We start from the raw sequence: 227,836 nt of genomic DNA on the forward strand, positions 1-227,836 counted from the left end.
CCTTGATCAGCGCGATGAGCTGGTTCACCCAGGCCGGCAAGACCCGCCGGATGCCCTGCGGAATGATCACCAGCCGCATCAGGGTGGGGGTTTAGCGGCGGCGGTTGCGGGCGCGCGACGAGCGCAATCGGCGGAGTCGGCTGATAAGCACGGGGTCGGCGGCGAGGGCGGCCGGATTGTCCAGCAGGCCGTTGAGCAGTTGGTAGTACCGGGTCGAGGAGATCCCGAAAGTGTCCCGGACGGCCTGCTCCTTGGCACCGGCGTGCCGCCACCACTGCTGCTCGAAGGCGAGGATGGCCCGCTCCCGCTCGGTCAGCCCGGCTGCCGGCCCGCTGGGCTCAACGCCCGCTCCATCGTCCGGTTCGGGATCACCTGTGGTCTCGATTGGCGGCACCCGCCGCGGAGTCGGGACCGCCGGCCCGACGGTGCCCTCGACATCACCTCGATGAGCGTCAGTGGACGGCTCGGGCGTGGCCGGGGCGGCGTCGGCGGACATGGCACTCAGCCTAGCCAGGGACGACCTGGGTCGCACCAGCCGGCGCGGCCGGCAGCGTGAACGTCGCGGAAGGGTAGCCACAGGCCACCTTTGCTCTGCTTCAACCCAGGCAACGCCGCACGGGCCGCAGTGTTGCTCGGGTGGAAGCAGAGCAAAGGACCCCCTTGAGGCGGATGGTCGCGCCCACGAACACACGAAGGCCCCCGGCCTGAGCCAGGGGCCTTCACGTCGAGCATTGGAGTCAGGAGATGTCGCGGCGACGCATCGCCCAGAGCGCCGCCCCGAGGATCACCACCACCCCGACCGAGAGCAGGACGGAGGACTGCTGCCAGGTGATATCCATGGTGGCCGGCTTGCACTCCCCGTAGTAGGTCGCGTTGCAGGAATTCCAGTCCTGCAAGGTGACCGTCTTCGTCATCCAGGCCAGCACGTAGGTCGGCAACAGCCAGGCCTCGGCGAACCGCACGCTCGCCATGGACAACAGGATGCCCAGGCCGAACTGGCCGACCACCATCACCGCCACCACGCCGCCGAGGGCCATCGCGGTGTGCCGACCCAGCGAGGCGAGGGCGAAGCCGATGGTGGTGAGCACCAACACCAGCACCACCCCGCGTACACCGGTCAGCAGGAACGACTGCCAGACCCCCGAGGTCATCTTCTCGGTGCTGCCCCGGAAGTTGGCGACCGCCCAGAACCCGGCGAACCACAGCACCGCGGCCGGAAGCGTCACCGCCAGGATGCCGGTGAGCAGCGCGGCCAGCTTGGTGAGCAGTACGGTGAGCCGCTTCGGCCGCCAGAGCAGCAGGTTCATCATGCCGCCGGTGCTCCACTCGGCGCCGACGAAGGACGCGCCGATGACGAACCCGACCAGGGCGAGGATCGCCGCGAACGGGATCAGGGTCTCGGCGAACGTCTCCTTGAAGTCGAACGTCGACGGCAGGAACCAACTCGCCTCGATCTGGTCCCGGGACGGGGCCGTGATCATCGAGCAGTCGTCCGGGTACCGGCCGTCGGTCGCCGTGCCGGCCGTCTTGGCCTGCTCACACGCGGCGCGCTCCTGCTCGCTCCAGCGCACCTGCTCCTGGTACTGCTGGTCGGCCTGCCGCTCGGCCTGGGCGAGCTGGCCGGCGTCGATCTTCTGGTTTGTGAAGAACACCCCGACCACCACTGCGGCCAGCACCAGCAGGCCGAGCAGTGTCATGTATCGGGTGAAACGCCGCTTGCTGAGCCGGCGCAGCTCGGTACGAAAGAGGCTCACGCGCCCCACCCTCCTCCGGCGGGGCCGGGCTGACCCGTCCCACCGACCTTCATGGACTCGTCGACCTGCCGGTGCTGCCCGGGTACCGGCGCGGTGGCGGTCAGTTCGAGGAAGACGCTCTCCAGGTCGACGGCGATCGGCGCCAACTCACTGACGTAGAGGTTCTTCTCGGCGAGCAGCCGGGTCACCGACGCCGGCTTGTCGACGCCGGCCAGCATCAGGTGGTCCGGGTGACCGGTGACCCGGATCCCGGCCTGGGTGAGCGTCTCGGTGGCCAGCGGCAGGTCGCTGACCGCCTCCAGCCGGATCCGGACCGCGCCGGACGAGTGCTGCGCGAGCACCTCGTCGACCGGGCCGAACGCGACCCGCCGGCCGAGCGAGATGATGGTGACCGAGTCGCAGATCAGCTGGATCTCACCGAGGATGTGGCTGGACAGCACCACTGTCATTCCGGATTCGGCGAGGGTGCGCATCAGCGTGCGCATCTCCCGGATGCCGCCCGGGTCGAGGCCGTTGGCCGGCTCGTCGAGGATGAGCAGCTTCGGGTTCTTCAGCAGGGCCGAGGCCACGGCGAGCCGCTGCTTCATGCCCAACGAGTACGTCTTGACCCGCTCGCCGGACCGGTCGCGTAGCCCGACCAGCTCCAGCACCTCGTCGACCCGGACGGCCGGCACCTCGCCCGCCCCCGCGAGCAGGGACAGCGTGTCCCGGGCCGTGAAGTGCGGAAAGAACTGCGGGCTCTCCACGATCGCGCCGACCTGACCGGCGACAGTGGGCAGCGCGTCGGGAACCTCGTGCCCGAGCAGCGCCATCCGGCCGCCGTCGGGTCGGATCAGGCCGAGCAGGGTACGCAGCGTGGTGGTCTTGCCGGACCCGTTGGGACCCAGGAAGCCGTGCACCTGCCCCGCGTCGACCCGCATGTCGAAGCCGTCGAGCGCGTTGCGGGTGCCGCGTCGACGACTCTTGTACGTCTTACGTAGACCTTCGATCTCCAGGACAGCTGGCAAGCTGCACCTCCCCCGATGGGTGGGCGTGACAGCCGACACCATACGCGGTATGCAGCAGCGCGCAATACCCGGTATGCATGGACGCGCCGATCGGGCTAGTTCATCGACGGAACGTGACCACTCAGGCGCAGATGACCTGTACGCCGGCAGCGCGGAACGCGTCCACCACCTCCGGCGGGGCACCGGAGTCGGTCACCAGCGTCTCCACCCGCTCGACCGGGCAGATCCGGGCGAAGGCGTGACCGCCCAGCTTGGACGAGTCCGCGATGATGACCACACGCTTGGCGCGGGCCACCATCAGGTTGTTCATCGCCGCCTCCCCCTCGTGGTGGGCGGCGGCGCCGAGCTGCGGGTCGATCGCGTCCACGCCGAGCAGGGCGATGTCCAGGGTGACCTCGCGCAGCAGCGCCCCGCCCAGCGGGCCGACCAGCTCGAACGACTTCGGGCGCACCACGCCGCCGGCCACCACCACCTTCATCCGGGATCGGACCAGCAGCTCGTTGGCGATGTTCAGCGCGTTCGTCACCACGGTGAGCTGGGCACCCTCGGCGCTGGTGTTCAGATCCGGTCGCACCGCGAGCGCCCTGGCCACCTCGGTGCTGGTGGTGCCACCGTTCAGGCCGACCACCGTGCCCGGCGTGACGAGCGCGGCGGCGGCCGCCCCGATCCGCTGCTTCTCGGCCGAGTGCTTGGCCGTCTTGTAGCGCAGAGGCAGGTCGTACGACACGCCGTTGGCGACCGCGCCGCCCCGGGTCCTCGTGATCATTTGCTGCTGCGCGAGCTGGTCGAAGTCACGCCGGATGGTGGCCTGGGAGACGTCCAGCCGCTCGGCTGCCGCCTCGACGCTGACCCGGCCGTTGTCGGTCAGCATTTCGAGCAGGGCGTTCCATCTGGCGTACCGGTCCACCGCGGGGGCCCTCCCAGCAACTGCACGGACGGTGATTGATTGCGTGCACACTAGTGCGCGAAACTAGGCTGGCGCAAAAGACTGACCTGCGCGATCGGCCGGCCGGTTGCCATGGTCACCTGCGTTCGCGCAGAATAACGCGCGAAATGCGGGTCTAACGAGCCGTATTGCGCACCGATCGGCCCGGCGAGGAGTTTCCCATGGCGTACGTGGACGCGGAGATCGCGAGCCAACCCGACTGCTGGCGGGAGGCGGCCGGGCTGGTCGAGGTGGTACGCGGTGACCTGCCGCGCCCCGGGGAGCGCGTCGCCGTCGTCGGTTGCGGCACGTCGTGGTTCATGGCGATGGCGTACGCGACCCGCCGCGAACAGGCCGGCCAGGGTGAGACCGACGCGTTCCAGGCGTCCGAGTTTCCCGCCGGCCGCCGCTACGACCGGCTGATCGCGATCACCCGTTCCGGCACCACCACCGAGGTGTTGGAGCTGCTCGCCGCGCTGCGCGGACGGACGCCCACCACCGTCATCGTCGGTGATCCCGCGTCCCCGGCGGTCGCGCTGGCCACGGCCACCGTGGCCCTGCCCTTCGCCGACGAACGGTCGGTGGTGCAGACCCGTTTCGCGACCACAGCGCTGGCCCTGCTCCGGGCCCAGCTCGGCGACCCGGTGACAGCGCTCGCCGCCGACGCCGAGGTGGCGGTGCGATCCCCGCTGCCGATCGACCCGGCCACCATCGGGCAGGTCACCTTCCTCGGTCGGGGATGGACGGTCGGGCTGGCCCAGGAGGCGGCGCTGAAGTGCCGCGAGGCGGCCACCTTCTGGGCCGAGGCGTACCCGGCGATGGACTACCGACACGGGCCCATCTCGGTCGCCGCGCCGGGCCGGCTGGTCTGGGCGTTCGGTGAGCTGCCCGACGGGCTACCCGAGGATGTGGCCGCCACCGGCGCGGCCTTCGTGCACAGCCGCACGCACGGCTGGCGCACGGTGCTGGGCAGCTGGTCCGCCGGCCGCACCCCGGTCGATCCGATGGCCGACCTCATCCTGGCCCAACGCTTCGCTGTCGCGCTGGCCACCAGCCGGGGCCTCGACCCGGACGCGCCCCGCCACCTCACCCGGTCCGTGGTGTTGGCGTGAGCGACGGCCAGGTTGTCGTTGCGCTTGACGTCGGCGGCACCGGCATGAAGTGCGCGCTGGTCCGACCGGACGGCGTCGTGGTGCGCACCGAACGGCACCCCACCGACGCCGCCCGCGGCCCGGCCGCCGTGGTCGGCACCATCCTCGACGTGGCCGGTGGGCTGGCCGACAAGGCCCGCGCCGACGGGCTCACCCCGATCGCGGTCGGCATCGCCGTGCCCGGGGTGGTCGACGAGGCGCGTGGCGTCGCGGTCTGGTCGGCGAACGTGGGCTTCCGGGACGTACCCCTGCGGGACCTGACGGTGCGGCGGCTCGGCCTGCCGACGGCGCTCGGCCACGACGTGCGTGTCGGTGGTCTCGCCGAGGCCCGGCTGGGTGCCGGCCGCGGCACCGGGCACGTGCTGTTCGTGGCCATCGGCACTGGCATCGCCGCCGCGCACGTCGTGGACGGCACGGCCGCGGTGGGGGCCCACGGCGCCGCCGGGGAGATCGGCCACATCCTGGTCCGGCCCGACGGTCCGCGCTGCGGCTGCGGCCGCCCCGGCTGCCTGGAGGCGGTCGCGTCGGCCGCCGCGATCGGCCGCCGCTACGCCGAACTCGCCGGCGACACCACGGACGCCCCGGTGACGGCTGCCGAGGTGGCCGAACGGGCCGCGGCCGGCGAACCGCTCGCCGGCCAGGTCTGGCAGGAGGCGATCGAGGCACTCGCCGATGGCCTCGCCAGCGGGCAGGCGCTGTTCGACGTGGCGACGATGGTGCTCGGCGGCGGCCTGGCCCAGGCCGGGGACCGGCTGCTGACCCCGCTGCGGGCGGCGCTGCACGAACGGATGACCTTCCACAGGGAGCCGCAACTGGTCGCGGCAGCCCTCGGCGACGAGGCCGGTTGTCTCGGTGCCGCTCTGCTCGCCCTGGACGCCGTGGGTGTCCGTGACCATCAGGAGAAGCGATGACCGTACGGGTGAACGGCCGAGTGGTGACCCCGACCGGAGTCGTCCGACAGGGTTGCGTCGAGTGGGACGGTGATCGGATCACAGCGGTGGCCGAGTATCCGTCGGTGCGCGACGGGCACTGGATCGTGCCCGGCTTCGTCGACATGCACACGCACGGCGGTGGCGGGCACACCTTCACCACCGGGGACGCCGACGAGGCCCGCAAGGCGGCCGACTTCCACCTCGCCCACGGCACCACCACGCTGCTGGCCAGCCTGGTCAGCGCGCCTTTTCCGCTGATGCGTACGGCCACCGAGGCGTTCGCCCCGTTGGTCGAGGAGGGCGTGTTGGCGGGAGTCCACTTCGAGGGGCCGTACCTCTCGGCCGCCCGCTGCGGCGCGCAGAACCCGGAGTACCTGCGTGACCCGTCGACCGACGAGCTGACCGAGCTGATCGAGCTGGGCCGGGGCGCGATCCGGATGGTCACCCTCGCCCCGGAGCGCGACGGCGCGCTGGAGGCGATCAAGCTGCTCACCGCGCGGCGGGTGGTGGCCGCCGTGGGCCACACCGACGCCACGTACGAGCAGACCCGCGCCGCGGTCGCCGCCGGCGCCAGCGTCGGCACCCACCTGTTCAACGGGATGCGCCCGGTGCACCACCGCGAGCCGGGCCCGGTGGTGGCCCTGCTCGACGCGCCCACAGTGATCTGCGAGCTGGTCGCCGACGGGGTGCACCTGCACGACGGCATGCTGACCTACGTCACGGCGACAGCAGGGCCGGACCGGGCCGCGCTGATCACCGACGCGATGGCCGCCGCCGGAATGCCCGACGGCGAGTACGAACTGGGCGGCCAGGCCGTCACCGTCGCCGACGGGGTGGCCCGACTCGCCCGCGACGGCGCTATCGCCGGCAGCACACTGACCATGGACGCCGCGCTGCGGCACGCGGTGAACGCCGGAATCCCGATCGCCGACGCCGCACGGATGGTGGCCACCACTCCGGCGCGGGCCATCGGCCTGGGCGACCGGGTCGGGTCCCTCCAGGTGGGCCTCCGCGCCGACCTGGTGGTGCTCGACGACGACCTCAACGTGGTGCGGGTGCTACGCGCAGGCTCCTGGGTGGAGTGACGCCGCGGCCGGCCGCGCAGGCTGCGCCGCAACCGTTGACGCTCGGTGTCGATGCGTGGCACCTCAGCCCGCCCCCATCTGGCGAAGCTCGACAGTGCGCCAGTAAGCCCTTTGGAGCTGAATCGTCTACGACATCAGCTCCAAAGGCAGCGGCACAGACAGTCCCGTCGCCGCGCCCAGGCCGACGGGGGCGGCGGGCGGTGCCGTCGGCGGCGAAGATGTGCGGGCAACCACCCGAGCCGGACAGCCAGGCCGGACCTCAGCTCAGGCTGGGGACCTCGACGCCGAGGACGGCCTGCTCGTCGGGGCGGTGCACCAGCACGTCGGACAGGTACGACTGGACCGCGTGGCGCATCCCGACGTCCCGACCGGCCTGCTCGGAGAGCAGCCACTTGTGCTCGATGATCTGGGCGAACAGCTCCTGCGGCTCCAGCTTGCGGCGCAGGTGCGCGGGGACGGCCCGCACCACCGGCTCGAAGACCTCGGTGAGCCAGCGGTGGGCGGCCTGCTGCTCGTCGATCAGGTCGCTCTCCGCGCGGTAGGCGTCCAGGTCGTTGAGCAGCTTGCGGGCCTGGTTCTCCTCGGCGTCCAGCCCGGTCAGCCGCAGCAGCCGGCGGGTGTGGTAGCCGGCGTCGACGACCTTCGGCCGGACCAGGAAGCGCCCGTCGTCGATTGACGACATGGCCACCTCGGCGACGTCGAAGCCCAACTCGTTGAGGCGGCGGATCCGGCCCTCGATGTCGTGCCGGGCCTCCCGCTCGATCGCCTGCTCATAGGTGATCTCGTGCCAGAGCCGCTCGTAGCGCTGCACGACCTCCTCGCAGACCACCTCCGGGTCGATGGACTCGTGCAGCAGGCCGGCGGCCTGCAGGTCCAGCGCCTCACCGAAGATGTTCACCCGGGCGATCTCCAGGTCCTCGCCACGCTGGCCGTTGGAGAGCGAGTTGTGCAGGGCACCCGTCTCCGCGTCCACCAGGTAGGCGGCGAACGCGCCAGCGTCCCGCCGGAACAGCGTGTTCGACAGCGAGCAGTCGCCCCAGAAGAAGCCGGTCAGGTGCATCCGCACGATCAGGGCGGCGAGCGCGTCGAGCAGCCTGCTCATCGTCTCCGGCCGAAGGGTGTGCGAGAAGAGCGCCCGGTACGGCAGCGAGAACTGAAGGTGCCGCGTGATCAGCACCGATTCGAGCGGCTCCCCGTCCTCGGTCTGCCGGTCGGCGACGACAGCGACCGCCTCGACCGAGGGGAAGTCGATCCGCTCCAGGGCCCGGAGCAGGTCGTACTCCCGCTCGGCGATCCGCTCGCGGGTCTCCTTGAACGCGTACACGTAGTCGCCCAACCGGACGAACCGGACGATGTGCCGGGAGATGCCCTGCGGCAGCGCCACCAGGTGTTGGGCAGGCCACTCCTCCAGCGGTGTCGACCAGGGCAGGTCGAGCAGCGCCGGGTCCACGAGGGCAGACGTGATCCGCACGGGCACAAGCATGACTGGTCGCCCCCCGCATCCGCCCCTGATCGTGGTTGGGCCCACAGCGCCGCACACCCCGGCCTCGCGCCGGGCCGGTAGCGTGGTCGCGTGTTCAAACCCACAGCGGTACGACGTGACCTGCGGCTACGGCCCGTCCGCCCGGCCGGCTGGTGGTTCGACGCGCTCCTGCTGGTCGGTCTGGCCGGATTGACTGTGGCGCTCGCCGCCGAGCAGCTCTTCGGGTTGGACCGGGCGGTCGCCGACTGGGCCGACGGGCACCGGCCGGCCGCCGCGTACTGGGTCGCCCGGGTGCTGAACTTCCTCGGCCAGGGCACCCCGCTGACGTTGATCGCCGCCGGGCTGGGCGTGCTGCTGGCCGTCCGGCTGCGGTCGGTGCGGCCGATCCTGCCGCCGGTGATCGCGTTCGTGCTGACCAACCTGACGATCGGCCCACTCAAGATCTGGACCGCGCGGGCGGCACCGAGCGCCAGCGTCAAGGAGCCGTTCCTGACGCCCGAGCAGACAGTGCCGCTGTTCCACGACGACCTGCCGGTGCGGTTCGCCCAGTCCTACCCGTCGGGGCACGTCGCCAACGCGATCGTCTGGTACGGGGTCATCGCGCTGCTGCTCGCCCCGCTGGCCCGCAGCTTCGGTCGTCAACTGCCGGCCCGGCTCGTCACGGTGATCCGCGTCGTGCCGCCGCTGGTCGTCCTCACCACCACCACGTACCTCGGCTGGCACTGGCTGACCGACTCGGTGGGGGGGCTGCTGCTGGGCCTGCTCCTGGACCGGCTGCTGCACCGGGCACCCTGGGACGGTGTGCCGCTTCCCGGCCGGCTACGCGAGTGGGACCGGCCGTTCACCTCGTACCCCTAGGTTCTAGTTCGTGGATCAACTGGCGCGGCGGCTGGGCGTACCCGATGCGGTTGTCATCGGGTTGGGCTCGATGTTGGGCGCGGGCGTCTTCGTGGTCTTCGGCCCGGCGGTGGCGGCGGCCGGCGGTGCCGGCCTGCTGCCCGCGCTGGCGCTGGCCGGCTTCGTCGCCTTCTGCAACGCGACAAGCTCGGCGCGACTCGCAGCCCTCTACCCGGAGTCCGGTGGCACCTACGTCTACGGCCGGGAGCGCCTCGGGCCGTTCGCCGGGTTTCTGGCCGGTTGGGGCTTCGTGGTCGGCAAGACGGCGAGCTGCGCGGCGATGGCGTTGACCATCGGGGCGTACCTCTGGCCGGGCCAGGCCCGGCTGGTCGCCGTCGGCGCGGTGCTCGCTGTCACCGCGGTGAACCTGCGTGGCATCGGCAAGACCGCCACAGTGACCAGGGCGTTGGTCGCGCTGGTGCTGGTGGTGCTGGCAGTGGTCACCGTCGTCGGCCTGGTCGGTGGTCCGGTTCAGCTGGGCCGGCTCGGCGAGCCCGGCGGTTCGGCGCGGGGCGTGCTCACCGCCGCCGGGCTGCTGTTCTTCGCCTTCGCCGGGTACGCCCGGATCGCCACACTCGGCGAGGAGGTCCGCGACCCGCGGCGGACCATCCCGCGCGCGGTGCCGCTGGCGCTCGCGGTGGTGCTCGTGATCTACCTGGTGCTGGCCGTGGTCGCCCTCGGTGTGCTCGGCGCCGACCGGCTGGCCGCTTCCGTCGCGCCCCTGGCCGACGTGGTGACCGCCGCCGGGCTGCCCGGCCTGGCGTGGGTGGTCCGCGCCGGTGCCACCATCGCCGTTGTCGGGGTGCTGCTGTCCCTGGTCGCCGGGGTCGGACGGACCACCCTCGCGATGGCCCGCCGCCGTGACCTGCCCGGCGCGCTGGCCGCCGTGCACCCGGTGCACCAGGTGCCGCACCGCGCCGAGCTGGCTGTCGCCGGCGTGGTGATCGTGGTGGTGCTGCTCGGCGACGTACGCGACGCGATCGGCTTCTCCAGTTGCACTGTGCTCGTCTACTACGCGATCACCAACGCGGCTGCGCTCACACTGGGCCGGGACCCGGACCGGCGGTTGCCGGTCCGGGTGCTCGCCGGTCTGGGTCTGTTCGGTTGTCTGCTGCTGGCTGTCAACCTGCCACTGGGCAGCGTTCTCGCCGGCTTCGGTGTGCTCGCCGTCGGTGCCGCCTTCTACGCCCTGCGGGCCCGCCGCTGACCGTCAGCGGCTCAACCGCTGGTAGCGGCGCACGGCCAGCGGGGCGAACGTCGCGATCAGCAGCACCGGCCACAGCACCGCCAACAGCATCGCGTGCTCGGCCGGCCAGGAGTCGCCGCCCAGGCCCGGGTTGCCGAACAGTTCGCGGATCGCCGCCACTGTCGCCGACAACGGGTTCCACTCCGAGATCGTCCCGATGACCGACGGCATCAGCTCGGGCGACACGAAGACATTGGAGATCGCGGTGAACGGGAACGCCGCCGGAAAGACGATCACACCGACCGTCTCCGGGTTGCGGACCAGCAACGCCAGGTAGATCCCGACCCAGGTGATCGCGATTCGCAGCAGCAGGAGGAGCCCGACGGCGAGCAACGCCTTGCCGACCCCCTGTCGCCACTGCCACCCGACGAGCAGCCCACAGACCAGCAGGGTGGACATCTCCAGCAGGGCGCGCAGCAGGTCGGCGGCGCTGCGACCGGTCATCAGGGCGGACCGTGCCATCGGCATCGACCGGAACCGGTCGACCACGCCCCGGCTGAGGTCCAGCGCCACGCCCGTCGCGGTGGCCCCCAGCCCGTACAACATCGTCATCACGAAGACCCCGGGCAGCAGGAACTCGCGGTAGCTGCCGCCACCCGCCACCTGCATGCCGCTGCCGAACACGTACCCGAAGACCAGCACGAACATGATCGGCAGTGAGAAGTAGAGGATCAGCTCCTCCGGCGCGCGGACCACGTGGGTCATGTTCCGCCTGGTCATCGTCCAGCCGTCGGCGATCGCCGTGGTCATGCCACCTCCACAGTTCGTCCGGCCCCGACGGGCTCGCGGGCCTCGTCCGGCCGGTGCCCGGTCAGGTGCAGAAACGCCTCGTCCAACGTCGCGCGCCGCAGGCCGATGTCCTCGACCGCGATCCCGGCGTCGTCCAGCGCGCGTACCACGTCGACCAGACCGGCGACGCGATCCACGACCGGCACGCTGAGCCGTCGGACCTCGCTGTCGAGTTCGGGCTCCGCGCCGCAGATCGGCGCGACGAGACGGGCCGCCCGGCTCAGCTCGGCCACGTCGCGGACCACCACCTCGACCCGGTCGCCGCCGGTCATCGCCTTCAGCTGGTCCGGTGAGCCCTCCGCCACCACCCGACCGGCGTCGATCACCGAGATCCGATCGGCGAGCTGATCGGCCTCCTCCAGGTACTGCGTGGTGAGCAGCACAGTCGTCCCGTCCCGCACGAGACCACGGACCAGGTCCCACACCTGGTTGCGGCTGCGCGGGTCCAGGCCGGTCGTCGGCTCGTCCAGGAACAGCACCCGCGGCGTACGGATCAGGCTGGCGGCGAGGTCCAACCGGCGGCGCATCCCACCCGAGTACTCACCGACGGACCGGCTCGCCGCCTCATCGAGCCCGAAACGTTCCAGCAGTTCACCGGCGCGTCGGCGGGCCTCCCGTCGGCCGAGCCGGAACAGCCGGCCGAACAGCTCCAGGTTCTGCCGACCGCTGAGGATCTCGTCGACCGCGGCGTACTGCCCGGTCAGCCCGATCCGGGCGCGCACCTCTTCCGGCCGGCGCAGCACGTCGTACCCGGCCACTGTTGCTCTTCCCGTGTCGAAGCGCAGCAGCGTGGTGAGGATCCGTACGGCAGTCGTCTTGCCCGCGCCGTTCGGTCCCAGCAGTCCGTGGACAGTGCCGGGCGGCACTGTCAGGTCGAACGTGTGGAGCGCGCGGGTCGGGCCGTACCGCTTGCCCAGGCCCTCCGCGACCACCTCGAATGTCGTCATGTCCCCACGGTGCGGCCGGGCGCTGACGGGTCACGCACCGTCCGCTGACGGCGGCGCACCGGCCTTCTCCGCCTCGGTGATCTCCTTCAGGACGAGAATGATCTCCGCACGGGCGGCCTCGCCGACGTACCAGCCGGTGAGGCCGCCGGTCAGCGCCTCCTCGCAGAACCGCCTCGCGGCGGCCAGGTCCCCGCGCACCCGGGCCACCTGGGCGAGACCGAGCCGGGCGCTGGCCACGAACTCGGGCGCGCCGCTGCGCTGCGCGAGGAGCAGCGCACCGGCGAAGTCGTCGTGCGCCGCCGCGAGGTCACCGGCGCGCAGCCTTATCTCGCCCCGGGTACGCAGCATGTCGGCCTGGTCGACGGCCGACCCGAGCGCCTCGACCAGTCCCATGGCCTCATCCATGTGGGCACCCGCGGTCTCCGGATCGCCCTGCCAGGCGGCCAGTTCGCCGAGCGCACCGAGCGTGATCATGGTGCCCCACCGGTCCCCGGTGCTGCGGAAGCCGTCGAGCGCGGTGGCCAGCGCGGCCCAGGCCCGGTCCCACTGGCCGCTCCACATCAGCGCCGAGCCGCTGCCCATCGCGCCGAGCGCGTTGATCCACGGGTCCGGGCCGACCAGCCGTCGCAGCTCCCCCATCAGCTCGTCGACATCCGCGGCACCGCCGGACGGCGGTCCCGTCGAGATTCCCGACAGGTACAGCAGGAAGGGCTGGCGGGGCGGCCGGTCGAGGCTGCGGATCACGGACCGCTGCGTCCCGAGGGACGGCAGAGGACCGGAGCCGGCGAGCGAGGCGTTGTAGACGCAGAGGGCGAACTCCTCACCCATCCCCGGCGGCGCTTCGGTGCCGAGCAGGTCGAGGACGTCCGCGGCGAGCCGCGCCCCTTCCCCGCGCATGCCGCGCAGCCACCAGTAGAACGACAGGGCCGCGACCATTCCAGCCGCGTCGGACGCGTCACCGGCGGCGGTGGCCCGCCGCAACGCCGCGTGCAGGTTGTCCCGCTCCGCGTCGAGCCGTCGCAGCCAGTGCAGTTGCTCCGCGCAGCGGAGGTGGTCGCTGGCGGTCCAGGCGAACTTCAGGAAGTACGCGGTGTGCGCGCGCCGGAGCTGGTCGGCCTCGCCGGCCTCGGCGAGCCGCTCAGCGCAGAAGGCCCGCACCGTTTCGAGCATCCGGTACCGGCCACCGGTCATCTCCACGAACGACTTGTCGACCAGCCCGGTGAGCGCGTCGACGAACTCCGCGGTGGGCAGGCCGCAGACACGCTCGGCCGCCTCCAGCGTGGCCCCACCGGCGAAGACTGTCAGCCGTCGGGCCACTTTCCGTTCAGCGTCGTCGAGCAGATCCCAACTCCACTCCACCACTGCCCGGAGGGTGCGGTGTCGCGGCGACACGGCCCGGTTGCCCGTCGACAACAGCCGAAACCGGTCGTCGAGGCGGGCGGCCACCTCGGCGACGGACAGCGCCCGCAGGCGCGCGGCGGCCAATTCGATGGCCAGCGGCAGGCCGTCCAGGCTGCGACAGATCCGCAACACCATCTCGACGTTGACCGGCGTGACGGTGAAGTCGGGCGCGACGTCGACGGCCCGCTGGACGAAGAGGCCGACCGCCGCGTACTCGTCGGCATCCAGTGCGGACGCGCCGAGCGGTGGCACTGTGAGCCCGGACAGCGGGCACAGCGCCTCACCGGCCAGCCCCAACGGCTCCCGACTCGTGGCCAGGACGTGCAACGCCGGACATGCGCTCAGCAACCGGGCCGCCAGCCGGGCCGCGTCGACGAGGACGTGCTCACAGTTGTCGAGCACCAGCAGCAGTCGCCGCTCGGCCAGCGCCTCGACCAGCCGGTCGGTGGTCTGCCAGCCCGCCTCGGCCGGGGCGCGCAGGCCCGCGTCACGCAGTCCGAGCGCGCTCAGCACCGCCTGCGGCACGTCCGACCCGTCGGCCAGCCCGGCCAGCTCGACGAAACGGACCTCCCCGTCGACCCGGCCCGCCGCCTCGATCGCCAGGCGAGTCTTGCCCGCGCCCCCGGGGCCGGTGAGGGTGACCAGCCGCCGCTCGCCGAGCAGGTCGCCGACGCGCTTGAGCTCCTCCTCCCGCCCGACGAAGGTAGTGAGTTGACTTGGCAGCACCGCCTCGGCAGGCCCGCGTTCCGCACCGCGCAGCACCGCGAGGTGGATCGCGGCCAGCTCCGCCGACGGGTCGACGCCGAGCTGCTCGGCCAGGGTGTGCCGGGCGTCCTCGAACTCGGCCAGCGCCTCCGCCGGCCGACCCAGCGCCGCCAGGGCTCGCATGAGCTGGCCCCGCGAGCGCTCCCGTAGGGGATGGGCGACAACCAACTCGCGCAACTCCGCGATCAGCGCGCCCGGTGCGCCCAACGCCAGGTCCGCCTCGACCCGATCCTCGATGGCGGCCAGCCGTAGCTCTTCCAACCGGGCCGCCTGCGCTGGCGCGCCGGCAGCGCCGATGGCATCGGCCAGAGCGGGACCACGCCACAGCTCCAGCGCCTCGCGCAACACCGTCGCCGCCCGGGGCCAGTCGCCGTCGGCGAGCGCACGGCGTCCCGCCTCGGCGAGCCGTTCGAACCGGTACGCGTCGACATCGTCGCGATCCACGGCCAGGCGGTAACCGGCAGTGTGGAACTCGATCGGGTCGTGCCCGGTGGGCAGGGCGTTGCGCAGCCGCGACACCTGGGACTGGAGCGCGTTGGCCGCACCCCGGGGCGGGTGCTCCCCGTACAGGCCGTCGATCAGGCGGTCCGCGGAGACCACCCGGCCGGCATCGAGCAGGAGGAGCGCCAGCAGGGCGCGCAGCCGCGGACCGCCCACGGGCATTTCTCGCCCGTCGGCCAGCACGACCTGGGTCGGACCCAGGATGCGGAAACGCATGCCATGGATTGTCGCCCACCGCCGCCCGGTTCTGGCCGCACCGGGTGGCGTCAGCTCACCTCGCCGGACCCGTCATGTCGGCGGGTCAGCTCGACTTCTTCGGGTTGACCACCGTTCGTCGTCGCGGGCACTTGCCCGGCGGGCGCAGCGGGATGCGCCGCGCCAACACCGGAACCCGTCTGGCCCGGCACCGAGGCAGACGCCGCCGCTGGGGCGGGCACTCCCCCGTGGACCGACCCGGCCGGCCGAGGGACCGGAACCGGGTGGGCCGGCGGGGCGCACTGCCGGGTCAGCCAGTCCAACCCGCGCCGCCGGGCGACGACTGTCAGCCGGTCACCGGCGAAGATCACCTGCCGGGGGTCGAGGTCCTTCCACCAGATCGTCTTCGCGCCGCCCGCCGGGGTGCGGGCGATCAACCGGACCTGCCCGTCCCGGTTGACCACGTCCAGCGGTCGACCGTCCAGCTCGGAGCCGGCGGCGACAGGCACCTCGGCGACCGGCAACGCGTGCCGGTCGACAGGGATCGTGGTGATCACGGCGCGTTCGGTGAGCGCCCCGATGAAGGCCGGGGCGGCCAGGTAGGAGACCGAGCGGGACACCCCGAGCGCGAAGGTCTCCTCCACCCGTTCGGCGAAGTCACCGTCGAAGAACCGAAGCACCACGCGCAGGTCGGCGCGGAGGTCGCGGGCGGCGAGCGCCGCCTCCAGGTTGGCCACGTCGTCGGTGGACGCCACCACCAGCGCCTGGCAGTCGGCCACCGAGGCGGCGACAAGTGTCTCCGGCAACGCGGCGTCGCCGACGATCAGCGGCACCTCCAGTTGGCGGGCCAGCGCGGCGCCGCGCGGCTCCGGATCCTTGTCGATCGCCACCACCTCGACGTCGTACTCGCGTAGCTGCGCCATCACCCGGGTGCCGACATTGCCCAGGCCGATCACCACCACGTGCCCGACCCGAGCGGGTTGCAGGCGGCCGGTGTGCAGGGCCAGCCGGGCGTTGACGATGCCGTCCACCACGACGGCGGTGATCAGTGGGATCAGCGCCAACCCGGCCAGGTTGAGCACCACCTGCATGATCTGGGCGTCCGCCGCCTTTGTGGTGTCCGGGTCGGCGCCGCTGAGCGTGGTGACAAGCGTCAGGTACAGCGCTTCCAGCGGAGAGACGTCCTCGGCCCGGGAGATCAGCGCCCCCAGCACCGCGATCAGCGCCAGCACCGCCATCACCGCGATGCCGATCTTGCGGGTGGCGAAGCCGCGAACCGCCCCCAGCACCACAGCTACCGGACGACGCCGCCGACGTGCCCGGACCAACCGGCGGGCGGCGACCTCGGTGCCCGGCGGCTGACCTGTCGCCTCGGCGAGCACCAGGTCGGCGCCGGCCTGCTCGGCCGGCAGCAGCTCCACCCCCTGCGCCTCGCTCAGGTGCGCCAACGCGCACACCACGTCCTGCGGTCGGACGTCGGCCCGCCGCGCCACCCGCAGCGTCTTGTCCCGGTGCTGGAAGGAACTCGGGTCGACCTCGTTGAGCGCGGCGGCCACGAAGGCCGGCGCGGCCATCTCGGCGTCGGAGAGCACCTCGACAGGGGCCTTGAGCAGCTTGCGTACGCCGTCGGCGAGGGTGCCGTTGAACATCCGCAGCACCTGACGGACCCGCTGGTCGACGGCCTGGGCGCAGAGCGCGGCGTGCAGGTTGCCCACGTCGTCCTGGTGCAACAGGGCCAGCCCGGTCGCGCCGGCCAGCCCGGCGGCCTCGAAGGTGGCCACGTCCAGTCGGTCCGAGCGGACCACCCGGACGCCGCGCAGCCCGGCCACGTCCGGCCCGTTGCTGCGGTAACGCTCCGGCACCACGACTGTCACCCGAGCCCCACCGGCCGGCAGCTCGGATTCGAGCATCGCCCGGGCCACGTAGTAGGCGAGCGCGTCCTTGCCACAGATCACGTAGTGCGGGCGCGGATCACCGACGGACCGCAGCCGCCAGTTCCACTCGACCGCCCGTCGCGCCCGGTCCCGCCACGGCTCCGCCATGCCCGGATCGTAATCAGCACGGCCACGGTGGGCGACCCCGTCCGGATCATCCCGTGGCCAGGTATGTCCGCCCCGGCGACGGGTAGAGCAGCGACATGCAGACGTTCCTCCCGTACCCGGGCTTTCTGGCCAGCGCCCGCACGCTGGACCAGAAGCGGCTCGGCAAACAACGGGTGGAGGCCATCCAGGTGCTGCGTGGACTCACCCGACCCGGGTACGGCTGGCGCAACCACCCGGCGGTGAAGATGTGGGCCGGGTACGAGGAGGCGCTCGTCCGCTACGGGCTGGACATGTGCGCGGTCTGGACCGAGCCGGGGCGGGCCGACACCTGCGCCACCACGATGACAGTCGACCTCGCCGCCGCCTGCGGGGCCGGCGTGATCCGGACCCAGGACGAGCTGGCCCGAGCCGGTGAGCTGCCACCGTGGTTGGGCCGCGACGACCTGCACCTGAGTCACCGCTCGTCGCTGCTGCGCAAGGACCCGACGCACTACCGCCCGCTGTTCGGCGACGACGTGCCGGAGGATCTGGAGTACGTCTGGCCGGCCTCCGACCGCCCCCGCCGTTGCTTACCGAACGACTGAGCCGAAGCTGGGGCAGACTGGGCCCATGTCGCTGTCGCAAGTGGTAGGTCGACTGATCGGCGTACGGCAGCACCAGGTGGACCCGGGCGGCGGTGGCGCCGACCGCGTGCCGCGACCGACCACGGCGCTGGTGGTGGGCGGCGGCATCGCCGGGATGTCGGCGGCGGTGGTGTTGGCCGAGCGGGGTGTGGCGGTCACGGTGCTGGAGGCGGCACCCACGCTCGGTGGTCGACTGGGTGCCTGGCCGGAGGCGCTCGCCGACGGTCATCAGCAGAACGAGCACGGCTTCCACGCGTTCTTCCGGCAGTACTACAACTGGCGGTCCATCCTCCGCCGGATCGACACTGATCTGGGTTTCCTCAAGCCGATTCCTGGCTATCCGATTCTCAGCGAGCAGTGGCCGACCGAGGAGTTCGGCAGGTTGCCGCCCGCACCGCCGGCGAACCTGCTGGCTCTGCTGCTGCGCAGCCCCAGCCTGCGCCTGGCCGACCTGCGACTGATGGACCGGGACGCGGCGCTGCCGCTGCTCAGCTACGACCCGGTGCGCACCTACGCCGACCTGGACGACACCACAGCCGACGAGTTGCTGGCGTCGCTGCGACTGCCGGACCGGGCGCGGGCGATGCTGTTCGAGGTCTTCTCGCACTCGTTCTTCAACCACGAGGCGGAGATGTCGGCCGCCGAGATGGTCGCCCAGTTCCACTTCTATCTGCTCGGCAACCCGGAAGGGCTGGCCTTCGACTGCCCCGACGAGGACTACGCCACGGCGATCTGGGAGCCGCTGACCCGGCACGTGGAGAAGCACGGCGGCCGGGTCCGCACCAGCTGCGCCGCCACCGGGGTGCACAGCGATGCCGAGGGCTGGCGGGTGACGACCACCGACGGCGGCAGCCATCCGGCGGGTCACGTCGTGCTCGCCGTCGACCCGCCGGCGCTCGCCGCGCTGGTGGCGGCCTCCCCGGACCTGGCCGAGCGGGCACCGGAGCTGGCGGCCCGGATGCCGGCCTTCGGCACCCCCGGCCCGCCGTACGCTGTGGCGCGGTACTGGTGTGACGGGGACGTGGCCGCCGAGCGGGCGGTGTTCAGCGGCGTGTCCCGTCAGCCCACTCTGGATTCGGTGACGCTCTACCACCGGTTGGAGAACGAGCCGCGGCGCTGGGCGCAGCAGACCGGCGGGTCGGTCGTCGAGCTGCACGCGTACGCCTGCGAGCCCGGCGTGCCGGCCGAGGAGTTGGCCGAGCGGATGCGCCGTGAGCTGGTCGCGCTCTGGCCGGAGGCCGGCGACCTGCGGGTCCGCGAGCTGCGGGCCCGGGTGGAGGCGCAGGCGCCGGCGTTCACGCCGGGCAGCCACGCCTGGCGACCGGGGGTACGCACCGACGCGAACGGCATCTACCTGGCCGGCGACGGCATCGCCACGGACTTCCCGAGCGCGTTGATGGAACGCTCGGCCGCCACCGGCATCATCGCCGCGAACCACATCCTGCGCGCCGCGGGTGGCGCGGCCGAGCCGGTGCGCTCGATCCGACCGCGTGGGCTGCTGGCCGGTCGCACCAGGCCAAATCGACAAAACACAACATAAGCCACCGTACGCTGCCGTACGCTCGAATGATCAACCGTCGATCGGCCGGGCGGGAGGGCAGCGGGAGATGTCACCACTGCACCGCGCCGGCGCGGAGAACGGTTCGTCCCTCGACGAGATCGGCCGCGACGACGCGTACCCGCTGATCCACGACGAGCGCGCCTGCATCGTCACCGCGCTGCGGCTGGGCTGGTGGATGGCGGACGCCTACCACCACGGACAGCACGCGGAGCCCCGCGCCTTCGTCGAGGCCCGCCCGGCCGTACCGCCGGCCAAACTCTCCAACCTCACCGAGATGTCCGCCCATCGCCGGATGCGGATGTACCTCGACGGGGTGGACGTCGCCCTGGCCCAGATCGCCGACCTCACCCGGCACACCGGGCCGGTACCCGACACGTCGGCCGCCCGAGCCCTGCTCCCCGACCTGGGCCAGCCCGAACCCGCCGATCCGGTGCCGCTGCTGCTCGCCCTCGACGACCTCAACGTGGAGGTGCTGCGCTGGGCGATGGCCGCCAACCACCGGGTCGGGCTGGCCTACCGACTGGGCCGATCGGTGGCCGACACCGTCCGAGCCGGCGACGTCACGCAGTTGCTGCGGCAGTTCGGCGGCCGGCAGGTCCAGATCAGCAGGTGGTTGGACGAACTGGCCAGCGTGTTGCCGCCATACTCGGCAGCGGTGGTGCGCCGCTCGCTGGCCGCCTGGGCGAGCGCTGTCGACAGCGCCGGCCACGGGGACCCGACCGAGCCGACGCCCGCCACCCTGAGCCGGGCGCTGCGCGGCCAGGGCGACCTCTGGCGCGACGTGCTCACCGGCGGCCTGCACCCGCGCGACCTGCTCGACGAGGAGGACTACGCGGTGATCGCCAGGAATCTGATCATCCGGGACCGGCGACTGGTGGCGCAGGCGGCCCGGGGCATCTTCTGGCCGGTGCTCGTACCCCTGCTGCTGGTGCTCTTCGCTGTCGTCGGGGTGAGTGCCGCCGCTGCCGCCGGCTCACCGACCACCCGGGCAACCGTCGCCCTGGTAGGCCTCGGCGCCGGGCTGGCAGCGATCTGGCGGTCGGTCTCCGGGCCCGCCCTCGCGGTCGCCGGTGAGGTCAACCGGCCGTTGCTGGACAGCGAACTCACCGCGCGGATGGCCCTGCGGCTGAACCGTCCGCTGACCACGGCCCAGGTCTCGGTGACAGCAGCTCCCCGCACCCGCCGCCAGCGGCGTCCCGAGGAGACCGGTCGATCGAAATACGTTGCCGGTGTCTCCCGGGTCGACCTACCGTGAGCGCGCACTGTCAACCACCCCACCACCGCGGGAGCAGTTCATGACGATGTGGCACGTCAGCACCGTGCTGTCGACGCTGCCCGGTGACTGTTACCGAGCGGAAGGTCCCCGGGTGGGCCGGCCCGACTGACGCGTACCCGTACGCGCTGAGCCGCCCCGTCCGACAGCCGGACCGGGCGGCTTCGTGCTGTCCGTCCCGTCGTCGCCCTGTTCGTCGTCGCTCTCGTCGTCGCCCTGTTCGTCATCGTCTTGTTCGTCACCAGCACGGAGGGAGATCCCGGTGGACGCCGTCCTCGTCATCAACGCCGACCTCGGCCCGCTGCACCGGGTCACCGTTCAACACGCCGTCCGCATGCTCTGCCGTCGGGTGGCCGAGATTCACGAGGCCGAGCCGGACCGGGTGATCGGGGTCTTCCCGATGCCCCGGGTGGTGCGGCTGGTCCGCTTCGTGGTCACCCGGTGGAGGTTCAACGCCGGGCCGGCCTGGTCGCGCGCCGGTGTGCTGCGCCGCGACGACAGGTGCTGCGCGTACTGCGGCGGCCCGGCCTCCACCATCGACCACATCCTGCCCCGCTCGCGTGGCGGCCGGAACACCTGGCGGAACACCACCGCCGCCTGCTACGCCTGCAACCAGCGCAAGGGGGACCGGACGCCGACGGAGGCGGGCATGCCGCTGCGCCGTGAACCGGTGAACCCGGGCTGGGCGGCGCTGGCCGGGCGGTGACGGACCGGCCGGCGGGAACGGGGGGCCGCGTCCCGGGTACGTCCCGGGCGCGGCACCCGCCGGCCCCCGGTCAGGGAGCGCGTTCCTTGACCCTCGACTTCAGCTGGCCACTGGGGCACTGCACCCGGATCTCGCTGCGGTGCTCCGCGGAGGTCAGCTCGACCACTATCTGCTTAGCCGGTCCCGGGTCGTACGCCTCGACCCGGAAATCGGGCGCAAGTACCACAGTGAGCACCTCGACCGACTTTCCCACGCAGCGAGCGGTGACAGTCCCGCCGCGCGCGTCGACGGGGGCACCGGCGGCAGCCGTGGGAGTCGGCGCGGCAGTGGTCGGGATCGGGCCGGAAGTCGCTGTCGTCGGGCCAGGGAGCACCGTCCCGCGCGGACCTGTCGAAGGGCTGACCCGGGTAGCGGACGGTGTGTGAGTGGTCGGCGGCACCGCGGACGGTCCGGGATCGGCCGGCTCCTCGACGCCGGGCATCCCCACAGTGGTGGTGCCCGGGCCGCTGCCGGTCGGCGCGGCGCTCTGCCCCTGTCGACGATTGCTGAAGTCACCGAGCGAACCGGCGAGCGCCACAGCGGCGATCACCGCTCCGCCGACAGTCAGAATGGCTCGCCCCCGACGCCACGGCCCGCGCCTCACCCGCGCCGCCGGATCGGTCGGCCCGGCCCCGGCCTGCTCGGCCCCGGCCTGCTCGGTGCCGGCCTGCCCGGTGCCAGCCTGCTCGGTGCCAGCCTGCTCGGTGCCAGCCTGCCCGGCAGTTGTTACGGCACCGCTCTGCTCGGTGACGTTTGCCGCCGGGGCAGCGGCAACGGCAGCCGCCTCGGGGGCGGCCCCGCTCGCGGCGGCGAGCAAAATGCGGGCCGCGTCGGCCGCCGACGGCCGGTCGGCCGGGTCGCCGGCCAGGCACCAGTGGTAGAGCCGGTGCACCTCGGGCGGTACCCCGTCGATCGGGGGCAGCGGGTCCGGCTCGACGTGCGTGTGCGCGCGGAACATGGCGGTCTGCGCCTCGGCAGGCCACGGCAACCGGCCGGTGAGCACCCGGTACAGCAGCAGGCCGAGGGCGTAAACGTCGCTGGCCGGCAGCACCTCGCCGGCCTGCAACCGCTCCGGCGCCAGGTACGCCGGCGTGCCCAGCAGCCGCCCCTCGAAGTCGATCTCCGGCGCGCCGGCGGCTGCCGCGATGCCGAAGTCGAGCACCTTCGCGCCGGTCGGCGTGAGCATCACATTGCTCGGCTTGATGTCGCGGTGCACCAACCCCTGCTCGTGCGCGGCGGCGAGGGCAGCGGCCACCTCGGCGCACACCCGTAGACCCGCACGCGGCGGCAACGGCCCGGCCACCAACCGGTGTTCGAGGGTGTGACCGCCGAGCAACTCCATCACCACGAACGGAACCTGGACACCGTCCAGCGCCGATTCGCCGTAGTCGTAGACGCTCGTGACGTGGGGATGCGACAGCCTTGCCGCGGCCTTTGCCTCGCCTCGGATCCGCTGTGGGGCGTTGGTGTCCGAGGTGACCAGCACCTTCACCGCCACGTCCCGTTCGAGCACCTCGTCGTACGCCCGATGCACCGCCGACATGCCACCACTGCCGAGGCGCTCCAGGAGCCGATAGCGGCCCGCAAGCAACTGATCACGCTGCACGACGGACAGCCTGCCGTACCGGCCTGAAGATCGGGTACCCGGGATCGAAATCTCGCGATGAGTGGGACCGGCGTGCGGCTACCGTCCGCCCAGATCCGGGTGGTCCCGCAGGAACGCCTCGCCCCGGCGGGCGTTTCGCAGGACCGACACGCTCAGCACCGTCCAGATCAGCAGCAGCAACCCGCCGATCACCGCGAAGAACGGCGCGAACCCCAGGAATGCCTGACCGACGCTCGTCATCGCCAACCCGGCGACCAGCACTACAAACCAGCGCTGGTCGCTGAACTGTCGGGCGGTCTCCACGAGGAGGGCCGGGTCTTCGTCGGCCTCGGGCGTGCCGCGTCGAACCTGCCGCGCCAGCCGTCGACGGTGCGACCAGCTCAAGGTCAGCAACCGGGACTGTCGGGCGGCCCGGTAGCGCCCGGTGCGTACGACCCAGACGACAGCGGCACAAACGCTCGCCGGTCGCCGGTCGGGTGGTTGAGGTTGCCGAATGGTGCGGTGTGCCGCGTCAGTCGTGCGAATCCTGCCCATCCGGCGCCGGATGGGCGCAGAGGAAGACCTTGGCCAGACGGGCATCACGAAAGGAGAACGCGACGGCACCGACGCCCAGCGCCGCCAGTACGGCGAAGAGACCGGTGAACAGCGGTGTGAACTTCAGCAGTGACTGGCCAAAGCTGGTGATCACGAAACCGACCAGCATCAGCGAATACCAACGTTGGTTGATCATCATCCGCGCGGTGTCCCGGAGTAGTCCGAAGTCCGCCTCGTCCTGCGGCGCGCACCGCCTGACCTGTTGCTGCAGGCTCCGGCTGTCCGACGGGATCAGCCGCCGCAGCGACGACTCCCGGTCGGCGCGGAACCGGCCGCTGCGCACCAGCCAGACGATCGTGGCGATCGTCAGGGCGAGCCCGGCGAGTTGCAGGACGCCGCCGAGAGTGTTCGCCCAGGCCGGCGGCTCACCGTCGAGGATTCCGGTGTCGCGGCCAACCACGACCGCGCCGACGATGACGGCGGCCGCCAGAACCGACAGCAGTGCCACGAGCACCAGCCGCCGACGACTGCGGCTCTGCGGTGAAGTCACCATCTCCATGAAGGCCCCCGCCCCTGGTTGGTCCCGGGATACCCATCGATGGTCGTACGACAAACGCGATCAGCTGTCTCGCCCCCCGGGTCTCCGCGTTGTCATGGCACCCGCGGAGGCCGAGGCGCTCAGTCGTCGGTCGGTGGCCGCCAGGCGAAGCGGGGCTGTCGGCGTTCGGCGATCGCCGCCACCCCCTCCCGGGCCTCACCGGTCGTCGTCACCTTCCGGTGCCACCAGGCGATCCGCGCGGCCTCGGCGCGCTCGTCGATGATCTCCTTCGCGGCGGCGATGCTCAGCGGGGACCGCTGGGCGATCGTCGCGGTCAGTTCGTCCACCCGTCCGGCGAGCCGGTCGGCCGGCAGCAGCTCGTCGACCAGGCCGATCCGCAGGGCGCGCCCGGCGTCGATCAGCTCGGCGGTGAACAGCAGAAGCTTGGCGGCGGACGGGCCGACCAGCCGGGCCAGCCGGCGCGTCGTCGGTGCCGGATAGACCAGCCCGAGGCGGGCCGGCGGTACGCCGAAACGGGCGTCGTCGGCGGCGATCCGCAGGTCGCAGGCGACCGCGAGTTGAGCCCCGCCGCCGACGCAGGCACCCCGGATGGCCGCGATTGTCGGCTTGGCGAACCGGGCCAGCCGTTCCTCGGCGGCCACCGCGATGCTGGCGTCACCGGCGTCCAGCAACTCAGCCAGGTCACCGAGGTCGGCGCCCGCGCAGAAGGCGTCACCGGCGCCGGTCAGCACCAACGCCCGTACGTCGGGGTCGGGCTCCAGCCGGTCGAGCAGTTCGGGGAGCTGACGCCACATGGCAGCGGTCATCGCGTTGCGCCGGGCCGGGTTGCTGATGACGACTGTGGCGACCGGCCCGGTCACCTCGACCGTCAACTCCGCGTCCGACACGTCCGCTCCTTTCCCGCGCCACCTGGAGCGACGCCGCCGATCTGGCCGTCGACGCCGCGCGCCGGTGCGGCGACCATAGCGAAGACGACCGGTCGGACCCGGCGCGGGCGCGGACGGGGGAACCACCGGTTGGGTTCGCGCGTCCGACGGAGATGAGACCCGCATCGACGACAGTCGTCACGGCCGTGCTCCTGGGCGCGCTCCTGAGCGGTTGCACCAGCGTCGACCGAGCCCCCACCACCCCTACCGAGCCCTCGGCCATCACAGCTACCGGCCCGGCCGCCCCGGCCACCGGCACCGCACAGCCGACCACCGCCCCCACTGTCAGCGCCGGGGCCAGCGGTGTGGCCCCCCGAGTGGCGTTGCGAATCTCCGGCGGCTTCGCCGGGCGCGGGGACTCCATCGTCGTCGAGCCGGACGGTCAGTGGACGGTGACGGACCGGGCCGGCAGCCGCCGCAACGGCCGGCTGACCCCTGCCGATCAGGGCATCCTGGCGGGGCTGGCCGCCGATCCCCGGCTCACCACCGAGGCGCGGCAGCCGACCACAGCGACCAACTGCTCCGACGTGATGCACTACCGCCTCACCGTCGCCAGCAACGACACCGGGTACACCACCTGCCCGGCCGACGGGACCCCGCCGCCGGCCACCCAGGCGGTGGTCAAGCTGCTCCTGCGGGCCACCGGCTCCTACGTCAGATAGTCCGGGGGCAGACCGGTGGCCCGCAGCTCCGGCGGTAGGTGGGCCACGTCGTTGACGGCGAGCAGATTCGGCGGGCCGCCCGCGCTGTACCGGATGACGGTCAGCCCGGCGTTGTGCGAGTTGAAACCCAACCACCGCCACTCCGGCGCGTCGAGGGCGTGCCGCACCAGCCAGGCGATCAGGAAGCTGTGCGTCACGACCAGCTCGCGCACCGGTTCGCCGCCGGCTGGACCCTCGGCGACCGGGCCCGCGAACCGCCGCACCGCGTCCGCCGTCACTCGCGGCCCGTCGACCCGCTCGGCCGCCGAGAACTGGGTCAGAAATTCGGCGTACGCGGACGGCAGGCCAGCCGGATCCGTGTCGTGTGGAAGGTGGTCACCGGCCAGCTCCGTCTCGTACACCGGAACGTCGGGCAGCGACCTGGCGACCAGCTCGGCGGTCTGCGCGGCCCGGCGCAGCGGCCCGTGGTGGACGGCGGCGAACCGCCGGGCCCGTAGGCGTTCGCCGAGCAGGGTGGCCTGCCGTCGGCCGCGCTCCGACAGGCCGGTATCCGGTTCGCCGGCATCGGGCCCACCCGGCTGGGAGAGATCCTGCTCGGCGTGTCGGCTCAGGTACAGCAACCGGGTCACCATGACCCCCACCCCAACACACCGGGAGGTACGAGTTCGACCCGCACCTCCCGGTCCTGCGGCAGTCGGCTCAGTCGACCGGGCCGGACGCCGCCCGTACCACGGGAAACGCCGCGGCCTGGCCCGTCGCCTACGCCCGAGGGAACATCTGGCCGATGCGGATCCGGTTGCCGAACGGGTCCCGAATGCCGAAGTCGATCCCGTACGGGCGTTCGGTCGGCTCGTCGGTGATCTCGACGCCCTTGGCCACAAGATCCTCGTGCGTCTTGCGGGCGTCGTCAGTGGTCATGAAGAGGTACCCGCCGAGGGCACCCTTGGTGAGCAGCTCCCGGACCTGCTCGGCGGTGGCCGGGTCCAGCGCGGGCGGCCCCGGCTTCTCCAACAGGATCTCGCGCTCCGGGTCGCCGGGCAGGTTCACGGTGAGCCACCGCATGAAGCCGAGGTCCTGGTCGGTGTTGACCTCCATGCCGAGCTTGTTGACGTAGAAGTCAAGCGCGGCGTCCTGGTCGAGGACGTAGATCTGGGAGCGGCTGATCGCGTTCATCGTCATGCCCATGACGCTAGAGGTAGACCGTGACCTGCGGCTTATCCAAAACTGCTGGGTCGGGTCCAGGCTTTGGTGAAGCACGACGGCACGTTGGCCGGCGCGACGCGCTGACGCCGGAAATTCGAGGGCGACTCCCCGACGATCTGCCGGAACGTCCGACTGAACGTGCCCAGGCTGCCGAAGCCGACGGCGTAGCAGATGTCCGTCACGTCCCGGTCGGTCTCCACCAGCAACGACATCGCCCGCTCCACCCGGCGGCGTTGCAGGTAGCGGTGCGGGGTCTCACCGAAGGTGGCCCGGAAGGTACGGATGAAGTGCGCCTGGGAGACGTGCGCGATCCGGGCCAACGCGGGAATGTCCAGCGGCTCGGCGTACGCCCGGTCCATCGCGTCCCGGGCGCGCAGCATCGCCCGGTTCGACTCCTCCACCGCCCGACTCATCTGCCCCTGTCCCGCTCCGCGCTGCTCCGGCCCCCAGGCTAGCGCCGGGCGCTCCGTCGTCCGGTCGGGTAGCGGCTCCGCGTCGTTCCGCGCCGGACCACCGGCGGCGTCGACTTACTGGTTGGCCTCGCGCTCCGGACAGTCGGCGTACTGCCAGGTCGCGGTGAGGTCCTGACTCGTCACGATCATCCTGCCGGCGAGACAGGCGATCTCGTGCCGGCACCCCTGCTCGTGCGGCAGCACCTCGTCCAACATCACGTCCTGGAGTTGGGCCACGTCCAGCTCACGGTCAGCGGGCTCAATCGTCAGACTCCGCACGCCCCGATAGCGAATGGTCAGGTCCTCCTCGTGCTTCCAACAGTTGTGCCGCAGGTACAGCTCAAGCCATCGACTGCCGCCTGTCTCACCGGACGTCAGCCGCGCGGGCTTCAGGCTCTTGACACAGCGCGGGCCAGTGAAGTTGTAGTGGTCGGGGTCCGTTGCGAACCTGCGAGCTCCATCGGGCAACGAGTCAGCAAGCGATGACAACTGCTCGAGGTATGCCCAGGGATCCAGAAGGATGCCGTCCTTGGTTCGTTCAAGGCTGACGTATCTCATTGCCGCCCCTCCGCCAATGCTCGACCAACGCCCTCAGCGGTTCCCTACCTGGACGACCAGGGTCTGGGGCACTGGTGGCGATTGTCGTTGATCCCGGCAGTTCCCAGGTGCCCACCGACCGCGCCGCGCTGGCTCACAGCTGTGGGACACAGTGACATCGGCCCGGTACGGCTGCGCTGTTACTTGCCGTAGTAGAAGTCGGCGGCCTCACCAGCGCGTGCCGGAGCGTTGATCTTCAGGGACTTCCCGTGATCCTTCATGGTGGTGGTCAGCGTCAGTTTCGGGCCGTCGCTGGGGCTCAGCTCCACCTTGATCGAGGTGACCCAACCCTGGTCGTCGGTGGTGATCGTGAACGGCGACAGGCGTATGCCGATCGAGACGATGCTCGGAGCGCCCACTGGGAGGAACGACGTGGTGTCCTTGCCGGTGGGGTCGAAACGGCCGGTGTAGGTGTGCGGGTCGACGCGGTCCACCGAGACGATCGACGCTGTGAACGCCTTCAGGCCGGTCGGGTCGACCCAGTCGAAGCGGAGGAAGAGATCGTCGCGCTTCACCCGCTTCAGATCGACGTGCACCCAGTCCTTCTCGTCGGACGGCCGCGAGTAACTGTCGTTGCCGATCACGATCCGGTTCCCCGCCGACGGGTACTTCCCGCCGGTGACCGAGATCGTGGTCTGGAAACGGCGCTTCTTCGGATCGAAGGCACCAGTGCCGTTGACGTTCCGCCCCTCGGGCAGGTTGCCGCGCACCGCGTACCGGTGGGCGGCCCCCTGCGACCGCTGCAGTGCCGCGACCAGCTCAGCGCGGACGTCGGGCGTGGGGGACGGCACGGCGGTGGCAGTCGCGGTGGCCTGAGCCGGTTTGTCGTCGCGGCTGGGCTCAGTCGTCGGAGTGCAGCCGGCAGCGAAGAACAGACTGCCGGTCAAACCCAGCATGAGCAGAGTGGTGTTGTGTTTCATTGTGATTCCCCCGTAGACCGCCGCTTGATGGCGGGACGGAGGCACGATAGCGAACGTCGTCGACGTCCGGTCGCCCCTCGGGGTGGACCGGCAGAGACACGGCAGCGCCGCTCGGAAAGGTCTGATGTAATTGGAGCCCCCGGCCGGGATCGAACCGGCGACATCTCGCTTACAAGGCGAGTGCTCTGGCCAGCTGAGCTACAGGGGCGCGTGCGTCGAGGTCAGCATAGCGACTGACGTTCGGTAATCCCGATCCCGAGGCCTCCCGAGCACGGGAATCGTCAAGAACCCGACGCAGACTCGTTTGACCCGGCGGCGATTGATGTCTGACCGTGCCCGAGTGACCGGAATGCGTAGCCCGACTGGTGGGCTGGGCGACCCCCCGCCTTGGCAGCACGGGTAAACGCGTTTACGGTTCACTGACACGGACGACGACCCGGGCGCCCCCGCGACCGCGCCGCCGTCCGCTGAACCGGCACGGACACGTGCCGGTTGCTCCTTCACTCGGATCGTCCGGCACGTTCCTGCCGGTGAAAGGAAGCGCTTCACCATGGCTACGGTCACCTATTCCAAGGCGTCCCGGGTCTACCCGGGCCAAGAGCGTCCCGCCGTCAACGAGCTGAACCTCGAGATCGGCGACGGGGAGTTCCTCGTCCTGGTCGGCCCCTCCGGTTGCGGTAAGTCCACCAGCCTGCGAATGCTCGCCGGCCTGGAGGACGTGGACGCCGGTTCGATCTACATCGACCAGCGTGACGTCACCCACCTTCCTCCGAAGGCCCGCGACATCGCGATGGTCTTCCAGAACTACGCCCTCTACCCGCACATGACGGTGTACGAGAACATGGCGTTCGCCCTGAAGCTGCGCAAGACCTCCAAGTCGGAGATCGACCGGCGGGTCAAGGAAGCGGCCGGGCTGCTCCAGCTGGAGGAGTACCTCAGCCGTAAGCCGAAGGCGCTCTCCGGTGGTCAGCGTCAGCGTGTCGCGATGGGCCGGGCGATCGTCCGCGAGCCGCAGGTCTTCCTCATGGACGAGCCGCTGTCGAACCTCGACGCCAAGCTGCGCGTGCAGACCCGTACCCAGATCGCGTCGCTCCAGGCCAAGCTGGGCGTCACCACTGTCTACGTCACGCACGACCAGGTCGAGGCCATGACCATGGGTCACCGGGTCGCGGTGCTGCTCGACGGCGTCCTGCAGCAGGTGGACACCCCGCGGGCGCTCTACGACACCCCGGCCAACGTGTTCGTCGCCGGCTTCATGGGCTCGCCCGCCATGAACATCAAGACCGTTCCGCTGAACGAGCGGGGCGCCGAGTTCGCCGAGCTGCAGATCCCGCTGACCCGCGAGCAGGTCGAGGCGGCCCGCGCCGAGGGTGGCGACGGCAAGGTCACCGTGGGCTTCCGCCCGGAGGACTGCGAGCTGGTCAGCCCGACCGAGGGCGGCATGCCGGTCGTGGTCGAGCTGGTCGAGGACCTCGGCTCGGACGCCAACGTCTACGGCCACGCCGCGCTGGGTGGCAACTCGGAGCGCTTCGTCGTCCGCACCGACCGGCGCAACATGCCGAACATGGGTGACACCGTGTTCGTCAAGCCGGTTGCCGGTCGCAGCCACGTCTTCCACGCCGCCACCGGTGGCCGGATCTGACGTAACGCCGTACCGACAGGGGCGGTCCGCTTCGGCGGGCCGCCCCTTCGTCGTACTCGAAGGGGCTCTTCACCCCGCCTGGGCGCCTGACGACGAAGGCCCCCTCCCGCGCTCGGCGGGAGAGGGCCTTCGTTCGACGTGCGTTACAGCTCGACGGAGCGCCGACGGGCGACCTCGGCCAGGGCGACCGCCGCCGCCACGCTGGCGTTGAGCGACTCGACCTCGGAGATCATCGGGATGCTGACGGTCAGGTCGCAGGTCTCCCCGACCAGGCGGGAAAGACCGCGCCCCTCGGAACCGACCACCACCACCAGCGGACCGACAGCGGCCTCCAGGTTGTAGAGGTCGGTGTCGCCGTCGGCATCCAGGCCGACGACCATGAAGCCGGCGTCGCGGCACGCCTTCAACGACCTTGTCAGGTTGGTCACCTGCGCAACCGGCACCCGCGCGGCCGCGCCGGCACTGGTCCGCCAGGCGGTCGCGGTGATCCCGGCGGCACGACGCTCGGGTACGAAGACACCCTGCGCGCCGAACGCGGCAGCCGACCGGATCACGGCACCCAGGTTGCGCGGGTCGGTGACACCGTCCAGCGCCACCAGCAGCGGGGCCTGCTGCTCCAGGGCGGCGGCGACCATGTCCTCGAACGGCTGGTACGCGAAGGGCGGCACCTGCAAGCCGACGCCCTGGTGCAGCACCCCACCGGTCATCCGGTCCAACTCGGCGCGGCTGATCTCCAGGTTGGCGATGCCCCGGTCGGCGGCGGTCCGGATGATCTCGTTGATCCGGTCGTCCATGTCGATGCCCTGGGCCGTGTAGAGCGCCGTCGCCGGCACGTTGGCGCGCAGCGCCTCCAGCACCGGGTTACGCCCGACCAACAGCTCCGGGGTGTCCTTGGACGGGTTGGACTTGCGCCCCGGCGTGACCCGAGGGCCGGACCGGCTGGTGGGCTTGCCGCCCCGCCCGCCGGTGGCGGCACCCCGACCGACCGGTACGCCCCGACCGCCACCCCGACCCCAGGTGGTGTCCTTGCTGCCCGGCTGGCCGATCTTGGGGGCGCGCCCCTCCTCAGCCGCCGCGCGACGCTCCTTGTCCTGCTTCCAGGCGGTGCGCTGGGGCAGCTTCTCGGTGCCCGAGTAGCCCTTGTGCCACGGCCGCTCGTCAGCGGGCAGGGTGCGACCCCGCCCGGCCAACGAGTCCTTGTTCTTGCCGCCGGTGCCCTTGGGGGCGCCTGCCTTCGACGTCAGTCGCCGGCCACGGCGCTGCGAGTTGCCGGCCATCAGTCCTGCTCTCCAATAGTCCAACGGGGGCCCTGGGGGGTGTCCTCGACCACCACGCCGGCCAGCTTGAGCTGGTCACGCACGGCATCCGCGGCGGCCCAGTCCTTGCGGCCCCGCGCCTGCGCACGCTGCTCCAGGGCCAGCGCGATCAGGGAGTCCACCACGGCGCGAAGGTCGTCCGATCGGCCGCCACCGGTCCAGGCCGGGTCGAGGGGGTCGACCCCGAGAATATCCAGCATTGCCCGCACCACGGCCAGCGTGGTGCGGACGGTCACATCGTCGCCGACGCTCAGCGCGGTGTTGCCGTCCCGAATGTGCTGTTGCAGCACGGCCAGCGCGGCGGAGGTGTTGAGGTCGTCGTCCATCGCGGCGACGAAGCCGGCCGGCAGCTCACCGAGCTGCCCGGCACCGACCCGCTCGGCGGCCCGTTGCACGAAACCCTCGATCCGCCGGTACGCGGTGGCCGCGTCGCGCAGCGAATCCTCCGAGTAGTCGATCACCGAGCGGTAGTGCGCTGCGGCGTAGTAGTAACGCAGCTCCACCGGCCGCACCCCGAGCGATTCCACGTACGCCAGGCCCAGCGCGTTGCCGGCGGACTTGCCCATCTTCGCCCCGCCGATGCTCAGCAGGCCGTGATGCACCCAGTAGCGGGCGAACGGCAACCCGGCCGCCTGGGACTGGGCGATCTCGTTTTCGTGGTGCGGGAACGTCAGATCCAGGCCACCGCCGTGGATGTCGAACTCCGGGCCGAGATAGCGCCAGCACATCGCCGAGCACTCGATGTGCCAGCCCGGACGGCCCAGACCCCACGGCGAAGGCCAGTAGGCGTCCGCCGGCTCGTCCGGTTTGGCGCCCTTCCACAGCGCGAAGTCACGCGGATCCCGCTTGCCCCGGTCCGGCGCGTCCCCGGCGGACTGCATGGCGTCCGGCGACTGGTTCGACAACGACCCGTACGCCGGCCAGGACGCCACATCGAAGTAGACGTCGCCGGAGCCGTCACTCGCCGGGTAGGCGTGCCCGTCGGCGATCAACTTCGTGATCAGCTCATGCATCTCGGGGATGTGCCCGGTGGCGCGCGGCTCGTAGGTGGGCGCCAACACGTTCAACGACCGGTACGACTCGGCGAGCAGCAACTCGTTGGCGTACGCGATCGACCAGAACGGACGACCCTGCTCGCCCGCCTTGACCAGGATCTTGTCGTCGATGTCGGTCAGATTGCGAATGAAGGTGACCTCGTAGCCGGCGGCCAACAGCCAACGGCGCAGGACGTCATAGTTGACGCCGGAGCGAAGATGACCGATGTGCGGCGGGGCCTGAAGCGTGAGACCACACAGGTAGACCCCCACCTTGCCGGCTTCCCGCGGGACGAAGTCCCGCACCGATCGGGTGGCGGTGTCATACAGGCGTAGCGTCACCGTACAAGGGTAGCTGTCCGTGCCTGTCCGGGTCCGCCGGTGCCGGGTCGTACGCTGCCAGGCGTGGATGCGACCGCACGCTCCGGTGGCTCCGGTGACCCGCCAGTCAAGCCCACCGCCCCCGCCGACCCGGCCCGCAGGCGGGCTTCCGGGCCGACCGACGCAACCTTCGAGTCGACCGGCCCAGGTGAAGCGCGGGCCGAAACGGCCCCCGGCCAGGGCTCCGGCTCGACCGACGCGGCCCTCGTTCGGAATGAGGCTGGCGTGCGCTCGGCCGACGCGGCCCTCGTTCGGAATGAGGCTGGCGCGCGCTCGGCCGACGCGGTTGCGGGGCGGGGCGGGGAGACGTCGCAGACGCTGGACCGGGGGTTGCGGCTGCTGCACCTGGTCGCCGACGCCTCCGGCGGTCTGACAGTGACCGAGGCCGCGAATCAGCTCGGCATCGGCCGGGCCGCCGTCTACCGGCTGGTCAGTGCGCTGACCGGGCACGGCATGCTGCGTCGCGACGGAGACGGTCGGCTTCGCCTCGGTGCCGGGTTGCTGCACCTGGCCCGACGCGCCCAGCCGCTGCTGGCCGAGGGTGCGCTGCCCGCGCTACGCCGCCTCGCCGAGCAGGCCGGCGCGACCGCGCACCTGACCGTCGTCGAAGGTGGCGAGGGCGTCGCACTGGCAGTGGTCGAGCCGAGCTGGACGTCGTTCCACGTCGCGTACCGGGCCGGGGCACGGCATCCACTGGACCGGGGGGCGGCCGGCCGGGCGATCCTGGCCGGCCGAGCCGGGGTGGCCGAGCCGGTCAGTAGCAGCGGAGAGTTGCAGGCCGGGGCGTACGGGGTGGCCGCACCGGTGCTCGGCGTACCCGGCCTGGAGGCCAGCGTCGGCGTGGTAGCGCTCGCCCCGCTGGACGTCGACACCATCGGCCCCCAGGTGCTGGCTGCCGCCCGAGCCATCACCACCGCCCTCAGCTGACCCCGACCGCCGCACCCCACCCGACCGTCCCGCCGCGCACCACCCCACCGCCCCGCCGCACCCCATCGCCGCGGCTTGATCAACTCGGGTTCACGGAAGTCGCGGTATCCCGAGGCCGGTGGTCGCCCGACTTTCAGAAACGCGAGTGGATCACCGCCCGTCGACGGCTCGATCCCTGGCTGGTCGGCCGTTCTGACCGCTGCCATAGCACGATCGGCAGGCGGATTCGTGGTTGTCCACAGGTCCAGCGGCAACCGCGGGCGCGGTTGTCCACAGGGGTTTCGGTGGCCAGTCGGTGGTCGGCAGGCTGCTCGGCATGCCCCCACGTCCGCATCGCCCCGATGCCCTGGCCTGGCAGGTCTTCCGCGGCTCCGACGCTGTCCGGGACGGCCTGCTCACCGAACCTCAGCTGCGCAACTCCGCCTGGGTGCGGTTGCGCCACGACACCTACGCCGACTCGCGGCTGGAGCGTGATCATGCCCTCGCGTGTCGCGCCGCCCTCCTGCGCCTGCCATCCGGAGTCGTGGTCGGCGGCCCGTCGGCCGCCTACCTGCACGGCGTCAACCACGCCGCGAGCTTCACCGACGACGTGCACGTCCTCGTGCCCCGACCGTTGCGGGTCGGCCCGCAGCGCGGCCTCCGCGTGCACGTCAACGCCATCACCCCGCTCACACCGAGCGGGGCCCCGGAGCGAGCCGCGACCCCACCAACCGCACAACGACCACCAACCGCCGGACGAATGCCGAAGGCGGATGGTCCGGCGACCGCTGGCCGACCACCCGATCCCGGACCACTGCCCAACCCAGCACGATCACCGGAGCCCGGACCACAGCCGGACCCAGGACGACCGCCAAGCGGGGGGCGAGTGCCGGATACGGGGCGCACGTCGGGCGCTGGCCGTCCACGTGACGCGGCGCGACCTACGGGAGCAGTGCGCCCACCTGCCGGCCGAATGTCGCCACGGCCAGCGCCGCTGCTGTCCCGCCGGGCCACGGTCAGCGCAGGGGGGATCGTGACGGCCCGCGCGGGCGATGGGTGGGCGGCGACCGGCCCGCACAGGTCCAGCGAGCGGGATCTCCCGATCCCCCGGTCCGACCCCGGGCGGGCGGCCTGGGAAACGGCTGTCTGGCTCGACCCCGTCCGGGCGGTCGCCATCGTCGACTCGTTGCTCGGGCAGGGCCTGACCGAGCGCGACACCCTGGCCGCCATCGCTGCCCGCAATGCCGACCGGCCCGGTGGACGACGGGCGCGCTGGGTCTTCGACCTGGCCGACGGCAGAGCCGAGTCTCCGCCGGAGTCGCACCTCCGCGTGCGGTTGGTGCTGGGTGGGCTGCCACGCCCAGCCGTTCAACATCCAGTACGTTTGCCCGTCGGCGTTGTCCTGCACCCCGATCTGGCCTGGCCGCAATATCGGGTGGCGGTCGAGTACGACGGGAAGTGGCACGCCGACGCAGAACCGCTGCACCGCGACCGCCGTCGGTTGAATCAGCTGGTCGGCGCGGGTTGGCTGGTCCTGCATGTGACCAGTCGACGGCTGCACGGCGAGTTTCCCGCAGTACTCCGAGAGGTGCGCAACGCGCTGGTCAGCCGAGGGTGGCGGCGAGGTTCGGCAACATGAGCAAGATCATCCCGAGTTCCTGAAAACCGCGCCGTCCCGCATGCACCAACACCGCGCCTTCATGAAACCCGAGTCGATCATGAACGAGGTCAGCCACCGTCCCCCGCAAGAGCGACCGGGACGGCGAGCACCCGGCTCGGACGGCGAAGACCAGGGCGCGAACGGCGACGAGCACCGGGCGCGGCCAGGAACGAGCACCTGGCCCGGCCAGCGACGAGCACCCGGCCCCGACCGGCGAAGGCGAGACCACGAGCGCCAGGCCAAGGCGACGGCCACCAGCCCTGGACGGCCGCAGGGCCCGGTCGACAAGGTTGTCGACCGGGCCCCGGAGGACGGTGGCGGTTGGGCCACCGCAGTGCGGTGTGCGCTACGGGCGGGCGTTCGGCTTGAGCGGGGTCTTCACCGCCGAGTAGGCGTCGACGATCCCGTAGCCGTAGAAGCCGTTGAAGTTGACCCCGCCGGCGCAGTACGCGTCGTAGGTCTCGTCCCGGCCCTCGTTGCGGTACTGCTGCAGGCGCGGCTCCGGGCACGCGTGCTCGGCGGCCGTGCGGTAGAGGTGCTGCTCGACCTGGTCCGGCGACATCCCGAAGCCGGTCCGGCCCTGCGCCTTGCCGTACCGGCTGACGATCAGCGCGGCGACACCGGCGGCGTGCGGGGACGCCATCGAGGTGCCCTGGAGGTACGTGTAGTAGCCGCACTCACCGTTGGCCTTGCACTGCTTGAAGACCTCGTTGGCGATCCGGGGGTCGATGTTGCCATCGGCGTCCACCCGTGGGTCCGGGATCGTCGCCGAGATCGGCTCCTCCTGGAGCACCTTCAGCGGGTACGTGGAAAGGATCATGTTGGCCGGGATGCGGTGGGTGTCGGTGCCGAAACCGTCCCGGAACCAACCGCCCGGCGCGGCGACCGAGATCTGCTCAGTGCCGTAGTTCGAGAAGTCCGACTTCTTGCCGGACGGGCCAACCGACGACACGCCGATCACGTGCGGGCCCTCGGTGGGGAGGTCCCAGCAGCTCTCATTGTCGATCGGACGGTCGTACGGGTCGGCGCCGTAGTCGGGGCTCGTGACGTCGGTGCGCGGTGCACCCAGGTCCTCGTTGTTGTTGCCGAGCGCGCCGACGAGGGTCACGCCCTTGTTGTGCGCGAAGACCAGCGCCCGCTTCATCGCCTTGATGATGGCCCGCTGCTCGGCCTGATCCTCGGGGGAATCGGCCGGGTTGGCGGTGCAGTTGTAGAGCCACGGGTCGACGTAGAACGACATGTTGACCACGTCGATCCCGGACCGGCCGGCGTAGACCAGGGCGTTGACGACCGGGTCGAGGAAGAAGTAGCCGGAGTCCTGGCCACCCTTGAGCTCGACCAGCGAGACGTTCGGGGCGACGCCGGAGAGACCGAAGCCGTTGGCAGCGGCGCCGATGGTGCCGGCCACGTGGGTGCCGTGCCCGCCGTCGTCGGTGCCGACCGGGTCGAGGCAGCTCGGCACCTCGCAGGGGCCGTCCACATCGGTCAGGTCGGGCGCGAAGTTGCGTGACAGCGACCAGTTGAAGTTCGGCGCGATGTCCGGGTTGCTGGCGTCGACGCCGGTGTCCAGCACCCCGACGGTCACCCGACGGTCGCCCGGCTCGATCTTGCGGGCCTTGTCGGCCCGGATCATTTCCAGGCCCCAGAGCTTGTCATCGAGCGGATCGAGCTTGGCGCCCTTCTTGGCGGCACCGGCAGCAGCGGCACGAGCACCGGCAGCGGCCAGCAGGTGCTCCTGCTCGACCCGGTCCAACTTCGGCTTGCGGCCGATGGCCTTCTGCTCGGCGGCGCCGATCAGCGTCGGCGCGGCGGTCGCCCTGGCCGCGAAGTCGGCCCGGTCGCTGCTGACCTGGAACATGCCGACCTCATCGGACCGGGACACCACAGTGCCACCAGCTGCCCGGATCGCGGCGACGGCCGTGTCGATGGCGACGCCATCCTCGGCGACGACGGTGAAGGTCCGGGAGTTGCTCGGCGCGGCGTTGGCCGGCACACCCAACCCCGTAGCCGTAAGTGCCAGCACAGCCGCGGTCGCGACCGTACGGGCGGTGAAGCGCTTGCTCACCACATCGGATCCTCTCGTTGAGGGACGTGGCAGCCATCACACAACAACGATCCGGATTGCGCCAGTTGAGCGCCCGTTATGGCAGTGAATCCCGCCAGTTCGAGCCGCACCCCGACCGCACAGACACACACACGCCGCACAGACACAGGCCGCACAGACACACACCGCACAGACACAGGCCACGCAGAGACGTGGGCCGGCCGCCTCGATCTACTCACCTACCGCGACGGCACCCAGATTCGCCAGCGCGGCCGGGAGCTCGGCCATGCTGGAGACTTCGGCGTCGGGTGGGCAGCCGGGCGGGCGAGGCAGGCCGAGCCGGTTCAGCCACACCGATCGCAGGCCGGCCCGCCGGGGTGCCACCACGTCGTGCTCGCACGAGTCGGTGTGGTACGTCAGGAGACGGTCGGGTGAGAGCGAACAGTGGTCAGCACGACACCCACCCTCCCACCGCCAGTGGAATTCGCCGTCTGACGGCAAGTGCCGGCGATCAGGAGCACACCGACCGCGGACTCTCACCGTCCGTCAAGCGCCAGCTCGGGCTCGGGCGTGGCCGGCGCGGGCGACCCGCGCAGTTCGTCGAGGCGTACCAGGGCGACGCCGGCGACGATCAGCGCACCGCCGAACAACTGCCAGCCGGTGGGCAGCTCGTTCAGGAACAGCCAGGCGACCAGCACCGCGAAGAGCACTTCGGTCAGCCCGACGAACGACGACAGTCGGGGCCCGAGGATCCGGGTGCCGGCGATGCCGGTGAGGTACGCGATGACGGCGGCCACCAGCGACAGCCCGGCGATGGGCACCAACCAGCTGGTGGGCTGCCCGGCGAAGGTGACCTCACCGAAGGTGGCGTGCAGCGGCAGCAGGCCGGTCAGCCCGATGAGGAGCAGCACGGCGGCACCGACGGCCATTCCACCGCTGGCCAGGGCGACCGAGGGCAGCCGGGGGTCGATCCGGCCGGCGAGCACGAAATATCCGGCCAGGCCGAACGCCGCACCCAGCCCCCAGAGCACGCCCACCGGGTGGAAGTCGGCGGTGCCGGCGAGGTCGAGCACGAACGCCAGCCCGGCCAGCGCGGCCACCGCCCCGGCGATGGTGAGCCGGCGGGGCGGCTGCCCGTGCCGCAGCCACATCCAGACCACGACGAGGATGATGCCCAGGTATTCCAGCAGCAGCGCGACACCGACCGGCAGGTAGCGCACGGCGTTGAAGTAGCACACCTGGGCCACCGCCACCCCGAGGAGCCCGAACACCCCGATGGCCGCGGCGTTGCTTCGCAGCACGTCCCATTTGCCCCGCAGCGACAGCAGGGCGGGGATCGCCAGCACCAGGGCGGCAACGCCGACGCGGGCGATCACCGCGGACTCGGCAGACCAGCCGGCCTCGATGAGCGACCGCGCGAAGGTGCCGGAGGTGGCGAAGGTGACTGCGGAGAGCAGCGCCAGTCCGACGCCGGCAGCAGGTCGTGAGTGCATCTCGCGCTCCTCGCAATGGGCACCGTGTCATGAGCAAACTATCCTTGTACTGATGACGCTAGGCGGGGGCAATGACAGGAGTCAAGTTGCTATTCGCTCATGACACCGAGTGTTCTCTGATCGCCGCCGCGGCGCTGGTGAACACCGCAGGTCGGGACGGCGAGTTGCTGCCCGACATCGCTGCGCTGGACACGTTCTTCGTCCGCCACTCCTACAGCGGCCGGCACGAGCACACCGAGGCCGAGCTGCACGCCGTACGGGAGCTACGGCCCCAACTGCGCCGCATCTGGTACGCCGAACCGCCCGAGATCGTCGCGGTGGTCAACGGTCTGCTGCTGGAACACAAGGCGCTGCCCCAGCTCATCGAGCACGACGACGAGCCGTACCACCTGCACGCCGTTCCCCGCGACGCGCCGCTGGCCACCCGGATCGCGGTCGAGGCCGCCATGGCGATGGCCGACCTGGTCCGTACCGGCGAGCTGAGCCGGCTGCGGATCTGCGAGTACCCGGACTGCGACAACGTCGTCGTCGACCTGTCCCGCAACCGGTCCCGCCGGTTCTGCGAGGCCGGTTGCGGCAATCGCGCCGCGGTGACCGCCTACCGCGCCCGCCGGGCCGCCGGTCGCTCCTGACCGGCGGTCGCCCACTCCTCGGCCCGCACCTCGTACTCCACCTCGCCCTGCTCGGTGCCCGGAATCGGGTCGTCCCACTGCGGGTGGAAGGTCCGCACGTAGTGCAGCCCGGCCTTCACCATCACCCGCCGGGAGCGTTCGTTGACAGTCATCGTCTCGGCCCAGACCCGACGCACCCCGACGGTGTCGAAGGCGTACCGGACCAGCGCCCGCGACCCCTCGGTGGCCAGCCCGCGCCCCCACGTCGCGCGGCGCAGCCGATAGCCCAACTCGGCCTCGGTGCCGTCCGCCGACGGGTCCAACGCGAACCAGCCCAGGAACTCGCCGGACTGCCGATCATGCGCCGCCCACCGACCAAGCCCGGGATGCCTGTCGTACTGGGCCAGCAGCCTCGGCAACTGCTCGTCGCGCACTGTGGCCAGCGGGGTCGCTACGCCCCCGGTGAGGAAACGCATCACCTCGGGGTCGGCGTCCAACTCGACCAGCGCGTCCACGTCGGCCATCGTCAGCCGCCGCAACCGCAGCCGCTCGGTCCCCGCCGGCACACCCGCGCCATCGTCACCCATGACCCGGATCATCCGTCCCGCCCAGGACCACGTCGAGCCGTTTATCGGGACCAGGTGCGCGGAAACCCCGACCGCCGTCGCGGGCGAGGTGGTCGGGTCAGCTCGGGGCGCGGCCACGAAGAACCGCCAGGAGTACGCGTCGACAACGAGCACGGGCCGGAGCCAGCCACAGCGGGAGTGCACCCACCAGGGCAGGCGAAGGCGATGCCACAAACGAGTCAGGTCCAAAGCATCCGCCCAAGACATCCTCCGACCCCGCCAACAGCTGCCAGCTCCCCACGCGCACGCCGGCCATCTCGCCCGACCAGGCAAGATCGTGCTCGATGGTGGAAAGAGTGGGGTCCCTGGCGCACGGAAGCCACTACATCCAGGATCGAGCGCGATCTTGGCGCAGTCCGGCCCCGGGCAAGCGAGGGATCAGGGGTGGGTCATCCGAAGCAGGTCCAACGTCTCGTCGAGCTGGGTCTCGGTGAGCTTGCCGGAGTCGACGTGGCCCCGGGAGATGACCACCTCGCGGATCGAGGTCTGCTTTGCCAGCGCCTCCTTGGCGATGGACGCGGCCTCGTCGTACCCCAGGTAGCGGTTGAGTGGGGTGACGATCGACGGTGAGCCCTCGGCGTACGCCAGGCAGACCTCGGCGTCCGCGACCAGGCCGACCACCAGCCGGTCGGCGAAGAGCCGGCTCACCGCGGAGAGCAGCCGAATCGACTCCAGCAGGTTGCGGCCCATCACCGGGAGCATCACGTTCAGCTCGAAGTCGCCCTGTGAGCCGGCGAAGCCGACCGTCGCGTCGTTGCCGACCACCTGGGCGCAGACCTGCCGCATCGCCTCGGCGACCACCGGGTTGACCTTGCCCGGCATGATCGACGAGCCGGGCTGGAGGTCCGGGATGCGCAGCTCGCGCAGACCGGCGCGGGGTCCGGAGCCCATCCAGCGGATGTCGTTGGCGATCTTGTAGAGGCCGATCGCCACGGTCCGCAACTGCCCCGAGGTTTCCACCAGCGCGTCCCGCGCGCCCTGCGCCTCGAAGTGGTTACGCGCCTCGCTCAGCGGCAACCCGGTCGACTCGCGCAGCTTGTCGATCACGGCGGCGGCGAAGCCGAGCGGGGTGTTGATCCCGGTCCCCACGGCGGTGCCGCCCAACGGCAGCTCGGCCAGTCGGGGCAGCGCGCCCTCCAGTCGTTCGATCCCGTAGCGGACCTGGGCGGCGTACCCACCGAACTCCTGCCCGAGGGTGACCGGTGTGGCGTCCATCAGGTGCGTACGCCCCGCCTTGACCACCGTCTCGAACTCGGCCGCCTTGGCCTCCAACGCGGCTGCCAGATGCGCCAGCGACGGCAGCAGGTCCTCCACGATGAACTGGGTGGCCGCCAGGTGGATCGAGGACGGAAAGACGTCGTTGCTCGACTGGGAGGCGTTCACGTGGTCGTTCGGATGCACAGGTGAGCCCAGCTCACGGCTCGCCAGGGTGGCGATCACCTCGTTGGTGTTCATGTTCGACGACGTGCCCGAGCCGGTCTGGAACACGTCCACCGGGAACTGGTCGTCGTAGCCACCGTCGGCGACGTGGGCGGCGGCGGCGGTGATGGCGTCGGCCACGTTGGCGTCGATCACGCCCAGCTCGCCGTTGACCTCGGCCGCCGCGCCCTTGATCTGGGCGAGGGCCTTGATCTGGGCCGGTTCGAGGCCCCGGCCGGAGATGGGGAAGTTCTGCACCGCACGCTGGGTCTGCGCCCGCCACAGCGCCTCGGCGGGCACCTCCACCTCGCCCATCGAGTCGCGTTCGATGCGGTAACCGGTCGCCTCTGGAGTCGTCACGCGTACCATCCTGCCGCGCCCGTGGCCGACTCGCAGATGATCCGTCAGCCCAACTCGGCGAGCAGCCGTTCCACCTCGCGCTGGTCCGGCGACTCGACCTGCCGGAACAGCGCCAACGCCCGCTCCAGGTGTGCCCGGGCCGCCGTCGGATCCGTGTCCCGTACGCAGCGGGCGATGCCCTCCAACGCCCGGGCCTTCTCGTAGCGGGCACCGAGCCCGCTGGCGTCGACGAGCACCCGACGGTGCAGGTCGAGCGCGCTGGCCACGTCTCCCTGTTCGAGGATTGCCCGGGCCAGCAGGTTGCGGGACGCGCACTGGCCGATGCGGTCGCCGGCGTCGACCATCGCCACCAACGCTTCCCGGTGCAGCCCGGCGGCATGGTCCGGCTGTCCGGCGTTGCGCTCCAGCACACCGATCTCGTTCAACAGCTCACCTTCGCCAAACCGATTGCCGGCCTTCCGCTTGAGGCGTAGGGCAAACCCCAGCAGCCGACGCGCCGGCTCGTCGTCACCCGACCGGTGGCGGATCATGCCCAGGTGCCCCAACGCGTTGCCGATCTGGCGCGGATCGCCGAGCTCGCGGGCCAGCGCCAGGTGCCGCCGACACGTACGCAGCGCCTCGTCGTAGCGTCCCCACAGCAGCAGGGTCACCGAAAGATTGTTGAGGGTGTTGGCCAGTGGCACCTGCTCCTGCATCCGCCGGGCCAGCGCCGCGGATGCCTCCAGGCACTCCCAACCCCGGCGGTAGTCGCCACTGGCGACGTAAGAGTTGCCCAGGTTACCCAGGGTGTTGCGCACATCGCTTCGCAGCCCGAGCCGGCGGTAGACGTCGAGCGCCCGCTCCATCAGCCGGTTCGATTCGGCGAACCGACCCAACCGGTAGTGGGCCGAGGCGAGGTAGTTGAGCATCATCGCCACCGCCTCCTCGGTACCAAGTTCCTCGGCCATACGCAGCCCAACCACATGCGTCTCGATCAACTCGTCCAGGTGGCCGCCCTCGAACTGGGCGTACCAACTGGCCCTCGCCAGTTGCCAGCAGTGCCGGCCGAAACCCTCGGCTTCGGCCAGACGGACCAGGGCGGTGATCGCGGCCAGGTTGTCGTCGAACCATCCTCGGCCCTGCTCGGCAACGGGCAGGACCAGATCGGGACGCGCCGGCTCGGGTAGCAGCGTCAGGCTGAAGTTGGAGGAGAGCTCACTCTTGCGGGCGATCACCGTGGCGACGTGCAGGTGATGGTCGAGCAGACGCTCGATGCCGTCCCGCCGTTCACCCGCCCACCCCGGCTCGGCGACGAGCGTCCGCGCGTACTCCCGCACCAGGTCGTGCAACCGGTAGCGGCCGGGCTCCGTCTCCTCGACCAGGTTCGCGTCGACCAGCTCGTCGAGCAGGTCCTGCGCCTTCGGAAGCGACTGCCCGGTGAGGGCGGCGGCCACCGGGGTGTCGAGCCGCACCCCGGGATGCAGGCCCAACAACCGGAACGCGCGCTGCGCGACAGGGGACACCTGGGCGTACGACAGGGCGAAGGCGCGGCCGACCGACCGCTCGCCCACCTCGAACTCGGCCAGGGGATCCGGTCGGCTGGTCAACCGCTCGGCCAGGTCGGCGATTCGCCAACGCGGCCGGTGTGCCAGCCGGGCACCGGCCAGCCGGATGGCCAGCGGCAGGTGTCCGCAGCGTCGGACGACCTCGGCGGCCGACTCCGGCTCCGCCGCCACCCGGGCCACGCCGACGACCCGCCCGAGCAACTCCACCGCCTCGTCGCTGTCGAGCACGGGCAGCGACGAGGGTCGCCCCTCATCCACCCCTACCAGCCGGCGGCGGCTGGTGATCAGGATCAGGCAGTGCGAGCCGTTGGGCAGCAGTGGTGTCACCTGGTCGGCGGTGGCCGCGTTGTCGAGCACCAGCAGGGCCCGTCGACCGGCGAGCTCGCTACGCCAGAGCGCCAGCCGGTCGTCCTGGCTCGTCGGCACCCTTTCGGCTGGCACACCGAGCTGCCGCAGCAGCGTGGCGACCGCCGCGGCCGGCGTCAACGGGGTGCGCTCGCTGTGCCCGTGCAGGTCGATGTAGAGCTGGGCGTCCGGATAGTCGTCTGCGAGAGTGCTGGCGAGATGCACAGCGAGGGTGGTCTTCCCGCTGCCCGCCATGCCGTCGATGAGCTGGATCCGGGCCCCGGCCTCCACCTCCTTAACCAGGCGGGCCATCGTCTGCTGCCGGCCGGTGAAGTCGCCGATCGCGCGGGGCAGCGAGCGGACCGGAGCGGACGGCCGCGCCTCCCGACCGGCCAGGGCCAGGTCACCGGCGAGCACCCGCTGGTGCAGCTCCTGCAACTCGGTGCCCGGCTCGATGCCCAGCTCGTCGGCGTAGGTCCGCCGGCCCTCCCGGTAGACCGCGAGCGCGTCGGCCTGCCGCCCGACCGCGGACAGCGCCAGCATCAGTTGTCCGCGCAGCCGTTCCCGCACCGGGTGCTGGTCGACGCTCTCGGCGAGTTCGCCGATCAGCTCGGCGGCCCGCCCGAGGCGCAGCTCCACATCGACGCACTCCTCCAGCGCGGTGAGACGCTGCTCGTCGAGTGCCTGGGCACGGCGCCGGACGCTCCGGCTCGGGATTCCGCCCAACGCCGGCCCACGCCACAACGCCAGGGCGGCGCGGAATTCGGCACGCGCGTCGACCAGGCGACCGGCAGTGGCGGCGGCTCGGGCCGCCTCCACGCCCCGGGTGAAGACCTCGACGTCCAGGTCGGTCGTTCCGGTACGCACCCCGTACCCCGCCGGGTCGGTGACGATGAGGTCCGGTGCCAGCCCGAGTTCGGTGAAGCGGCGGCGCAACCGCGACACACAGGTCTGCAACTGCGCCCGCGCGGTGGCCGGCGGGCGGTCCTCCCACACCGCGTCGACCAGCTCGTCGACCGGCACGAGCCGGCCGGCCCGCAACAAGAGCGTGGCGAGCACGATCCGGTCGCGCCCGGCGGTGACAGTGGACTCGCCACCGCCCACCCGCAGGGGCCCCAGGATCCCGAACCGCATCTGCTCTCCCGCGTCAATGGTGCAACTTCCAGCAGAGTAGTCCGGTGGTGACGGACCGCCTCGGTCAGGCGATAGTGATCTGAGAGCGGATCGACAGCGGTGCGCCGCACACTCATTCCGAGTTGTCGGTGACGGCATCCGACGGGGGCGGTGCGCCCGTCCCACCCCAGGGGGCGGGCGTACCGATGTCGGCAGAGCACGGGCGACAGAACGGGCGCCGGGCGAGTTCGCCCGGCGCCCGATCGCGTACCTGTCGAGTCAGCGGCGGCCGACGGTGAGCACCGGCTTGGTGACCTCGGCGAAGAAGTCGTTGCCCTTGTCGTCGACCACGATGAAGGCGGGGAAGTCCTCCACCTCGATCTTCCAGACCGCCTCCATGCCCAGCTCCGCGTATTCGAGCACCTCGACGTGCTTGATGCAGTCCTGGGCGAGGCGGGCGGCGGGGCCGCCGATCGAGCCGAGGTAGAAGCCGCCGTGCTGCTGGCAGGAGCGGGTCACCTGACCCGACCGGTTGCCCTTGGCCAGCATCACCTGGGAGCCACCGGCGGCCTGGAACTTCTCCACGTAGGCGTCCATCCGGCCGGCGGTGGTCGGGCCGAACGAGCCGGACGCGTACCCCTCGGGGGTCTTCGCCGGGCCGGCGTAGTAGACGGCGTGGTCACGCAGGTACTGCGGCATCGGCTCACCGGCGTCCAACCGCTCGGCGATCTTGGCGTGGGCGATGTCCCGGGCGACCACGAGCGGCCCGGAGAGCGAGAGGCGCGTCTTCACCGGGTACTTCGACAGCTCCGCGCGGATCTCGTCCATCGGCCGGTTGAGGTCGACCCGGACCACCAGCTCCGCGTCGAGCGAATCGTCTGTGACGTCGGGCAGGAACCGCGCCGGGTCGGTTTCGAGCCGCTCCAGCCACACGCCCGACGGGGTGATCTTCGCGACGGCCTGGCGGTCCGCCGAGCAGGAGACGGCGATCGCCACCGGGCAGGACGCACCATGCCGGGGCAACCGGACCACCCGTACGTCGTGGCAGAAGTACCGCCCACCGAACTGCGCGCCGATGCCGAAGTTGCGGGTCAACTCCAGCACCTCCGCCTCCAGCTCAAGGTCGCGGAAGCCGTGCGCGCTCATCGAACCGGAGGTCGGCAGCGCGTCGAGATACTTGGCGCTGGCGTACTTCGCGGTCTTCAGCGCGTACTCGGCGGAGGTGCCGCCGATGACGATGGCCAGGTGGTACGGCGGGCAGGCCGCGGTGCCGATCAGCCGCAGCTTCTCCTCCAGGAACTGCATCATCCGCGTTGGGTTGAGCAGCGCCTTCGTCTCCTGGTAGAGGTACGACTTGTTGGCCGAGCCACCGCCCTTGGCCATGAACAGGAACTTGTACGCGTCGGGGTGCCCGTCCGGGTCCTCGGCGTACAGGTCCACCTGGGCGGGCAGGTTGCTGCCGGTGTTCCGTTCGTCCCACATGGTCAGTGGCGCGAGCTGGGAGTAACGCAGATTGAGCTTGGTGTACGCCTGGTAGACGCCTCGGGAGATGGCCTCCGCGTCGGCACCGTCGGTCAGCACGTGCCGACCGCGTTTGCCCATCACGATGGCGGTGCCGGTGTCCTGGCACATGGGCAGGACACCGCCGGCGGCGATGTTGGCGTTGCGCAGCAGGTCCAGCGCGACGAACCGGTCGTTCGGCGAGGCGGCCGGATCATCGATGATCGCCCGGAGCTGCGCCAGGTGCGCGGGGCGCAGGAAGTGCGCGATGTCGTGCATCGCCTCGGCGGTCAGCGCGGTGAGCGCGGCCGGCTCCACGGTGAGGAACCGACGACCTCCGGGGCCGTGTACGACGTCCACGCCCTCGTCGGTGACCAGGCGATAGTCCGTCTGGTCCGGGCCGGTCGGCAGCAGAGGGGCGTACGAGAATGCGGCGGCACTGCTCATGAGCGGCAAGCCTAGGGCAGACCGGTCGATCACTCCCACCCGCCGGGCGGGTCCTGGGACGCCGCTCTCATCCACCGGGCGTGCCGGGCCCGTCCGCGATCCGGATCATCGGGCGAACCGCCCCGCTCAACCGTCCTTGCCACCGCCCGGCTCGGGGCAGAGTTCGCCCTTCGGCCCGCAGTCGCCGTCGTTCGGCCCGTCGGGGCCGGGGCTCCCCGGCCCGGGATTCCCACCGTCGTTGGGCGGTCGGGCGGGCGAGCTGCCGGACGCGCCGCCGAAGCGGACGTACCCGATCTCCCGCCCCTCGCCGATGATCATCCCCTGCGACCCGACGGCGAGGGCGTTCGCCGAGGTGCGCAGGGCGGCCAGCTCCCGGCCGGTGCGCGGGTCCAGTGCCGCCAGCCGGGACGGCTTCTCGTCGGCCACCACCGCCGCGTACGGGGTGAGGGCGGCTGCGGCCTTGCCGCTGGCCTGTCGCGTCCAGAGCACCTTCTCGGTGCCCAGTTCACGGGCGATGACCGAGCGCTTGTCGGCGGCCCGGAACACCGCCGAACGATCGTCCACCGCGATCAACCTGGTGCCCGCCTCACCGACCCAGAGCAGCCGGCCGTCGTACCCGTCGATGACCGTTTCGCGGCCGTCCGGTGCGACACCGATCAGCACGTTCCGCGCGCCCTGCGGGTCCTCGCGTTGCACGCAGCCGGCGGAGTCGGCGGTGCGCAGGTTGATGCCGGCCCGCTGCCAGGCCTCCTGCCCGGTCGCCGAGTCCCGGGCGGAGATGGCGAAGTAACAGGTGCCGTCCTGGGAGCGGGCGGCGATCCGCAGCAGCCGGCCGCCCACCACGGAGAGCCGCTCCTCCCGGTCGGGCTCGACGTTCTGCAGCACCCGGCCGGTGGCGGTGTCGACCACGTGGACCCGACCGTCGACCGGGAAACCCAGCAGCGGTGGCGCGGCCTCCGCCCCGGCCACGCCGTCGTCGATCCGGGTGGCGGTGAGCCGGCGGGTGCCGCGCAGGCCGGGGTTGTCGGCCAGCAGGCCGCTGTGCACCCCGGGCAGGAAGGCCGTCCAGAGCGGCGCCGTGCCACGCGGGTCCCAGGCGCTCAGGGTGCAGTCGGTGGCGTCCGTGCACCTGGCGTCGAGGAGCAGGTTGCGGTACGTCCAGACGGCCACCGCGTCATCGTCACGCCGCCGGGTCACCCCGGTCGTCGGGTCGAGCAGCTCATACCCCTTGACCAGGAGCTTGCCCACGGCCACGACCGGGTCCCGGTCGCCGCCGGCGACCGCCGCCCAGTCCGCCTTGCGCTCCCAGAGCTGGGCGCCGGTGGCCAGGCTGCGAGATTCCACCCGGGTGCGTTGCTCGACCACTACGGCGTCGCCGGCGATGGTCACGCTGCGCGGGGTGCCGCCGACCCGTTGCTGCCAGACCACGTCGGGCTCGGAGATGGGTTCGCTGCGGTCCACCCAGTCCCACAGGCCGGGGAACGGGTTCCACACGCCGGTGGCGGCGAGCGCGACGACCACGGCGAGGCCGAGCAGCAGCCCACCGCGCACGCTCCCCTTCGCCACCCGCACACCGTAGCCACGATCACGGATCTTCCGTACGCCCGCGCCGCCGTGTCGCCGCGCTTTCTGCGCTCGGAGGTGTTACAGCGCCCTTCCCTCCACCCGGACAGCGCTACGCACCAGCGGCAGCGTGCGGTAGGGGATCTGCTCGGCCAGCGCGATGATCGTCGAGGCGCGGGTGATGCCGGCGGACGAGACGATCTGGTCGATGACCCGTTGCAGGTCGGTGTTGGAACGGGCCACGATCCGACAGAGCAGGTCGCTGGAGCCGGTGATGGTGTGCGCCTCCAGCACCTCGGGGATGGCGGCGAGGTGAGCGGTGACCGGGTCGTGACCGTGCCGCTGACTGATCTCCAGGGTGACGAAGCTGGTCACCCCGAACCCGATCGCGGCCGGCGCGATCTCGGGGCCGAAGCCCTCGATGACCCGCCGCTCGACGAGCTTGTCCAGCCTCGCCTGCACTGTGCCCCGGGCCACCCCGAGCCGCCGGGAGCACTCCAGCACCCCGATCCGCGGCTCCTCGGCGAGCAGTTCGATCAAGCGCACATCGAGCACGTCGAGCTGTACATTCTGCTCACCATTCATGAGTGACGACCATACCGAATGCGCAACCTGACCAGCATTTCTGCCAACAGTTGCCCACTCGACGCCGGGGCAGCGATCCTCCCCACAAGAACCGACCACGGCGGCCCACAAGGCCGGCCGGTACGCGAGGGAGCCCACCATGACCCAGGCGATCGACCGACCCCAGTCGACCGAGGACGTCGACGTCGACCGGCTCGTCGGCGCTGTCGACCACGACATCAGCCACGACCCGTTCCCGGTGCGGGGCCTCGACCACGTGCACTTCCTGGTCGGCAACGCCAAGCAGGCCGCGCACTACTACTCCACCGCCTTCGGCATGACCTGCGTGGCGTACCGCGGCCCCGAGCAGGGCTACCGGGACCACGCCCAGTACGTGCTGACCAGCGGCTCGGCCCGGTTCGTGCTGACCGGCGCGGTGCGCCCGGACGCCGAGGGCGCCGAGCACGTGGCCCGACACAGCGACGGGATCAGCGACATCGCGCTGGAGGTCCCGAACGTGGACGCCGCGTACGCGCACGCCATCGCGCAGGGCGCCGCCAGCGTCGTCGAGCCGCACGAGGTGACCGACGAGCACGGCACCGTCCGAATGGCGGCCATCGCCGCGTACGGCGACACCCGGCACACGCTTGTCGACCGGTCCCGCTACACCGGCCCGTTCCTGCCCGGCTTCGTGGCCCGGGGCCCGATCGTGGACCGGCAGCCGATGATCGACGCCGGCGTCCAGCCGAAGCGCTTCTTCCAGGCCGTCGACCACGTGGTCGGCAACGTGGAGCTGGGCCGGATGGACGAGTGGGTCGAGTTCTACAAGCGGGTGATGGGCTTCTCCAACATGGCGGAGTTCGTCGGCGACGACATCGCCACCGACTACTCGGCGCTGATGAGCAAGGTCGTGGCGAACGGCACCCGCAAGGTGAAGTTCCCGCTCAACGAGCCGGCGATCGCCCGCAAGAAGTCCCAGATCGACGAGTACCTGGAGTTCTACCAGGGCCCGGGCGCGCAGCACATCGCCGTCGCCACCAACGACATCCTGGCCAGCGTCGACGCGATGCGCGCTGCTGGTCTGGAGTTCCTGGACACCCCGGACTCGTACTACGACGACCCGGAGCTGCGCGAGCGGATCGGCAACGTGCGGGTGCCGATCGAGGAGCTGAAGGCCCGCAAGATCCTGGTCGACCGGGACGAGGACGGCTACCTGCTCCAGATCTTCACCAAGCCGGTCCAGGACCGTCCCACCGTCTTCTTCGAGCTGATCGAGCGGCACGGCTCACTGGGCTTCGGCAAGGGCAACTTCAAGGCGCTCTTCCAGGCGATCGAGCGGGAGCAGGAAGCCCGCGGCAACCTGTAACACTTGCGAGCGTGACGCAACCTCCGTCGTACCCGACGCCGCCGGTCGGTGGGCTTCGACCCACCGCCGGCGGCTTCGCGCCGCAGCCCGGACCAAACCCCCAGGGGTACGCCCCGCAGTACCGCCATGCCGAGTTCACGCGAGCAGTCGTCGTTAAGGTGTCCCCGTGAGCGAGCGAAGCGGACTGGTGGCGGCGTGAGCGAGCGCAGCGAGCGAACCAGCAGGGTCAGTAGCGTGGCGCCTCGCGCCGTCGCGAAGCGAAGCGGAGCGACGGCGTGAGCGTTCAACCTGGTTGGTACGTCGACCCGTCCGACACCGAGACCCGGCGTTACTGGGACGGCGAGGGCTGGCTCGGTGCGCCGATTCCCGTCGACGCCACCCCACCTGATGGTCCGCCGCCGCCCGAGCCGCCGCCCGCGCCGGTCACCCCGGCCGCGCCCGCGGCGGCGACCACCCCCGAGTCGGCGACTGGCGCGCCGGGTTGGTCGCCCCAGCAGGGCACACCCCCTGGGTACGGCCCGCAGGGGCACGGCCCGGGCTGGGGCCCGCAGGCCGGCCCGCCCGGCTGGGGCCCGCAGGGCAGTCCGCCGGGCTGGACCCCGCCGGGTGCCCCTCCCGGCTGGGCGCCTCCGGCCGGTCACCCCGGCTGGCCCGGACGACCGCCGGAGCCGCTCCCGCACGGTTTCAGGTTGGCCGGCTACGGCCGTAGGTTGGTCGCCCGGCTGATCGACTTCGGCCTCGTCTTCGCACTGAACGTGGTTGTCAACGGCTGGTTCGTCTGGCGCTGGGCTCAGGAGTGGGCACCGTACTGGCAGGAGGTCTTCCGGCGCGCGTCGCGCGGCGACACTTCCGCCGACGGCTTGCCGCTCCCCAGTGAGCAGGCGAATTCTCTGCTGGTGGCGATCCTGCTGATCGCCACGGCGCTCTGGCTGGCGTACGAGGTGCCGACGATGGCTTCCGGCGGGCAGACCGTCGGCAAGCGGGTGATGCGGATCCGGGCGGTGCCGATGGCCGCCGACCAGCCGCTGGGCGTCCGCCGCGCGCTGAGCCGGTGGAGCACGCTGGGCCTGCCGACTCTGCTCTGGTACTGCGCCGGGCTGGGCCTGGTGCTGCAACTGGTTGATTCTCTCTCTCCCCTCTTCGACCACCCCCTGCGCCAGGCGCTGCATGACAAGCGCGCGCAGACGGTGGTCGTCGAGGTCCCCCAGCACATCGATTCCGCCCCCTCGAACGACCGTAACCAGCCCCCGGGAGACACCCCATGACCGACTCCGGACGTCACCAGCCGGCGCTGCGGCTGACCCGCGTCGACCTGGACGCGCTGCCCAGCTACGTGCCGGGGCGCAGCCCCGCCGACCTGGCCCGGGAGTTGGGCCTGCCGGAGGCCATCAAGCTGGCCAGCAACGAGGTGCCGTACGGGCCGCTGCCCGGCGTGGTGGAGGCGGTCACCGAGGCGATCACCACCTCGCACCGCTACCCGGACATGGGTGTGGTCGCGCTGCGGGACGCGCTGGCCCAGCGGTACGGGGTGGACGCCGACCGGATCGCCACCGGCTGCGGTTCGGTGGCGCTGGCCGAGCACCTGGTGCGGGCCACCTGCCTGCCCGGCGACGAGGTGCTCTACTCGTGGCGGTCCTTCGAGGCGTACCCGATCATCGTGGCGACCAGCGGCGCGACAAGCGTGCGGGTGCCCAACGACGCCGCGCACGGGCACGACCTGGCGGCGATGGCTGCGGCGGTGACCGACCGGACCCGGGTGATTTTCGTCTGCAACCCGAACAACCCCACCGGTACGGCGGTGCGCCGGGCCGAGTTGGACCGGTTCCTCGACGCGGTGCCGGACGACGTTCTCGTGGTCATCGACGAGGCGTACCGGGAGTTCGTCACCGACGCGGAGGTGCCGGACGGTCTCGACTACCTGGACCGGCCGAACGTGGCGGTGTTGCGCACGCTGTCGAAGGCGTGGGGCCTCGCGGGGCTGCGCATGGGTTGGCTGGTTGCCCAGCCAGTGGTGGCCGCCGCCATCCGTAAGGTGGCGACCCCGTTCTCCAGCAGCACGGCAGCCCAGGCCGGGGCGCTCGCCGCGCTGACCCAGGTGGCGGAGATGGAGCGCCGCTGCGCCCTTGTCGTCGCCGAGCGGGACCGGGTCACCGAGGCGCTGCGCAAGTTCGTGCCCGAGGTGCCGGCGAGCCAGGCCAACTTCGTCTGGCTGCCGCTGGGCGAGCGGGCCGTGGCGTTCGGCAAGGCGTGCGAGGCGCGCGGTGTGATCGTGCGGCCGTTCGCCGGGGACGGGGTCCGGGTCACCATCGGCACCCCGGCCGAGAACGACGCGTTCCTGGCGGCGGCCGAGGCCGCGCTGGCCTGACCGTCCGGCCCGGTCCGCCCACTCGGGCGGACCGGGTGGAACTTCCGGCTCAGCTCAGCCGGGGTGCTCGCAGCGGCGCCTGCCGGCGGCGGCGCACCACGAGCAGCAGGCCGACCAGGAGCACCAGGCCGACGACGAGCGAAGCGCCGACGATCATCGACAGGTCGTCGAGGCCGAAGGTGCTGGCCGGCTCGCCCGGGTCGGGGAAGGTGATGGTGGCGCTCGCGGTTTCCTTGACCAGCCCGCTGGTCAAAGTCAGGTCCGCCCGCCACGGGCCGTTGGGCAGTTTCGGAGGCAGCGCGATGGTGACCGACCCGGACTGCGCCGGGCCCAGGGTGGTCCCGTCGACAACGTCGAACGGGCCGGCCCGTACGCCCGCCGGCCCCTCGGCCAGCGAGAGCGTGCCGGTCAGGTCCAGCGCCCGGCCACCGGTGTTGCGGACGGCGACGGCCAGGGTGGCCTGCCCCTCGGCGGTCCGACCGGCGGTGAATGCGCCGATGGCGAAGCTGGACGGCGGCTCTCCGCCCGCGCCGACGTCGAGGTAGACCCGAATGCCCACCCGGTGCACCTGGGTGACGTTGCCGCCGTCCTTGGGCTCGGAGGTGACGGCCGCCCAGATCACCGCGTACCGCTCGCCGGCCGGTGCCTTCTTCGGCACCCTGATCGTCGCGGTCAACTCGGACTCGTCGCCGGCTCCGAGGGTGATGGTGGAACGGTCCAGCGATGTCCAGGAGGACAGCTCGTTGGCGCTGCGGCCCTCGCCGAACCGGAACTGTCCGCCGTCGACGGTCGCGGAGGCCGGGTACAGCTCCAGGCGGTACCGGCTGTCGGAGCGGTTCACCACCCTGATCTGGCGGCTGATCGTGCTGCCCGGAGCGAGGTGGTCGATGATGTACGTGTGGGCGCGCGGGTCCGCCCGCCGATCGACAGGCGCTTCCAGCAGTTGGATGCCGATCCTGTCCCGCTCCGGATCGGGCGCGGCCGCCCCGGCGGGTGCCGGGGCAGCCGGGGTGGCGGTGAGCAGCGCGGCCAGCGCCGCCACCGCCAGACGAGGCCCGAGCCGGTCAGGCCACCGAATGTGTCACCGTCCCGGTGTAGGTGCCGACGATCGCCGACGCGGGAACGTTGACGTTGAGCGTCGGCGACCAGGCCACGCTGTTGGTGCCGGTGCCGCCGGTGTGGGTGAAGGCGACGAGCGGGTTGACGGTGTCCAACGGCTCGGCGTCGGCCGAGGTGAGCTGGCCGGGGGTGAAGGTGCCGTTGCCCTGCTGCTCCGCACCCGGGCCGGACCAGTAGTCGATCTGGCTGGCGAGGATCCGCTCGCTGGGGCTGCCGCCACCGGTCTCGAAGTGGGTGGAGGTGACGGTGGCGGTCCACGACGCGTCGGGAGCACCACGCTGGTCGGTCACCCGCACGGTGCCGATGGAGCCGCTGAGGACCGCGCCGGGCAGACCACTGCCGAGGCTGGCCGTCTCGGGAGCGGTGATGTCGAGGCCGGCACCGACCACGTTGAACGTGACGACGGTGCTGTCGGTCGGCGCGGCGACCGCGGGGGTGGCCAGCGCGAGGCCCGCCCCAGCGGCTACGGCGGCGCAGGCCGCCATACGAAGAGAGCGCACAGACTTCCTCACTTCCAGTTCGGGTAACGCCGGTTGGCGGCGGCCACATCAGCCACACGTCTACTTTATGGCTCTTTGTCCAGATTGTGTGATTTTGCGCTCTAAGTACCTCTTACGCGACCGAATGCACGATCGTCGCCTGGTACTCGCCCACCACGAGCGACGGATCCAACGTCACGCTGAGGCTCGGATTCCACGTCACCTCGTTCGGGCCGGTGCCTCCGGTCCAGCGTGCCGCGATCTGCGAGGCCCCCAGAGCCGCACCCGGCTGCGGCAGGAACGTCCCGGTGCCGATGCTCTGCACCGCAGGACCTGAGGAGTACGTCACCGAAGCGCCCGGCACCACCCCACCGCCGGCGTTCGTGAAGCTGGTGATCGAGACCGTCGCCGTCCAACTGCCGGACTGCGCGCCGCGATCGTCGGTGACCATGACGGCGCCAAGCTCCCCGTTGGCGCTCGGAGTGCCCACCCGGACCGTGGGCAGTGCCGCCGTCTCCGGCGCACTTATCGAGAGGCCGGAACCCGCCGCCGGACTGACCACCACCGTGACCCGCCCGGTGGCCCGACCGTCACCCGGGTCCCGGACCGAGTACTCGAAGGTGTCCTCGCCGGCGAAGCCCGCTCCCGCCGTGTACGTGCACCGAACGGGGCCGCACACGAAGCTGCCGTGACCCGTGGCGCCGGTCGCCGGCACGACGGAGAGCGCGTCGCCGTCCACATCGGTGTCGTTGGCGAGCACCTCCACCGCCACTGGTGTCGCGCCTGCCGTCGTCGCCAGGTCGGCCACCGCCACCGGCCGATCGTTGACGGCGGTGACGGTGATGGTGCCGGCCGCCGAGGCGGACCGCCCGGACGGGTCGGAGACGGTGTAGCTGAAGCTCACCGGCCCGTTGACGTTCGGTGCCGGGACGTAGCTGCATGCGCCGGAGGCCGCGCAGGTCAACGTTCCCTGCGCGGTCGGCGTCGGCGTGACGGCGAAGGTGACCTCGTCCCCGTCCGGCTCCACCACGTAGTCACGCAGGGCGAAGGTGAGAACGGTGTCCTCGGCCGTGCCGACCTGGACCGCCTGCGCCTGAGGGCTGTCGTTGATGTCGGTCCGGGTGGGATCCCCCACCCCGGCCGCCGCCGGATCGTCGGTGAGATCCGTGTAGGTGGTGCTCGACGTCGGTGATCCGTAGCTGATGCTCGCCTGGTTGGCCACTGTCGCACCGGGTGCCGGCGAATCCACCACCCGGGCGCGGAAACGCACAGTGCTCACCGCGCCGGTGACAAGTGTGCCGCCCGCCGCAGCCGTCGCCCCGGTGCCCAGGTTCACCAGCAGCCGGTTGCTTGCCGCGACGTAGCTGGCCTGGTCGTCACCAGCCGCATCGGTACGGCTGACACCGTTGACGCTCACTGACCCCGGCACGTACGTGCTGACCGGCGGAATCGCGTCGGCGAGCTGCACCGTGGTGGCGTTCTCGTTGCCGCTGGAGGTGACCGCGACGGTGTACTCGAGTTGGTCGCCGGGTTCGACGCGGCTTCCGCCGCCCACCCGGCCGACCGTCTTGGTGGCGATGACGTCCGGCTCCAGGATGTCGATCGCGGTGAAGAGCGCCATCGGCTCGTACGACTCGCCACCGGTGCTGAACGCGACGGTGGCGGAGGTCTGCGCGTTGCCGATCGAGCCGGCCGGCGCCGCCAGGTAGTCGATGTCGAAGCCGAGTTGGTTGACGTAGTTCGGGTTCTTCGCCGTCACCCGGGAGCCGAGCCGGGTGATCGAGCTGTTGAAGAAGTTGGTCGCCGGGTTCAGGGCGTCGTTCAACGCGACACCGTTGAACGAGATCCCGTCCCCGGTCAGCCCGGCGTCCCCCTCCGAGGCGATCGCCCCGATGCGCGCCGTCACCGCACCTGAGCTGGGGGTACGGAAGCCGGAGATGGTGGTTGTCACCCGGGAGTCGGCCGCGGCGGAACTGATCTCGGCGTACCCGTCGAAGACCGCCAGGTTGCGAAGCGGCTGGGCGGGGTCGCGGATCGCGGCGACCAGGGCCCACCCGCCGCGCGCGTTGGCGCCCAACGTGGTGGTGAGGCCGCCGACCGTGTAGCTACCGCTGCCGGTGACGAGCGACGTCACCTCGGCGAACGCCGAGTACGCGACCCCACCGTTGGTGGCCACCTTGCCGGTGCCGACCTGCCCCTGGAGAGTGGCGTACGACTGACCGGGAGGAGCGAGCCGGATGCTCTGGCGACCGGGGTCACCGCTCGCGGCGCTGCCCATCCACCAGAGGCCAGCCCAGAGCACTGTGGCTCCGGTCGGCACGGTCAGGGTGGCGCTGCTGGAGTTGGTCGTCGCGGCGACGGTGTCCACGTCGACGTAGCGGGCGGTGAAGTCGTTGTTGTTGGCGCTGGTGCCGGTCTGCGCGGTGGCACACGGGCCGGACGGCGTCGAACAGGTCACCAGGGTGTTGCCGGCGAAGATGATGTCCCCGCGCTCACTCTCCTGGAAGCGCGGGGTGAACGGGCGGACCAGAGCCGCCGAGGCGGGCTGCGCGGGCAGGACCACCAGACCACCGAGCAGCACGAGCAGGGCGGCGGCAATGGCCGCCGTTCGTCGGAGAAACCGCATTGAGGCTCAGCCCTTCAGTCTGCTGTCCGCCGACTAGCAGTCTGAAGGATGTATCGTGCTTTTTGTCCGTTTTAACCTAACCAGCCGACCGTCGCCGCCGCAGTAGAACCCCGCCGACCACAAGCGCCGATCCCAGCAGGACCAGGATGACAACCGATGACCCCACACCGGTGACCGGCAACTCGCCGCCGTGCTGCGGTGAGCGGGTCGGTGGCTGCGGTCGGGCGGTCTCGGTGGGTCGTGCCGTCGGCGGCTGGGTGGGCGGGGCCGTGGTCGGCGCCGGACGCACCTCGAACGTCACTCCCGTGCCCGCGCTCGGTGCCACCGCCACAGTGCCGGACGGCTGGCCGGCGGCCTTCGGGGCGCCCGGCGCGAGGAGCGCAGCCGCGAGGACAACGAGCGCGACCAGGCCCAGCCGGCCGGCGAGCGGGATCGCGAGCAGTCGTCGGTGCAGCATGTCGGTTTCCCCCGGATCACCCACAGTGATGTTGAGGGGACCCTATCGCCGAACGTGAGCCAGAACCGTGATTGCGGGTTCCCCGCCTCAGCTCACGGCCAGGATCACCGGTTCGGACGACAGGAAGTACCGCTGGTCATCGGCATCCGGGTCGACCGGTCGCCGGAGTCGTTCCACCGCCACGTAGCCATCTTCGGCGGCCACCGCCCCGGGTGCCCAGCCGGTGCCGTCCGAGCCGACGTTCAGCCGGAAGCGGGACAGCTGCGCACCGCTAACCGGGTTCAGCGTGACCAGGTCGTTCTCCTCGGTGAGCAGGTGCAGGCGGCCGGGCTGAACGGCGAGTACCCGCGCCGCCGGTCCGAGGCCACCGACGCGCCACCGCTCGGTGCCGGTCCGGGCCGAACGGCCCACTACAGTCCCGTCGAGCACCGTCACCGCCTGTTCGTCGACCAGAGTCGCGTCGGCCGGGTCCAGAGCGGTGGCGGGGGCGGGCTCACCCACACCCACCAACCAGCCCCGGCCACCCGCGTCACCCGGCCCGGCGGTCCGCAGGCCGGAGCAGTCCGAGCGGCCGGTACGACAACCGAGCGGAGTCACCACCAACGCGTCCGGGGCCTCCACCGGCCGCCAACGCGACCGGAGCGTGCCGGTGGCCGCGTCCCGGAACTCGACAGCGGCCGGCCCGGCGCAGGTGTCCAGGCCGATCAACTGGCCGGTGAGTGTCGTACCGACGTCACTGCGACAGGCACCGGGCAACTCGACCCGCCACAGTTCCCGACCCTCAGCCAGACCGAATCCACGCGCCTCGCGGTCGCCGGTCACCACCAGCAGCATCCGGCCGTCCGGCAGGGCGGCGCGGTAGAGCCCACGCGGATCCCAGACGGTGGCCGCCCCGGTCCGTCGCACCACCACGTCGGCCTTGGCCGGCACCGGGCCGTCAGCGCGCCACAGCACCCGACCGGTGGACGCGTCGAGCGCCACCACCCGACCGTCGGACCAACGGCTGACGACGGTACGACCGCTGGCCACCACCCCGGTCAGCTCCGCCGGCCACCTCCGGTACGACCAGAACGGCGAGGTCCGGTACCGCCCGTCGACCGGCCGGTCGGCATAGACCTGGCGGTGTGCGGCGTACACCCGCAGTCGTCCGTCGACGATCAACGGGGCGACCGGCAACCGACCGATCACTCCCGGGGCCGGTCGGGCCGGAGCCGGATAGTCGGCCCGTGCCACAGTGCTCACCTCAGCCGGTGCGAGGACCCGGTGGACGATGACCGCGACGGCTGCCGTCGCGAGCAGCGCCGCGACCACGATCGCGAGCCGTCGCCGGCCTCTCGGGAACCTCATGCCGCACCTCCGCCCGGCACCCTACCCAGCGGAGGGGGCCGGACCCCGTTCAGGTCACGGCGAGGGCTGACGGCCTGGCGCTCAGGCGGCTTCGACGGACCCGGTGGCACCGGCCGCCACGGCAAGGTCGGCGAGATCACGCCAGAGCGCCGCCTCGACCGCCCGCGCGGCGAGCCCGCCGAGCAACAGTGCCACCACCCGACCGTACGGAGCGGTCGGCACCGCCTCGTGGGTGACGGTGATCGCGGTGCAGCCCCGACGGCGGCGGCGGACCGGCCGCAGGCTCCAGGTGATGCGGTAGTCGGCGCCGGTGCCGGAGGAACAGAGCACCAGTCGCTGCGGTGCGAGCGCCTCGACCACCAGGAACTCCTCGGTCAACGTGCCGCCGCCCGGCTGGACCCGTTCCTCGCGCCAGGAGGTGCCCGGCCCGAACGAACCCGGGGTGAGCACTTCGATCGGGCCGGCTGCGGTCAACCGGGCGGCGCGGCCGGGCAGGTCGGTCAGCAGACGCCAGACGTCGACAGCGTGCGCCTCGATGATTCCGGTAATCGCCACCGTCGACATGCCACCCTCCCGTGTCCCCGACGGTACGCGGAGTGAGGGTCGGACGGGGCCCCCGGAGCGGAATTTCCACCACCCGGGGGCCACGCTGTCCGATTGGGCGGTCGCTTCGGCACCGGTCGTCGTCGACCGGCGCCGAAGTGCCGGTCAGCGCTCGAAGCGACCGGCCCGAATGGCGCCGATGAACGCTGTCCACCCCGGCGGGCTGACCGCGAGTGTGGGACCGGCCTGGTCCTTGGAGTCGCGGACTCCGACCAGACCATGGACGTCGACCAGGTTGTCCGCCACCTCCACGCAGAGCCCCTGGTCGTTTGAGCGGCTGCTGGTACGCCAGACCGCGCCCGCAAGATCGTGCATCGTCGTTACCTCCGTGTGCGTCGGGATTGCCCCACCGCTGTGGCCGGGCGTGGGCCCGGCCCGTGTGGGACGACTTGATCCGCGTGACCAACGGCGCAACGAGGGCTCTTGATCGCACCCGCTGTGCGATCAAGAGTCCCGTGAACGAGACGACTCGAAGACCAGATGGTCAGAGCGCTCCGGAGCGGGCGCGGTAATCCGACTCGGCAGTGGAAGCCGCTGACGTACTGGGCCGTCGCCCCGGCTTCAACGGGCCGGACGAACAGTGCCGGACACCTCACCGAGGGCGATGGTGGTGCCGTCCGGGCCGGGCGCGGTGGCGGTGATGGTCACCGTGTCGCCGTCGTCGAGGAAGGTACGGCTCTCGCCGCCCACAGTGACCGGCTCGGCCCCACCCCAGGTCAGTTCCAGGAAGGACCCGACCTGTCCCCGGTCCGGGCCGGAGACGGTCCCGGAGGCGTACAGGTCGCCGGTGCGCAGCGAAGCCCCGTTGACGGTGAGGTGCGCCAACTGCTGCGCGGGCGTCCAGTACATGGTGGCGAACGGGGGCTCGCTGACCCGCTCGCCGTTCCACTCGACAGCCAGGCGCAGGTCCAGGCCCAGGTGCGGCACGTCCCGCAGGTAGTCCACCACCGGCGGGTCCTGGTCGGGGGCCGGCACGAAGGCGTCGGCGAGGGCGTCCAGCGGCGTCACCCAGGCCGAGACCGAGGTGGCGAACGACTTGCCGAGGAACGGGCCGAGCGGCTGGTACTCCCAGGCCTGGATGTCCCGGGCCGACCAGTCGTTGACCAGCACCACCCCGAAGACGTGCTCGGCGAAGTCGTCTACGGAAACCCGGTCACCCAGCGCGCTGGGTACGCCCACCACGAAGCCGACCTCGGCCTCGATGTCGAGGCGTACCGATGGGCCGGTGACCGGACCCTCGGCGGAGGCCCGCTGCCCGGTCGGCCGGGTCACCGGCGTGCCGGAGACGACCACGGTGCCGGCCCGCCCGTGGTAGCCGATCGGCAGGTGCTTCCAGTTGGGCAGCAGCGGCGGCTGACCGGGGCGGAAGATCTGCCCGACGTTCGACGCGTGGTGCTCGGATGAGTAGAAGTCAACGTAGTCGGCCACCTCGATGGGGAGCAGCAACTCCACGTCGTCGAGGGGCACCAGCAGCGGCTCCACCGCCTCCCGGTGCGCCGGGTCGGTCAGCAGCTCGGCGATCCGCTGCCGTGCCGCCGTCCACTGCGGACGCCCCAGGGCCATGAAGTCGTTGAGCACGGGCCGGCACAGCGTGCCGGCGGCCAGCACCAGCTCGGCGGCCTCGGCCGCCGCGAGGTCGAAGACCCACGACCCGATCCGTACGCCGATCCGCGACGGGCCCCCGTTCTGCCGGAACACCCCGTACGGCAGGTTCGTCACCCCGTACGGCGAACCGTCGGCGCCGGTCACCCAGGTCATGCGTCGTAGCCCCCGTTCACCAGCCCAAGCCGGATCAGATCGGTCAGTGGTTCCAGGATGCTGCACGAGCCGAAGCCCACCCACAGGGGGCGAGGCCCGTCCAGCCGTGCCGTCGTGCGCTCCACCAGTGGGCGCGGGTCGACCACTGTGAGCAGTTCGGCGACTGAGCGCACACCGTCGCCGTCGGCGGCGGCCAGTGTCGCGGCCAGTACGTTGGCGTAGCCGTGGTGGGTGAACCCGGTCTCCGGGTCCAGGTGTCGGATCGCCTGGTGCAGTCCGGCGGTGAGCTTGAACGGCAGGCCCCGGTCCCGGCAGGCACAGATCACAGTGGCCAGCTCGGTCGGGGTGGGGAAGAGTTCGGCGGCCAGGCCGCCGGTGCGGAACTTGGCCGCGATCGGCACCCCGTCGGCCCGTGCGGCGACGAGCGCGTCCAGTGCGCCCATCAGTCCGAAGGTCAGCGGCAGTTCGGCGTAGACGGTTTCCACGCCCGGTAGCGCGTCGGTCAGGCGCAGCAACTCGGCGATGCCGGGCAACGGGTCCTCGCCGCGCTTGGCAACCGCCACCTCGACCTGACGCGCGGTGACGCCGTCGGGGGCGAGAAACGACAGCGCGAGCGGCAGGTTCCCGACCCCGGTGTCGCCGATCACCCCGACCACCAGGCCCTCGCCCGGGTCGACGAGACCGCTCAGCTCACCGGCGCCCACGTCCGAGGCGGGGACCAGCAGTGGGCCGACCAGGTCGGCGTACCAGGCGGCGCGGTGTTGGCGGTGGGCGACCAGTGCGTCGTGCAGCGCGGCGCTGCCCGGCGGGAAGACGGCGGCGTCGTCCACCAGGCCGTGGAGGAGTGCTGGCACCTGCGTTGACACGGAACAAGAATGTACGGGACGCTACGAGGAACGGACAACAGCGTCCGATTATCGGACGCCTTCGGCCGGTGAACGGGAAATATCGGGAGGCGAGATGCCGTACTACCGCAGCGTCGGCGAGGTGCCGCGCAAGCGCCACACCCAGTTCCGGCAGCCCGACGGCAGCCTCTACGCCGAGGAGCTGATGGGCCAGGAGGGCTTCTCCTCCGACTCGTCCCTGCTCTACCACCGGCACGCGCCCACCGCGATCCTGGCCGCCGACGAGTTCACCCCGCCCGCCTTCACCCGGGCACCGAACCTGCCGCTCAAGCCCCGCCACCTGCGCACCCACAAACTGGACACCGGCGGTTCCGACCCCATTCTCGGCCGGCAGTACCTGCTCGCCAACGACGACGTGCGGATCGGTTACGTCGTCGCCGACCGACCCTCACCGCTGTTCCGCGACGCCACCGGGGACCACTGCCTCTACGTCGAGTCGGGCACCCTGCGGGTCGAGTCTCCGTTCGGCGTGCTGGACGCGGTCGCCGGCGACTACGTCGTCATCCCCACCTCGACCATCCACCGGCTGGTGCCCTTCGGCGACCAGCCCGTCCGGCTGCTCGCCGTCGAGGCGTCCGGGCACATCGGCCCGCCCAAGCGCTACCTCTCCGTGCGCGGCCAGTTCCTGGAGCACTCGCCGTACTGCGAGCGGGACGTGCGCGGCCCCGACGCCCCGCTGCTGGTCGACGGCGATGAAATCGAGGTGCTGGTCCGGCACCGGCGCGGCTGGACCCGCTACGTCTACGCCCACCACCCGTTCGACGTGGTCGGCTGGGACGGGCACCTCTACCCGTGGGCGTTCTCCATCCACGACTTCGAGCCGATCACCGGCCGCATCCACCAGCCCCCGCCGGTGCACCAGACCTTCCAGGGGCCCAACTTCGTCATCTGCTCGTTCGTGCCGCGCAAGGTCGACTACCACCCGCAGTCGATCCCGGTGCCGTACAACCACCACAACGTCGACTCCGACGAGATGCTCTTCTACACCGGCGGCAACTACGAGGCGCGGCGCGGCTCCGGCATCGAGCAGGGCTCGATCTCCCTGCACCCGTCCGGTTTCACCCACGGCCCCCAGCCGGGTGCCGCCGAGCGTTCCATCGGCGCGGACTACTTCGACGAGCTGGCCGTCATGGTCGACACCTTCCGCCCGCTGGATCTCTGCGACGCCGCCAGCTCCTGCGAAGACGAGGGGTACGCCTGGACCTGGGCGCGTTCTGCCTAGTCGCCGTTGGGGGTTTCACCGGTCGAGCTGAACGACGCTTATTGATCATGCTGGCGGGCGCGGCCCGACGCCTGGTGGTTAGCGGATCGCCGTTCGGGTGAAGACCGCGAACTCGGCTACCGCGGTGACCGCGATGGCCAGCACCAGGGGCCACGGGGAGCCGACCACGGCGTACACCAGCAGCAGCAGCGGCGCGGCGGCAACGGCGTAGACGGCCAGGGCCATCGCCCGGTCCGAGTGCAGCAGGGCGGGCAGCACGGTCCGGGTCAGCCCGGGCAGCCGAGCCGCGAGCTGCCAGACGACGATCCCGCCGGTGAGGGCGGCGAGCACCGCCAGGACGCGGGAGAACCCGTCGCTCGCCGACGCCGCGAACGCGACCAGCACCGCCGCGACCAGCGACCACCCCGCGCCGTAGAGCACCAGGCGGTGCAGCCCGTACGCGAGGGTCCGTGGCGAGTCGATCCGGCTCGGGCTGACCGTCACCGCCTCCGCGACGTGCTCCAACGCCTCCGACCAGCGGCGCTGCTCCAGCCGCATGACGCCCACGTCGTGGCCGGCCTCGCCGATCCGTGGGTCGAGCCGCAGCGCCTCCCGGTAGGCCCGCTCGGCCAGGTCGAACAGGTTCAGGCGGGCGGCGACCAGGCTGAGCACCAGGTGCGCCTGCGGCTCCTGCGGGGCCAACTCGACACCGCGCCAGGCCGCGTTCAGCGCCGGCTGACCGTTGCGGGCGCCGGCCAGGATCGCCGCCGCGCTCCGCTGGGCGTACGCGTCGGCCGGGCCCAGGGTGAGGATCCGATCGGCGGTGGCGGCCGACTCGCTGTAGCGCTCCAGGTCGGCCAGGGCCATGCCCCTGGCGGTCAGCGGCGGCAGGGCCTCCGGTGCGGCGGCCACTGCCGTGTCGGCGGCGGTGAGCGCCTCGGCCGGGCGGCCGGCGGCCAGGTGCACCCGGGCCAGCATGGTGAGCGCGTCGACGTCATCCGGCTGGAGGGCCAACCCGTAGGCCAGTTCCCCGGCCGCCTCGTCGTAGCGGCCGAGTTCGGCGAGGAGTTGGGCCCGCTGGACGTAGCCGTCGGCGGCGGACTGGTCGGGGGCGGGGTCGCTGGACATCGCGGCGAGCTTAGGCGGCCGACGCGTCGTACACCAGGGCCACCGCGACCCCGGCCAACCCTTCCTCGCGGCCGGCGAAGCCGAGCCCGTCGGTGGTCGCCGCCGAGACGGTGACCGGGGCACCGACAGCGGCGGAGAGGACCTCCTGCGCCTCCGCCCGGCGCCGGCCGATCTTGGGGCGGTTGCCGATGACCTGCACGGACACATTGCCGATCTCCAGACCGGCGGCGCGCACCCGACGGGCCGTCTCGGTCAGCAGAGCCACCCCGGACGCGCCGGCCCACTCCGGCTGGCCCACTCCGAAGGCGGAACCGAGATCACCGAGACCGGCGGCGGAGAGCAACGCGTTGCAGGCGGCGTGCGCGGCCACGTCGGCGTCCGAGTGCCCGGCGAGGCCGTCCTGGTCGGGCCAGAGCAGCCCAGCCACCCAGCACGGCCGGCCCGGCTCGAACGCGTGCACGTCGGTGCCGATGGCCACCCGGGGAACGATCATGAGCAGAGGGTACGCGTCAATCGGCTGCGGCAAGCAGATGCTCGGCCAGAGCGAGGTCGAACGGTCGAGTGATTTTCAGTGCGTACTCCGAGCCGGGCACGCAACTCACCGCGACGCCCTGCTTCTCGACCAGCCCGGCGTCGTCGGTGAGGGAGTCACCGGCGGCGGCGTGGGCGGCGCTGAGCACCGCCCGACGGAAACCCTGCGGGGTCTGCACAGCGCGCAGGGCGGAACGGTCGACGGTGCCGAGCACCACCTCGTCGGCACCGACTTCCTTGATCGTGTCGACGACCGGCAGGACCGGGATCACCGCATCACGCCCGCCACGCACCGCCGCCGCGACGGATTCGACCAGCTCAGGTGGGGTGAGCGCCCGGGCGGCATCGTGCACCAGGACGATCGTCGGGCCGGCAGGCACCGCAGCCAGCGCCGCGGCCACCGACGCCTGCCGTTCGGCACCACCAGGCACCACGATCACCGGGGCCACCGGTGCCAACAGCTCGCGGACGGCCTGCACCTCGGCGGCCGGCGCGGCCACCACGATGGTGTGCACCGACGGCGCGGCGGCCAGTCGACGCACGGCGTGCACCAACAGCGGTTCACCGGCGAGCAGGCGCAGCGCCTTGGGTCGGCCGGGGCCGAGCCGTACGCCGGCACCCGCCGCAGGCACGAGGACCGCGACGTCACCGCGCGGATTGAGCTGCGCGGTCACGTCGCGGTCCTCGGTGGTTTCTTCACTACGAAGTGGGTACGACGATGCTGTGCGGACTAGGCCTCGGTGAGGACCTTGTCGAGCAGCGTCTCCGCCTCATCCTTGGTGCTCTTCTCGGCCAGCGCGACCTCGCCGACGAGAATGTCGCGGGCCTTGGCGAGCATCCGCTTCTCGCCCGCAGAGAGGCCCCGCTCCCGCTCCCGGCGCCACAGGTCACGCACGACCTCGGCGACCTTCAGCGGGTTGCCGGAAGCCAGCTTTTCCAGATTGGCCTTGTAACGCCGTGACCAGTTGGTCGGCTCCTCGGTGTGCGGAGCCCGCAGAACGTCGAAGACCTTACCGAGGCCCTCTTCGCCGACCACCTCGCGGACGCCCACGATCTCGGCGTTCTCGGCCGGCACCCGGACCGTCAGGTCACCCTGCGCGACCCTCAGGACGAGGTATTGCTTAGGCTCGCCCTTGATGACCCGAGTCTCGATTGCCTCGATGAGTGCGGCCCCGTGGTGGGGGTAAACAACGGTCTCGCCGACACTGAAAACCATAGGTTCGAAACCCCTTTCGCTGTGTCTAGGGTAACACGCTCAGGCACCGATGTCTCACCGATGTCCTGACCGTTGGCGCAGCTCAGGGGCCCTGTGAGAGGTCTTGCTTCAGCTTGACAGGCGGTCAAACCGATGGTTCGAACACGCTCCGTAACGCGGAAATGACTGCCCGGTACGGGTGAACAGAACGTCGAGATCAAGGGCTATGCGCTCCTCCCATGGTAGCCCGGCCAGCAGGACCTCGCCCAGATGTAGCGGGAGGAGCCCCTGGTGCGCGACCCTGGAGACCGAGCCGCACTCAGCTCTCGAGACGCTTCCAGGAGGTCCGATGGGCAAGCCGGACGCAGAGGGGCACGGGCCAGCCGACGGCCTGCCCGGCCTCCCGCCCGAATGGGGCCGCGTGGTGGTTCCCGACGACGCCTCCGCGCTGGCCGCCGAGGCCACTCAGATCCGCCGTGAGCTGCGCCGGGCCGGCAGCCTCCCGGGCGGTCACCCGGCCCTGGGACTGCCGCTGGTGGTCCTGCTGGTGGCGGTCCTCACCACGCTGGCCGGCCTGCTGGCGGTCACCTGGCCCCGCGCCAACCGCGGTGCCGACCGGCCGACCCCGGCCCCCTGGTCGCCACCCGCGACCCTCGTCGGTCGGGCGCTGCCCGCACTGGACCTGGTCGACGCGGATGACGCACCCGTGCCACTGCGCGGCCTGCTACCCGCCATGATCATTCTGTTGGACGGCTGCCCCTGCCCGGACCGGGTCGGCGACGCCCTGGCAGCCGCGCCCGGCGGCGTCTCCGTGGTCACCGTCACCGGAGGGCGGACGCCGCCGGCGACGCCCACCGTCGACAGGCAGGCTCGCGCCCTGGCCGACCCCGCCGGAGGCCTGCGCTCGTTCCTCGGCCAGCCGGCCCGCCCCGGCGCCGCGACCGCCCTCCTCGTCGACCGGGCCGGCCTCGTCACGCGGGTGCTGCCCGAGCTGGGCACCAGCGACACCTACCGGAACGATCTGAGCGTCCTGGCCGGCTGACCCACCGCGCCTAGAGCGGCAGCGCGACGAGCTGCGCCTGAATGTCGATGGGCCGGTCGACGGCCGAGAACGACACCCGGAACGGCCCGCTGCCGGGCAGCACCTCGGCATTGGCGATCGTGCCGTCACAGTCGATGCGCGACTGACCGACGATCTCGGCCCCGGTGCTGGTAACCGCCATCGCGCCCGGGCGGGTGCACCGGTACTGGAGCAGGTAACGCCCACCGTCGTTGCCGGCCTGCCGGGTCAGTGCCTGGCCGGGAGCGAGGTCCCGCTGCTCTCGCCAGATCGTCTCGCGGAACGGCGGCAGGTCACCCGCGGGGAACAGCACCTCGGGATCACCCTCGATGTCGCTGATCGAGCCCGTCGCCGGGTCGATCACCGCCCGCGAACCGCTCTCCACCCTGACGACCTCGCCGGTGCTCGGGTTCATCCGTAGCGTCACCCGCTCGTCAGGCTCCGCAGCCGCGAGGAGACGTTCCACCGGGGTGCTGACGCTCGGCCCGACCGATGGCACCGCCACCGCCGAAGGGACAGCCGTCCCCGTCGTCGACGCTGGCGCGGCGGCACGCCACCACCAGCCGCCGACGACCAGAACGGCCGCCGCAGCACCAAACAGCACCGCCGAGCGCAGCCGGCCGTCCGCTGTCGCATCCACCCCCTGAGCGTACCGGCCGGGCCGGCGAGGTTCAGTCCTGTCGATCGAGCAGGGCGGCGTACAGGGTGAGGCCGGGGCCGAAGGCCAGCATGACGATGCGCCGCGCCGCCGGTGTCGCCCGACCCAACCGGTCCAGGATCAGCAGGACTGTCGGCGACGAGCAGTTGCCGTGCTCGTCCAGCGTCGCCCGGGACGCCGCCAGCCCCAGCGGGGGCAGCGCCAACTCCCGCTCGACCACATTGAGGATCCGCGGCCCGCCCGGGTGCACCGCCCAACCGTCCACCTCGGAGCTGGTGACGCCGTGCCGGGTCAACAGATCGTCGACCAGCCCCCGGACGTGCCTCGACAGCACCTGCGGGACCTTCGGCGACAAGCCCATCCGGAACCCGGCGTCGGTGACGTCCCAGGTCATGTGGTCGGCGGTCGAGGTGTCGGTGACGGCGGTGACCTCGCGCACCGCGTACCCCGAGCCACCCGGCACGACCACCGCGGCGACCGCGGCGTCCGAGAAGAGCGCGTGGGAGACGATCTGCTGGGTGTCCACCCGGGCGCTGGACGGTTGAATGTGCAGGCTGGTCAGCTCCGCGCAGAGTAGCAGCGCCGGTCGCCCCCGGGCGGTGACGAAGTCACTCGCCGCGCCGAGCCCCGGCAACGCCGCGTAACAACCCATGTGACCGACGAACATCCGCTGGGTGTCAGCGGCCATGCCCAGGTCCCGGGCGAGCAGGATGTCCAGCCCCGGGGTGGCGTACCCGGTGCAGGAGCAGACGATGAACAGCCCGACGTCGCCGGCGCTCAGCCCGGCCGCCGTCAACGCCCGACCCACCGCCTCCTTGCCCAGCGGCAGCGCCTCCACCTGGTAGCGACGCATCCGGCGCTCGGTCGGCCAGTCCGAGACGTCCTCCAGCAGCGGATTGACAGCGGCCTGCCGCCGGGTCACCCCCGAGTTGGCGAAGATCCGCTGGGCCAACGACCGGGTGGTGCCGGAGAAGTGCCGGGAGAAGAAGCCCTCCCACAACTCGTCCTGCGAAGCGGACGGCGGCTGCGCTGTCCCGAGCCCCGCGATCACTGGTACGAACACGATCCCCACCTCTCGTCAGATGCTGTCCTCCCCCTGGCCGTCCCACCAGCCACCTCGGCTGGTCGTTCCTCCGTGCGAGCCCGGTGCGGCGGGCTCACCAACGCGGTGCCGATCCGTCACGATCCGGGTCGCCGCCGAGCGCGGCGATGCCGAGCCAGTCGGCGCAGACGTCCGACGTGGCCGGGTGCAGCGAGCCGCAGCGGGCGTCGCGGTAGAGCCGCTCCAGCGGATGTCCACGGCGGGTCGCCGAGGTGCCGGCCGCCTCCAGGACCGACGCCGCCACCTCGGCGGCAGTGGTGCCGGCGAGCAGCTTCGCCCGCCACACCCAACGGTTGGTCTCCTCGTCACCGGGCGCCTCGTCCACCCGGCGGGCCGCCTCGGCCACCACCAGCTGAGCGGCGGCCGTCGCCGCGTCCGCCCGACCCAGCCGGGCCCGCACCGCCGGCAGACCGGCCAGGTTGCGGGCGTTGAGGTGCTCGGCCGCCGCGTCGATCGCCGCACGGGCGACCCCCACGTAGACGGCCGCGTAGCTGGCCACCAGCCAGTGCGGCATCAGCTGGGCGACCACCAGCGCAAGCCCCTCCACCCCACCGAGCAGCCGGTCGGCGGGCACTGTGACGTCCAGGTGCAGGTCGTGGGAGGAGGTGGCGCGCATGCCGAGTGAGTCCCAGGTCCGCTCCACGGTCAGCCCGTCGCCGGCCGGCACCAGGAACTGTGAGACCACCGACTGGTCGGCCGTGCTGCGTGCCGCCACCAGGTAGCCGTCCGCGTGCCCGGCGCCGGAGCAGAAGGTCTTGCTGCCCTTGAGATGCCAGCCCCCGTCGATCGGCTCGTACGCGGTGGTCAGCTGGGACAGCCGCGCGCCAGCGCCCCGCTCGCTCATCGCCACCGCGTACCAGGAGCCCTGCGCCGCCGCGCTGAGCAGCCGGTCGCGGGCGACCAGCGCCTCGTCGGGCACGCCCAGCGCCTCGGCCAGCTCCTCGGTGACCGCGCCCAACGCGCCGGTGACCGAGGCGTGCATGTTGAACACCAGGGCGGTCGCACCGTTGCCCCGGGCAAGCTCAGTGGCCACCGCGGCGTACTCGGCGAAGGTGGCGCCCAGACCGCCGAGCGCCCGGGGCACCATCAGCCCGAACAGGCCGGCCTCGCGCAGGTCGGTGAAGTCGTCCAATGGGAAGGAACCGTCCCGGTCGTGCTCGGCCGCCCGCGCGGCGAACCGCGGCGCCAACCGGCGTGCTGCCTCGAGCGCGTGCACCGTCATCTCGTTCCTCCTCGGCGTTCCATACCCCGCCACGGCCGGACTATCCTTTGCGGACCCCCCGGCCCTGGTAGAGCACGGCGGTGGAGCGGGTCGGCACGATGCGCGGCGCGCGGCCGGCGGGCACCGCTGCGGCCGTTCGGCTCGCGCGAGCGCGGCGCAACAGCCAGGCGAGCATGCCGCCGACCTGCGGACGGATGCCCCGCAGACTCAGGTCGACACCGTGTCGCGCGCACTCGGCCACCAGCGCCCGATCGTCCACGAAGAGCAGTGGGTCGTGGATGCCGCGGGGCACCGTCGGCAGCCGCTCGGCGATCCGGACCGCGACGAGCCGGGCCAGCGCCGTGTCGTTGAGGGTGTCCAGCACCAGCACGCCACCGGGGCGCAGCAGCCGACAGGCTTCGGCCACCGCGCGCGGCCAGGCCGGCACGTGCTCCAGCAACTCACCCGCCGACACCACGTCGGCGCAGCCGTCAGGCAGCGGGACCGCTGTGGCATCGCCCTGAACCACCCGCACCCCGTGCTCGGCCGCCTGGACGAGCGCCGAGCGGGTCAGATCCACCCCGACGTGGCGGTAACCCTTGCCGGCCAGGTGTGGCGCGAGCAGGCCGGCGCCGCAACCCAGATCGACAAGCAACGCGTCCGGACGGGTGGCCGGCGGGACCAGCGCGGCACGGGCCTCAGCCAGCCAGTGCAGCATCGCGAACGCGCCATCCGGCCGCCACCACTCACCGGCCAGATCGTCGTACTGACGCGGATCGTTTCGCGGCAGCACCCTCGGACCGGTGGACGCCCCGGCCGCAGCCACGTCTCGCATGGAACCGAGCGTGGCACGACTGCTCGGTAACGACCAGACTTCCCTTATGTCGTCGAGGGTGTTAGGGCTGGTCAGAGCGAGCCATCCGGAACCGGCCGCGGCGGTGACCACGGTGGCCGGTCTGCTGGCCTGGGGAGTGGGCCACCGGCCGGCCGGAATCGTCTCGGTGGTGCTCGCCGTGCTGGCCAGCCAGCTCGCCGTCGGCTGGACCAACGACGCGCTGGACGCCGAACGGGACGCCACTGTGGGGCGTACCGACAAGCCGGTCGCCAGTGGCGCGGTCGGTCGACGCGTCACCGCCTGGGCCGCCGCGGCGGCCGCGGTGGCCTGCCCGCTGCTGGCGCTGACCACCAACCCGGTGGCGGCGTTCTGGCTGACGCTCGCCCTGGTCTCCGCCCTGCTCTACGACTGGCCGCTCAAGGCCACCGCGTTCTCGGTGCTGCCCTACGCCGTGTCGTTCGGCGCGCTGCCCGCCTTCGTGGTGCTGGCGCTGCCCGGTCAGCCGGCCCCGCCGGCCTGGCTGGTGACGGCGGCAGCCTGCCTGGGCGCCGGGGCGCACTTCGCCAACGTGCTGCCCGACCTGGCCGACGACGCCCGCACCGGCGTGCGCGGCCTGCCCCACCGGCTGGGCGCCGCCGGCAGCCGGGTGGCCGCTGCGGGTCTCCTCCTCGCGGCGACCGCGACCCTGGTCCTCGGACCACCCGGGCCGCCGTCGGCGATCGGCTGGGCGGCGGTCGGCACTGCCGCCGTGGTGCCGCCGCTGAGCTGGTACGCCGGGCGTTCGGCGACCCGGGCCGGCCGGCGGCCGGTGGCGGCCTTCCGGGCCGTGATGCTGGTGGCCCTCATCGACGTGGTTCTGCTGGTGGCGAGCGGTCGGGTGGTGTGAACGCCACCCGGGCAGGTGGCATTGCCGGGTCCGCGTGCGGGCCTCGATCAGTCCCAACTACCCTGGAGCGCGGTCTGCGCGGGTATGGCCACCGTGCCCGGCGTACGGCCCGGGTGGGGATTGTGACGAGGAGGACCGACGTGACGCGCTCGATCAGGGGATCCCGGCGGGCGGCCCTGTTGCTGTCCGGGATTGCGGCAGCCGGTCTGCTGGCTTCCGGATGCGGCACCGGTCAGATCGCCGAGACCGCGTTGAAGGAGCCGTCGGTCCAGGGCGTCAACCTCACCACCAGCAACGGTTCGTTCTCGGTGCGGGGCCTGCTCGTGGACTACCCGGGCGCCGAGGGCTACAAGGCCGGGCAGGACGCTGGGCTCGGCGCCGTGATCTACAACGACTCCAAGGAGACGGTCACTGTCACCGTCACCACGGAGAGCGCCCGCGACCTGGTGATCAGCGGCGGCTCGGCGAGCCCGTCGCCGTCCGCCTCGGAGTCCGCCTCCATGAGCCCGTCGCCGTCCGGTTCGGCCAGCCCGTCGAACTCGACGTCCGGATCGCCGAGCCCGTCGGTGACACCGTCCGAGACCGGATCGTCCTCGGCCACCCCGTCCGCCCCGGAGTCGGCGCGGGCGTCCGGTTCGGCCAGCCCCTCCGCCCCGGGCCAGCCGGCCCGGATCGAGCTGGCACCGCTGAGCTACGTGCAGTTCAACTCCGAGTCCACCACCCAGCTCCGGCTGATCGGCCTGACCGAGGCGCTGCGCTCCGGGCAGAACGTCGTCGTGACCTTCGACTTCGGCAACGGCAACACGGTCACCGGGCAGGCGCCGGTCGCGGTGCCGCTCACCCCGGCGGCCCCTCCGTCGCCGATCATCGAGCGCGAGGGCGGCTACGAGGGCAACGAGGGCGGCACGACCCACGAGTGACCCGGCCCGCACATCGACAGACGCCCCGGCGTGGTGACCACCACGCCGGGGTGTTTTCGTCGTACGCGAGGGCTAGCGTCCTGATGTGACCACCTCCCGATCGACCCCGCCGCGGGGCGGCGCTGCCGGTGCCGCCCGTGGTCGGTCCGCCGCCCGTGACCCGCGTCCGGCCTACCAGTGCGACGCCTGCGGGCACCAGCCGCCCAAGTGGGTGGGGCGTTGCCCGGAGTGCGGCGAGTGGGGGGCGGTCGTCGAGAACACAGTGACCGGCCCGACCGTCTCCGGTCGGGTGGTCAGCTCGCGGATGCCGTCGGAGCCGGCCCGACCGATCGCCACCATCAGCGCCGCTCCGGCCCGCGCGCGTCCCACCGGGGTGAGCGAGCTCGACCGGGTGCTCGGCGGCGGCCTGGTCCCCGGTGCCGTGGTGTTGCTGGCCGGCGAGCCCGGCGTGGGCAAGTCGACCCTCCTGCTCGATGTGGCGCAGCAGTGGGCGGTCGGGGCCGGTAGCCCCTCGCTGGTGGTCAGCGGCGAAGAGTCGGTCAGTCAGGTGCGCCTGCGCGCCGAGCGGATGGGCACCCTGCACGAGCAGCTCTATCTCGCAGCAGAGAGTGACCTCGCCTCGGTGCTCGGTCACCTCGACGCGGTCAAGCCGGGCCTGCTGGTGCTCGACTCGGTGCAGACCATCTCGACCACCGGCACCGAGGGGGTGCCCGGTGGGGTGACCCAGGTCCGCGCGGTCACCGCCGCGTTGGTATCGGTCGCCAAGGAGCGGGGCATCGCCACGGTGCTGGTCGGGCACGTCACCAAGGACGGCCAGGTGGCCGGGCCTCGGGTGCTGGAGCACCTGGTCGATGTGGTGCTGCACTTCGAGGGCGACAAGCACTCGTCGCTGCGCCTGGTGCGCGGCGTGAAGAACAGGTTCGGCGCGGCCGACGAGGTCGGCTGCTTCGAGATGCACGAGGGCGGCATCAGCAGCCTCGCTGACCCGTCCGGGCTGTTCCTGACCCGCTACGCGGAACCGGTCCCGGGCACCTGCGTGACGGTGGCCATGGAGGGGCGTCGTGCCCTGGTCACCGAGGTGCAGGCGCTGATCGGCGCGACAGTGGCGGGTTCTCCCCGACGCACCGTCTCCGGCCTCGACTCGGCGCGGCTGGCGATGGTGCTCGCGGTGCTGCAACGGCGCACCGAGCGGCTGACCCTGCACGACCGGGAGGTCTTCGCCGCCACAGTGGGCGGGATCCGGGTGGTGGAGCCGGCCGCCGACCTGGCGGTCGCTCTGGCGGTCGCCTCCGGAGGGCTCAACCTGGCGATCGCGCCGCACCTGGTGGCGATCGGTGAGGTGGGGCTGACCGGCGAGGTGCGCCGGGTCGGGGCGGTGCCCCGCCGGCTGGCCGAGGCCGCCCGGTTGGGGTTCAAGGTGGCCCTGGTGCCGCCCGGCTGCGGCCCGGCCAGCACCGGCGCGGGCCCCGAGCAGATGCGCGTGACCGAGGTCACCGACGTCCGTTCGGCGCTGCACCATGCGGCCCGCGCGTCCGCCGAGTGACCCACCGTGCCGACGAGAGCGGCGAAACCGGACAGCACGTCGCAAGCGGGAAACGCTGGAAAGAGCGGCATCGTGACACATCACAGTAACCACGACAGCACCCACCGCACGGCAGTCCGTAGACTGTGCCCGTGCCGATCGACCGCGATACCACCAAGCCAGCCGGCGCGCCGCCCCAGGCCCGCACCGGCGCCGTGGGCTCGCCCGCCCGCCCGATCAGCGTGAGCGTGACTGCGGGGGCCGCCGGGAGCGCCGGAGATCCGCTACGGGCCAATCTGGCCCTGATGGCCCCGGGCACCGCCCTGCGCGACGGCCTGGAGCGCATCCTGCGGGGTCGCACCGGTGCGCTCATCGTGCTCGGCTACGACAAGGTGGTCGAGGGCCTCTGCACCGGCGGCTTCCCACTGGACGTGGAGTTCTCCGCCACCCGCGTGCGCGAGCTGTGCAAGATGGACGGCGCTGTGGTGCTCTCCAGCGACGGCACCAGGATCGTCCGGGCGGCAGTGCACCTGATGCCCGACCCGTCCATCCCCACCGAAGAGTCCGGCACCCGGCACCGCACCGCCGAGCGGGTGGCCCGCCAGACCGGCTATCCGGTCATCTCGGTCAGCCAGTCCATGCGGATCATCAGCCTCTACGTCAACGGCCAACGGCATGTGCTCGACGACTCGGCTGCCATCCTCTCTCGCGCCAACCAGGCGCTCGCCACCCTGGAGCGCTACAAGCTCCGGCTGGACGAGGTCTCCGGCACGCTCTCCGCCCTGGAGATCGAGGATCTGGTCACCGTGCGGGACGCGGTGGCAGTGGTGCAGCGGCTGGAGATGGTTCGCCGGATCGCCGACGAGATCGCCGGTTACGTGGTGGAGCTGGGCACCGACGGCCGTCTGCTCGCCCTGCAACTCGACGAGCTGATGGCCGGCGTGGACGCCGACCGGACTCTGGTCATCCGGGACTACCTCCCCGTCGGCCGCAAGTCGCGCACGCTGGACGAGGCACTCGTCGAGCTGGACCTGCTCGGCGCCACCGAGCTGATCGACCTGGTGTCGGTGGCCAAGGCGATCGGCTACCCGGCCGCCTCCGACGCGCTCGACGCCGCGGTCAGCCCGCGCGGCTTCCGACTGCTGGCCAAGGTGCCCCGGTTGCCGGTGGCCGTGGTGGATCGTCTGGTGCTGCACTTCGGCAGCCTCCAGCGGCTGCTCGGGGCGACAGTGGAAGACCTGCAGGCCGTCGAGGGGGTCGGTGACGCCCGGGCTCGTGGCGTCCGGGAGGGGTTGTCCCGGCTCGCCGAGGCATCCATCCTGGAACGTTACGTCTGATCCCGCTCAGCCGGTGATGGTGAGCTTCACCGGCTCGCTGTACTTCGTGCCGACCCGGGCGAACACCTGGTACGACCCGACCGGCGGGAACGGTCCGCCGGCCAATGCGCCGTCACACCGGCTGGTGTCCCGCCCGTTCCACGGCACCTGGTAGGAGCGCTCGAAGTTCGGCGTGAACGACTGCACTTCCGAGCCCTTGACCTTGCCGCAGGTGTCCGACGACCAGATCTTCTCGGCACCGGACTTGATGAAGATCTCCTGCAGGTCCGCGCCCACGTTGCGGCTGCAGGTCCGGTCCGACGTGTTCTTGATCTTGAGTTGCAGCTCGGCCACCGCCCCCCGCTGCAGTGCGGTCGGGCTCGCCGCCGACACCACGCTGATCTCCTCGTCGGTGCAGGTGTCGTCGTCGTCCTCCGAACCGGCGGCCGCGCCCAGCGGAGGCGTGTTGCTGGTGATCGCCGGGCTCGGACTCGTCGCACCCGAATCAGCGGACGCGGACGACGACGGACCGCCGGTCTGCGGAGTCAGCACCGGCCCAGCGGGACCAGACGTCGCGGCGGACGTCGCCGTCGGTGTCGCACCCGCCTTCGGCTGCCCGCCGGAACGGCCCGAACCGGTGCAGGAGTAGAGCAGGACAATCAGGAAAAGGAGGCCCGCTCCGAATACGACGGCGCGACGCCGCCAGTACACGGCGGGTGGCAGGGGGCCGACCGTCAGACGCATGATGCCCTCCACCGTAGCCGCGCCGTACCCGGCAGTGCGGCGCGACGCGCCGGAGCCACTCCGAGGCGCCCGCACCACTGTCCATTGAGGACAGTCTGGCACCCGATCACAGGTAGACCTTGCGCTGATAGACCGCGTGCGCACCGGCCACCCGGTCCAGGAAGAGTAGCCCCGCACAGTGGTCGATCTCGTGCTGCAACGCCCGAGCCTCGAAGCCGTCGGTCACCAGCCGGACCGGCACGCCGCTGCCCGGCAGGTCACCCTCCACCACCAGCCGGCTGGCCCGCTTCACGTCCCCGGTCAGGTCCGGCACCGACATGCAGCCCTCCCGGCCCGGCTTCCACCGCGTCGCCTCGACCACGCGCGCATTGCACAACACGAAGGTGCCGTGCACCGTCACCGCCTTCGGGTGCCCGGTCACGTCGACGGCGAAGACCCGAGCGCCCACCCCTACCTGCGGCGCGGCCAGCCCGACGCAGCCCGGCGAAACCCTCATCGTGGCTATCAGATCGGCCGCGAGTTGGACCGTCTCCTCCGCCGTTGGGTCGACCTCGTCCGCGGCCCGGCTCAGCACCGGATGCGGGGCGGACACCACCGCCCGCACCTCCCCCGGCACGTCCAGCGACTCCGGCGTCCAGTCCCCCAGGCCGACGTCCGGCCCGCGCTCCTCGCCGGTCACAACAGATCCGGATCCGCCGGCCGGAGGGTGACCTCAACGCCCAGCTCGGCTGCCGTCCGGTGCAGGCGATCGAGCACGGTGTCCGCCACACCGGCCGGCAACTCGACCTCCGCCAGGACCACGTAGAGCGCACCGGTCAACCGGGTACTCAGGTCGGTGACATTCCCCCCGGCATCCACCAGCACCCGCGTCATCGCCGCGACGATCCCCATCCGGTCCGAACCGTGCACAGCCATCACGTACGGCTCACCCACCGGCGGAACATCGCCGTCCGGGGTGACCGCGCGTACCGTTGCCAGCAGCTGCCCCTCGGCGGCCAGCGACGCCAGTGCGGCCTCGACCTCGGCGGCGGCCGGACCGGTGCAGATGAGGGTCATCGCGAAATGCCCCCGCAGCCGCGTCATCGTGCTGTCGGTGAGGTTCGCGCCCAGTCGGGCCAGCACCTCCGCGACGTCGGCCACGATGCCCGGCCGGTCCCGACCGATGACGGTGATCGCGAGCTCGTTCATCCGCGCATTCTCCCCCGTCCGCCGAACGAGGACGCGGCACCCCGCCCGAGCCGCCCACCCAACGGGAACACCGGGCGTGACATCATCGACGACGCCATGACTCAACCCGACTTCGCCTCCCTGGTCAGCCGGTGGTTCCAGCAGCACGCCCGTGACCTGCCGTGGCGCGAGCCCGATGTCACCCCGTGGGCCATCCTGGTCAGCGAGGTCATGCTCCAGCAGACACCAGTGGTCCGGGTGGTGCCGGCCTGGCAGGCGTGGCTGGCCCGCTGGCCTGAGCCGGCCGCGTTGGCGGCGGACACACCAGCCGAGGCGATCCGGATGTGGGGACGCCTCGGCTACCCCCGTCGGGCGGTCCGGCTGCGCGAATGCGCGGTAGCGATCGTCGACCGGCATGGCGGCCAGGTGCCGGACCGGCTGGAGCAACTGCTCGCCCTGCCCGGCGTCGGCACGTACACGGCGCGGGCGGTGGCCGCCTTCGCGTACGGGCAGCGGCACCCGGTCGTCGACACCAACGTACGCAGGGTCGTGTGCCGGGCGGTGGCCGGCGAACCGGACGCCGGGCCCGTCACCCGACCAGCGGACCTGGTGGCCACCGAAGAGCTGCTCCCGGTGGAACCGGCCGCGGCGGCACTGGCCAGCGCCGCGTTCATGGAACTGGGCGCGGTGATCTGCACGGCCCGGTCACCGCGCTGCACCGCCTGCCCCGTCGAGTCGGTCTGCGCCTGGCGGGCGTCCGGCCAGGAGGCGCCGGCCGGGCCGACCCGCCGACCCCAGCGGTACGCGGGCACCGACCGACAGGTCCGTGGTCTGTTGCTCGGGGTGCTCCGGGACAGCAGCGGCCCGGTCCCACGCCAGCGGTTGGACCAGGTCTGGACCGACGACGTGCAACGCGCCCGCGCCCTCGCCGGGCTGGTGCGGGACGGGCTTGTCGAACCCGCCGGCACTGAATCCTTCCGCCTGGTCGGTGACGGCCCGTCCCGGCCAACCGCGGACCTCACCACCTGACCCGCCCCACCCCGGGCATCCTGCCCAGCGACCCGCTGGCCGCCCACCCGCGCGCTCCAACCCGCCCGCAGCTCTGAGCCGCCGGCCACCGCGCGCTCTGAGCCGCCGCGCACCGCGCGCTCTGAGCCGCCGGCCATCGCAGGCCCGCGGGTCGCACGTCGCGCGGCGGTGGCGCGGGCTCGGCGCGGCTCACCCCAAGATCGTGCTCGATCCCGGATGTAGTGGTGTCAGGCGCTGCGGATGCCACTACATCCTGGATGTAGTGCGATCTTGCGGGCGCGGCGGAGGCCTGTGCGGATGGCGCACAAAGGCGGGGCCCCGGTGGCTTGCGCCACCGGGGCCCCGCCCCTTGCTGGTTGTGTTACTCGTCCACGCCCGCGGCGGCGGTGCCAGCGGCAGTGCCACCGAGATCGGCCGGGACGGCGTCCGGAACTTCGACCGGCTTGTCCGAGCCCCGGAACACGAGCTTGGACTTGTCGATGTCGTCCGGGTCGCCCTCGCAGTCCACCACGACGATCTGACCCGGGGTCAGCTCGTTGAACAGGATCCGCTCGGAGAGGTTGTCCTCGATGTCGCGCTGGATCGTGCGACGAAGCGGACGGGCACCGAGCACCGGGTCGAAGCCCTTCGCGGCCAGGTACTTCTTGGCGTTGTCGGTCAGCTCCAGACCCATGTCCTTGTTCCGCAGCTGGCCCTCGATCCGCTGGATCATGATGTCCACGATCGAGAGGATCTCGGTCTGGCGCAGCTGGTGGAAGACGATGGTGTCGTCGATCCGGTTGAGGAACTCAGGCCGGAAGTGCTGCTTGAGCTCGTCGTTGACCTTCTGCTTCATCCGGTCGTAGTTGGACTCGGAGTCCTCCGACTGCTGGAAGCCCAGCGACACCGCCTTGGCGACGTCACGGGTGCCCAGGTTGGTGGTCAGGATGATGACCGTGTTCTTGAAGTCCACGATCCGACCCTGACCGTCGGTGAGCCGACCGTCTTCGAGGATCTGCAGGAGCGTGTTGAACACGTCCGGGTGGGCCTTCTCGATCTCGTCGAAGAGGACCACCGAGAACGGCCGACGCCGCACCTTCTCGGTCAGCTGCCCGCCCTCGTCGTAGCCGACGTAGCCGGGAGGAGCACCAACGAGCCGGGAGACCGTGTAACGGTCGTGGAACTCGGACATGTCCAGCTGGATGAGGGCATCCTCGCTGCCGAAGAGGAACTCGGCGAGCGCCTTGGACAGCTCGGTCTTACCGACACCGGACGGGCCGGCGAAGATGAACGAGCCCGACGGGCGCTTCGGGTCCTTCAGGCCGGCCCGGGTACGCCGGATCGCCTTCGAGACCGCCTTGACCGCGTCCTCCTGGCCGATGACGCGCTTGTGCAGCTCGTCCTCCATGCGCAGCAGGCGCGAGGTCTCCTCCTCGGTCAGCTTGTAGACCGGGATGCCGGTCCAGTTGCCGAGCACCTCGGCGATCTGCTCGTCGTCAACCTCGCTGACGACGTCCAGGTCACCGGCCTTCCACTCCTTCTCCCGCTGAGCCTTCTGGCCGAGGAGCTGCTTCTCCTTGTCGCGCAGCTGGGCGGCGCGCTCGAAGTCCTGCGCGTCGATCGCGGACTCCTTGTCGCGACGCACCTGGGCGATGCGCTCGTCGAAGTCACGCAGGTCTGGCGGCGCGGTCATCCGACGGATCCGCATCCGGGCCCCGGCCTCGTCGATCAGGTCGATCGCCTTGTCCGGGAGGAAGCGGTCGGAGATGTACCGGTCGGCCAGGGTCGCGGCGGCCACGAGAGCGGCATCCGTGATCGAGACGCGGTGGTGAGCCTCGTAGCGGTCCCGCAGGCCCTTGAGGATCTCGATGGTGTGGGCCAGCGACGGCTCACCCACCTGAATCGGCTGGAAGCGGCGCTCGAGAGCGGCGTCCTTCTCCAGGTGCTTGCGGTACTCGTCGAGTGTGGTGGCACCGATGGTCTGCAGCTCACCACGGGCCAGCATCGGCTTGAGGATGCTCGCGGCGTCGATCGCGCCCTCGGCGGCACCCGCACCCACCAGGGTGTGGATCTCGTCGATGAACAGGATGATGTCGCCGCGGGTGCGGATCTCCTTGAGCACCTTCTTGAGGCGCTCCTCGAAGTCACCGCGGTAGCGGGAACCGGCGACGAGCGCGCCCAGGTCGAGCGTGTAGAGCTGCTTGTCCTTGAGGGTCTCGGGCACCTCGCCCTTGATGATCTTCTGGGACAGGCCCTCCACCACGGCGGTCTTGCCGACGCCGGGCTCACCGATCAGGACCGGGTTGTTCTTGGTACGGCGGGAGAGCACCTGCATGACCCGCTCGATTTCCTTCTCGCGCCCGATGACCGGGTCGAGCTTGCCCTCGCGGGCGGCCTGAGTCAGGTTGCGGCCGAACTGGTCCAGCACCAGGCTGGTCGACGGCGCGGCCTCACCCGGCGCGGCGCCCGCCGCGGCAGGCTCCTTGCCCTGGTAGCCGGAGAGCAGCTGGATCACCTGCTGGCGGACCCGGTTGAGGTCGGCGCCGAGCTTCACCAGCACCTGGGCGGCGACGCCCTCGCCCTCACGGATCAGCCCGAGCAGGATGTGCTCAGTGCCGATGTAGTTGTGGCCGAGCTGCAGCGCCTCGCGCAGTGACAGCTCCAGCACCTTCTTGGCCCGCGGCGTGAACGGGATGTGCCCGCTCGGCGCCTGCTGGCCCTGGCCGATGATCTCCTCGACCTGCTGGCGGACGCCCTCCAGGGAGATGCCGAGGCTCTCCAGGGCCTTTGCCGCGACGCCTTCACCTTCGTGGATCAGGCCCAGCAGGATGTGTTCCGTACCGATGTAGTTGTGGTTGAGCATCCGGGCCTCTTCTTGGGCCAGGACGACAACCCGTCGCGCTCGGTCGGTGAACCGCTCGAACATGCCCTCGTGCTCCTCACGTGCCGTGCGCCTTGATGGTCAAGATCTTGGCGGGGCCGGTGCACGAACGTCCAGGACGGGCGTCCGTGCCTCCTTACTCTATCGTCGCTGACCGACTCCGCTGAGGTCGTGTGTCTCTGCTCTGGGTCGGTTCCACGTCGTTTTGAACAACCGTCCGCGCTCAGGAGGTGTTCCGGTAGCCCTGTCGCTACGCGCAGAGCGAAATCCGACTGGCTCGACGGAAGCCCGATCCGGGGTCCGGAAGGGCTCCGGAAGGCCCCGGAGGGCGGACCGCCGGTCGCGACGAGCGCCGGGCCGAGCGCCTGGGGAAGGTTGTCCACAGGCTGTGGATAGCTGTTCCACTGGTTGTGGACAACGTAGGTGGGTCCGGAATGCTTCCCGGCCCCGGACGGGCGCGACGACGCCGTCCGGATACGGCGACGCCGGCCCGGAGAACTCCTCCGGCCCGGCGTCGGTGTCGCCTGCGGTGGCGGCTGGCCACCGAACTGCTGACGGATCAGCGCTTCGCGTGGAACTCGTCCACGATCTCCTGCGGGATACGACCCCGGTCCGAGATGTCCTTGCCGGCCTTCTTGGCCCACTCCCGGATCGCCTTGTTCTGTTCCCGATCGGCTGTCGCGCCACCCCGACCGCGGGCAGCCCGCCCACCGATCACGACACCACCCCGACCGACCTTGGTGCCGGCGCCCACGTACGACGCAAATGCATCGCGCAATTTCGCAGCGTTGGCGCTCGACAGGTCGATCTCGTACTGAACGCCGTCGAGGGCGAACTTGACGGTCTCGTCCGCGTCCCCGCCGTCCAGGTCATCGACCAGCTTGTGAATGATCTGCTTGGCCACGTCCCACATTCCTTTCGAGCAGGGTGCTCCTGCTAACGAGAGCACAATAACCCGCGCGCCACTCGTCGCGTCAATAGGACCCGGTTACGGCTCGGCGCAGACTCGGACGGACTACTCCTGGCGGACCAACGGGAAGAGGATCGTTTCCCGAATTCCGAGGCCGGTCAGGGCCATCAAGAGCCGGTCGATTCCCATTCCCATACCGCCGGCCGGCGGCATTCCATACTCCATCGCCCGAAGAAAGTCCTCGTCGAGACGCATCGCCTCGTCGTCACCCCGGGCCGCCAGGCGCGCCTGGGCCACCAGCCGCTCCCGCTGCACGATCGGGTCGACCAGCTCGGAGTACCCGGTGCCCAGCTCGAAGCCGAGCACGTAGAGGTCCCACTTCTCGGCCAGCCCCGGCTCGCTGCGGTGGCCCCGGGTGAGCGGGCTCGTCTCCTCCGGGTAGTCCCGTACGAAGGTGGGTGCCTCCAGGCCGGGAACGACCAGTTCCTCGAACAACTCCTCGGCCAGCTTGCCCGGGCCCCACTTCGGGTCCACCGCCAATCCGACCTTGTCCGCGTACTCCACCAGGCGGGAGCGTTCGGTGCGGACGGTGACCTCCTCGCCCAGCGCTTCGGAAAGCACACCGAACAACGTCACGGACCGCCACTCGCCGCCGAGGTCGAACTCGCGCCCGTCGGCGTGGGTCACCACCGTCGAGCCGCTCACCGCGATCGCCGCCTGTTGCACGAGATTGCGGGTCAACTCGCCGATCGTGCCGTAGTCGCCGTACGCCTGGTACGTCTCCAGCATCGCGAACTCCGGCGAGTGCGAAGAGTCGACACCCTCATTACGGAAGTTGCGGTTGATCTCGAAGACGCGGTCGACGCCGCCTACCACAGCGCGCTTGAGAAACAGTTCGGGAGCGATTCGCAGATACAGATCGGTGTTCAACGCATTGCTGTGGGTCACGAACGGTCGGGCCGTCGCGCCGCCATGAAGCAGTTGCAACATCGGCGTTTCCACCTCGATGAAGCCCTGCCCGTGCAGTGAATCGCGCAGACTGCGTACCGCGGCGGCCCGGGTGCGCACCATCTCCCGTGCCTGTGGCCGGACAATCAGGTCGACGTAACGCTGCCGGACGCGGGCCTCCTCGGAGAGGGGCTTGTGGGCAACCGGCAACGGTCGCAGCGCCTTGGCGGTCATTTCCCATTGCTGGGCCAACACCGACAGCTCACCCCGACGGCTGGTGATCACCTCGCCGGTCACCCCGACGTGGTCGCCGAGGTCGACGAGGCGCTTCCACGCCTCCAGCCGCTCCGGCCCGACCCGGTCCAGGGAGAGCATCGCCTGCAACTCGGTGCCGTCGCCGTCCCGGAGGGTGGCGAAGCAGAGCTTGCCCGTGTTGCGTATGAAGATCACCCGACCGGTGACAGCTACCTGGTCGCCGGTCGCGGTGTCGGTGGGAAGGTCGGCGTAGCGCGCCCGGACCTGCGCGAGGGTGGTGGTGCGGGGAAAGCCGACCGGGTAGGGCTCGACGCCCTCGGCGAGCATCCGGTCCCGCTTCTCCCGGCGGACCTTCATCTGCTCGGGAAGGTCATCGGCGGGGTCCACTGGCACGGGGTTCTGCTCGGTCACGGCACGCTTCCTCGTCACGGAGATACAGGGGTCAGGCCCGAGCGTACTCAAGCGCTCCGGAGGCCGTTACGGGATAACCTGCCCGTCATGGTCGATCACACTCACGCCCTGTCGTTCGGTGTCGCCGCGAGTGATTACGACCGGTTTCGGCCACGCTATCCCAAGGCTGCGGTCCGTTGGGCACTCGACGGGCTGAGCGAAGCCCGGGTGGTCGACCTCGCCGCGGGCACCGGCATCCTGACCCGCGCTGTGCTGGCACTGGGTCACGAGGTCGTACCGGTCGAGCCCGATCCGGGGATGCGGGCGCAGCTCGCCGCCAGCACCCCGGGCACGGCGGCGCTGGCGGGCAGCGCCGAGGCCATGCCGCTGCCCGACTCGACGGTGGACGCGGTGCTGGTCGGGACGGCGTACCACTGGTTCGACAGGGAGCGCGCGCACCCCGAGATCGTCCGGGTGCTCCGCCCCGGCGGGATCTTCGCCCCCATCTGGAACATCCGGGACGCCAGCGTCGACTGGGTGGCCGAAGTGGGTCGCATCGCCCACTTCGGGGACAAGTCGACAAGCCAGGTCTTCGGCGAGCGCCCCGACTTCGGCCCCGCGTTCGACGCCGTCGAGAAGCGCGAGTTCACGCACCGCACCACGCTCACGCCGGACGAGCTGCTCGGCATGGTCCGCACCCGCTCGTACTGGCTCACCGCCTCCACCGACGATCAGCGACGAGTCGAGCGGGAACTGACCGAACTCCTGAACACCCACCCTGCCCTGGTTGGCCGGGACACCATCGAACTGCCGTACCGGACGCTGGTGCTGCGCACGCGGCGGCGCTGACGCCCACACGGAGGCCGGCCCCGACGGCGGCCGGGCTCACAGGTTGCGGTCGTAGACCATCCGCAGACCGATCAGGGTGATCATCGGCTCGTGGTGGGTGATGCTGCGACACTCGTTGATCACCAGAGAGGCGAGGCCGCCGGTGGCGATCACCGCCCGCACCTCGCCCAACTCCTCGGTCATCCGCTCGACGATCCGGTCCACCTGCCCGGCGAAGCCGAAGTACAGGCCGGCCTGGAGGCACTCCACGGTGTTCTTGCCGATCACCGAGCGGGGCTTGGTGGCCTCGACCTTGCGCAGCTGCGCGGCCCGGGCCGCCAGCGCGTCGAAGGAGATCTCGATGCCCGGGGCGAACGCGCCGCCGAGGAACTCACCGCGCTCGCTGATCACGTCGAAGTTGGTGGTGGTGCCGAAGTCCACAACGATCGACGGGCCGCCGTAGAGGGTGTACGCGGCCAGGGTGTTCACCACCCGGTCGGCACCGACCTCCTTCGGGTTGTCGATCGCCAACTGCACCCCGGTCCGCACGCCCGGCTCGACCACCACGCTCGGCAGGTCGGCGTAGTAACGACTGAGCATGGTGCGCAGCGACCGCAGCGCGGCCGGCACCGTGGAGCAGGCGGCCACACCGGTGATCTCGACGTTGTCCCCGGCGAGCAGACCCCGGAACATCAGGCCCAGCTCGTCCGCCGTCGAACGGGCATCGGTCTTGATCCGCCAGGAGTGCACCAGCTTGTCGCCGTCGAAGGTCGCCAGCACGGTGTTGGTGTTTCCGATGTCGATGCAGAGCAGCACGCACGCAGCCTAGACAACTAGTCGACGCGCAGGTCCAGCGCGATGTCCAGGATCGGCGACGAGTGCGTCAGCGCGCCCACCGAGAGGAAGTCCACGCCGGTGGCCGCGTACCGGCCGGCCACCTCCAGGGTCAGCCCGCCGGTCGCCTCCAACTCCGCCCGGTCACCCACCGCGGCCACCGCCTCGGCAAGCACCTCCGGCGTCATGTTGTCGCAGAGCAGGAAGTCCGCACCGGCCTCCACCGCCTCCACCGCCTCGTCGACTCCGGTCACCTCGACCTGCACCGGCACCTCCGGGAACGCCTCCCGGACCCGCCGGTAGGCCGCAGTGATGCTGCCGGCCGCCAGCTTGTGGTTGTCCTTGATCATGGCCACGTCGTAGAGGCCCATCCGCTTGTTGGTGCCGCCGCCGGCCCGCACCGCGTACTTCTCCAGCGCCCGCAGGCCCGGCGTCGTCTTGCGGGTGTCCAACACCATCGCCTTCGAGCCGGCCAGCGCGTCCGCCCAGGCCCGGGTGTGGGTGGCCACCCCGGACATCCGGCAGAGCAGGTTGAGCGCCGTCCGCTCGGCAGTCAGCAGCAGCCGGGTCGGGCCGGTCACCGTCGCCAACACGTCGCCGCGGGCCACCCGCTCGCCGTCGCGGGCCAGCACCGACACCTCGACGGTACGACCGAAGCCAGTCACCTCGCCCACCAGCTCGAACACGGCGGCGGCCACCGCCATCCCGGCCAACACCCCGTCCGCGCGGGCCACCAGGTCGGCGGTGTCGGTCTGTTCCGCCGGAATGGTGGCCACGCTTGTGACGTCAAGGAAATCCGGGCCCAGATCCTCGACCAGCGCACCCTCGATCACCTGTCGTACGTGCGCCGGATCCAACCCGGCCGCCCGCAACGCCGTCTCCGTCGACTCGATCACGAGTTCCCCTCCCACTGTTGCGTCACCCGGCCCTGCGCCCCGACCGCCCCCACCAGATGGCCCAGCCACCGTTCGTCGGCCGTCGGGAAGTCCTCCCGCCAGTGGCAGCCCCGGGTCTCACCACGGGCGTACGCGGCGGCAACCAGCGTCGACGCCACGGTGAGCAGGTTGGTCGCCTCCCAGTCGGCGGTCCGCGGCCGGCCCCGGGCAACGCCCAGGTCGGTCAACGTACCGGCCGTCCCGGCCAGCGTCGCCGCGGATCGGAGCACCCCGGCCCCCCGCGTCATCGCCCGTTGCAGGGTCGGCGTCACCTCCGCGGGCAGCACCCAGCCCGCACCACCGCGCCAGGCACCGGTGTCCGCTGGCTGAGCCTGCTCGGGCAGGCCGGCCGCGATGTCCTCGGCGATCCGCCGGGAGAAGACCAGACCCTCCAGCAGCGAGTTGCTGGCCAGCCGGTTCGCGCCGTGCACACCCGTGCAGGCGACCTCGCCGCAGGCGTACAGACCGGGGATGGAGGTGCGGCCGCGCAGATCGGTCCGCACCCCGCCGGAGGCGTAGTGGGCGGCCGGCGCCACCGGGATCAGATCGGTCGCCGGGTCCACGCCGATCGCCAGACAGGACGCCACGATCGTGGGGAACCGACCGGCCAGGAAATCGCCGCCCAGGTGCCGTGCGTCGAGGAAGACGTGGTCCGCGCCGGTGGCCAGCAGCACCCGGTGGATGCCCTTGGCCACCACGTCCCGGGGTGCCAGCTCAGCCAACTCGTGCTGGCCCACCATGAACCTCTTGCCGTCCGCGTCCACCAGGTACGCGCCCTCGCCGCGCAACGCCTCCGAGACCAGCGGCTGCTGCGCGTGCCCCGCCCCGGGCACCCCCGCGCCGGACGGCGTGATCAGGGCGGTCGGGTGGAACTGGACGAACTCCACATCGGTCACCGCCGCGCCGGCCCGCAGCGCCAGCGCCACCCCGTCCCCGGTGGAGACCGCCGGGTTGGTGGTGGCCGAGAAGATCTGCCCCATCCCGCCGGTGGCGAGCACCACGGCACGGGCGAGCAGCGCGCCGACGCCGTCCTCGCTGCCCTCACCCAACACGTGCAGGGTGATCCCGCAGGCCGGGCCGAGCCCGTCCGGGCCGTCGCCGGGCGCGCGCAGCAGATCCAGCACGAGGGCGTGCTCGACCAGCCGGATCCACGGGTCGCGCTGCACCGCGGCGTGCAGGGCCCGCTGCACCTCCGCGCCGGTGGCGTCGCCGCCAGCGTGCACGATCCGGTCCGCCCGGTGCCCGCCCTCGCGGGTCAGCATCAACGAGCCGTCCGGGTGCCTATCGAACTCGGCGCCGATCCGGATCAGCTCACGCAGCCGGGTCGGGCCCTCCTCGACCAGCACCCGGACCGCCGCCGGGTCGCACAGCCCGACCCCGGCGACCTCGGTGTCCCGGGCATGCGCCGCCGGGGTGTCGGCCGGGTCGAGCACCGCGGCGATGCCGCCCTGCGCCCACCGGGTCGAGCCGTCGTCAATGTTGACCTTGGTGACCACCGTGACGTGCAGGCCGGCCTCACGCAGGTGCAGCGCCGCGGTCAACCCGGCCACGCCGGAGCCCACCACGATCACGTCGGTGGTCTCCACCCAGCCGGGCGCGGGCGCGGCCAGCAGCGCGGGCAGGGCAGGCAGGTCGACGGTCGGGAGGTCCATCCCCCCAGTCAACCCGAACCATCCTCGCCCGGGGCGGCGGGGGCGGGACGAGTGTTTTGGGCGACCCCGTCCGGCGCGCTCCGCGCCGCGCCGACAGTCAGGCAGTGGTCACTTCGTCCGGACCGGCAGACCAGCCGGGCCCGCGCCCTTCAACGAGGCGGTCACCGTACGGTCGCTGAGCCACAGGTAGCAGCGGACGCCCCGATCACCGACCCTCCAGCGCCCCGCACCCGGCGGACGGACCACCACACCGCTGCGGAAGCGCAGCGTGGCGTCGTCAGGTACGCCCGCGTACCGGGCCAGGACGCTACGACAACCCGTGTAGAGCGGCAGCCAGTCGGCGTCCCGGGTCGGGTACGCCAGGTCCGGTGCGCGCCACACCCCGACGAACTCGGCGTTGTGCTGTTTGCCGCACTCCACCGGGGTCAGCGTCTGCACACCCCGGCCGGCGCCACCGCGGGTCTGCTGGCAGCCCAGGCGCAGCCCGGTGGGCCCCTTCAACGCGTCCCGCAGACTGCCCGACCGGACCACAACTATGGCCGCCGCCTCGACGGTGGTCAGTTCGGTGAGGTCGCAGCGGAACCACCGGGAACCCGCCGCCCACCCCGGCCCGTTGGGCAGCGCCACTGACAGCCGCAGCCGACCGGACCGCCAGTCGTCACCCACGTAGCCGGTCGCCCGGGTGTCGCACTCGGCGAACGCACCCCGCAGCTCGGCCGAACCACCCGCCGGAGCGGCCGTCCGCTCGGCCGGGAACACCCCGACGTGCACGGTCTCCAAACGGTGCGGCCCGGCGCAGTCCACCGGCTCATAGTTGGCCAGGCTGACCAGATCGGTGAAGTCGGCGGCGTGACACACACCGGCGGCCGGGGTGAACGCCGACGGCGCCGGCAACGCCGCCCAGTCGTCGGTCAGATCACCGTCCAGGCCGCCGGACCCGGCGCAGCCCACCAGCAGCACTGCCGTCACGGCGGCGGCGAAGACTGTCGTCATGGCACGGCTCATCGCGGCCTCCCCCAGCCACCGACCGGCTTCCGCCAGCGTGCCCAGGGTAACCGGAAATGACCTTCTGGTGACAGACCGGAATCGTGGTACGCGGGATCAGACTCCGGACACGGCCAACGGGCTGGGCACCGGGCCACCGGCGGTGCCGGGCGCCGCCGCGGCCGGGTCGGTACCCAACTCGATCACCCGGTTGTCGGCGTCGACGTGCACGACCCGTGGCCGGTACGAGCGCGCCTCGGCGTCGTCCATCTGCCCGTACGAGATCAGGATGACCAGGTCACCCGGATGCACAAGGTGCGCGGCGGCGCCGTTGATGCCGATCACGCCGCTGCCCCGCTCGCCCGGGATCACGTACGTCTCCAGCCGGGCGCCATTGGTGATGTCCACGATCGCCACCTGCTCGCCGGGGAGTAGGTCGGCGGCGTCGAGCAGATCCTCGTCCACGGTCACCGAACCGACGTAGTGCAGGTCGGCCTGGGTCACAGTGGCTCGGTGGATCTTCGACTTGAGCATGGTCCGCAACATCGCAGTGGCCTTTCGCGGGTATCGGTGGAGGGTGGTACGGCCGGGTCAGGGGCGCGGAGCGAGGTGGATCGCCGCGTTGTCGATCAACCGGGTGGCGCCCACCCAGGCGGCGATCACCAGCCGAGCCGGCCCAGCCACCGGCCCCGGTTCCAACTCGGGATCGGTGAGCACCAGGTAGTCGAGGCGGGCACCGGGCGTACCGGCGCCGAACGCGGCGTGCGCCGCGGTCAGCACCGCGCCCGCGTCCAGGCCGTCGTCGGCGGCTTGCGCGCCGGCCCGCAGCGCCGCGGACAGACTCAGCGCGGCGGCCCGCTCCGGCTCACTCAGGTAACGGTTGCGGCTGGAGAGGGCCAGCCCATCCGGCTCCCGGACGGTCGGCACACCGACCACCTCGACCGGCACGTCCAGGTCGCGGGTCATCCGCCGGACCAGGGTGAGCTGCTGGTAGTCCTTCTCCCCGAAGAACGCCAGGTCCGGCCGGGTGAGCTGGAGCAGCTTCAGCACCACGGTGAGCACCCCGTGAAAGAAGCCGGGGCGGCTCGCCCCCTCCAGCTCGGCGCCGAGCTGGCCCGGATCGAGGCGTACGCGGGGCTGCCCCTCCGGGTACATGTCCGCCACCGACGGGGCGAAGACCAGATCGGCGCCAGCCCGCCGGCACACCTCCAGGTCGGCGTCGAGGGTGCGCGGGTACCTGTCGAAGTCCTCGTTCGGCCCGAACTGCAACGGGTTCACGAAGACCGTAACCACCACGTGGTCGGCCTGTTCCCGGGCCGCCCGCAGCAACGTCTCGTGCCCGGAGTGCAGCGCACCCATCGTCATCACCACCCCGACGGTGCCCTTCAGCCCGGCCCGGGCCTCGGCCAACTCGGCGCGCGTGTGCACCACCTGGGTCACCGCGACACCTCGGTTCGTGATCGCGGGGCTCGCAAGATCGGCTCACTCCTCATGCTCACGCGGCCACCTCCCGACCACTGTCGGCCAGTACGCCGAGCAGCGACTGCGCGTCCACCGGCCGCAGCCGGCCGGCGGCGATCGCCCGGTCGGCGGTACGACGGGCCAACGCCAGGTACGCGGGGACGGATTCCGGTGCGGTGGCCGCCAACCGGGCCAGGTGCCGCTGCACGGTGCCCGCGTCGCCGCGGGAGACCGGCCCGGTCAACGCGTCGTCGCCGAGCCGCAGCGCGTTCTCCAGGGCGGCCCGCAGCAGCGGGGCGAGGACCTTCTCCGGCCGGGACACCCCGGCGTCCCGCAACCGGTCGGTCGCCTCGTTGACCAGGGTCACCAGGTGGTTCGCGCCGTGGGCCAGCGCGGCGTGGTAGAGCGGACGATCCGACTCGGCCACCCACTCGGGCACGCCACCGAGGTCGGCTACCAGCCGGGCAGCCAGCGGGCGCAACTCGGCCGCGGCGGTCACCCCGTACGAGATGCCGTCCAGCCGGGCCAGGTCGTCCGGCGTACCGGTGAAGGTCATCGCGGGGTGCAGGGCGAGCGGCCGGGCGCCGGCCGCGACGGCCGGACCCAACACGGAAAGGCCGTGCGCTCCAGAGGTGTGCGCGACGATCTGACCCGGGTGCAGCGCGCCCTGCTCGGCGAGGTCGGTCACCACACCGGCCAGCCTGTCGTCCGGTACCGCGATCAGCAGCAGGTCGGCGGCGGCGTCGGCCACGGCGGTGACCGGGCGGCGAGGCACCTCGGGCAACAGCAGGGCGAGGCGGGCGCGGCTGGCTCCGGAGCTGCCGGAGACGGCAACCACCCGGTGCCCGGCGGCGGCGAGCGCGGCACCCAGCACGGCGCCGACCCGACCGGCGCCAACGACACCGACGGTGAGCAGACGGGAGGTGGCGCGGGCGCCGGGAACGGCGCTATCCCACGAGGCGGCGGGCCCGGGTGGGCCGGCCGGACGCGGGCGCAACGGTGCGCTCATGACGACGATCCAGTCCTCGAGAAGGGGTACCGGTCGATCGCAAGTATGCGCCCGGCCCGCCGAACCGGGACAAGCATGTGTGAAAACCTTCACCACCGACGAGACGGCTCGTCAGGGCGTTTCGGGCGGGGCCGACGTGATGGCGCGTAGCTCGGCGGCCACCTCGGCGATCAGGTCGCTGAGCGGGGCGTCGCTGTCGGGCGCGACCCAGCGGGCGTACGCGACCCGGAAGACCGTGGCACCCGACTCGGTGGCCAGGGTGGCAGTGGTCTCGTCGAGGCCCCTGGCGCGTAGGGCGGCGGTGACGGCGGCCACCAGTGAGCCCGTCTTGCGCAGTTCACGCTCCTGTAGCTCCGGGCTGCTCTCGATGATGGTCTGCCGTGCTCGGACCAGCTCCAGGCGGTTGGCGAAGATCTCCTCCGCCACCAGGCGGAAGGCGGCGACCACCGCCTCGAAAGGGCCGGCGTCGGTCTCGGTCACCGAGCGGACCAGGAGTTCCTCCAGGTGCCCGTTGCCGCTGAAGAGCGCCTCGCGCTTGTCGCCGAAGAGCCGGTAGAAGGTGCGTTTGTCGAGGCCGGCACGGGCGGCGATGTCCGCGACAGTGGTCTGTTCGAAGCCGCGCTCGCGGAACAACTCGAAGGCGGCCGCCTCCAGGCGGCCGCGTGCGTCAGGTTGCCAGCGAGCCATCCGGCGATGGTATCCGACGTCACACCGCGACATTAATTCGTTGCGCATGTCGCGGTGTGACATCACGCGAGCTACGGTTATGTCGCAAGGTGACATCGGCACTCACGAAGGAACCACAATGCGCGTATTCGTCACTGGCGCCTCCGGCCACCTCGGCTCCGCGGTCGTCCCGGAACTGCTCTCCGCCGGGCACCAGGTCGTCGGCCTCGCCCGCTCCGACACCTCCGCCGCCGCCATCGAGAAGCTCGGCGCTCAGGCGCACCGCGGCGACCTGTCCGACCTCGATGTGCTCCGGAACGAGGCAGCCGCCGCCGACGGAGTCATCCACCTGGCGTTCCGCCACGACCTCATGATCAACGGCGATCTGGCCGGCGCCGCCAAAACTGACCTGGACGCCCTCACGGCACTCGCCGACGGACTGGCCGGCTCCGGCAAGCCACTGGTCGGCACCGGCGGAACCGCCATGCTCGTGATGGGCGGCATCGCCGGCCGCCCCGGCACCGAACTCGACACCTTCCCGTCCGGCGGCTACCGGATCGACGCGGAGAACTTCGTGGCCGGCCTCGCCTCCCGCGACGTGCGCTCCTCGATCGTCCGGCTCGCGCCCACTGTGCACAGTTCACTCGACCACTACGGCTTCATCACCGCCATCATCGCCGCGGCCCGCCGCGAGGGGTACGCCGCCTACGTCGGCGACGGCAGCAACCGGTGGCCGGCCGTACACACGCTCGACGCGGCAGTGCTCTACCGACTCGCCCTCGAAAAGGCCCCAGCCGGTACGCGCCTGCACGGAGCCGCCGACGAGGGCGTTCCCTTCCAGCAGATCGCGGCAGCCATCGGCGACAACCTCGGCATCCCGGTCCGAAGCATCAGCGCCGCCGAGGCCAACGAGCACTTCGGCTTCCTCGGATCGTTCGCACAGATGGACAACCCCACATCGTCCGCCATCACCCGCGAACTGCTGGGCTGGGCTCCGACCCACCCCGGCCTGATCGCGGACCTGCACGAAGGGCACTACTTCCGAGCCTGAACCACGACGCCGCCCGGCGGTGACCGTAGGGTCGGCACGGCTACCCATGCTGAACCTGAGGAGAACGATGTCGATCCGGTGGCGGGACGCGATGAGCCACGCCCTCTACGGGCCGGACGGCTTCTTCGTGGCCGGCAGCGGGCCGGCCGATCACTTCCGGACCAGCGTGCACGCCTCCCCGGCGTTCGCCACCGGGCTGCTGCGCCTGATCTCGGACGTGGACTCCGCTCTCGGCCACCCGGCGCGGCTCGACGTGGTCGACGTCGGGGCTGGGCGAGGGGAGTTGCTGAGTTCTCTCGCCGGGGGCGCGGCGGGGGTTTCCGCCCGTCCGCTGGCTTCCGAGCCGTCGTCAGGCACCGCCCGTCCGTCGCTCGCGGAACGCATCCGCTTCACAGCAGTCGAGTACGCCGACCGCCCCGAGAACCTGCCCGAAGAAATCAACTGGGTGTCTGAGATCCCCGACGAGATCACCGGATTGTTGATCGCTACCGAATGGCTGGACAACGTCCCACTCGACGTGGCGGTGCACACCGCCGAGGGCTGGCGATATGTGTTGGTCGACCCCGACAGCGGCGTGGAGACGGTTGGCGAGTTGGTCAAAGCTGCTGATCTTGATTGGCTGACCACCTGGTGGCCTGCTCCCGCGAGCCCGCGCGGCGCGGACCGTGACCTGACCGGTGGTTCAACCTCTACTGATTCGACCAGCGGAAGCGAATCGGGTTTCGGGGCAGCCCGGCCGGCGCAGGGATCAAGCCTGACCGCCCGGAGCCGGCCGGGCTGCCCCGAAACCCCCCACAGCGACCACCGAGCGGAGATCGGCAGACCGAGGGACGAAGCCTGGGCGAACGCGGTCCGGAAGATCAGCCGAGGGCTGGCGTTGGCAGTCGACTACGGGCACCTGAGCGGCGACCGACCCGTGGACGGGACGTTGACCGGGTATCGGGGTGGGCGGCAGGTGCCCCCGGTGCCCGACGGGTCGAGTGACGTCACAGCGCACGTGGCAATGGACTCGGTCGCCTCCGCCGGTGCGGCGGTCGCCCGGTGCGCGTACTCCCTGGTCCCGCAGCGGGAGGCGCTGCGGGCGCTCGGGGCCGACGGCGGACGACCGCCGCTCAGCCTGGCCGGCACCGACCCGGTCGGCTACGTGCGGGCGCTGGCCGCCGCGTCGGCGGTGGCCGAGCTGACCGACCCGGCCGGGCTCGGCGGGCACTGGTGGTTGCGCCAGCCGGTCGGCATCCCGCTCGGGCCGGCCGTGGCACGATGACGGGCATGACCACCGACGCCGGGGCCCTCCGTGAACTGACCGTCGGCACCGGGGCCGGGCTGATCGCCGGCACCGGTGATCAGCAGCTCGGCACCGACATGGTGCTGAACATCGGCCCGCAGCACCCCTCCACCCACGGTGTGCTGCGGTTGAAGCTGGTGCTCGACGGCGAACGGGTGGTCGCCTGCGAACCGATCGTCGGTTACATGCACCGGGGCGCGGAGAAGCTCTTCGAGGTGCGTGACTACCGGCAGATCATCGTGCTGGCCAACCGGCACGACTGGCTCTCGGCGTTCTCCAACGAGCTGGGCGTGGTGCTCGCCGTGGAACGCCTGATGGGCATGGAGGTGCCGGAGCGGGCCACCTGGCTGCGGATGGCCCTCGCGGAGCTGAACCGGGTGCTCAACCACCTGATGTTCCTCGGCTCGTACCCGTTGGAGATCGGGGCGATCACACCGATCTTCTACGCCTTCCGGGAACGCGAGACCATCCAGGCGGTGATGGAGGAGGTCTCCGGCGGCCGGATCCACTACATGTTCAACCGGGTGGGTGGCCTCAAGGAAGAGGTGCCGTACGGGTGGACCGGGCGGGCCCGCGCGGCCATCGGCGAGGTACGCCGCCGGTTGCCCGACCTGGACCACCTGATCCGGCGTAACGAGATCTTCCTGGCCCGCACCGTCGGCGTGGGCGTGCTGTCCGCAGCGGACGCCGCCGCGTTCGGCGCGTCCGGCCCGGTCGCCAGGGCCTCGGGGCTCGACCTGGACCTGCGCCGCGACGACCCCTACCTGGCCTACGACGAGCTGGACGTTCCGGTGGTCACCAAGACCGCCGGCGACTGCCACGCCCGCTTCGAGGTGCTGCTCGACCAGGTGTACGCGTCACTGGACCTCGCCGAGCAGTGCCTCGACCGGGTGGACCGGCTGACCGGGCCGATCAACACCCGGCTGCCGAAGGTGCTCAAGGCGCCGGAGGGGCACACGTACGCCTGGACGGAGAACCCGCTCGGCATCAACGGCTACTACCTGGTGTCGCGGGGTGAGAAGACGCCGTGGCGGTTGAAGCTGCGCACCGCCTCGTACGCGAACGTGCAGGCGTTGGCCACCCTGCTCCCCGGCTGCCTGGTCCCGGATCTGATCGCGATCCTCGGCTCGATGTTCTTCGTGGTCGGCGACATCGACAAGTAAACCCGGGCCGCCTGACCGGTCACCGCCAGCGGTCGGTGGGTGGCGCGCCGCCGGCACGCGGTACGTCGTCCTGCGGCGGGTAGCCGTAGCGCTCGTCGACCCGCCGCCGGCCGGTGCGTTCCGGCGCGGGTTCCGCCTGGTGGCCGCGTTGGCGCGGTGGACGCCACTCGTCCGGCACCGGCACCCCGCCCACCGGCAGCGCGGGCCTTCCCGGCTCGGCCCGCCGACCACCGTCGTGGCGGCGCGGTTCTCCATACCGGCCGGCGTCCTCGTAGCGGCCGGCGTCCTCGTGACGGCGCGGCTCCTCGTAGCGGCCGGCGTCCTCGTGGCGGGCGGCGTCCTCGTGACGGCGCGGCTCCTCGTAGCGGGCGGCGTCCTCGTGACGGCGCGGCTCCTCGTGGCGGACGGCGGCCCAGCGGTCGGCCACCCGGTACTCGGTGCCGGTGGCGTCGGTGTGCACCTCGGCCCGACGTTCGCCGACCCGCAACTCGCGACCGTTCTCGTCGTCGCGGACGGCGGCCCACCGGTCACCGGCCCGCAGCTGCGACCAGTACTCGCCGGTGTCGTCGGCCCGCAGCGGCGGCCCGGGCTGCGGTGCCGGAGCGCGCTGCTCCGACCAGCCCCGATCGTCCGGGCTGTCCCAGGATTCCGTCGCCGGCCGCTCCGGGGTGCGGTGTGACCGGGCCGCCGGAGCGGGCTCGTCGGGCTGGGCGTAGGCGTCGCGCCGATCGGTCCACTCCGGTTCGTCGCGGCGGCCCGTCCAGCCCGGCTCGTCGCCGTACCCGGCCCTGGGGTGCGGCTCCGGCTCGCTCCGCGCCCGGCCGGACGGGCGCGGGGGCTGATCGGCGTCGCCGCCCCGGGTCCACTCCTGCGCGGGAGAGGTCCACTGACCGGCGTACCCACCGCCGTAGCGACCGGGCGGCTCGGCCGGGCCGCCGTCGACCACTGTGTGCCGGGTGGTGACGTGCACGGTCTCGGTGTGTCGGACCACGCCACCCGACCGGTGCGCCGCCTCGGGGCGGTCGTGCTCCCGGGGGCGGGCTGAGCCGTACGCGGTGCCGGCCGACCGTTCCCCGCCGTACATCCCGGCGGCGGCCGGCGGCTCGGGGGTTTCCCGGGCGTACGCCGGCTCGGGGGTCTCCCGGGCGTACGCCGGCTCGTCGTCCTGGTGCTCGGGACGCCCCCACCGGGGCGCGTCGTCGGGGCCGGACACCCGGGCGCGGCCGGCCAGCGCGTCGCCCCGGTTACGGGCCACCGGTGTGTCGTCCACCGGCGGCTCGACGGCAGCCACCCGCGCCCGTCCGGCACCCGCCTGCTCGACCGCGGGTGCGGCACCGGCGAGGGCGGCGCCACTGGCGTCGAGACGGCGGCGCACCGCGGCGATCCCCTCCTGGGCCCGCTGGGCCTGGTCGAGCGCCTGGTTACCGCGCTGGGCGGCGGCCACGATCTCGCCGCGCAACTCCCGGCGCAGCTCCTCGATCTCGTCCAGCAACTCGTCGGTCCGCGCCGAGGCGGATTCGCCGTCGGGACGCAACGCGATGGAGAGGCCGATCAGCACCACAGCGAGGATGGCGAGCACCGCGGCGAACCGCAACGGGCCGTTGCCGTCGGCCACCAGCAGGATCAGCGCCGCCACCGGCGCGAGAGCGACGCCGGCCCAGAAGAGCATGGTCAGCAGCGGTGGTTGACGCCGGGCGTCGGAGGTGGCCGGGGCTGGCATGGATGTGCAGCCTACCCACGATATCCACCGGAGGGAACGGGGTCCCCGGGACGCGCGGACGCCCCCGCCCGGTCGGGGGCGAGGGCGTCCGCAGCAGGTGCGGAAAGCGCTCAGCTGGTGGCGAAGGCGCCGTCCGAGGAGAAGATGAGACCCACGCTGATCGAGCCGTCGCGCAGCCCGCTCTTGGTCAGCGGCCCGCCCTGGTCGAGGGAGGAGAACTTGCCGACCGACAGGCCGTAGGTCTTCTCCAGGCCCGGCTTGCAGAACGGACGCTGCTCGCACTCCGGCGGGCCACCCAGCACAGTCGCGCTGCCGGAGCACTTCGCCGCCAGCTCGGAGAGGGTCCGCACGCCGTACTTGTCGGCGAAGGCCTGGGTCACCGCGAAGGCGTTCTGGTCCTGTGCGGCGGCCGGGGTGCCGAAGGTGAGGCCGGCCTTGTCGCCCTCGGCCTTCAGCGCGGTCACCGTCGTGTTGATGTCCGGCGAGGAGACCGGCTGGGCGTTCTGCCCGTTGGCCTTGGTGTTGAGGAACTCGGCCATTGTCGCCGCGTACTCCGGGACGACCTGGATCTCGCCCTTTTCCAGGGCCGGCGCGTAGAGCTCCCGGTTGCCGATCTGCTGCACCTTGACCTGGTAGCCGGCGGCGGTGAGCGCGATCCGGTACAGCTCGCCCAGGATCTGACTCTCGGCGAAGTTGCCGGCACCCACAGTGATGCTGCCGCCCGGGCCCTTGGCGATGCCCGCGGTGAGGTTGTTGGCGCTGGCGAACTCCTCGGCCGCCACCTTGGGGGTCTTGCGGTCCTCGTTGACGGCCTTGTTGAGCTGGATCAGCTTCGGAGTGTCGAGCGTGGCGGAGACCTTGTCCAGTGCGGCGATCAGCTGCGGGTTGGCCGCCTTGCTGTTGACCGCGGGAATGACGTTGTCGGAGTTCTGGAGCTTCTTGTCGTCCTGCAGAGCGATGAGCTGCTGGCCGGCGACCGGGGCGCACCCGGCGCCGGAGGCGCTCGTCTGTGGTGCGTCGGTGCCGGACGAGCCGGCGTCACCGCAGCCGGTGAGGAGTGCTGCCCCGGCGACGGCGCTGACCGCCCCGATCGCCAGACGTGTACGTGCGCGCATGTGCCCGCCTTCCGTGTCCCGGCGCGGCCCGTCCCGGGCCGGCCGCGTGTCCGACGGGCGATCCTGACTGTCGGCCGCCCGCGAATGTCCACCCAACATGCTCCGGAACCGACCGACAACTTGGGATGGACTTCGTCACCCCATCGTCACCGATTTGACGGGCGTGGGTCGCCAGCTCGACGCGGGCTCACCCGGACGGGTCAGGCGCTGCCGGTGGCGTCGGCGGCCCGGGGCCGCCCGAGGCGCTGCCGCCCGCGCCGCAGCGGCTTGGGGGTGACAAGCCGTTCGACGCCGCCGAGGACCACCTCGGCCAACAACGCGAGCCCGGCCACCAGCACACCACCGGCGACGATCTGTCCGCCGCCGGCCGCGATACCGATGCCGAAGCCGGTCCGGATGATCTGGCCCAGGCCGCCGCCGTTGACGAAGGAGGCCAGCGCCGCCGTCGCGATCACCTGGACCGCCGCGGTACGGAACCCGGCGGCCAGGTAGGGCACCGCGAGCGGCAACTCCACGCGGCGCAGCAGTTGCCCGCCGGACAGGCCCATCCCCCGGGCCGCGTCGCGGGCCTCCGGGTCCACCTGGCGCACCCCGGTGTACGCGTTGGCCAGCAGCGGCGGCACGGCGAAGACAGCCAGTGCCACCACCACAGGTGTCTTCCCGAAGCCGCTGGCGAAGACGACCGGGAGGATGGTCAGCAGCGCCAGGGTGGGGATGGCCAGGGTGGCGTTGGAGATCAGCACCACGAGGCCGCCACCTCGACCGAGGTGCCCCAACCAGAGCCCGAGCGGCCAGGCCACCAGGCAGCCGAGCGCCACCGCCAGGGCCGAGATCGTCAGGTGCTCGCCGAGCCGGTCCAGCATGCCGCCGGGGTTGGTCCAGTTCAGTGGGTCGTTGATCCAGGTGATGGCCTGCCCGATCGGGTTTTCCGCCACGGTCACCGTGCCCTCCGGGTGGACCAGGGAGTCACCAGTCGGGCGACCAGGATGAGCAGCAGGTCGAGCACGACGGCGAGCGCCACGCAGAGCAGTGCGGCCGTCATGATCTCGGCCTTGTAGAGGTTGTTCTGAAAGCCCGCGAAGATCAACTGCCCGAGCCCGCCGTGCCCGACCAGCACCCCGACAGTGACCAACGCCACCGTCGAGACGGTCGCCAGCCGTACACCGGTCACGATGCCCGGCAGCGCCAGCGGCAGGTCGATCCGGAACAGCCGCCTCCAGCGACCGTAACCCATGCCCTCGGCGGCCTCCCGAACCTCCGGAGGCACCTGGTTGAGACCGGCCACCACGTTGCGCACTATCAGCAGCAGCGCGTAGAGGACCAGCCCGACCAGCACAGTGGTCGCACCGGTGCCCAGGTAGGGGGCGATGAACGCGAAGAGCGCCAACGACGGGATCGTGTAGACCACCCCGCTCACGGCGAGGATCGGACCGGCAAGCGGACGGACCCAGTACGCCAGCACGGACAACGGCAGGGCGATCAGCACCGCGATCAGCACCGCTCGCCCGGTGAGGGAGGCGTGTTCGCGCACCGCGGCGAGGATCGTGTCAGAGTTGTCCCGCACGTACTGCCAGGAGAACCAGGGGTTACCCGGGTCGGCCCGGTAGCTCAGGCGGAAGGACATACGTGGACGTTACCCCGGAGGCTGCCGGCGTGGCCCAATCCCCTCGCGCGGCGTCGATCTCCCTGGAGGGCATCCAGAAGCGCTACCCGAACGGCACTGAAGCTGTCCGGGACCTCAGCCTGGAGGTCCGGGCCGGCGAACTGGTCGTGCTGATCGGCCCGTCCGGCTGCGGCAAGTCGACGGTGCTGCGGATGATCAATCGCTTGATCGAACCGACCGCAGGTCGCATCACGCTCGGCGACGAGGACGTCACGAACGTCGACCCGGTGCGACTGCGCCGTCGAATCGGGTACGTGATCCAGAACGTCGGTCTCTTTCCACACCAGACCGTGCGGGCCAACGTGGCCACCGTGCCGGGCCTGCTCCGCTGGCCCAAGGGCCAGACCCGGGCCCGGGTCGACGAGCTGCTCGACCTGGTCGGACTGGACCCGGCGGAGTTCGGCGGTCGCTACCCGCACGAGCTGTCGGGTGGCCAGCGGCAGCGGGTCGGGGTGGCCCGGGCGCTCGCCGCCGACCCGGTGGTGCTGCTGATGGACGAGCCGTTCTCGGCCGTCGACCCGATCGTCCGGGCCCGCCTCCAGGAGGAGTTCCTGCGCCTCCAGGCCGAGGTACGCAAGACGATCGTGCTGGTCACCCACGACCTCGACGAGGCCGTCCGACTCGGTGACCGGATCGCGGTCCTCTCCGAGGGCGGGCACCTGGAGCAGTACGACACCCCGGCCGCGCTGCTCGGCGCGCCCGCCACCGCGTTCGTACGCGAGTTCGTCGGCGCCGACCGGGGCATCCGCCGGTTGGCGGTCACCCCGCTCGACCGGGCGGCGCTGGAGCCGGTGCCCGAGGACGCCGCACCGGACCTGCCCACCGTCGCTGTGGACGGCTCGGCGTACGACGCGTTGGCGGTCCTGCTCACCTCGGGCCGGGACCGGCTCCTCGTGACCGACGCCGGCCGGCCGGTGGGCGCGCTGAGCCGACAGCGTCTGCTCGACCTCGGCCGCCCGAGCAGCTGACCCCCGATCGGGGCAGGCACGACCGTCGCGCCTGCCCCCGCCTCGGCCGGGTCAGGCGCGACCGCCGAGGCTGGCGATGCCGATGATCCACCCGGTGAGGAAGCCGTAGCCGGCACCGGTGCTGGCGTCCTGCAGTGCCCCCAGGAGCGACGGCGCCGGGCCGAGCAGCGCCGCCAGCACTGCGGCCAGCCCGCCAGCCAGCACGTACGCGGCCCAGCCGGAGAAGAACTGGCTGACCGGGCCGGGCACCCGCGCGACCTGGGCGGCCGGCAACAGGTAGAGCAGCGCCACAGCGAGGACCACCAGCAGCACGGCGCGCAGGTCGGCGGCGAACAACCCGCCGGCCTGCCCGTCCGCGTCGAGCCGCCAGGCCGGCCAGGCGAGCAGGCGCGCGTAGAAGGCCCCGGCCGACTCCGGGTCGGTGAGGGTGACGGCCCAGCCGGTGTACGCCGGACTGCCGCAGATGCCGACCAGCAGCAACACGGCGAGCGCGCCGGTGCCGGCGGCCGTGCCGTAGCGACTGACCGGGCCGGACCGGTTGACGAGCGACGCGATCCGCCCAGGCCCCGAACCGGTGGCTCGGCTGGACCTGAGCTGTCCCGAGCGGCTCAGTGCTTCATCAGGTAGTCGATGAAGGCGGCCCGCAGCAGCGGCGCCGACTCCTCGTAGCCGTGACCGGTCAGCTCCCGCCACAGCGCGTTGGCCTCGTCGATCGTCGGGCCGATCGAGTTCGGGGCGCCATCCAGCACCGTGGCCTCGTCCGCGTTCGGCAGGTGGCGCAGCACCGACCAGAAGAAACCCACGTCCCGGTGCTCCCGGGCCCGGGCGAACGCCCGCTCCCGCAGCTCCTCGGTGGACAGCGCGTCAAGCTCCTCGAACGAGGTTCCGCCCGGGGTGGCGGCAGGTGAGTCGGTCATGCCGCCGAGCCTAACTGTCGAGATCAGCTCCGGCTCGGCGGACGCGACGCGGCTCACCGCTCGTCGGTGTCCCACCGTCGCGGGCCGTCCTCCCACCGGGGATCCCGCCACGGGTCGACCGGTTGCGGCGCGGCCTGGGTCGGCAGCGTGGGAGGCCAGTTGTCGACGGACTGCGGCTGCGGTGTGGTCCAGCCCGAGCTGATCGTGCCGTCGCTGACCGGCTCGGGCCGCTCAGGGCCGCCCGGTCGAGGCCGCCCGAGCGTCTCGACCAGCCGGGTGGCCAGCAGCCCGACGCCGAGCGCGGCCCCGCCGACCACCCAGTTGCTCAGCGTCCAGCCACGCTCCGGCGCGTACACCTGGAAGACAGTGACCAGGCCGACCGCCAGCAGCGTGCCGAACACCCCGCCCCGGCGGCCGTACGCGCTGGTGCCGGCGAGCAGGGCCACCCCGATGGCCAGCACCGTCCAGTCCAGCCCCGAGGTGGGCGCCACCGGCCCGGGGTCGTTGGCGGCGAGCAGCACGCCGGCCAGAGCGGCCAGCACCGTGGAGACGACAAGCGCGACGGCGGTCATCACTGCGGCCACCGCGCCCCGCCGACGGGCCGGGTCGGCGATCGGTCGGTACCTGCCGACGAGCCTGCGGATCGCCCGGATCGCGCCGAACAGCCCACCCAGGACGGCCACCGCGGCGAAGCCGGCGAAGAGGTAACCGGCGCTGCTGGTGGGGTCGTAGTCGCCCTGCACCAGCACTGGCGCCGAGCGGCGTTCGATGTACACCACCACGGCGGCGGCGCCGGCCAGGCTGGCGGCCCAGCCCGGCACGTGCAGCACCACCACCGCCAGCGCCAACGCCAGCCCGCCCACCGCGGCGACCGCCACGGCCGGGCCGAGCGACGCCGGCAGGCCCCGGTCACCCTGCTCGGCGTAGTGCAGGGCGGCCGCCACCGCGATCGGGCCGACGGCCAGGTTCGGCGCGGACGTCCGCAGGCTCAGCCCTGCGGCCAGGGCGAGCAACCCCAGCCCGACCGCGTCGATCAGCAGCGTGCGCAGGTTGCCGTCGCGCACCGCGGCCGGATCCTCCCGCCAGAGCAGCCAGCTCACGGCGGCCAGCCCGGCCAGCAGCAGCAGCTCCCACCCCAGGTGTACGCCGATCCGGTCCCGGCCGGGCTCACCGTGGGCGGGATCGTCGAAGACGTTGTCCAGGACGGCGGCCGGCACCCCCGACGAGGGTTCGGCCGACCGGTCCCGGCCCGCTTCTTCGTACCCCATGACGCCGCCTCCCCAGTGGCCGACCGTCCCCAGTCCGGCGCACGGACGGACCCTGGGCGGCCCTTGCTCCCCGATCGCAGGCACCGTACCCGCGACCGCAGCCGGGCGTAACCCCCTGCTCAGCGCTGGCCGGGGCGGCTTTCCCGCGGGTCCTGCTCGCGCTCGTCGTCAGGGCGTTCCGGCACCCGGCAGGAGCGCTCCAACCAGAGCGCGGCACCGACCAGTGCCAGCGAGGCGAGCAGGCCTCCGCCGGCGGCCGATCGGTCGTCCAGGGCGGCGCGGGTGGTCTCCACGAAGAGCCAGCCGGTGAGCCCAGCGTAGAAGCCCGCGAAGATCGCGGCGGCCAGCGCCGACGCCTTGGCCAGCACCACGAAGCGGGCGACCAACAGCGGATTGACCGGCTCCCGGCCCGGCTTGCGCTCGATCCGGCCCCGGGTGTTGATCGCGGCGTACGCCTCCAGCACCGCGAGCCCGGCCAGCGTCACCACCGGCAGCCAGGGCAGCCGGGGAATGCCGCTGTAGTAGAGGGTGCTGATCAGCAGCCAGGCCACCGCCGCGGCAGCCAGGCCTGCCACGACCAGGGTCGAGATCCGGGTGGGGCCCATCCGCGACCCGTCCGGGCCCGACCCGCCCGGTGGGGGCTTCGCCTGCGTCATGCCGGCCGGTTCCGCTCGGTCATGCCGTCGACTCTAACGCCAACTCCGGCCGGGGACGCAGTTCCAACGCCTCGTCCGCGGCGGGGCCGGTGGTCAGCAGGTCGGTCAGCCAACCGTGACCGGGCAGCCGACCGTACGGCTGGATGTCGATCCACGGACGCAGCACGAAGGCGCGCAGGTGCGCCCGGGGGTGCGGCAGGGTCAGCTCCTCCTCGTCGCTGAGCACCGGCTCGTCGTCGTCGCCCCAGACCGCGATCACGTCCACGTCGAGGGTGCGCGGTCCGAACCGCCGCTGCGGGTCACGGACCCGGCCGGCCGCGCGCTCCGCATCGCGGGCCCGCTCCAGCCAGTCGCGCGCTGTCGCGCTCTCGTCCTGCACGAGCACCACCGCGTTGAGGTACGCGGGCTGATCGGTGTCACCCCACGGTGGAGTCTCGTACACCCCGGAGAGCACGAGCACCGCGTCGCCGAGGGTGGCGACGGCCGTGCGCAGGTGCTCCAGGCGGTCGCCCAAGTTGCTGCCGAGCGAGAGAACCGCCCGGGTCACCGGGTACGCGCCCGGGTCATGGTGACGGCCACGTCGGCGAAGGTGTGCGGCACCGGAGCCTCCGGCTTGTGCACGGTGATCGTCGCGGCGTCGACCCGGACGTCGGCCAGGCAAACCGCGAGGAGCCGGTCCGCCAGGGTCTCGATCAAATTGACCGGCTCACCGGTCACCACCGCGACCAGGCGTTCGGCCAACTCGCCGTAGTGCACTGTGGCGGCGACGTCGTCACTGGCGGCGGCCGGGCCGAGGTCCAGCTCCAGGACGGCGTCGACCACGAAGTCCTGCCCCTGTTCGCGTTCGAAGTCGTACACCCCGTGCCGACCATGCGCCCGCAGGCCGGTCAGCTGGATCCGGTCCGTCGTCATCGCCGTACCCCCTGCTCGTGATCGTCTTGCGTCCGCTTCCCAGCGTGCGGCGGCACGGCCAGGCGGGGGCTGCCGGTCGCCGCCCAGACGGCGAGCGCGTCGGCGGTGGCCCGCACGTCGTGCACCCGTACGCCCCAGGCGCCCGCGGCGACCGCCAGCACACTGGTGGCCACGGTGGCCGCCTCCCGCTGGGCGGTCGGTCGCGGCGTGCCGTCCGGGTCGGCGAGCAACCCACCGAGGTACGACTTACGGCTCGCCCCGAAGAGCAGCGGGTAACCGAGATCCAGCAACTCCGGCAGGCGGGCGCTGAGCTCCCAGTTGTGCGCGGCCGTCTTGGCGAAGCCGAGGCCGGGGTCGACGATGAGGCGGTCGGCGGCCACCCCGGCGGCCAGCGCCGCGTCGATCCGTTGGGCCAACTCGGCCCGGACATCGGCCACCACGTCCGTGTAGGTGGCCAACTCGCGCATGGCACGGGAGTGCCCACGCCAGTGCATCAGCACCCAGGGGCAGTGCGCGTCGCGGACCACCCGGGCCATGTCCGGGTCGGCCAGGCCACCGGAGACGTCGTTGACCACTGCCGCGCCGGCGGCCAGGGCGGCCTCCGCGACCCGCGCGCGGCTGGTGTCGACGCTGACCGGCACACCGGCGGCGGTCAGCTCACGAATGACCGGCAACACCCGCTCGGCCTCGGTCGCGGCGTCGATCCGCTCGGCGCCCGGACGGGTCGACTCGCCGCCGATGTCGACCAGCTGCGCACCGGCGTCCCGTAGACGGACGCCGTGTCCGACGGCGGCGTCCAGGTCGGCGTACCGTCCGCCGTCGGAGAAGGAGTCCGGTGTGACGTTGAGGACGCCCATCACCACCGGGCCCGAAGCCCGCACCAGATCGGTCACGACTAGACGGTACCGGTCGCGGTGGCGGCGGCCAGCGACCCGGGTGGGCCCCGCACCACTGCCCCTGACGTGCCGATTAGAACAGGTGTACGATCGGTCATCTGGGCAGTATCGGGCAGCCCCTTCGCGGCTTGTCGCAATCCGGGGCGGCCCGTACGCTTTGGAATTGGCCAGCATCGAGATGGCGAAGCTTGGAGGGAGGGCCGAAGCGGGGGAAAACCGCCCAAACCTCGCCACCCTCCGTGGTGAGTAACGAACACAGGGTCAAGAACGCCATGCCCTGTGGAGCACTTTTCCCGCCAGGCTTGCCTATTGCACCGCCGCGGCACCGCCGGCCGCGCTATGGGGAGGTTCCAGTGATCGCCTTCGAGCTCATGGAGACGGCGTCGTCCGGCGTCGCCCACGCGCTCTCCACCCTGGCGTCGGCTCCGCTCGCGGAGCCGGCACCGAAGGGGATCGACACGAACAGTGTCGTCACCTTCTTCGCCAGCAAGATCGCGCCGATCCTGCTCGCCGTCCTGGGTGTCATCTTCATCGGCCGCGCCAGCCGAGGCGAGATCTCCAAGGTGCTGACCAGCTCCGCGATCGCCATCGTCGGGCTCGCCTTCATCGCGGGCGCGGCAACACTCTTCTTCGTCGGCGATTACCTGATCGACCTGATCTTCGAATAGGCGCGTTCACCAGATGCGGCTGCGCACCGACGACGACATCTACCGGGCCCGCCTGGTCTACCTCGGGCCGCCCGGTTACACCCTTCCGGTTCACCTGCCCTACGCCCAGTACGGGCTCTTCATGCTGCTGGTCCCCCTCTACATGTTCATCCACTGGCTGTTCACGTTGACGGTCGAGCTCTTCCCAGCCTGGGAGATCGCACTCGCCATCGTGACCACGTCGTTCATCTTCCGGCACGTCGACCCCGATCGGCCGGCGCGGGTGGTCATCCGCACCGCGCTGACCGACTGGCGACGCACCCGGGAGCCGGCGGTCGAGCAGCGCGATCCGCGCCTGGTCGGCAGCCGGATCAGGATTCGGGAGGAGCTGGCATGACCGGACGTACGTCGAGCGGTCCGTCGCAGGACGCGGGCATGGGTCTGCCGACAGTCGCCGAGGCGATCGCATGAGCCGCTCCTCCACGCCGGGCTCCCCGGCAGGCCGACCGGGCGCACCAGCCGGTCACCGTGCGCACTCATTCGACTACACCGAGGACGAGGACGAGGTCGCCCTCGACCCCGCGCTGGTGACGTCACCCGGCCACGGTGCCGTCGGCGTGTTCCAGGCACCCCGGCCGGTTCCCCGCCGGACGCCACCGGCCGAGCCCACCGCCGTGTCGGCCGGCGAGAACGCCGACATCGACTCCCCCTTCCTGGACCTCTTCGGCGGCGCAGGGCGACCCGCCTCGCCACGAGCGGTCACCGCCGGCCCGAGCACCCGCGAGCAGCCGGCGATCCCGCACCAGCCGCCGCCCACCGGCAGCCCGGCACCAGCCCGCGCGGTTCCCGAAGTCGAGCCACAGTGGACGCCGGCCGGCAACGGTGGCCGACCCGTCGAGCCACGACACGGAGGCCGCCACCCGACCAACGAGTCCCGGGTGCCGCACCAGGCCGGCGATCGACGGCCGATGCTGCGTCCGCCGGACGAGTCCGAGTCACCCACCGACGGCGGGTCGCCGTCGATGACCAGCAGCCAGGTCCGCCGACCCACCAACACCGTGCCGGGCGGCCGCCCCACAGCGACGTCGCCGGACCGACCGGCGGCTCAAGCGCCACCCCAGCCGACGCCCGCCGCCGGCCGCTCCACCGCTCCCTCGGAGCAGCCGGCCATGATCACGGCTGCGGATCGGCCAGCTCTCGAACGTACGGCGCGCCGGGCCACCGACTCGGAACGGCCCAGGAGCACCGGCACCGCGGCCACCGGCAAAGAGGTAGCCACACCCCGACAGCGCACGGCGAGCCGACCGGACCGACCGATCAAGCCGACCCGGGTTCGCGCTCCGAAGATCAAATTCGGGGATCGGGATCCGTCGGTCGAGCTGGCCATCACCGAGATCGCCGGCCACCTCACCTTCACACCGAACACCGTCACCGCGTGGTACTGGCTGCCCGAGGTCCGCTGGGCCTTCCGGCCGGACGCCGAGCGTGAGGCGCTGCTGTCGGCGATCTCCGAGCAGTACGCCGGACTGGCCGGCTTCCGACTGCACCTGCGCCGCACCACCCGGCCGTTCCCCGCCGACGAGTGGGCGCGCACTATCGACACGCACACCTCGGCGCCGCTGCCCGACGTCCCCGGCACCACCGGCTGGGCCGACCACCTGGTCGCCGCCCAACGCCACCTGATGGCGGTCAACCACGCCGAGGGCCAGACCTACCTGGGTGTCACCTTCGCCCGGCGTTCCCTCGGCGACTCGCTCACCGAGCGGCTGCTGCGCACCTTCGGCCGGGGCACCGCCGACGGGGAACGCCGCAAGCTGGGCCGCACAGTCGAACAGTTCGACGAGGTGCTCGGGGCGTTCGGCATGCGCGGCCGGCGGGTCACCGCCCAGGAGCTGGAATGGCTGCTCTACCGCTCGGTGGCGCTGTGCATGTCGCCGCCGAGCACCCTCTCCCCCGTCACCGACGGGCGCTGGGAACGCGGCGACCTGCTCGCCATGACCGAACAGGTCGAGCGCTACCGCACCCCGTACGGCTCGACGGTCAAGCTGGTCAACCGGATGACCGGCGAGGAACGGCACGTGGCAGTGCTCGCTGTCGGCCGGATGGAGCCGCTGGAGATTCCGGAACGGCACGAGCCCTGGCTGCACTTCCACGAGCGGCTGCCCTGGCCGATGGAGATCTCCACCCGCGTCGACATCCTCGGCTCCGGCGACTCCTTCCGGAATCTTGAACACCGGCTGCGGATGATCCGCTCGCAACAGCTCGACTACGCCGAACACGGCATCGACGCGCCCCCTGAGCTGGAGCGACTGGCCAAGCGCGCCCTGGTGATCGGCGACGAGATGACCACCGGCCTGCCGGTCGACTCGGCCCGGGCGCACGGCTGGCACCGGATCGCTGTCGGCGGCCGGACCAGGGAGGAATGCCTGGAGCGGGCCCGCCGGCTCATCCAGCTCTACTCACGCGAGCTACGGATCTCACTGCAACACCCGAAGAACCAGGACTGGCTGGCCCGCGAGTTCATCCCCGGCGAGCCGATCGCCAACACCGGCTACGTGCGTCGCATGCCGGTGCCGTTGCTCGCCGCCGCGCTCCCCCAGGCCGCATCCAACGTGGGCGACCGGCGCGGCGACCTGATCGGTCGAACCGCCGGCACCTGCCGCCGCCCGGTCTTCCTCGACCTGCACTTTCCCATGGAGGTCCGGGAACGCTCCGGGCTCGCGGTCTTCGTCGCCGAACCGGGCGGTGGCAAGTCCACCCTGCTCGGCGCCCTGGGCTACCTGGCCGCCCGCCGAGGTGTCCAGGTGACCCTGCTCGACCCGTCCGGCCCGCTGGCCCGCCTCTGCGCGATGCCCGAGCTGCGGCCGTACTCCCGGGTGTTGAACCTGACCGGCTCGGAGCACGGCACCCTGGCGCCCTACTCGCTCATCCCGACGCCGCTGCGCTCCGAGTTCGGCACCGGGGCCGCCGGCGACCGGGAGTTCGAGATCGCGGTCTCCAACGCCCGGGCCGAGCGGCGAATGCTGGTCCAGGACATCTGCATGATGCTCGTCCCGCCGCAGGTGGCCAGGGAGGCGTCGACAGCCACCCTCTTCCGGCACGCCGTCCGCCAGGTCCCCGCCGAGGAGACCTCCACCCTGGACGACGTGGTGAGCTGCCTCGGGCGCCTCGACGACGACGCCGGCAAGGAACTGGCCAACCTCCTGCTGGACACCGCCGAGATGCCACTGGCCATGCTCTTCTTCGGCCGACCGCCGGAAGGGCTGCTCGGCGCCGACGCGGCGCTCACCGTGATCACCATGGCCGGGCTACGGCTGCCCGACCTCAAGATCGAACGCGAGTACTGGTCAGCCGAGGAAGCACTGGCCCTGCCGATGCTGCACACCGCGCACCGGCTCGCCGTCCGGCGCTGCTACGGCGGCTCAATGTCGTCCCGCAAGCTCGTCGGTTTGGACGAGGCGCACTTCATGGAGGGCTGGCGGTCCGGACGCTCCTTCCTGGTCCGACTCGCCCGTGACTCCCGCAAATGGAACCTTGCCGCACTTGTCGCCTCCCAGAACCCCCGCGACATCCTCGGCCTCGACGTGCAGAACCTCGTCTCCACAGTCTTCGTCGGCCGCATCGCCGAGGACGCCGAGATCGCCTCCGAAGCGCTACGGCTGCTGCGGGTGCCGGTGAACGACGGGTACGAGGCCACCCTCGCCTCGCTCTCCGCCGCCGACACCAACTCGGCCTCCCGCCTCGGCTTCCGCGAATTCGTGATGCGTGACGTCGACGGCCGGGTGCAGAAAGTCCGAGTCGACGTCTCGTACGTCGAAGGACTGCTGGACCACCTCGACACGACGCCCGCCGCGATCGCCGCAGCGGCCGGAGTCCTGCCGAGCATCCCCCTGCCGGATCTGGAGGCGTGACATGGCTAGGGCCTGGGCAAGGACCGTGTCGTTCCTGCTCGCCCTTGGCGTACTGGCCGGGGCCACCCTCAGCTGGCCGCTGATCGGTGCGGAGGCCGCAGCCGCCGCACCGCCTGCTGCCCAGGCCCGCGCCGACCTCTGCACGACCGCCGAATGGCAAGCCGACTTCCGCGCCTGCGTGGCAAAGCTGAAGCAGGTCAGCAAGGCGGAGATCGACTGCCTCAAACCACCTGTGCCGTCCGCCCCGGACTCGGGCTTGGCTGGTTGGTTCGCCTCCCGACCGGACTCGTCCAAGCTGCCCGGACCGAAGGGCATCTACAGCGACTACGGCTACGGCGGTTACAGCTTCAACACCTACAACGTGGAGGGTGGATGCGCATCCACCGTCCTTCATCCGGACTACAAGTTCACCACCACCGTCGCCAACGGTGAGCTCATGATCGCCACGGCGGTCGTGGGTGCCTCTAACGCCCTGCGGGAGCGGGCCTGGGATCCCCGCTCCATGTGGAGTTGGGCCGACCCGCTGGTGGAGAAAGCCACCAAAGGCGTATACGAGAAAGTATTCAGCGTCTTCGGAATCGTCACGCTCTGCGTGGTGGGTCTATACCTGCTCTGGCGCTCCCGCCAATCGGACATGAGCAATGCGATGACGACGGCAGGGTGGGCGCTACTGGTGATGGTGGCGGTCACCGCGCTGGCGGCCTGGCCGGTCAAGTCGGCGAACATCGCCGACGGCACCCTGATCACTTCGCTCGGCGTCGTACACGACGCGCTAGGTCCGGCGTCAAAAGATATCCCGACCGACAAGTGCGTGCTTCCCAATCCAGACGCTTGCATCGACAAGCGGCCACCGGCCGTCCGGGCCAGCGACACCGCTACTGAATCGATGCTCTACCGCAACTGGCTACGTGGCGTGCTTGGCTCAGCGGACAGCGAGACCGCTAAAAAGTATGGCCGGGCACTCTACGATGCCAAATCGCTTAGCTGGGGTGAGGCGGAATCAGTCCGCTCCAATCCCACTACACGTGATGTGGTGATCGGGGCCAAGCAACAGCAGTGGATGACGGTTGCAGAGCAGATTAAGGCCGAGGACCCGGAGGCGTACGAATTCTTAACAGGAACCCGCGACATGGATCGGATTGGCTCCGGGTTCATCGCGGTGCTCGCGGCCGTGCTGTTCGCAATGTTCGACCTCACCGCGTCGGTGCTCGTGCTGCTCGGCTTCCTGATCTTCCGCTGGGCGGTGATCGCTGCTCCGATTCTCGGCACGATCGGCCTACTCCGACCCGCCAGCGCCGGGCTACGCCGACTGGCTAATGCGGTCGTTGCCGCAGTTTTCAACATCGCCATCTTCGGCACTGGCGCCGCGATCTACCTTTTCGCGGTCGACTTGATCATGAGCACACCGACCCTGCCGGGTTGGCTACAGGTGGTGCTGGTGTGGCTCTGCGGGGTGGTCGGATGGCTGCTGCTGCGGCCGTATCGGCGGATCACGCAACTCGGCGGCAAGGACAGCAGCGAAGCGGTCAGTTCGGCCGGGTCCTGGCACCGCCGGTTCTTCCGCGACATGCGTACCGCCGCACGACTCGACGTAGCCGAGCCGGGCGGCACCGCCGAGCCGGTGGGCGGACGTCGACGGTCGCCCGACGCAACGCAGACCCGGCTACGACCCGAGGCGCGGCGGGAGGACCCGGCCCCGGTGCCGACAGCCGCGGCCGAGGGCCGACGCGCAGACGCGGTGCGCCCAGACGGTCGCGAGCGGCCCGACGAGGCGCCGGCGGAGGAGGGCAGAGGTCGGAGCCGCCCAACGGCCCCGCAGCCCCGACGCCGACAGCCAGCGACCTGGACCGAGCCGGATGTTCCGGCTGAGAACCCGTCGTTCGTGGTCTACCGCCCGGGCTCCAGCGAGCGGGTAACGGATCGCACCGGACCTCGGGTGCGCTCAGAGGCGAGGTGACGGTGATGCGACGGGCGTTGGAATTCGTCTTCACCCGGGCGCTGCGGTCCCGGCTGGGCGTGGCGCTCGTGATCGGGGTGGTGGTCGTCGCTGTGCTCGGGGCGGCCAGGCTGATCTCCAACCCGGGCGATTCGGCCGATGGGTTGAGCACCCGTCCGGATGGGCCGATCATCACGGTGGACCCGACGGCCGGCGACGACGGTCTGCTCAACAGCGCGGCTCCGCCGTCACCCGTGACGTCGCCCGGCGCCCGCACGCCCGAACAGACCGCCGACCGCTTCGCCAAGGCCTGGCTGGGCCGTCCCGGGATGACCACCGAAGAGTGGCAGGCTGGTCTACGGCCACTCTCCACGCCGGCGCTGAGGGACAAGTTGACCGGCGCCGAGCCAGAGAGCGTGCCGGCCGAGAAGGTCACCGGTCCGCCAACCATGCGAGAGCGGACCGAGACGTTCGTCGAGTTGCTGCTTCCCCTTGATGCCGGCGGGCTCCGGTTGGAGCTGGTCAGCTCCGATGATGGTTGGCTGGTCGACGTTCTGGACTGGGAGCGGCCATGAGCGACGTTGGTAGCGCCAAACTCCGCCGCGGTCCCCTCCGGCTCGGTGTGGTCGCCGCAGTGCTCACCGGAATGCTGCTTCTGCTCTGCTGCACCGGCGGCACCGCGGCGTTCTTCCTCGCCGGGCTCGGAGGCGACGACGCCGAGAACGGCGACACCATGGCAGGCATGGAGTGCGGGCCGGTCCGACCGGTCAACATCGCGGGCAAGCTGCCGCGGTTCGCCCAGTACGGCGACACCCAGGTCCGCAATGCCGCGATCATCATCAAGGTCGGTCAGGACATGGGCGTACCTTCGCGAGGTTGGGTGGTCGCCCTCGCCACCGCGATGCAGGAGTCCGCCCTGCGCAACCTGGCCAACAGCGGCGTACCCGAGTCCCTGGCCCTGCCGCACGAGGGGGTAGGCGCGGACCACGACTCACTGGGCCTGTTCCAGCAGCGGCCGGGGTGGGGCACTGTCGCCGAGCGGTTGAACCCCACGTACGCGGCCCGCAAGTTCTACGAGAAGCTCGTCAAGGTGGGTAGCTGGCAACAACGACCGCTGACAGTTGTCGCGCAGCGGGTGCAGGTCAGCGCATACCCGGACGCGTACGCCAAGCACGAAGAGATAGCCAGCCGGATCGTGGACGCGCTGGCCGGCGGCGCGGCCCGCACCGTCGAGATCAACGGCAAGGCGGTGTGCAACGCGGCCGAACGCGGTCAGATCGCCGCCTCCGGCTGGACCGCGCCGATCCCCGGCGGAGTCGGCTCCGGTTTCCGCACCGCCAGCCGACCCAGCCACAACGGAGTCGACATCGGCGCGGCCAAGGGCACCGAGATCCGCGCGGCAGCGACCGGTCGGGTGCTGGTCTCCACCTGCGACGAGGACCGCCGCGGCCGCCAGGACTGCAACGTGGACGGCTTCCCCGGCAAGGGCGGCTGCGGCTGGTTCGTCGACCTGCTGCACGCCGGTGGCTACATCACCCGGTACTGCCACATGGTGGTTCAGCCCTTCGTCAAGAAGGATCAAATCGTGACTGCCGGTCAGGTGATCGGCAAGGTCGGCAGCAGTGGTAACTCCTCCGGCCCGCATCTGCATTTCGAGGTGCACCTGCGCAACGACCGCAGCGCGTCCGGGGCGGTGAACCCGGGCCCGTTCATGCGCGAGCGGGGTGCCCCGCTGCGCGCCGCCGGGTGAGGCCACCACGGCTATGACCGGACCGTTACCTGACCCATTCGCAGACCAGCCGGACTGGGCACCGCAGCCACCGAGAGCGCTCACCATCGTCCCCGCGACGCAGCGGGTCGAGCTTCGCGGTCGACGGGTGCTGGTCGGGCTGCCCGGGATGGGGTGGCGCGGGGACCTGCGCGCGGACGACCGGGTGGTGCAGAGCGCCCGGACCTATGTGCCGGTGATCCCCGAGCACGAGTGGTACCGGGCCGAAGCCGACCAGGTCGAGGTGTTCGCGCCGTTGGTGCCGGTGGAGCGGGTCTGGGTGGAGACGGTCGGCGGCCGGCCGGGAGTGGACGACGCCCGGGACACGGGCATCCGGTTGGTCTCGCTGGACGGCCCCGCACACCGGACCCCCACACCGGTCTTCGAAGCGGACGCGGTTACCGGTCGGCGGGTGGTGCACGTCGAGGGCGGCTTGGAGCACCGCGACCTTCGGGCGGTCACCGAGACCTACTCGGGCGCCGAAGGAGACATCTGCGTGCGAGTCACACCCGAGGTGGAGTGGTACCGCTGGGCCTGGCGCGGACAGTCACCCACCACGTTGGAAGTTCCGGTACATCTCTTGTGGATCGAGTGAGCTTGGTCAAGATCGTTCAGCCTTACATACCCGCCAGCCGTCTTCGTGCCGTGTCTCAAACCGCCACCGCTGACGATCGCTTTGCGAGATCCCGTCCACAAAGGCCGAAAGGATAAGGTCAACCTCAACTTTGGCTGAATTGTCCTGCCGCTGAACAGCAAAATTCTCCCAACTTGTCGAGATCTTTGCGCTGAAGCGCAGTTCACGCGCTACCAGATCTTCCCGAAGAAGCCGCAGAGCATTGGTATCTGCACCGCTCTGGCAGACGAATTCGCTTGCTCTCGCGTCGTTGCGGTCAGCAAGAAAGGTCTGAATATAACTGGCCACGACAACGTCCGGTGTGCTGCGGTCGGGCGTTGAGGCGCGGTTGTACCAAATCAGGACGGTGGCGACCCCGCCGAGGCAGAGCAGGGCGAGCACGCCAGCGACGACAGTGAGCACCGTCCGCATTCGGCGGCGTGGCGGCTGCGGTGCCGGCGTTGCCGGGGCGGGCGGCAGTTGCTCGGACGGTGTCCGCTGGGCCGGTACGCGGGAGACCTGGGAACCGGCGGGGGGCTGCACTGATTCCACCTCCTGAAGTTATCGGCTGGACGCTCCGGAGCCAATGCCTCAGATCCAGCGGATCGTGACGGACCCCTCCCCACCGGTGAGATCCACGACAACACCGGCGCAGCGCCGTGGCACCTCCCGGAGGAGAACCGTCGGCTGGGATACCGTCTCTGCTTGGGGAGGGGTTGCCAACCTCGGGTAGAGGGGGTGGACGCGGTGGCCGGTCCGAAGGCTCGCACGAACCGCGCCGCAGCCCTGCACCGTCGGGCGGCGGCCGTCGCGACCGCGGCTGCCGGGATCCTGGACGAGACGCGGCCGGCTCCGGCCGATCAACGCCGCCAGTACGAGGTGGCCGACCGGTTACGGACGGCTGCGGCCCTGCTGGCACCGGGCTGGTCGGGCGCGGCACTGGATTCGCTCACCGTGGACTCGCCGGCAGGTGATGGTCCGCCGCCGTTCGTCCGGGTCGGTACTGCGGCGCCGTTGGACGACGCTCGTTTCCCCGCGTTGGTGCCGCTTGTCGGCGTCGGTCACCTCAGTGTCGACGCTGACGCGCGGGAGCCACGGGTGGCGGGGTTGCTCCGGGCCGTACTTCTGCGGTTGTTGGGTGCGGCACCGGCGGGCGCCCTGCTGATTCGCGCGGTGGATGCCACCGGGGCGGTGCTGACGCCGTTCGGGGCACTGGCGGATGCTGGCCTGTTGCCGCCACCGGCGGTGGATGTGGCGGGTCTGCGCGCGGTGCTGACCGAGGCGGAGCAGTGGGTGACGCCGGGGGCGAGTGGGCGACGCCGTCACGACCGGACGTTGTTGCTTGTGGTGGCCGCGCTTCCGGAGTCGACCGGCCCGAGCGATCTGGCGCGCATCGAGACGTTGGCCGAGCAGGGGCCTGCCGCTGGGCTGCACCTGGTGGTGGCGGGTTGGCCGCCGGCCGGCCCGTACTCGGCCCGGGCACCGCTGCCGCACACCACTTCGCTGGCGTTGCGGAATGCGTACGCGCTGCTCGGCGATCCGCCGGGGGCGTCGTTCGCCGGTCCGGGCGCCGATCCGCCGGGCGGTTTGAACTCGCCGGTCTTCGTCGAGTCGGACCCGCCGGCCGAGCTGGTCGACGCGGTCTGTCGGCGGCTCGCCGAGCAGGTGGAGGCGGGTTCCCGGTTGGCGTTGGGTGCTCTGCTGCCGGCGACGGGCGAGCGACTGTGGGAGTCGGATTCGGCCGACGGGCTGACCACCACTGTCGGCGACGCCGGGGGCCGGTCGGTGCCGCTGGGCTTCACCGAGTTGACCCCGCACTGGCTGGTGAGTGGCCGGTCCGCAGCGGGCCGGGCGGCGTTCCTGACCACCGCGCTGCTCGGCCTGGCCGCCCGTTACGGGCCGGACGACCTGGCCTTCTACCTGGCGGATCTCGGCGACGGTGAGTCCTTCGTGGAGTTCTTGCAGACCGAGCGGGACCGATCGTGGGTTCCGCAGGTGCGCGCGGCCGCGATGGCCGCCGACCGGGAGTACGTCCGGGATCTGCTGGACGAGTTGGCGGCCGAGGTCCAGCGCCGCACGGAGGCGGGCGCTCGGGCCGGGGGGCAACGCTTTGCGGAGCTGCGTCAGCACCAGCCGCTGCCCCGGATCGTCTGTGTGGTGGACAATGTGCCGCTGCTCTTCGCCGAGCGGGACCGGCTGGCCGCCGAGGTGGCCGCCCAGTTGGACGGGCTGGCCCGGGCGGGTCGGGCGTACGGCGTGCACCTGGTCCTGGCGGGCGCGGGCGAGTTGGGGCTGAGTGCGCGCGCGGATGCTGGTCATCGGGATTCGGTGCTCGGGCAGTTTCCGGTACGGGTGGCGCTTCCGGGTGGCAGCCCGGTGTTGGAGCCGACGAACGATTCGGCAGCCGGTCTGCCGGTGGGCAGCGCGGTGGTGAACACGGCCGGCGGGCTGGGCGGCCCACGGGGGGCGATCCGGGGTCATGAACGGTTGATCCGTCATCCGGATCCGCTGGATCATCCGGAGGTCGTGGAGGCGCTGCGGCACGAGTTGTGGGCGGCCCGTCCGGCCGGGTCGGTGCCACCGGTGGTCTTCGCGGGTTACGCCCGGCCGCTGCTGGGAAACGATCCGCGCCACCGGGCGGCCCTGGCGGGGCAGGCTCACGGACCGGCCGCCCTGCTGGGCCGGGCGGTGGACGTGGCCCGTTCGACTGTCGCCGTGCCGCTGGGGCCGGCGGCCGGGCGCAACCTCGCGGTGCTGGGCTCGGGCACCGCGGCGGGCGGGTTGTTGGCGACGGCGGCGCGGAGCACGTCGGCTCACCATGCGCCGGGCGGGGCCCGCTTCCTGGTGGCGGTACCGGACCCGGGCGCCCGGGCCCTGGCGGAGGCGTTGACGGCCGATCTGGCGGCCCGGCATCCGGCCGAGTTGGTGGATCTGCCGACGCTGCTCGCGGACACCGCCGACAACCTGCCGACGTACCTGGTGGTCTTCGGGTTGGACCGGCCGGGTCCGCGGGAGCTGCCGGTGGAGCGGCTGCGGTCGCTCCTGCGGGACGGACCGCCGGCTGGGCGGCATCTGCTGGGCTGGTGGCGTGCGGTGCCGCCGTTCGCCGCGTTGTTCGAGCCGGCGGGCGAGGTCGACAAGCTGGCGGCGGTGGCCGTGCTGGACGTGCCGGTCGCGCAGCTCACAGCGGTCTTCGGTCGGCCGGTCGAGTGGCAGGTGCGCCCCGACCGGGCGGTGCTCTGGGACGGCCCGGACGAGCGGGGCACCGTCCTGGTGCCGTTCGCCGATGAGGCCGGCTGATCGGGTGGCGCGCGTGGAGGGTGTCGAGGTGGATCCGATCGCGACGGTGACCGGGCCGGGGCGGCAGCGGGCAGTTGCGGCGACCGGGGATGCCACGCCGCGGGTGGTCGAGCCCAGCACGGCCTGGACGGAGTATCTTGCGGCCGCCCGCCAGCTGGACGGGGTACGCCGGGGCGCGGCTGCCGCCGCCGGTGAGCAGGCCCGGTCGGCGGAGGCCGCCCGGGAGGAGTTGACGGTGGTCCGTACCGGGCTGGCGAGTCAGCAGGAACGGCTGCGCGAGTTGGGCGTACCGGCGATCTCCCTGGTGCCGTCGCCGCCTGAGCTGAGCGAGGCGTCCCGGTCGATGGCGGGTGGACCGGCGGCCGTGTTGGCGGCGCTGCGGACCGCGCGGGGTTGGGCCGAGGCGGCGGACGCGGCGCTGGCCGCGCGCCGCCGATTCCGGCCGGGGTCTTGGCCAGCGCGGGCGCGCAACCTCCTCGTGTACGGGCCGTTCGCGCTGCTGGTGCCGCTGATCCAGGTCGTGGTTCTGGCGGCGACGGGGGTCGGACCGGCCACCGTGGCGGCGTTGATCTGTGGGCTGCCGATGCCGGCGGTCGCGTTCGTCGCCGGTTGGATCGGCATTGGCCGGTTGTTCCGGGTCAGCCCCGCCGAGCGGCTGGACCGTACTGTGCGTTTCGGCGCGTTGGTGTGCCTGGTGCCGGCGGTGCTGGCCACGGCGGGCCTGCTGTTGGCGCTGCTCGCTGGCTGACAGGCCGGGCCGGGAAGCCGCCCGGCCGCAACAACGTGGGGTGGGTGGGGAAACGCGACGGCCGGCCGTCCCGGATGGGCGTCGGCCGGCCGTGGTGTGTCGGGGTGTCAGCGGGGGATGATCAGCGCCATCGCCTCGGCCCGCGACTTGGAGTCCGATTGCAGGATGCCGCGGACGGCCGACGTGATGGTCTTGGCACCGGATTTCTGGATGCCGCGCATCGCCATGCACATGTGTTCGCATTCGAGCACGACGACGACGCCGCGTGGTGCGAGTTTGCTCATCAGCAGGTCGGCGACCTGTGACGTGAGCCGTTCCTGCACCTGCGGACGACGGGCGAAGACCTCGACGAGTCGGGCCAGCTTGGACAGGCCGGTGATCCGCCCATCGGGGCCCGGGATGTAGCCGATGTGCGCGCTGCCCCGAAACGGCAGCAGGTGGTGCTCACAGAGGCTCATGACGTCGATGTCCCGGACGATGACCAGCTCTTCGTGGTTGGCCTCGAAGGTGGTGCTGAGCACCTGGGCCGGGTCGACCCGCAGGCCGGCGAAGAGTTCGGCGTACGCACGGGCGACCCGGGCCGGGGTCTGCTGGAGTCCGTCGCGGTCCGGGTCCTCGCCGACCGCGATCAGGATCTCGCGGACGGCCTTCTCGATCCGGCCGAGGTCGACCGCGTCCTCGACGGGGCGTCCGGTGAGTTTGCCGCTGATCAGCCGCGCGGCCACGTAGTCCAGCTCGTCGTCGCCGTCGGGTTCGGTCGCGGAGACGGCCAGCTCCCGGTGTGGGGAGCTGGCCGTCGGGTCGTTGCTCAGTGCGTGCCGTCCGAGTTGTTGGACGGCGCCACGCCGCCGACCGACGCCTGCGCGCCGTCGGCCTGGGCCTGCGCCTTGAGCTTGTCCTTCTCCGCAGGGGTGAGCACGGGCGGCTCGGTGGAGGGCTGGCGCTTGCCGAAGCCGTTGTACGGCGCCAGCGGCGGGCGCTTGACCACCCGGGAGCAGATCCGCGCCATGTCGGCAGTGGAGAGGGTCTCCTTCTCCATCAGCTCCAGCACGATGTTGTCGAGGACGTCCCGGTATTCCACCAGGATCTCCCAGGCCTCGTCGTGCGCCAGCTCGACCAGTGCCCGCATCTCGCCGTCGATCTCGGCGGCGACCGAGTCCGAGTAGTCCCGCTCGTGGCCCATGTTGCGGCCGAGGAACGGCTCGTCCCCGCTGGTGCCGTACTTGATCGCGCCGAGCTTGGAGCTCATGCCGTACTGGGTGATCATCGCGCGGGCCAGTTGGGTGGCCTTCTCGATGTCGTTGCCGGCGCCGGTGGTCGGCTCGTGGAAGACCAGTTCCTCGGCGGCGCGACCGCCCAGCGCGTACGCCAGGGTGTCGATCATTTCGGCGCGGGTCTGGGTGTACTTGTCTTCGGTGGGGAGCACCAGGGTGTGGCCCAGCGAGCGACCACGGGACAGGATCGTCACCTTGTGCACCGGCGCGGCGTGCGGCAGCGCCCAGGCGACCAGAGCGTGACCACCCTCGTGGTACGCGGTGATCTTCTTTTCCTGGTCGCTCATCACCCGGGTCCGCCGCTGCGGACCGGCGACCACCCGGTCGATCGACTCTTCCAACGAGTCGTTGGTGATCGCCCGCTGCTCCTTGCGAGCGGTGAGCAGGGCCGACTCGTTGATCACGTTGGCCAGGTCGGCGCCGCTGAAGCCCGGCGTACGACGGGCCACCGCGTCGAGGTCGACGTCGGGCGTGAACGGCTTGCCCTTGGCGTGCACCCGCAGGATGGCCTTGCGGCCCTCCATGTCGGGGGCGTCCACCGGGATCTGCCGGTCGAACCGACCCGGGCGCAGCAGCGCCGGGTCGAGGATGTCCGGCCGGTTGGTGGCCGCGATCAGGATGACCCCGCCCTTGGTGTCGAAGCCGTCCATCTCGACGAGCAGCTGGTTGAGCGTCTGCTCCCGCTCGTCGTGGCCGCCGCCCATGCCGGCGCCACGGTGCCGGCCGACGGCGTCGATCTCATCGACGAAGACGATCGCCGGGGCGTTCGTCTTGGCCTGCTCGAACAGGTCACGGACCCGGCTGGCGCCGACGCCGACGAACATCTCCACGAAGTCGGAGCCGGAGATGGAGTAGAAGGGCACCCCGGCCTCGCCGGCGACCGCGCGGGCCAGCAGCGTCTTGCCGGTTCCGGGCGGGCCGAACAGCAGCACGCCCTTCGGGATCTTGGCGCCCAGGGCCTGGTACTTGGCCGGGTTCTGCAGGAAGTCCTTGATCTCGTACAGCTCTTCGACGGCCTCCTCGGCACCCGCGACGTCCGCGAAGGTCGTCTTCGGGGTGTCCTTGGTGATCATCTTGGCCTTGGACTTGCCGAAGTTGAGCACCCGGGAGCCGCCGCCCTGCATCTGCGACATGAAGAACAGCAGCAGGAGCACGAGCAGCGCGATCGGCAGCAGGTTGACCAGCAGGCTCACCCAGATGCTGTCCGAGGAGACCTTGGCGTCGGCCGGGCCGGTGACCCGGTTGTTCGCCTTGGCGTCCAGCACCTCGTTCCAGATCTGGTCGCCAGCCTGGTACGGGAACTGGGCCTCGATCTTGTTGGTCTCGGTCTTGCCGAACTTGGTCTTCTGGGCCAGGTCCAGCTGGAGCGTCTGCTCCTTGTCCTGGAAGACCACCTTGTTGATCTTGGCGGTGTGCAGTTGATCGAGCGCAACGGAAGTGTCCACGCGGTGGTAGCTGGGACCACTGGTGAACAGCTGACTGAGCACAACGGCGCCGAGGATGACCAGGATGATCCAGACCACCGGTCGGCGGAAGAAACGCGTACGTTCCATACTGTTGTCGAGCGCCGGAGCGCCCGCATCCTCCTGATCGACGTCCTGACCGTCTGATGGTGTCGCCGCGTTGAGCGGCGGCCGGAGCCGCCGTGCGGGCCGGCCTCGACCCCGAGGCGCGAAAACTACCGCGCCGCGGTCATTCGACGGTACACCGTGTACGCGAGGAGTGAGCTTGCGAGCCCCGCAGTCGTGCACCATCAAAAGACCGTGTACGCCGACAGCGAACCTGCGGGCCCCCGCACTCTGCGCGCCTTCGACATCGACGACACGCACCGTGGGCAGGCCCACCAGCCCCGCAGTCAACATACGACGAGTCCGGGTGGAAGCCGGCGTGGCGGGGAGTCCGGCTCGGCCACCCGAGCGCCCGGTCACGCGATCGAGAGGGTCGAGCGCGGAGGAACCTCCGGGCCACCGTGCTACACGGTAACCGCATCAGCTGAGAGCGCGCTGAACGTCGGCTTGATGGATGCCGATACAAGTACAGCTCATGTCGACCGGCGGGCCGTCGCGACGGTTCGGGCCCGGCGTCAGGAGCGGGCGTAGACCTCGGGCTTGAGCACCCCGACGTACGGCAGCTCCCGGTAGCGCTCGGCGAAGTCGAGGCCGTACCCGACCACGAACTCGGTGGGGATGTCGAAGCCTACGTACTTCACCGGGACCGGCACCTTCACCGCGTCCGGCTTGCGGAACAGGGCGACCACCTCGACGCTCGCCGCCGAGCGCGACTCGAGGTAGCGCAGCAGCCAGGAGAGCGTGAGCCCGGAGTCGACGATGTCCTCGACGACGACCACGTGCCGACCAGCGATGTCCCGGTCCAGATCCTTGAGGATGCGGACCACCCCGGAGGAGGTGGTGCCCTGGCCGTAGGACGAGATGGCCATGAAGTCGAGCTCCGCCGGCGGGCCGTTGCGGCCCAGCGCCCGGGCGAAGTCCGCCATGAACATCACCGCGCCCTTGAGTACGCACACCAGCAGCAGCCCGTCGCCCACGTGGGCGTAGTCGGCGGAGACCTGCTTGGCCAGCTCCGCCGTCTTCTCGCGGATCTGCGCCTCGGAGATGATCACGTGGTCGATGTCGGCGTCGTACCAGGAGCCGTCAGCCATGACTCCTAGCCTGCCGTACGTCGGATGGCCTCCGTCGGCGGGGCCGCACCTTTTGGCGCGGTCCCGCCGAGGATTTTCTGCGCAAACAACGCTAATCACATCAGTTGGTGCGTGACCGCCAGCGGCGGCCATCGTCGCTCGGCTTCCAGTCGGCCGAATCGTGGCTGTCGACCGTGAGGCCGGCCGCCGAGGCGGCAGCGAGGAGGACGAGGAACAGGAGGATGAACAGGAACTCCATGGCGGCGCTCGCTTTCGCATGATTGCTGTCGGTTTCGCCGCCGGTGCGCACCGGACTGAGACCAGTCTGCGACCTCAGGAAGCGACCGGACAGTGGCAGGAATGCCATCGGCCATCGATTTACTGCCACCTGTCGGGTTACCCTCGTCACATGCTGCGGTCCGTTGCCGTCCTCGCCCTCGACCAGGTCGCTCCCTTCGAGCTCGGCGTGCTCGCCGAGGTGTTCGGCACCGACCGGACAGCCGACGGTTTCCCCGCCTACCGCTTCCAGGTGTGCAGCCCGGACGGCGCTCCCGTGCGTACCTCGTCCGGCTTCCACCTCACCCCGCACGCCGACCTCGGCCCGGTCGACGAGGCCGACCTGGTGGCCATCCCCGCGCACAGCCAGGGCACCACAGTCCCCGGCCCGGTGCTCGACGCGCTCCGCCGGGCCGACGCCCGCGGAGCGCACCTGTTCAGCGTCTGCTCCGGAGCCTTCCTGCTCGGCGAGGCCGGGCTGCTCGACGACCGCGAGTGCACCACCCACTGGCGGTACGTGGACGAGTTGCAACGCCGGCACCCGCGCGCCCGGGTGCTGTGCAACTCGCTCTACGTCCAGGACGGTCGGTTGCTCACCAGCGCCGGCACGGCGGCCGGCATCGACGCGTGCCTGCACCTGATCCGCCAGGAGCACGGCTCGGCCACCGCGACCCGGCTGGCCCGGCGGATGGTGGTCCCGCCGCACCGCGACGGCGGTCAGTCCCAGTACATCGAGGCGCCCATCCCGAAGGCGCCCGAGGCACCCACCCTCGAACCGGTGCTGGAGTGGCTGATGGGTCACCTGGACCGGACGATCACAGTGGAGGAGTTGGCCGCCCGCGCCGGCATGGCACCTCGCACGTTCGCCCGCCGGTTCCGCGCCGAGACCGGCACCACCCCGCACGACTGGCTCACCAACCAGCGGGTGCTGCTCGCCCGGCGGCTGCTGGAGGAGACCCCGTTGAGCGTGGAGGCGGTCGCCGACCAGTCCGGCTTCGGCGACGCGGCAGCGTTGCGCCACCACTTCAGTCGCCGGGTCGGTGCCACCCCGCACAGCTACCGGACCACCTTCCGGGACCGGGCGCACAGCGGCTGAGACCGGCCGGCCGAGCAGCACGGACGGCATTTGCCCTGCTCCACTCCAGGAAACACCCGACGGCCCGCGGTGTTGCGCGGATTGAAGCAGAGCAAAGGACGCCGGGCAGGTCAGGCCGGGCGCACCGATGCCAGCCGCCCGTCACGGCGGAGCACCCGGACACCGCCGGGCAGGTCGACCGGGCCCTGACCGTGCCAATCGGTCACCAGGGCGTCCAGAGCGGCGACGTGCCGGTGCGACAGGGCACCGGGCAGCGCGCCCAACTCGCGAGCCCAGGAGTGCAGCACCCGGCCGCGTACGGCGGGTACCAGGCCGAGCAGCGCCGGTACTGACAGCCCTCCGTCGGGGCACCGGGCCGCCGCCAACGCCGTCCCCGCCAACTCGTCGAGCGCGGCGTTGTCGGCGGCCACCAGCCGGGCGGTACGCGCCAGGTTGTCCACCACACCCGGCCCGAGCGCCCGCACCAGCGCCGGCAGCAGGTCGCTCCGCACCCTCGACCGGGCGTACGACGGGTCGCTGTTGTGCGGGTCCTGCCACGGGCTCAGGCCGAGGACGGCGCAGGCGGCGCGCGTCTGCTCCCGACCGATCTCCAGCAGCGGACGCAGCAGCGGCACACCGCCCAGGTCGCGCCGGGCGGGCATCCCGGCCAGCCCTCGTGGGCCGGCGCCCCGGGCGAGCGCGAGCAGCACCGTCTCCGCCTGGTCGTCGCGGGTGTGCCCGGTGAGCACCGCGACGGCGTTCTGCTGCCGCGCCGCCTCGGTCAGCGCCTGGTAGCGGGCCTCGCGGGCAGCCGCCTCCGGCCCGCCCGGACGCCCGGCCACTTCCACCCGGACCACCGTCGCCGACGCGAACCCGACCCCTCGTCCCCAGGTGGCCACCGCTTCGGCGCGCTCCGCTGAGCCGTCCTGCAAGCCGTGGTCGACGGTGACGAGCGTCGCGGCGCGGCCCAGCCGCGGCGCCACGAAGACGGTGGCCGCCGCGAGCGCGAGCGAGTCGGCGCCACCGGAGCAGGCGACCAGCACCGGGCCGCCGGACGGCAGACCGGTCAGGGCGCGGCGTACCGCCACCCGGATCGCGGCCACCGGCGGAGCGAGCGCGGCCACCGGCGGGTGGTCAGCCAGCGGCCGGGATGGTGCCGGCCGGGCCGTGCACCCGGGCCACCCAGGCGTCCGGGTCACCCAACTCCGACAGTCGAGGCAGGGTCAGCGGTGAGTTGAAGATCGAGTTGAACCCGTCCATGCCGACGCGTTCCACCACCCCGTGCACGAACTTGCGCCCCTCGGCGTACTGGCGCATCTTGACGTCCACACCGAGCAGCCGGCGGATCGCCTTCTCCAGTGGGTTGCCCGCCTCCCGGCGTCGGTTGAACGACGCCCGGATCCGCTCCACGCTCGGGATCACCTGCGGGCCGACGCCGTCCATCACGAACTCGGCGTGCCCCTCCAGCAGGGTCATCAACGCGGTGAGCCGGTCCAGTACGGCCCGCTGCGCCGGGGTCTGCACGATGTCCAGCACGCTGGTGCGGCTCTCCGGATCACGGACCGCGTCGGACAACGTGGCCACCCCGCGCCGCAACCGCTCGATGAGGTGCTCACTTCCGCTGGACGAGGCGTCGACGAACGCCTGCACCTCGCTGAGGAAGTAGGCACGCATCCACGGCACGGCCGTGAACTGGGTGCGGTGGGTGACCTCGTGCAGACACACCCAGAGCCGGAAGTCCCGGGGGTCGGCGCCGAGCTTGCGCTCCACCTCGACGATGTTCGGTGCGACCAGCAGCAACTGGCCCGGGTCAGCCGAGAAGACCTCGTACTGGCCGAGCACCCGGCCGGAGAGGTAGGCCAGCACCGTCCCGGCCTGCACCCCGGTGAGCCGGGACCCGATCGCCTCGGTCAACGCGCCCGGTTGCTTGTCGCCGGAGAGCCGACTCACCAGCGGAGTGATCACCTCGCGGAGACCGGCGATGTTGGTAGCGGCCCAGTCGCGGCGATCGACCACCCGGACCGGCGGATGCGACACCTGCGCCCGCAACCCCGTGTAGTCGGCCACGTGCCCGGCCGCCTCGTCGGTCAGCCGGCGCAGGTCGCCGACCACGTCGGTGGCTTCCGCGTACGACACGCGGGGGCCAGACTTGCTCAACGCCCCCGCGGTGGCGGCGGCCAGATCCCAGTCCACGAACTGCGCCATGAACCCACCGTACCCGCGCCGCGACACCCCGGCCCTGGCTCGCGCCCTCGATCGATGCCGATGGCGACAGCGTCACTCCCGAACCGACGACGGTCAGCCGCAGCCGCAACCGGCCAGCGCAGCGGCGATCCGGTCCAGGGCCGGCTGGGCGGTGTCCCGGTCCCCCGGCACCTTGTCGGTGAGCACCGCGAAGGTCAACAGCCGACCATCGGCGGTGGTGACCAGGCCCGCGACGGAGTGCACGCCGGTCAGGGTGCCGGTCTTGGCCCGGACGCTGCCCGCGCCCGCGGCGGTGCCCGCAGCGGAGCGGTAGCGCTCGTTCAGGGTGCCGGACCAACCGCCCACCGGCAGACCACCGAAGACACCGGCCAGCTCCGGGTGGTCCGGACTGGCGGCCAAGCGGATCAGATCGGTCAGCAGCGACGGGCTGATCCGGTTGAGCCGGGACAGGCCGCTGCCGTCGGAGACGCTGATCTCGTCGGCCGGCAGGCCCAGCTCCGCCACCTCGGCGTCCATGGCGGCGGCGCCGCCGTCGAACGAGGCGGGTTGACCGCGGGCCAACGCGACCTGCCGGGCGAGCGCCTCGGCCACCAGGTTGTCGCTCTCACTGATCATGACGTCGACCAGCCGGATCATCGGCGGGGACTGCACCACGCCCAGTTCGGTACCGGGTACCGGGCTGGCACCGGCCGCCGCCTGAGGCGGGGCCGCGCCCCGCTTCACCGAGTCGGTCGGCACCCCGAGCAACCGGGCGAACGCCTTGCCTGCGGCCAGGTCCGGCTCGGCGAACCGCGGGGCGGACCCGTGCTCGACGCCCGGGTCGGTACGCGCGCCGTCGGTCATCAACGCGGTCACCGCGCCGCCCGAACCGCCGGTGGGGATGTCGTCGTCCCAGCCAGGGCCGTAGACCGGGCCGGAGTAGACCGAACCGTCGACGGTGACGCTGGTCGGGGCCGTGCCGCCGAGCGCGGTACGCACCTGGGCGGCCAGATCGTCGAGGCGCGCCGCGCCCGGGTAGTAACCCTTCTTGTTGATCGCGAGGGTCGGGTCGCCGCCCCCGACGATCACCACCTCGCCGGCCTTCGCGCCGGCCACCGCACGGGTGGGAATCCGGTAGCCGGGCCCCCGGGCCGCCAGCACTGTCACAGCGGTGGCCAGCTTCGTCACCGAGGCGGGCACCGTGCCGTCGTCCGCCCCCTTGGCGAACAGCGTCTGACCGGTGATCACGTCGGCGACCGAGACGTTCACCCGGTCACCCAGGGCGGCGACGCCGACCAGTGGATCGAGCACGGCACGAACCCCGTCCGGGGTGGGCAGCGGGGCGTTGGAATCCGGGCCGCCCAGCACGTCCGACGGGGCAGGTTCCGGAGTCACGCCGACCGCGTTCGGCCCGGACCCGGCGTCGTCACCCAACCACCCGGCGACCGGGCCGGGACGGGTGATCACGACTCCGACGCCGGCGAGCACCAGCAGGAGCACGGCGGCCAGCACCACCGGCAGCCGCCTCCGGCGGCGCGGCGCGGCGGGTAAGGGCGCGGCGTCGGCGGGTGCCGGCAACGCGGAGATCGGCGGGCCCACCGGGGGGACCCCGCCCGGGCCGGGGGCGGTCGGCCCGGGACCGAACGACGGGCTGACCGGGGCAGGGCTGACCGGGACCGTGGCACTGCCGCGTGGCGGGCCGCTCACCGGTTGCTCACCGCCGGCCACCGGGAAGTGACCCGCGTTCGGAGCGGGCGACGCCGGGCCGACCGGCGGGCGCCAGGGCAGCGGCGGGGGCCGCTCGGGCACCGTCTCCGGTGCCGGGGTCGGTGCTTCGGGAGCCCGTGGCAGGTGCGCCTCCGGCACCGGGACCCGCCCCTTGGCACTGCCGGAGCCGGATCGTCCGGTACCGTGCGCGGAGCCCCCGTCCGGGCGGTAGTGTGAATCTTCCCTCCCCACGACCCCCTCCTCCCCCAGCGAAAATCGGCTTGGGTGACACTACTTCGGTCCGAAGACTATGCGGCGGCCGGAGTCGGCGGGTGGGCATTCACCTGTCCGGAGGGGCCGCCAGTGGTTCCGTTAGCCAGCGTGGGCAGACGAGGGAGCGTGCAGATGGATTTCGACGTGACGGTTGAGATCCCCAAAGGTCACCGGAACAAGTACGAGGTGGACCACAAGACCGGCCGGATCCGGTTGGACCGCACCCTCTTCACCTCCACCCAGTACCCGGCCGACTACGGGTTCATCGAGGGCACTCTGGGCGAGGACGGCGACCCGCTGGACGCCCTCGTGCTGGTCCCCGAGCCGACCTTCCCGGGCTGTCTGATCCGCTGCCGCACCATCGGCATGTTCCGGATGACCGACGAGAAGGGCGGGGACGACAAGGTCCTCTGCGTGCCCTACGAGGACCCCCGCCAGGAGCACCTGCGCGACATCCACCACCTGGGCGAGTTCGACCGCCTGGAGATCCAGCACTTCTTCGAGGTCTACAAGGACCTGGAGCCCGGCAAGTCGGTGGAGGGCGCGACCTGGGTCGGCCGCACCGAGGCCGAGGCCGAGATCCACGCCTCCTACAAGCGGGCCCGCGACGCCGAGGCGCGCGGCGAGTCCGCCCACTGACGACTGCTGACGCACCGGGCCCGAGGGTCGCTCATCCGAGCAACCCTCGGGCCCGTTCGTAGAGGTCGAGCACCGCGCAGGCGATCGGCACCACGGCGACCACCAGGGCCGTGTCGGTGAGGTCCGCGACCCTCCCGAGGTACGGCGAGACCGGCCGGCGGGCGTACCCGGCGCCGCTGGCGACCGCCACCAGGGCCAGCGCCGCCCCGCCGAGGACCAGCACCAACCGCCCGGTCTCGTCGGTCCGACCGACCAGCACGGCACCCAGCGCCGCGTAGCCGGCCAGCCCGGCGAGCACCGTCGGCACCCGGTGTCGCAGCGCCACGAACAGCCGCGACCGCAGCAGCAGCACGGCCGAGGTGACCGCCACCAGCACCCGACCGGCGGTGCCACCGGCGATCACGAGTACGCCCGCCGTGGCCACCACCAGCAGCGCGTGGCCGATCAGCATCCCGGTGAGCGTCTCCTCGGTGCGGATCACCGCAGCGTGCACCCGGCCCTGGTCCGGCAGGTCCCGCACCCGCTCCGGCTCCTCCGCGGAGGTGGCGGCCGGCAGGGTGATCGGCGGCAGGGGCAGCTTGCCCAGCCGGATGGCCAGCAGCGGGATCACGCCGACGGCGAAGACCAGTGCGCTGAGCAGAACCGCCGCCGTACCGGCCGTGGTCATCAGCAGCCCACCGAGCCCGGCCGCCGCGCCGATCAGGCCGACAGTGACACCGGCCACGAAGACCCGCAGTCGACTGGCCACCCCGAGGAGACCGATCAACGCCGCCAGCAGCAGCGCTACCGAGCCGGCCAGCAGTTCGGGAGCGCCCACCCAGCGGGCCGGGCCGATCGGCCCGACCGGGTCGCCGGAGCCGACGGCCAGGGCACCGGCAGTGAACGCGTAGGGCAGCGCGTAGCCGCCGAGCGTCGCCCCGGCGGCGCCGTCGCCGTTGGCGCGGGAGGCGACAGTGCCGGCCACCGTGAGCACCAGTGCCACAGTGACGGCCGCCAGCCAACCGGCTCGGTGCGTCGGGCCGCCGGCGAGCAGCGCGAGCAGGCCGACCGCGAGCGGAACGGAGGCACCGGCCAGACCTGCTGCCCGGGTGGCGGTGGGCGACCAGGCGCCGCCGCGGCGGCGAGCACCGTCGGCTATCGCCTCGATGACGTCGTCGTACTCCAACTCGGGCCAGTGCGCGCGGGCCGGCACCAGGTGCAGCACCTCACCGTCGCGGACACCCTGCGGCAGCAGCGCCTGTGCGGTCACCAGCAACGCCCCGTCGGTGCGGCGAAGCACCCAACCGCCGTGCTGCTCGCCGTCGTCGGCGAGCCCGACACCGGCGTGCCGGAGCACGTCGGGCAGCAGCTCAGCCAGTGGCACCTGCTCCGGCAGGGCGACGTCCACCCGTCGTTGCGGCGCGCTGATGGTGACGCGTGCCAGCCCGGTAGTCATCGACTGGTCTCCATATCGACTGGGATCGGAGGCTGCGCGGACGAGTGGACTTTACCTACCATGAGCCAGGCTCGGGTTACCCAGCGCTGTCAGGAGGCCGAGTGTCCACAGTCGTCATCAAGCGGCCGCCGCGCCGACCAGCGCCGGAGATTCCCGCCGGTGAGCTGTCGGTCGACGCGCCGCCGGAGATCCCCGTGGTGACCGGCGGGCGGTGGCAGCAGATGCTCATGCTGCTGCCCATGCTCGGCGGCACTGTCGCGATGGCGATGATGTTCGGCCGGGGCGGCGGGGCCTACTCGTACGTGGTGGGCGGCATGTTCGGGCTCTCCTCGTTGGCGATGCTCGTGACCTCCTGGGGCAGCGCGTCCGGCACACCGAAGAAGTCCGAGATGATGGCCGCCCGCAGGGAGTACCTACGCCACCTGGCCACGCTCCGGCGGCGGGTCCGACGGACCGCGGGCCAGCAACGGGCCGGGCTCTACTACCGGCACCCGGATCCGGGCCGGCTCTGGTCGACAGTGGACAGTCACCGGGTCTGGGAGCGGCGCCCCGCCGACCCCGATTTCGCTGTGGTGCGGGTCGCCGTCGGGCCGCAGACACTGGCCACCCCACTGGTCCCACCGGTCACCCGGCCGCTGGAGGAACTTGAGCCGATGACCGCCGGTGCGCTACGCCGCTTCCTGGACGCGTACTCCGTGGTGCCGGACCTGCCGGTGGCGCTGTCGCTGCGCAGCTTCGCCCGGGTGCACGTACGATCCGCCGGCCGCGGCCGGGCGACCACCCCGACCACCGGCGGGCCACCGACCGGCGACCCGGCGGCGCAGGCGCTGGTCCGGGCCGTGCTGACCCAGCTGGCGGTCTTCCACGCCCCCGACGAGCTGCTCGTCGCGGTCTGCGCCGGGCCGGAGCGCCGCGCCCGCTGGGAGTGGGTGAAGTGGCTCCCGCACGCCCACCACCCCGGCCGCACCGACGCGCTCGGCCCGGTACGCCTGGTCACCAGCTCGGCCGCCGAGTTGGAGTCGCTGCTGGTAGACGTGTTGGCCACCCGGTCCCGGTTCAGCCCGGCCGGCCCGGCCACCGACGGCCCGCACGTGGTGGTGGTCCTCGACGGCGGCGACCTGACCGGTGCCAGTGACCTGACCGGCGACGGCGGCATCGACGCGGTCACAGTGCTGGACCTGGACACCCCGCCGCCCCGACTGCTGGACCGGTACGCGCTGCTGCTGGAGCTGCACGGCCGGCGGCTGCACTCGCTGTCGTCCGACGGGCACGCCGAGGTGGGCACCGCCGACCAGGTGGAGCTGGCCGACGCCGAGGCGGTCGCCCGACGGTTGGCGCCGCTGCGGCTCGCCGGCGCGGCCAGAGGGCCGGACGCCCCGTTCCAGGCCGACCTGGGCCTCCCCGAGCTGCTCGGTCTCGGTGACCCGGAGAGCTTCACCGCGGAACAGGGCTGGTTGCCGCGCTCGGCACGGGACCGGTTGCGGGTGCCGATCGGGGTGGGCACGGACGGCGGCGCCATCGAGCTGGACCTCAAGGAGTCCGCCCAGGACGGCATGGGCCCGCACGGCCTGCTCATCGGGGCGACCGGCTCCGGCAAGTCCGAGCTGCTCCGCACGCTGGTGCTGGGGCTCGCCGCCACGCACAGCTCCGAGCAGCTCAACTTCGTGCTCGTCGACTTCAAGGGTGGCGCCACCTTCACCTCGTTCGACAGGCTGCCGCACACCGCAGCCGTGATCACCAACCTGGCCGACGCGTTGCCCCTGGTCGATCGCATGGTGGACGCGATCAACGGGGAGTTGGTCCGCCGCCAGGAGTTGCTGCGGCGGGCCGGAAACTTCGCCAGCGTGCGTGACTACGAGCGGGCCAGGGCGGCCGGCAGCCCTCTCGCCCCGCTGCCGTCGTTGCTGCTGATCTGCGACGAATTCTCGGAGCTGCTCTCCGCCAAGCCCGACTTCATCGACCTGTTCGTGCAGATCGGCCGGCTGGGCCGGTCCCTCGGCGTGCACCTGCTGCTCGCCAGCCAGCGCCTGGAGGAGGGCCGGCTCCGCGGGTTGGACACCCACCTCTCGTACCGGATCGGGTTGCGCACCTTCTCGGCGCTGGAGTCCCGGACGGTGCTCGGCGTGGCGGACGCGCACGAGCTGCCCCGCTCACCGGGCCACGGCTACCTGCGTGCCGGCACCGACCCGCTGGCCCGGTTCAAGGCCGCGTACGTCTCCGGGGCCGTCCGCCGTCGGGCCGCGCCGGGCGGCGTCAACGCCGAGGGCGGCGCGCGGCTGCTGACCTTCACCACCCACGTCGTACCGGTGCCCGAGCCGGCGGCCCCGGTGGTGCCCGTGGTGGCGGAGGAGGAGGGCACCAGGACGCTGCTCGACCTGCTGGTGGACCGGCTCGTCGGGCAGGGCCCGCCGGCGCACCAGGTCTGGCTCCCGCCGCTCGGCCAGCCGCCGGCCCTGGACGAGCTGCTCGGTCCGGTCGAGGCGCACCCGAAACGCGGGCTGACAGTCGGCAACCCGGAGCTGCACGGGGCACTAGGCGTACCGGTGGCGGTGGTGGACAGACCACTGGAGCAGCGCCGGGACCTGCTCTGGCTGGCACTGGACGGCGCTGCCGGGCACGTCGCTGTGGTCGGTGCGCCGCAGAGCGGCAAGTCCACAGCCCTGCGCACGCTGATCTGCGCGCTGGCGCTCACCCACACACCGGCCGAGGTGCAGGTCTACTGCCTCGACTTCGGCGGCGGCGGGTTGGCCGCGCTGCGCGACCTTCCGCACGTCGGCGGGGTGACCGGCCGCGCCGACCCGACCGCCGTACGACGCACAGTCGGCGAGATGACCACCCTGCTGGTCGACCGGGAACGCCGCTTCGCCGAGCTGGGCGTGGAGTCGATGGCCGCGTACCGGCAGCGTCGAGCGGCAGCGGGGACGGTGGGCCAGCCGGGCACCGACCCGTACGGCGACGTGTTCCTGGTGATCGACGGGTGGACCACCATCCGCGGCGAGTACGACGACCTGGAGCCACTCGTCACCGACCTGGCCACCCGGGGCCTGTCGTACGGGCTGCACGTGGTCGCCACCGGGCTGCGCTGGCTGGATTTCCGCCCCGCGATCCGGGACCTGTTCGGCTCCCGGCTGGAGTTGCGCCTCGGTGACCCGGCCGACTCGTTGGTGGCCCGGCGTGCGGCAGCCAACGTGCCGGAGCGCTCCGGCCGAGGCGTGACCGCGGAGGGCCTGCACTTCCTCACCGCGCTGCCCCAGCTCGGAACCGCAGGTGGAGACACAGCCGATCTGGTCAAGAGGGCCGCCGATGGGTGGGCGGGTGCCCCGGCGCCCCGGGTGCGGCTGCTCCCGCCGGTGCTGCCGTACGCGGACCTGGACCTCGCCTCGACGACCGGGCTGCGGCTGCCGATCGGGATCGCGGAGGCGGACCTGCGCCCGGTGTTGCTCGACTTCGCCACCGAGCCGCACTTCGTGGTCTTCGGCGACTCGGAGTGCGGCAAGTCGTCGTTCCTGCGCGCGCTGGCCACGTCGATCGTCACCCGGTTCACTCCCGAGCAGGCCCGGGTGATCCTCGTCGACTACCGGCGCAGCCTGCTCGGTGCCATCGAGACGCCGCACCTGATCGGGTACGGCACCGCGGCGGCACACACCGCCGACCTGGTCGAGTCGGCCGCCGGTTACCTGGAGCGGCGGGCTCCCGGGCCGGAGGTCACCCCGCAGCAGCTGCGGGACCGGTCCTGGTGGTCCGGGCCGGAGCTGTTCGTGCTGGTGGACGACTACGACCTGGTGGCGGCCGGGCCGGCGAACCCGTTGCGCGCGTTGGAGGAGCACCTGCCGCACGCCCGGGACATCGGGCTGCACCTGGTGCTGGCCCGCCGTTCCGGTGGGGCGAGCCGGGCCCAGTACGAGCCGATCGTGCAGCGCCTGCGGGAGCTGTCCACGGCCGGTCTGGTGATGGCGGGCAGCCCCGAGGAGGGCGCACTCGTCGGGCCGGTGCGACCCGGACCGCTGCCGCCGGGGCGTGGTCGGTTGGTCACCCGGCGGGAGGGCGTACGCCTTGTTCAGCTGGCACAACTGCCGCCGCAATGACCTGACTCGCCGGTTCTTCCCGTGACGGGTGGGGAAACCGGTAATCTCCGATCGTCATGGTTCCGTCGGGATGAATGGCTGGGTATGTGACTGGGGTGCGGTACAGCGGTCCGTCAGCGGCCCGACGAGCGACCGGCCGGGCGCTGCTCGGCGTGGCAGCGGCGCTTGCTGTCGTGGCCCCGACCGCGGCAGCCGTGCCGGTCGCCGCGCCCACCAACGGTGGACAGCTCGCCGGCGCGCCGATGGCGTTCGCCCCCGGTGACGCCGTCGCCCGCACCGACCAGGTCCGCGACGAGCAGTGGCAGCTCGACGAGTTGCAGGCCGAGACGGCGTGGCGCAGCTCGACCGGCCGGGGAGTGACTGTGGCGGTGGTCGACTCCGGCGTGGACGGCAACCACCCCGACCTTGTTGGCCAGGTGCTGCCCGGCAAGGACCTGGTCGGCCCCGGTGGTGCGCCGGGCCCGGACCCGGTGGGTCACGGCACCACTGTCGCCGGCCTGATCGCCGGGCGCAACGACGACAAGCGGGGCGTGGTCGGCCTCGCACCGGACGCCCGGATCCTGCCGGTCCGCGTGCTGGACGAGGAGAATCGGTACGACGACGCGCTGATCGTCGCCCAGGGCGTCCGCTGGGCGGTCGACAACGGCGCCCGTGTGATCAACCTGTCGCTGGGCGGCAGCGGTGACAGCCCGGCCCTGGCCGCCGCCCTCGACTACGCATTCGTCCGGGACGTGGTCGTGATCGCCTGCACCGGCAACCTGGCCACCTCCACCAGCACCAAGGTCTGGTACCCGGCTCGCGAGCCTGGTGTGATCGCGGTGTCCGGTCTCGAACGCAGCAGCGACAACCTGTGGTCCGGCTCGATCACCGGCCGGGCGACGGTTCTCACCGCTCCCGCCAGCGGCCTGGTCGGCGCCAAGCCTCCCGGCGGGTACTGGCGGGTGCAGGGCACCAGCTTCGCCGCGCCACTGGTGGCGGCGACCGCCGCGCTGGTCCGGTCCCGCTATCCGCAGATGCCCGCGGGTGAGGTGGTCAACCGGTTGTTGGCCACCGCCCGGGACCTGGGCCCGACCGGGCGGGACGACCGCTTCGGGTACGGGGTGGTCGACCCGGTGGCCGCGTTGACCGCTCAGGTGCCGTCGGTGACCGCCAACCCGCTGGACGACCAGACGTCGCCGGGAGTCACCGGTTTCGGTCCGGCGCCCGGCTCGGTCGACGACGATCCGGTGGCCGGCGCCGGTAGCGATCCGCTCGGTCTCGCCGCATCCGGTCAGCACAGCCGCTGGACGGCTCGGGCGGCAGGCGGTCAGGACACCTCCGCGCCGGAGCAGCTGTGGACCACTGTCGTGCTCCTCGTCGCGCTGGTCGCCGGCGCGGCCCTTATGGTGCGCCGGCTGCGTCAGCGGACCCGTTGACCGTGACCGGCCGGCAGGCCTGACCGGCCGCCCGGCCGGGTAGAACGGACCCATGAGTACGCACCGGCCGCCCACCCTCGCCCCCACCGGCCAGCCGTCCTGGCGGCACCGCCGATTCGACCCGGACCACGCGCTGGGTCTGCGGCTCACTCTCGCCGCCTCGGCGGCGTTCCTGGTGCTGGTGCCGTTCGCGCTGCTCACACTGCTGGTGCTCGGCGCCTGGGCACCGCTGCACCGGCTGGACACGGCGGTCACCGACGCGCTGCACGGCTACGCCCAGGATCACCCGGCCTGGGTCATGCTGATGCGGGTCTGGACCGAGGTGTTCGCACCGATGCCACTGCGCGCCGTCGCCCTGCTCCTGGTGGTCCTGCTGCTGCGCCGGGGAGCCCGACGGCTGGCCCTCTGGGCGGCCACCACAATGGTCGTCGGCGGGTTGATCGGTCCGCTGCTCAAGTTGCTGGTCGGCCGGGACCGGCCGGAGTTGCTGGACCCGGTGGCTCGGGCCGCCGGTTACTCGTTCCCTTCCGGGCACGCGCTGAACGCCACCCTGGCCGCCGGGGTGCTGCTGCTGGTGCTCCTGCCGTACGCCGGGCGGGGTGTGGCGCGGGCCGCGCTCTGGGTGGCGGCGGTCCTGCTCACTGTGGTGACCGGGCTGAGCAGGGTGACGTTGGGCGTGCACTTCACCAGTGACGTGGTGGGTGGATGGCTGCTCGGTGTGGCGGTGGTCGCGGCTACCACCGCCGCGTTCACCAGTTGGCGGGCACACACCGGTCTCCGGCCGGTCCGACCGACCCGCGACGGCATCGCTCCCGAGGTCGAGCGGCATCCGGGGGCAGCCTGAGGAGTGACGACGCGGCCGGCCGGGTACTGGCCGGTTCATGTCCGAGACCGTGGTCCAGATCGTCCGGCGGGTGCTGCTGCCAGTGTCCCTCCTGCTCGGGCTCATGGTGCTGCTCGGGGTGCTGGTCACCCGGGTGTTCGCCCGGACCTGGCCGTTCACCGTGGAGGACGCGGTGAACCGGGAGTTGGCCGCCGACCGCACCGGCGACTGGAACAACGTCTCGCTGGTGTTCAGCACGCTGGCCAGCACCCAGATGGTCGTCGCGGTCACGGTGCTGGTGGCGCTGGCGCTGCGGCTCTGGCTGAAGCGCTGGCGCGAGCCGTTGTTCCTGTGCGCGGCGGTGACCGCCCAGGCACTGGTGTTCCTGCTGACCACGCTGGCTATCGACAGACGGCGGCCGGCTGTGGAGCACATGGACGTCTCGCCACCGACGTCGAGCTTTCCGTCCGGGCACACCTCGGCGGCGGTGGCGCTCTACGTCGGCATCGCCGTGCTGCTGGCGTTGCGGGCCCGGAGTACCGGCGCGAAGGTCGCCTGGTGGACGCTGCTGCTGATGGTGCCGCTGGGCGTGGCGGTGACCCGGATGTACCGGGGAATGCACCACCCGAGCGACGTGGTGGCGTCATTCCTCAACGGCGGCACGTGCGTCGCGATCATGGCCCGTGCCGTGCTGGACCGGGGGCTGCGGTGGGGACGGGCGAAGCTACCGACCGTCGGGCGTCGCCCCCTGCCGGCTCAGGGCTGAGCTGGGCGCGCAGCGACGCTCAGGTGCACTCACCGGTGGCGACCTGCCGGTTGCGTTCGGCACCGGCCAGCGCCACCGGTCGGGCCTCGGCCGCCGTCACGGCGAAGCCGGTGTTCGGGTCGTCGGACGCCGCCGCGAAGATCACGCCGAGCACCAGGCCGTTGGCGGAGAGTAGCGGACCGCCCGAGTTGCCGCTGCGAACCAGCGCCCGGATCGTGTAGATCTCCCGGGTCACCTCACTGGACGAGTAGATGTCCGGTCCCTTGATCCGGTCGACGTCCCGGACCCGCGCCGACTGCGCGTTGTACGGACCGTCGAGCGGGAAGCCGAGCACTATGGCGTCGGAGCCGCTGCCCGCGTTGCCGGCGGCGAACCGCAGGGACGGCCCGGGCAGCCCGGGTACGAGCAGCACCGCCAGATCCCGGTTCGGGTCGTAGACCACCACCTTGCCGTCGTACCGCTCGCCGCCCAGCTCCACCGCGACCGAGCGGGTGCCGGCCACCACGTGCGCGTTGGTCATCACCCGGTCGTCCGCGTACACGAAGCCGGAACCCTCGATCCGGCGTGAGCAGCTGGGCGCGGAGCCGAGCACCTTCACCACCGACTGCTGACCGCTGACCACCACCTGCGAGCCGGCCAGAGCCGGGTCGGGCGGATCGACCTGCCGGGCCCGGGTGGGCGCGAGGTCACCGAAGACGTCCGGGAACCCGTCGGTGTCGACGGTGTCCTCCAGCGCCGTGGACAGCTGCTGGGCCTGCTCCGGCAGGACCTGGTTGACCACCGTGATCAACGCGCTGTTGCGGACCGAGGCGGCGAGCCAGGGCACCGAGGACGAGCCGAGCGGCACGGCGACCAGCCAGGCGAGCAGGAGCACCGCGAACAGCGAGACGAGTGCCCCACCGACGTCGTCGGCCCGTTTACCAACGTCGCTGGTGATCGTCTTACGCAGGTGCGAGCCGAGCCAACCGGCGAGTGCCTGCCCGACCACTGCCAGCCCGAAGATGGCCACCAGCGAGATCAGCACACGGGTGCCGGCGTCGACGAACTGTCTGGCGAACAGCGGCCCGAGCTGGAGACCCAGCAGCAGACCCAGGAAGAAGCCGGACAACGACGTGACGCCGATGACGAAACCCTGGCGGTATCCGCTGATCGCGAACACGAGCATGAGCAGCAGCAGGACGAGATCCACGACGGACACGGGTCAAGCGTACGGGCAGTGTGCCCACCGGATGACCATCGCTTGCGGATGGTGACCGTGCGGTCAGCGCAGGGCGTTCTCGTCAGCCTCGTCGGTGCCGGCGGATGGGGCCGGTGTGGCACCGGTCGGCGGAAGCTCCACCACCCGGCCGCGCGACCACGGACGGGCCCAGCCGCCCATTTCGAGCAGGGTGGCGAGCACCCCGGCGGTGAAGCCCCAGACGAGCATCCCGCGCGCCGAGAACGCCGGCCCGATCCAGCCGCTCGGATGCCGGACCAACAGTCGGTTGGCCGGATCGACCAGCTCGCTGACCGGCAGGCGGGCGACGTGAGCCACCTCGGCCGGCTCCCGTGGGTGCACCGGGTGCGGGTCGTGCCACCAGGCCAGCACGGGCGTGACCACGAAGTCGCTGACCGGGATCCACAGTTTCGGCAGCTCGGCCAGCACTGTCACGCTGGCCGGGTCGAGGCCCACCTCCTCGTTCGCCTCACGCAGGGCGGTGGCGCGGACGTCGGCGTCCTCCGGGTCGGCCGCACCACCGGGAAAGGCGGGCTGGCCGGCGTGGTTGCGCAGGGTCGCGGCGCGTTGCAGGACCAGCACGTCGGGGCCCGCGCCGGGCTGCTCGCCGAGCAGCACCAGTACGGCGCTCTCCCGACCGCCCTCGGCGGGCGTGACCAGCCTGGTGAAGTCCTCGGCGCGGGCGGTGCCCAGCCGGGTCAGCAACGGCTCGATCCAGTCGGGGGGCCGACGGGTCACGCCGACACCGCCAGGCCGAGGTGCTGGCCGACCAGCTTGGCGAGCTTCGCGTCGTCGAGAGCGCCGCTGGCGTCGATGTGCCGGAGCTGACCGTCGGCGTCGACGAAGAGGGTCAGCGGAATCGCGTTGCGTTTCAGCTCGCGCTGTAGCGCCTCGCCCTGGTCCACAAGGATCGGGAACCGGACGCCGAAGTCCTCCCCGATGGACTGGGCGCCGCCCCGGCTGTCCCGACTGTTGACCCCGACCACCTGGAGCTGACCGGCGGCCCGCTCGCTGAGGCGCTGGAAGGCGGGCAGCTCCTTGCGGCACGGCGGGCACCAGGAAGCCCACACGTTGATCACCGCCGGCCCGGCCACCTCCCGCAGCACCACCGGTGCACCGCCGGTGAAGCAGGAGAGCGTCAGCTCCGGCAGCGCCGACCCGCCAGCGGCGCGGGCCGTCGGGGCGGGCGTTCCGGGGGCCGTCGGGCTTGAGCCGGGCGACGCCGGGACCGTCGTTGCCGGGGTCGCCGTGCCGGAGCCCTGTGCCGCGGCAGTGGGTGCCGTGCTCAGCGCGGCGCAGTCCCGGAACGGGGACGGACGCTCAGCAGCGGCCGGCCGGGGGGCTGGCTCGTCGTCGGCCGCGCCGCTGGTGCAACCCGTGACCGCCAGCAGCAGCGGCAGGACGGCGAGGGCGACGCGTCGGCGGTTCACGGCACCTCCGCCGTGATCGCCTGTGCCGGGACCAGCTCCGGATCGACCCCGGCAGCCACCGCGAGGTCACGCGCCCGAGGGCCCTTGAGCAGCTTGGCGGCGGCCGCCGGCTCGGTCGGGCCGGTGCCGTACGAAGGGCAGAGCTTCGCGAGCGTGCAGGCGCCGCAGGCCGGCTTGCGGGCGTGGCAGACCCGTCGCCCGTGGAAGATGATCCGGTGCGAGAGCATGGTCCAGTCGCGCTTGTCGTACATGGCGCCGATCGCGTGCTCGATCTTGACCGGGTCGGTCTCGGTGGTCAGCCGCCACCGGTGCACCAGCCGCTGGAAGTGCGTGTCGACTGTGATGCCCGGGACGTCGAAGGCGTTGCCCAGGATCACGTTGGCGGTCTTGCGCCCGATGCCGGGGAGCGTCACCAGGTCAACGAGTCGGCCCGGGACCGTGCCGTCGTACCGGTCGAGGAGGGCCTGACCGAGCTTGAGCAGTGAGTCGGTCTTGTTGCGGTAGAAGCCGGTGGGCCGGATCAGCTCCTCCATCTCGCCCCGGTCCGCGGAGGCGTACGCGGCAGCGCTCGGGTAGCGGGCGAAGAGCTTCGGGGTGACCTCGTTGACCTTCTTGTCAGTGCACTGCGCGGACAGGATCGTGGCGACGGCCAACTCCAGCGCATTGGAGTGGTCCAGCTCACAATGCGCGTCGGGATGCGTCTCGGCCAGCACCCGGCCGATCTTGCGGGCACGGCGTTTGCGCCCGAGATCGGTCTCGCTGGCACCGGGAGGGCTACTGGTCACGACGGTCAGCCTACGTCGCACCCCGGACGCTTCTCGTCGGGTCAGCCGGCGGTCGGCGCCGAGATCTTCCCCTGCCCGTCGAGGCGAGCGCCGCCCTTCGGGAAGTCGGCGCGACTCAACTCGGTGACCAGGCCCAGGCCCCGATCGTCCGGGTCCATCGTCGGCTTGCCCGCCGAGTTCATGTACGTGGAGGTGAACGAGCCGCCGGCCCAACTGCCGTCCGGCTTGAGCGACACCTTCAGCACACCGCCCCAGCCGAGGCGACCGGCGTTGCTCAGCGAGTTGCCGCCGCCGGCGAAGTTGCCCAGGCTGTAGGCGATCAGGCGCCCCTGGTAGAACTCCATCCCGCGCAACACGTGCGGGCCGTGCCCGACGATCAGATCGGCGCCAGCGTCGATCATGGCGTGCGAGAACTTCACCGGGTCGCCCCGGTTCTCGCCCAGGAACATCTCGGTGCCCGGCTTCACCCGGGTCTTGTCGACGCCCTCGCCACCCATGTGCACCTGCACCACGACCAGGTCGGCCATGGTGGCGGCCTTGGCGACCACCGCCTTCGCCTTGTCGATGTCGACGAGGCTGTTGGACCAGACGTACGACGAGAACCCGGCGACGGCGACCTTGACGCCCTTGACGTCGACCACCGTGATCTCGTTCGGTGCGCCGGTGTGCTCCAGGTCGTACTTCTTCAGCGCCTTCTGGGTGTTCTCGTAGCCCTTGGGCCCGTAGTCGTAGCCGTGGTTGTTGGCCTGGTTGAGCACGTCGAAGCCGGCGTCGCGCAGGTGGGCGGCGTACTCCGGCGGGGCGCGGAACTGGAAACAGCGGGTGGAGTTCGCCCCGCACTTTCCGGTGCCGGTGTCGACAGTCAGCGGCTCCTCCAAGTTGCCCATCACCAGGTCGGCCTTGAGCGCCGCGGTGACCGAGTTGAAGAAGCCCTTGCCGCCGGCGGCGGGCAGCCGAGCGGGCGCGTTGCCCATGATGATGTCGCCGGTGGCGGAGAGCGAGATCGCGCCGCCCTGACCGGACGACGCGGACCCGGTGGCCTTCGGGCCGGCGGTGGAGACCGGCGCGCCGGTGCCACCACCCCCCGCGCCGGGCTGCCAGACGGGTGCCTCACCACCGGGGTCGGCACAGCCGGCCACGAGGAGGGCAGCCAGCAGCGCGGCGAGGCCGAGGGCGACGCGGCGGCGCGGGCGGGACGCGAGGGGGGCGGGAGCGTACATCGCCCGCGACCCTACCGGTCGTTAAACACGCCAACGACAGCCGATCGGGTGGACTTTGCGCCAGTGAGCTGGTCGGACCACGGCACGACCGGCCGGGAACCACCGGCGAGCACCGCCGCGTGCACCGCTCGGGCGAGCGGGGCGCCCCAGGTGGAGCGCGGTCCGCCGTACGCGGCCTCCGGCCCGTCCACCGGGCAGAGCACTGTGACCGCGTCGGTGGGCGTGCCGGTTCCCGGCACCCCCAGCTCGGTGATCGCCTGGGTCTTCGCCTCGGTAGCGGTGGCCACCGCGTTGACCAGCGCCGAGTCGGCGAGCCGGGCCGGCACGTACACCACGATGTTGACTGTGCCGACGTGTTGGGTGAGCGCGGCCGGCGTCGGCGCGGCCGCGGGCACCGGCGTGCCGAGCCCGACGGTCGCCCAGGCCCGCACCCCGGCGTCGGTTCGCGCCACCACCTCGGTCACATCGACGCCGGTCAGCAGACCGATCCCGGGCCCGTCGAGGGCCAGCTCGGCGGCGAGCGAGGCCAGGTGCGCCGCCGGGTCCTCCCGGTCGTACGACATCGGTACCGTCGCGTTCAACACCCACCGCCGGACCCCGATGCCACCGCCCAGCGGAGCGCTGCTGACCGCCCGCAGGGGCACGTCCGCGCGCCAGACGAGCAGCGGGACGTGCCGCCCGTCCTCGGCGCGGCTGGTCAGAGTCGGCTCGTTCAGCACGTCGGGCAGGTTACGCCCTGCGATCACGATTCCAGGGGCGACCTCTGATTCATGCTCACGTGCGCCTAGACTTGGCGGCGCGCGAGGGGATCAGCGGACGGCGGCCCCGGCCGACGGACGGCACGCGCAACCGGAGGTGCGCAATGGACGAGGTACTGGCCCGCAGCGGGATCTTCCAGGGTGTTGACCCGGAAGCTGCCGAGGCGCTTGCCAAGGAGATGGAGACGATCGAGGTCCGCAAGGGCGAGATCGTCTTCAATGAGGGCGAGCCCGGTGACAGCCTCTACATCCTGCTGTCCGGGAAGATCAAGGTTGGTCGCCGCGCAGCGGACGGCCGGCAAAACCTCATCGCGGTGATGGGGCCGTCGGACATGGTCGGTGAGCTGTCGCTCTTCGACCCGGGTCCGCGTACGGCGACCGCCACCGCGGTGACCGACACCCGGCTGGTGCGGCTGCGTAAGCAGGCGCTGCGGCCGTGGCTCAACAACCGCCCGGAGATCGCCGAGCAGCTGCTCCGGGTGCTCGCCCGGCGGCTGCGCCGGACCAACGACTCGCTCGCCGACCTGATCTTCACGGACGTGCCGGGCCGGGTCGCCAAGAACCTGCTCCAGATGGCGGGCCGCTTCGGCACCCGCGACGGCGGCGTTCTGCGGGTGACCCATGACCTCACCCAGGAGGAGATCGCCCAGCTCGTCGGCGCCTCCCGGGAGACGGTCAACAAGGCGCTGGCCGACTTCGCCTCGCGCGGCTGGCTGCGGTTGGACGGCAAGAGCATCATCATCCTGGACCCGGAGCGCCTGGCCCGTCGCGCCCGCGTCTGAGCAGCACCAGACATCCCCGCCTGCCGTCACCGACGGTGGGCGGGGATGTTTGCCGTCTGCCTGACGCAGAATCGCTGGTGCGGAGGCGGTGCCCCTGGTGAGGGTGGGGCCCATGATGAACCGAGTTGCGGTGCTCTCCGACATCCATGGTGTCCTGCCGGCGCTGGAGGCCGTACTGGCCGAGCCGGACGTCGCCGCCGCAGACCTGATCGTGCTCACCGGGGACATCGCCGCCGGCCCGCAACCGGTCGAGGTGCTCGACGTGCTCGCCGAGCTGGGAGACCGGGTGTGCTGGGTCGGCGGCAATTGCGAACGCGAGCTGGTCGAGGCCCGGGCCGGCCGCCCGGCGTCGATCGAGGTGTCGAACTGGGCCGCCGGGCAGTTGCGCGACGACCAGGTCGCCCGGCTCGCCGCGCTGCCGACGACGGCGACGCTGGAGATCGACGGCCTCGGGCCGACGCTGTTCTGCCACGCCACGCCCCGCGATGACGAGGAGGTCGTGCTCGTCGACTCCCGGATGGCGCGCTGGGCGGAGGTGTTCGATGGCCTGTCCGCCGAGATCACCACGGTGGTCTGCGGCCACACCCACATGCCGTTCACCCGGCTGGTCGACCGGCGTCTGGTGGTCAACCCGGGCAGCATCGGCATGCCGTACGGGGGCGCGGGCGCGTGGTGGGCGCTGCTCGGGCCGGGCGTCCAACTGCGCCGCACCGCCTTCGACGTGGACGCCGCCTGCGCTCGGGTGGCTGCCGAATCGACCTTCCCCGACGCCGCAGCCTGGGCCGACGAGTACCTGCGCTCCCGGCACAGCGACGCCGACGCGCTGACCGCCTTCGGCCCCCGCGACGGCCGCTGAGCCGGCCTCCGGTCGGGAGGTGGCCGCCGGTCGGGAGGTGGCCGCCGGTCGGGAGGTGGCCGCCGGTCGGGAGGTGGCCGCCGGTCGGGAGGTGGCCGCCGGTCGGGAGGTGGGCGGGTGGCGAGCGGGTGGCGGGCGGCGGGCGGCGGGCGGGCGGCGGGCGGGATACCGGTCAGGGAGCCTTTGGAGCTGAATCGTTTGCGGCATCAGCAGTAGGTGATTGGCAGGCCGATCCCCGCACGCGATCGACGGACGCGATCGACGGACGCGGTCGACGGACGCGGTCGACGGACGCGGTCGACGGACGCGATCGACGGACGCGATCGACGGGCGATTCGTTTGTGACATCAGCTCCATAGGGAGACCAGCAACCCAAGCCAACCTCTCGCGCCGCCGCACCGCGAGCCCACCCGAGCGTCGCGGGCTTGGAAAAAGTCAGTCTTGACTGTTTGTTTCGTAGGCAGCAGGCTGTCTCAGTGCCCACCGCATCGACGCGTGTCCCGCAGCAGGAACGCAGCCGCGCCACCCAGGCCCGACTGCTGGAGGCGACAGTCGACTGCCTGATCGAGCACGGTTGGTCCGGCACCACCACCACAGTCGTCGCGGCGCGGGCCGGTGTTTCGCGTGGGGCACAGCTGCACCACTACCCGACGAAGGCGGCGCTGGTGACGGCCGCGGTGGCCCATCTGGCCGAGCGCCGGGCCGACGAGTTGCGCACCGAGGCCGAGGCGCTGCCGGCTGGCCCGCAGCGGTTGGACCGGGTCGTCGACCTGCTCGCCGTGGCGTTCACCGGGCCGCTGTTCGTGGCCGCGCTCGAGCTCTGGGTCGCCGCCCGCACCGATCGGGAACTGCGGGACGCCCTGGTGCCGTTGGAGGCGACGGTCGGGCGGGAGATGCACCGGCTCACAGTCGCCCTGCTCGGTGTCGACGAACGTCGACCCGGTGTCCGCGAAGCGGTGCAGGCCACGCTCGATCTGCTCCGTGGGCTCGGGGTGGCCAACCTGCTCAGCGACGACTCCGCCCGTCGAGCCGCCCTGTTGACCACCTGGAAGCGCCAGCTCGCCACCCTGCTCACGCCCTGACCGCCGGCCGCACCGGCCACCACCGACCGGAGGCACCATGGTCGACCTCAGCGACCTGCTCACGGACCTGGCCGACGAGTCCGCCCAGCTGGACGCCCTGGTAGCGCCACTACCCGTTGCCGACTGGGCGAGGCCGACCCCGGCCCCGGGCTGGAGCATCGGGCATCAGATCGCCCACCTCGCCTGGACCGATCACGTCGCGCTGTTGGCCGCGACCGATCCCGAGGCGTTCTACGCGACGGTCACCGCAGCGCCGGACGTGACCCGCCTCGTCGACGTCGGCGCCGAGGAGTTCCTCGCCCCGCCGGCCGAGCTGCTCGCCCGCTGGCGGGCCGGGCGAACCGCGCTCGTCGACGCGCTGGCCGCCGTTCCGGCCGGCGGCAAACTGCCCTGGTACGGCACCCGAATGTCGGCCACCTCGATGGCCACCGCCCGGATCATGGAGACCTGGGCGCACGGCGCGGACGTGGCCGATGCCCTCGACGTGGTCCGCCCCGACAGCGACCGGCTCCGGCACGTGGCGCACCTGGGTGTGCGTACCCTCGGACACGGTTTCGCCGCGCACGGCCGGGAGGCACCGACGGCGCCGGTCCGGGTCGAGCTGGTCGGGCCCGGCGGGGAGGCCTGGAGTTGGGGTCCGGCGGACGCCACCGACCGGGTCACCGGCCAGGCTCGGGACTTCTGCTTGCTGGTCACCCAACGCAGAAACCGCGCGGACCTCGCTCTGGTCGCCACCGGGTCGGTCGCCGACGAATGGCTCGACGTGGCGCAGGCCTTCGCCGGGCCGCCGGGCGACGGACGGCGGCCGGACGGCGGAATCGGGGCAGGGACATGATCCGCATCGGCAACGCCTCCGGCTTCTACGGCGACCGGTTCACCGCCTGGCGGGAGATGCTCGACGGCGGTGAGCTGGACGTGCTGACCGGCGACTACCTCGCTGAGTTGACCATGCTGATCCTGGCCCGGGACCGTATGCGCGACCCCGACCTGGGCTACGCGAAGACGTTCCTGCGGCAACTGGAGACCTGCCTCGGCACCGCCCTCGACCGAGGGGTGCGGATCGTGACCAACGCCGGCGGGCTGAACCCGGCCGGCTTGGCCGCCGCCATCGAGAAGCTCGCCCACCGGCTCGGCCTACCGACCCGGGTCGGGTACGTCGAGGGTGACACGATCCAGCGACCGGACGCGTTGAGCGCGAACGCCTACCTCGGCGCGTTCGGGATCGCCGCCTGTCTCGACGCCGGCGCGGACGTGGTGGTCACCGGCCGGGTCACCGACGCGTCGCTGGTGGTCGGCCCGGCCATCGCCCGGTACGGGTGGGGCCGCGACGACCTCGACGAACTGGCCGGGGCCACCGTCGCGGGGCACCTCGTCGAGTGCGGCGCGCAGGTCACCGGCGGCAACTTCAGCTTCTTCACCGAGCTGCCCGACGGCGGCCACCGGCCCGGGTTCCCGATCGCCGAGGTGCACGCCGACGGCTCATCGGTGCTCACCAAGCATCCGGGCACCGGCGGCGCGGTCACAGTGGAGACCGTCACCGCCCAACTGCTCTACGAGATCGGCGGGCCCGCGTACCTCGGACCGGACGTGGTCACCCGACTGGACACTGCGACGCTTCGCCCCGAGGGGGCGGACCGGGTCCGGGTTTCCGGCGTGCGGGGCACGCCGCCGCCTCCCACGCTGAAGGTGGGCGTCAACAACCTCGGCGGCTTCCGCAACTCGATGACTTTCGTCCTGTGCGGTCTGCACATCGAGGCGAAGGCGGCACTGGTCCGGGGGCAGATCGAGGAGGCGGTGGGCACTGGCGGGCTGGAGTTCACCCTCGCCCGGACCGACCATCCGGACGCCGCCGACACCGAGGCAGCCAGCGCCCTGCTGCACGTACACCTGCGGGACGGCGACAAGGCGCGGGCCGGGCGGGCCTTCTCCGCCGCCGCTGTGGAGTTGGCCCTGGCCTCGTACCCGGGCTGCACGCTGACCACAGTGCCGGGCGACGCGACACCGTACGGCGTCTTCACCGCCGACGCGGTGCCGCAGGACGCGGTGGCGCACGTCGCGGTGCTACCCGGCGGCGAGCGGGTGCCGATCGCCCCGCCGATCCGCACCGCCAGCACCTCGCAGGACGACTCGACAGCGGGTGGCGACGCGGTTGTCGACGGCCCGACCCGGCGCGGGGCGCTCGGCGAGGTGGTCGGCGCACGATCCGGAGACAAGGGCGGCGACGCCAACCTCGGTGTCTGGGCGCGTTCCGACGCCGGGTACGCGTGGCTGCGGACCTGGTTGACAGTCGAACGGCTGGCCGAGCTGGTGCCGGAGACCGCACCGCTGTCGGTGCGGCGCTACGAGTTGTCGAACCTGCGCGCTGTCAACTTCGTGATCGAGGGCCTGCTCGGCGCCGGGGTGGCCGCGTCCACCCGGTTCGACCCGCAGGCCAAGGCACTCGGCGAGCTGCTGCGCGCCCGGATCGTCGACCTGCCGGCCGACCTACCGACCGGGGCGTCCCGATGAGCATCGTGGACTCCCCGGAGCGCCGGCAATTACGCGAGCTGACCCGGGCGTTCGTGACCCGGGAGGTGTTGCCGCACCTTGACGACTGGGAGCGGGCCGGCGAGGTGCCCCGGACGCTGCACGCGACCGCCGCGAAGCTCGGCCTGCTCGGCATCGGCTTCCCGGAGTCGGTGGGGGGCAGCGGCGGTGACCTACTCGACTCGATCATCGTGACCGAGGAGCTGATCCGCTCCGGTGGCTCGTCCGGGCTGGTGGCGGCCCTGTTCACGCACGGGATCGCGTTACCGCACATGGTCGCGGCGGCCGGTGCCCGTACCGGTGGCTCGCTGGGCGGGCGGCTCGGTGGCGTCTCATCCCCGGCCGACGACAGCCTGATCGAGCGGTACGTGCGGCCCACGCTGTCGGGCACGATGATTGGCGCGCTGGCCATCACCGAGCCGGACGGCGGCTCGGACGTTGCCGGCATCCGCACCACCGCCCGCCGCGACGGCGACCACTACCTGGTGAACGGGTCGAAGACGTACATCACCAGCGGGCACCGGGCCGACTTCGTGACAACGGCGGTGTGTACCGACTTCCCCGGCAGCGGTGAACTCACCCTGCTGGTCATCGACAAGGGGTCGCCCGGGTTCACTGTGGGACGCCGGTTGGAGAAGCTGGGCTGGCACTGCTCGGACACCGCCGAGCTGTCCTTCGCTGACGTGCGGGTGCCGGTGACCAACCGGATCGGTGCGGAGAACACCGGCTTCCTGGCGATCATGCAGCACTTCGCGGCGGAACGGCTGTCGCTGGCGACCCAGGCGTACGCGACAGCGCAGCGCTGCGTCGAGTTGGCGGTGCGCTGGTGCCGGGACCGGGAGACCTTCGGGCGTCCGCTGGCCAGCCGGCAGCTGATCCGGCACCGGTTGGCCGAGATGCACACCCGGGCCGAGGCGGCCCGGTCGTACGTGCACGAGGTGGCCAACCGGGTGGCTGCCGGCGAGCCGGTCGTGACCGAGGTGGCGATGGCCAAGAACATGGCGGTGGCCGCCTGCGACCACGTCGTCGACCAGGCGTTGCAGCTGCACGGCGGTTTCGGCTACCTGCGCGACGCCGAGGTGGAGCGGCACTACCGCGACGCGCGGATCCTCGGCATCGGCGGCGGCACCACCGAGATCATGAACGAGATCATCGCGAAAGGCATGGGTCTATGACCACACTGGACAGCGCTGTCGACCCGTCCGCGGCCTCGTACCTGGCGAACCGGGCGGCATTGCTGGAGCGGTTGACCGAGTTGGACGCCGCGCTGGACCAGGCGCGGGCGGGTGGTGGCGACAAGTACGTGACCCGGCACCACGCGCGCGGCAAGCTGCTCCCCCGGGAGCGGATCGAGCTGCTGGTGGACGCCGACAGCCCGTTCCTGGAGTTGTCGCCGGTCGCCGCGTACGGCTCGGACTTCCCGGTCGGGGCCAGCGTGGTCACCGGCATCGGGGTGGTCGAGGGGGTGGAGTGCCTGATCGTCGCCAACGACCCGACGGTACGCGGCGGCGCTGTCAACCCGTGGTCGCTGGCGAAGACCCGGCGGGCAGGCGAGATCGCCCTGGCCAACCGGCTGCCCATGGTCAATCTGGTGGAGTCCGCCGGGGCGGACCTGCCCACCCAGGCGGAGATCTTCATCCCCGGTGGTCGGGTGTTCCGTGACCTCACCCGGCTCTCGGCGGCCGGCATCCCCACCGTCAGCGTGGTCTTCGGCAACGCCACTGCCGGTGGCGCGTACGTGCCGGGGATGTCCGACCACGTGATCATGATTCGGGACCGGTCACAGGTGTACCTGGCCGGTCCGCCGCTGGTGAAGATGGCGACCGGCGAGGTCACCGACGACGAGTCGCTGGGTGGCGCGGCGATGCATGCCGGCACGTCCGGGCTCGCCGACTACCTGGCCGCCGACGAGCGGGACGGCATCCGGCTGGCCCGGCAGTGCGTCCGCCGACTGAACTGGCGCAAGCAGGGCCCGTCGCCGCGGACGGCGGTGCCGCAGCCACCGAAGTACGACCCGGAGGAGCTGCTCGGCATCACCAGCGCCGACCTGAAGGTGCCGTTCGACCCTCGGGAGGTGCTGGCCCGGATCCTGGACGGCAGCGACTTCGACGAGTTCAAGCCGGCGTACGGGGACGCGTTGGTCACCGGTTGGGGCGAGCTGCACGGGTACCCGGTGGGGGTCCTGGCGAACGCCCGAGGGGTGTTATTCAGCGCGGAGGCGCAGAAGGCGGCCCAGTTCATCCAGCTCGCGAACGCCTCGGACACCCCATTGATCTTCTTGCAGAACACCACCGGCTACATGGTGGGCACCGAGTACGAGCAGCGCGGCATCATCAAGCACGGCGCCCTGATGATCAATGCGGTGTCGAACTCGACGGTGCCGCACCTGACGGTGAACCTGGGTGCCTCCTACGGCGCCGGCAACTACGGCATGTGCGGCCGGGCGTACGAGCCGAGGTTCCTGTTCACCTGGCCGAACGCGAAGTCGGCGGTGATGGGCCCGGCGCAGCTCGCGGGGGTGCTGTCGATAGTGGCCCGGCAGGCGGCTGCCGCCCGGGGGCGCGACTACGACGAGGACTCCGACGCGGCGATGCGTTTGATGGTCGAGCAGCAGATCGAGTCGCAGTCCGGCGCGCTCTTCCTCTCCGGCCGGCTCTACGACGACGGGGTGATCGACCCCCGGGACACCCGGACCGTCCTCGGGCTCTGCCTCTCGGCGATCCACAACGGACCGGTGAAGGGCGCCGACGGTTTCGGCGTCTTCCGGATGTAAGCCGTGAGCGCGAGGAACGCAGCGAGGCGGAGTCCCGCAGTCGCGAACGAAAGGCAGGCTCAGGGGACCATGATCAACAGACTGCTCGTGGCCAACCGGGGCGAAATTGCCCGCCGGGTCTTCGCCACCTGCCGCGCGATGGGCGTGGAGACGGTTGCCGTGCACTCGGACGCGGACGCCGACGCGCCGTTCGTGGCCGAGGCCGACCTGGCCGTACGCCTGCCGGGAAGTTCGCCGGCCGAGACGTACCTGCGGGCGGAGCTGATCCTGGACGCGGCCCGGCGCAGCGGCGCGGACGCCGTCCACCCCGGCTACGGGTTCCTCGCCGAGAACGCGGAGTTCGCGGCGGCGGTGACCGACGCCGGGCTGACCTGGGTCGGGCCGCCGGCCGCTGTGATCGCCGCGATGGGCGACAAGCTGGCGGCGAAGGCGCTGCTCGCCGAGGCGGGCGTGCCGATGCTGCCGAGCTGGACCGACCCCGACGAGGTCACCGACTTCCCGGTGCTGGTCAAGGCGTCCGCCGGCGGTGGTGGCCGGGGCATGCGGATCGTGCGGGACGCGGACGAGCTGGCCGAGGCCGTCGCCAGCGCCAGCCGGGAGGCGGCTGCCGCGTTCGGCGACGGCACTGTCTTCATCGAGCGGTACGTCGAGCGTGGCCGGCACGTCGAGGTGCAGATCTTCGGCGACTCGCACGGCACGGTGGCCGCCCTCGGGGTGCGCGAGTGCTCGATCCAGCGCCGACACCAGAAAATCATCGAGGAGGCCCCCGGGGTACTCCCGGGGGAGCTGCGCCCGGCGCTCAACGAGGCGGCGGTCTCCGCCGGGCGTGCCGTCGACTACGTGGGCGCTGGCACCGTGGAGTTCCTGCTGGCCCCGACCGGTGAGTTCTTCTTCCTGGAGATGAACACCCGGCTGCAGGTGGAGCACCCGGTCACCGAGCTGACCGTCCCCGTCGGTCTCGATCTGGTCCGGTGGCAACTACTCGTCGCCGAGGGCGTACCACTGCTGGAGCACCTGCCCGAGCCGGGCGCACGCGGCTACGCGATCGAGGTGCGGTTGTGCGCCGAGGACCCGGCGCAGGGCTGGCTGCCCGCGACCGGCGTGCTGAGCCGGTTCGCGATTCCGGGGGTCGACCGGGAGTTCGGTGGCCTCCAGCGCACCGGACTGCGGTTGGACTCCGGCGTCGAGACGGGCTCCGAGGTGAGCGTGCACTACGACTCCATGCTCGCCAAGCTGATCGCCTGGGCGCCGACCCGGGCCGAGGCGGCCCGGGCCCTGGCAGGCGCGCTGACCCGAGCCGAGCTGCACGGGGTGGCCACCAATCGCGATCTCCTGGTCCGGGTGCTGCGCAGCCCGGAGTTCGCGGCTGCGGAGATCGACACCGGTTTCCTGGACCGGCACCCGGAGGTCTTCGCGCCACTGCTGCCCGCCGACCAGCTTCCGCTGACCGCGCTGGCCGCCGCGCTGGCGGGTGCGGCCCAGCGCCGAGCGAGCGCGCCGGTGTTGGGCGGGCTCCCCTCCGGCTGGCGCAACGTGCCCGCCGTCGCGCAGGTCAGCCGCTTTACTGGGCCGAACGGCGACGAGATCGAGGTCCGCTACCGCCTGGACCGGACCGGTGGACTCGCCGACTGGTCAGCGGCGCCGCCCGGCGACCCGGCGGCGTCGGAGGCGAAGCCGCCGGCAGTGACGCTGGTGGAGGCCACCCCGGAGCGGGTGGTGCTCGACGTCGACGGGCTTCGGCGCGCGTACCGCGTACACCGGGTGGGGTCGGCTGTCTTCGTGGACGGCCCGGACGGCGCGGCGAGCCTGGCCGAGCTGCCGCGTCTCCCGCTGCCCACCGCGGCGGTGGCGGCCGGGTCGCTGCTCGCGCCGCTGCCCGGCGTGGTGACCCGGGTGCACGTCCAGGTCGGCCAGCGGGTGGCAGCCGGCGATCCGCTGCTCACGTTGGAAGCGATGAAGCTTGAACATCCCGTGCTCGCCCCGATCGACGGCATGGTCGCCGAACTGCCGGTGCCGACCGGCGGCCAGGTGCAGACGGGCGCCGTGTTGGCAGTTGTCGACGAAAAGGACCCCCAATGACCTTCGACCTCACCCCCGAGCAGGACCAGCTGCGCGACGCCGTGCGGGCGTTGGGCCGCCGCTACGGTCACTCCTACTTCGTCGAGAAGGCGAGGGCCGGCGAACACACCACCGAGTTGTGGGCGGAGGCCGGACGGCTCGGCTACCTGGGGGTCAACATCCCCACCGAGTACGGCGGCGGGGGCGGCGGCATCACCGAGCTGGCCATCGTCTGCGAGGAGCTGGCGGCGGCGGGTTGCCCGTTGCTGCTGCTGGTGGTCTCCCCCGCCATCGCGGCGACAGTGCTGAGTCGGCACGGCACCGAGGAGCAGCGCAAGCGGCACCTGCCGGGCCTCGCCGACGGCTCCCAGAAGATCGTTTTCGCGATCACCGAGCCGGAGGCCGGTTCCAACTTCCACCGCCTCGGCACTGTGGCTCGCCGCGACGGCGACGGCTGGCTGCTGAACGGCCGCAAGTGCTACATCTCCGGAGTCGACGAGGCCGGTCACGTGCTGGTGGTGGCGCGTACCGAGGATTCCTCCACCGGCAAGCTGAAGCCGGCGCTGTTCCTGGTGCCGACCGACGCGGCCGGGCTGACCCGGTCCAAGCTGGACATGGAGATCGTGTCCCCGGAGAACCAGTTCCTGCTCTACCTGGACGACGTGCGGGTGCCCGCCGACGCGCTGCTCGGTGAGTCGCTGGACGCCGGGCTGCCGGCGCTCTTCGCCGGGCTCAACCCGGAGCGGATCACTGTCGCCGCGATGGGCGCCGGCACCGGCCGGTACGCCATCGAGCGGGCCAGTGAGTACACCGCCACCCGCAAGGTCTGGGGTGGTCGGAGCATCGGCTCGCACCAGGGGGTGTCGCATCCGCTGGCACACGCGGCGGTGCAGGTGGAGCTGGCCCGCCTGATGATCCAGAAGGCGGCCACCCTGTACGACGCCGGCCGCGACCTGGAGGCCGGGGTGGCCGGCAACATGGCCAAGTACGCGGCCGGTGAGGCCGCCGCGCTCGCCGTGGACACCGCGGTGCAGGTGCTCGGCGGGGCCGGCATGACCACCGAGTACGGGGTGGCGACCCTGCTCGGCGCGGTCCGGGCCGGCCGGATCGCACCGGTCAGCCGCGAGATGATCCTCAACTTCGTGGCCCAGCACGTCCTCGGCCAGGACAAGTCGTACTGACCGGCAGGCCGCGCCGCCTGCCTGCCTCGCCGCAAGGTCGACTCGGTTTCGTGGATTCCGGAGGGTCCGAGGGCCAGCGGACACCCCGACTTCCTGAAAACCGAGTCGATCTTTTGCTGCGGCTGACTGGCGCAGCCCTCCTCACCCCCCTTGGCTGCCCGGCCGCTCCCGGTGGTGCAGGATCGCCACGGCCACCGCGAAGAACAGCGTGGGCACCAGTGCCAGCACCAGCCACTGCGTCGGCGTGAGCGGGGCGAGGACACCGTCGTGGGTGGAACGCTCCCGGAACGTCCCCGCGGAGCCGAAGCCCACCCGGGTGAGCAGCAGCGTGACACCCACCGGAACCACCAGTGCGAGCAGGCGTCGCCGCAGCACCGCCGGCGTCGACAGGACGACAAGGGCGAAGAGCAGGTAGCCCGCCGTCAGCAGGATTGCCTCGATCCGACCGACGCCGACCGTGAAGACCCACGTGCCGTGAACCGGAGTCGTCGAGTCATCAGCACCAGTCACCTGGGCGATGCTCGGAGCACCGACGCTGACCAGCGTCGCCGCCGCCAGCGTGCCGAGCCGCCAGGGCGCGAGGGCAGCCGTCATGAAACGGGGAGCGCGGACGGCGAGCAGCAGCGGGACCATCGCGGCGAGCACGGCGGGCCAGAGATTGCGCACAGTGGAATATTGCCCGTAGTCCTCGGCGACCCGCACCACCTCGAACGCCGCGCAACAGACGGCGATCGCGGCTGCCGCCCGGCCCCAACCGAACACGGCCGACACCGCCACAGTGAGCCACAGCAGCGCCACGAGACCGACCGGCCAGAGGACAAACTTCTCTCCCAACCCCTCGGGATAGCTGTCCGCGAACATGGCCAGGTGCAGCACCGGAACGCGTGCGGCCCGCACGAACAGCATCAACGCGGCGATCAGGCCGAGCGCCTGCGCCGCCTCCCGCCACGCATCGCCCGAGAATCGGGCACCAGCCTGGCGGACATGCGCGTGCAACGCCCCGCCGAGCAGTGCGAGCACGTCTCGCGCCGCAGGCCTGCGCTGGCCCGGTGACGCGTCGTCCAGCAGCACACCAATCAGTTCGTCCTCGTACTGCCGGCGGTAGGCGCGGGGATAGCAGGCCAGCAGCGACCGGTAACCGTGTTCCAGCGTCACGCCGCACCGCCGTCGAAGATGAGGCCGGCACGGCGTAGTCGCACGCTCGCGGCGTCGGCGTTGCTGCGCAGACGCGCGGATTCCTCGGCCAGGCGACGTGCCCCTGCTGCTGTGAGTCGGTAGTACCGGCGCAATCTGGACTGCACCTGCTCCTCGCGCTCGATGTCGACGAGGCCCTCGGTTCGTAGCCGGTCGAGGGCTGCGTAGAGGGTGCCGGCGCGCAGGTCGACACGCCCGTCGGAGATTCGACGGACCTCGTCGAGGAGGGCGTACCCGTGCCGCGGGGCCTCGACGAGCGCGGTGAGGATCAGGTAGGTGGACTCGTGCATGGAAGCCTTCGCCATGGCCACAGCATATACAGTGCGACTGTATATACGGGAGTCGTACCCCGACGGCGTCAGGCTGGGGTACGGCAGGCGGCGTCGATGCGGTGCACCGGGCGGACCCGACGACCCATGCCCTCCAACAGGGAATCCTCGACGTGAAAGTCGTGGATGCGCAGTTGGTGGCGGGGCAACTCCTCCTCGCTGGGGCAGAGCACCTGGGCGCGGACCAGGCCGACCGGGACGTACCTGACGCCGCCCCGTTCCTGAAGGATCACCATGTTGACGTCGTCGGTGGTGACCACGTGCCCGCGTACGTCCTCGGTGGGCCCGCTCTCCGGGCCCACTGTGGTGACGGTCAGCGGCAACACCGGTGTGGTGATCACCGGCACCGCGGCCCAGATCAGGGTGGCGAGCACCGCCACCTCGGTCACCGACGCCAGCGGCCGGATCACCAGGCCCGGCAGTGGCCCCGCGATGAACAGGGCCAGCAGCGGGGGCACCACAATGAGCGCCAGCACCAGCCACTCGTCGCCCTGCCGCATCGCGTCGCGCATCGTGGGCAGCATCAGCCAGCCGTACCCGGCGAGCAGCGCGCCGATCAGCAGCAGCCGAGGCACCACCCGCTCGTGCAGCCGCGCCGGGCGCAGTTGGAACGCCGCCACGAACGCCGGCAACAGCAACGGCAGGTAGAGCAACGGCCAGGTGATCAGGGCGAGCAGGAAGCTGGCCAGCACCACCCAGGCCGGGGTGATGTCGGCCCAGCGGGCGAAGAGCGGGCGGCGACGGGTGCCCGGTGGAAGTCGATCCGCGCTGACGGCCAGCACCGCACCGAGCGCGAAGACAGCGACCAGACCGGTGGAGAGCAGCCGGGCGGCGGTGGTCAGGAAACCGGCGAGCAGGTTGACCGGCCCCACGTTGGCCACCAGCAGCAGCGTGGTCTGGAGTTCCCCGCCGGCCTCCACGCCCAGGCGGAGCACCGAGAAGATCGCCGGCACGCCCACCACTGCCGTCCAGAACGACTGGCTGGCGCGGGCGCGCCGCTCCGCCGGATCCCAGCGGACCCGCCCCGGCTCGACCTCGGCGACGACCGGCTCGGCCGGTTCGGCGACAGGCACTCCGGCCGGCCAGGCAACCTCACCGCCCGCGCCGGCCGCCGTGTCGTCGACTGTCGGCGAGTCGGCGGCGGGCACTGACGTGCGCGGCGGCGGGACCGGCCCGTCGCCGCTGGTGGCGGTCGGGGCCGCGCTCACTTCGCTGGCGCCTTGTCGTCGAAGTCGACAAGCTTCGGCACCTCCAGCGGCTGCGGCTGGCGCTTCTCGGCCTTCAGCCAGGGGCCCAGGGTCCGGTTGTACGCGGTCTGCCAGGGGCTGGCATCTCCGTCGCGCCCCTGCACGTAGCTCTTCTGCAGGAAGAACGCGACAAGGTCGCGCAGCGCGGGATCACCGATCGGCACGCCGATGCCCAGCAACTCGCTGGTGCCGAACGGCATGTCCACGATCTCGAACTCCTTGGGGAAGCTGGCCAGGAAACCGGCGAGGATCGACTCGTCGGAGCTGACCGCGTCGTACCGCCCCTTCCGGATGCCATCGACGCAGTCGCCGACGTCCTTGACGACGAACGTCTTGACCTGGTGTTTCTCCAACTCAGCCTCGGTGGTGGATCCGCCGCTGGTGCAGACCTTGTACGCCGGGTCGCGCAGATCCTCAATGGTGCGGATCTTGTCCTTGAGCCGCACCGGCACCATCACCTCCTGCGTGGTGACGAAGTACGGCCCGGCGAAGCTGACCAGTTGCTTACGGTCCTCGGTCATGGAGAAGCTGGACACCACCAGGTCCACGGTGCCGCCTTGCAGCGACGGAATGCGGTCCTCGGTGGCGACGGACACGAACTCCAGCCGCTGTTCCCCCTCGTAGCCGAGGGAGGCCGCTATGTACCTGGCGATCTCGACGTCGAACCCGACGTGCTGACCGTTTCGCAACTCACCCATCAGCGGCTCGTTCGTGGCGACACCGATCCGCAGCTTCGACTGACCGTAGATGTGTGTCTCACGCATCTTCTCCTGCACGGAGGGCAGGTCCGGTTCCTGCCTGCTGTCGCAACCGGCCGCGGCGGCGAGCACGAGGGTGAGAGCGACCGCCAGCGTCGATGCGACCGAGCGGAGCCGGGACTGCGAACTGCCTGGGTTCATGGGCGACCTCGCTACCGGAAGGGCCTGCGGAACACTGAGAGTAGCCGTTCTTGTCCAATCCGTGTGCGCGCGGTGGGTCCTGTCGAGTGGAGGGCTCGGATCGACGTCGATCGGCGCGGCGGTCGGCTCTGCGGTTGACAGCCGGCCTCGTCACGACATGCTGGACGGGTGAGCCGATTGTCCAGACCCGATGCGCGCACGGTGGCGGTGCTCGCGGCGCTGGGAGCCCTTGCGCCGCTGGTCATGCTGGTCGTGTGGCGCCGACAGGACCTCCTCGGCGTGGTCCTCGCGCTGCTCTGCGTGCTGATGACGATGGTCGCCGGGGTCGCGGTCTCCGCCGCCCGTCAGGTCGACGATCCGGAGCCGGCGGACCGGTCGGCAGTCCTCGGGCCGCCCGAGCTGATGCCGTACGGGATCGACGCGGACACTCTCGACGCCCTGGACCCCAGGGACGCGTTGCGTGCGGTGCGTGACCGCCGACGCGGGTCGAACGGGCTCAGCGGCCGGTGAGCGTGGGCGCGGAGAGCGCGTCCGCACCGCGCCCCGCCAGACACCGGTAGGTCCGGTCGATGCTGCCGTCGACCGGCGGTAGCACCTCCAGGTGCCAGCCGGTCGCCTCGGCGATTCCGGTGGTCAACCGGAACGTCTTGGCGCTGCACACCTGCCGCACCGGCTCGGCGGCGGCCACCTCGTCGTAGTCGGCGCCGACTAGCGACACCGGCAGGATGCCCTCGGCGTACGTCTCCCAGGTGTGTCGGCCGGCGCAGGACAGCCGAGCCGCCTCGGCGCGGCTGCCGCGGATCCGCATCGGGCCGAAGCACTCCAACTCGGGCAGGCAGCGGGCACCCTCGGGCAGGGCGGTGGGCGCACCGGTGCCGGTCGCGCAGCCGGGCAACGGCCCGGTCGCCGGTGCGGCGATCTGGGTGGCCGACGGGTACGGGGTGGGTGGTGGCGCCCGGTCGGCGACCCAGGCCCCGGCGGTGGCGGAAGCAGCGAGGGCGAGCACCCCGGCGCCGCCGAAGAGCCAGCGCCGCCACCGTCGACCGGCGGGGACGGTTCGCTGAGTGTCCTCGATGGGCGCTCGGGGCACCGGCTGGCTGGCCGCGTACGGGCCGGAGAGGGTCGCGGCACCGCTGACCGGAGCGCCGCTGACAGGTGCCGTCGGCGAGCCGAGTGGCAGATTGGTGAGCAGGTCGTGCAATTCCAGGGCGGAGGGACGCTCTCCCGGATCGTTCGCCATGCCGACGCGCAGCACGTCGATCAGCTCGTCGGGCACCCCGGGCAGGGCGGGGAGCGGCTGGTTGAACATCTCCAGCACTGTGACCAGGCTCGGGTTGCGCTCGGACTGCCAGCGCGGCGGCCGGCCGTGCATCACCGCGTAGAGGGTGGCGCAGAGCGCGTACACGTCGACGGCCGGTGACGGTGGGCTGTGGCTGAACATCTCCGGCGGCGCGTACGCCGGGGTGAGCACCTCCAGGGTGACCGAGGCGTCCCGGTGCTCGGCGAGGACGGCGAGCCCGAAGTCGGCGAGCACCGCCGAGTTGAAGTGCGAGTGCAGGATGTTTGCCGGTTTCACGTCCCGGTGCAGCACCCCGGCGGCGTGTGAGTGGGCCAGCGCGTCGGCGATCTTGATGCCGAGGTCGCGGGCCTCCACCGGGCCCAGCGGCGAGGTGCGCATCCGTTCGGCGTACGAGCCGTCGCACAGCTCCATGATCAGGTAGGGGTGCTGATCGACGGTGACCCCCACGTCGAAGAGGTCCACCACGTGCGGGTGGGACGACATCCGGCCGGCCGCCCGCGCCTCGCGCAGGAAGCGGGCCTGATCGCGCTCGCTGTCCAGCGTCCGGTTCTCCACTTTGACGGCGACCTCGCGACCCACCGAGATCTGGGTGGCCTGGTAGACGGTCGCGTACCCGCCCCGGGCAAAGACCCGCAAATCAGTCAGGCCGGGCACGATCGGCACTGGCAGGCCGCCGGTCGGGGTGTCGGTCACCGCTCGAAAATACCCAACCCGACCGATGGCTCAGCGCACCGCGTCCGCCGGAGCCGCACCGGCGGGACCGGTACCCTCCTCGGCGACCGCAGTCGTCCCGGCACCCTCGGACGATCCGACCCCGCCGGCCGGGATGCCCCGCCGGGCGTCCAGACGCAGACCGATGGCGGTGGCCACGGCGCCCAGCCCTTCCCACGCCGCCACCCCGAAGAACCGGTCGGGAGCGATGTCGGCCAGCACCGCGATGGTGAACACGGTGAACGTGACCAGCCGGAAGACCACCGTGAACCGGTAGAACGCCCGCCACTCGGTCACAGTGGCGAGCAGGTAGTAGACGCCCATGTTGAACGCCGCCATCGAGGACGCCAGCAGGAACGTCCCGGTGTGATCACCGACGGCCCGCGTCGCCGGCACCTCGAAGCCGAGCATGCGCAGCTGCGCCTCCGGCCAGAGCAGCCCAACCGCGCCCATCACCAGCGCCAACACGCCGAAGACCGCGATGGTCCAGCCCGCGATGGATCGCGGCAGCTTCATGAAGGGCCTCCCCAGGCACGGCGACGGTCACCACTGTGGACCCGTACGCGGTGGTGACACGCTAGCCGCTCCCCCCGACCAACCACATCCCCAGAACCGGCAAAACCTGCACCCCCTGCCACAAAGCCGTTGATCATGAAGTTATTGCCCTGCGCGTCGGCGTGTCGGGGCAATAACTTCATGATCAACGGCGACGAAGGGGGTTAGACCAGGGCGGTCAGGCGGGCGTGGAGGGCATCGGCTGCGGCGCGTTCGCTGCGTTGCTCGGTGGCGTACGCCAGACGGACCGCCTCCTGCGCGCAGGACAGCGCCTCCGCCGGACGACCGCAGGCAGCCAACGCCTCGGCCAGCACACTCGCCGCGATCACCTGACTGCGCACGTCCTCGGCCGGTGCGGTGACCGCTCGACGGGCCCAGTCCAACGCCTGCTCCCGCTGACCGTGCGCGAGCAGCGCCGCAGCGTACTGGGCCATCGTCTGGCGGCGGGAGAAGAGCAGCGAGGGTGCGTTCGCCGCCGCGGTGGCCACCGGGGCGAGCAGCCCGACCGCTGTCGCCGAGTCGCCGACGGCGAGACGGGCCGTCGCCAACAACACCCGGGGCGCCACCTGCGCCGGGGCCTGCGGGTTGTGCGGCTCCACGGCGGTCAGCACCGAACGGGCCACCCGCTCGGCCGTCTCGCAGTCACCCATGTCCAACGCGACGAAGCCACGCAGTGTCCCGGCCATCCCGGTGAGCAGCGGATGCGAGGTGCGCTCCGCGTACGCCAGGGCGTCGGTGAGCAGGTCCGCCGCGTGCTCCGGCTCGCCCAGGCCGCGCGCCACCACCGCCCGGACCACCAGGGCGAACCCGCGCCCCCAGTCGTCGGAGGCGGCGGCGAACTCCCGGTACGCCCGCCGGGCCTCCCGGTCCGCCTCGGCCAGGTCACCCAGCTCGGCCGTGGCGAACGCCGCCACAGCGCGCAACGTGCCCACCGCCCACGCCTCACCGACCCGCTCGCCGAACGGCAGGAACACCTGCGCCATCCGACACGCCTCGCGCAGCCGACCGGCGAGCAGCCGGGCGAAGGCCGTCGTGCCGCGCAGCCAGGCCCGCCCGTACGGGTCCTTCAGCTCGGCGAAGAGCCGGGCGGCCCGGCCGAGCACCGCGTCGGTGCCGGCGAAGTCACCCCGGGTGGTGGTCACCCAGGCCAGGTTCTGCAGGGACCACGCCTGCCCGCGTCGATCCTGCGCGCCGAGGCTGACCTGGTACGCGGCCGCCAACCGGCTGCTCGCCTGACTCAGCCGCCCCGCCACGAAATCGGCCATGCCGAGTCGGCGCATCGCCGTGGCGCGCTGTGTGGGCAGCCGCCCCTCGGTGGCCACCTGCAACGCCTCCTGCCAGGCGGTCACCGCCCGGCCCTGGTCACCGAGGGTCTCCTGGGCCTGCCCCGCCAGCAGCAGAGCACTGACCCGGGTCGCCTCGTCCCCCGCGTTCGCGGCGATCTTCTCGGCGTACGCCAACGCGTCGCCGACCCGGCCGACCTGGAGCAACGCCCGAGCGTGCACCACCCGATCGGCTGCCGGCACCCCGTCGCGGGCCAGTTCGGTGGCGCGCTCGGCGTACTCGACGGCCATTGCCGGCTCACCGGCCGACAGCGACCGGCGGGCGGCCCGACCGAGCGCGGCGATGCCGAGCGGAACCACCGCCCGGGCCGGCGCGTCCGGGCGCAGCTTCACCGCGTCGGCGAGCGTGGCGGCCCGCTCGACGTGCGTCGCCACGAAGTCGTCCCGGGCCTCGTCGGTGAACCCGCCCACCGTGCTGACAGTGGTCTCGTCCAGCGGCGCCGCCCAGCGGGCCAACGCGGCGTGCCGCTCGGCCAACTCGGCCTTGCTCACCCCGGCGTACGCGGCCTCCCGCATGAGCGGTGTCGCGAACGCGTAGCCGGCACGCGAGCGGTGCAGCATCCGACGTTGCAGCAACTCCTCGACCGCCCGGTCGAGCTCGACGGCGACCACTGCCGACGGCCGCCCGTCGCGGCCACCGCGCTGCTCCCGCATCGCCTCCAGGGCACCGGTCGGCACCGTGTCACCGGTGACCGCCGCGTCGCGCAGCACCGAACGGGCGTCCGGCGGCAGCGCGTCGATCCGGGCCGCGAGCACGGCGGCGAGGTCCCGGGAGAGCAGCCGGCTGCCCAGCGAACCCGGCACCAGACGCCAGCCCGCCGACCCCCCGCTCGGCTCCCGCTCGCCGGAGCCGGGCCGCTCCGCCGCGGCACCCCGCGCTGACGCGGCGCCGCGCACCGACTCGGTGGTGAGCGCGCCCCGCTCGATCAGCAGGGTGACCAGCTCAGCCAGGTAGAACGGATTGCCCTGCGCGGTGGCGAGCAACCGGTCGGCGTCGGCCTGTGGCAGCTTGCCGCCGCCGAGGTAACTGGTGAGCAGCCGGGCCGCGTCGGCACCGCGCAGCGGCGGCAGCGAGTGCACCTCGGCGTCCGCGACCCGGGTCAGCGCGCCGGCGGTACGCACCAACTCGGGGCGGCCGAGCAGCAGCACCAGCACCGGGCCGGTGAGCCTGGACAGGGTCAACCCGAGGGCACTGATCGTCTCGGCGGTGGCATCGTGCAGGTCGTCCACAACGATCACCAGCGGTGCCTCCGAGGCCAGCCCGCTGAGCAGGTCAGCGACCGCGTTGGGCACCACCTCGGCATCTGCGGCCGGAGTGCCCGACCCGCCCCACTCGCCGCTGTCGGTGCCGCCGTGCGCCGGGAGTTCGGCGTAGCCGAGCAGGGCGAGCAGCTGCTCGGTGGCGATCGGCGCGGTCTCCGCACCGGAGCGGGCGAGCCGCTGCCCGAGCCGGCGCAGCCGCTCCTCGACGGCCGGGCGGGTCAGCGCGGTGGACGCGTCGCTGGGCAGACCGACGGCGGCCCGCACCAGATCGGCCAGTGGGGCGAGCCGTCGCCGCTCCCCGAACGCGGCACAGCGCACCGAGAGCACCCGGGCTCCGGTGTGCGCCGCGTACCGGCCGGCACCGACGTCGTAACCGGCGGCGAGGCGCTCCACCTCTGCGGCGAACCGGGACTTGCCGATACCCGCCTCGGCGGTCATCAGCAGCACCCGTGGGTCACCCTGGTCGATGACCTCGGCGAGCCGGCCGGCGACCCGGCCGATCTCGGTCTCCCGACCGACGTACGGCGCCTCGTCGCCGAGCCCCGAGCGGGTGCCCGGCGCGTCCAGCAGACCCAGCAGCTCGTACGCCTCGACCGGCTCACGCTTGCCCTTGAGCCGCAGCGGGCGCAGCGCCCGCCAGGAAGCGACGTGCCTGGTGGCCGCGGCGGTGCGTCCACCGGCATAGACGGCCCCGACCGCTGCGGCGTCGGCGAGCCGGGCCGCGGTGTTCACCGTGTCGCCGATGACCGTGTACTCGATGGCGGCCTGGATGCCCGCGATGACGTCGCCGGTGTTAAGCCCGACCCGCAGCCCGAGCGGCGCGCCGCCACCCCGCTCGTCGTCGAGCACCCGGCGGACGGCCCGTTGCATGGACAGCGCGGCCCGGACGGCGCGTTCGGCGTCGTCCTCGTGGGCAACGGGGGCGCCGAAGACGGCCATGATGCCGTCCCCCGTCAGCTTGTCGACGTGCCCGCCGAACGTCTTCACCGCACCGGCGAGGGCGGCGAGCACCCGGTCGGTGACAGCGCCGACGCGTTCCGGGTCGAGATCCTCCGACCAGGAAGTGAACTCGGAGAGGTCACCGAAGAGCACTGTGACCACCCGACGCTCGGCCGCCGGCAACGTTGCGGCGGCCGGCAGCGCGGCACCGCAGTTGTGGCAGAACCGCGCGCCGGGAACGGCAACGGTTCCACACACGGGGCAGGTCACATGTGCTCCAACCCACTGACCCCGGGCGCGGATTCCCCGGTGTCGACGCCCAGATACTCCAGCTGGGCCCGGACCGACCATTCGGCCGCCCACCAGAGTGAGCGGTCCACGTCCGCGTAGACGGTCGCCACCACGTCGGCGGGGGTGTGGGCGCCGCCGGCCACCGCCGCCCGGACCTGGTCGAGCCGGGCCCGGCGGTGGGCAAGGTAGAAGTCGGCGGCGGCGGCGCAGTCGGCCAGTGCCGGGCCGTGTCCAGGCAGCGCCGGGATCCCCCGGTACGCGGACAGCAGCTCGAGGCTGCTCAGGTAGTCGCCGAGGTGACCGTCGGGGTGGGCGACCACCGTGGTGCCCCGGCCGAGGATCGTGTCACCGGTGAGCACCACCCGCTCGTCGCCGTGCTCGACCAGGAAGCAGACCGAGTCGGCGGTGTGCCCTGGCGTCTGCAACAGACTGATCTGCAGACCGAAGCCGCCGAAGTGCTCGCCCGGTTCGGTCAGCGGCTCGCCACCGATGGTGTGCGCCGGGTCGACGGCGAGCACGTGCACGCCGCCGAGCAGCTCACTCAGCCGGGCCGCGCCCTCGGTGTGGTCGGGGTGGCCGTGGGTGATCAGGATCAGCCCGATCGGGCCGTGCTCGGCGATCCCGGTCAGGTGCCCCTCGTCCGCCGGCCCAGGGTCGACCACGACGGCGTACTCGGCTGCCGGGGCGCGCAGCACCCAGGTGTTGGTGCCGTCGAGGGTCATCGGCCCCGGGTTCGGCGCACGCAGCAGTGAAACCCAGCGGGGCAACTTGTCGGCAAGCGCCGCCACCGCCCCCGTCACGTGCCCGCTCATGGCTGCGATCGTACGACCCCGCCCGCCACACCCCACGATCTTGCACTTGCCGCCCCTGATTCATCCCCGTTCAGGGCTTTCGTCCGAGCGGAAAGTGCAAGATCGCGGGGCGCTGGGGACGCGTCAGGCGACCTCGACGATCAGCTCGATCTCCACCGGGGCGTCCAGGGGCAGCTCGGCCACACCCACGGCGCTGCGCGCGTGCCGGCCGGCCTCCCCGAAGACGGTGCCGAAGAGGTCGGAAGCACCGTTGATCACGGCGGGCTGACCGGTGAAGCCGGGCGCGGAGGCCACGAAACCGGTCACCTTGACCACCTTGATCACGTTCTCCAGGCCGACCAGCGAGTCGACAGCGGCCAGCGCGTTGAGCGCACACCGCTGGGCCAAATCCTTCGCCTGCTCGGCGGAGATGCCGGCGCCGACCTTGCCGGTCGCGAGCAGCTTGCCCTCGGCCATCGGCAACTGACCGGAAACGTAGACGTGCTGCCCGGACTGCACGGCCGGGACGTAACTGGCCACCGGCGGCACGACCTCGGGCAGTTCGAGACCCAGCTCGGCGAGCTTCGCGTGCGGACCGTTGCTCACGCCTTGGGCCGCTTCAGGTAGGCGACCAGCTGGTCCGGGTTCGGGCCGGGGACCACGGCGACGAGCTCCCACCCGTCCTCGCCCCAGTTGTCGAGGATCTGCTTGGTCGCGTGGACCAGCAGCGGGACCGTGGAGTATTCCCACTTCTGCATCGCTGAAGGGCTCCCTCTCGGTGCGGAATTGTTCGAGGGACAGCCTACGGTCCGCTGGCCGGACGAGGTACGGGACGCTGCTCCGGCGCGGCCGGCAGCTCCCCGCAGCGCCCTTCGTGCTCGTACCCCTGGGGGCAGCGGGACCGGTCGGACAGCAGCAGGTCACAGAAGACCCGGTGCCGGTTGTTCTGATCGTCGGCGTTGGAGACTGTGGTCTCACCGGCGTCCAACTCGGGCAGGAAGCCCAGCGACACCGCGACCCGGCCGGCCAGCACGGTCGCCGCCGCCAGACTGGGCACCCGGATCGGCAGGTGGATGACGAAGCCGGGCTCGTCGTCCTCGCGGGTCCGCTCGGCGGGCTGGCTCGGCACCCGAGCCGTCTCCGCCTGCTCCGGCTGCCGGCGGTACGACCGTTCGTTGATCGGCTGGCTGGTGACCTGCCCGCCGGCCTCGACCACTGACCCGCTCCGGCGGGGCCGGTCGTTCGTCGGGAACTGGGTGCGAGGGATGTTGTCCGCGTCGCGCATGCACTGCCTCCGGTCGTACCTCTCGGACCATGCTTCCGGCCCGGACCCATTCGTCCGTTCCGGCCCCCGCACCGGGACGAAGGTAGGTCTGTGGCTGCGGTCCCGCCAACAGGACGCGCACAAGAGGTCACCAACAGTCACATATGCGACACACCGCAGGTCGGGGGGCCGACACCGAAACCGACGCGGGTACCGCTCACCGGATCGCTGGGCCGCTCGACAGGCAGGGGCGACACCGATCCGGTCATCGACCGCTACCCTTCCGGTCGGACGGTCGCGCAGCGCCCGGCCGCCCGCTCGATCACGCTCGGCGCCAGGGGTGGCGGCGGGCGCCGCACCCCTGGGGGAACGACATGACCCACCCGCCCAGCGGCGACCAGGCCGGCACACCCGCTCACCCGCCGGCCCACCCGGATCCCGCCGGTCAGCCCGCGCCGACCATCCCCAGCCAGCCGACCCCCGCTCCGTCGTCCGGGCAGCTCGCCCTCCCCGCCTCCCCCACCCAGCCGGCACTCTCCGCCGCCCCCACCTCACCGGCCTTCCCCGGGCAGCCCGGCGGCCCCGGGCAGCCAGCTTTCCCCGGGCAGCCGGAAGGGCCTGGCGGCCCCACCTCGACCGCCGCACCGATGCAGCCGGGCGCCCCGAACTCATCGTCGATCCCCCCGGCCCCGCCGGCCTATCCGCCCTACCCGGGCACGGCCACCGGGCCGAAGAAGAAGCGCGGTCTGCTGATCGCGGCGATCGCCCTGGTCGTGATCATGGTGCTCTGCGTTGGGGGTGGCGTGGTGGCCTTCCTGACCCTGCGCGATGCCGAGACCGGCGAGGGCGCCAAGGAACCGGCGGTCGCCGTCGACGAGTTCCTCACCGCGGTCTACAAGGATCGCGACGCGACAAAGGCGGCCGGTCGCGTCTGCGCCGCTTCCCGCGATGACGACAAGATCGCCGCGAAGGTGGCCGAGGTGGAGAAGTACGCCTCCACCTACCAGAACCCGCGCTTCCGGTGGACCACGCCGAAGGTGGACAACCAGACCGGGGAACGGGCCACCGTCTCCACCCGGCTCACCATGACCACCGCCGACGAGAAGGTGGCCGACCAGGAGTTGCGCTTCACTGTGGTGCAGAAGACGGGTTGGTGGGTCTGCGAGGTCGCCTGACCGGCAAGCCTGGATAGGCTCGACTGGTGTGTGCAGCTGAGCGTCCGATCGACCCGACCGGTACCGGATGGCCCGCCCGTCTCCACGTGGTGACCGGCAAGGGCGGCACCGGTAAGACCAGCGTGGCGGCGGCGCTGGCCCTGGCGCTCGCCGCCGGCGGCCGGCGCACCCTGCTGGTCGAGGTCGAGGGGCGGCAGGGCATCGCCCAGCTGTTCGGCATCGAGCCGCTGCCCTACGAGGAGCGGCACCTCGCCGACGCGCCGGACGGCGGTGAGGTGCGCGCGCTCGCTGTGGACGCCGAGGAGGCGCTGCTCGAGTACCTGGACATGTTCTACAAGCTCGGCGCGGCGGGCCGGGCACTACGCAAGCTCGGTGCCATCGACTTCGCCACCACCATCGCGCCCGGCCTGCGCGACGTCCTCCTCACCGGCAAGGTGAAGGAGGCCACCACCCGCACCACCGGGCAGCGGCGCGCGTACGACGCGGTGGTGCTGGACGCCCCGCCGACCGGGCGGATCGGCCGGTTCCTCAACGTGACGGCGGAGACCGCCCGGCTGGCCAAGGTGGGCCCGATCAAGACCCAGAGCGAGGGGGTCGCCGCGTTGCTGCGGTCCCCGATGACGGCGGTGCACGTGGTGACGTTGCTGGAGGAGATGCCGATCCAGGAGACGGTCGACGCGATCGCCGACCTGACCGCCCTCGGCTTCGGTGTCGGGAAGGTGCTCGTCAACGGAGTCCGACCTCCGCTGCCCGCCGGAGCGGCGGTCACCGCCGCCGAGTTGAAGCGCGGGCTGGTCGCCGCCGGGCTGTCGGCCGATCGGGACATGGTGGCCGGGTTGCACGATGAGGCGCGTGACCAGCTCATCCGGCGCGAACTGGAAGATTCGCTCCGCGCCGACCTGGTGGAGTTGGGGCTGCCGATGATCGAGCTGCCGTTGCTGCCCGACGGGGTGGATCGGGCGGGGCTCGCGACGCTGGCCCAGGCCCTCGTCCGCGCCGAATGACTCACACCTGAGCTCAGCACGGGCGCACGGACCCACTGGCCCGATACGCTCGATTGGTGCCTTCCGAAGACGCGGCGCCGCAGCTGGACGTCGACCAGATCCTCGCCGACCCGGGCGTGCGGATCGTCGTGTGCTGCGGTGCCGGCGGAGTGGGAAAGACGACCACCGCCGCGGCGCTGGCGCTGCGGGCCGCCGAGCACCACGGCCGCCGCACTGTGGTGCTCACCATCGACCCGGCCCGCCGGCTGGCCCAGTCGCTGGGCCTGACCGAGCTGGACAACACCCCTCGCCAGGTCAAGGGGATCGACGTCGAGAGCAGCGGCGGCGAGCTGCACGCCATGATGCTGGACATGAAGCGCACCTTCGACGACGTGGTGTTGCAGCACACCGACCCGACGAAGGCCGCGGAAATCTTCGCGAACCCGTTCTACCAGGCGATGAGCTCGACCTTCGCCGGCACGCAGGAATACATGGCAATGGAGAAGCTGGGCCAGTTGCACGCCCGGGGCGAGTGGGACCTGATCGTGGTGGACACCCCACCGTCCCGCTCGGCACTGGATTTCCTGGACGCGCCGGCTCGGCTCTCCCGTTTCCTCGACGGCCGGATGCTGCGACTGCTGCTGGCCCCTGCGCGCAGCGGCGGGCGGAGCATGTTCAGCCTGGTCACGGCCTCGTTCGGGATGTTCTCGAAGGTGGTGCAGAAGGTGCTCGGCGCGCAGTTGCTCACCGACCTGTCCGGCTTCGTGGCGGCACTGGATTCGATGTTCGGTGGTTTCCGGCAGCGCGCCGAGCAGACCTACCGCATCCTGCAGGCGCGGGAGACGGCCTTTCTCCTGGTGGCGACGCCCGAGCCGGACGCGGTCCGGGAGGCCGCCTACTTCGCGGGCCGGCTGCGGGACGAGCGGATGCCGCTGGCCGGCCTGGTGCTCAACCGGGTGCACCGTCCGGTGGTCCCTGAGCTGGACGCCGAGCAGAGCCGGGTGGCCGCAGAGCGGCTGACCCAGCTGGGTGGGCATGAGGCCACCGCCGACGTGCTGCGGGCGCACGCGGCGTTGGCTCGTCAGGCGGTACGCGAGCAGCAGGTCGCCGCGCGCTTCACCGAGGCGTTCCCTGCCGTGCCGGCGGTTTCGGTCACGGCGCAGCCCGCCGACGTGCACGACGTCGACGGGCTACGGACGATCGGCGCGGCGATCAGCCGGCCGTGACCGGCGTCAGTTGGCCGCGCTGACGAGAATCTTGTCCTTGCCGGCCTTGTCCTTGCTGTTCTTCTTCATCGCGGCCTCGAACATCTTGCGCCAGCTCGTCACCTGAGGATGACGACGCAGTAGCGCCCGCCGTTCGCGTTCGGTCATGCCGCCCCACACACCGAACTCGATCCGGTTGTCCAGCGCGTCGGCCAGGCACTCGTACCGAACTGGGCAGCTCCGGCAGATCCGCTTCGCCACGTTCTGTTCGGCACCCTGTACGAACAACGCGTCCGGGTCCCCGTTCTGACATGCCGCCAGTGACGGCCAGTCAGTGATCATGCCCATGTGTACACGTCCCCCCTTGCAGTACCTACCGACCTCGTCGATGCACGTCAGCCGGCAATTCCCCCCGATCGCCCGGCCTGCCTTCCCCAAGGCGGCACGGACGACATGTGGCGCTGTCGCCGCCCCCATCATGCTCTGTAGTCGACTGATTACGCAACGTTGTCGACGAAATCCATCATTCCGGACACTCCCGGCTTCCCGGGCCTTCGACCGCCGGTTACCCCGCCGAGGTCAGCGATAACGCTGCGCCGCCTCACTGAATCGGAGGAGACTCACGCCAGGTCACACGCAACCAAGCACCGGGGGTCGTGCGTTTAGCACAACGAGGGCAGCGCGCGCAGGAAATGGGGAAAGAACGCCCCAGCGCCCCTCGTTCCCTACTCGCGTACCCTGCTGAGGTGACCTGGATGCGGAAACGTGACCACAATGTGCTGACCAACGCCGCATCGCTAGCCGTGTGTGGCCTGCTGGCCGGCGTGGTGGTCGCTGCGGCGGCCTTCCCAGCGGTAGCGATGTCCGGCCTGGCCGCGAAGGCCGGCGCCGAGACATTCGGCGCCCTGCCCACGGAGCTGACGGTGGCCCGCGCGCCACAGATCAGCTACCTGCTGGCCTCGGACGGCAAGACACCGCTCGCGACGATGTACGACGAGAACCGACGGGACGTGAAGCTGCCCGACATCTCGGTACCCATGCAGAAGGCCATCATCGCGGCCGAAGACCATGACTTCTACAAACACAACGGCGTCGACATCAACGGTGTCGCCCGCGCGTTCGTCAACAACCAGAGCGAAGGCTCCGGCCGGCAGGGCGCCTCCACGCTGACGATGCAGTACGTCCGGCTGGCCATCGCCTACTCGGCCACCCACCCGGCGGACGTCGTCGCGGCCACCGAGGACACCAGCGCCCGCAAGCTGCGCGAGATGCGGTTGGCCCTCCAGGTCGACAAGGAATTCTCCAAGGACGAGATCCTCACCCGCTACCTCAACCTCGCCTCGTTCGGCAACGGCGCGTACGGCATCTACGCCGCCAGCCAGGTCTACTTCGGTAAGCCGCCGAGCAAGCTGAAGATCGAGGAAGCGGCGTTGCTGGCCGGCATGGTCAAGGCGCCGACGACGAACGATCCGACCACCGAACTCGGCTACCCGCTCGCGCTGGATCGGCGCAACTACGTCATCCAGAACATGGTCGACATCAAGGCCATCACCCAGCAGGAGGCGGACGCCGCCAAGGCGACCAAGCTGGTCGTGAAGGACAAGCGCACCCCGAACGGCTGCGTCGCCGCCAACGTCAACAGTTGGGGCTTCTTCTGCGACTACTTCTACCGCTGGTGGATGGATCAGGAGACATTCGGTTCGACCAGGTACGACCGGGAGCGCCGACTGAAGAGCGGCGGCTACAACGTCGTGACCTCGATCGACATCCAGGCGCAGCGCGCCGCGGACAAGGCGGTCCGTAAGTCGAAGAGCGAGAACAGCAAGGAAGCCGCGATGGTCGCGGTGGTCGAGCCGGGCACCGGCCGGGTGCGGGCGCTCGCGGTCAACAGGCAGTTCAAGCTCGACGACCCGAAGAACCCGAAGAACAAGATCTCCAGCGACCCCGCGAAGAGCAAGAAGAAGATTCGGGGCAATTACCCGGCGACCGTCAACCCGCTGCTCACCGGCGGCGACGGCATCACCGGCTACCAGGCCGGGTCGACGTTCAAGATGTTCACCATCGTCGCGGCGCTGGAAAAGGGCATCCCGCTCAGCCACACCATCAACGCGCCCAAGCAGTTCCGGTCGGAATACATCATCCGGCCCGGCCCGGCCGCCTGCCCGGGGACCAACCTCTACTGCCCCACCAACTCGACCGAGAGCATGGCCGGCGTACACAACATGTGGAGCGCGTTCGGCCGCTCGGTGAACACCTACTTCGTGCCGCTCCAGCAGCAGGTCGGCGCCGAGAACGTGGTCAAGGCCGCCAAGCGGCTGGGCATCAACTTCCGGTCCCAGGAGGACCTGGACCTCGAGAAGGGTGCCCACCAGTGGGGTGCCTTCACCCTGGGCGTCTCGCAGACCACCCCGCTGGACCTGGCCAACGCCTACGCCACCCTGGCCGCGGACGGCAAGTACTGCGAACCGATCCCGGTGCAGGAGATCCGCGACCCGGAGGGCAACAAGCTGGACATCGCGAACCCGCGCTGCGAGAAGCGGTTCAGCACCGAGGTGGCGCGCGCAGCGGTGGACGCGGCCCGGTGCCCGGTCGGTGACAAGTCGTCGTCGTCCCGGTGCACGGGGGCGACCGCCGGAAACGTCCGCGGCGACGTCGGTTACCCGGTGGCCGGCAAGTCCGGCACCACCGACTCGGAGAAGACCGCCGCGCTGGTCGCAATGACCAAGCAGTACGCGGTCGCCGGCATCATGGCCGACCCGGACTGGCCGCAGACCAATGTCGAGATGAAGCACGCGGAGAAGGACGGCATCAACCCGCCCGTGTGGGAGACGCTGCGGGATGCGATGAAGGGCAAACCGAAGGTCGACTTTGAGGCGCCGGGTCAGAAGATCTCCCAGGGTGACCAGCGCAGCATCCCCGACGTGAAGTGCGTTTCGGTGGAGCAGGCGAAGTCCCGGCTCAAGGGCGCCGGCTTCGAGCCGGTCGTCTCCAGCGCGAAGGTGCCGTCCTCCTGCAAGGCTGGCGACGCGGCCGGCACCAGCCCGGACGGACGCACGATCAAGGGTGGCGTGGTCACCATCGAGGTCAGCAGTGGCGGCGGCACGCCGGGCAACACCGACGGCAATCCGGGCGGCCAGCCCGGGGGCCGACCCGGTGGTCGCCCCGGCGGCTGAGCCGACGAGTAGGACACGACGGGCGGGCACCCTTCCTGGGTGCCCGCCCGTTCCGTCTGTTCGGACCGGCGAGCGGCTACGACAACCCGTCGTGCCGCGCCGCTGACCCCGCCGGGTCAGAGACCGAGCTGTCTGCGTACCTCGGCAGCCACCCGGCCACCCTCGGCCTGGCCCGCCACCGCGGCCTGGGCCGCCTTCATCGCCGGGCCCATCTGGGCCTTGCCGGTGAAGCCGCCGGCGGCGAGTGCCCCCGACACCAGCTCGGTCAGCTCGGCGTCCGAGAGCTGCTTGGGCAGGTAGCGGTCCAACACCTCACCCTCGGCGCTCTCCTTCGCGGCCTGCTCGGAGCGCCCGGCGTCGGCGAACGCGGTGGCCGCCTCCCGACGCTTCTTGGCTTCCTTGGTCAGCACCGCGAGCACCTCGTCATCGGTGAGCTCGCGCTTGGCCTTGCCGGCGACCTCGGCGGTGCCGACGGCGGCCAGGGCCATCCGCAGCGTGGAGGTGGTCAGCTCGTCGCGCGCCTTGAGCGCGGAACGCATGTCGGCAGTGAGGCGGTCCTTCAGCGTGCTCATGGACGGTCAAACTACCCTGAACGCCATGCGAAAGCGCACACTATTCCGGCTCGCCGCCGGAACCGCCACGATCGGCGCGGCCACCCTCGCGTACGCGTCGCTCATCGAGCGCAATATGTTCACCCTCCGGCGGTACGACGTGCCGGTGCTTCCGGCCGACGCGGAGCCGCTGCGCGTGCTGCACCTGTCGGACCTGCACATGATGCCCGACCAGGCGCGCAAGCAGCGCTGGGTGGCGTCGCTGGCCGCCCTCGACCCCGACCTGGTGGTGGTCACCGGCGACAACATGGCGCACCCGGGCGCGGTGCCCGGGGTGCTGCGGGCCCTGCAACCGCTGCTGGACTACCCGGGCGCGTTCGTGTTCGGCTCCAACGACTACACCGGGCCGGTGCTGAAGAACCCCTTCACCTACTTCCTGCCCGACCGGGAGTACACCGAGGGCGTCGACCTGCCCTACGAGGAGTTGCGTCAGGTCTTCACCGGCGCCGGTTGGGCGGACCTCAACAACGCCCGGACCATGGTGAAGGCTGGCGGTCGGCAGCTCGACCTGGTCGGCGTCGACGACCCGCACATCGACCGGGACGACTACCCCTCCGTTGCCGGCGCGGTGTCGTCCTCGGCTGACCTCTCCATCGCGCTGACCCACTCACCCGAGCCACGGGTGCTCGACCAGATGGCGGCGGACGGCTTCGGGCTGCTGCTGGCCGGGCACACCCACGGTGGTCAGGTCTGCGTACCCGGCTTCGGGGCGCTGGTGACCAACTGCGGCCTGCCCCGCTCGATGGCGCGCGGCCTGCACCGGTGGCCGGGCTCGGACTCCTGGCTGCACGTCTCCGCCGGCCTCGGCACCCACCCGACCGCCCCGATCCGTTTCGCCTGCCCCCCGGAGGCCAGCATCCTCACCCTCATCCCCCGCTGACCGCCCCCGCCTCGCCGACCTCGGCTACTGGGGGCGGCGGGGGTACCGAGTTTGACCATCGGGGCGGGTGGGCTACTATTTGTCGGCACGCCTCGGGGTGTGGCGCAGCTTGGTAGCGCGCTTCGTTCGGGACGAAGAGGTCGTCGGTTCGAATCCGGCCACCCCGACCGAGGTCAGAGGGCACATCCGATCCATGGATGTGCCCTCTGGTGCGTCCTGGGTGACCAACTGAGTGACCACGCCTCAGCAGCCGGCGCGAAGATGCGATCCATGAGCGCCGCGTCCTGGAGCGGCACCGGCGAAGCTGATGACGGTAGACCAGCTAGGTGCCCGTGGTGCCGGAGTGCTTGCGTTTCCAGTAGGCAAGGGCCTCGCGGGTGGTGAGGGTGCTGGGGTGGTCGGGACCGCGGACGCGCAGCATGTCAGTGAGCACTTGCTCGAGGGCGGCGACGGCGCCGCTCGCGTCACCAGCTTCGCCACGCCAGTAGGCGAGGTTGTGGCGGGTGGTGAGGGTGTTGGGGTGGTCGGGACCTAGGAGGCGCAGCCGGTCGGTGAGCAGGTGCTCGAAGGCGGTGACGGCGCCGCTCAGGTCACCAGCTTCGCGACGCCACTCGCCGAGGCTGCTGCGGGTGGTGAGGGTGTCGGGGTGGTCGGGACCGTGGACGCGCAGCATGTCGATGAGCACCTGCTCGAAGGCGGCGACGGCGCCGCTCGCGTCACCAGCTTTCCCACGCCAGTAGGCGAGGTTGTGGCGGGAGGCGAGGGTGTTGGGGTGGTCGGGACCGCGGACGCGCAGCATGTCGATGAGCACTTGCTCGAAGGCGGCGACGGCGCCGCTCGCGTCACCGGCTTCGCCACGCCAGTAGGCGAGGTTGTGGCGGGAGGCGAGGACGTAGGGGTGCTCAGGGCCGAGGACGCGCAGCATGTCGATGAACACTTGCTCAAAGGCGGCGACGGCGCCGCTCGCGTCACCAGCTTCGCCACGCCAGTGCGAAAGGTGGTAGCGGGTGGCGAGGGTGCCGGGGTGGTTGGGACCGAGGACGCGCAACACGTCGGCAAGCAGCCGCTCCGACCCGGCCTTGGCGGCGGCAGCCTGGCCGCTGTAGCCGAGGCTGTCGAGGTTGCGGAACAGCAAGTTATGCACGTCAGCCTGCAACAGAGCGTCACCGCTGCTGGCATGAAGCACGACGGCGTTCTCACGCAGAGTGTGGGTATAGCGAGATTCGCGGTCGATGTCGGGCCAGATTGCCAGCAGTCCGTCAGCCGCAGTGCGGGCGGTAGCCCTCAGTCGCGGAGCGTCGAGGTCATCGCGGGTGACACGTTGAATCAGGGCGTGCACGCGAGTCCGGCCGGTGGCCGGGTCGTGGCTGACCAGGTGGAGGCGGTGCAGGTTTCGCAGCGCATCCCAGACCTCCTCGGTGGTGACATCGCGGCCACTGATCCGCGTCAGATGGGCGGTGACCGCGTCGGTCCTGAATAGCGCGTCCGGGATGCCGTTCGGATCCAGCACCGCGGCCAGCTCCAGCACCCGCCTGGCTAATCCCGAAGGCGGGTGGCTGTCCGCCGCGTCGATGGAAAGCGACCAGATGGCACCAACAACTTTGCGCTGGTCATCGGGTAACGCATCCTCCGGGGGAACCAGGTCAGCCAACTGCTTATGTCGATCGGCCAACCGCGCCCGGTAGACGGAAGCATCGATAGCGCGGTCACGAATGAACGCGGCGGCTTGGGCTGCCGCTATCGGCAGATACTCCAATTCGGCAGCCAGTCCCTCCAGCTCCGGTTCCTGGTCGACGCCAGCACCAATGGCCGAGCGGAGGTAGGCGACCGCTTCGCCAGGAGTGAACAGGTCGACCTCGACCAACGACCGGCGGTCGGTGTCCAGGACAGCATCCCGCCGCCGGGTGGTGACGATTGTGCGGCCGTGCCGACTGTCGGGCGGCCACCACCGGGCGGCATCCCCCGGGGCATCAAGGTTGTCCAACACCACCAACCACCGACGGTCAGTGCGCCCGAACCACTCCATCAACCGCTGCGCCGCAGACTGATCGTCAGCATCTACCAGCGCGACACCCACCGCCCGCGCCGCCTCGGCATAACTGACGACGATCGCATCCTCGCTCGACGCGGTCACCCAGACCCGCACGTCCACCTCACCGGTGGACTCCAGATGCCGCACGAACTGAGCCGCCAACTGCGTCTTGCCCACGCCCCCCATGCCCGACAACACCTGCGTCAGCGCAGCCGTACGGCCAGCCTTCGCAGCTCTGATCAAATCGACACCGGCGGCCCGGTCCTGAAACCAGGCCGCCAACTGTGGCACCAGGCCAACCCGTACCCCACCCGCCGGCGCCGGTGGGCGTCCTATCCGGCGACGCTCCGACCAAGCCGTCAAGCGTGCATCCAGCACGGCAACGAGCGCGAAGACCGCGCCAACAATCCCCGCTAACCAACTGGCCTGCTCCGCTACGGCCCACCCCCACTGCGGCGCCCGCCAAGCAAATGGGTTCCACCACAACAACACCGCCACCACCGAGCAGGCACTCGCCGCCACCACCCACGTGACGACGCGCCGACGCCCACGCGGAAAGACCCGAACCATCTCTTCATAATCGACGCAACCAAATACCCCGGCAGTCATGTGTCGAGTTGACGTCACAGAGCCGGTACAGCAGGGTGCGCAGCCGACAACCGAGACCGACACCTGGAACCAGGAGTGATGGTGTTCGGATGACCGCTGGCACGGTGACGGCGGTCCGCGCCACGCCGTTCGAGGTAGCGGCCGGTCAATCCTGCCGTTCGGTGCGCTCGATCTCCGCGAACGCGGCGGCCAGGTAGTCGTCCAATGGCACGCTGGTCGCCGCCAACAGGTCGGCCACGAGCAGCGGGGCGTGTCGGGCCAGAGCCGCGGCGTCTGGCGGCGACTCGTCGCCGTCGGGGTCGTACACCCCCAACGCGCCGGCCAGCAGGACGAGCACCACGTGCGGGTCGACATCGGTTCGCCACCGCGTCGACTGCTGCACGCAATGGGTCAACACCTGGCGGATGTCGTCACCGGCCAACCCGTCCGGGTGGCTCTCCTCCAGCAGCAACCGGACCACCGCGCCGAGCACCAGGCCGGAACGCTCGTCAGCGGCGAGACCGCCGACCGCCTCGTCGTACGCCTGACCGTCGCGTGCCTGGGCGGCGGCGACGGCCGTCGTGGCGGTCACCGCGATGGCGCGGGCGGTAGCGGGCAGGTGTCGCCAGGTGCCGGTCATCGCGCCAGCATCGCAGACCCGGCGGACACCGACCGACAGCGATCACAGCCAGTGGATCAACGTGGGATTGGTCACAGTTGATCCCGGTCACCGCAAGGCGTGGTCAAAACGGTTCGCGCGGCGTCAGACCCACCGCACAGAATGCCGGCATGCTGCGTCGTGCCCTGCCCCGCCGTTCGGAAGCTCGCCGACTCCTGATCGGCACCCTGCTGTCGGCGATCGGGCGCGGTCTGACCCTGCCGTTCCTCTTCATCTACCTGACCGACGTACGCGGCCTCACCGACACCCGCGCCGGGCTCGTGATCGGCTGGTACGGCGTGGTCACCCTGGCCCTGTCGCCGCTGGGCGGGACGCTGATCGACCGGATCGGCGCCCGCCGGGTGGTGGTGCCCTGTCTCGTGATCGAGGCGATCGGCACCGCCTCGCTCGCGCTGGTCCACTCGACCGGTTCGGCGCTACTGGTGATGACGGTGATCGCCGTCGGCAGCTCCGCGATCTGGTCCGGGCAGAACACCATCCTCGCGTCGCTGACCGACGACGACGAGCGGCAACGCGTCTTCGGGTTGAACTTCGCCCTGCTCAACCTCGGCATCGGCATCGGTGGCATGACCTCCGGCGCGATCGTCGACACCGCCCGGCCCGGCACCTTCCAGGCGATCTACCTGCTGGACGCGGTGACCTACCTGATGCCCGCGCTGATCCTGCTCACCCTGCCCGGGGTGGGCCACCGACTCGGCAAACGTCGAGGCGTCGACGAGCCGTCAGCCGGTGGCTACCTGACTGTGCTCCGCGATCGTCCGTTCCGGCGGCTGGTGATCTTCGGGCTGATCCTCACCACCTGCGGCTACGCGCAGGTGGAGGTGGGCTTCGCCGCGTACGCGGTGCGGGTGGCCGAGGTGAACCCCCGGGTAGTGGCCTGGGCGCTCGCGGCCAACACGGTGATGATCGTGCTCGCGCAACTGCTGGTCATCCGGCGGATCGAGGGGCGCAGCCGCACCCGGGCGTTGGCAGTGGTGGGAGCGGTGTTCGCCGCCGCCTGGCTGGTCCTCGGCGCGGCCGGCCTGGTCAGTGCCGAGAACGCCGTGCTGGCCGCCCTGTGCGTGGTGCTCTGCTCGGCGATCTTCGGCTTCGGCGAGACGATGCTGTCCCCGGTGATGCCCGCGCTGACCAACGCGCTGGCCACCGACGAGCTGCGCGGCCGGTACAACGCCATGAGTTCGATGATCTTCGGCATCAGCGGTGTGATCGGCCCAGTGACCGCCGGCCCACTCATCGGCGCCGCCAACGGCATGGTCTGGGTGGCGACGGTTGTCGGCGGCTGCCTGGTGGCTTCACTGGTCGCGCTCTCCCTGCGTCGGCTGCTCACCACGGAGCAGGACGGCCTCGCGACGGCCACCCCGACATCCCCCACCCCCACGCCCGCCCCCGCCTGACCTCGAACACCCCGCCCTACCTCGCACCCCACGCCCCCCACCCCACACCCCCGCGCCCCGCCGTCCGCGCACCCCACCCCGCACCCCGCACACCCCACGCCCCACGCCCCACGCCTCACACCCCGCACCCCGCAGCCCACGCCCCGTAGCCCACGCCCCACGCCCCGCGCCCCGCGCCCCGCGCCATCTTGCAAGATCGCGCTCAATCCTGGATGTAGTGGCTTCCCCGCGCCCCGATGCCACTACATCCATGTTCGAGCGCGATCTTGCCCGGTGGGGCATGCGCGAGCAGAGCGGCAGGCGGCAGGCGCAAGCACGGACAGGCGCAGGCACAAGCACGGACAAGCGCAGGCACAGGCGCAGGCACGGACAAGCACAGGCACGGACAAGCACAGGCGCAGGCACAAGCACGGACAAGCGCAGGCACGGGTGGGCGGCGTCGGGGACGGGTCGGGCCCCGGAGCTGGTGCTCCGGGGCCCGATGTCGCGGGGGTCGGCCGTCAGGCGGCGGGGACCTCGGCGGTGGTGCGGATCCGGTCCAGCGTCGGTGCGGAGACCGGCGACTGGGCGGTCAGGTAGTCGACGAAGGCGTCCAGGTCGATCTGGCCGGTGACCAGGTTCGTGCCGCCGGTGAGGGCGCTGAAGCCGTCGCCTCCGCCGGCGAGGAAGTTGTTCACCGTCACCCGGTAGGTGGCTGCGGTGTCGACGGTGGTGCCGCCGAGGGTGAGGCTGCCCCGGACCACGCGGGTGCCGGCGCACGGGTCGGCGACCGTACCGGTGGTGCCGTTCGGGTCGACCACGTAGCCCACTGTGGCCGACGGGTACAGGGTCCGGCCGGTGACGAACTGCTGTTCCAGTACGCAGTAGAGCTGTGCGCCGGTGAGGTCCAGTGTCACCAGGTTGTTGGCGAACGGCTGCACGGTGAACGCCTCTTCGTAGGTGACCGAGCCGGCGTCGAGGTCGGCTCGGACCCCGCCCGGGTTCATGAAGGCGGCGACTGCGTTCTGTTCGTCGTCGGTGGCGGCGAGCTGCGCGTCGGCGATCAGGTTGCCCAGTGGCGATTCGCCCAGACTCGTACCGAAGAGGGTTTCCTGGCTGCGGGTGATCGCCTCGTTGGTCACGCCGACCTGGCGTCCGGCGACCGGGCCGAGCACGGTCTTGTACCGGTTGATCAGCGCGGTCTGCCGCGGGTCCTTGGCGACGTCGCGGGTCACCACCACGTTGTTGGCGGCGGCGGAGATCACGTCGCCGCTCCGGCGATCGATCTTCAGGTCGATGTCGGTGACCAGGCGACCGAACGAGCTGGCGCTGGTGACCAGCTTGCCGTTGATGTCGCAGTTGTACGCCTGGTGGGTGTGCCCGCTGACCACCACGTCGATCGACGGATCCATCCGGTTGGTGATGTCCACGATGGGACCGGTCATGCCGACGCAGTCGTTGATCCCGCCGGTCGCGGCCTGGGTGCCACCCTCGTGCAGCAGGACGACGATCGCCTGTACGCCCTTGCGACGCAGCTCGCGCGCGTACCGGTTGGCGGTGTCCGCCTCGTCGGCGAAGCTGAGGCCGGCGACGCCCTGCTGGCTGACGATCTGCGGCGTGCCTTCCAGGGTCATGCCGATGAAGCCGACCTTGACGCCCTGCACCTTGTGGATCGCGTACGGCGCCATCAGCGGCTTGCCCGTGGCGGTCTTGAAGGCGTTCGCGGACAGGTACTGGAAGCCGGCCCCCCGGTACGGGGTGCCGTCGATGCAGCCGTCCACCGGGTGGCAGCCGCCGTTCTGGATCCGCAGCAGCTCGGCGGCGCCTTCGTCGAACTCGTGGTTGCCGACGCTGGCGTAGTCCAGCCCGGCCATGCTCAGCGCCTCGATGGTCGGCTCGTCGTGGAACGCGGCGGAGAGCAGCGGGGACGCACCGATCAGGTCACCGGCGGCGACGGTGATGGTGTTCTTCTTCTTGGCTGCGGCCCGCAGCTCGGCAAGGTGGGTGGCCAGGAACTCGACGCCACCCGCGGTCTGCCCGGCGATGGTGCCGCTGGACCCGCTCGGCGGTTCGAGGTTGCCGTGGAAGTCGTTGAGGGCGAGCAGGGTGACGTCGACCGGCTTCGGCCGCGCGTCGGCTTGCTCAGGGCTGGTGGCGACCGCGCCGAAAGCGGCCACCGCGAGCGCGGTCAGGCCGACAGCGGCCCGACGCATCCCGGGTATGAACATGGATCTCCTCGTAAGAATCGGCGTGTACGGTGCCCGGCCTCTGGGTCGACCGGGGCCGCCGACGGACGCCGTCGAAAGGGTCGCGGATGACGGTGGTTGAGCATGGCCCCCGCCCCGACAGCCTCTCATCCGGACGCCCGCCGGTCGACCCGGGCAGCGCACCGGAGCAGCGCGTACGCCGAGGCCGCTATCGATCCCCGTTTAACGCGGTCTGCCGGACAACGTCGGACCCGGGGTCTAGAAAGGACGGGACACCTACGAGGAATGGGGACGGCATCGTGAGCGGAACGACACCGGTGGCGGAGCAGGTTCGGTCGGTCGACGGCACACCCATCGCGTTCGAGCGGTCCGGTGCCGGGCCGGCGGTCGTCCTCGTCGGCGGCGCGTTCAGCGATCGCAACGCGACCCGCGACCTGGGTGCGGCACTGGCGCCGGATTTCACCGCCTTCAGCTATGACCGTCGTGGTCGGGGCTACAGCGGCGACACCCCACCGTACGAGGTCGGCCGCGAGATCGACGACCTGGCCGCCCTGATCGCGGCGGCGGGTGGTTCCGCCGCCGTCTACGGCATCTCCTCCGGTGCCGTCCTGGCCGCCCTCGCCACCGCACAGGGCCTGCCGGTGACCACGTTGGTCATGTTCGAGCCACCGTTCCAGGTCGGTCCGCACGTGGGCGTCCGCAAGGACATCACTCCGCAGCTCATCGAGCTGATCGCCGCTGATGACCGGGACGGCGCTGTGGAGATCTTCCTCAGCGCCTCGGTGGGGCTGCCGGCTGAGCAGATCGCCGGGATGCGGTCGCAACCGATGTGGGGTGGGCTCACGGCGGTCGCGCACACACTGGTGTACGACGCGATCGTCACCGCCGGAGGGCGACTCCCCGCCGAGCGGCTGGCGGCCATCACCGCGCCGACCCTCGCGGTGGACAGCACCGGCAGTCCACAGTGGTTGCGGGATGCGAGTCGGGCGGCGGCCGAGGCCGTGCCGGGCGGCCGGTCCGTGAGCCTCGACGGCGGTTACCACGACGTGCCAGCGACGACGCTGGCCCCCGCGCTGCGCGAGTTCCTGCTCGGTTGACCGCATTAGCGGCCGCCGAGGCGCGAGCCGGTGCAAGATCGTCGGCTCAGCCGTCAGCCAGCGCCTTGTCGACGAGGGCTGCGACGGCGTCCGGCGGCCAGGCGCCCGCCACGCCGGGCCGGGCGGCCAGGTAGGTGCCGATCCGCTCGGCGGGCCAGCCGTGCGACTCGCGCAGCCCTCGGGCGATCATGCCGAGGTAGATCGGCGCGGGAGGCCGGCACGGCACGGCTGACGCCCCCTCGGGGGCGGTGAAGGTGAGCATCGGTACACCGTCACGGCTGCCTGGGCAGATCAGTGTCTCGTACCGCCCCGGGCCGAGCGTGGCCCGTCCGTCGGCTACGGCGGCGTCGATGGCCGCGCCGGTCGCCGGGATCAGCTCGGTAGTGTCGCCCGGCGGGCGGTACATCTCCTGGGCCGCGATGTCGGTGAACTGCTCCAGGGTGACCAGGTAGGCGCGGGCCGCGGCCTCGCCCGGCAGGTGCGGGTCGTAGAAGGCCATGCCGCCGGTCCAGGCGCCGGACTCGCCAGCGAAGTAGATGCCGCCGGGCAGCCACACGGGTGCCGATCGGCTGGGTGGACGCCGGTCGCGGCAGCCCGGGTACGTCCGCTTTCCGCCGGGCGGGCAGCCGCCCCCGATGTACCAGCCCAGCCGGGCGGCGTGCATGTTCGAACCGTACGAGACGTACCAGGCCAGCACGACGACCCCTCAGAAGCCACCGGTCTGCCCGGCGGAGTGGCTCACCTGCACGGTGTGGGTCACGCAGCCACCGGCTTCGACCGAGTGCAGCAGGAAGGCGGTGGGTTCGTTGACCCAACCGATCTGCTCGTCGGCGCTCATGGTGAGCGTGCTCTGCTTCCACGTGCTGGGCGCCACGGTGAGGACGGTGCCCGCGTACGCAGTGGTGACCGGGCGGTGGAGGTGGCCGGCGCCGACCCGCACCACGTGCCGGTACCGGCCGATCACCTCGGCGAGCGCGTCGCCGTCGGCAAGCCGGATGGAGTCGGCCACGGGGATGCCGACAGCGACCGGCGGGTGGTGCAGGAAGATCACGGCGGGTACCTCGGGCCGCCCGGCCAGCACCCCGTCGAGCCAGCCGAGCTGTTCCTCGCCGAGTTGGCCGCCGTCGCTGCCGGGCACCAGCGAGTCGAGCACCACGACGGACGCCGCCTCGTGGTCGACGTGGTAGTAGGCGGAGAAGCCGCCGCGAGCAACGGTGTGCCGCCGAACGTGTCGAGCAGGGCCTCCCGGTCGTCATGGTTGCCGGTGGTCAGGTGCACCGGCAGCGGGAAGCGGCCGATCACCTCGCGCAGCGCCACGTACTCGTCGGGCTGGCCGTGGTCGGCCAGGTCGCCGCTGATCACCACGCAGTCCGGTCGGGGCCGCAATGCCAGCACCCGGCCGAGCGCTCGGTGCAACCCGGCGGCCGGTTCGGCGGCGAGCAGGCCGGTGGTCAGGTGCGGATCACTGAGCTGGGCGATGAGCATGGGCTCGCCTCCTCGGCGCCGGGATGCTCCACGCTATCGCCGGTCGCGGCGTCCCGGGGGGAGGGTCAGGCGTCCACAGGCTGCGTCCACAGCCTGTGGATAGCACGTGTGTACGAAGACCGGGCGGTCCCAGCCACCGTGAGTACGCTTGATCGAGCGGTTCGGCGTCGGCCGGGCCCCTCCCCTACCTGGAACGACGTGCGAGTGGATCATCAGCGAGTCATCCGTGACGTCACCGTCCGCCTGCCGATGGCGTCGAGCACGCCGGAGGCGTGTCGGTGGACGGTCACCGCGCTGTCCCGCCACACCCCGGCGACCATCTCCGTGCTGCTCGCGGTCCACGATCGCCTGCGCTGCGTCGCGGCGACCGGGGCCTGGCAGGTCTTCGCCACCGTGCCGGCGGGGACCGGCATCGTGGGCCGGGTGTGTGCGACCGGCGCTCCCGCCGTCGTCCCGGACGTCACCGTCGACCCGGACTACCTGCCGGTCCGCCCGGATGTGACAGCCGAGTTGTGCGTACCGGTGCTGGATCCGACGGGCCGGGCGATCGGCGTGCTCGACCTGCAGTGGAGTGAGCCGACCGACCTGGAGCCGTGGCGGGAGACCGCGCAGCGGCTCGCCGACGGGCTCGGCGCGCGGATCGCCGCCCTCGGTGGCCCACCGGCGGAGAGTCGCAGTGAGAAGCTGCTGCGGCATGCGGCGGCGCTCTCCTCCGCACCGACCGAGGCAGAGGTGATGGGGGCGGCCGCCCGTGCCGCCCGGGAGGTCTCCACCCTCTCCACAGCACTGCTGCTGATCGGCGGTCAGCTCGGCCCGTCCCCGGCGACGCCGAGCGACCTGGAGACCCGGATCCGCGCCGAGCTGGCGGCGGCGGGTCCGGCCGCCCTGGACCGGATGGTCGAGCGGGCGCACCGGTACGGCGCCGGGTACACGCTGGGCGAGGCCGGGCACCCCCCGACCGAGGACTACCGTCCGCTGACCCGGGCGGGGGTACGGACGCTGGTCGCCGTGCCGGTCGGGCCGACGGACGCCGGTGGGGTGCTGCTGGTCGCCGACGAACGCGCCCTGCGCCCGGACCCGACAACCGTCAGCCTGATGGAGTTGCTCGCCGGGCAGTCCTGGACGAGCGTGGACCGGCTGCGCACGCTGGCCCGGCTGCGGGAGCAGGCCAGCTCCGACCCGCTGACCGGGTTGCGGCACACCGGCCCGTTCGGGCAGCGGATCGCTGCGGCCACCCCCGGGCGTACTGCCCTGCTGGCGATCGACGTGGACGGCTTCAAGACCGTTAACGACACGTACGGTCACCAGGCCGGCGACCAGGTGCTGGTCGGGTTGGCCCGGGCGCTGGAGGGGGCGCTTCGGCACGGCGACGAGTTGTACCGGATCGGCGGCGACGAGTTCGTCGCGGTGATCGAGGTGAGCCGCCCGGAAGAGGCGGTCCGGATCGCCGAACGGCTCACCGAGGCGGCCCGACGCATCGGCCGCACGATCAGCGTGGGCGTCGCACTACCCCGCCCCGGCGAAACACCCGACCGCACCCTGAAAAGAGCCGACCAGGCCCTCTACGCGGTCAAACGCCAAGGCCGAGACGGCGTCCTACTCTCCGCCGCGTAGACCGCCCCCACATCCCCGCCGATCTTGCACTTTCGGTTGCCGTTTTGTCGCTCTCGCCCCTTGTGCCGGCACACAAACTGCAAGATCGCGGAGGCGCGGACGGGCACGGACGGGCTCGGACGGGCGCGGGGGTGTGGGAGTGCGTGGGGTTAGGGGGTGCGGAGTTCTTTGGCTAGGAGTTCGGCGATCTGGGCGGTGTTGAGGGCCGCGCCCTTGCGGAGGTTGTCGCCGGTGACGAAGAAGTCGAGGGCGCGGGGGTCGTCCAGGGCGCGACGGATCCGGCCGACCCAGGACGGGTCGGTGCCGACGGCGTCGATCGGCATGGGGAACTCCCCGGCCGCGGGGTCGTCGACCACGATCACCCCGGGGGCGTTGCGCAGCGCCTCGCGGGCGCCCTCGGCGTCGACCTCGGTGGCGAAGTTCGCGTGCACAGCGACCGAGTGGGCGGTGACCACCGGCACCCGGACGCAGGTGGCGGAGACCTTGAGGTCGGGCAGGCCGAGGATCTTCCGCGACTCGTTGCGGATCTTCATCTCTTCCGATGACCAGCCGCTGTCGGCCGGGGAGCCGGCCCAGGGGACCACGTTGAGCGCCATGGGCGCCGGGAACGGGCCCAGGTCGTCGCCGACCGCCTGGCGTACGTCGCCGGTGCGCGAGCCGAGCGCCCGATCGCCGGCGACCTTGGTGAGCTGGTCGTGCAGGATGTCGACGCCGGACTGACCGGCTCCGGAGACCGCCTGGTAGGAGGCGAGCACCAGCTCTCGTAGGCCGTACTCGCGGTGCAGCGGCGCGACAGCGACGATCATCGCGAGGGTGGTGCAGTTGGCGTTGGCGATGATGCCCCTGGGTCGGTTGCGGACCTGCTCGGGGTTGATCTCGGGAACGACCAGCGGGACGTCGCGGTCCATCCGGAACGCGCCGGAGTTGTCGACAGCTATCGCGCCCCGGGCGACGGCGATCGGCGCCCACTCGGCGGAGACCTCGTCGGGCACGTCGAACATTGCCACCTGGACCCCGTCGAACGCTTCGGGGGTCAGCGCCTGGACGACGAGCTCCTCGCCCCGGCAGCGCACCCGGCGCCCGACGGAGCGCTCGGAGGCGAGCAGCCGGATCTCACCCCAGACGTTGCGTCGCCCGGTGAGCAGCTCGCACATCACGGTGCCGACGGCACCTGTCGCTCCGACCACGGCGAGGGTGGGCAGCGCCGTCATTGGCGCTACCTACCCGTCCCCGCGTAGACCACGGCTTCGGTGTCGCCGCTCAGCTCGAACGCGTCGTGGATGGCGCGGACGGCGGCGTCGAGGTCGGTGTCCCGGCAGACCACCGAGACCCGGATCTCGGAGGTGGAGATCATCTCGATGTTGACCCCGGCCGCGCCGAGCGCGGCGAAGAAGCCGGCCGCCACACCGGGGTGCGAGCGCATGCCCGCGCCGATCAGCGAGACCTTGCCGACGTGGTCGTCGTAGAGCAGGCCCTTGAACTTGACCGGCTCCTGGATCTTGCTGAGCGCCGCCATCGCGGTGGGCCCGTCGGCCTTGGGCAGGGTGAACGAGATGTCCGTCCGGCCGGTGCCCTCGGTGGAGACGTTCTGCACGATCATGTCGAGGTTGATCTCGGCGCTGGCGACGGTGTCGAAGATCCGCGCGGCGGCACCCGGCTCGTCGGGCACCCCGACGATCGTGATCTTGGCCTCGCTGCGGTCGTGCGCGACCCCGGTGATCAGTGCCTGCTCCACGGAAAGGTCCTCCATCGATCCGGTGACCATCGTGCCGGTGTTGGTCGAGTATGACGAACGGACGTGGATCGGCAACCCCGCCCGGCGGGCGTACTCCACGCTACGCAGGTGCAGCACCTTCGCGCCGCAGGCGGCCAGCTCCAACATCTCCTCGTAGGTGATCTGTTGGATGTGCCGGGCGTTGGGCACGATCCGCGGGTCGGCGGTGAAGATGCCGTCCACGTCGGTGTAGATCTCGCAGACGTCGGCGTGCAGGGCGGCGGCGAGCGCCACGGCGGTGGTGTCCGAACCGCCACGGCCGAGCGTGGTGACGTCCTTGGTGTCCTGCGAGACGCCCTGGAAGCCGGCCACGATGACCACCGAGCCCTCGTCGAGCGCGCCCTTGAGCCGCCCGGGGGTGACGTCGATGATCCGGGCGCGACCGTGCACCGAGGTGGTGATCACGCCGGCCTGCGAACCGGTGAACGAGCGGGCTTCGTACCCCAGGTTGTGGATGGCCATGGCCAGCAGGGCCATGGAGATCCGCTCCCCGGCGGTGAGCAGCATGTCCAGCTCGCGGCCCGGCGGCAGCGGGCTCACCTGGTTGGCCAGGTCGAGCAGCTCGTCGGTGGTGTCGCCCATAGCGGAGACCACCACCACCACATCGTCGCCGGCCTTGCGGGCGGCGACGATGCGCTCGGCCACCCGCTTGATCCGCTCGGCGTTGGCGACGGAGGACCCGCCGTACTTCTGCACCACGAGCGCCACGACGGTGCACTCCCTCCCAGCGACCCTGAGCGTGCCGACGCCGCCGGAACCGGGGCCGGCGGCGCGTGTCAGACCCCATGAGGGTATCCGGCGGATAACGAAGCCGGGTCAGGTGATCCCACCATCCGGCCCGGCCGGGACCGGCCCGGCCGGTCCCACCAGGTCGGACGGGTACGCCGGAAAGCCCCGCCCGACACGCCGGAACGAGCTCGGTACGCACCGGCACCCGCCAACCGCCCGCACCCACCAGAATGGGCCGGTGCCCGTCCTCATCCGCTCGGCCGGCCGCGTGATCGGGCCGCTCGTCCTCGCCCTGCCAGCCCTCCTGGTCGCCTGTACCGGTGAGCAGCCCCCGACTCCGCCGCCCGCCGATCCGGCGCCGGTCGAGGTGGACGCCGCACGGGATGAGCTGGCCGCGCTGGCCGCGGCGGCTCAGGACCGTCACCTGGTGGCCCAGTACGTCTACAGCCAGGCGGGTCAACCGGACCGCACCATCGTGTTCACCAGCGCGAACGACGGGAGCTGGCGGGTGGACGTGCCGGGGGGCGCCCTGGGTGGCACCGCCGACGTGTCGATGGCCAGCACGGCGGACGGGCTGTTCCAGTGCGCCCTGCCGTCGGCCGGTCACACCGAGTCGGCGACTTGTGTACGCCTGGGTGATCGCGACGATGCGATCCCACGCCGGTCGGATCCCCGGGTCCAGCACCTGCTCACCGGTTGGCTGGACGTCCTCACCGACCGACGCGCGCCGTTGGCTGTCGCTCCGGCCAACGCCCCCGAGGGCCTCACCGGCGCCTGTTACTCGGTGGATTCCACTTCGGCGTCGCTCAACGCCCCGCTGGACGTGGGCATCTACTGCTACGACCAGGACGGCACGCCGACGGGCGTCCGGACCGGGGCCGGGACGTTGAGGCTGGCCGCCGCACCCGGCCCGGCACCGGCCACGGTGCAGTTGGCCGGGCCGGTGGTGATCGACCGGGAGCCGCTCGACACCGCGGCGCCGCCCACCCCGGACCCGTCGGAGAGCCCGGGCGCGGGAACGCCCTGATCTTCGTCCCGTTACGGGTGCTCTTGCCCACATTCAGGCACCCCGTCCTGAGGGGCGAATCACCCATACAGGACGATCCGGTGTATGGCCGACCTCACCCCGCTGCTCGCCTACCGCTGGAGTCCACGAGCCTTCGACCCGAGCGCCGAGCTGACCCCGGAGGAGTCCGCCTCGCTGCTTGAGGCCGCGCGCTGGGCCCCGTCGGCGGAGAACGGACAGCCCTGGCGGTTCGCCCTCGGCCACCGCGAGGACGAGACCTGGAAGCGGATCCTGATCAGCCTCCCGGTCGACGACCAGATCTGGATCCGGCACGCCGCGACCCTGGTGGTCGGCGCCCACACCGGCCTCGACGCCGAGCGGGCCGCGTACGACCTGGGGCAGGCGATCGCCCACCTGACAGTGCAGGCCACGGCGCTCGGCCTGCACGTGCACCAGCTCACCCGATTCGACCGGGCCGGCCTCTCCACCGAACTCGACCTGCCCGGCGGCGTCCGCCCGTTGGTGGTCGCCGCCGTCGGCCGACTCGGGGACCCGTTCGCCCTCCCGGCCGACCTGCACGCCCGCGAAACCGGCCTGCGGCACCGTCGCCCGGTCGCCGAGTTGCTGCTGCGCTGATCGAGCGCCGGGGTCACCCGCCCCGGCTGGCCCGGAGCAGGACCGCCGCGGCATCGGTGTTGCGATAGCGCACGTGCCGACCCTCGCGGGACCGGGACACCAGGCCGGCGCCGTGCAACGCGGCCAGGTGCTGGGAGACGTTTCCGGCGGACATGCCGGTGAGTCTGGCCAGGTCGGTGGTGGTCAGCGCCGTCTCAAGCAGGTGCAGCAGCGCGGTCCGGCCCGGCCCGATCACCCTTGCCAGTGGGTCGCCGGGCGGCGACGCGCTCGCCTCCCAGAGCGTCCCGACGGCACGAACCGGGTACGCCCCGGCCGGCAGCGAATCCTCCAGCAGGTTCCACAGCACGTGCTGCTCGGTGAACACTGTCGGATTCAGCGCCAGCCCACGCCCGCGGAGGTCGAAGTCCCGCTCGAACGTGTCGTCGCTGATCACCCGGTCGCCGTGCCAGCGCAGGCTCGGGTGGAGCTGCTCGAAGAACCGACCGGCGCCGCTCTCGGCGAGTTGGGCGGCCCGGTACGCCACGTCGGCGTCGAGCAACGCCCGCATCCGCTGCCAGTCCGGGGCGATCGCCTCGTCGTACCAGACCCGCACCGCGTCGACGACCTGCGGCAGCAGCCCGCCGGGGTCGGCGAGCAGCGCCCGGCCGAACGGGCTCAGCGGCTTTTGCCAGGTGGTCGACAGCAGGTCCTGGACCACCACGGCCGGCGGCGTCGCGGCGATCTGGTCAAGCTGCTCGGCCATCTCCACGTTCGGTCGGGCCGCCGGGGTGAGGAAGTCGGGCAGCCAGCGACCCGGCACCACCAACCCCACCAGAGGTCGGACCCGTTCGGCCACCTCCGGGCGACGCAACGTCACCCGGGCCCGGTCGATCCACTGCAGGTGCACCGCGTAGCGGACCGGGTTGGCCAGCGCCCACATGCTCATGACCGTCTCGTTGACAGGTGACACGGCGAGCCGTACTCCCGCCACGTCGGCCAGGCTGAACCGCAACTCGGACACACGCCCCCCTGGAGCAGGATTCGGTCCAGCCTAAAAGACTCGACCGCAACGATGGGAGCCCGCTTCACTCCCCGGACATGGGGACCAGAGAAACAATCCGCACCGTCGTTCGAGACGTCGTACCGCCGGCCGGGCTGACCCGCGCCCTGGCCGTGCAGGCAATGGTCTACGCCGTAGGAAGCGGCCTGTTCCACGCCGGCAGCGCCGTCTTCTTCACCCGGGCCCTCGGGCTCAGCGCCGCCCAGGTCGGGTTGGGGCTGTCCATCGCGGCGGGGGTGTCGCTGCTGGGCACGGTGCCGCTGGGTGGGCTCACCGACCGGTACGGGCCACAGCGGGTCTGGGTGGTGGGGCTGGTGCTCAACGCGGCGCTGTTCGCGACCTACCCGTTCGTGGGCGGCTTCGCGGGGTTCCTCGCCGTGGTGGTGGCGCTGGCCGCCGTGGACGCCGCTGTCGGCGTGGCCCGGCAGGTCTACTCGATCAACGCGCTCCGGCCGGCCGAACGGGTCACGGCGATGGCGTACCAGCGCTCGTCGCTGAACGTCGGCTTCGGGCTCGGCGCGGTGATCAGCGGCCTGGTGCTGACGGTGGACACCATCACGGCGTACCGGGGGATGGTGTGGTTCATCTCGACCGTCTTCCTCGTGACGGCCCTCTTCGTGCGGCGACTGCCCCGGCTGCCGCAGGTGGCCCGGCCGGCGCAGCCGACGAGTCGGCTCGCCGTGCTCCGGGATCGGCCGTTCATGGCGGTGTCAGTGCTGTCCGGGCTGCTCACCGCGCACCAGACGCTCTACCTGACGGTCATGCCGCTGTGGATCCTGACGCACACCGACGCCCCGAAGACGATGATTGCCGCTCTGGTGCTGCTCAACACGGTCCTGATCGTGCTGCTCCAGGTGCGTGTCAGCCGGGGCGCTGACACGGCGGCGGGCGCGGCCCGGGCCTCCCGTCGGGGTGGACTGCTGATCGCCCTGTTCTGCCTGGCCCTGCCGATTTCCGGCGTCACTCGGGGCGCGCTCACCGTCGTGGTGCTGGTGGCCGCCGCGTTGCTGCTGATCCTGGCCGAGCTGATCGAGTCGGCTGGCACCTGGGGGCTCACCGCCACCCTGCCGCCGGCCGACCAGCGCGGCGCGTACGTGGGGGCGCTGGAACTCGGCGTGCAGGTGCAGTACCTGATCGCGCCGGCCGGACTGACCGCGCTCGGGGTGACCACCGGCGGGTGGGGTTGGTTACCGACGGCAGCGATCTTCGTGCTGGTCGCGCTGGCGATCGTGCCCGCGGTGGCCTGGGTCGGCCGCACGCCGCGGTTGGGTGCCGAGGCCGCAGCGCCGGCCATGACCCCGGTCCCATAGTCCGGACCTGTCTTTCCACCCCCCGTTCCATCACGTAGGGTGACCTGGTCATGTGGCAGGCGCTGCTCCTCCTTAGCCGCCGCGACGAGGCCTGACCGGCCGGCACCTCGTCGCGGAGTCGCATCGCGCCGTCCAGCACATCCGAACTTCTTCTCGGCACCGCCGCGCACCGTCGCCCGGCATCTCGCCGACACCTTCCGATCTGCTGACGCCACATGTTCCAGGGAGCACTCTGAGATGGCTCAACCTGTCACCGACGCCGAAACCGATCCGATCGCCCGGCAACGCCCGAGCCGGATGCCGTACCACCGCTACCAGCCGTACCGGGAGCAGTTCCGGGTCGAACTGCCGGACCGCACCTGGCCCACCCGCACCGTCGAGGCCGCCCCCCGCTGGTGCGCCGTGGATCTCCGCGACGGCAACCAGGCCCTGATCGACCCGATGTCGCCCGAGCGCAAGCGCCGGATGTTCCAGCTGCTGGTCCAGATGGGCTACAAGGAGATCGAGGTCGGCTTCCCGTCGGCCAGCCAGACCGACTTCGACTTCGTCCGGCAGCTCATCGAAGACGACATGATCCCGGACGACGTCACCATCCAGGTGCTCACGCAGTGCCGGGAGCACCTGATCGACAGGACGTTCGAGTCGCTGCGCGGCGCGAAGCGGGCCATCGTGCACTTCTACAACTCGACCTCCACCCTCCAACGGCGGGTGGTCTTCGGCCTGGACCGGGACGGCATCGCCGACATCGCCACCACCGGGGCGCGGCTCTGCCAGAAGTACGCCGAGATCCACACCCCGGACACGGAGATCTTCTACGAGTACTCGCCGGAGTCGTACACGGGCACCGAGCTGGAGTACGCGCTGGAGGTCTGCTCCCGGGTGATCGACGTGATCGACCCGACCCCTGATCGGCCGCTGATCATCAACCTGCCGGCCACCGTCGAGATGGCCACCCCCAACGTGTACGCCGATTCGATCGAGTGGATGCACCGGCACCTGCCGCGGCGCGACAGCGTGGTGCTGAGCCTGCACCCGCACAACGACAGGGGCACCGGCGTCGCCGCCGCCGAGCTGGGCCTGCTCGCTGGCGCGGACCGCATCGAGGGCTGCCTGTTCGGCAACGGTGAGCGCACCGGCAACGTCGACCTGGTGACCCTGGGGCTCAACATCTTCTCCCAGGGCATCGACCCGATGATCGACTTCTCGAACATCGACGAGATCCGGCGAGCCGTCGAGTACTGCAACCAACTGCCGGTGCACGAGCGCCACCCGTACGCGGGCGACCTGGTCTACACCGCCTTCTCCGGTTCCCACCAGGACGCGATCAAGAAGGGCTTCGACGCCCTCGCCGCCGACGCGAAGGCGGCCGGCGTGCCGGTGGAGGAGCACACCTGGGCGGTGCCGTACCTGCCGATCGACCCGAAGGACCTGGGCCGCACCTACGAGGCGGTCATCCGGGTCAACTCGCAGTCCGGCAAGGGCGGCGTGGCGTACATCATGAAGAGCGAGCACCAACTGGACCTGCCGCGCCGGCTCCAGATCGAGTTCTCCGGGGTGGTGCAGCAGGTCACCGATCACGATGGCGGCGAGGTCGACCCGGCCGCCATGTGGGAGATCTTCGCGACGCACTACCTGCTCGACCACCAGCCCGACCCGGCGGTCCGGCTGACCGGCTACACGATCAGCACGGTGGACGGCAAGGTCGAGATCGAGGCCCAGGTCGGTGTGGGCGGCGAGCAGCGGTCCCTCGCCGCGGTCGGCAACGGCCCGATCGACGCGTACGTGAACGCGCTCCAGTCGGTCGGGGTGGGCGTACGGGTACTGGACTACCACGAGCACGCGCTCTCCTCCGGTGGTGACGCGCAGGCCGCCGCGTACGTGGAGTGTGAGGTGGACGGCAGGACGGTCTGGGGTGTGGGCACCGACGCCAACATCGTCACCGCGTCGATCAAGGCGGTCACCAGCGCCGTCAACCGCGCCCGCCGCTGACCTGGGCGCGACACCCCCGAAGTGGGCTTCCTACTTCGGGGGTGTCGCGGCGGGCAGTGAATGGCAGGGCTGGGACGGCGGGGCTTTCCGGGGCGGTCGGTGGACCAGCACGAGGGCCAGCAGCGCGCCGGCCACGAGCAGCCCGGCACACCACTGCATGGCGCCCCGGAACGCGTCGGTCAGCTCGGCCTTCTGCTCGTACCCGCCGCCGGAGAGCCCGACCAGCAGTGGCAGCGCCGCCACCGCGAGCAGTCCGCCGGCGCGGGACGCGGCGTTGTTGAACCCGCTGGCCACTCCGGAGAACCGGTCCTGCACGGCGGCCAGCACCGACGCGGTCAGCGGTGCCACCACCAGGGTCAACCCGATGCCGAAGAGCAGCACTCCGGGCAGCACGTCCCGCCAGTACGACGCGCCCGGTCCGACGCCGCGCAGCAGCAGCAGGCCGATCGCGGCGACCACAGGTCCGATGGCCAGCGGCAGCCGTGGGCCGATCCGGGCGGAGAGCGCACCGGCGCGCGCGGAGCCGACCAACAGCAGCAGTGTCATCGGCAGCAGCGCGATGCCGGTGCGGAAGGCCGACCAGCCGACCACGTTCTGTAGGTAGACGGCGAAGAAGAAGGTGAAACCGCCGAGCGCCGCGTACACGACGACTGTGAAGATGTTCAGCACCGAGAAGAGTCGGCTGCTGAACAGCCCGGTGGGCAGCATCGCGGCGTCGCCACGCCGCCGTTCCAGCAGGACGAAGGCCACTGCGGAGAGCACCCCGACCGCTGCCGCGATGAGCACCTCGGCGGAGTCGAACCCGCGGGCCGGCGCGTCGATCAGGGCGTAGGTGACGCCGGCGAGCGCTAGCGCTCCGAGCAGGGCTCCGGCGACGTCGAACCGCCGTCGGATCCGACCCGGTCCCTCGGTGCGGGAGGCGCTCTCGTCCCGGCTCTCCGGCACCCAGCGCAGGGCGGCGAGCAGCACCAGCACGGCGATCGGCAGGTTGAGGAAGAAGATCCAGCGCCAGGAGAGCGCGTCGATCAGCCAGCCTCCGATGAACGGCCCGAGCGCGGTGGACACCCCGGACAGCCCGGCCCAGGCACCGATTGCCCGGCCCCGGTCGTCGGGATGGAAGCTCGCCTGGAGCACCGACAGCGACCCGGGCGTGAGCAGCGCGCCACCGGCGCCCTGGAGGAACCGGGCCGCGATCAGCATGCCGGTGTCCTGGGCCAGCCCGCAGAGCACTGAGGCGGCGGTGAACCAGACCACGCCGATGAGGAAGATGCGTCGCCGGCCGAAGCGGTCGCCCAGCGCGCCGCCGAGCAGCACGAACGCCGCCAGCATCAGCAGGTAGCCGTTGATGGTCCACTGGAGATCGGCCACGTTCGCGCCGAGGTCCTGCCCGAGTTTCGGCAGCGCCACGTTGACGACAGTGCTGTCGAGGAAGACCATGCCAGAGGCGAGTACGGCGGCGAGCAGCGTGCCCCGGCCGGCGGTGGTGCCCATCCGGAGGGCAGTCGCCGGTACGGGTGCGCTCATCCCACCAATCTGCCTTGCATCATGTGGGAGACGCCACGAAACGCCGAAACCGCGCCCGGGTACTGTGCGCAATCGCCGGGAGCCCCCAAGCTGGAGAGGTGTCGTCTGTGCGTACCAGATCAGGACCGCGAGCGGCGGTGGCCGCGTTTACCGCGGCGCTGGCGCTCGGCGTGGCCGGTTGCGTCCCGCAGGATGAGCCGACCACACCGCCGTCGAGCGACGGCGGCGGCGGCAACGCCGCGGAGCAGTTGAGTCAGCTCACCGTCGCTACCGCCGGCTCGATGAAGGGCTACAGCCGGGAGCGTTTCCCGCACTGGCGGGACACCGGCAAGAACTGCGATGTCCGCGACAGCATCCTCCAGCGCGACGGCAAGGATGTGAAGCTCTCCGGCTGCAACGTGGTCGGTGGGCGCTGGGAGAGCGTGTACGACGGTCGCAGCTTCTCGGATCCCTCCGACGTGGACATCGACCACATGGTGCCGTTGGCCAACGCGTGGCGCTCGGGTGCCGATGAGTGGGACAACGCGAAGCGCGGTGATTTCGCCAACGACACCACCCGTCCGCAGCTTTTCGCGGTTTCCGCCTCCTCGAACCGGGCAAAGGGTGACCAGGACCCGTCCCAGTGGAAGCCGGCAAACCGGTCCTACTGGTGCAAATACGCTCAGGACTGGGTGACTGTCAAGCACTACTGGCGGCTGACCGTGACGACCGCCGAGAAGGCCGCCCTGACCGACATGTTGGAGGGCTGTTGAGTGGGGAGCTGTTCGTGACCGCCGCCGAGGAGAGCGGCCCGTCCGCCGCCGGGATGACCGCCGACGGCACCGCCGAGACCCCTGCCGCCGTGCCCGGTGCCGGCATGGTCGCGGATTCCGGCGGCGCGGCCGGCCCGCAGAACCGCAGCACCGACATCGTGCCCGGCCCCGGCGGCGTGATGACCGACGAGGTCGGCGTCGTCACCGGTGATCTGACGCTGCGCACCGAATACGCGGACGGCAAGATCACACTGCGGGTGCAGTACAAGGACGCTGACGAGTGGTACACGGTGACCGGCACCTCGGTCACACTGGCCGATCCGGCTGGGCTGGACGCGGTGCACGGCGTCGCGGTGGGGCTGCTGAACCGCCCCGAGGGCTGACGGCCGCCGGCACCGCGTCCAGTCTCAGACGTACGAACCGGGCTCGGTGGGTGCGGAGACCACGCCTGGCGTCTCCCCCTCGCCCTCGGGCCGGACGACCTGCGCGCTGACCCCGTGCGGCCGCAGTTCGCCGCTGGCGATCTGCTCGGCGAAGTGGCACGCCACCCGGCTGGCGCCGATCTCCCGCAGCACCGGTCGCTCGTCGGCGCAGCGGGTGGGCTGCGCCCACGGGCAGCGGGTGTGGAACCGGCAGCCGGACGGCGGGTTCGCCGGCGACGGCAGGTCACCCGCGAGCAGGATCCGCTCCCGGCGGTCCTCCACGTCCGGGTCCGGCACCGGCACCGCCGACATCAACGCCCGGGTGTACGGGTGCAGCGGCTCGTTGTAGAGCCTGTCGCTCGGCGCCTCCTCGACAAGCGCGCCCAGGTACATCACGCCGACGGTGTCGGAGATGTGCCGGACGACAGCGAGGTCGTGCGCGATCACCAGGTAGGTCAGCCCCAGGCTGTCCTGGAGTTCGTCCAGCAGGTTGACCACCTGGGCCTGGATCGACACGTCGAGCGCCGAGACCGGCTCGTCGGCGACGATCAGCTCCGGCCCGAGCACCAGCGCGCGGGCGATACCGATGCGCTGCCGCTGCCCGCCGGAGAACTCGTGCGGGTAGCGGGACAGCGCCCAGCGCGGCAGCCCCACCGCGTCCAGGGTCTCGCCGATGATCCGTCGACGGTCGGTGCGGTCGGCGCCGATCCCGTGCGTCTGCAGGCCCTCGGTCAGGATCGACTCGACGTTCTGCCGGGGGTCCAGGCTGGACATCGGGTCCTGGAAGATCATCTGCATCCGGCGACGCATGCTGCGCAGCTTGCCGGACGGCAGCGTGGTCAGCTCCACGCCGTCGAAGCTGACCTCACCGGCGGTCGGCGGGGTGAGCTGGAGCAGCGCCCGACCCAACGTGGACTTGCCGCAGCCGGACTCACCCACCAGGCCGTACGTCTTGCCGCGCGCGATGCTCAGGTCGACCCCGTCGACGGCCTTCACCTGGCCGACCACCCGGTCGAAGAGCACCCCCCGTTTGATCGGGAAGTGCACCTTCAGGTCGCGCACCTCGACGAGGATGTCGTTCTCGGTTCGCTCGCTCACGCTGATTCCTCCTCGCGCGGGGCGGGCACCATGCCCGGCAGCGGCTCCGGGTTGACGCACCGGTAGCTCCGTCCGTCGTGCGCGTGCACCAGCTCCGGCGGCTCACCCACGCACTCGTCGGTCCGTCGGGCGCAGCGCGGGGCGAAGGCGCATCCGTCCGGCCAGGGCAGCAGGTCGCGGACCGAACCGGGAATCGGGTTGAGCTTCTCGCCCCGCCCGGCGTTCAGGCGCGGCACCGAACCGAGCAGACCCACCGTGTACGGGTGACGCGGCTGGCGGAACAGCGGACGACGGCGGGCGGTCTCCACCACCCGGCCGCCGTAGAGCACGTTGACGGTGTCGCACATGCCGGCCACCACGCCCAGGTCGTGCGTGATCATCAGCAGTGCGGTGCCGGAGTCCCGGACCAGCTCCTTGAGCAGCTCCAGGATCTGCGCCTGGATGGTGACGTCCAACGCGGTGGTCGGCTCGTCGGCGATCAGCAGTCGAGGCTGGCAGGCCACCGCCATCGCGATGAGCGCACGCTGGCGCATCCCACCGGAGAGCTGGTGCGGGTACTCCTTGAGCCGCCGCTTCGGGTCGGGGATGCCGACCCGGTCCAGCAGCGCCGCCGCTTCCTTCGCCGCGGTCTCGCCCTTCATCCCCCGGTGCCGGGTGAGCACCTCGGTCACCTGCAACCCGATCGGGATCACCGGGTTCAACGAGGAGAGTGGGTCCTGGAAGATCATCGCGATGTCCCGACCCCGAATGTCGCGCCGCGACCGGTCGTCGAGCTGGAGCAGGTCGGTGCCGTCGAAGACGGCCTTGCCGCCAACCGAAAGGCCGGGCTGCTTGGGCAGCAAGCCCATGATCGCGAGCGAGGTGACGCTCTTGCCGCAGCCGGACTCGCCGACCAGGCCGACCACCTCACCGGCGTCGACGGAGAAGGACACCCCGTCGACAGCGTGCACGGCCCGCTGACCGCGGCGGGCGAACGTGACGGAGAGATCTTCAACTTCGAGCAGTGCCATTGCGGGCCTACTTCCGCAGCTTCGGGTCGAGGGCCTCACGCATCGCCTCACCCAGCAGGGTGAAGCCGAGCGCGGTGATGATGATCGCGACGGCCGGATAGATCGCCAGCGACGGCCGGATGCCGAGGTACTGCTGCGCGTCGGCGAGCATGACCCCCCACTCCGGTACGGCGGTGTCCGGGTTGCCGAGGCCGAGGAAGGAGAGCGCCGCGGCCTCGATGATCGCGGTGGCCAGGGTCAGCGTGGCCTGCACGATCACCGGGGCGAGCGAGTTCGGCACCACGTGGGTCAGCGCGATCTTCGACTTCTTCACGCCGAGCGACGTCGCCGCCAGCACGTAGTCGCTGTTGGCCTGGGAGATCATCGAGCCGCGCAGCAGCCGGGCGAAGACCGGCACCGAGACCACGCCGACCGCGATCATCACAGTGGTCAGGCTGGCCCCGAGCAGGGCGGCGATGCTCACCGCCAGCAGCAGGCTCGGCATCGCCAGCAGCATGTCGATGAACCGCATCAGGGTGGTGTCGATCCACCGCCCCCACCGGCCGCCGAGACCGGCCGCCGCGCCGGAGACGCCACCGATCAGCGCGCCGATCGCCAGACCGATCAGGGTGGAGACCACGCCGACCAGCAGGGTCTGGCGGGCACCAACGATCATCCGGCTGAACTCGTCGCGGCCCTGGTGGTCGTAACCGAACCAGTGATCACCGGTCGGGCCGGGGATGACACCCGGCTTGATCAGCCCCTCCCGGATGCCGATCGTGTCCGTCGCCGCGTACGGCACGAGGAACGGGCCGACCACCGCTACCAGCACGAAGAGCGCCAGGATGATCGCGCCGACGATCGCGGCAGGGTTGCCGCGCAGCCGGCGGAACGCCTCCTGCCAGAGGCTGACGCCCCGCTCGTCGTCGCGGGCGGCCAGTTCGGAAAGCCGGTCGATCTTTTCACGCTTCTTGCCTGGGCTGAGTGTCATCGCACCCTCACCCTCGGGTCGATGAAGCTGTAGGAGAGATCGACCAGGAGGTTCACCAGCACGTACACCACCGCGATGATCAGGATGAAGCCCATCAGCACCGGATAGTCGCGTTGGCCGATGGCCTCGGCGACGAACGCTCCGATGCCGCTGAAGGCGAAGACGGTCTCGGTCAGCACCGCGCCGGAGAGCAGGCCGCCCGCGAGCAGACCGATCGAGGTGGCGACCGGCAGCATGGCATTGCGCAGGACGTGCCGGCGACGAACCGTCTGCTCGGTCAGGCCCTTCGCCTCGGCGGTCCGTACGAAGTCCTCGTTCAGCACCTCCAGCACGCTCGCCCGGGTGATCCGGACGATGATCGCCAGCGGGATGCTGGCCAACGCGATGCTGGGCAACACCAGATGCCAGAGGGCGTCGGCGGCGGCGTCCCACTCACGGGTCATCAACCCGTCCAGGACGAAGAAGTTGGTGACCCGGGTCGCCCCGAGAGTCGGGTCCTGCCGGCCGCTGGACGGGAACCAGTGCAGGTTCTCCGAGAAGATCGCCTTGAGCACGTAGCCCAGGAAGAAGACCGGGATGCAGATGCCGATCAGCGAGCCGCCCACCGACGCGTGGTCAAGGAAACGGCCGCGACGACGGGCGGCCAGGTAACCCAGCGGGATACCGACGCCGATCGCGATGATCATCGCGGTGATGGTCAGCTCGACGGTCCCAGGGAAGCGCTCGATGAACTCAGTGGTGACCGCCCGCTTGGTGGAGGTCGAGGTGCCCAGGTCGAGCTTGATCATCCGCCGTACGAAGCGGCCGTACTGCACCAGGATGGGCTCGTCGAGCCCCATGTTGCGGCGGATGGCGGCCCGCATCTCGGGGGTGCCGCGCTCGCCGAGGATGGCGGTCTCGGGGCCGCCGGGGAGACGGCGGAGCCAGATGAAGAGCAGGAGGGAGAGCCCGAACAGCGTGGGTATCAGCTGAAGCAGGCGCCTGACGATGAACCGGAACACGGCGGCCTCGAAGGGGTGCGGAGGGTTGCGGGCGGGCGCTGTGCGACAGCGCCCGCCCGCGTTCCTTGCTGCGTCAGATCAGGACTTACTTGTACTCGGCGGTCGCGTACCGCTCGTCGGTGAGCGGGCTCGCCTTGACGCCGGTCACGTCCTTGCCGAACACGATCGCCGGCGGCGAGTGCGAGATCGGCACACCGGGCAGGAAGTCCATCACGGACTTGTTCAGGGCCTTGTACTTCTCGGTCCGGGCCGCGATGTCGGCGGTGCCGTCCGCGTCCTTGAACTGGTCGAACAGGGCCTTGTTGTTGAAGCCCCACTCGTCCTTCGGCCGGTCGAAGAAGGTGCCGATGAAGTTGTAGGCGTCACCGTAGTCACCGGTCCAGCCCAGGAAGTGGATGTCGTGCTTGCTACCCGAGGTGGTGGCGTTCAGGTAGTCCGGGCTCCACTTCAGCGGGATCGCCTCGACGGTGATGCCAACGGCCTTCAGGTCCGCCGAGAGCAACTCGAAGATGTCCTTCGGGTTCGGCATGTACGGCCGGGTGACCTCGGTCGGGTAGTGGAACCTCAGCGTCAGGTTCGACGCGCCGGCCTCGGCCAGCAGCGCCTTCGCCTTGGCCGGGTCGTAGGTGTACTTCGTGACGTCACCGTTCCAGCCCTCGACGGTGTCCGGCATGAAGTTGTCGGCGACCTTGGCGCCCGGCGGCAGCTTGGAGGTGACCAGCTGCTGACGGTTCAGGGCGTACGCGATGGCCTGCCGGACGCGGAGGTCGGCGAGCTTCGGGTTGCCCTTCTGGTTGATCGCCAGGTAGAGCACGTTGAACGCCGGGCGCGTGAGCATGTTGAAGCCCTCGCTCTTCAGCGGCTCGACGTCGGCCGGGCCCACCAGGTCGTAGCCCTGGATGTCGCCGGAGCGCAGCGCCTGCTTGCGGGCGTTCTCGTCCGAGATCGTCTTGAAGATGACGGTCTTCAGCTTGGCCTTGGTGCCCCAGTAGTCCTGGTTGCGCTCCAGGGTCAGCGTCTTGTTCGCGACGTCCCAGGTCTTGAACTTGAACGGGCCGGTGCCGGTCGGGTGCTCCGTCGCGTACGCCGGGTACTTGATGTCCTCGGCGGTGCCCGCGACGTTGCTCGCGTCGAACTCCTGCAGCGCCTTCGGGCTGTGGATGCCGAACGAGGGCAGCATCAGCGCGGCCGGGACCTTGCTGGAGACCCGGGTGAAGGACAGGTCCACAGTGGTGGCGTCCTTGGCGGTGCAGGACTTGAAGAGGCTCGGCGGGAGATCCGCGTTCTCGTTCTTGGCGAAGCCGCCCATGACGTCCTGCCAGTACGCGGTCACGTCCGGGCTCTGCATGAGGCCCTTGGCGTTGTACCAGCGGTTGAAGTTGACGCAGACGGCCTCGGCGTTGAAGTCGGTGCCGTCGTGGAACTTCACGCCCGAGCGGAGCTTGAAGGTCCAGGTGGTGCCGGCGGCGTCCGGGGTCCAGGACTCGGCCAGGCCGGGGGTGACCTTCGTGCCACCCTCCTCCGGACGGACCAGGGTCTCGAAGACCTGACGCGCCACGCGCAGCGACTCACCGTCGCTGGCGAAGCTCGGGTCGAGCACCTTCGGGTCTCCGGCGACGCCGAAGACGAGGGTGTCCTTCTTGCTACCGCCTGATTTGTCGTCGCGGTTGCTCTCGGCGCAGCCTGCTACCGCGAGGGCCGCGACCGCGATGGCCGCGATCGCGACCTTCGGCCTGGGTGCACGCATGTGTGCTTCACCTCGTCCTTGGGGGTACGGACAACGTGGTGACAGGGGTCACCGATGGCGGTGACCATAGCTCCCGATGCGTCCACCCGGAAACCGCTGAGTGGACGGTTGGTATCGGATCGTGCCTCAACCGCCGTTTGACATTCGATTCGTAGGTAAACAGCGGCAAAAACCGATCAATCAGTGCCCGCGATGCCAAACTGTTACGTCGAACAGCCCCGATGAGGGCACAGGTGTCAGATCATTTCCGGGCAGAGACGCAGCGGTGGCCGGCACCCACCCGGGGTGCCGGCCACCGGCAGTACGTCAGGGAATCAGACCGCGCGACGCCCCTCGAAGGCCCGACCGAGGGTGATCTCGTCGGCGTACTCCAGATCGCCGCCGACCGGCAGCCCACTGGCCAGCCGGGTCACCGAGATGCCCATCGGCTTCACCATCAACGCCAGGTAGGTGGCGGTCGCCTCGCCCTCGGTGTTCGGGTCCGTGGCCAGGATCAGCTCCCGCACCCCGCCGCCACCGAGCCGGATCATCAGCTCCCGGATGCGCAGATTGTCCGGGCCGATCCCCTCCAACGGATTGATCGCGCCACCCAGCACGTGGTAGCGACCGCGGAACTCACCAGTCCGCTCGATGGCCACCACGTCCTTGGGCTCCTCCACCACGCACAGCACCTCGTCGGTGCGACGCTGGTCGCGGCAGATCCGGCACTGCTCGGACTCGGCCACGTTGTAGCAGGTCGTGCAGAACCGCACCAGCTCCTTGACCTTGCGCAGCGCGCCGGCCAGCCGGTTGACGTCGGCCGGATCCGCCGAGAGGACGTGGAACGCGATCCGCTGAGCGCTCTTCGGACCCACGCCCGGCAGCCGACCCAGCTCGTCGATCAGATCCTGGATGGCACCTTCGTACATCTGCCGGCTCAGAAACCGGGCAGGCCGAGGCCGCCCATGCCGCCGGCGACCGGGCCCATCTTGCGCTCGGTCAGCTCCCGGGCCGCCTCGGCGGCGTTGTGCACGGCCGCGACGACCAGATCCTCAAGCGTCTCCACGTCGTCCGGGTCGACGGCCTTCGGGTCGATCTTGATGGCCTTGAGCTCACCGGAGCCGGAGACGGTCGCGGTGACCAACCCGCCGCCGGCGGTGCCGGTCAGCTCGGCCTCGGCCAGCTCGGCCTGGGCGGCGGCGATCTGCTGCTGCATCTTCTGCGCCTGCTTCAGCATCTGCTGCATGTTCGGCTGTCCACCTGGGCGCACGGGATGGCTCCTTCTCGCACTCGTCTGCTCGACCGCCGCTCAGCCTATCCGCTGGGACCGACCTCGCCCCGCCCGGTGCGTCCGCCCACGCCGAGCCTTCGGGTACGGCTACCCCTACCCCGAATCGGCCATCTGCTGGTAGTGCGCCCACAGCCGTCGCACTGGTCTGCTCATGACATGAACCTCAACCGCACCGGCCGGGTCGGCGCACTGTGCTGGCTCGCGGCCGCGCCCATCTTCCTCGTCGCCAGCCTGATCACCGGGCTGCGGTGGCGCGAACCTGCCTACAGCTGGGCCACCCACAACATCAGCGATCTCGGCAACGCCCACTGCGGCATCTGGGACACCACCCGCCCCCGCTACGTCTGCTCACCGTGGCACCCGCTGATGAACACCGCGACACTGGCCACCGCCGTCCTGCTCGCCGGCGGGCTCGTGCTGACCTGGCGGGCTCTCGGTCACGGCCCGGTGGTGCGCACGGCCCAGACACTCCTGCTGCTGGCCACCGGCGGATACGCCCTCGTCGCCCGCTACCCGGCCGACATCGACGAGAACCTGCACGTCCTCGGCGCAGTCCTGATCATGGGCATCGGCAACGTCGGTCTGCTCCTCGCCGGCTTCGCACCAGGCAGCACGACGCTCGGCCGATGGCGACGACTCACCGTCACCGCCGGGCTCGTCGCGCTGGCCGGAACGACACTGTTCGCCGCCCAACAGGGCCTGGGGATCGGGGTCGGCGGCATGGAACGGGTAGCAGTCCTACCCTTCCCCCTCTGGGCCTGCGCCCTGGGCGTCCTACTGGCCGAAACCCCCGCCCCTGCCCCTGCCCCTGCCCGCGCCGATCATGGAGTTGTGGTGCCTGAATAGGGCAGCGATGAGGGATTTGCCACCCACCACAACTCCATGATCGACGGCACCGCGCGGGGCCGTCAGCGGGCGTCGACTTCGTTGATCTTCTCCGCGCCGAAGGTATCCCGGAGCAGCCGTACCGCCTGCTCCTCGCTGGACTCCCGCGCGGTCTTCTCGTCGATGATCTCGTCCAACGGCTCGTCGCCCGGGTCGAACCCCTCAAAGGCCGGGGCCGGTGCCGCGCCGCCGGGTCGGCCGGCCCGCGCAGGGCCGTCGAAGTCCGGGTCGTAGGGCGGCTCGCCCGCCCACTCGGCGTCCGCGACGGGCCGGGCTGCCGCTCCGGTACGCGCACCGCGCCCCGCCGCCGCCGCGCGAGCCGCGGCGATGGCGCTGCTCACCGGCGCACCACCGGCTGCCGCCGGCTGCCGGGCCCCCGGTGTCGGGTTACCCCGTCCGCCCGGCTTACCGCCACCGGCCACTGACCCCGGGCCGCCCGAACCGCCGGGCCCGGTGCCGTTGGTGCCGCTGCCGGTGCTGCCGCTGCCAGCGTTCCCGTTCCCGGTGCTGCCGTTCCCGGTGCTGCCGCTGCCGGTGCTGCCGCTGCCGGTGCTGCCGTTCCCGGTGCTGCCGTTCGCGCCGCTCGACGCTCGTGCGGCGTGGGGGCCCGATTCGTTTCCGGCCGATGCGCCGCCAGGTCGGGCGGCCTCCGGCCAGTCCTCGTCATCAGTAGCCTCGGCGGCGAGGGCCGTGCCGCCGGGGCGGGCCGCCTCCGGCCAGTCGTCGTCGGATGCCGGGGCGGACGGCGCTGTGCCCTGCCCACCAGCACCGTGACCAGCGGAACCCCCGCCGACACCGCCACGCGAAGCCGAGCCGTCAGCGGCGGTCGGGTTCGCCGCGGTCGGCGCGGCGGTCATCGGACCGGCGGCGCTCGCACTCGGCGCGGTGTTCGAGCCAGACGCGTTCGAACCAGGCGCGGCGCTCAAGTCAGGCGCGGCGTTCGAGCCAGGCGCGGCGTTCGAGCCAGGCGCGGCGTTCGAGCCAGGCGCGGCGTTCGAGCCAGGCGCGGCGTTCGAACCAGGCACGGGGTTCGAGCCTGATCCGGGGTTCGAGCTTGGCGCGGGGTTCGAGCTTGGCGCGGGGTTCGAGCTTGGCGGGGCTGGCGGCGCACTCGTCGGGCCGGCGGCAGTCGGGGTCGCTGCGGACGGCGGGGCTGGCGGGGCGGCGGGTCGAGGCGGTGCGGTCTGCTGCGTGCGCGGTGAGCTGGGCAGCGACACGCCACCGCGCTCGCCGGCCACCTCGCACCGGATCTGCCAGCGCCCGCCCAACTCCTCGTAGAGCGCGTCGGTGAGCACCGCCGCGTGGTCGGCCATCATCTTGGCCAGCACTGTGGACTTCACAGTCAGCACCAGCATGTCGCCGTCGAGTTCGCGGACGACCGCGTCGCGCATCAGGGCGGCGATCCGCTTGTTGGTCCGGTTGACCTTGCCGACCACGTCGGGCCAGACGCGGCGGACCGCTACCGCGTCCAGCGCGGCGGCCGGCGCGCCCGGTCGGGGCGGCGCGGGCGTGGCCGGGTCGGGGAGCACCGCCGACGGTGGCACCACGCGACGCGGGGCCGACCCGGCGGGCGAGACGGGTACGGCCTGGTCAGCGGTTGCCGACCCGGTCGACGCGCCGGGGGAGGCCGGGATCGGCGAGTCGGCCGCCGAGACGTACGAGGCCGGCGCACCGGAGGTCGGAGCGGGTGGGGCCGGTGTCTCGGTGACCGAGGCAGCCGGGGCGGGAGCGCCCTGGGCCGGCGACGCCGCCGGGCCGACCTCCCACGGCGGTGCGGAGGTAGGGGCGTTCGCGGGTGCCGGGGTGGCGGCAGCCGGGACCGGGGTGGCTGGCTGTGGGCGTACCCCTGGGTGGTTGGTTGGCGCGGAGCCGGCGGCGGCCGACGGCGCTTCGGTGCCGCCCAGGGTGAGCCGGCGTTCCATCCGCTCCAGGCGTTGGAGCAGGCCGCCGGTGGAGTCGTCAGCGCCGGGCAGCAGCATCCGGGCGCAGATCAGCTCCAGCAGCAGACGGGGCGCTGTGGTGCCGCGCATCTCGACCAGGCCGTTGTGCACGATGTCGGCGCAGCGGGAGAGCGTGGCCGAGCCGAGCTGTGAAGCCTGGGCTGCCATCCGCTCGATCTGGTCGGCCGGGCCGTCGATCAGGCCCTTCGCGGCGGCGTCCGGCACCTGCTGGATGACGATCAGGTCGCGCAGCCGTTCCAGCAGGTCGGAGGCGAACCGGCGCATGTCGTGCCCGGCCTCGGCGACCCTGTCGACTGTGGCGTACGCGGCTGCGCCGTCACCGGCGGCCAGCGCGTCGCACATCTCGTCGATCAGCGCCGAGTCGGTGACCCCGAGCAGCGCGACGGCCCGCGCGTAGCTGACCCCCTCGGCGCCTGCGCCGGCGATGAGCTGGTCGAGCACCGAGAGGCTGTCCCGCATGCTGCCGCCACCGGCGCGGACCACCAGCGGAAAGACCGCCGGCTCGACTGCGACGCCCTCGGCCTGGGTGAGCTGCTCCAGGTACGGGCGGACCACCTTCGGCGGAAACAACCGGAACGGGTAGTGGTGGGTCCGCGACCGGATCGTGCCGAGGACCTTCTCCGGCTCGGTGGTGGCGAAGATGAACTTGACGTACTCCGGGGGCTCCTCGACCAGCTTGAGCAGGGCGTTGAAGCCCTGCGTCGAGACCATGTGCGCCTCGTCGATGATGTAGATCTTGAAGCGGCTGCTGGCCGGCGCGAAGAAGGCGCGCTCGCGCAGCTCGCGGGCGTCGTCGACACCACCGTGGCTGGCCGCGTCGATCTCGATCACGTCGATCGAACCAGCGCCGTCGGCGGCCAGCGAGCGGCAGGAGTCACACTTGCCGCACGGCTCGGGAGTGGGGCCCTGCTCACAGTTGAGCGAGCGGGCCATGATCCGGGCGCTGGTGGTCTTGCCGCAGCCACGGGGGCCGGAGAAGAGGTAGGCGTGGTTGAGTCGTCCGCTGCGCAGCGCCTGCGACAGCGGTTCGGTCACGTGCTCCTGGCCGATGACCTCAGCGAAGGTACGCGGCCGGTACTTGCGGTAGAGCGCCAGCGTCACTCGTCCCGCCTCCTCTCGACCGAGCCATTCTGCGCCGGTCGGGCGCGGGTGACCACCCACCACCCCGGGCGCCTGGGTTGCCGCCTGGCCACCGGGCTTGATCGACTCGGCTTCCTGGAAACCGCTGTGTCCGCGTGGCCGGGACACCGCGACATCACGGATGCCGAGTGGATCAACCGGTCCACAGACAAAAAGGCCTCCCGTGCACCCGGCAGAGCTCGCTTATCCTTGCTGCCTTCCGGCCCTGGGGAGGTTCACGAGATACCGCCGCACGGGAGGTGACGCCCAGCCTACCCGACCGCCGGTCGATCTTCAGGGGGTGGTGGGGTGGCCCGGCCGACACGGGCCTGTATCCTGGCTCGCGGAGGATTCGCCTAGAGGCCTAGGGCGCACGCTTGGAAAGCGTGTTGGGTTTACACCCTCACGAGTTCGAATCTCGTATCCTCCGCTCGCCTGAGCTGCACGAACGACAGGGCCGGCCCCACGGGGACCGGCCCTGAGTCGTCTGTGCTTGGCAGCCGTTGCATCCGGCGCCGCCCAGCGTGCACCACCGCAGGTTGGCGACCTCCAGGTTGGCGTCCCGTTCGCGGATCTCGTGACCTCGGGGTTCAAGGTTTGTCGAAGGTCTGGACAAGCCGGCATCGCAATGATCAAGCCAATCGGCACCGACCGAAGGGCCGGAGCGAGCGATGCAGAGGAGTGCGACGGACATGACACGAGCCCTTGCCAGGCGGGTACTACTGCCGCTGACGGTGGCGCTGACCGCGATCCTGGCCACCACAAACCCGGCGGCTGCCGCTGGCAACGACGACTACACGGTCTACACCGGCCAGTCGGGCGGCGCAGTCGACTTCATCGACTACGGCCCCGGCGCGGCCGGCGGCGGTAACAACGACGACTATCTGGTCATCCGCGACATCGCCGCCGATGGCCACGGGGTGCAGGTCTGGGCGTGGCTGCACGGGAAGTACCTCGGCACGAAGTACAACGGCAACGGCGCGTGGACTTCGGTCATCTACGACCCGTACACGATCTTCCCGAACAACGTCGCGAAGAACGAGGTCATCGGGCTCAAGATCTGCCTGGTCGACGGGATGGACAACCTGATCCAGCCGAGCTGTTCGAGTCTTGAATGGCCCAGCATCGACGGCTGACCGGACGAACAGGGCCGCGGGTCGGCGCCCTTCGGAGGTCCGTGGGTACTCCGAATGGCGCCGGCTCTCCCACCGGTCAGCGACACCGCGTTCAGGCGGCCGTCAGCCGCCGACCCACCGCAGGCCGACAGGAACCTGCATGCCGGTCTGAATCGTCTGGGCGGCGGCGTCAGCCCACCACCTGGACGTGCTCCGCGCCCTGCGCTGAGAACCACGCCTCCAGTTCAGCGCCGCCGAGGGACCGGGTCGCTTCCTCATCGACGAGGACCGGGCCGACGACGGCGCCCTTCGCGCCCTCGAACTGACAGCCGAACATCCTCGTGCCGGTCAGCACCGTCGGCATGCTCGTGCCGCCGAGCGTGCACCAGCGCAGGCTGGCCAGCTCAAGGTTGGCGTCGCGCAGATCGGTCTTGTAGAGCGTGGCGGAGTTGAGAATGGCGTGGCGGAGATCCGCCCCTTTGAGAACGGCATCGTCGAGCTGCGCCGCGAACAGCCGAGCCGAACAGAAGACCGCCCTACCGGCCGAGCAACCCGCCATTTCCGCCTTGGCCAGGTCGGCGCGGGAGAAATCCGCGCCCTGCACGTCGGCGTTGGTCAGGTTGGCGTCGCCGAGGTTGGCCTCCTCGAATCGGACACCGGCCAGGTGGGAATTGGCGAGATAAGCGCCGGCCAGATCGAGCCGGCTGAGGTCCGCCCCGCGAAAATCAAGAAGATCCCCGGAGAGGTACGCCGTGGCCGAAGCGTCGTCGAACCATTCCTGGAGCGCTTTCCGCGCGTCCGGGCTGTCCGGCCAGCGGATCACGTCGTCACCGGCCCGCTTGTACCTGCTCATGTGCCGAACACCACCTTGCCGTCCCACTCCGACCCTCCGGAACCTAGCGTGTTCTCGCTTGGCGGTGCGCTCGCGAGGTCAGGCGCGGGCGCGGGCCCAGGAGAGGAAGCGGTCGGTCAGCCGGGCCGGGTCGACGTCGACGAGGTGTTCACCGGCCTCTGCCTGCAGCGTCGCCAGGTAGACGGTCAACGCGAGCCGGTCGTGCCGGTACTCGCCCAGCAGCCGCAGCTTCGCCGCCGAGCAGGGCCAGGCGATGCCGCACGCGGCGCAGCGCCAGGTCGGTCGGGTCGGCAGGTGGTTGCGGTGGCGGCGGCGGGGCATGCGCGGATCTCCTTCGCGGTGGACGGAGGCCGCCCCGCCTCCCCGTCGGAGCGGCCTCCGGACTGACGCAGACCGCCGGGCTCCTGCACCTCCACCGGCCACGCCGTCTTCTATCGACCACCTTTGGGTGAGTTACCAGACAGGTACACCGCGTAGCGATATGGTGCCCGGATATTTAGGACATCCGATGGAGGGGCCGTGAACGATGCGCTAAGGGTGGCGCTCAGCGACACCGGGCACACCACCGAATCCCTCGCCGAGACCGTCGGCGTCGACCCGAAGACCGTGGGGCGCTGGTTGACCGAGGACCGCATCCCGCATCCACGCCACCGGCTGGCGGCAGCGGAGGCTCTACACAAGGACGTGTCGGACATCTGGCCGGACACTTCAAGACGTCGTGATCCCATTTGGTTTCGTCCGTGGCAGGAGATCGAGCGCGAGGCGGTGTCGCTTCGGTCGTACGAATCGACAGTTCTGCCGGGGTTGCTCCAGACCGAGGCGTACGCCCGCGCGGTGCTGGGCGGCGCGGGCCTGATCCCCCGCGGTGAGATCGAGCGGCACCTCGCGGTCCGGCTCGGCCGGCAGGGCATCCTCAAGCGGGACGACCCTCCGCAGTTCACGGCGGTCGTCGACGAGGCGGTCATCCGCCGTCCGGTGGGCGGCCGGTCGACGATGCGGGAGCAACTGCTGGCCGTGGCGGCGGCGTGCGTCGAGCCGCACATCCGGGTGCACGTCGTGCCCAGCACTGTCGGCGCCTACGCCGGCCTCAACGGACCCTTCGTGATCGCGCACAGCCACGACCACCGGGTCGCCGGCTACCTCGACAACCAACTCCAGGGACAAGTGGCTAGCGACCCCGAGGACATCGCGGCCATGATGGCGGCATGGGAGAACGTGCGCGGCGAGGCGTTGTCCCACTGGCAGTCGGTCGAACTCATCCAGGAAGTGGCGGAGTCATGGAGCTGAACGGCGCCCGGTGGCGCAAGAGCAGCCGCAGCAGCGGCAACGGCGGCAACTGCGTCGAGGTCGCCGACAACCTGCCCGGCGTCATCGGCGTACGGGATTCAAAGGACCCGACCGGCCCGGCGCTCGCCTTCGCGCCCACGGCCTGGCGCGCGTTCGTCAGCCAGCTCACCCGACGCACCTGACCTGCGCCCCGTCACACGCCCATTAGGGCAGGGTCAGGAGCCGTCACGGAGATCACCCAGACGCTCTGCCCGGAACGTGATCTCGTCGAACGTCACGCTGCACCCCTCACCGGTCGGGGACTGGCCCGCGAAGCCGATCCGGTCGCGAGACGTGTCGGGGTCGAGGAGGAAGACGCGGATCAGCTGCCAGGTCTCACCGTCGACCGAGGCGTGGTACGCGTAGACCCCGTCGACCCGGGAGACCCGCAGCCACACCGACCGGTCGGGTACGACGAAGGCGTTCGCGTCGTCGGCGACACCTCGGCAGATGACCGACACGATCATCGGTTCTCCTGCCGGGGAGAGTTCGAAGCACAGCTTGGCCCAGCGCCGCTCGTCGAGCCACAGCAGGAGCACACCGGCATCGAACGTGGCGGCGAAGCCCACTGTGACCCGGGCGCTGAACTGGAAGTCCCCCGTCGGCAGGTCCCCGAGCAGCGTCGCCGCGTTGAGCGTCGACTCGGCACTGACAGTGGTGGTCTCGGCCGCGTCGGCGGAACCGGTGCTGGGGTCGATGAAGATGTCGGTGCGCGGCTGCGCCTCGACCGCCACGGTGCCGGTCGCCTCGTCGACCCGCCACAGTTCGGCGGACGAGGGCACGAGCGGGAACGGCACACCGGAGACGCTCAGTTGATTGGCCATGGCCAGGACCGTACAACTGTCGCAGTGCTCGCCGAGGCCCGCTCATCGAGCGGGGCCCGGCACGTCCACCCTTCGGCCGGTACCGTCCCAGGAACCGACGACGGGGAGCCCGTCGTACACATGTTCTATCCACAGGCTGTGGACGGCGGAGGGATCGATGGCTTACCAGCTCAGCGCGGTGGTCGCGGATGTTGAGCTGCTCCGCGAGCAGACCGCTGGGCTGGATCACGCGGTCCTCGGCGAGCTGCGCCAGGACTTCGCGTTGCTGCCGGTCACCCCACAGTTGGTGATCGAGCTGACCGGGTCGTTGCCTGATTTCGCCACCGACGACCGCAGCGCCGCGCACCCGTTCGGCCTGGTGTTGTCGACGGCACTGGTCGAGGCGTTGACCCGGTGGTCACAGTCGGGGCCGGTGGCCTATGTGGAGGCGGAGTTCGGTGGTGGCGTCGGCTACCAGTCGGCAGTGGTGTGGTTGGGCGGGGTGCTGTCCTGGGGCCCGCGCTTCGACGACGAGTTGAGCGCGCCGCGCGCGCAGTGGCCGATCAACTGTGCGCTGAGTCAGCTCGGCGTGGAGCCCGGCACCTGGATCGACAGGTTCGCCGAACTGGGGTTGCACCTGGAGCGGAGCACCGAGGGTTGGCTGGCGCACGGCCGACGTCGACTCAGCGCCGACTACTGGGATGAGCTTGTCGAACAGTGGGAAAACCAGTAATCCGGCGATCGGCAGCAACCTGAACGCTCCCGTTCCGTTGGGGACTGGGGGATTCCATGAAATTGCGACAATTTGCTTTTATCGCCACGCTGTTGACGGCTGCCTCGATCGCGGGCAGCGGCGTACCGCCAACCGGGCCGATTCCGAACGGCCGACCCGCCGGCAACGTGGAGATCATCGACCTGAACGGCCTGCGCAACATCGAGTTCGGTACCACCGAGGACGAGTTGACCCGACGCGGCATCCTGCGCACCAGCCTGGACGCCTGCGGGCCGGTGCTCGCCGGCCACGACACGGTCAGCCCGGTCTTCATGGAGGACAAACTCGTGCTGCTCTGGGTCGGCGACCCGATGCGGACACCGGAGGGCATAACGGCGGGCTCGCCCGTCGACGAGGTCTGGGACCGCTACCCGGAGGTCAGCCGGCTGCGCGCTCCACAGGGGACACACCGGCTCGACGGGTTGCTCGCCCGCAGCGGCGACCGCGCGTACCTGTTCCTGCACGACGGGCGCACTGTCCGAAAAACCATCGCCGGGTACGCGGACTGGGCCCGCCGCCTCTTCGCCGAGGGTGCGGGCCCGTGCTGAGCCGCTACGGGCTGACCTGTCGGTCGCCCCGATCCACGATGGATCGAGGCGACCGACAGGTCAGTCGTCGTTCAGCGGCGGAACGACCGCCAGAAGTCGTACGAGTGGGCAGCCGCGAAGTCTGTCCTGCCCGACTCGCCGGCACTGCCGAACACGCGCAGGTACGGGGCTTCCGGGCGCAGTCGAGGCCAACCCGCCCGACCCGTCCGGGCGAAGTCGCTCCAGGTGCGGACCATCTCGTCGGAGAGCCTCCGCCGGGTCGGCGTGAGCGCCTCGGCGTAGTCGACAGTGAAGAGGTACGGCAGTTCGGCGCAGTGGTACGCGCCGGTGTCGAACGTCGGCTCGGGCCCTTCGGTGAAGAACGGCGCGTCCTCGTCGGCGAACTCGTACCCGAAGGTCGGCACCCGCCGCGCGAACGCCAACGCGGCGGAGTAGACCGGCTCGGCGTAGTCGTGATCGGTCAGCACGGCGCCCAACGTCACGCTGGCGGGTTGTGCGGGGTCGCGCGGGTAGCGGGCCAGCACCTTGGCCGCCTGGTCACCGAACATGGCGCGCACCTGGTCGCGGTACTGCTCATCGGTGAGCGGGCACGACTCCGGCTCCTGGTTCGGCTTGGGCGGCTCCGAGCAGTTGAGCCCGATCCGTTCCATCCCCCACACCACCAGCCGGGACTCGTCACGGTTCAGCCCGGTCAACACCGGCACCCGATGCAGCCTCCCGGTGGTCAGCGCTTCGGCCGGGTCCACCGGCAACGTGTGACCGTCGACGACCGGGCCGAGGTCGACACCCGCGCCGGGGTAGCCGACCGTCTCGATCAGCCGGGCGGGAGTACGTCCGCGTAGGCAGGTGGCGACCACAGCCGGGTCAGTGCAGCCGATCCTTTGGGCGAACTCGTCGGCCGCCGCGATGGCCTCGGTGCGGGTCTGGACCCGGTTGGCGCACGAGTTGCTCTGCATGATCGCGCGGTGGAACAGGCCAGCGGAACCCGGCGCGGCGAGCTGGGCGCAGACGCTTGTCGCTCCGGCGGACTGGCCGAACACTGTGACGTTGCCCGGGTCACCACCGAAGGTCGGGGCGTTGCGTCCTACCCAGCGCAGAGCGGCCTGCTGATCCTGCAAGCCGAAGTTGCCGGTGGTGCCGTCCCGGCCGGCCAGCGCCGGATGCGCCAGGAAGCCGAGCGCGCCGATCCGGTAGTTCACCGTGACGACGATGACGTCGCCAGCGGCCGCCAGTCGCTGTCCGCCGTACCCGTCGCCGCTGCCGAACCGGAAGTCCCCGCCGTGCAAGAAGACCATGACCGGTCGAGGTGTTCGTGCGGAGGAGCGCGGGGTGGTGACATTCAGGTAGAGGCAGTCCTCGGACTCCGAGGGGGTGTCCATCGGCAGTCCTTTCAGTTGCGCGCAGGCACCACCGGGCCGGGTCGCGTCGCGTACTCCGGTCCACGTCGGACCGGGCTGTGGCGGGGCCCACCGCAGCGCGCCCAGCGGTGGGCTTGCGTACGGGATGCCCTGGAACGTGCGGTGGTCGGCCGCGACGGTCCCCCGCACCGCGCCCTGGTCGGTCCAGACGACGATCGCGCTGCGGCGGTGGTCGTTGGCCGCGGCCGGTCCGACGGTCACCGTCGAACCGGCGAGGACGACAGCGCCCACCGCGACGGCCCATCGGGGGTACGAGATGCTGGTCATGACTCTCCCCATCGGTCGATGCCGGTACGGCGTACGCACCGGGCTGCGCCGAGCATGTCGAGCTGACACCCACCCGACCAGGGAGCTCTAGTACGCGCCTGCGGGAAGCGCGCGACCATCGACGGGGCACCGCCCGGTGCTCTAGAGCGCTACGGTCACCGCGAGGCCGAGGGAGGCGACCGTGGCGGAGATCGGCGAGGCTACTCCCCCTTATCTGCGCATCGTCGGGGAGTTGCGACGGCGCATCATGGCGGGCGAGTTGGGCCCCGGCGACCGGGTGCCGTCCACCCGGCAGATCGTCCGGGAGTGGGGCGTAGCCATGGCGACCGCCAGCCGCGCGCTCACCGCGCTGCGGCAGGAGAGCCTGGTGCGGGCGGTGCCGGGTGTGGGCATGGTGGTGACCGGCGCGGAGCCGACCGCGCCGGGTCGGGGTGCGCCGTCCAGCGGTCGACGTCTGCCGGCTCAGGGGCTGACCCGCGACCAGGTGGTGCGGACCGCCATGAAGATCGCCGACGCCGAGGGGTTGGCGGCGCTGAGCATGCGGCGCATCGCTACGGAGTTGGACGTCCCCACGATGTCGCTGTACCGGCAGGTTAGGGGCAAGGAGCAGCTCCTCGTGCTGATGGCGGACGCGGCGTTCGCCGCGCACCGGTTGCCGCGTACGTTCCCGCCCGGGTGGCGAGCCCAACTGGAATTGCTCAGCCGGCTTCAGTGGTCGATCTACCGGCGGCATCCATGGCTGGCCCAGGTCATCTCGCTGACCCGCCCCCTGATGGCACCGCACGCTGTCGCGCACACCGAGTGGGCGCTGCGTGCCCTCGCCCGGCACGGCCTGGACCAGCACACCCAGCTCCACCTGGTGGCCGCACTCGCCAACCACGTGCGAGGCACCGCCATCAACCTGGAGCGGGAGGCCGAGGCGGAGCAGGACACCGGCCTGACCGACGACGAGTGGATGGCGGCCCAGGCCGACGTGTTCGGTGGGTTGCTCGCGGCGGGCGAGTTTCCGCATCTGGCCCGGCTCAGCCGGACGGCGGTCGACCTCAACGTCGAAAGTCTCTTCGAATTCGGCCTGCAACGACTGCTCGACGGGGTGGCAGCGCTACTCGAACGTTGACCGCTCAGACCGGGTCGGTGGCCCGCTCGGGCGGGCGCGCCCCGGACGCGGCGGCGAAACCGGCGAGCGCGATCTCAGCGGCCTGCCGCAGGTCTTCCCTGCTGACTCCGGCGGCGGCATGCACCGCCTGCCCCTCGGTGACGATCATGACGAAGCGGGCGAGCGCGACCGGATCGGCCTGCGCGGGTAGGTCGCCTTCGGCGACGGCGCGGGCGAGCCGGTCGGCGAGGGCAACCTCACCGCCCAGGCGGCTGCTGGCGAGGAATCCGGCGATGGGCGCGTTCTCGGTGGAGCAGCTGGTGCCGCCCTGGATCGACAGGCAACCGGCCGGTCGGTCGGTCCGGGTCACGGCGACCACGTTCTCGCGCAGCAGAGTGGCGACCACCTCGTACGCGGTCGGCTGGGCGAAGGCGTCCCGCGCGTACCCCATGTCCTTTTCGGCGTAGCGGGCCACGGCCTTGCGGAACAGCTCCTCCTTACCGCCGAAGGCGGCGTAGAGGCTGGGCTTGTTGATCCCCATCGCCTCGGTGAGGTCGCTCACCGAAGCGCCTTCGTACCCCTGACGCCAGAACACCTCCACCGCGCGCTCCAGCGCCTCGTCGGCGTCGAAGCCCCGCGGTCGACCTCGCTGCGGCACAGCCCACCACCCCTTCTCCGCCCATCCTACCGGCAACGAAAACCGATCGGTACAGAAATTTGCGGACGCGGCAGTCGGTTGCTACGGTCGGATACGTACCGCTCGGTACAGAATTGGCTGGAGGTTGGTGTGACGGCTGAACTGAACACCTCGCTGCCTGCGTTCGGGCTCTGGAGCATGGAGCTGCGTGGGGCCGCCGAACCCGCCGTCCGGGACGCGGCGGCCGAACTCGACGAGCACGGTTTCCGGGCGCTGTGGGTGCCCGGACTGGACGGCGTCGGCGCGGTGGACGACGTCGGGCACCTGCTGGAGGCGGCGCCGCACGCGACGGTCGCGCTGGGAGTGCTGGCGATCTGGGGCCAGGACCCGACGGCTCTGGGCGATCGGTTGGCCGCGCTGGACGCCGCGCACGGGCCCCGGACGGTTCTCGGCTTCGGGGTGAGCAACGCCCACTCCGCAGCTCAGGCGGGCCAGGAGTACGGCCGACCGGTGGAGACGATGCGTCGCTGGCTGGACGCCCTCGACACCGCGCCTCGGCCGGTTCCCGCCGGACGACGCATCCTCGGCGCGCTCGGGCCGAAGATGGCGGACCTGGCCGCCGACCGAACCGCCGGCTGGCACCCGTTCCTCGTGACACCGGACTACACGGCAACGCAGCGCGAGCGCGTCGGGGAGCAGCCGCTGATCGCGCCACACCTCGCCGTCGTCCTCGACGACGACCCGGAACGGGCCCGCGCCGCCGCTCGGGCTGGCATCGGCATGTTCATCGGCTTCCCGACCTACCGGGCCAACCTGGCACGCCTCGGGTTCACCGACGACGACCTGGTCCCCGGCGGCAGCGACCGCCTGATCGACGCCCTCGTCGCCTGGGGTGACCTGGACGCGGTGGCCACGCGTATCCGGGAGCACCTGGACGCGGGCGCGGACCACGTCGCACTCCACGTGCTGCAGCCCGGCGGCCTCGACCGCCCGACGCTGCCCCTGCCGCAGTGGCGCGAGCTGGCCACCCTCCTGCCGAGCTTCGCCTCCGCAACCCACTGACCACCGGCCCAACGGCCGGCCGCACCACCACACCCCAACAGAGGAGATCCATCGTGGGACAGCTCGACGGCAAGACCGCCCTCATCACCGGGGGCACCACGGGCATCGGCCTAGCCGCCGCCCGCCGCTTCGCCGCCGAAGGCGCGTACGTCTTCGTCACCGGCCGCCGCAAGGGTCCGGTGGACGAGGCAGTGGCCAGCATCGGCGCGAACGTCACAGGCATCGCCAGCGATGTCAGCAAGCTCGACGACCTGGACCGGGTGATGCGGGCGATCGAGGAACGGGGCGCAGGGCTGGACGTGGTGTTCGCCAACGCCGGCGGCGGTGAGTTCCGCTCACTCGACTCGATCACGGTCGAGCACGTCGCCAACACCTTCGACACCAACATCTACGGCACCATCTTCACAGTGCAGAAGGCCCTGCCCCTGCTCAACGAGGGCGCGTCGATAGTGCTCACCGGCTCCACCGCCGCCAGCAACGGCACCCCGGCGTTCAGCGTCTACGCCGCGTCCAAGGCGGCCATCCGCTCGTTCGGCCGCACCTGGGCCGCCGAGCTGATCGGCCGGAAGATCCGGGTCAACACCCTGGTGCCCGGCTCGACCGAAACCCCCGGGCTCGCCGGCCTCGCGCCAAGCCCCGCAGAGGCCCCCGGGTTGCTCCAGGCCATCGCCTCGGGCGTGCCCATGCAGCGGATGGCACACCCGGACGAGATCGCCAACGCCGCGCTCTTCCTCGCCTCCGACCAGAGCAGCTTCATGACCGGCGGCGAACTGTTCGTCGACGGCGGCGAGCAGCAGCTCTGAACGCGAAAACGCCCGGTCGATCCTCACGGATCGACCGGGCGTTTCTGCATTTCAGAGCGGTGGCGGAGGGATTTGAACCCTCGGAGGGCGTTAACCCTCACACGCTTTCGAGGCGTGCTCCTTAGGCCGCTCGGACACGCCACCGCCGACGAGGGTACAGGACCGCCGGTTCCGACGCCGAACCGGTATCGCCCGGGCCGGCCTGGCAGGATCTTTGCCATGAGTACGCACATCGGCGCGAAGCCGGGCGAGATCGCCGAGCGGGTCCTGATGCCGGGTGACCCCCTGCGGGCCAAGTGGATCGCGGAGACCTACCTCGAGGGCGCCACCTGCTACTCGACGGTTCGGGGCATGCTGGGCTTCACCGGCCGCTGGAACGGCGTCGAGGTTTCCGTCCAGGGCTCCGGCATGGGCATGCCGTCGGCCTCCATCTACGCCCATGAGTTGATCAACGAGTACGGCGTGAAGACGCTGATCCGGGTCGGCTCCTGTGGCGCCCTCAGCACCGACCTGCAACTGCGGGACGTGGTGGCGGCGATCGGGTCGTCCACCGACTCGAACATGAACCGGATGCGCTTCGACGGGCTGATCGACTACGCCCCGGTGGCCGACTTCGGGCTGCTGCGTACGTCGGTCGAAGTGGCTGAGCGGCGCGGCATCACCATGCACGTGGGTCCGATCCTGGCGGCGGACGCCTTCTACACCGACCGGCCGGACCTGTACGACACCCTCGCCGACTACGGCGTGCTGGCGGTGGAGATGGAGTCGGCGGCGCTCTACACGATCGCCGCCCGGTTCAAGGCCCGCGCGCTGACCGTGTTGACCGTCAGCGACCACATCAAGACCGGCGAGAAGACCACCTCCGAGGAGCGCGAGCAGACCTTCAGCCAGATGGTCGAGATCGCCCTCGACACGATCATCGCCTGACCCGTCTGACCGGCCGGGCAACACCGCGGAGAGCGTGATGACTGTGGGACATCTTGATGTCTCCCAGTCATCACGCTCTTTCGCGTCCGACGCCCGACCGTGGCAGGCCCCCGCGCCACCGAAGGCCACCCCGGGCCACCGCGGCCACCGAAGGCCACCCCGGGCCGCAGGAGTCAGACGGCGGCCAACGCCTCTGTCGGCGACAGGCGGGCGGCGCGCACCGCCGGGTAAAGGCCGGCGAAGCCGCCGATGACGAGTGTCGCGCCCACCCCGCCGAGCATCGCCCAGGCCGGCACCACCGTCGGCCAGTCCTGCGACAGCGCGTACCCCGCCGTGACCAGGATGCCCAGCAGCACCCCACCGATCCCGCCGAGCGCGGAGAGCAGCAGCGACTCGGTGAGGAACTGGGCCCGTACCTGACCGCGGGTCGCGCCCAGTGACCGGCGCAGGCCGATCTCGGCTCGGCGTTCCAGCACCGAGATCACCATGGTGTTCGCCACGCCGACCCCACCGACCAGCAGGGCGACCGCGCCCAGGCCGAGCAACAGGCCGGTGAACGCGTCGTCGGTCGCCTCGGCGGCGGCCAGCGCGTCCGAGGGCCGGGACACCTCGACCTCGTTCGGCGCCTCCGGGTTGGCGGTCGCGCCGAGCACCGACCGGACCGCCTCGACCTGCGACTCCTGCGCCCGCGTGTAGACGGTGGTCGGGTGACCGTCGAAGCCCAGGTAATCGGCCGCCGCCGCCCAGCCGACCAACGCCGACGTGTCCAGCTCCGGGGCGAGCGGTGCGGCAGCGAGGGTGCCGACCACTGTGAACGGCCGCCCACCCAGCCACACCTGCACCTGCGGGTCCGCCGAGGTGATCCCGAGCCGCTGCGCGGCGGTGGCGCCGAGCACGACCGCCGGGTAGCGGGCGGTCGCCTCGTTGAGCCAGGTGCCGGTGGTCACCTCGGCTCCCACGGTGCCGAGCAGGTCCAGCCGGGCCGCCCGGGTGGCGATGCCACCGGTCTCGGCCGCCGGGATCCGGTCCGAGCGGTACACCTTGGCGTCGGGCACCTGCCCGGTCGCGGACACCTCCGTCACCGGGCCTATCCGCCCGATCATCGCGATCGACTCCTCGGGCAGTTGCGCGTCCGCGCCGAACAGTGTGGCGCCCGGCTCGACCGTGAGCAGGTTGGTGCCGAGCGCGTCGAGCGCCCGGTCCAGCTCGGCCCGGGACGACGAGGAGATACCGACCACCGCGATCATCGCGGCGATGCCGATCGCGATGCCCAACGCGGAGAGAAACGCCCGCAGCGGACGGGTCCGCAACCCCACCCCACCGACGCGCACGACGTCCGCCGGCCGCAGTCGGGCCGGGGTCAGCGTCGCCATCAGCCGACCCCGCCCGACGCGAGGGCCGAGTCGTGCCGCACCGCGCCGTCGCGCATCCGCACCTGCCGGGGCAGGCTTCCCGCGATCTCCCGATCATGAGTGATCACCACGACTGTGGTGCCGGCCCGGTGCAGATCGTGCAGCAACTCCAACACGCCGGCACCGGAGTGGGAGTCCAGGTTGCCGGTCGGCTCGTCGGCGAGCAGCACCGCCGGCTCGCCGACCACAGCGCGGGCCACTGCCACCCTCTGCCGTTCCCCGCCGGACAGCTCGTGCGGCCGGTGCCCCAACCGGTGGCCCAGGCCGACCTGGACCAACGCGGCCTCCGCCCGGTCCCGCCGCCGCCGCAGCGGCACGCCGGAGTAGAGCAACCCGTCGGCCACGTTGTCCACGACCGGAACGCCGGGAGCGAGGTGGAACTGCTGGAAGACGAAGCCGATCCGGGTGGCCCGCAGCGCTGACAACTCCCGGTCGGTCAGCTTCGCCGCGTCGTACCCGTCGATGAGCACGCTGCCCGACGACGGCCGGTCCAGGGTGCCGATCAGGTGCAGCATTGTCGACTTGCCCGATCCGGATGGGCCGACGATCGCCACCAACTCGCCGTGACCGATCCGCAGCGAAACGTCGTCCAACGCGACGACGCCGCCGGCGTACCGCTTGCTGACCCGGTCGAGCACTATCACCTCGCCGCTCACGTCGGCACCACCACGGTCGTGCCCTCGGTGAGGCCCGTACCGGTGACCTCCACCCGGCCGTCGGCGAACAACCCGGTGGTCACCGCGAGGACCCGGCTCCCGTCGCCATCGGCGACCTGGACGCCGTAGCCGCCCTCGGCCAGCGCCAACAGGGCCGCCACCGGCACCGTGAGCACGTCGCGGCGCTCCGACACGGTGAACGTGACGTCCGCGCTGGCCTTGTCGAAGCCGGTGAGGGCCTTCGGGTCGGTCACCGCGACTGTCACCTCGATCTTCGTCTCGGCGTCGCCGGCCTGCCCGTTGGCGCCGGTCGCGCCGGCCTGGACGACGGTCTCGACAGTGCTGACCGTGCCCGCCACCGACCGTCCGTCCGGCAGCCGCACGGTGACCTTCGCGTCGCGCTTGGCCAACCGCTGGTCGTCCACGTCCAACTCGACTGTGACGACCCGGCTGGTGCCGGTGTAGGTCAGCACCGCCTGCCCGGGCTGGGTCAGGTCGCCGACGTCGACCTGGTGGCTCTCCACCCGGACCTCCCGGTCGGCGTACACGACCCGCCCCGGCTCGACCCGACCGTTCTCGGTCAGGCCCAGGTCCTCCTGCCAGTCCCGGACGGCGTCCGCGGTGGCACCGGTGTACTCGTCGTCGACGGTGAAGCCGGTGTAGCCCAACGCTTCGAGGTTCTTCTCGAACTGCGTGACGTCGGGCCCCTCCACCCCGGGGGCGAGGGTGCGGTACGCGGGCAACCCGCCGTAGAGCAGCACCACCTCCTCGTTGTCGACCAGGTAGAGCGCCCTGCCCCGGCGTAGCGTCGACCCGGTGGCCGCCAGCGCGGTGACGGTGCCGCTGAGCTTCGCCGTGGCGGTACGCGTCGCGCCGTACCCCAGCTCACCGTCCGCGGTCTCCGAGTCGGCGAGGGTCTGCCGGGTGACGGTGGCGGTGGCGGGTGGCGCGCTGCCGGCCTGGGCGCGGCCCCCGTCGGCGCTGCCGTCGAAGCCGACCGCGGCGATCACGCCCACGGCGGCGACCAGCAGGACGACGCCGCCGGTGACGGCGGCGCGCAGCCGCGAGCGTCGGATGGCGCCGGTCACCGGCCACCTCCGAACTGCGGCGCGTGCTGCCGGCACTTCTCCAGCGCGGCCTTCATGGCCGGGTCGCCGATGTTGATCGCGTTGCCTCCCGCCCCGATGCGGACCCGCCCGTTGGCATCCGGGTCCGGGAAGTCCGGCACCCCGTTCTCCCGCATGCACTTGGCCAGCGTCCGCATCTGCTCGGCCTGCTCGGGGTTGAGCTGCGGTCCCTGCCCGCCGTTGGGCAGCTTGTCCTGACACTTCTCCATGGCCGCCTGGACCTTCTGCTGATCCACGTCCGCCCCGAGCCGGAAGCCGGGACGACCGCCCGGCTCCGGGTCGGGCATGTCCACGCCGTTCTCCCGCATGCACCGCGCGAAGGCGAGTTGCCGCTCCGAGTCGCTGACCGGCGTGGCACTCGCCGCGGTCTCGGCCTTCGCCCCACCGGCGGTCGCGACCCCGCCGCCATCGTCGCCTCCCGCGCCGCACCCGGACAGCGCCAGGGCGAGCAGGACGGGGATCGCAAGCATCTGTCGTCGCATGGTGTCCGCTTCCGCTCAGGTCCGGCGCGGTTCGCCGAACGAGACACCCAGTGCACGGCGGCGGGCGTATCCCCGGCGTTACCGTCGGCGGTTATGCCGGCGTTACCGCACCCCGAGCACCATGGAGGGGTGAGAGTGCTGGTGGTCGAGGACGAGAACGTGCTGGCCGACGCGATCGCCGAGTGGCTGCGTCGGGAGTCGTTCGCTGTCGACGTGGCGTACGACGGGGACGCCGCCCTGGAACGGCTCGGCGTCAACGAGTACGCGGTGGTGGTCCTGGACCGGGACCTGCCGGTGGTGCACGGCGACGACGTGTGCCGGGCGATAGTGGACGCGGGCGGGGAGACCCGGGTGCTGATGTTGACCGCGTCGGCGGCCGTCCGGGAACGGGTGGCGGGGTTGGCGCTCGGCGCCGACGACTACCTGACCAAGCCGTTCGCCCTGGTCGAGCTGTCGGCCCGGGTGCACGCGCTGACCCGCCGGTCCCGCCCGGCGGCACCGCCGACGCTGCGTCGCGCCGGCATCCAGCTCGACCCGGCCCGACACGAGGTACGCCGCGACGACAGGCACGTGGCGCTGTCCCGCAAGGAGTTCGCGGTGCTCGCCGAACTGCTGCGCGCCGAAGGCGCTGTGGTTTCCGCCGAGGACCTGCTGGAACGCGCCTGGGACGAGCACATCGACCCGTTCACCAACGTGGTCCGGGTGACAGTCATGAAGCTGCGCCGCAAACTCGGCGACCCGCCGGTGATCGAGACGGTCCCCGGGGCGGGGTACCAGATCCGATGAAACGCCTCACGATCCGCGCCCGGCTCACCCTCATCTACGGCGGGCTCTTCCTGTTGGCCGGCGTGGTCCTGCTCGCCGTCACGTACGTGCTGGTGGATCAGCGGATGCCGCAGCCGTTCGGGGTGAGCCTGCGGGACCTGCCGAAGACCGCCCCCACGACGCCCAGCGGGCAGAACGTCGACAACCTGCGCGCCCTGTTGCAGGAGGTGCAGGAGGAGGCGAAGCGCAACGCGCTGGAGTCGCTGCTCACCCAGGGCGGTATCGCGTTGATCGTGGTGTCGACGGTGGCGATCGCGTTCGGCTGGCTGCTCGCCGGTCGGGCGTTGCAGCCCCTGCTCCAGATCACCGGCACGGCCCGCCGGATCGCCGGCGCGGACACCGCCGGCCGTGGCCTGCACGAGCGGATCGCGCTCACCGGCCCTGCCGACGAGGTGCGCGAACTCGCCGACACCTTCGACGAGATGCTGGAACGGCTGGACCGCTCCTTCGACGGGCAGCGCCGGTTCGTGGCGAACGCCTCGCACGAGCTGCGTACCCCGCTGGCGCTCAACCGCGCCCTGGTGGAGCTGGCGGTCACCCGCCCCGACGCCTCGGCGGAGACCCGGCGACTGGGCGAGTCGCTGTTGGCGGTCAACGAACGCCACGAGCGACTGATCGACGGTCTGCTGACCCTGGCCGACTCGGAGAACGAGCTGACCGACCGTACGCCGGTCGACCTGGCCGAGGTGTGCGCGCACACTACCGAGCAGGCCGGGAAGCAGGCACCCGACGTGCCGGTTCGGCGGGTCCTGGCCCCTGCGCTGACCAGCGGCGATCCGGTGCTGTTGGAGCGGCTCACGTTCAACCTGGTGGAGAACGCGTTGCGCCACAACCTGCCCACCGACGGTTGGGTGGAGGTGCGCACCGGGCTGGTCGACGGCCGGCCCACCCTCACCGTGAGCAACACCGGCCCGGTCATTCCCGGCTACGACGTCGAGACGATGTTCCAGCCCTTCCGTCGGCTGTCACGCGAGCGGGTCGTCGGCGCGCGGGGCTTCGGGCTGGGGCTGTCCATCGTCCGCGCGGTGGCCCGCGCGCACGGCGGCACTGCCGAGGCGCAGCCCCGCCCGGACGGCGGTCTGATCGTCACTGTCACCCTGCCACCGCCCTGACCGGGGCCGGCCGAGGCTCTGACACACGCCCTAGCGGAAGAACGCGCGCAGGACGGTGGCGGTCTCGGCCTCAAGCACCCCGCCGTAGACCTCGGGGCGGTGGTTGAGCCGACGGTCCCGCAGCACGTCCCAGAGCGAACCGGCCGCGCCGGTCTTGGGCTCCCACGCGCCGAACACGACTGTGGAGACCCGGGCCAGCACCAGCGCCCCGGCGCACATGGTGCACGGTTCGAGGGTGACCACCAGGGTGCAGCCGTCCAGCCGCCAGCGGCCGGTGCGCTCGGCGCCCCGGCGCAGGGCCAGCACCTCGGCGTGGGCGGTCGGGTCACCGGTCAGCTCGCGCTCGTTGCGTCCGGTGGCCAACTCGGTGCCGTCCGGACCGTAGAGCACCGCCCCCACCGGCACGTCGTCGACGTCGGTGCTGACAGTGTCGTCGACGGGTGGACCGGCGACGGCGACCTCCAGGGCGCGGCGCATCCACAGCTCGTGCCGCTGCCGTCGGCCGACCTCACCCAGGTCGGCCAGGCCCTCGTGGGCGCCGGGCCCGGCGCGGCTCACCGCGCCCGGGGTCGGCTGGCCCGGTCGGATCGACTCCAGCGACGGATCGGTGGCGTCGGCCGGCTCAGACCTCACGCAGCTCCTCGACCTCGTCGGCGCAGCCGAGCACCTGGCAGATCTCGGCGGTGACGTCCGCCGGCATCATCCCCTCGTGGGTGCAGAGGGTCAGCAGCTTCTGCGCGGAGATGCCCAGGTTGGCCAGCAGGTCGGCCTCGCCGACCGGGTCGGCTTCCGGGTCGACGACGGGCTGTTCGCTCTCCTCGTCACCGGTGCTCACCGGGCGTGGCTCGTCGTCACCGTCGAGCCCGGTGACCGAGGTCTTCAGGTCACCGACCAGCAGCGCCCCGAGCTGTGACTCCTCGGCGTACGCGGAGTCCGAACCGAACACCCGCAGGTCCTCGCCCTCGTCGAGGCGCAGGATCACCAGGTAGGCGTCGTCGGCCTCGACGAAGAGCAGCGACACGTCGGCCTCCTGGTCGACGTCACGCAGCCGGTCGGCGACCTCGTCGATGTCGGTGGCGCCACGCAGGCTGACCTCGGCGGCGGTCCAGCCACTGTCGTCGCGCACCACGGCCGCAGCGAAGTACGACACGGTCCCCCCAATAGCCCTCGACACAGCGTCGACTCGTTACGCGTGCACGTTAGCCGGTCGGGTCGGCAGGCGACCCGTCAACGCCCCGAAGGGCGGGTCATTCCTGACAAAGTCGGATCAGCCGACGACTCGACGGCGGGTGGCGATGAGCTGGCGCAGACGCTCGGTGCGCTGCCGCTGGGGTCGGCTGCGCTGGCGGACCGCCCGGGCGCCCGCCAACTCGGCCAGCAACTGCAGTCGACGGCGATTGCGATCGGGATCCTGCCGGGGAGTGGTCCAGGCCATGGTCCCGAGCGTGCCGAGTCTCGGCGGCCACGTCAAGACGGCGTTCGCTACGCAGCCAACCGGGCACACGGTGCAGTCACCGAGCGCCGTTTCGGGGCCCGTCCGTACCGGTCACCACAGCGGCCAGTCACCACTGGTGGCCCAGCGGACCGCCACCACGGCGGCGGCGATGCTCCAACCACCCGCGGTGACGATGGCGACCCCGGTGGCCACCCCTCGGTCGCCATAGCGGACCAGCACCAGGGCGGTGACCCAGGCCAGCAGGCCGGCGAACACCGTCCACCACGCGTAGCTGGCCACGTCGGTGCCGAGCAGGCCGAACAGCAGCAGCCAACCGGCCGCCGCGCCACCACCGGCGGCGACACCACCGCCGGTGACCGGGTGCGGCTCGCGGTAGGTGGGCCGCGTCGGTGGCCCCGACGGAAAGAGACCTGACGGGGTACGCGGCACCTGGCGGACGGCACCGAAATCCGGGCCATTGTCGGGTCGGGCAATGGTCACCGTCGTTGCCCTCCCTCACGCGTGCCGCTCGTGCCCACGGTACCGGCTCTGCCAGGATGACCGGATGTCCTCGCCGACGATCAGCCGCCGCGCTCGTCCGGCGTACCCGATCCTGCTGCTGCTCGCCCCGGTGCTGGCCGCCGGCTGTGCGACCACCCGACCGGGGGTGCCCGACGGCGCCGCGCCGACGCCACCTTCGGTCTGGGCGACCGCCGACCAGCCGGCGTCACAGCCGCCCGCGCCGGCGGCGACCGGGTCGAGTTCCCCGGCGTCGCCGTCGGCCAGGCCGTCGGCGACGGCACCCCGCGCCGGGCTGAAGCACGTCTTTCCGGTACGCGCGGACGACGTCGACTACCACCCGACGCACGGGGCGTACCCGGCGACGGATCTCTTCGCCGACTGCGGCGAGCCGTTCGTGGCGGTGACCGACGGGACGGTGTTGGAGGTGAGCCGCGTCGACCGGTACCGCAAGCGTGGGCCGCAGGGCCCTGACAACGGCGGTCTGTCGGTCGCCCTGCTCGGCGACGACGGGGTGCGCTACTACGGCTCGCACCTGAGTGTCGTGACCAGCGGAGTCGACGCCGGTGCGCGGGTCCGCGCCGGGCAGCAGCTCGGCAAGGTGGGCCGCACCGGCAACGCGAACAACGTGTGTCATGTGCACTTCGGCATCTCGCCGTCGTGCGCGGGCAAGGACGGCTGGTGGATCCGGCGCGGGGTGATCTGGCCGGCGCGTTACCTGGACTCCTGGCGGCGCGGCGGCAACCGGGAGCCGGCCGCCGAGGTCACCGCGTGGC

Annotated in this window: 209 protein-coding genes, 4 tRNA genes, 1 other RNA gene and 2 pseudogenes (1 of these 216 cut by a window edge); 83 read left to right on the forward strand and 133 right to left on the reverse strand. The window is 71.5% G+C overall.

Annotated features, from left to right (window positions below):
* Positions 1–91 precede the first annotated feature (91 nt).
* The 4 genes from AB0B94_RS24405 to AB0B94_RS24420 all read right to left on the reverse strand — a co-directional run bounded on the left by AB0B94_RS24405 (position 92) and on the right by AB0B94_RS24420 (position 3,668).
* On the reverse strand, positions 92–496 hold the full coding sequence (locus AB0B94_RS24405; protein ID WP_357284626.1) for a DUF3263 domain-containing protein: 405 nt from the start codon (positions 494–496) through the stop codon (positions 92–94).
* Positions 497–737: 241 nt separating this feature from the next.
* Complete coding sequence (locus tag AB0B94_RS24410; RefSeq protein WP_357284629.1) at positions 738–1,754, reverse strand: ABC transporter permease subunit; 1,017 nt, start codon at positions 1,752–1,754, stop codon at positions 738–740.
* The gene (locus AB0B94_RS24415) at positions 1,751–2,761 is read right to left on the reverse strand and encodes an ATP-binding cassette domain-containing protein (protein WP_274525180.1); all 1,011 of its coding nucleotides are present in this window, start codon (positions 2,759–2,761) and stop codon (positions 1,751–1,753) included. The genes AB0B94_RS24410 and AB0B94_RS24415 overlap by 4 nt, the downstream gene beginning before the upstream one ends.
* A 121-nt stretch (positions 2,762–2,882) precedes the next feature.
* The gene (locus AB0B94_RS24420) at positions 2,883–3,668 is read right to left on the reverse strand and encodes a DeoR/GlpR family DNA-binding transcription regulator (protein WP_238667040.1); all 786 of its coding nucleotides are present in this window, start codon (positions 3,666–3,668) and stop codon (positions 2,883–2,885) included.
* Between the two features lie 200 nt (positions 3,669–3,868).
* Here AB0B94_RS24420 and AB0B94_RS24425 point away from each other — a divergent pair, with 200 nt between their 5' ends.
* From AB0B94_RS24425 to nagA, 3 genes are read left to right on the forward strand one after another with little or no spacing between them, the layout of a single operon-like run.
* Positions 3,869–4,798: an SIS domain-containing protein gene (locus AB0B94_RS24425; RefSeq protein ID WP_357284635.1), complete on the forward strand. Its 930-nt coding sequence runs from the start codon at positions 3,869–3,871 to the stop codon at positions 4,796–4,798.
* On the forward strand, positions 4,795–5,748 hold the full coding sequence (locus tag AB0B94_RS24430; RefSeq protein WP_357284640.1) for an ROK family protein: 954 nt from the start codon (positions 4,795–4,797) through the stop codon (positions 5,746–5,748). The genes AB0B94_RS24425 and AB0B94_RS24430 overlap by 4 nt, the downstream gene beginning before the upstream one ends.
* Positions 5,745–6,854, forward strand: a complete 1,110-nt coding sequence (gene nagA / locus AB0B94_RS24435) for an N-acetylglucosamine-6-phosphate deacetylase (RefSeq protein ID WP_357284643.1) — start codon at positions 5,745–5,747, stop codon at positions 6,852–6,854. The genes AB0B94_RS24430 and nagA overlap by 4 nt, the downstream gene beginning before the upstream one ends.
* Before the next feature lie 259 nt (positions 6,855–7,113).
* On the opposite strand, the gene AB0B94_RS24440 is transcribed toward nagA, so the two are convergent.
* Complete coding sequence (locus AB0B94_RS24440) at positions 7,114–8,337, reverse strand: DUF4032 domain-containing protein (RefSeq protein WP_357284646.1); 1,224 nt, start codon at positions 8,335–8,337, stop codon at positions 7,114–7,116.
* Positions 8,338–8,457: 120 nt separating this feature from the next.
* Between AB0B94_RS24440 and AB0B94_RS24445 the strand changes: the two genes are divergently transcribed.
* Together AB0B94_RS24445 and AB0B94_RS24450 are read left to right on the forward strand one after the other, a co-directional pair.
* Positions 8,458–9,195, forward strand: a complete 738-nt coding sequence (locus AB0B94_RS24445) for a phosphatase PAP2 family protein (protein ID WP_357285241.1) — start codon at positions 8,458–8,460, stop codon at positions 9,193–9,195.
* A gap of 10 nt (positions 9,196–9,205) precedes the next feature.
* Positions 9,206–10,441, forward strand: coding sequence for an APC family permease (locus tag AB0B94_RS24450; protein WP_357284649.1), 1,236 nt, complete (start codon positions 9,206–9,208; stop codon positions 10,439–10,441).
* A gap of 3 nt (positions 10,442–10,444) precedes the next feature.
* Here AB0B94_RS24450 and AB0B94_RS24455 read toward each other — a convergent pair whose 3' ends face one another.
* The 4 genes from AB0B94_RS24455 to AB0B94_RS24470 are packed head-to-tail and all read right to left on the reverse strand — an operon-like array spanning position 10,445 to position 17,120.
* Complete coding sequence (locus AB0B94_RS24455; RefSeq protein WP_357284654.1) at positions 10,445–11,230, reverse strand: ABC transporter permease; 786 nt, start codon at positions 11,228–11,230, stop codon at positions 10,445–10,447.
* Positions 11,227–12,216: an ATP-binding cassette domain-containing protein gene (locus tag AB0B94_RS24460; protein WP_357284657.1), complete on the reverse strand. Its 990-nt coding sequence runs from the start codon at positions 12,214–12,216 to the stop codon at positions 11,227–11,229. The genes AB0B94_RS24455 and AB0B94_RS24460 overlap by 4 nt, the downstream gene beginning before the upstream one ends.
* Positions 12,217–12,246: 30 nt before the next feature.
* On the reverse strand, positions 12,247–15,099 hold the full coding sequence (locus AB0B94_RS24465; protein ID WP_357284661.1) for a BTAD domain-containing putative transcriptional regulator: 2,853 nt from the start codon (positions 15,097–15,099) through the stop codon (positions 12,247–12,249).
* Positions 15,100–15,149: 50 nt separating this feature from the next.
* Positions 15,150–17,120, reverse strand: a complete 1,971-nt coding sequence (locus tag AB0B94_RS24470) for an NAD-binding protein (protein WP_357284665.1) — start codon at positions 17,118–17,120, stop codon at positions 15,150–15,152.
* A gap of 95 nt (positions 17,121–17,215) precedes the next feature.
* Here AB0B94_RS24470 and AB0B94_RS24475 point away from each other — a divergent pair, with 95 nt between their 5' ends.
* From AB0B94_RS24475 to AB0B94_RS24490, 4 genes are all read left to right on the forward strand, one after another.
* Positions 17,216–17,704 carry an MSMEG_6728 family protein gene (locus AB0B94_RS24475; RefSeq protein WP_357284669.1) on the forward strand — a complete coding sequence of 163 codons (489 nt, stop codon included), beginning with the start codon at positions 17,216–17,218 and terminating at the stop codon, positions 17,702–17,704.
* A gap of 25 nt (positions 17,705–17,729) precedes the next feature.
* Positions 17,730–19,283: an FAD-dependent oxidoreductase gene (locus AB0B94_RS24480; protein WP_357284673.1), complete on the forward strand. Its 1,554-nt coding sequence runs from the start codon at positions 17,730–17,732 to the stop codon at positions 19,281–19,283.
* A gap of 67 nt (positions 19,284–19,350) precedes the next feature.
* The gene (locus AB0B94_RS24485) at positions 19,351–20,559 is read left to right on the forward strand and encodes a hypothetical protein (protein WP_357284676.1); all 1,209 of its coding nucleotides are present in this window, start codon (positions 19,351–19,353) and stop codon (positions 20,557–20,559) included.
* A 280-nt stretch (positions 20,560–20,839) separates the two neighbouring features.
* Positions 20,840–21,283, forward strand: coding sequence for an HNH endonuclease (locus tag AB0B94_RS24490; RefSeq protein ID WP_357284680.1), 444 nt, complete (start codon positions 20,840–20,842; stop codon positions 21,281–21,283).
* 70 nt (positions 21,284–21,353) lie between these two features.
* Here the strand turns inward: AB0B94_RS24490 and AB0B94_RS24495 are convergent, their stop codons facing one another.
* The 4 genes from AB0B94_RS24495 to AB0B94_RS24510 all read right to left on the reverse strand — a co-directional run bounded on the left by AB0B94_RS24495 (position 21,354) and on the right by AB0B94_RS24510 (position 24,908).
* A complete protein-coding gene (locus tag AB0B94_RS24495) occupies positions 21,354–22,928 on the reverse strand; it encodes a serine/threonine-protein kinase (protein ID WP_357284683.1) in 1,575 nt (524 codons plus the stop codon).
* 78 nt (positions 22,929–23,006) lie between these two features.
* The gene (locus tag AB0B94_RS24500; protein WP_357284687.1) at positions 23,007–23,462 is read right to left on the reverse strand and encodes a hypothetical protein; all 456 of its coding nucleotides are present in this window, start codon (positions 23,460–23,462) and stop codon (positions 23,007–23,009) included.
* The gene (locus AB0B94_RS24505; RefSeq protein WP_357284690.1) at positions 23,440–24,021 is read right to left on the reverse strand and encodes a hypothetical protein; all 582 of its coding nucleotides are present in this window, start codon (positions 24,019–24,021) and stop codon (positions 23,440–23,442) included. The genes AB0B94_RS24500 and AB0B94_RS24505 overlap by 23 nt, the downstream gene beginning before the upstream one ends.
* A 119-nt stretch (positions 24,022–24,140) precedes the next feature.
* Positions 24,141–24,908 carry an enoyl-CoA hydratase/isomerase family protein gene (locus AB0B94_RS24510; RefSeq protein ID WP_357284695.1) on the reverse strand — a complete coding sequence of 256 codons (768 nt, stop codon included), beginning with the start codon at positions 24,906–24,908 and terminating at the stop codon, positions 24,141–24,143.
* A 152-nt stretch (positions 24,909–25,060) separates the two neighbouring features.
* On the opposite strand from AB0B94_RS24510, the gene AB0B94_RS24515 reads away from it, so the two are divergent.
* Complete coding sequence (locus AB0B94_RS24515) at positions 25,061–25,609, forward strand: hypothetical protein (RefSeq protein ID WP_357284698.1); 549 nt, start codon at positions 25,061–25,063, stop codon at positions 25,607–25,609.
* On the opposite strand, the gene AB0B94_RS24520 is transcribed toward AB0B94_RS24515, so the two are convergent.
* The 6 genes from AB0B94_RS24520 to AB0B94_RS24545 all read right to left on the reverse strand — a co-directional run bounded on the left by AB0B94_RS24520 (position 25,597) and on the right by AB0B94_RS24545 (position 28,989).
* Positions 25,597–26,241: a histidine phosphatase family protein gene (locus tag AB0B94_RS24520; RefSeq protein WP_357284701.1), complete on the reverse strand. Its 645-nt coding sequence runs from the start codon at positions 26,239–26,241 to the stop codon at positions 25,597–25,599. The two genes, AB0B94_RS24515 and AB0B94_RS24520, sit on opposite strands and share 13 nt — an antisense overlap.
* 127 nt (positions 26,242–26,368) lie before the next feature.
* Entirely contained in the window at positions 26,369–26,788 is a 420-nt protein-coding gene (locus AB0B94_RS24525) for a VOC family protein (RefSeq protein WP_088952055.1), read from the reverse strand.
* Between the two features lie 35 nt (positions 26,789–26,823).
* A complete protein-coding gene (locus AB0B94_RS24530; RefSeq protein WP_357284707.1) occupies positions 26,824–27,225 on the reverse strand; it encodes an AraC family transcriptional regulator in 402 nt (133 codons plus the stop codon).
* 114 nt (positions 27,226–27,339) lie between these two features.
* Positions 27,340–27,822, reverse strand: a complete 483-nt coding sequence (locus AB0B94_RS24535) for a hypothetical protein (protein ID WP_357284710.1) — start codon at positions 27,820–27,822, stop codon at positions 27,340–27,342.
* A gap of 179 nt (positions 27,823–28,001) precedes the next feature.
* The gene (locus AB0B94_RS24540; protein WP_357284713.1) at positions 28,002–28,781 is read right to left on the reverse strand and encodes a hypothetical protein; all 780 of its coding nucleotides are present in this window, start codon (positions 28,779–28,781) and stop codon (positions 28,002–28,004) included.
* Positions 28,782–28,912: 131 nt separating this feature from the next.
* Positions 28,913–28,989 (reverse strand) — tRNA-Thr (locus tag AB0B94_RS24545).
* A gap of 342 nt (positions 28,990–29,331) precedes the next feature.
* Between AB0B94_RS24545 and ugpC the strand changes: the two genes are divergently transcribed.
* Complete coding sequence (gene ugpC / locus AB0B94_RS24550; protein WP_357284716.1) at positions 29,332–30,423, forward strand: sn-glycerol-3-phosphate ABC transporter ATP-binding protein UgpC; 1,092 nt, start codon at positions 29,332–29,334, stop codon at positions 30,421–30,423.
* A 143-nt stretch (positions 30,424–30,566) separates the two neighbouring features.
* Here the strand turns inward: ugpC and rlmB are convergent, their stop codons facing one another.
* Both rlmB and cysS read right to left on the reverse strand, forming a co-directional pair.
* Positions 30,567–31,700: a 23S rRNA (guanosine(2251)-2'-O)-methyltransferase RlmB gene (gene rlmB / locus AB0B94_RS24555; RefSeq protein ID WP_357284719.1), complete on the reverse strand. Its 1,134-nt coding sequence runs from the start codon at positions 31,698–31,700 to the stop codon at positions 30,567–30,569.
* Entirely contained in the window at positions 31,700–33,115 is a 1,416-nt protein-coding gene (cysS, locus tag AB0B94_RS24560; protein WP_357284721.1) for a cysteine--tRNA ligase, read from the reverse strand. The genes rlmB and cysS overlap by 1 nt, the downstream gene beginning before the upstream one ends.
* 357 nt (positions 33,116–33,472) lie before the next feature.
* Here cysS and AB0B94_RS24565 point away from each other — a divergent pair, with 357 nt between their 5' ends.
* Positions 33,473–34,081, forward strand: coding sequence for a helix-turn-helix domain-containing protein (locus tag AB0B94_RS24565; protein WP_357285246.1), 609 nt, complete (start codon positions 33,473–33,475; stop codon positions 34,079–34,081).
* A gap of 1,012 nt (positions 34,082–35,093) precedes the next feature.
* Complete coding sequence (locus AB0B94_RS24570) at positions 35,094–35,699, forward strand: hypothetical protein (RefSeq protein WP_357284724.1); 606 nt, start codon at positions 35,094–35,096, stop codon at positions 35,697–35,699.
* A 367-nt stretch (positions 35,700–36,066) separates the two neighbouring features.
* On the opposite strand, the gene AB0B94_RS24575 is transcribed toward AB0B94_RS24570, so the two are convergent.
* The 3 genes and pseudogenes from AB0B94_RS24575 to AB0B94_RS24585 form a co-directional block, all read right to left on the reverse strand.
* Positions 36,067–37,785, reverse strand: coding sequence for a S8 family serine peptidase (locus AB0B94_RS24575; RefSeq protein ID WP_357284727.1), 1,719 nt, complete (start codon positions 37,783–37,785; stop codon positions 36,067–36,069).
* Positions 37,786–37,995: 210 nt separating this feature from the next.
* Positions 37,996–38,169: pseudogene (locus AB0B94_RS24580) on the reverse strand (HAD family hydrolase); the annotation flags it as partial.
* 131 nt (positions 38,170–38,300) lie between these two features.
* Positions 38,301–39,257, reverse strand: a complete 957-nt coding sequence (locus AB0B94_RS24585; RefSeq protein ID WP_357284730.1) for a DMT family transporter — start codon at positions 39,255–39,257, stop codon at positions 38,301–38,303.
* Between the two features lie 86 nt (positions 39,258–39,343).
* Here AB0B94_RS24585 and AB0B94_RS24590 point away from each other — a divergent pair, with 86 nt between their 5' ends.
* Positions 39,344–39,889 (forward strand): CGNR zinc finger domain-containing protein, encoded by a 546-nt coding sequence (locus AB0B94_RS24590; protein ID WP_238667150.1) that lies wholly within the window; start codon positions 39,344–39,346, stop codon positions 39,887–39,889.
* Here AB0B94_RS24590 and AB0B94_RS24595 read toward each other — a convergent pair.
* From AB0B94_RS24595 to AB0B94_RS24620, 6 genes are all read right to left on the reverse strand, one after another.
* A complete protein-coding gene (locus tag AB0B94_RS24595; protein ID WP_357285250.1) occupies positions 39,856–40,455 on the reverse strand; it encodes a GNAT family N-acetyltransferase in 600 nt (199 codons plus the stop codon). The two genes, AB0B94_RS24590 and AB0B94_RS24595, sit on opposite strands and share 34 nt — an antisense overlap.
* A 417-nt stretch (positions 40,456–40,872) precedes the next feature.
* Positions 40,873–42,282, reverse strand: coding sequence for a class II fumarate hydratase (locus AB0B94_RS24600; protein WP_357284733.1), 1,410 nt, complete (start codon positions 42,280–42,282; stop codon positions 40,873–40,875).
* 35 nt (positions 42,283–42,317) lie between these two features.
* Positions 42,318–45,296 (reverse strand): BTAD domain-containing putative transcriptional regulator, encoded by a 2,979-nt coding sequence (locus AB0B94_RS24605; protein WP_357284739.1) that lies wholly within the window; start codon positions 45,294–45,296, stop codon positions 42,318–42,320.
* Positions 45,297–45,554: 258 nt separating this feature from the next.
* Entirely contained in the window at positions 45,555–47,222 is a 1,668-nt protein-coding gene (locus tag AB0B94_RS24610; protein ID WP_238667174.1) for a fumarate hydratase, read from the reverse strand.
* A 126-nt stretch (positions 47,223–47,348) separates the two neighbouring features.
* Positions 47,349–48,788 (reverse strand): PQQ-binding-like beta-propeller repeat protein, encoded by a 1,440-nt coding sequence (locus AB0B94_RS24615; protein ID WP_357284744.1) that lies wholly within the window; start codon positions 48,786–48,788, stop codon positions 47,349–47,351.
* A 78-nt stretch (positions 48,789–48,866) separates the two neighbouring features.
* Complete coding sequence (locus tag AB0B94_RS24620; protein WP_357284747.1) at positions 48,867–49,370, reverse strand: Lrp/AsnC family transcriptional regulator; 504 nt, start codon at positions 49,368–49,370, stop codon at positions 48,867–48,869.
* 139 nt (positions 49,371–49,509) lie between these two features.
* Between AB0B94_RS24620 and hppD the strand changes: the two genes are divergently transcribed.
* From hppD to hisC, 3 genes are all read left to right on the forward strand, one after another.
* Positions 49,510–50,715, forward strand: coding sequence for a 4-hydroxyphenylpyruvate dioxygenase (gene hppD / locus AB0B94_RS24625; protein WP_357284750.1), 1,206 nt, complete (start codon positions 49,510–49,512; stop codon positions 50,713–50,715).
* A gap of 275 nt (positions 50,716–50,990) precedes the next feature.
* On the forward strand, positions 50,991–51,980 hold the full coding sequence (locus tag AB0B94_RS24630) for an RDD family protein (RefSeq protein WP_357284754.1): 990 nt from the start codon (positions 50,991–50,993) through the stop codon (positions 51,978–51,980).
* Positions 51,977–53,080: a histidinol-phosphate transaminase gene (gene hisC, locus AB0B94_RS24635; RefSeq protein ID WP_357284758.1), complete on the forward strand. Its 1,104-nt coding sequence runs from the start codon at positions 51,977–51,979 to the stop codon at positions 53,078–53,080. The genes AB0B94_RS24630 and hisC overlap by 4 nt, the downstream gene beginning before the upstream one ends.
* Before the next feature lie 49 nt (positions 53,081–53,129).
* On the opposite strand, the gene AB0B94_RS24640 is transcribed toward hisC, so the two are convergent.
* The 9 genes from AB0B94_RS24640 to AB0B94_RS24680 form a co-directional block, all read right to left on the reverse strand.
* Positions 53,130–54,122: a hypothetical protein gene (locus AB0B94_RS24640; RefSeq protein WP_357284761.1), complete on the reverse strand. Its 993-nt coding sequence runs from the start codon at positions 54,120–54,122 to the stop codon at positions 53,130–53,132.
* A gap of 22 nt (positions 54,123–54,144) precedes the next feature.
* The gene (locus AB0B94_RS24645) at positions 54,145–54,699 is read right to left on the reverse strand and encodes a hypothetical protein (RefSeq protein WP_357284764.1); all 555 of its coding nucleotides are present in this window, start codon (positions 54,697–54,699) and stop codon (positions 54,145–54,147) included.
* Positions 54,700–54,811: 112 nt separating this feature from the next.
* Positions 54,812–57,304: an Ig-like domain-containing protein gene (locus AB0B94_RS24650; protein WP_357284768.1), complete on the reverse strand. Its 2,493-nt coding sequence runs from the start codon at positions 57,302–57,304 to the stop codon at positions 54,812–54,814.
* Positions 57,305–57,380: 76 nt separating this feature from the next.
* On the reverse strand, positions 57,381–57,761 hold the full coding sequence (locus AB0B94_RS24655) for an LPXTG cell wall anchor domain-containing protein (RefSeq protein WP_357284772.1): 381 nt from the start codon (positions 57,759–57,761) through the stop codon (positions 57,381–57,383).
* 87 nt (positions 57,762–57,848) lie between these two features.
* Positions 57,849–59,108, reverse strand: coding sequence for a PQQ-binding-like beta-propeller repeat protein (locus AB0B94_RS24660; protein ID WP_357284776.1), 1,260 nt, complete (start codon positions 59,106–59,108; stop codon positions 57,849–57,851).
* An 81-nt stretch (positions 59,109–59,189) separates the two neighbouring features.
* Complete coding sequence (locus AB0B94_RS24665; RefSeq protein ID WP_091403139.1) at positions 59,190–59,672, reverse strand: SRPBCC family protein; 483 nt, start codon at positions 59,670–59,672, stop codon at positions 59,190–59,192.
* 144 nt (positions 59,673–59,816) lie between these two features.
* A complete protein-coding gene (locus AB0B94_RS24670) occupies positions 59,817–60,026 on the reverse strand; it encodes a DUF397 domain-containing protein (protein WP_030327888.1) in 210 nt (69 codons plus the stop codon).
* A gap of 246 nt (positions 60,027–60,272) precedes the next feature.
* Positions 60,273–61,469, reverse strand: coding sequence for a fumarylacetoacetase (gene fahA / locus AB0B94_RS24675; protein ID WP_357284781.1), 1,197 nt, complete (start codon positions 61,467–61,469; stop codon positions 60,273–60,275).
* The gene (locus tag AB0B94_RS24680) at positions 61,466–62,335 is read right to left on the reverse strand and encodes a hypothetical protein (RefSeq protein WP_357284785.1); all 870 of its coding nucleotides are present in this window, start codon (positions 62,333–62,335) and stop codon (positions 61,466–61,468) included. Before AB0B94_RS24680 ends, fahA begins: the two co-directional genes overlap by 4 nt.
* A gap of 94 nt (positions 62,336–62,429) precedes the next feature.
* Between AB0B94_RS24680 and AB0B94_RS24685 the strand changes: the two genes are divergently transcribed.
* Positions 62,430–63,596: a homogentisate 1,2-dioxygenase domain-containing protein gene (locus AB0B94_RS24685; protein ID WP_357284790.1), complete on the forward strand. Its 1,167-nt coding sequence runs from the start codon at positions 62,430–62,432 to the stop codon at positions 63,594–63,596.
* Positions 63,597–63,674: 78 nt separating this feature from the next.
* On the opposite strand, the gene AB0B94_RS24690 is transcribed toward AB0B94_RS24685, so the two are convergent.
* From AB0B94_RS24690 to AB0B94_RS24705, 4 genes are read right to left on the reverse strand one after another with little or no spacing between them, the layout of a single operon-like run.
* On the reverse strand, positions 63,675–64,703 hold the full coding sequence (locus AB0B94_RS24690; protein ID WP_357284794.1) for a tetratricopeptide repeat protein: 1,029 nt from the start codon (positions 64,701–64,703) through the stop codon (positions 63,675–63,677).
* A 10-nt stretch (positions 64,704–64,713) separates the two neighbouring features.
* Positions 64,714–65,196: a 2-C-methyl-D-erythritol 2,4-cyclodiphosphate synthase gene (gene ispF / locus AB0B94_RS24695; protein ID WP_238667189.1), complete on the reverse strand. Its 483-nt coding sequence runs from the start codon at positions 65,194–65,196 to the stop codon at positions 64,714–64,716.
* A gap of 16 nt (positions 65,197–65,212) precedes the next feature.
* Positions 65,213–65,908, reverse strand: coding sequence for a 2-C-methyl-D-erythritol 4-phosphate cytidylyltransferase (gene ispD, locus AB0B94_RS24700; RefSeq protein ID WP_238667190.1), 696 nt, complete (start codon positions 65,906–65,908; stop codon positions 65,213–65,215).
* Between the two features lie 56 nt (positions 65,909–65,964).
* Positions 65,965–66,450, reverse strand: coding sequence for a CarD family transcriptional regulator (locus tag AB0B94_RS24705; RefSeq protein ID WP_007073334.1), 486 nt, complete (start codon positions 66,448–66,450; stop codon positions 65,965–65,967).
* Between the two features lie 328 nt (positions 66,451–66,778).
* On the opposite strand from AB0B94_RS24705, the gene AB0B94_RS24710 reads away from it, so the two are divergent.
* Positions 66,779–67,471: a hypothetical protein gene (locus AB0B94_RS24710; protein ID WP_357284800.1), complete on the forward strand. Its 693-nt coding sequence runs from the start codon at positions 66,779–66,781 to the stop codon at positions 67,469–67,471.
* A gap of 10 nt (positions 67,472–67,481) precedes the next feature.
* Here the strand turns inward: AB0B94_RS24710 and AB0B94_RS24715 are convergent, their stop codons facing one another.
* The 4 genes from AB0B94_RS24715 to AB0B94_RS24730 form a co-directional block, all read right to left on the reverse strand.
* The gene (locus AB0B94_RS24715; protein WP_357284806.1) at positions 67,482–68,129 is read right to left on the reverse strand and encodes a hypothetical protein; all 648 of its coding nucleotides are present in this window, start codon (positions 68,127–68,129) and stop codon (positions 67,482–67,484) included.
* 31 nt (positions 68,130–68,160) lie between these two features.
* Positions 68,161–69,210, reverse strand: a complete 1,050-nt coding sequence (locus AB0B94_RS24720; protein WP_357284809.1) for a 3-oxoacyl-[acyl-carrier-protein] synthase III C-terminal domain-containing protein — start codon at positions 69,208–69,210, stop codon at positions 68,161–68,163.
* 94 nt (positions 69,211–69,304) lie between these two features.
* Positions 69,305–70,471 (reverse strand): acyl-CoA dehydrogenase family protein, encoded by a 1,167-nt coding sequence (locus AB0B94_RS24725; RefSeq protein ID WP_357284812.1) that lies wholly within the window; start codon positions 70,469–70,471, stop codon positions 69,305–69,307.
* Between the two features lie 40 nt (positions 70,472–70,511).
* Complete coding sequence (locus AB0B94_RS24730) at positions 70,512–71,285, reverse strand: methyltransferase domain-containing protein (protein ID WP_357284815.1); 774 nt, start codon at positions 71,283–71,285, stop codon at positions 70,512–70,514.
* Here AB0B94_RS24730 and AB0B94_RS24735 point away from each other — a divergent pair.
* The 4 genes from AB0B94_RS24735 (at position 71,284) to disA (ending at position 75,950) form a co-directional block, all read left to right on the forward strand.
* Positions 71,284–72,171: a UbiA family prenyltransferase gene (locus AB0B94_RS24735; RefSeq protein WP_357284820.1), complete on the forward strand. Its 888-nt coding sequence runs from the start codon at positions 71,284–71,286 to the stop codon at positions 72,169–72,171. The genes AB0B94_RS24730 and AB0B94_RS24735 overlap by 2 nt on opposite strands.
* Before the next feature lie 140 nt (positions 72,172–72,311).
* A complete protein-coding gene (locus AB0B94_RS24740; protein WP_357284823.1) occupies positions 72,312–73,091 on the forward strand; it encodes a hypothetical protein in 780 nt (259 codons plus the stop codon).
* A gap of 85 nt (positions 73,092–73,176) precedes the next feature.
* A complete protein-coding gene (radA, locus tag AB0B94_RS24745) occupies positions 73,177–74,634 on the forward strand; it encodes a DNA repair protein RadA (protein WP_357284826.1) in 1,458 nt (485 codons plus the stop codon).
* 131 nt (positions 74,635–74,765) lie between these two features.
* Positions 74,766–75,950 (forward strand): DNA integrity scanning diadenylate cyclase DisA, encoded by a 1,185-nt coding sequence (gene disA, locus AB0B94_RS24750; protein WP_030327921.1) that lies wholly within the window; start codon positions 74,766–74,768, stop codon positions 75,948–75,950.
* Between the two features lie 6 nt (positions 75,951–75,956).
* Here disA and AB0B94_RS24755 read toward each other — a convergent pair whose 3' ends face one another.
* The 3 genes from AB0B94_RS24755 to AB0B94_RS24765 all read right to left on the reverse strand — a co-directional run bounded on the left by AB0B94_RS24755 (position 75,957) and on the right by AB0B94_RS24765 (position 77,861).
* A complete protein-coding gene (locus AB0B94_RS24755; protein ID WP_357284832.1) occupies positions 75,957–76,673 on the reverse strand; it encodes a hypothetical protein in 717 nt (238 codons plus the stop codon).
* A 106-nt stretch (positions 76,674–76,779) separates the two neighbouring features.
* Positions 76,780–77,352 carry a peptide deformylase gene (locus AB0B94_RS24760; RefSeq protein ID WP_357284835.1) on the reverse strand — a complete coding sequence of 191 codons (573 nt, stop codon included), beginning with the start codon at positions 77,350–77,352 and terminating at the stop codon, positions 76,780–76,782.
* Positions 77,349–77,861 (reverse strand): ACT domain-containing protein, encoded by a 513-nt coding sequence (locus tag AB0B94_RS24765; RefSeq protein WP_238687013.1) that lies wholly within the window; start codon positions 77,859–77,861, stop codon positions 77,349–77,351. The genes AB0B94_RS24760 and AB0B94_RS24765 overlap by 4 nt, the downstream gene beginning before the upstream one ends.
* Before the next feature lie 96 nt (positions 77,862–77,957).
* Between AB0B94_RS24765 and AB0B94_RS24770 the strand changes: the two genes are divergently transcribed.
* Entirely contained in the window at positions 77,958–78,869 is a 912-nt protein-coding gene (locus tag AB0B94_RS24770; RefSeq protein ID WP_357284839.1) for an A/G-specific adenine glycosylase, read from the forward strand.
* Between the two features lie 361 nt (positions 78,870–79,230).
* On the opposite strand, the gene AB0B94_RS24775 is transcribed toward AB0B94_RS24770, so the two are convergent.
* The 3 genes from AB0B94_RS24775 to lysS form a co-directional block, all read right to left on the reverse strand.
* A complete protein-coding gene (locus AB0B94_RS24775; protein ID WP_030327930.1) occupies positions 79,231–81,774 on the reverse strand; it encodes an ATP-dependent Clp protease ATP-binding subunit in 2,544 nt (847 codons plus the stop codon).
* 514 nt (positions 81,775–82,288) lie between these two features.
* Positions 82,289–82,633, reverse strand: a complete 345-nt coding sequence (locus AB0B94_RS24780) for an Lsr2 family protein (RefSeq protein ID WP_036392792.1) — start codon at positions 82,631–82,633, stop codon at positions 82,289–82,291.
* 111 nt (positions 82,634–82,744) lie between these two features.
* Positions 82,745–84,253, reverse strand: a complete 1,509-nt coding sequence (gene lysS, locus AB0B94_RS24785; RefSeq protein ID WP_357284842.1) for a lysine--tRNA ligase — start codon at positions 84,251–84,253, stop codon at positions 82,745–82,747.
* 87 nt (positions 84,254–84,340) lie between these two features.
* Here lysS and AB0B94_RS24790 point away from each other — a divergent pair, with 87 nt between their 5' ends.
* On the forward strand, positions 84,341–85,081 hold the full coding sequence (locus tag AB0B94_RS24790; protein ID WP_357284846.1) for a class I SAM-dependent methyltransferase: 741 nt from the start codon (positions 84,341–84,343) through the stop codon (positions 85,079–85,081).
* A gap of 36 nt (positions 85,082–85,117) precedes the next feature.
* On the opposite strand, the gene AB0B94_RS24795 is transcribed toward AB0B94_RS24790, so the two are convergent.
* The 8 genes from AB0B94_RS24795 to AB0B94_RS24830 form a co-directional block, all read right to left on the reverse strand.
* Positions 85,118–85,876: a type III pantothenate kinase gene (locus AB0B94_RS24795; RefSeq protein WP_091403191.1), complete on the reverse strand. Its 759-nt coding sequence runs from the start codon at positions 85,874–85,876 to the stop codon at positions 85,118–85,120.
* A gap of 17 nt (positions 85,877–85,893) precedes the next feature.
* Positions 85,894–86,790 carry a carboxylating nicotinate-nucleotide diphosphorylase gene (gene nadC, locus AB0B94_RS24800; protein WP_357284850.1) on the reverse strand — a complete coding sequence of 299 codons (897 nt, stop codon included), beginning with the start codon at positions 86,788–86,790 and terminating at the stop codon, positions 85,894–85,896.
* Entirely contained in the window at positions 86,787–88,481 is a 1,695-nt protein-coding gene (locus AB0B94_RS24805) for an L-aspartate oxidase (protein WP_357284854.1), read from the reverse strand. Before AB0B94_RS24805 ends, nadC begins: the two co-directional genes overlap by 4 nt.
* Positions 88,482–88,589: 108 nt before the next feature.
* Positions 88,590–89,486: a septum formation family protein gene (locus AB0B94_RS24810; RefSeq protein WP_357284857.1), complete on the reverse strand. Its 897-nt coding sequence runs from the start codon at positions 89,484–89,486 to the stop codon at positions 88,590–88,592.
* Positions 89,487–89,582: 96 nt separating this feature from the next.
* A complete protein-coding gene (panD, locus tag AB0B94_RS24815) occupies positions 89,583–90,011 on the reverse strand; it encodes an aspartate 1-decarboxylase (RefSeq protein WP_357284862.1) in 429 nt (142 codons plus the stop codon).
* Between the two features lie 45 nt (positions 90,012–90,056).
* On the reverse strand, positions 90,057–90,905 hold the full coding sequence (panC, locus tag AB0B94_RS24820; protein WP_357284866.1) for a pantoate--beta-alanine ligase: 849 nt from the start codon (positions 90,903–90,905) through the stop codon (positions 90,057–90,059).
* A gap of 55 nt (positions 90,906–90,960) precedes the next feature.
* On the reverse strand, positions 90,961–91,935 hold the full coding sequence (locus tag AB0B94_RS24825) for a Rossmann-like and DUF2520 domain-containing protein (protein WP_357284869.1): 975 nt from the start codon (positions 91,933–91,935) through the stop codon (positions 90,961–90,963).
* A gap of 111 nt (positions 91,936–92,046) precedes the next feature.
* Positions 92,047–92,622 (reverse strand): TetR family transcriptional regulator, encoded by a 576-nt coding sequence (locus tag AB0B94_RS24830; RefSeq protein ID WP_357284872.1) that lies wholly within the window; start codon positions 92,620–92,622, stop codon positions 92,047–92,049.
* 118 nt (positions 92,623–92,740) lie between these two features.
* On the opposite strand from AB0B94_RS24830, the gene AB0B94_RS24835 reads away from it, so the two are divergent.
* The 3 genes from AB0B94_RS24835 (at position 92,741) to AB0B94_RS24845 (ending at position 96,100) form a co-directional block, all read left to right on the forward strand.
* Positions 92,741–93,652, forward strand: a complete 912-nt coding sequence (locus tag AB0B94_RS24835) for an SDR family oxidoreductase (protein ID WP_357284875.1) — start codon at positions 92,741–92,743, stop codon at positions 93,650–93,652.
* Positions 93,653–93,719: 67 nt separating this feature from the next.
* On the forward strand, positions 93,720–94,916 hold the full coding sequence (locus AB0B94_RS24840) for an SAM-dependent methyltransferase (RefSeq protein WP_357284878.1): 1,197 nt from the start codon (positions 93,720–93,722) through the stop codon (positions 94,914–94,916).
* Positions 94,913–96,100: an NADH-quinone oxidoreductase subunit D gene (locus AB0B94_RS24845; protein ID WP_357284881.1), complete on the forward strand. Its 1,188-nt coding sequence runs from the start codon at positions 94,913–94,915 to the stop codon at positions 96,098–96,100. Before AB0B94_RS24840 ends, AB0B94_RS24845 begins: the two co-directional genes overlap by 4 nt.
* A 19-nt stretch (positions 96,101–96,119) precedes the next feature.
* Here AB0B94_RS24845 and AB0B94_RS24850 read toward each other — a convergent pair whose 3' ends face one another.
* The 4 genes from AB0B94_RS24850 to AB0B94_RS24865 all read right to left on the reverse strand — a co-directional run bounded on the left by AB0B94_RS24850 (position 96,120) and on the right by AB0B94_RS24865 (position 100,559).
* Positions 96,120–97,820, reverse strand: coding sequence for a hypothetical protein (locus AB0B94_RS24850; RefSeq protein ID WP_357284884.1), 1,701 nt, complete (start codon positions 97,818–97,820; stop codon positions 96,120–96,122).
* A 110-nt stretch (positions 97,821–97,930) separates the two neighbouring features.
* Positions 97,931–98,935: a glycine betaine ABC transporter substrate-binding protein gene (locus AB0B94_RS24855; protein ID WP_357284887.1), complete on the reverse strand. Its 1,005-nt coding sequence runs from the start codon at positions 98,933–98,935 to the stop codon at positions 97,931–97,933.
* Positions 98,936–99,135: 200 nt separating this feature from the next.
* Positions 99,136–99,876, reverse strand: coding sequence for an ABC transporter permease (locus AB0B94_RS24860; RefSeq protein ID WP_210780819.1), 741 nt, complete (start codon positions 99,874–99,876; stop codon positions 99,136–99,138).
* Entirely contained in the window at positions 99,873–100,559 is a 687-nt protein-coding gene (locus AB0B94_RS24865) for an ABC transporter permease (RefSeq protein WP_091403225.1), read from the reverse strand. Before AB0B94_RS24865 ends, AB0B94_RS24860 begins: the two co-directional genes overlap by 4 nt.
* A 29-nt stretch (positions 100,560–100,588) precedes the next feature.
* Here AB0B94_RS24865 and AB0B94_RS24870 point away from each other — a divergent pair, with 29 nt between their 5' ends.
* Positions 100,589–101,566, forward strand: coding sequence for an ATP-binding cassette domain-containing protein (locus AB0B94_RS24870; protein ID WP_357284891.1), 978 nt, complete (start codon positions 100,589–100,591; stop codon positions 101,564–101,566).
* A gap of 51 nt (positions 101,567–101,617) precedes the next feature.
* On the opposite strand, the gene AB0B94_RS24875 is transcribed toward AB0B94_RS24870, so the two are convergent.
* The 7 genes from AB0B94_RS24875 to folP all read right to left on the reverse strand — a co-directional run bounded on the left by AB0B94_RS24875 (position 101,618) and on the right by folP (position 106,212).
* Positions 101,618–102,121: a hypothetical protein gene (locus AB0B94_RS24875; protein WP_238667315.1), complete on the reverse strand. Its 504-nt coding sequence runs from the start codon at positions 102,119–102,121 to the stop codon at positions 101,618–101,620.
* A gap of 53 nt (positions 102,122–102,174) precedes the next feature.
* On the reverse strand, positions 102,175–102,483 hold the full coding sequence (locus AB0B94_RS24880) for a hypothetical protein (RefSeq protein ID WP_091403607.1): 309 nt from the start codon (positions 102,481–102,483) through the stop codon (positions 102,175–102,177).
* A 53-nt stretch (positions 102,484–102,536) separates the two neighbouring features.
* The gene (locus tag AB0B94_RS24885) at positions 102,537–103,751 is read right to left on the reverse strand and encodes an ABC transporter permease (RefSeq protein WP_357284895.1); all 1,215 of its coding nucleotides are present in this window, start codon (positions 103,749–103,751) and stop codon (positions 102,537–102,539) included.
* A gap of 119 nt (positions 103,752–103,870) precedes the next feature.
* Positions 103,871–104,407, reverse strand: coding sequence for a DUF3180 domain-containing protein (locus AB0B94_RS24890; protein WP_357284898.1), 537 nt, complete (start codon positions 104,405–104,407; stop codon positions 103,871–103,873).
* A 19-nt stretch (positions 104,408–104,426) separates the two neighbouring features.
* On the reverse strand, positions 104,427–104,954 hold the full coding sequence (folK, locus tag AB0B94_RS24895) for a 2-amino-4-hydroxy-6-hydroxymethyldihydropteridine diphosphokinase (RefSeq protein ID WP_238667219.1): 528 nt from the start codon (positions 104,952–104,954) through the stop codon (positions 104,427–104,429).
* The gene (folB, locus tag AB0B94_RS24900; RefSeq protein WP_357284901.1) at positions 104,951–105,319 is read right to left on the reverse strand and encodes a dihydroneopterin aldolase; all 369 of its coding nucleotides are present in this window, start codon (positions 105,317–105,319) and stop codon (positions 104,951–104,953) included. The genes folK and folB overlap by 4 nt, the downstream gene beginning before the upstream one ends.
* Positions 105,316–106,212, reverse strand: coding sequence for a dihydropteroate synthase (gene folP / locus AB0B94_RS24905; protein ID WP_357284904.1), 897 nt, complete (start codon positions 106,210–106,212; stop codon positions 105,316–105,318). The genes folB and folP overlap by 4 nt, the downstream gene beginning before the upstream one ends.
* 356 nt (positions 106,213–106,568) lie before the next feature.
* Between folP and AB0B94_RS24910 the strand changes: the two genes are divergently transcribed.
* From AB0B94_RS24910 to AB0B94_RS24940, 7 genes are all read left to right on the forward strand, one after another.
* On the forward strand, positions 106,569–106,883 hold the full coding sequence (locus tag AB0B94_RS24910; RefSeq protein WP_030327982.1) for a hypothetical protein: 315 nt from the start codon (positions 106,569–106,571) through the stop codon (positions 106,881–106,883).
* Positions 106,884–106,896: 13 nt separating this feature from the next.
* The gene (locus AB0B94_RS24915) at positions 106,897–107,259 is read left to right on the forward strand and encodes a hypothetical protein (RefSeq protein ID WP_053654782.1); all 363 of its coding nucleotides are present in this window, start codon (positions 106,897–106,899) and stop codon (positions 107,257–107,259) included.
* Between the two features lie 70 nt (positions 107,260–107,329).
* Positions 107,330–110,773, forward strand: coding sequence for an ATP-binding protein (locus AB0B94_RS24920; protein ID WP_357284908.1), 3,444 nt, complete (start codon positions 107,330–107,332; stop codon positions 110,771–110,773).
* 1 nt (position 110,774) lies between these two features.
* Positions 110,775–112,730: an MFS transporter gene (locus AB0B94_RS24925; RefSeq protein WP_357284911.1), complete on the forward strand. Its 1,956-nt coding sequence runs from the start codon at positions 110,775–110,777 to the stop codon at positions 112,728–112,730.
* Entirely contained in the window at positions 112,727–113,284 is a 558-nt protein-coding gene (locus AB0B94_RS24930) for a hypothetical protein (RefSeq protein WP_357284914.1), read from the forward strand. The genes AB0B94_RS24925 and AB0B94_RS24930 overlap by 4 nt, the downstream gene beginning before the upstream one ends.
* Complete coding sequence (locus tag AB0B94_RS24935; protein ID WP_357284917.1) at positions 113,281–114,459, forward strand: M23 family metallopeptidase; 1,179 nt, start codon at positions 113,281–113,283, stop codon at positions 114,457–114,459. Before AB0B94_RS24930 ends, AB0B94_RS24935 begins: the two co-directional genes overlap by 4 nt.
* A gap of 13 nt (positions 114,460–114,472) precedes the next feature.
* Positions 114,473–115,072 carry a hypothetical protein gene (locus AB0B94_RS24940; protein WP_357284920.1) on the forward strand — a complete coding sequence of 200 codons (600 nt, stop codon included), beginning with the start codon at positions 114,473–114,475 and terminating at the stop codon, positions 115,070–115,072.
* A gap of 6 nt (positions 115,073–115,078) precedes the next feature.
* Here AB0B94_RS24940 and AB0B94_RS24945 read toward each other — a convergent pair whose 3' ends face one another.
* Positions 115,079–115,633: a hypothetical protein gene (locus tag AB0B94_RS24945; RefSeq protein WP_357285253.1), complete on the reverse strand. Its 555-nt coding sequence runs from the start codon at positions 115,631–115,633 to the stop codon at positions 115,079–115,081.
* A 195-nt stretch (positions 115,634–115,828) separates the two neighbouring features.
* Between AB0B94_RS24945 and AB0B94_RS24950 the strand changes: the two genes are divergently transcribed.
* Together AB0B94_RS24950 and AB0B94_RS24955 are read left to right on the forward strand one after the other, a co-directional pair.
* On the forward strand, positions 115,829–118,390 hold the full coding sequence (locus tag AB0B94_RS24950) for an FtsK/SpoIIIE domain-containing protein (protein WP_357284924.1): 2,562 nt from the start codon (positions 115,829–115,831) through the stop codon (positions 118,388–118,390).
* A gap of 103 nt (positions 118,391–118,493) precedes the next feature.
* Positions 118,494–119,138 carry a hypothetical protein gene (locus AB0B94_RS24955; RefSeq protein ID WP_357285256.1) on the forward strand — a complete coding sequence of 215 codons (645 nt, stop codon included), beginning with the start codon at positions 118,494–118,496 and terminating at the stop codon, positions 119,136–119,138.
* Between the two features lie 107 nt (positions 119,139–119,245).
* On the opposite strand, the gene folE is transcribed toward AB0B94_RS24955, so the two are convergent.
* The 4 genes from folE to AB0B94_RS24975 form a co-directional block, all read right to left on the reverse strand.
* On the reverse strand, positions 119,246–119,911 hold the full coding sequence (gene folE, locus AB0B94_RS24960) for a GTP cyclohydrolase I FolE (protein ID WP_091403265.1): 666 nt from the start codon (positions 119,909–119,911) through the stop codon (positions 119,246–119,248).
* 35 nt (positions 119,912–119,946) lie between these two features.
* Positions 119,947–121,965 (reverse strand): ATP-dependent zinc metalloprotease FtsH, encoded by a 2,019-nt coding sequence (ftsH, locus tag AB0B94_RS24965; protein ID WP_124860881.1) that lies wholly within the window; start codon positions 121,963–121,965, stop codon positions 119,947–119,949.
* Positions 121,966–122,495: 530 nt separating this feature from the next.
* Positions 122,496–123,071 (reverse strand): hypoxanthine phosphoribosyltransferase, encoded by a 576-nt coding sequence (gene hpt / locus AB0B94_RS24970; protein WP_112582849.1) that lies wholly within the window; start codon positions 123,069–123,071, stop codon positions 122,496–122,498.
* A 100-nt stretch (positions 123,072–123,171) separates the two neighbouring features.
* Positions 123,172–123,417, reverse strand: coding sequence for a hypothetical protein (locus AB0B94_RS24975; RefSeq protein ID WP_357285277.1), 246 nt, complete (start codon positions 123,415–123,417; stop codon positions 123,172–123,174).
* 42 nt (positions 123,418–123,459) lie between these two features.
* Here AB0B94_RS24975 and AB0B94_RS24980 point away from each other — a divergent pair, with 42 nt between their 5' ends.
* Positions 123,460–124,422: a helix-turn-helix domain-containing protein gene (locus tag AB0B94_RS24980; protein ID WP_238667230.1), complete on the forward strand. Its 963-nt coding sequence runs from the start codon at positions 123,460–123,462 to the stop codon at positions 124,420–124,422.
* A gap of 110 nt (positions 124,423–124,532) precedes the next feature.
* Here the strand turns inward: AB0B94_RS24980 and tilS are convergent, their stop codons facing one another.
* The 3 genes from tilS to dacB form a co-directional block, all read right to left on the reverse strand.
* The gene (tilS, locus tag AB0B94_RS24985) at positions 124,533–125,525 is read right to left on the reverse strand and encodes a tRNA lysidine(34) synthetase TilS (protein ID WP_357284931.1); all 993 of its coding nucleotides are present in this window, start codon (positions 125,523–125,525) and stop codon (positions 124,533–124,535) included.
* A 10-nt stretch (positions 125,526–125,535) separates the two neighbouring features.
* Entirely contained in the window at positions 125,536–126,606 is a 1,071-nt protein-coding gene (locus AB0B94_RS24990; RefSeq protein WP_357284934.1) for a zinc-dependent metalloprotease, read from the reverse strand.
* A gap of 93 nt (positions 126,607–126,699) precedes the next feature.
* Entirely contained in the window at positions 126,700–128,163 is a 1,464-nt protein-coding gene (dacB, locus tag AB0B94_RS24995; protein WP_357285262.1) for a D-alanyl-D-alanine carboxypeptidase/D-alanyl-D-alanine-endopeptidase, read from the reverse strand.
* 534 nt (positions 128,164–128,697) lie between these two features.
* Between dacB and AB0B94_RS25000 the strand changes: the two genes are divergently transcribed.
* Positions 128,698–129,204 carry an inorganic diphosphatase gene (locus tag AB0B94_RS25000; protein ID WP_196920121.1) on the forward strand — a complete coding sequence of 169 codons (507 nt, stop codon included), beginning with the start codon at positions 128,698–128,700 and terminating at the stop codon, positions 129,202–129,204.
* Positions 129,205–129,235: 31 nt separating this feature from the next.
* Here AB0B94_RS25000 and eccD read toward each other — a convergent pair whose 3' ends face one another.
* Entirely contained in the window at positions 129,236–130,639 is a 1,404-nt protein-coding gene (eccD, locus tag AB0B94_RS25005; RefSeq protein WP_357284938.1) for a type VII secretion integral membrane protein EccD, read from the reverse strand.
* A 101-nt stretch (positions 130,640–130,740) separates the two neighbouring features.
* Between eccD and eccCa the strand changes: the two genes are divergently transcribed.
* From eccCa to AB0B94_RS25025, 4 genes are all read left to right on the forward strand, one after another.
* A complete protein-coding gene (eccCa, locus tag AB0B94_RS25010; RefSeq protein ID WP_357284943.1) occupies positions 130,741–134,724 on the forward strand; it encodes a type VII secretion protein EccCa in 3,984 nt (1,327 codons plus the stop codon).
* Positions 134,725–134,798: 74 nt separating this feature from the next.
* Positions 134,799–136,139: a type VII secretion-associated serine protease mycosin gene (gene mycP / locus AB0B94_RS25015; RefSeq protein ID WP_357284946.1), complete on the forward strand. Its 1,341-nt coding sequence runs from the start codon at positions 134,799–134,801 to the stop codon at positions 136,137–136,139.
* Positions 136,140–136,191: 52 nt separating this feature from the next.
* Positions 136,192–136,983 carry a phosphatase PAP2 family protein gene (locus AB0B94_RS25020; RefSeq protein ID WP_357284949.1) on the forward strand — a complete coding sequence of 264 codons (792 nt, stop codon included), beginning with the start codon at positions 136,192–136,194 and terminating at the stop codon, positions 136,981–136,983.
* Positions 136,984–137,020: 37 nt separating this feature from the next.
* Complete coding sequence (locus AB0B94_RS25025) at positions 137,021–137,728, forward strand: phosphatase PAP2 family protein (RefSeq protein WP_357284953.1); 708 nt, start codon at positions 137,021–137,023, stop codon at positions 137,726–137,728.
* Between the two features lie 19 nt (positions 137,729–137,747).
* Here the strand turns inward: AB0B94_RS25025 and AB0B94_RS25030 are convergent, their stop codons facing one another.
* From AB0B94_RS25030 to AB0B94_RS25055, 6 genes are all read right to left on the reverse strand, one after another.
* On the reverse strand, positions 137,748–138,926 hold the full coding sequence (locus tag AB0B94_RS25030; protein WP_091403296.1) for a MarP family serine protease: 1,179 nt from the start codon (positions 138,924–138,926) through the stop codon (positions 137,748–137,750).
* A 63-nt stretch (positions 138,927–138,989) separates the two neighbouring features.
* Positions 138,990–139,682 (reverse strand): CoA pyrophosphatase, encoded by a 693-nt coding sequence (locus AB0B94_RS25035; protein WP_357284959.1) that lies wholly within the window; start codon positions 139,680–139,682, stop codon positions 138,990–138,992.
* Positions 139,679–140,374: a redoxin family protein gene (locus tag AB0B94_RS25040; protein ID WP_357284963.1), complete on the reverse strand. Its 696-nt coding sequence runs from the start codon at positions 140,372–140,374 to the stop codon at positions 139,679–139,681. The genes AB0B94_RS25035 and AB0B94_RS25040 overlap by 4 nt, the downstream gene beginning before the upstream one ends.
* Positions 140,371–141,159, reverse strand: a complete 789-nt coding sequence (gene nth / locus AB0B94_RS25045) for an endonuclease III (RefSeq protein WP_357284968.1) — start codon at positions 141,157–141,159, stop codon at positions 140,371–140,373. The genes AB0B94_RS25040 and nth overlap by 4 nt, the downstream gene beginning before the upstream one ends.
* A gap of 41 nt (positions 141,160–141,200) precedes the next feature.
* On the reverse strand, positions 141,201–142,379 hold the full coding sequence (locus AB0B94_RS25050; protein ID WP_357284971.1) for a CapA family protein: 1,179 nt from the start codon (positions 142,377–142,379) through the stop codon (positions 141,201–141,203).
* Positions 142,380–142,390: 11 nt separating this feature from the next.
* Positions 142,391–143,098: an adenosylcobinamide amidohydrolase gene (locus AB0B94_RS25055; RefSeq protein WP_357284975.1), complete on the reverse strand. Its 708-nt coding sequence runs from the start codon at positions 143,096–143,098 to the stop codon at positions 142,391–142,393.
* 143 nt (positions 143,099–143,241) lie between these two features.
* Between AB0B94_RS25055 and AB0B94_RS25060 the strand changes: the two genes are divergently transcribed.
* The 9 genes from AB0B94_RS25060 to AB0B94_RS25100 all read left to right on the forward strand — a co-directional run bounded on the left by AB0B94_RS25060 (position 143,242) and on the right by AB0B94_RS25100 (position 154,395).
* Positions 143,242–143,919 carry a Crp/Fnr family transcriptional regulator gene (locus tag AB0B94_RS25060; protein WP_007466162.1) on the forward strand — a complete coding sequence of 226 codons (678 nt, stop codon included), beginning with the start codon at positions 143,242–143,244 and terminating at the stop codon, positions 143,917–143,919.
* A gap of 112 nt (positions 143,920–144,031) precedes the next feature.
* Positions 144,032–144,775: a metallophosphoesterase family protein gene (locus AB0B94_RS25065; RefSeq protein WP_357284979.1), complete on the forward strand. Its 744-nt coding sequence runs from the start codon at positions 144,032–144,034 to the stop codon at positions 144,773–144,775.
* Positions 144,776–145,251: 476 nt separating this feature from the next.
* Positions 145,252–145,857 (forward strand): TetR/AcrR family transcriptional regulator, encoded by a 606-nt coding sequence (locus AB0B94_RS25070; protein WP_091403316.1) that lies wholly within the window; start codon positions 145,252–145,254, stop codon positions 145,855–145,857.
* Positions 145,858–145,894: 37 nt separating this feature from the next.
* On the forward strand, positions 145,895–146,692 hold the full coding sequence (locus AB0B94_RS25075; protein ID WP_357284983.1) for a TIGR03084 family metal-binding protein: 798 nt from the start codon (positions 145,895–145,897) through the stop codon (positions 146,690–146,692).
* Positions 146,689–148,365 (forward strand): acyclic terpene utilization AtuA family protein, encoded by a 1,677-nt coding sequence (locus AB0B94_RS25080; protein WP_357284987.1) that lies wholly within the window; start codon positions 146,689–146,691, stop codon positions 148,363–148,365. The genes AB0B94_RS25075 and AB0B94_RS25080 overlap by 4 nt, the downstream gene beginning before the upstream one ends.
* Positions 148,362–149,558 (forward strand): acyl-CoA dehydrogenase family protein, encoded by a 1,197-nt coding sequence (locus tag AB0B94_RS25085; protein ID WP_357284991.1) that lies wholly within the window; start codon positions 148,362–148,364, stop codon positions 149,556–149,558. The genes AB0B94_RS25080 and AB0B94_RS25085 overlap by 4 nt, the downstream gene beginning before the upstream one ends.
* Positions 149,555–151,156 (forward strand): carboxyl transferase domain-containing protein, encoded by a 1,602-nt coding sequence (locus AB0B94_RS25090; protein ID WP_357284994.1) that lies wholly within the window; start codon positions 149,555–149,557, stop codon positions 151,154–151,156. Before AB0B94_RS25085 ends, AB0B94_RS25090 begins: the two co-directional genes overlap by 4 nt.
* A gap of 69 nt (positions 151,157–151,225) precedes the next feature.
* On the forward strand, positions 151,226–153,235 hold the full coding sequence (locus AB0B94_RS25095; RefSeq protein ID WP_357284997.1) for a biotin carboxylase N-terminal domain-containing protein: 2,010 nt from the start codon (positions 151,226–151,228) through the stop codon (positions 153,233–153,235).
* Positions 153,232–154,395, forward strand: coding sequence for an acyl-CoA dehydrogenase (locus AB0B94_RS25100; protein WP_091403331.1), 1,164 nt, complete (start codon positions 153,232–153,234; stop codon positions 154,393–154,395). Before AB0B94_RS25095 ends, AB0B94_RS25100 begins: the two co-directional genes overlap by 4 nt.
* A 141-nt stretch (positions 154,396–154,536) precedes the next feature.
* Here the strand turns inward: AB0B94_RS25100 and AB0B94_RS25105 are convergent, their stop codons facing one another.
* From AB0B94_RS25105 to AB0B94_RS25120, 4 genes are read right to left on the reverse strand one after another with little or no spacing between them, the layout of a single operon-like run.
* Positions 154,537–155,550, reverse strand: a complete 1,014-nt coding sequence (locus AB0B94_RS25105; protein WP_357285001.1) for a hypothetical protein — start codon at positions 155,548–155,550, stop codon at positions 154,537–154,539.
* Positions 155,547–155,894, reverse strand: coding sequence for a PadR family transcriptional regulator (locus AB0B94_RS25110; protein WP_357285004.1), 348 nt, complete (start codon positions 155,892–155,894; stop codon positions 155,547–155,549). The genes AB0B94_RS25105 and AB0B94_RS25110 overlap by 4 nt, the downstream gene beginning before the upstream one ends.
* A gap of 53 nt (positions 155,895–155,947) precedes the next feature.
* Positions 155,948–157,126, reverse strand: a complete 1,179-nt coding sequence (locus AB0B94_RS25115; RefSeq protein ID WP_357285007.1) for a hypothetical protein — start codon at positions 157,124–157,126, stop codon at positions 155,948–155,950.
* Positions 157,123–158,064 (reverse strand): transporter substrate-binding domain-containing protein, encoded by a 942-nt coding sequence (locus AB0B94_RS25120; protein WP_357285010.1) that lies wholly within the window; start codon positions 158,062–158,064, stop codon positions 157,123–157,125. The genes AB0B94_RS25115 and AB0B94_RS25120 overlap by 4 nt, the downstream gene beginning before the upstream one ends.
* 168 nt (positions 158,065–158,232) lie before the next feature.
* On the opposite strand from AB0B94_RS25120, the gene AB0B94_RS25125 reads away from it, so the two are divergent.
* Positions 158,233–158,574 (forward strand): hypothetical protein, encoded by a 342-nt coding sequence (locus AB0B94_RS25125; RefSeq protein ID WP_357285013.1) that lies wholly within the window; start codon positions 158,233–158,235, stop codon positions 158,572–158,574.
* On the opposite strand, the gene AB0B94_RS25130 is transcribed toward AB0B94_RS25125, so the two are convergent.
* From AB0B94_RS25130 to AB0B94_RS25160, 7 genes are all read right to left on the reverse strand, one after another.
* Positions 158,561–160,057 carry a serine/threonine-protein kinase gene (locus tag AB0B94_RS25130; RefSeq protein WP_357285017.1) on the reverse strand — a complete coding sequence of 499 codons (1,497 nt, stop codon included), beginning with the start codon at positions 160,055–160,057 and terminating at the stop codon, positions 158,561–158,563. The genes AB0B94_RS25125 and AB0B94_RS25130 overlap by 14 nt on opposite strands.
* A 30-nt stretch (positions 160,058–160,087) precedes the next feature.
* Positions 160,088–160,591, reverse strand: a complete 504-nt coding sequence (locus AB0B94_RS25135; RefSeq protein WP_354940006.1) for a hypothetical protein — start codon at positions 160,589–160,591, stop codon at positions 160,088–160,090.
* Positions 160,592–160,794: 203 nt separating this feature from the next.
* A complete protein-coding gene (locus AB0B94_RS25140) occupies positions 160,795–164,445 on the reverse strand; it encodes an adenylate/guanylate cyclase domain-containing protein (RefSeq protein WP_357285021.1) in 3,651 nt (1,216 codons plus the stop codon).
* Positions 164,442–165,278, reverse strand: a complete 837-nt coding sequence (locus tag AB0B94_RS25145; RefSeq protein ID WP_357285026.1) for an MBL fold metallo-hydrolase — start codon at positions 165,276–165,278, stop codon at positions 164,442–164,444. Before AB0B94_RS25145 ends, AB0B94_RS25140 begins: the two co-directional genes overlap by 4 nt.
* A 123-nt stretch (positions 165,279–165,401) precedes the next feature.
* Positions 165,402–165,863: a RidA family protein gene (locus tag AB0B94_RS25150; protein WP_357285030.1), complete on the reverse strand. Its 462-nt coding sequence runs from the start codon at positions 165,861–165,863 to the stop codon at positions 165,402–165,404.
* Positions 165,860–166,015: a DUF4177 domain-containing protein gene (locus tag AB0B94_RS25155; protein WP_007466198.1), complete on the reverse strand. Its 156-nt coding sequence runs from the start codon at positions 166,013–166,015 to the stop codon at positions 165,860–165,862. The genes AB0B94_RS25150 and AB0B94_RS25155 overlap by 4 nt, the downstream gene beginning before the upstream one ends.
* Positions 166,016–166,059: 44 nt before the next feature.
* Positions 166,060–166,542: a hypothetical protein gene (locus tag AB0B94_RS25160; protein ID WP_357285033.1), complete on the reverse strand. Its 483-nt coding sequence runs from the start codon at positions 166,540–166,542 to the stop codon at positions 166,060–166,062.
* A 626-nt stretch (positions 166,543–167,168) separates the two neighbouring features.
* Between AB0B94_RS25160 and AB0B94_RS25165 the strand changes: the two genes are divergently transcribed.
* Genes AB0B94_RS25165 through AB0B94_RS25175 form a run of 3 tightly spaced genes read left to right on the forward strand, consistent with a single transcriptional unit; the run spans position 167,169 to position 169,905 of the window.
* Complete coding sequence (locus tag AB0B94_RS25165; protein ID WP_357285265.1) at positions 167,169–167,696, forward strand: hypothetical protein; 528 nt, start codon at positions 167,169–167,171, stop codon at positions 167,694–167,696.
* Positions 167,697–167,722: 26 nt separating this feature from the next.
* Positions 167,723–168,700, forward strand: coding sequence for an ArsA-related P-loop ATPase (locus AB0B94_RS25170; protein WP_357285036.1), 978 nt, complete (start codon positions 167,723–167,725; stop codon positions 168,698–168,700).
* A 53-nt stretch (positions 168,701–168,753) separates the two neighbouring features.
* Positions 168,754–169,905 carry an ArsA-related P-loop ATPase gene (locus tag AB0B94_RS25175; RefSeq protein ID WP_357285040.1) on the forward strand — a complete coding sequence of 384 codons (1,152 nt, stop codon included), beginning with the start codon at positions 168,754–168,756 and terminating at the stop codon, positions 169,903–169,905.
* Positions 169,906–169,911: 6 nt separating this feature from the next.
* On the opposite strand, the gene AB0B94_RS25180 is transcribed toward AB0B94_RS25175, so the two are convergent.
* Positions 169,912–170,232 (reverse strand): WhiB family transcriptional regulator, encoded by a 321-nt coding sequence (locus AB0B94_RS25180; RefSeq protein WP_030328078.1) that lies wholly within the window; start codon positions 170,230–170,232, stop codon positions 169,912–169,914.
* 407 nt (positions 170,233–170,639) lie between these two features.
* Between AB0B94_RS25180 and AB0B94_RS25185 the strand changes: the two genes are divergently transcribed.
* Positions 170,640–173,057 carry a transglycosylase domain-containing protein gene (locus AB0B94_RS25185; RefSeq protein WP_357285043.1) on the forward strand — a complete coding sequence of 806 codons (2,418 nt, stop codon included), beginning with the start codon at positions 170,640–170,642 and terminating at the stop codon, positions 173,055–173,057.
* A 116-nt stretch (positions 173,058–173,173) separates the two neighbouring features.
* Here AB0B94_RS25185 and AB0B94_RS25190 read toward each other — a convergent pair whose 3' ends face one another.
* The gene (locus AB0B94_RS25190; RefSeq protein WP_357285046.1) at positions 173,174–173,629 is read right to left on the reverse strand and encodes a GatB/YqeY domain-containing protein; all 456 of its coding nucleotides are present in this window, start codon (positions 173,627–173,629) and stop codon (positions 173,174–173,176) included.
* 25 nt (positions 173,630–173,654) lie between these two features.
* On the opposite strand from AB0B94_RS25190, the gene AB0B94_RS25195 reads away from it, so the two are divergent.
* On the forward strand, positions 173,655–174,548 hold the full coding sequence (locus AB0B94_RS25195) for a metallophosphoesterase (protein WP_357285049.1): 894 nt from the start codon (positions 173,655–173,657) through the stop codon (positions 174,546–174,548).
* 93 nt (positions 174,549–174,641) lie between these two features.
* Positions 174,642–174,715 (forward strand) — tRNA-Pro (locus AB0B94_RS25200).
* Positions 174,716–174,870: 155 nt separating this feature from the next.
* On the opposite strand, the gene fxsT is transcribed toward AB0B94_RS25200, so the two are convergent.
* A complete protein-coding gene (gene fxsT / locus AB0B94_RS25205) occupies positions 174,871–177,189 on the reverse strand; it encodes an FxSxx-COOH system tetratricopeptide repeat protein (RefSeq protein WP_357285052.1) in 2,319 nt (772 codons plus the stop codon).
* A gap of 145 nt (positions 177,190–177,334) precedes the next feature.
* On the reverse strand, positions 177,335–177,808 hold the full coding sequence (locus AB0B94_RS25210) for a hypothetical protein (protein WP_357285055.1): 474 nt from the start codon (positions 177,806–177,808) through the stop codon (positions 177,335–177,337).
* Between the two features lie 149 nt (positions 177,809–177,957).
* On the opposite strand from AB0B94_RS25210, the gene AB0B94_RS25215 reads away from it, so the two are divergent.
* Positions 177,958–179,241: an MFS transporter gene (locus AB0B94_RS25215; RefSeq protein WP_357285060.1), complete on the forward strand. Its 1,284-nt coding sequence runs from the start codon at positions 177,958–177,960 to the stop codon at positions 179,239–179,241.
* A gap of 500 nt (positions 179,242–179,741) precedes the next feature.
* On the opposite strand, the gene AB0B94_RS25220 is transcribed toward AB0B94_RS25215, so the two are convergent.
* Entirely contained in the window at positions 179,742–181,448 is a 1,707-nt protein-coding gene (locus AB0B94_RS25220; RefSeq protein WP_357285065.1) for a bifunctional metallophosphatase/5'-nucleotidase, read from the reverse strand.
* Positions 181,449–181,726: 278 nt separating this feature from the next.
* Here AB0B94_RS25220 and AB0B94_RS25225 point away from each other — a divergent pair, with 278 nt between their 5' ends.
* Positions 181,727–182,524, forward strand: a complete 798-nt coding sequence (locus AB0B94_RS25225) for an alpha/beta hydrolase (protein WP_357285068.1) — start codon at positions 181,727–181,729, stop codon at positions 182,522–182,524.
* Between the two features lie 46 nt (positions 182,525–182,570).
* Here AB0B94_RS25225 and AB0B94_RS25230 read toward each other — a convergent pair whose 3' ends face one another.
* From AB0B94_RS25230 to AB0B94_RS25240, 3 genes are read right to left on the reverse strand one after another with little or no spacing between them, the layout of a single operon-like run.
* Complete coding sequence (locus AB0B94_RS25230) at positions 182,571–183,221, reverse strand: histone deacetylase (RefSeq protein WP_357285072.1); 651 nt, start codon at positions 183,219–183,221, stop codon at positions 182,571–182,573.
* A 9-nt stretch (positions 183,222–183,230) separates the two neighbouring features.
* Entirely contained in the window at positions 183,231–183,680 is a 450-nt protein-coding gene (locus AB0B94_RS25235) for a hypothetical protein (RefSeq protein WP_357285075.1), read from the reverse strand.
* Positions 183,572–184,009 (reverse strand): metallophosphoesterase, encoded by a 438-nt coding sequence (locus tag AB0B94_RS25240; protein ID WP_357285078.1) that lies wholly within the window; start codon positions 184,007–184,009, stop codon positions 183,572–183,574. Before AB0B94_RS25240 ends, AB0B94_RS25235 begins: the two co-directional genes overlap by 109 nt.
* Before the next feature lie 204 nt (positions 184,010–184,213).
* On the opposite strand from AB0B94_RS25240, the gene AB0B94_RS25245 reads away from it, so the two are divergent.
* Complete coding sequence (locus tag AB0B94_RS25245; protein ID WP_357285082.1) at positions 184,214–185,623, forward strand: sensor domain-containing diguanylate cyclase; 1,410 nt, start codon at positions 184,214–184,216, stop codon at positions 185,621–185,623.
* Positions 185,624–185,772: 149 nt separating this feature from the next.
* Here AB0B94_RS25245 and AB0B94_RS25250 read toward each other — a convergent pair whose 3' ends face one another.
* Both AB0B94_RS25250 and AB0B94_RS25255 read right to left on the reverse strand, forming a co-directional pair.
* Positions 185,773–186,834 (reverse strand): aspartate-semialdehyde dehydrogenase, encoded by a 1,062-nt coding sequence (locus AB0B94_RS25250; RefSeq protein WP_238667272.1) that lies wholly within the window; start codon positions 186,832–186,834, stop codon positions 185,773–185,775.
* Positions 186,835–186,839: 5 nt separating this feature from the next.
* Positions 186,840–188,105 (reverse strand): aspartate kinase, encoded by a 1,266-nt coding sequence (locus AB0B94_RS25255; RefSeq protein WP_238667273.1) that lies wholly within the window; start codon positions 188,103–188,105, stop codon positions 186,840–186,842.
* 259 nt (positions 188,106–188,364) lie between these two features.
* Between AB0B94_RS25255 and AB0B94_RS25260 the strand changes: the two genes are divergently transcribed.
* Together AB0B94_RS25260 and AB0B94_RS25265 are read left to right on the forward strand one after the other, a co-directional pair.
* Complete coding sequence (locus tag AB0B94_RS25260) at positions 188,365–189,153, forward strand: hypothetical protein (protein ID WP_357285088.1); 789 nt, start codon at positions 188,365–188,367, stop codon at positions 189,151–189,153.
* Positions 189,154–189,237: 84 nt separating this feature from the next.
* A complete protein-coding gene (locus AB0B94_RS25265; protein WP_357285091.1) occupies positions 189,238–189,768 on the forward strand; it encodes a nitroreductase family protein in 531 nt (176 codons plus the stop codon).
* Positions 189,769–189,781: 13 nt separating this feature from the next.
* On the opposite strand, the gene AB0B94_RS25270 is transcribed toward AB0B94_RS25265, so the two are convergent.
* Positions 189,782–190,768: a DUF5937 family protein gene (locus AB0B94_RS25270; RefSeq protein ID WP_357285094.1), complete on the reverse strand. Its 987-nt coding sequence runs from the start codon at positions 190,766–190,768 to the stop codon at positions 189,782–189,784.
* 77 nt (positions 190,769–190,845) lie between these two features.
* Here AB0B94_RS25270 and AB0B94_RS25275 point away from each other — a divergent pair, with 77 nt between their 5' ends.
* Positions 190,846–192,117: an MFS transporter gene (locus AB0B94_RS25275; protein ID WP_357285097.1), complete on the forward strand. Its 1,272-nt coding sequence runs from the start codon at positions 190,846–190,848 to the stop codon at positions 192,115–192,117.
* A 237-nt stretch (positions 192,118–192,354) separates the two neighbouring features.
* Positions 192,355–194,106, forward strand: a complete 1,752-nt coding sequence (leuA, locus tag AB0B94_RS25280; protein ID WP_357285101.1) for a 2-isopropylmalate synthase — start codon at positions 192,355–192,357, stop codon at positions 194,104–194,106.
* Positions 194,107–194,136: 30 nt separating this feature from the next.
* Here leuA and AB0B94_RS25285 read toward each other — a convergent pair whose 3' ends face one another.
* Positions 194,137–195,630: an MFS transporter gene (locus AB0B94_RS25285; RefSeq protein WP_357285105.1), complete on the reverse strand. Its 1,494-nt coding sequence runs from the start codon at positions 195,628–195,630 to the stop codon at positions 194,137–194,139.
* Between the two features lie 107 nt (positions 195,631–195,737).
* Here AB0B94_RS25285 and AB0B94_RS25290 point away from each other — a divergent pair, with 107 nt between their 5' ends.
* Both AB0B94_RS25290 and AB0B94_RS25295 read left to right on the forward strand, forming a co-directional pair.
* Positions 195,738–196,382, forward strand: coding sequence for an HNH endonuclease family protein (locus AB0B94_RS25290; protein ID WP_357285108.1), 645 nt, complete (start codon positions 195,738–195,740; stop codon positions 196,380–196,382).
* Positions 196,379–196,765 (forward strand): hypothetical protein, encoded by a 387-nt coding sequence (locus AB0B94_RS25295; protein ID WP_357285111.1) that lies wholly within the window; start codon positions 196,379–196,381, stop codon positions 196,763–196,765. Before AB0B94_RS25290 ends, AB0B94_RS25295 begins: the two co-directional genes overlap by 4 nt.
* 24 nt (positions 196,766–196,789) lie before the next feature.
* Here AB0B94_RS25295 and AB0B94_RS25300 read toward each other — a convergent pair whose 3' ends face one another.
* From AB0B94_RS25300 to AB0B94_RS25330, 7 genes are all read right to left on the reverse strand, one after another.
* On the reverse strand, positions 196,790–197,902 hold the full coding sequence (locus AB0B94_RS25300; protein WP_357285114.1) for an oligopeptide/dipeptide ABC transporter ATP-binding protein: 1,113 nt from the start codon (positions 197,900–197,902) through the stop codon (positions 196,790–196,792).
* Positions 197,899–198,912 carry an ABC transporter ATP-binding protein gene (locus AB0B94_RS25305; protein WP_357285117.1) on the reverse strand — a complete coding sequence of 338 codons (1,014 nt, stop codon included), beginning with the start codon at positions 198,910–198,912 and terminating at the stop codon, positions 197,899–197,901. Before AB0B94_RS25305 ends, AB0B94_RS25300 begins: the two co-directional genes overlap by 4 nt.
* 7 nt (positions 198,913–198,919) lie before the next feature.
* Positions 198,920–199,882 carry an ABC transporter permease gene (locus tag AB0B94_RS25310; RefSeq protein ID WP_196920182.1) on the reverse strand — a complete coding sequence of 321 codons (963 nt, stop codon included), beginning with the start codon at positions 199,880–199,882 and terminating at the stop codon, positions 198,920–198,922.
* On the reverse strand, positions 199,879–200,883 hold the full coding sequence (locus AB0B94_RS25315) for an ABC transporter permease (RefSeq protein WP_124776655.1): 1,005 nt from the start codon (positions 200,881–200,883) through the stop codon (positions 199,879–199,881). Before AB0B94_RS25315 ends, AB0B94_RS25310 begins: the two co-directional genes overlap by 4 nt.
* Positions 200,884–200,968: 85 nt before the next feature.
* Positions 200,969–202,630 carry an ABC transporter substrate-binding protein gene (locus AB0B94_RS25320; protein WP_357285124.1) on the reverse strand — a complete coding sequence of 554 codons (1,662 nt, stop codon included), beginning with the start codon at positions 202,628–202,630 and terminating at the stop codon, positions 200,969–200,971.
* Positions 202,631–202,944: 314 nt separating this feature from the next.
* Positions 202,945–203,538, reverse strand: coding sequence for a recombination mediator RecR (gene recR, locus AB0B94_RS25325; protein WP_091403417.1), 594 nt, complete (start codon positions 203,536–203,538; stop codon positions 202,945–202,947).
* An 8-nt stretch (positions 203,539–203,546) separates the two neighbouring features.
* The gene (locus tag AB0B94_RS25330; RefSeq protein WP_007466279.1) at positions 203,547–203,855 is read right to left on the reverse strand and encodes a YbaB/EbfC family nucleoid-associated protein; all 309 of its coding nucleotides are present in this window, start codon (positions 203,853–203,855) and stop codon (positions 203,547–203,549) included.
* A 201-nt stretch (positions 203,856–204,056) separates the two neighbouring features.
* Between AB0B94_RS25330 and AB0B94_RS25335 the strand changes: the two genes are divergently transcribed.
* Positions 204,057–204,746 (forward strand): DUF998 domain-containing protein, encoded by a 690-nt coding sequence (locus AB0B94_RS25335; RefSeq protein WP_357285128.1) that lies wholly within the window; start codon positions 204,057–204,059, stop codon positions 204,744–204,746.
* 917 nt (positions 204,747–205,663) lie between these two features.
* On the opposite strand, the pseudogene AB0B94_RS25340 reads toward AB0B94_RS25335, so the two are convergent.
* Positions 205,664–207,847: pseudogene (locus tag AB0B94_RS25340) on the reverse strand (DNA polymerase III subunit gamma and tau); the annotation flags it as partial.
* 191 nt (positions 207,848–208,038) lie between these two features.
* An RNA gene (gene ffs, locus AB0B94_RS25345) (signal recognition particle sRNA small type) lies at positions 208,039–208,128 on the reverse strand.
* Positions 208,129–208,210: 82 nt separating this feature from the next.
* Between ffs and AB0B94_RS25350 the strand changes: the two genes are divergently transcribed.
* Together AB0B94_RS25350 and AB0B94_RS25355 are read left to right on the forward strand one after the other, a co-directional pair.
* Positions 208,211–208,295 (forward strand) — tRNA-Ser (locus AB0B94_RS25350).
* A gap of 262 nt (positions 208,296–208,557) precedes the next feature.
* The gene (locus AB0B94_RS25355) at positions 208,558–209,001 is read left to right on the forward strand and encodes a hypothetical protein (RefSeq protein ID WP_238667286.1); all 444 of its coding nucleotides are present in this window, start codon (positions 208,558–208,560) and stop codon (positions 208,999–209,001) included.
* Between the two features lie 169 nt (positions 209,002–209,170).
* On the opposite strand, the gene AB0B94_RS25360 is transcribed toward AB0B94_RS25355, so the two are convergent.
* Positions 209,171–209,803, reverse strand: a complete 633-nt coding sequence (locus tag AB0B94_RS25360) for a pentapeptide repeat-containing protein (protein WP_357285133.1) — start codon at positions 209,801–209,803, stop codon at positions 209,171–209,173.
* Positions 209,804–209,911: 108 nt separating this feature from the next.
* Complete coding sequence (locus tag AB0B94_RS25365) at positions 209,912–210,154, reverse strand: flavin reductase (RefSeq protein ID WP_357285136.1); 243 nt, start codon at positions 210,152–210,154, stop codon at positions 209,912–209,914.
* A gap of 198 nt (positions 210,155–210,352) precedes the next feature.
* Between AB0B94_RS25365 and AB0B94_RS25370 the strand changes: the two genes are divergently transcribed.
* Entirely contained in the window at positions 210,353–211,120 is a 768-nt protein-coding gene (locus AB0B94_RS25370; RefSeq protein WP_357285140.1) for a helix-turn-helix transcriptional regulator, read from the forward strand.
* The gene (locus AB0B94_RS25375) at positions 211,111–211,302 is read left to right on the forward strand and encodes a DUF397 domain-containing protein (RefSeq protein WP_357224749.1); all 192 of its coding nucleotides are present in this window, start codon (positions 211,111–211,113) and stop codon (positions 211,300–211,302) included. The genes AB0B94_RS25370 and AB0B94_RS25375 overlap by 10 nt, the downstream gene beginning before the upstream one ends.
* Positions 211,303–211,335: 33 nt before the next feature.
* On the opposite strand, the gene AB0B94_RS25380 is transcribed toward AB0B94_RS25375, so the two are convergent.
* Entirely contained in the window at positions 211,336–211,983 is a 648-nt protein-coding gene (locus AB0B94_RS25380; protein WP_357285143.1) for a DUF1349 domain-containing protein, read from the reverse strand.
* Between the two features lie 157 nt (positions 211,984–212,140).
* Here AB0B94_RS25380 and AB0B94_RS25385 point away from each other — a divergent pair, with 157 nt between their 5' ends.
* Both AB0B94_RS25385 and AB0B94_RS25390 read left to right on the forward strand, forming a co-directional pair.
* Positions 212,141–212,695, forward strand: coding sequence for a hypothetical protein (locus AB0B94_RS25385; RefSeq protein ID WP_357285146.1), 555 nt, complete (start codon positions 212,141–212,143; stop codon positions 212,693–212,695).
* A gap of 56 nt (positions 212,696–212,751) precedes the next feature.
* Positions 212,752–213,282, forward strand: coding sequence for a hypothetical protein (locus tag AB0B94_RS25390; protein ID WP_357285150.1), 531 nt, complete (start codon positions 212,752–212,754; stop codon positions 213,280–213,282).
* A gap of 71 nt (positions 213,283–213,353) precedes the next feature.
* On the opposite strand, the gene AB0B94_RS25395 is transcribed toward AB0B94_RS25390, so the two are convergent.
* The gene (locus AB0B94_RS25395; RefSeq protein WP_357285153.1) at positions 213,354–214,967 is read right to left on the reverse strand and encodes a carboxylesterase family protein; all 1,614 of its coding nucleotides are present in this window, start codon (positions 214,965–214,967) and stop codon (positions 213,354–213,356) included.
* A 181-nt stretch (positions 214,968–215,148) separates the two neighbouring features.
* Between AB0B94_RS25395 and AB0B94_RS25400 the strand changes: the two genes are divergently transcribed.
* Entirely contained in the window at positions 215,149–216,084 is a 936-nt protein-coding gene (locus AB0B94_RS25400) for a TetR/AcrR family transcriptional regulator C-terminal domain-containing protein (RefSeq protein WP_357285156.1), read from the forward strand.
* Between the two features lie 4 nt (positions 216,085–216,088).
* Here the strand turns inward: AB0B94_RS25400 and AB0B94_RS25405 are convergent, their stop codons facing one another.
* Positions 216,089–216,721: a TetR/AcrR family transcriptional regulator gene (locus AB0B94_RS25405; protein WP_357285159.1), complete on the reverse strand. Its 633-nt coding sequence runs from the start codon at positions 216,719–216,721 to the stop codon at positions 216,089–216,091.
* 129 nt (positions 216,722–216,850) lie between these two features.
* On the opposite strand from AB0B94_RS25405, the gene AB0B94_RS25410 reads away from it, so the two are divergent.
* Positions 216,851–217,762 carry a TIGR03620 family F420-dependent LLM class oxidoreductase gene (locus AB0B94_RS25410; protein WP_357285162.1) on the forward strand — a complete coding sequence of 304 codons (912 nt, stop codon included), beginning with the start codon at positions 216,851–216,853 and terminating at the stop codon, positions 217,760–217,762.
* A gap of 53 nt (positions 217,763–217,815) precedes the next feature.
* Positions 217,816–218,565: an SDR family oxidoreductase gene (locus AB0B94_RS25415; RefSeq protein WP_357285166.1), complete on the forward strand. Its 750-nt coding sequence runs from the start codon at positions 217,816–217,818 to the stop codon at positions 218,563–218,565.
* 57 nt (positions 218,566–218,622) lie between these two features.
* Here AB0B94_RS25415 and AB0B94_RS25420 read toward each other — a convergent pair.
* Positions 218,623–218,709 (reverse strand) — tRNA-Ser (locus AB0B94_RS25420).
* 75 nt (positions 218,710–218,784) lie between these two features.
* Here AB0B94_RS25420 and deoD point away from each other — a divergent pair.
* Positions 218,785–219,492 (forward strand): purine-nucleoside phosphorylase, encoded by a 708-nt coding sequence (gene deoD, locus AB0B94_RS25425; RefSeq protein WP_074315244.1) that lies wholly within the window; start codon positions 218,785–218,787, stop codon positions 219,490–219,492.
* 173 nt (positions 219,493–219,665) lie between these two features.
* Here the strand turns inward: deoD and AB0B94_RS25430 are convergent, their stop codons facing one another.
* The 4 genes from AB0B94_RS25430 to AB0B94_RS25445 are packed head-to-tail and all read right to left on the reverse strand — an operon-like array spanning position 219,666 to position 223,157.
* Positions 219,666–220,865, reverse strand: coding sequence for an ABC transporter permease (locus AB0B94_RS25430; RefSeq protein ID WP_357285169.1), 1,200 nt, complete (start codon positions 220,863–220,865; stop codon positions 219,666–219,668).
* Complete coding sequence (locus AB0B94_RS25435) at positions 220,865–221,548, reverse strand: ABC transporter ATP-binding protein (RefSeq protein ID WP_357285270.1); 684 nt, start codon at positions 221,546–221,548, stop codon at positions 220,865–220,867. Before AB0B94_RS25435 ends, AB0B94_RS25430 begins: the two co-directional genes overlap by 1 nt.
* A gap of 8 nt (positions 221,549–221,556) precedes the next feature.
* On the reverse strand, positions 221,557–222,648 hold the full coding sequence (locus AB0B94_RS25440) for a peptidoglycan-binding domain-containing protein (RefSeq protein ID WP_357285172.1): 1,092 nt from the start codon (positions 222,646–222,648) through the stop codon (positions 221,557–221,559).
* A complete protein-coding gene (locus AB0B94_RS25445; RefSeq protein WP_357285175.1) occupies positions 222,645–223,157 on the reverse strand; it encodes a hypothetical protein in 513 nt (170 codons plus the stop codon). The genes AB0B94_RS25440 and AB0B94_RS25445 overlap by 4 nt, the downstream gene beginning before the upstream one ends.
* Positions 223,158–223,298: 141 nt before the next feature.
* Here AB0B94_RS25445 and AB0B94_RS25450 point away from each other — a divergent pair, with 141 nt between their 5' ends.
* Entirely contained in the window at positions 223,299–223,955 is a 657-nt protein-coding gene (locus tag AB0B94_RS25450) for a response regulator transcription factor (RefSeq protein WP_238667299.1), read from the forward strand.
* Positions 223,952–225,106 (forward strand): HAMP domain-containing sensor histidine kinase, encoded by a 1,155-nt coding sequence (locus AB0B94_RS25455; protein ID WP_357285178.1) that lies wholly within the window; start codon positions 223,952–223,954, stop codon positions 225,104–225,106. The genes AB0B94_RS25450 and AB0B94_RS25455 overlap by 4 nt, the downstream gene beginning before the upstream one ends.
* 30 nt (positions 225,107–225,136) lie before the next feature.
* Here AB0B94_RS25455 and AB0B94_RS25460 read toward each other — a convergent pair whose 3' ends face one another.
* The 4 genes from AB0B94_RS25460 to AB0B94_RS25475 form a co-directional block, all read right to left on the reverse strand.
* Complete coding sequence (locus AB0B94_RS25460; RefSeq protein ID WP_208648837.1) at positions 225,137–225,583, reverse strand: nucleoside deaminase; 447 nt, start codon at positions 225,581–225,583, stop codon at positions 225,137–225,139.
* 145 nt (positions 225,584–225,728) lie between these two features.
* Entirely contained in the window at positions 225,729–226,256 is a 528-nt protein-coding gene (locus tag AB0B94_RS25465; protein WP_112677338.1) for a tRNA adenosine deaminase-associated protein, read from the reverse strand.
* Between the two features lie 117 nt (positions 226,257–226,373).
* On the reverse strand, positions 226,374–226,541 hold the full coding sequence (locus AB0B94_RS25470) for a hypothetical protein (RefSeq protein WP_167362451.1): 168 nt from the start codon (positions 226,539–226,541) through the stop codon (positions 226,374–226,376).
* Between the two features lie 111 nt (positions 226,542–226,652).
* Positions 226,653–227,042, reverse strand: coding sequence for a hypothetical protein (locus tag AB0B94_RS25475; protein WP_357285183.1), 390 nt, complete (start codon positions 227,040–227,042; stop codon positions 226,653–226,655).
* Between the two features lie 64 nt (positions 227,043–227,106).
* On the opposite strand from AB0B94_RS25475, the gene AB0B94_RS25480 reads away from it, so the two are divergent.
* Positions 227,107–227,836, forward strand: the 5' portion of a protein-coding gene (locus AB0B94_RS25480; protein ID WP_357285187.1) for a M23 family metallopeptidase. 32 nt of this gene lie beyond the right edge of the window; 730 of the gene's 762 nt are visible here — the first part of the coding sequence; it begins with the start codon at positions 227,107–227,109; its stop codon lies beyond the right edge, outside the window.

It is taken from the genome of Micromonospora sp. NPDC048986 (assembly GCF_040649335.1).
Classification (GTDB): Bacteria; Actinomycetota; Actinomycetes; order Mycobacteriales; family Micromonosporaceae; genus Micromonospora; species Micromonospora alfalfae.

What these genes read in the sequence shown, in the direction of transcription:
- AB0B94_RS24405 (WP_357284626.1), bottom strand. Translation starts at nt 496, where the DNA reads ATGTCCGCCGACGCCGCCCCGGCCACGCCCGAGCCGTCCACTGACGCT.
- AB0B94_RS24425 (WP_357284635.1), top strand. Translation starts at nt 3,869, where the DNA reads ATGGCGTACGTGGACGCGGAGATCGCGAGCCAACCCGACTGCTGGCGG.
- nagA (WP_357284643.1), top strand. Translation starts at nt 5,745, where the DNA reads ATGACCGTACGGGTGAACGGCCGAGTGGTGACCCCGACCGGAGTCGTC.
- AB0B94_RS24440 (WP_357284646.1), bottom strand. Translation starts at nt 8,337, where the DNA reads ATGCTTGTGCCCGTGCGGATCACGTCTGCCCTCGTGGACCCGGCGCTG.
- AB0B94_RS24455 (WP_357284654.1), bottom strand. Translation starts at nt 11,230, where the DNA reads ATGACCACGGCGATCGCCGACGGCTGGACGATGACCAGGCGGAACATG.
- AB0B94_RS24460 (WP_357284657.1), bottom strand. Translation starts at nt 12,216, where the DNA reads ATGACGACATTCGAGGTGGTCGCGGAGGGCCTGGGCAAGCGGTACGGC.
- AB0B94_RS24465 (WP_357284661.1), bottom strand. Translation starts at nt 15,099, where the DNA reads ATGCGTTTCCGCATCCTGGGTCCGACCCAGGTCGTGCTGGCCGACGGG.
- AB0B94_RS24470 (WP_357284665.1), bottom strand. Translation starts at nt 17,120, where the DNA reads ATGGCGGAGCCGTGGCGGGACCGGGCGCGACGGGCGGTCGAGTGGAAC.
- AB0B94_RS24475 (WP_357284669.1), top strand. Translation starts at nt 17,216, where the DNA reads ATGCAGACGTTCCTCCCGTACCCGGGCTTTCTGGCCAGCGCCCGCACG.
- AB0B94_RS24480 (WP_357284673.1), top strand. Translation starts at nt 17,730, where the DNA reads ATGTCGCTGTCGCAAGTGGTAGGTCGACTGATCGGCGTACGGCAGCAC.
- AB0B94_RS24485 (WP_357284676.1), top strand. Translation starts at nt 19,351, where the DNA reads ATGTCACCACTGCACCGCGCCGGCGCGGAGAACGGTTCGTCCCTCGAC.
- AB0B94_RS24500 (WP_357284687.1), bottom strand. Translation starts at nt 23,462, where the DNA reads ATGGGCAGGATTCGCACGACTGACGCGGCACACCGCACCATTCGGCAA.
- AB0B94_RS24505 (WP_357284690.1), bottom strand. Translation starts at nt 24,021, where the DNA reads ATGGAGATGGTGACTTCACCGCAGAGCCGCAGTCGTCGGCGGCTGGTG.
- AB0B94_RS24515 (WP_357284698.1), top strand. Translation starts at nt 25,061, where the DNA reads ATGAGACCCGCATCGACGACAGTCGTCACGGCCGTGCTCCTGGGCGCG.
- AB0B94_RS24520 (WP_357284701.1), bottom strand. Translation starts at nt 26,241, where the DNA reads ATGGTGACCCGGTTGCTGTACCTGAGCCGACACGCCGAGCAGGATCTC.
- AB0B94_RS24525 (WP_088952055.1), bottom strand. Translation starts at nt 26,788, where the DNA reads ATGACGATGAACGCGATCAGCCGCTCCCAGATCTACGTCCTCGACCAG.
- AB0B94_RS24530 (WP_357284707.1), bottom strand. Translation starts at nt 27,225, where the DNA reads ATGAGTCGGGCGGTGGAGGAGTCGAACCGGGCGATGCTGCGCGCCCGG.
- AB0B94_RS24535 (WP_357284710.1), bottom strand. Translation starts at nt 27,822, where the DNA reads ATGAGATACGTCAGCCTTGAACGAACCAAGGACGGCATCCTTCTGGAT.
- AB0B94_RS24540 (WP_357284713.1), bottom strand. Translation starts at nt 28,781, where the DNA reads ATGAAACACAACACCACTCTGCTCATGCTGGGTTTGACCGGCAGTCTG.
- ugpC (WP_357284716.1), top strand. Translation starts at nt 29,332, where the DNA reads ATGGCTACGGTCACCTATTCCAAGGCGTCCCGGGTCTACCCGGGCCAA.
- rlmB (WP_357284719.1), bottom strand. Translation starts at nt 31,700, where the DNA reads ATGGCCGGCAACTCGCAGCGCCGTGGCCGGCGACTGACGTCGAAGGCA.
- AB0B94_RS24585 (WP_357284730.1), bottom strand. Translation starts at nt 39,257, where the DNA reads ATGCACTCACGACCTGCTGCCGGCGTCGGACTGGCGCTGCTCTCCGCA.
- AB0B94_RS24595 (WP_357285250.1), bottom strand. Translation starts at nt 40,455, where the DNA reads ATGGGTGACGATGGCGCGGGTGTGCCGGCGGGGACCGAGCGGCTGCGG.
- AB0B94_RS24600 (WP_357284733.1), bottom strand. Translation starts at nt 42,282, where the DNA reads ATGGTACGCGTGACGACTCCAGAGGCGACCGGTTACCGCATCGAACGC.
- AB0B94_RS24605 (WP_357284739.1), bottom strand. Translation starts at nt 45,296, where the DNA reads ATGCGGTTCGGGATCCTGGGGCCCCTGCGGGTGGGCGGTGGCGAGTCC.
- AB0B94_RS24610 (WP_238667174.1), bottom strand. Translation starts at nt 47,222, where the DNA reads ATGAGCAGTGCCGCCGCATTCTCGTACGCCCCTCTGCTGCCGACCGGC.
- AB0B94_RS24620 (WP_357284747.1), bottom strand. Translation starts at nt 49,370, where the DNA reads ATGAATGGTGAGCAGAATGTACAGCTCGACGTGCTCGATGTGCGCTTG.
- hppD (WP_357284750.1), top strand. Translation starts at nt 49,510, where the DNA reads ATGACCCAGGCGATCGACCGACCCCAGTCGACCGAGGACGTCGACGTC.
- hisC (WP_357284758.1), top strand. Translation starts at nt 51,977, where the DNA reads ATGACCGACTCCGGACGTCACCAGCCGGCGCTGCGGCTGACCCGCGTC.
- AB0B94_RS24650 (WP_357284768.1), bottom strand. Translation starts at nt 57,304, where the DNA reads ATGCGGTTTCTCCGACGAACGGCGGCCATTGCCGCCGCCCTGCTCGTG.
- AB0B94_RS24655 (WP_357284772.1), bottom strand. Translation starts at nt 57,761, where the DNA reads ATGCTGCACCGACGACTGCTCGCGATCCCGCTCGCCGGCCGGCTGGGC.
- AB0B94_RS24660 (WP_357284776.1), bottom strand. Translation starts at nt 59,108, where the DNA reads ATGAGGTTCCCGAGAGGCCGGCGACGGCTCGCGATCGTGGTCGCGGCG.
- AB0B94_RS24665 (WP_091403139.1), bottom strand. Translation starts at nt 59,672, where the DNA reads ATGTCGACGGTGGCGATTACCGGAATCATCGAGGCGCACGCTGTCGAC.
- AB0B94_RS24670 (WP_030327888.1), bottom strand. Translation starts at nt 60,026, where the DNA reads ATGCACGATCTTGCGGGCGCGGTCTGGCGTACCAGCAGCCGCTCAAAC.
- fahA (WP_357284781.1), bottom strand. Translation starts at nt 61,469, where the DNA reads ATGACCTGGGTGACCGGCGCCGACGGTTCGCCGTACGGGGTGACGAAC.
- AB0B94_RS24685 (WP_357284790.1), top strand. Translation starts at nt 62,430, where the DNA reads ATGCCGTACTACCGCAGCGTCGGCGAGGTGCCGCGCAAGCGCCACACC.
- AB0B94_RS24690 (WP_357284794.1), bottom strand. Translation starts at nt 64,703, where the DNA reads ATGTCCAGCGACCCCGCCCCCGACCAGTCCGCCGCCGACGGCTACGTC.
- ispF (WP_238667189.1), bottom strand. Translation starts at nt 65,196, where the DNA reads ATGATCGTTCCCCGGGTGGCCATCGGCACCGACGTGCACGCGTTCGAG.
- AB0B94_RS24705 (WP_007073334.1), bottom strand. Translation starts at nt 66,450, where the DNA reads ATGGTTTTCAGTGTCGGCGAGACCGTTGTTTACCCCCACCACGGGGCC.
- AB0B94_RS24710 (WP_357284800.1), top strand. Translation starts at nt 66,779, where the DNA reads ATGGGCAAGCCGGACGCAGAGGGGCACGGGCCAGCCGACGGCCTGCCC.
- AB0B94_RS24725 (WP_357284812.1), bottom strand. Translation starts at nt 70,471, where the DNA reads ATGACGGTGCACGCGCTCGAGGCAGCACGCCGGTTGGCGCCGCGGTTC.
- AB0B94_RS24735 (WP_357284820.1), top strand. Translation starts at nt 71,284, where the DNA reads ATGGAACCGAGCGTGGCACGACTGCTCGGTAACGACCAGACTTCCCTT.
- AB0B94_RS24730 (WP_357284815.1), bottom strand. Translation starts at nt 71,285, where the DNA reads ATGCGAGACGTGGCTGCGGCCGGGGCGTCCACCGGTCCGAGGGTGCTG.
- AB0B94_RS24755 (WP_357284832.1), bottom strand. Translation starts at nt 76,673, where the DNA reads ATGCGTCTGACGGTCGGCCCCCTGCCACCCGCCGTGTACTGGCGGCGT.
- AB0B94_RS24765 (WP_238687013.1), bottom strand. Translation starts at nt 77,861, where the DNA reads ATGAACGAGCTCGCGATCACCGTCATCGGTCGGGACCGGCCGGGCATC.
- AB0B94_RS24770 (WP_357284839.1), top strand. Translation starts at nt 77,958, where the DNA reads ATGACTCAACCCGACTTCGCCTCCCTGGTCAGCCGGTGGTTCCAGCAG.
- AB0B94_RS24775 (WP_030327930.1), bottom strand. Translation starts at nt 81,774, where the DNA reads ATGTTCGAGCGGTTCACCGACCGAGCGCGACGGGTTGTCGTCCTGGCC.
- AB0B94_RS24790 (WP_357284846.1), top strand. Translation starts at nt 84,341, where the DNA reads ATGGTCGATCACACTCACGCCCTGTCGTTCGGTGTCGCCGCGAGTGAT.
- AB0B94_RS24805 (WP_357284854.1), bottom strand. Translation starts at nt 88,481, where the DNA reads ATGGACCTCCCGACCGTCGACCTGCCTGCCCTGCCCGCGCTGCTGGCC.
- AB0B94_RS24810 (WP_357284857.1), bottom strand. Translation starts at nt 89,486, where the DNA reads ATGAGCCGTGCCATGACGACAGTCTTCGCCGCCGCCGTGACGGCAGTG.
- panD (WP_357284862.1), bottom strand. Translation starts at nt 90,011, where the DNA reads ATGTTGCGGACCATGCTCAAGTCGAAGATCCACCGAGCCACTGTGACC.
- AB0B94_RS24825 (WP_357284869.1), bottom strand. Translation starts at nt 91,935, where the DNA reads ATGAGCGCACCGTTGCGCCCGCGTCCGGCCGGCCCACCCGGGCCCGCC.
- AB0B94_RS24830 (WP_357284872.1), bottom strand. Translation starts at nt 92,622, where the DNA reads ATGGCTCGCTGGCAACCTGACGCACGCGGCCGCCTGGAGGCGGCCGCC.
- AB0B94_RS24835 (WP_357284875.1), top strand. Translation starts at nt 92,741, where the DNA reads ATGCGCGTATTCGTCACTGGCGCCTCCGGCCACCTCGGCTCCGCGGTC.
- AB0B94_RS24840 (WP_357284878.1), top strand. Translation starts at nt 93,720, where the DNA reads ATGTCGATCCGGTGGCGGGACGCGATGAGCCACGCCCTCTACGGGCCG.
- AB0B94_RS24845 (WP_357284881.1), top strand. Translation starts at nt 94,913, where the DNA reads ATGACGGGCATGACCACCGACGCCGGGGCCCTCCGTGAACTGACCGTC.
- AB0B94_RS24850 (WP_357284884.1), bottom strand. Translation starts at nt 97,820, where the DNA reads ATGCCAGCCCCGGCCACCTCCGACGCCCGGCGTCAACCACCGCTGCTG.
- AB0B94_RS24855 (WP_357284887.1), bottom strand. Translation starts at nt 98,935, where the DNA reads ATGCGCGCACGTACACGTCTGGCGATCGGGGCGGTCAGCGCCGTCGCC.
- AB0B94_RS24865 (WP_091403225.1), bottom strand. Translation starts at nt 100,559, where the DNA reads ATGTCCTTCCGCCTGAGCTACCGGGCCGACCCGGGTAACCCCTGGTTC.
- AB0B94_RS24880 (WP_091403607.1), bottom strand. Translation starts at nt 102,483, where the DNA reads ATGACCGACTCACCTGCCGCCACCCCGGGCGGAACCTCGTTCGAGGAG.
- AB0B94_RS24885 (WP_357284895.1), bottom strand. Translation starts at nt 103,751, where the DNA reads ATGGGGTACGAAGAAGCGGGCCGGGACCGGTCGGCCGAACCCTCGTCG.
- AB0B94_RS24890 (WP_357284898.1), bottom strand. Translation starts at nt 104,407, where the DNA reads ATGACGCAGGCGAAGCCCCCACCGGGCGGGTCGGGCCCGGACGGGTCG.
- folB (WP_357284901.1), bottom strand. Translation starts at nt 105,319, where the DNA reads ATGACGACGGACCGGATCCAGCTGACCGGCCTGCGGGCGCATGGTCGG.
- AB0B94_RS24915 (WP_053654782.1), top strand. Translation starts at nt 106,897, where the DNA reads ATGCGGCTGCGCACCGACGACGACATCTACCGGGCCCGCCTGGTCTAC.
- AB0B94_RS24920 (WP_357284908.1), top strand. Translation starts at nt 107,330, where the DNA reads ATGAGCCGCTCCTCCACGCCGGGCTCCCCGGCAGGCCGACCGGGCGCA.
- AB0B94_RS24925 (WP_357284911.1), top strand. Translation starts at nt 110,775, where the DNA reads ATGGCTAGGGCCTGGGCAAGGACCGTGTCGTTCCTGCTCGCCCTTGGC.
- AB0B94_RS24935 (WP_357284917.1), top strand. Translation starts at nt 113,281, where the DNA reads ATGAGCGACGTTGGTAGCGCCAAACTCCGCCGCGGTCCCCTCCGGCTC.
- AB0B94_RS24940 (WP_357284920.1), top strand. Translation starts at nt 114,473, where the DNA reads ATGACCGGACCGTTACCTGACCCATTCGCAGACCAGCCGGACTGGGCA.
- ftsH (WP_124860881.1), bottom strand. Translation starts at nt 121,965, where the DNA reads ATGGAACGTACGCGTTTCTTCCGCCGACCGGTGGTCTGGATCATCCTG.
- hpt (WP_112582849.1), bottom strand. Translation starts at nt 123,071, where the DNA reads ATGGCTGACGGCTCCTGGTACGACGCCGACATCGACCACGTGATCATC.
- AB0B94_RS24975 (WP_357285277.1), bottom strand. Translation starts at nt 123,417, where the DNA reads ATGGCATTCCTGCCACTGTCCGGTCGCTTCCTGAGGTCGCAGACTGGT.
- AB0B94_RS24980 (WP_238667230.1), top strand. Translation starts at nt 123,460, where the DNA reads ATGCTGCGGTCCGTTGCCGTCCTCGCCCTCGACCAGGTCGCTCCCTTC.
- AB0B94_RS24990 (WP_357284934.1), bottom strand. Translation starts at nt 126,606, where the DNA reads ATGGCGCAGTTCGTGGACTGGGATCTGGCCGCCGCCACCGCGGGGGCG.
- AB0B94_RS25000 (WP_196920121.1), top strand. Translation starts at nt 128,698, where the DNA reads ATGGATTTCGACGTGACGGTTGAGATCCCCAAAGGTCACCGGAACAAG.
- eccD (WP_357284938.1), bottom strand. Translation starts at nt 130,639, where the DNA reads ATGACTACCGGGCTGGCACGCGTCACCATCAGCGCGCCGCAACGACGG.
- mycP (WP_357284946.1), top strand. Translation starts at nt 134,799, where the DNA reads ATGGCTGGGTATGTGACTGGGGTGCGGTACAGCGGTCCGTCAGCGGCC.
- AB0B94_RS25020 (WP_357284949.1), top strand. Translation starts at nt 136,192, where the DNA reads ATGAGTACGCACCGGCCGCCCACCCTCGCCCCCACCGGCCAGCCGTCC.
- AB0B94_RS25025 (WP_357284953.1), top strand. Translation starts at nt 137,021, where the DNA reads ATGTCCGAGACCGTGGTCCAGATCGTCCGGCGGGTGCTGCTGCCAGTG.
- AB0B94_RS25050 (WP_357284971.1), bottom strand. Translation starts at nt 142,379, where the DNA reads ATGTACGCTCCCGCCCCCCTCGCGTCCCGCCCGCGCCGCCGCGTCGCC.
- AB0B94_RS25060 (WP_007466162.1), top strand. Translation starts at nt 143,242, where the DNA reads ATGGACGAGGTACTGGCCCGCAGCGGGATCTTCCAGGGTGTTGACCCG.
- AB0B94_RS25065 (WP_357284979.1), top strand. Translation starts at nt 144,032, where the DNA reads ATGATGAACCGAGTTGCGGTGCTCTCCGACATCCATGGTGTCCTGCCG.
- AB0B94_RS25075 (WP_357284983.1), top strand. Translation starts at nt 145,895, where the DNA reads ATGGTCGACCTCAGCGACCTGCTCACGGACCTGGCCGACGAGTCCGCC.
- AB0B94_RS25080 (WP_357284987.1), top strand. Translation starts at nt 146,689, where the DNA reads ATGATCCGCATCGGCAACGCCTCCGGCTTCTACGGCGACCGGTTCACC.
- AB0B94_RS25085 (WP_357284991.1), top strand. Translation starts at nt 148,362, where the DNA reads ATGAGCATCGTGGACTCCCCGGAGCGCCGGCAATTACGCGAGCTGACC.
- AB0B94_RS25090 (WP_357284994.1), top strand. Translation starts at nt 149,555, where the DNA reads ATGACCACACTGGACAGCGCTGTCGACCCGTCCGCGGCCTCGTACCTG.
- AB0B94_RS25095 (WP_357284997.1), top strand. Translation starts at nt 151,226, where the DNA reads ATGATCAACAGACTGCTCGTGGCCAACCGGGGCGAAATTGCCCGCCGG.
- AB0B94_RS25100 (WP_091403331.1), top strand. Translation starts at nt 153,232, where the DNA reads ATGACCTTCGACCTCACCCCCGAGCAGGACCAGCTGCGCGACGCCGTG.
- AB0B94_RS25110 (WP_357285004.1), bottom strand. Translation starts at nt 155,894, where the DNA reads ATGGCGAAGGCTTCCATGCACGAGTCCACCTACCTGATCCTCACCGCG.
- AB0B94_RS25120 (WP_357285010.1), bottom strand. Translation starts at nt 158,064, where the DNA reads ATGAACCCAGGCAGTTCGCAGTCCCGGCTCCGCTCGGTCGCATCGACG.
- AB0B94_RS25135 (WP_354940006.1), bottom strand. Translation starts at nt 160,591, where the DNA reads ATGAAGCTGCCGCGATCCATCGCGGGCTGGACCATCGCGGTCTTCGGC.
- AB0B94_RS25145 (WP_357285026.1), bottom strand. Translation starts at nt 165,278, where the DNA reads ATGAGCGGGCACGTGACGGGGGCGGTGGCGGCGCTTGCCGACAAGTTG.
- AB0B94_RS25155 (WP_007466198.1), bottom strand. Translation starts at nt 166,015, where the DNA reads ATGCAGAAGTGGGAATACTCCACGGTCCCGCTGCTGGTCCACGCGACC.
- AB0B94_RS25160 (WP_357285033.1), bottom strand. Translation starts at nt 166,542, where the DNA reads ATGCGCGACGCGGACAACATCCCTCGCACCCAGTTCCCGACGAACGAC.
- AB0B94_RS25165 (WP_357285265.1), top strand. Translation starts at nt 167,169, where the DNA reads ATGCAGCCGGGCGCCCCGAACTCATCGTCGATCCCCCCGGCCCCGCCG.
- AB0B94_RS25180 (WP_030328078.1), bottom strand. Translation starts at nt 170,232, where the DNA reads ATGGGCATGATCACTGACTGGCCGTCACTGGCGGCATGTCAGAACGGG.
- AB0B94_RS25185 (WP_357285043.1), top strand. Translation starts at nt 170,640, where the DNA reads ATGCGGAAACGTGACCACAATGTGCTGACCAACGCCGCATCGCTAGCC.
- AB0B94_RS25190 (WP_357285046.1), bottom strand. Translation starts at nt 173,629, where the DNA reads ATGAGCACGCTGAAGGACCGCCTCACTGCCGACATGCGTTCCGCGCTC.
- AB0B94_RS25195 (WP_357285049.1), top strand. Translation starts at nt 173,655, where the DNA reads ATGCGAAAGCGCACACTATTCCGGCTCGCCGCCGGAACCGCCACGATC.
- fxsT (WP_357285052.1), bottom strand. Translation starts at nt 177,189, where the DNA reads ATGACTGCCGGGGTATTTGGTTGCGTCGATTATGAAGAGATGGTTCGG.
- AB0B94_RS25210 (WP_357285055.1), bottom strand. Translation starts at nt 177,808, where the DNA reads ATGACCGGCACCTGGCGACACCTGCCCGCTACCGCCCGCGCCATCGCG.
- AB0B94_RS25215 (WP_357285060.1), top strand. Translation starts at nt 177,958, where the DNA reads ATGCTGCGTCGTGCCCTGCCCCGCCGTTCGGAAGCTCGCCGACTCCTG.
- AB0B94_RS25220 (WP_357285065.1), bottom strand. Translation starts at nt 181,448, where the DNA reads ATGTTCATACCCGGGATGCGTCGGGCCGCTGTCGGCCTGACCGCGCTC.
- AB0B94_RS25240 (WP_357285078.1), bottom strand. Translation starts at nt 184,009, where the DNA reads ATGCTCATCGCCCAGCTCAGTGATCCGCACCTGACCACCGGCCTGCTC.
- AB0B94_RS25250 (WP_238667272.1), bottom strand. Translation starts at nt 186,834, where the DNA reads ATGACGGCGCTGCCCACCCTCGCCGTGGTCGGAGCGACAGGTGCCGTC.
- AB0B94_RS25265 (WP_357285091.1), top strand. Translation starts at nt 189,238, where the DNA reads ATGGCCGACCTCACCCCGCTGCTCGCCTACCGCTGGAGTCCACGAGCC.
- AB0B94_RS25275 (WP_357285097.1), top strand. Translation starts at nt 190,846, where the DNA reads ATGGGGACCAGAGAAACAATCCGCACCGTCGTTCGAGACGTCGTACCG.
- leuA (WP_357285101.1), top strand. Translation starts at nt 192,355, where the DNA reads ATGGCTCAACCTGTCACCGACGCCGAAACCGATCCGATCGCCCGGCAA.
- AB0B94_RS25285 (WP_357285105.1), bottom strand. Translation starts at nt 195,630, where the DNA reads ATGAGCGCACCCGTACCGGCGACTGCCCTCCGGATGGGCACCACCGCC.
- AB0B94_RS25305 (WP_357285117.1), bottom strand. Translation starts at nt 198,912, where the DNA reads ATGGCACTGCTCGAAGTTGAAGATCTCTCCGTCACGTTCGCCCGCCGC.
- AB0B94_RS25310 (WP_196920182.1), bottom strand. Translation starts at nt 199,882, where the DNA reads ATGACACTCAGCCCAGGCAAGAAGCGTGAAAAGATCGACCGGCTTTCC.
- AB0B94_RS25320 (WP_357285124.1), bottom strand. Translation starts at nt 202,630, where the DNA reads ATGCGTGCACCCAGGCCGAAGGTCGCGATCGCGGCCATCGCGGTCGCG.
- recR (WP_091403417.1), bottom strand. Translation starts at nt 203,538, where the DNA reads ATGTACGAAGGTGCCATCCAGGATCTGATCGACGAGCTGGGTCGGCTG.
- AB0B94_RS25330 (WP_007466279.1), bottom strand. Translation starts at nt 203,855, where the DNA reads ATGCAGCAGATGCTGAAGCAGGCGCAGAAGATGCAGCAGCAGATCGCC.
- AB0B94_RS25335 (WP_357285128.1), top strand. Translation starts at nt 204,057, where the DNA reads ATGAACCTCAACCGCACCGGCCGGGTCGGCGCACTGTGCTGGCTCGCG.
- AB0B94_RS25355 (WP_238667286.1), top strand. Translation starts at nt 208,558, where the DNA reads ATGACACGAGCCCTTGCCAGGCGGGTACTACTGCCGCTGACGGTGGCG.
- AB0B94_RS25365 (WP_357285136.1), bottom strand. Translation starts at nt 210,154, where the DNA reads ATGCCCCGCCGCCGCCACCGCAACCACCTGCCGACCCGACCGACCTGG.
- AB0B94_RS25375 (WP_357224749.1), top strand. Translation starts at nt 211,111, where the DNA reads ATGGAGCTGAACGGCGCCCGGTGGCGCAAGAGCAGCCGCAGCAGCGGC.
- AB0B94_RS25380 (WP_357285143.1), bottom strand. Translation starts at nt 211,983, where the DNA reads ATGGCCAATCAACTGAGCGTCTCCGGTGTGCCGTTCCCGCTCGTGCCC.
- AB0B94_RS25385 (WP_357285146.1), top strand. Translation starts at nt 212,141, where the DNA reads ATGGCTTACCAGCTCAGCGCGGTGGTCGCGGATGTTGAGCTGCTCCGC.
- AB0B94_RS25390 (WP_357285150.1), top strand. Translation starts at nt 212,752, where the DNA reads ATGAAATTGCGACAATTTGCTTTTATCGCCACGCTGTTGACGGCTGCC.
- AB0B94_RS25395 (WP_357285153.1), bottom strand. Translation starts at nt 214,967, where the DNA reads ATGACCAGCATCTCGTACCCCCGATGGGCCGTCGCGGTGGGCGCTGTC.
- deoD (WP_074315244.1), top strand. Translation starts at nt 218,785, where the DNA reads ATGAGTACGCACATCGGCGCGAAGCCGGGCGAGATCGCCGAGCGGGTC.
- AB0B94_RS25430 (WP_357285169.1), bottom strand. Translation starts at nt 220,865, where the DNA reads ATGGCGACGCTGACCCCGGCCCGACTGCGGCCGGCGGACGTCGTGCGC.
- AB0B94_RS25445 (WP_357285175.1), bottom strand. Translation starts at nt 223,157, where the DNA reads ATGCTTGCGATCCCCGTCCTGCTCGCCCTGGCGCTGTCCGGGTGCGGC.
- AB0B94_RS25455 (WP_357285178.1), top strand. Translation starts at nt 223,952, where the DNA reads ATGAAACGCCTCACGATCCGCGCCCGGCTCACCCTCATCTACGGCGGG.
- AB0B94_RS25460 (WP_208648837.1), bottom strand. Translation starts at nt 225,583, where the DNA reads ATGCGCCGCGCCCTGGAGGTCGCCGTCGCCGGTCCACCCGTCGACGAC.
- AB0B94_RS25470 (WP_167362451.1), bottom strand. Translation starts at nt 226,541, where the DNA reads ATGGCCTGGACCACTCCCCGGCAGGATCCCGATCGCAATCGCCGTCGA.